Source organism: Ruminococcus sp. FMBCY1, from assembly GCF_023921805.1.
In the GTDB taxonomy this organism is placed as follows: Bacteria; Bacillota; Clostridia; order Oscillospirales; family Acutalibacteraceae; genus Ruminococcoides; species Ruminococcoides intestinale_A.
The window spans coordinates 922,574-1,153,259 of record NZ_CP074197.1; the positions used below are offsets into that span (position 1 = coordinate 922,574).

Sequence of the window (230,686 nt, forward strand, 5' to 3'; positions counted from 1 at the left end):
ATATAACAAGCGACACTATTTTTGCACACTTGGTATCTACTATAACATCATCCACAAAACCTATTCTGCAGCCGTCACACGCACTTATTACTTCCTTATGTCTTATATCTGTAAGTCTGCAATTCATAAAAAAAGCCTCCATTCATTGACTTTTATATATATATTTGATAGAATAAACTTATATGACAAATGTACACTACAAAGGAGATGTTTTTATGGATTATATTTTTATGACCGATTCCTCCTGTGACCTTTCTGCTGAAATTGCCAAGGAGATTAATGTTGAAATTCTGCCAATGGAATTTACTATGGAGGACAAGTCTTACCTCCACTATGCAGATGCAAGAATGATGAGTCTTGATGACTTTTATTCTAAGCTCAAAAGCGGCATTGACTCAAAAACCACCCAAATTAACTACAATAATTTTATAAATTATTTTGAACCGTATTTAAAAGCCGGAAAGGATATACTTTATACAGGTATCTGTACAGGTCTTAGCGGAACTTATAACACTTGTCTTATGGCTGTAAAAGATTTGCAGGAAAAATATTCTGACAGAAAAATTGTTATTATTGATTCTATGTGCGACTCTGTCGGACTTGGCCTGCTTATTTACCTTGCAGGTCAGAAGTACACAGAAGGTGTTTCAATCGAAGAGCTTGAACAGTATATCAATGATATTAAACTCAAGGTTTGTCACTGGTTCATTGTTGAAGACCTCGACCATCTTAAGAGAGGCGGCAGAATTTCCGCCGTTGCGGCTACATTCGGTAAGGCTTTGCAGATTAAACCTCTTATAAGTGTAGATGAAGGAGGGCATCTTATTAATGTAGGTAAAGTAAGAGGCGCAAGCAATGTGTATAATTCTCTTGTTTCGCATTTTGAGCGTGACGCTGAAAGCCCGAAAGAGCAGACTGTATTTATAGGTCATGCAGACAACAAAGAAGGTGCTCTTGAACTTCAAAAAAGAATCAAGGGTATGTGCAAAAAATCAATTATCTGCGATATAGGTCCGGTTATCGGTTCTCATGTAGGTTCAGGCATGCTTGCTATTCTTTTCCTCGGCACAAGAAATTTAAAATCTTAATATTCAGGCAAAATATACGGCTGAGTTTTCAAAGCGAAGACTCAGCCGTTTTTATTTTCTTCAATTATGATAATACAGCAGACACATTACGCTTACTCCGATAATGCCTCCTATAAATACACCTATAATTATACCGACAATCATATTTTACCTCCTATACACAATTTGACATTTATTATTTTGAATGTATGTAATAATAGTAAAGGGGCTTTTTATGAATAATATTTACATTGATGTTCTAATCACGGTAAACATATTTATAGATTATTTTTTACTGATGCTGACAAAGAAAATCATCGGTTCAAATATAAAATATTTCAGAGTAATAATAGGAAGTATTGTCGGCGGACTTTTCAGCCTCACCGCTCTGCTCCCTGTACTGCCGTTCGGATTAAATATTCTCACCGATTTGGCGGTCGCTATGTTAATAATTTTTATTACCTTTGGAAAATGCAAAATTAAAACATACATAAAGCGGGTACTTATTTTCTTTGCACTTTCATTTTCTTTTGGCGGACTTATGATTTTTATATACCTCGCTTTTAAACCAAAAGGTATGGGAATATACAATGATGTAATTTACTTTGACATCTCCCCTGTTTTGCTGATAATTCTTACCCTCGTATGCTATTATATTCTTTTACTTATAAAAAAACTGACGAAAAGCGTTTACAAGTCAGATATTCATAATATAGAAATAAAAATAAATGACAAGTGCTATATATTTAACGCAAAACTTGATACAGGCTGCAATGTAAAAGAGCCGTTTTCGGGCAAGAGCGTGATAGTAGCCGAAAAAGAGGTGTTTAATGATTTTGTCCCCGACAAAACAAAGGTCAGATTAATTCCGTTCACAAGCCTTGGCGGCAGCGGAATACTGCAAGGCTTTTGTGCCGACAACATTATTATTGACGGAAAGGAAGCGGATAATTCGGTTTATATAGGAATTTGCGAAAACATCTTTAAAGATGATATAAAGGCAATAATACCAAGTGAACTTATCAATAACTGACAGGAGAAATTGCAATGAACATTATGCAGATTCTAAGAAAAATAAGATTATTTTTTAATTTTGACGATGAAGTATTTTATATTAACGGAAGTGAAACTCTGCCTCCGCCTCTTACAAAATCAGAAGAAGCCGAAATAATGCAAAGAATAACAGACGGTGACAACAGTGCCAGAGAAGAATTGATTACCCATAACTTAAGACTTGTTGTATATATTGCCAAGAAATACGATTCGCCGAGCGCAAGCGCAGAGGATTTAATTTCAATAGGAACTATAGGGCTTATAAAAGCGGTAAAAACATTTTCACCCGAAAAAAACATAAAACTTGCTACATATGCTTCACGCTGTATTGAAAATGAAATACTGATGTTCCTGCGAAAATCCTCTCAATTGAAAAACGAAGTATCTATTGATGAACCGTTAAATACAGATTGGGACGGCAACGAACTGTTATTATGTGATATTTTAGGAAGTGACCCTGACCTTGTAAATAAAGATATTGAAAATGAACTTGAAAAAAGGCTTGTACTGCAAGCGGTATCAAAACTTAATCAAAGAGAATGTTTGATTATGGAATTGCGATTCGGTCTTAACGGCAGAAAAGAACATACACAAAAACAGGTTGCCGACAAACTCGGTATATCGCAATCCTATATTTCTCGATTAGAAAAAAAGATTATTCGCAGGCTTAAGCATGAACTTGAAAAGGCTGTATAACGACTATATAACTTAACCTAAATTTTTAATTCTTAATTAAAGCTATACACTAAACTATAATTCTTCATTTTTCAATAAATAATCCATAAGATGAAACGGACGCTTAAAAACGCCCGTTTTTCATTAAAAAATCGCATCATCAGCAAGTGTAGAGCCGTTTTCCATTCTGCCCTCTACATAATCTTCAACACCGTCTGTTAAACCGTCGTCACGATTTTCGTATTCTTCATTTCCGATAATTCCGTCACCGTCACGAACTCTGCCGTTACGCTCGGCATCATCTGTCATAGAATCGGCTTTACTCTCGACTTTGTTTTTATCGTCTGATTTAGAGTCTTCGTTTTTGGAATTCTCGGAAGTTGCGGAACTATGTGCAGAAGTTTCGTTTTTAGAATTATTCTTATTACCGCCGCAACCTGTAAGTGCCGTAGCAAATGCAATGGTTGCAAGCAATGCAGCAATTATTTTTTTCATAAAACCATCCTTAATAAACAAAAATAGTGCCCTCAAATGAAGGCACTATTATTTTTAGCAATAGTTTTGCTTTTATGAATTTTTATTCTTTAACAAGCTGAATATGCGGATACGGAATTGTTACTCCGTTCTTTTTAAATTCTTTTAGTACATTTTCCTGCATCATATAATAAACACCGTAATAATCATCGGGTTCTACCCACACCCAAGCAACAATTTGAATACCGCTGTCAAGATATTTATCAACATATACCTTTGGTTCGGGATCTTTTAAAACCCTTTCATCTGACTTTGCAAGGTCAAGAATTATCTTACGAACAAGGTCAATGTCATCATCATAGCCTACAGTATATGACAAATTAATTCTGCGGTTTGTCTGACCTGTACAGTTTGTTACATTGTTTGCGGTAAGTCTTGAATTTGGAATATTTACAATTTTATTGTCAAAAGTATGAATTTGAGTTGAAAAAACACGAATACTTCTAACATATCCTTTTATGCCCTCAAATTCAAGAATATCTCCTGCAACAAAAGGTTTACTTATAAGAATTACCACGCCACTCGCCACATTTCCCAGTGATTCCTGCAATGCAAGACCGGCAGTAATTGCCGCAGCGGCAAATGTAGTTATGATTGAAGAAACATTAACTCCGATTGTAGAGAGCGCTGTCATAACAACAATCAAATATAAAACTATTTTTAATATAGAAAAGAAAAATGTAATAACAGTACGCTCAATCTTACTTTTATTAATAATTTTTCTGATTAGCTTTAACAGTAATTTTACAATTAAACTGCCTACAACAAATACAAGCAGAAAAATAAGAATTTTCGGCAAATATTTTTCATTAAAAGAATTTAGTGCAGAAATAAAATCAAAATCATCCATTTTATCACCATTCAATAATATGTTCTGAAATTTTCTTTCCGTTTTCCCATATTGAAATATAGAAATTGCCGTTCTCGTCTAAAGAAATGCATTTTCCGTTTTTAACTCCGTTTGCATAATCGGCAACATCAATAAATGTACCGTCTTTATTAAACCTTGCGCCGTAGTTTGTCGGAGAATTATTCTCCCATTTACCTATATGCATTGTTCCGTCAGAAGTTCTGTATCCTACACCTGCGCCGCTGCGTTGATTCTCTTTCCAATCGCCGACATAGTTAATATCGCCGTTTTTATAGTAAAATACACCAAAGCCGTCACGCTTGCCTTGTGCATATTCACCGTCATACGCTGTAATTCCACTTGGAGATACGGTTCTTCCTCTGCCTGTACGCAAACCGTTTTCATCTACCGCACCAAAATACTCATAATTGCCCGAAGTAGTGCTTACCACTGCGTCAGATTTTCTTTCTTCTTCTGCAGTTATAACATCACCTTCCTCGACAACGGTATTTTGTAAATTATTATCGTCTTTACTTTCCGTTTCGTCGGATTTTTCAAACTTTTCAGCCTGTTCGATAACTTCATCATCGTGATTTTCGGTAACTTTTTCTTCAACGCTTTCATCGGTTTGTGCGAGAACATCGGTTTCTTCATCTGCTACTTCGACACCCGAATGTTCAATAACCTGACCGAACAGATTTTTATTTGTCTTATGTGCCTCCTCAAGGATTTTCTCTATCCTGTCATAAGCGGTTATCTGTGGCTGCGGCTCTTTAAATGTATCTTGAAGATACTCAAGTGATGACAAATCTATCGGATTTTCAGGAGAATAATCCGGTAAAAATTTATCCGTCTCAAGCTTAAACCTGCTCGGTTTCGGCTCGTTTACTGTATTTTCTTTACTTTCTTCTTTTACAGAATATTTCGGCACAAAACTGCTGTCATACCATATCATTCCGTTGTTAGAGTAAACAAGTGCGGCACTGTTTCCGTCTGAATTTTTATCTGACGGAAATAAGGTTTCACTGCCAACCTTGCGGTTATTGCTGAAAGTAATTTTTTCAATAACAATTACATCATCAATCTTTTTTGGTGATACGGTGCAAAGTCTTTCGCCCTCAATGCTTTTGTCAAAGTACTCGGTTCTTATCCACAAATGTAAGCTGTCAAAAAATTGCTTTTTATAAACAGTGGCATTTTCGGTATAATACCTCACGCAGTAAATTCCGCCTGTTTCTCGCTTTACAGACTGATACGGACGAAGATTTTTTGTCACTTTCCACGATAAAGGCTGATTTTTACTCATTTTGTAAGAGAGCTTGTACGATACATCATCTAAAAGAATATCGGTATCATCAGCCTGTGGGCGGTGATTTGAATTAAAATAATTTGCACGCACGCCTGCAAGCGCATCGTTTTTAAAATCGAGCTTTTCAAAATCCGACACGCAAACAGAATAAAAAATCATATCCCTTGTCAATTCCTGCCGAGAGGTTATCATAAGGCGAAAATCCTTTCAATATAAGAATACAAAATCAGGGCGAACATAGTCCGCCCCGACACTTTAAAAACTGATTAAATTATCTGATTATCAGATAGAAATTGTCATAGCAATCTTGTAAAGATCCTCGTCAAATACACGCTGCATATCAAGAGCCTCATTGATATCGAGGTCAATAATTTTGCCGTCTTTCATTGCTACAACACGGTTACCGAGATTTCTCTCAAGCAACTCTACTGCTCTGAATCCCATCTCACTTGCAACAACTCTGTCACGAAGTGTAGGTGAACCGCCACGCTGAACATGACCGAGAATTGTAGCACGGGTTTCAATGCCAAGTCTGTTTTCTACATAATTAGCAAGCTCTGCAACCTTGCCTACACCCTCAGCAACAACAACGATAAAGTGCTTTTTGCCTGTTTTCTGAGTATTTACAATTCTCTGAATAACATCTCTTTCAATGTTATATGGAATTTCAGGAACAAGGATAGCTGTTGCGCCTGTTGCAATACCTGTCTGCAAAGCAATGTCGCCGCAGCGTCTGCCCATTACCTCAACGATTGAGCAACGGTCGTGTGACTGAGCTGTATCACGAATACGGTCAACCATCTGAAGTGCTGTATTCATAGCTGTATCAAAGCCTACTGTATATTCTGAACAAGCAATATCATTATCAATTGTACCCGGAATACCGATACAGTTAATACCTGCGTTTGTAAGAGCACGAGCGCCCTTAAAAGAACCGTCGCCGCCGATTACAACAACGCCTGAAACATCAATACTTCTGCAAAAATCAGCCGCTCTCTTAATACCTGCGGGAGTAGCAAACTCTTCACTTCTTGCTGTGTAAAGCATTGTACCGCCAAAGCCGATAATATCCGAAACACTGCGAAGATTCATTTCCTGAACATCGCCGTTAAGCAAACCATTGTATCCACGGTAAACACCGTAAACTCTCATACCTTTATTTATACCTGCACGAACTACTGCTCTTACAGCGGCATTCATACCAGGAGCGTCACCGCCACTTGTTAATACTGCTATTGATTTCTGAGCCATTTGATTATACCTCCATAAGGTTTTTTACTTCTTAATTATAATACAATCTTTCACCCTTTACAAGACTAAATTTACTATTTTATTAAAATTTTCTTTTCTTTTGCTTCCTTTAATATACATTTATATGATTTTATATGATTTTGTCCGTTTTCTGTGTGTTATTGACTTTAAAATATTAACGATATATAATAGTATGTAATAAATGGATAATTCTGCGTTAATATATTCGGAGGCAATTATGACTAAACTTTACCTTGCCATTCCCTGCTACAATGAAGAAGAGGTACTAAGGGATTCGGCGCAAAAGCTCTCTGACAAATTCAGCAAAATGATGCTTGAGGGCAAAATTACAGATGACAGCAAAATTGTTTTCATTGATGACGGTTCTAAGGATAAAACATGGAGCATTATCAGTGAATTGCATAGCAAAAATCCTGTGTTTCAGGGAATAAAACTTTCTCGCAACAGAGGACATCAGAACGCTCTGCTCTGCGGCCTTATCACTTTAAAGGACAAGGCAGACGCTGTTATTTCTATTGATGCCGATTTGCAGGACGACATCAACACCTTTGACGAAATGGTTGAAAAATACGAAAACGGCTGTGATGTTGTGTATGGTGTGCGTTCAAAGAGAGAAACCGACACATTCTTTAAAAGATTTACAGCCGAGGCATTCTATAAAATTCTCAACAAAATGGGTGCAAAGGTTATTTTTAACCACGCCGATTTCAGACTTATGAGCAAACGAGCTTTAAATGCCTTTGCCGAGTATAAGGAAACAAATATTTTCCTTAGAGGTATGGTACCTCTTATCGGCTATAAATCGGATATAGTTACATATGAGCGTTTTGAAAGACTTGCCGGTGAAAGCAAATATCCGCTCAAAAAAATGCTCGCTCTTGCTTGGGAGGGCATTACATCTCTGAGTATTCAGCCAATCAGAATGATTACAGGTCTTGGCGCAGTGGTGTTTGCGGCAAGCATAATTATGATTATTTACAGCCTTGTCAGCTACTTTATGGGATTTGCGGTAAGCGGCTGGGCAAGCCTGCTCTGCTCTATCTGGGCAATCGGCGGACTTCAGATTCTTGCAATAGGCGTTATAGGTGAATACATTGGAAAAATTTATTTAGAAGTCAAAAGGCGTCCGAGATTTATCGTTGAGGAATTTCTTGAGGACTAAACTAAAACTTATAATAAATTTACAGTCAATGCCTTTCGTAATTTGCGAAAGGCATTTAATGAGAGGGTAGCAATGAATCTTGAAAAATTAAAAGTAAGAAATCCTAATATGGATATTCTTAGAATTATAGCAGTGCTTTGTGTAATCGGTATTCATTTCTTTTACCATTCGGGCTACTATTACACAACAAACGATAATGCGGTAATGTATTTTGCAACTGTTCTGCGCACATTGTGTTCTGTATGCGTACCGCTGTTTATGATTTTGTCGGGTTTCCTTTTGTGCAACAAAACGCTGAAAAAGGGTTACTATTCGGGCATAAGAAAAACCATAATAGTCTACATTCTTGTGGCGATTGCCTGTATGATTTATAAATCAATTGTCGGAAGTTACACACTTACTCCGCTTACCTTTTTTACAGGTATTTTAGATTTTACAGGCGCTAACTACTCGTGGTACATAGAAATGTATATAGGCTTGTTTTTGCTTGTTCCGTTTCTTAATATTATTTACAAAAATCTTGACAGCCGCAAGCAAAAGAATATTTTGCTTATCACATTAATTGCTATTACCATTTTGCCGTCACTTTTCAATGCGTTTAGATTTGACTCCTTGGAGTGGTGGGCAAATCCTGCATCAAATACAGAAACACAAAAGCTGATACCGAGCTGGTGGGTTGGCATTTATCCTATCACCTACTATTTTACAGGATGCTACATTCGTGAGTACGGCACAAAAATTAAAAACATTTACCTTATAATTGCTCTTGTGGTTGCCGTTTTCGGATTTGGCACTTTCAATTTTTACAGATGCTACGGCATGCCGTTTTCAACTTCAAACTATGTGTATTGGTACGGTATTGAACCGTATGTAATGTCTGTTCTGATTTTCTTGATAATAAGCAAGCTCAAACTCGAAAATATTAATGTAAAAACAAAATTTGTACTTTGGAAAATTTCGGATTTGGTGCTCGGCACTTACCTGCTGTCGTTTATTTTCGATGCAATTTACTACTATGAATTTTTAAATAAAAACACAACCGATTTTTATGCGAGATTTCCGTTTATGCCGCTTATGATTTTATGCGTGTTTGTCAGCGCTTTGATAAGCTCAGGCATAATAAATCTGATAGCCGCAGGCATAGAATTCTGTTACAAAAAAATATGCAATTTATGCAAGGAAAAATTTAGCAAAAAGCATATTGACGAGCCAAAGCAGTTTAAACATTAATCGACAAATTTTTGCAGATTTTCTCAATTAATTTTTATCAGCAAATAAATTTTTAACAATTAATGCCCGACTTTTCAAAAAATAGTCGGGCATTAATAATATACTTGAATTTCCATTGCAATTATGCTATACTAATTAGTGAAATTTTTTTAAATAAATAAATTAATACCATTTTCACACGCATTTTTTTGCGGTGAAAGTATATCTCGGGGGTTATTTATGGATTTTATGAAACTTTACAATGAATGGTTAGAAAACGCTACCGAAGACGCTGACCTTATTGCTGAGCTTGAAAGCATAAAGGGCAACGAGGACGAGATTTATGATCGCTTTTACAAGGCTCTCACCTTTGGTACAGCAGGTCTTAGAGGCGTAATCGGAGCAGGTACTAACAGAATGAACATTTATGTAGTTCGTCAGGCTACTCAGGGACTTGCAAACTACATTATTCAGAAGTACGGTAAGGGTTCTGTTGCAATTTCTCATGACAGCAGAATCAAGGCTGACCTCTTTATGATTGAGGCTGCAAGAGTTCTTGCAGGCAACGGAATCAAGGTTTATATCACTTCAGAATTACAGCCTACACCAGTACTTTCTTACCTTGTTCGTTACTTCAAGTGTCAGGCAGGTATTATGGTAACAGCAAGCCACAACCCTGCAAAGTACAACGGCTATAAGGCATACGGTGAGGACGGCTGTCAGATGACAGATGTTGCCGCTGGCATTGTATATGACGAAATCTGCAAACTTGATATGTTTAAAGATGTAAAGATTGCTGACCTTGACGAGGCTGTTAAGAGCGGTCTTATTGAATATGTTTCCGAAGATGTATATGACAGCTACCTTGAAAAAGTTATGGAACAGCAGGTAAACCCGGGCGTTTGCGAGGGTGCAGGCTTAAAGGTAGTTTATACCCCACTCAACGGTACAGGCAACAAACTTGTAAGAAAAGTTCTTAAGAAAATCGGTGTTGAAGAAATTACAGTTGTACCTGAGCAGGAGCTTCCTGACGGCAACTTTACCACTTGCCCGTACCCGAACCCTGAAATTAAAGAGGCTCTCCAAAAAGGTATTGAACTTTGCGAAAAAGTACAGCCTGACCTTCTTCTTGCAACAGACCCTGACGCAGACCGTGTAGGTATTGCGGTTAAAGATTACGACGGCAGCTACCGCCTTATTTCAGGTAATGAAGACGGCATTATGCTTACAGACTATATTCTTTCTTCACGCAAGGCAAACGGCACACTTCCCGAAAAGCCTGTTTTGGTTAAGACAATTGTTACAACAAAGCTTATCAACAAGCTTTGTGAAAAGTACGGCTGTGAACTTAAAAATGTTCTTACAGGTTTTAAGTACATCGGTGAAGTTATCCTCAACCTTGAAAAGAAAGGCGAAGAGGACAGATATGTATTCGGCTTTGAAGAGAGCTACGGCTACCTTGCAGGTACTTATGTTCGTGATAAGGACGCAGTAGTTGCATCAATGCTTGTTTGCGAAATGGCTGCTTTCTATAAGAAACATGGCAAGTCACTTGCACAGGTTATTGACTCACTTTATGAGGAGTACGGCTACTACCTCAACCATACATCTGCATTTGAATTTGACGGTGCGGCAGGTATGGAAAAAATGAACAACATTATGGCTGAAATCAGAGAGAATATTCCTACTGAAATTGACGGCAAAAAGGTTGTTAAGGTTTCCGACTATCTCCTTAAGTATGAGCTTGACACAGTAACAGGCGAAAAGACTGCTATTGATCTCCCGACTTCAAATGTAATTTCATTTGGTCTTGAGGGTGACAACGGCGTAATTATTCGTCCGAGCGGTACAGAGCCAAAGATTAAGGCTTACATCACAGCAGTCGGAAAAGACTTCAACGATGCAGAAAGCATTAAAGACAGTCTTGTAGACGCATCTAAAAAACTACTTGGTATTGAGTAATTTAATATAGCATAAAATTCAGCGGTATCGTTTTTCGATACCGCTTTTGCTGTTCATTTTAAAAAACTTTTTGTTAATAGGTGAGCATTAATTTATGGTTTAACACTCTCTCGGTCAGGTAACAAAGTAAAGTAAAAGCCAAATTTTCCGTCCCGAAGTTAAAAGTTTGGTTAACCTTTTCAAAGGTTGTGGGTGTGGGCAACGCCCACAAAACTTTATGCTATCGCAAATTTTTGATAGCCAAACGGCAAGCCGTTTGGCGACTTGAACACAACGGCGCAAGCCTTTTAATTGCGACAGCAATAAAGAGGAAAGCCACGCTACTCAAGCTACTAATTTGCCACTTTTCAAGGGTAAATTAGTCACACAAAAAAACTTTTCTGTACTTTAGAATATTTTTTCTCTACTGATACTCAAGCGTAACTTACTTACTCTCTGCCACTCATTGGTCTTAACTTTTGTTTTCTACTAAAGTCTTGAGCAGTCTAAAGTTCAGCCATTCTACGATATAATTACAACTGTTTATTTATTCTTAAAACCAGTGCGATTTTTGCTGTTTTATGGGCTCTGCCCAAACCCGCAACCCTTTAAAAAGGGTTGACCTAAATTTTAAGTTTATAAAACTAAACTTTGCGTGCAAACCATGCCTTTATTAACAAAGCCGCTTTATCACACGATAGAGCGGCTTTATCTTATGTTCTGTTTTAAAATCTCATTGTAAGGCTGATTCTGTTCTTTTCGGGGTCAACGCTTATGATTTTTACATCTACCACATCGCCAACCTTGAGAACCTCCGACGGGTGCTTAATGTACTTATCGCAAATCTGCGAGATATGAACAAGTCCGTCCTGATGAACACCGATGTCGATAAATGCACCGAAGTCAATTACATTTCTGACAGTTCCCTTGAGTACCATATCAGGCTTTAAGTCTTTGATGTCGAGAATGTCGGAACGGAGCATTGGTGCAGGCAGTTCGTCACGGGGATCTCTGCCTGGCTTTGAAAGCTCCTTTACAATATCGTCAAGAGTAGGCAAACCGATTTTAAGTGTATCGGCAAGGCTTTTAGTTCCCTTTGCCGCAACTCTGTTTGCCAAATCGGTAAATTTACCCTCTTTAATTTCTTTATCCGAATAATCAAGAAGTGCAAGCAACTCTTTCGCACTCTTATAACTTTCAGGGTGAACACCTGTGTTGTCGAGTGGATTTTTGCTTTCAGGTACTCTTAAAAAGCCTGCGCACTGCTCAAAAGCCTTTGGTCCGAGCTTTGGAACTTTCTTTAATTCGGCACGAGAAGTAAATGCACCGTTTTCCTCACGATAAGCAACAATATTATTGCAAACCGTACTGTTAAGACCTGAAATTCTTGAAAGCAATGCAGGAGATGCTGTGTTAAGGTCGGCGCCTACAGAGTTTACGCAACCCTCAACCACACCGTCAAGTGTTTCGCCAAGTCTTTTCTGCGGCATATCGTGCTGATACTGTCCGACTCCGATTGCCTTTGGTTCAATTTTTACAAGCTCTGCAAGCGGGTCTTGTAATCTTCTTGCAATGGAAACCGCACTTCTGAGTGTAAGGTCAAGCTGCGGTAATTCCTTTGCCGCAAGTTTTGATGCCGAATAAACCGAAGCGCCTGCCTCGCTGACTACCATATAATAAACGGGGTGGTCAGCCTCTTTGATTGCATCTGCCGCAAACATTTCGGTTTCCTTACTTGCTGTGCCGTTGCCGATTGAAATAATATCTACATTGTGCTTTTTAATAAGCTGCAAAAGTTTTTGCTTTGACTCTCTGACCTTTACCTCTGAATGTGTAGGATAAATTACCGCTGTGTCGAGTACCTTTCCCGTGCCGTCAACAACCGCTACTTTACAGCCTGTACGGTAGCCCGGGTCAAGTCCGAGTACAGTTTTGCCCTTAACAGGCGGCTGCATAAGCAGTTGACGAAGATTTACACCAAAAACTTTCATTGAATTTTCGCAGGCATTTTCCGTTAAATCATTTCTGATTTCTCGCTCAATAGACGGGAAAATAAGTCTTGTGTATGCATCCTCGCAAGCGGTTTTTACAATGTCTGCACACGCACAGGCAGGATTGGTAATCATAACCTTTGCAATGGAATTAAGCGGTCTTTCGGTATCCATTTCAACGCTGACTTTTAAAAAGCCCTCTTTCTCGCCCCTGTTTACAGCAAGCAAACGGTGGTCGGCAATCTTTTTAACAGGCTCTTTGTAGTCGTAATACTGTCTGTAAACGCTGTCCTTTTCTGCATCTACGGCAACGGAAGAAATTACACCGTTCACATTCGCAAGGTTTCTTATGCGCTTTCTGATTTCCGCATTATCCGAAACCGTTTCCGCAATAATATCCATTGCGCCTTGCAATGCATCTTCAACATTTGCTACGCCTTTTTCCTCATCAACATACTCCTCTGCCACAGCAACAGGGTCACATTTGCTCTCCTGCTTAAGGATAATTTCGGCAAGCGGCTCAAGTCCTTTTTCCTTAGCCACAGAGGCTCTTGTCTTTCTCTTTGGTCGATAAGGTCTGTAAATATCTTCAAGCTCGCTTAGAGTTTCCGCCTTGTCAAGCGCAAGACTTATTTCATCGGTAAGTTTTTCCTGACCGTCAATAAGGGTGCGAATTTCCTCTCTCCTTTTATCAAGAGAACGCAGATACTCAAGTTTTTCGCTGAATTCACGAATAAGCTGGTCGTCCATTGAGCCGTGCATTTCTTTACGATAGCGGGCAATAAACGGAATTGTATTGCCGTCATCAAGCAAAGAAATTATGTTATTTGCATACTCTTCTTTAATTTGAAACTGTTGTGATAATACTTTTGAATAGTCCATATTTTCTCCATTATACTTTTGATTTCATTTGTTTATTGCTCTTAATTAGTAATATAAAACTTATAACCGCAACAACTGCCTCGGTAATCGGAATTGCAAACCATATTGCAAAACCGTCGAAAAGCATAGGCAATGTAATAAGCAAAACCGAACTTATAATAATATTTCTAAGCATTGACACCGCAAGCGAATAACCGCCTTTCATCAATGACTGGAAATAGTAGGTTGAAAGCACATTCACACCCATTGCAAAGAACGCAATAAAGTAAATCGGCATAGCGGTTTTAGTTACCTCTCGTGTTGCATCTGTAAGGTCGATAAAGCACGATGCAACTAATTCAGGGAAAAGTATTCCCGATAATGCAAAAACAACGCCCATTATAAGCACTGTTGAGTAGGCATATTTACGCAATTTTGCTATTCTGCCGTTCTGCCCTGCACCAAAGTTGAATGCCGAAACAGGTTGTACAGCCTGACCTACACCCACAAACAAAGCATTGAAAAGTATTGCACAGTTTGCAAGAACACCATACACGGCAAGCTCCGCATTTGAGCAATAATTTAACAATTGTAAATTAAATACAAATATAATAATCGCATTTGAAAGTTCGGTAATAAATCCTGACAAACCGCCTTTTAGAATTTGAAAAGTATTTTTTAATACCTTAATCGGTTTAGATATTCTGATTGTATTTTTCTTTGAAAGAAAATGAGTAAGACAAACCAACAACTGCACCGTAATACCCGATACCGACGCAATAGCCGCACCTGCCATTCCCATCTGCGCAGGATAAACAAGAACAATGTCGAACACTACATTGACAATTCCGCCGGCTGTAACAGCAATCATGGCACGGTTAGGGTCTTTATCACTTCGTACAAAAGCGGAACAAAAATTAACCAACACACTCGGAATTGCAAAATAGTAATAAAACCGTACATAATCAAAAGCCAAATCAAAAAGTTCGTCTTTTGCACCCATAAGCGAAAGTATTTGCTTGTCAAAAATATTAAATAACACGCAAATAATTATCGCAGCCGTCAAAACACCGAGCAAAGCTGTGGTAAAGCATTTATTTGCTTTTTCGTCATCACCCGTACCCTTATGTACACTGAATAACACCGAGCCGCCAATGCCAAACAATATACCGATTGACAGCATAAAGCTGATTATCGGGGTTGTCATATTGAGCGCCGCAAGTGCGTTATCGCCAATTCCTTTGCCTATTACAACAGCGTCAGTCATCAAATATACAGACGCTACTACAGCACTGCCCATTGACGGAAAAAGATACCTGAAATATAAATTTTTTACACTGTCCTTTAATAAATCCACAATGACCTCCATACAAAAAACTTGCCAACAGTCAGATAAAAATCGACTTTTGGCAAGTCAGAATCAATACATTTTCAATTATTAAAAATCTGTTTAATAATTGGCATTATTCAAATTTCATATAGCCGTCATACTGAGCTTTAAAAAGCTCAAAAACCTTATTCAAAAGCTCTTCGTCCTCAATGCTGACAAATTCTTCGTTTTCATCATCAAGAGATTGAATCTTGAAAATAACGACCTCATCAGCATTTGCACTGTTCTCAATCAAAACAGCAAATTCATCATTGTCATAATCAACAACACCGAGAATTTCAAAAACAACTTCTTTGCCGTTTTCGTCCGTCAAAGCAATCAAAGCGCCGTCTTCGTTAAATTCGTTCTGAACAGATTTATTCTTATCAGCCAAAAATATCACCCTGTCTTTTTTTCATTTAATAAAAGTATAGCCTAAAATACCGATAAAATCAAGTAAAATATAAAAATCGCAGCTATGTTTTTAACAGTTATGTTTTTATCAATTATTCGGTTTTAAAGGGCCGTAGTAATAACTTGCGGTTGCTCCGCCGTCACACATAAAATCCGTTCCTGTATACAAATACTCGTTCCACACTGTACCTCTTGTTTGATTGTATTGTATGGACGATGAAGTTCTTTTGCTATTTTGTAAACCGACCGGTGGTCTATATTAAGCCTGATTGATATATAGTATCGTTCTTCTCTTATTAAATGGTGACCTTTCTTGTGATGGTGTAAAATTAAGTGTATCCATAGTGACGATTCCTTTCGAATTTGGGTGTGGTAAGTTAATTCTACTACGAAATCGTTTCTATGGATATTCTTTTTTATTCTTTCATCTTCATTTTACAATTTGCGAATAATATACAGTTAAAAGCTTTGACATAAGTACCACCAATATGATAGATATAATATACTTTATTTTTACAATATTATATTACAACTTAAAGTCAACTTTAAATCAAGAGATTATTTTAAATGTATTATTTTTTTATAAAAAACAGGCGACAGCCTGAGCCATCGCCTGAAATTTAATAAATTATTTTGGCTCTATAATAAATGTTGGGGTAACAAATAGATCCTACAAAAATAATTTTAAAAAAAGTAGAGCATATTTGTCTAAAATCCGTTAAAATGGAATTGACTAGAAACCAGAAACGGAGGAACAAATATGCTCTACAAATATTTTACCGAAAAACTCTTAGGATTGCAAGATGTTGATATAGAAAAAATTGAAGAAATTGATAATTCAATCCATATTAACTGCCGGTTAAAACGAAAACCTCACAAATGTCCTTGCTGTGGCAATTTAACTGATAAGGTTCACGATTATCGTGAACAGCCTATAAAGGATATTCCTGCCTTTGGCAAGCACATCTTTATTCATCTTTATAAGCGTCGATATCGTTGCTCCTGTGGCAAGCGTTTCCCTGAAAATGTCGATTTCCTCCCTCGTTATCATCGTATGACTAACAGATTGTCTTTGTATATCATTGACAAATTGAGAAATGAAGTTTCTTTTTCAAGCGTTGCAAGAGAGGTTAACCTCTCTGTAAGCTCCGTAATCAGGGTTTTTGATTTAGTTTCCTACGCTCCTAAAAAGCTCCCATCTGCTATTTCTATTGATGAATTTAAAGGCAATACGAACAGTGAAAAGTATCAATGTATTCTCACCGATCCTGTCAACAAGGTTGTTTTGGACATTCTTCCAAAAAGATATGCGCATTTCCTAACTGAGTATTTTAACCATTTTGATAAGTCACAGCGTGACAAGGTTCAGTTTTTTGTCAGTGATATGTGGAAACCCTACTCTAATATTTCTTCTGTGTGGTTTAAAAATGCCTCACAGATTGTTGATAAATACCATTGGATACGGCAAGTTATCTGGGCTTTTGAGGCTGTTCGTAAGCAGGAACAAAAGAAATTCAGCAAATCTCATCGCAGATACTTCAAGCAATCAAGACAGCTTTTACTAAAAAGATTTGACCTCCTTTCTGACGAACAAAAACAACAGGTAAATGTTATGCTTTTTACTTCTCCAACTCTTTCTACTGCTCATTTTTACAAAGAGGATTTCCTTAAAATCCTTGATTGCAAAGACCGACAGTCTGCAAAAACAGCTTTTTCTGATTGGATAAATTCTGCTTTAGACTGTGGTATTGCACAATTTGTAAAATGTGCTAACTCTATGCTCAATTGGCTTCCAGGTATTCTGAATTCTTTTTCTTCTGCTATCACCAACGGTTTTACCGAAGGCTGCAACAACAAGATTAAGGTACTTAAGCGTAATGCTTATGGTTACAGAAATTTTAAGCGTTTCCGTAACCGTATTTTACATATGTTTTCTCACCAAATGCAAAAACAAGCGATAGCTTGATTTACTATCGCTTGTTCGTTTCAATTCTTCTTTTTCGGGTTTACCCCAACTATTGACATAGAGCCATTATTTTATTTAATCAGCAGATTAAGCAATATTCTCAAGAACCTTGCCTGCATTGCCTGTTCCGTCAAAACCGCCTGCAACATACTTCTGGATAGCAGTTACATCAAGAACATTGATTTTGCCATTGCCGTCAACATCAGCAACTGCCTCATTAACAGTTACATCAGCATATTTAGCAATAAACATCTGGAGAGTTGTGACGTCGTTAGCATCAATCTTGCCGTCGCCGGTTACATCGCCAATATATGTCTTAGGTACAGTATCTGTAACAGTAACAGTTACAACTGCACCTGTCTTTGTAGCATAGCTGAAGTTTGAAAGGTCAATTCTGAGTGTTACATCAGCAAGCTCATATGGTACATTTACAGTGATGTTCTGACCGTTGTATACAGCGTCAAATGCAACGCCGGATTCAGGTGTGAAGCCCTCTTCTGCACTGCCCCAGCTGTCAGCCCATGTGCCGTTAGCTGCGAACTTAACCTGGTAGTTGTCAAACTCAGGTACATTGTGATATGTAATCTCATAAACCTTGTCTGCAACCTGCTCCATCGCATTAGCTGTTGGATCCCAAGCTACGCCGTTTAACCATGATTCATCATCAGGATCACCGTTACCAACAGCATTCATGCTTGTGATTTCAATATCTGTAACAAGCTTTACTGCATCGCCTGTTACTGTAATTTCGCTTGTTGATGGGTTGTATGTAACAGTAACATCACATGTATCTGTTACATCAAATGTTATATTATTGCCTGTAGCATCGCCAATCCAGTTCTGCTCGCCGTTAGCTGTATTCTCAGCAACTTTAACCTGGAGCTTTTCAGCAGGAGCAACTCCGCTAAATACCTTTGTATATGTACCGTCAGCATTCTTTGTCATTACATTTTCAGGAGCTTCTTCCGGGCTACCCTTCCATAAAACACCGCAAAGCTCTTCTGAACCTGCTACTACATATGTAGATTCAGCTTCAGGTGTAACGCCGAGGTATTCAGCAATTTTTTCAGCAGATGCTGTGTTAGGATATGTTTCAGGATCAGCAAGCTCATCGGCATACTTAGATACATATAAATCGTAAACATCCTTAGGAGCTGCATTGATGAACTCGTTTGCACAAGTTTCCTGTACCTTTTCAGGAGTAAGGATAGAAGCATTCTTTACACCATAGTCATGGAGGAACTGAGCTACCATTTCTTCAGCTGTGATACTTGTAGGAATGCTCTCGCCTACTACACGACCTGTTGATGTGATTTCGAGCTTAGGACCGTAAACAGCGGCATTAGCTTCGCTCTTCCAAACTGATCTATAGTCCTTTTTCTGTGAGTCTTGAGAGTTTTCGTATGTTTCGCCTGTAACAACAATTGTATCGCCGTAGCATGACTTGCCCATGGTTACATTACATGTCTGATAGCCCTTGTCGCCTACAATTGAGAAAATAGCTACATAATCCGCACCATCTTTAAGCGTTCTTTTATATTTTGCATCAATATCGTACGAATAGATGTTGCCACTGACATATTTACAAACCTCACCCTTTGTCTGCCATGACGTTTCCTTATAATCAGGATCCCCGGCAATTGCATATGTATGAGCGTAAACCTTAAGTGCACTTACATCTGTTTTTACTAAAGCGTCTGCCCAAATCTCGGTCGGAACTTCAAAATAAATTTTTGTGTCGGTTACATCTTCAGCTGCTGATACTGAAAAAGCGGTTACGGCAGATGTAGAAAATGCCATAAGTCCTGCAACTGTAAGACTGAGAACCTTATTTGTTTTTCTCATTGGAAAATCCTCCTTTTATTTACTCAAATTTGTGAGTATAATTATTATACACTATTTTTTAAAGAAATGCAAGGTATTTTATATAAATTAATAAATTTTTTATCAAAATTTTAACAACTATTTTAACAACTAAATAAAAGTATATTACCACATTTTAATTGACATAAGCGGCAGTTTGTAGTATTATTTAATAGTATAATTTTATGTATATGATTTTGTAAATATTTGAAATGAGGTTACAGATATGGACAATTCAAAAAAGACTATGGACAAAATTGTTGCTCTTTGTAAAGGCAGAGGCTTTGTATATCCGGGTTCGGAAATATACGGCGGACTTGCAAACACATGGGACTACGGCCCACTCGGTATGGCTCTCAAGAATAATATCAAGCAGGCTTGGCTTAAAAAGTTTGTTCAGGAAAACAAGTATAATGTAGGGCTTGACTCTGCAATTCTTATGAATCCGCAGACATGGGTAGCTTCGGGTCACCTCGGCGGTTTCTCTGACCCGCTTATGGATTGTAAGGAATGTAAAACCCGTCACCGTGCAGACAACCTTATCGAAGATTTTGACGGTACAAATGTAAGCGGCTGGTCAAACGAGAAAATGACTGAATATATTAAAGAAAAGCAAATTCCTTGCCCACAGTGCGGTAAGCACAACTTTACAGACATCCGTCAGTTCAACCTTATGTTTAAAACATTCCAGGGTGTTACAGAGGACAGCAAAAACGAAATTTATCTTCGTCCGGAAACTGCACAGGGTATTTTCGTAAACTTTGCAAACATTCAGAGAACAAGCCGTAAGAAAGTACCTTTCGGCGTTGCGCAGATCGGTAAGTCTTTCAGAAACGAGATTACACCGGGCAACTTTATTTTCCGTGTTCGTGAATTTGAGCAGATGGAACTTGAGTTCTTCTGCAAGCCGGGTACAGACCTTGAGTGGTTTGAATACTGGAGAGGTTTCTGCCGTGACTGGCTCTACTCACTTGGTATGAAAGCCGAAAACTTAAGACTTCGTGACCATGCAAAAGAAGAGCTTTGCTTCTATTCAAAAGCTACTACAGACTTTGAATACCTCTTCCCATTCGGTTGGGGCGAACTTTGGGGCGTTGCTGACAGAACCGACTATGACCTTACACAGCATATGAAGACAAGCGGCAAGTCACTTGAATACTTTGACCCACAGACAAATGAAAAGTACATTCCATATGTAATTGAACCGTCACTCGGTGTTGAGCGTCTGTTCCTTGCAATTGTGGTTGAGGCTTACGATGAAGAAGTTATCGACGAGAAAGACACAAGAGTTGTTCTCCACCTCCACCCTGCACTTGCACCGTTCAAGGCAACTGTTCTTCCTCTTTCTAAAAAGCTCAACGATAAAGCACAGGAAGTTTATGATATGCTTGCCAAAGACTTTATGGTTGATTACGATGATGCAGGTTCAATCGGTAAGCGTTACAGAAGACAGGACGAAATCGGTACACCGTTCTGCATCACATATGACTTTGAATCAGTTGATGACGGCTGCGTGACAGTCCGTGATCGTGACACAATGGCTCAAGAAAGAGTTGCTATCGACAAACTTAACGAGTACATTTCAGAAAAAATTAAATTCTGATTTTCTTAGCAAACAAGATCAAATAAAAAAACGACTGCATTATAACCGAAAGGTAGAAATGCAGTCGTTTTTTTATTTAGGCTGTTTTTTACAGCTCCTTTAATTATTAACTATAAATAAATTTATTAAACCGACTCAAGTTTAATGCTTTCGCCGTCAGATGTAATATTAATTGCTGAAAGCGATGCCGAGCCTGCCTCTATCATTGCGTTGGCAATCTTTTCTTCTACTTCTCTTCTGATAGTATTTCTAAGATCTCTTGCACCACTGCTGCCGTTGCAAGATTTTTTTGCAAGGTACTCGCAAGCCTTTTCATCAAAGCTAAACTTGATGTGCTTTTCTTCCATTGTAGGAACATACTCTGAAAGCATAAGGTTGGCTATCTTTACAAAATCATCTTCCTTAAGGCTGTTAAATACAATGATTTCATCAACACGGGCAATAAACTCTGGGCGAAGAAACTCTGAAAGAGCCTTCATTACCTTTTCTTTAGACGCCTCTTCCGATGACTTACCGAAGCCGAGAGCATTCTCTTTATTTGCCGAACCTGCATTAGAAGTCATTACAATTACAGTATTCTCAAAGTTTACTGCTCTGCCGTGCGCGTCTGTAACTTTACCTTCATCGAGAATCTGAAGAAGAATGTTGAGTACATCAGGATGTGCTTTTTCGATTTCATCGAAAAGAAGTACGGAGTACGGTCTGCGTCTTACTTTTTCCGTAACCTGTCCTGCCTCATCATAACCTACATATCCCGGAGGTGAACCGATAATCTTAGACACGGAGTGTTTCTCCATAAATTCCGACATATCAAGTCGTATGAGAGTTTCGGGAGTATCGAAAAGTTCCTGACTGAGTACCTTTACAAGTTCGGTTTTACCGACGCCTGTAGGACCTACGAAAATAAACGATGCAGGTCTGCGTCTTGGAGAAATCTGCACTCTGCTGCGTTTAATTGCAGATGCGAGAACTTCCACCGCCTCGTCCTGACCGATAATTTTCTTTTTAAGAGCATCTTCAATACCTGCAAGTTTAGCAAGTTCGTTTTCTCTGATTCTTGATGCAGGGATACCTGTCCACAATTCGATTACTGTAGCAATATCTTCTTCTGTAACCTTAGAAACAAGGGTTTCAGGGTCAATTTTTGAAAGTTCAGAATCAACTCTTGCAAGAGCGGTATTTACATTTGCAAGTTTTTCGTAGTCGATTTCATCAGCAGTGGAGATTGCCTCTTTCTGCAAATTAAGTTTTTGCTGTTCGTCAATAAGTTTGTCGTGTTTTTCCATATTTTTATTACGGAGAGCGGCACACGCACAGCTTTCGTCAAGAAGGTCGATTGCTTTATCAGGTAGAAATCTGTCTGTAATGTATCTCTCTGAAAGCACAACAGTCTTGCGTACAATTTCATTATCAACAGTAACGTGGTGATGCTGTTCATAATATCCTTTTACGCCTGCAATAATGTCAACAGTCTGCGCAATAGTAGGCTCGCCTACCTTTACAGGCTGGAAACGCCTCTCAAGCGCAGAGTCTTTTTCAATATATTTTCTGTATTCGTTAAATGTGGTTGCACCGATAACCTGAACCTCGCCTCTTGAAAGTGCGGGTTTAAGAATATTGGCAGCATTCATTGTTCCCTCATTATCACCTGTACCGACAAGTGTATGTACTTCATCAATGAAAAGAATAATATTTCCGTTTTCCTTAACCTCGGCAACAAGTCCTTTAATACGGCTTTCAAACTGTCCTCTGAACTGTGTTCCCGCAACAAGTGAAGCAAGGTCAAGAAGATGAATTTCTTTATTCTTAAGGCGCTGCGGAACATTGCCGTCTGCAATTCTTAAAGCAAGCCCCTCTGCAATCGCTGTTTTACCTACACCCGGCTCACCGATGAGACAAGGGTTATTCTTTGTACGGCGTGAAAGAATCTGAATAACACGCTCAATTTCTTTATCTCTGCCGACAATATTGTCAATTTTGCCCTCTCTTGCCTTTCTGGTAAGATCCTCACAATAAAGGTTGAGGTGTTTTCTGTTTTTATCTTTTTTCTCTTTCTTTTTGCCACCGCTCTTAGCGGAACCGTCGGTATTGTTTTCACCGTTTTTAGCACCGAAAATATTATTGAAGAAAGCCGGGAATGTCGGTGCGCCGTGTGAGAAATCATCGTCCTCACTGCCTCCGTCTTCGCCTAACTCGCCCATACTTTCAGCAAGGTTGTCTGCACCAAGCTGCTGCATAAGTTGAGAAAGGTCGCCGTTTTCACCCATATTCTCCATAAGGGAATCCATCTGATCCTGCACATTTTCAAGATCATCATCTGAAATTCCCATCTTATTTATTAAGTCCTCAACAGGCTTTATGCCAAGCTCTTTTGCACAAGTAAGGCAATAACCCTTTGTGGCTTCATCCTGTGGATTGTTTGTTGAAACAAAAACGACAGCAGGTCGTTTTCCGCATCTGCTACAAAGCATAGTCTGCTCCTTTATACATAAATTATTTAAGCGATAAACAATACCGCAAGTTTAAACATCGTTAAAATTAAACACTATTTAAATCTGTTACCATATATAATATATCATAACAGAAAATTTTGCAATTCTTTTTTGTCGTTTTTTCTAAATTTTTTAGTAAAATGAGATTATTGTTTGCTTTTTTCTTTCTTTTTTGCCTTGTCCTCTTTTATAAGTGCCATATAAATCTTAGCATATCTGTAAAGAGCGTAAAGCATAACAACAGCTGTAATCGAAAGTAAAATATCGTCTATTAACAAATTTTCGTAATTTATAACCGCCTTTAAAAAGACTATTATACATACAGCAAAATAAAAAACTATTGTTGCAAGTTTACCAAACCATTCGGCGGCAGGAGGAGTTATTTTCCTTTTTAAAAGAGAAACACCGCCAATCAGCATTGCCACATCTTTTGCTATTAAGACTACAAGAATCGGTATTACATTAGGCGCATAAAAAGCCATACAAAACATAACCGAAATTAAAGTAATTTTATCCGCAATAGGATCAAGCAGCTTTCCGAGTTGAGTTACCTGATTTAATTTTCTTGCAAAAAATCCGTCAAGACAATCCGAAATACCCGACAAACCAATACATATTGCTGACTCCAAATATTTTTCATTTAAAAACAAAATAACAAACGGTACGACAAGTGCAAATCTCAAATATGTAAGTATGTTCGGTACTGTCCATAAATCTGATTTTTGCTTAATTATCTTTTTATTTTCGTTGTCCATTTTCATTCCCCTTTATTATATTCAGCGTTTGAAAATTGAAAAAGCAACTCCGCTTATTCCCTCATTGAGCACAGCGGTTGAATTTGTAAAGTCCATTATTACCGCAAGCACTGCAAGGCATATTAAAGCAACAACTATACCCTCGGCAGCACCGAAAACACCGCCGAGCACTCTGTTAATCGGACTTATTACAGGTAATTCAAATAATTTATTTACAAGTTTAATAATCAATTTAAAAATAATTATCAAAAGTATAAATAATATTATTGCAATAAAAAATGAGAATATACCCGTTACAATAGGTTTTACAAAATTATCGGTAACCTGAACGGCTGTAAGTTTAGCTGTTGATGCCGTTCCCACAAAGCAATCTACAAGTCTTTGTTCATCAAAATTAAACAGGTTGCAGAAAAAAGAAACTACAGAAGACACCCATCCCGGCAAATCGCCGAGTGCACTGTTTACGGAAATTTCTGTATTTGTTACCGCATTGTTGAGGTTTGCTATTAAATCATTTCTGACGAAAGAATTAAAAATCCAGTCCGATATTACACCCGAAAGCAAATTTGAGAGTATAGCCGAAGCTACAACCGCAGCTATATTCATAATTGCTCTTGCAAAACCTCTGATTGCTCCGCTGATAATAAAGATAATTATAACAGCAAGAAAAATTATGTCAAGTATCATAAATTCCCCTCTTTAGGCTTTATCATCAGTCGCAACTTTCTCGGTTGCTTTCTGATTATTGTTAAGTTCAATAAATCTTATCTGATTTACACTCAGCACATAAGCTGTAGTATCGGAAGAAAGAATTATATTTTTAGAACCTGCGCCCGTTTCGGTTGCGAATACTTTATCGCCCTTTGTATTGTAAACATTTGCGGTATTTCCGTCAAGCAAAGCGATTTTGTCCTTGTAAACCGAAATGGCGTCAGCTTTGCTGTCTGTATCGATTTTAGATTTTTGAGAGCCGTTTGAATCATATGTATAAACCGAGCAACTTCTGCCGTCGCCGCTTCTTGAGAGTGCAACCGCATATGTCAATGTATCCATATTAAAATAATAATTTGAAAGTGTCATTGACTCATAAGAATTTGTTACAAAATTCTCATCGCCTTTTTTTACAACATAAGACGCTGTATTGCCCACAAGTGCAACTCTGTTGTCGGTCAAATATTTTGATGCGATAATTACATCGCCGTCAATTTTTATAACCTGTTCAGGCTCTTGCTTTGAAAAATCGAGCATATATACTGCGGAAATGACTTTACCGTTTTCAGTAGTTATACCCGTTGCGGCACAGCCTGTACCGTTACTGTTTAATGTAACCGAAGTAATATAATATTCCGAAAAAGAATATTTGAAAATTCTGTTATTATCTTTATTAAAAGCCAAAAGTGTAGAAAGATAACCGTTGCCCTCGGTAACAATTGCATATACACCGTTAGATGCAATATCGGCAGTGTAAATATCATCATCCGTATTTGATGCAAAAAGCTGCTTATCAAGCGAGTTTACTTCGTATCCTTTGCCGCCGAGGTCATATGTAAGGAACATATTTTTGTTGCTTACGAGAATCGGCTTTGAATACTTAAGCTGTGTACTGAATATATCACTTCCCGATGAATTTAAAGTGACAAAGGAAGTATCAGATGCATAAGCTATGTGTCCGTCAGAAAGCACAAAGTTATTTGTATTAACCTCTGTTCCCGTAATAGATACGGGATATCCGTTACCCGCATTGCCGAGTACATCGTATGTCCACCAGTTTGCAATACTTTCGGGCGAAAGTCTGTCTCTGTTGGCAAAAGCAAATACTACAAGTCCTGCCGCAAGTACCACACATACGGAAATAATTATTTTCTTGACTGCCGCAGGCGACATTTCTGTTTTTTCAAGTTCATAGTCCTCAAGCGGTACATCTTCGTAACTTATAACATCACGGTCAGTCTTTTTTGCTTTTGTTTCGGCAAAGCGATGGCCTTTTGACTTTGGTTTTGATTTTGTTTTTGAATTATCTTTAGATTTCTCAAATTTACCGGAAAACATTTCTGTTCACTCCTTCAGGTAAATAACCCCTTAATCGTAATTAACCCTGTTAAGATACAGACCACAGGGCTGTGCTGTAGGGCCTGCAAATTTTCTGTCTTTTTTTTCGATTATACCCGCAATTCCGTCAACAGGTATCTTTCCCTGCTGAATCCTTAAAAGAGTACCGACCATAATTCTTACCATATTATAAAGGAATCCGTCAGCCTCTACTTTAATAGTTACAAGATTACCCTCTCTTGTAACCGAAAAAGCTTTTACTGTTCGTGTCATATCTCCTTTTTCTCTGCTGTCGAGAGTGCAAAAAGAAGTAAAATCGTGAGTACCCACATAAGCCTGAGCCGCACTGTTAAGCATATCTTCGTCAAGCTTATATCTGTAATGAAGAGCATAACCGTCAAGAAACGGATTTCGCACTTCGGTGTTCCATATTTTATAAATATATTCCTTGCTTGTGCAACTGTATCTTGCGTGAAAATCAATGTCTGCCTCTTCACAGTCAAGCACCGCAATACTAAGCGGCAACCATCGGTTTAATGCCGCTTTTAACCTTACATCGGCAATCGGATGTGAAGTTTTGAGGCTTATACAGTACATATTTGCGTGAACTCCGCTGTCCGTACGGCTGCACCCTTTTAAATCAAAATCATCACCGATAATTTTAGACAATGCAGTCTGAAAAGCCTCCTGCACAGTCATTGCGTTGTTCTGAATCTGCCAACCGTGGAACTGCCTGCCGTCATATGAAATTGTAAGTTTAAAATTTCTTAAAGTGCTGCCGGAATCAATATGTTGCATAAAACCACTCCGCAAATTACAAGTCCAACTGTTATCAAACCGATAACATCTCGTTTTGCCATATGAATACTCTTCATTCTTGTTCTGCCCTCGCCGCCGTGATAGCAACGACATTCCATAGCTGTTGCAAGGTCATACGCTCTTCTGAACGATGAAACAAACAACGGAACAAGAATAGGAATCAATGCTTTTATTCGTGCAATGACATTACCGCCCTCAAGGTCTGCTCCTCTTGCTTTCTGCGCCTGCATAATTTTATCGGTTTCTTCAAGCAAAGTAGGCACAAATCGCAGTGCAAGCGACATCATCATAGCAATTTCGTGTACAGGAAAATGTACTTTATTTAAAGGCTTCATCAATCTTTCGATTGCGTCCGTAAGCTCTGTCGGAGATGTTGTAAAAGTAAGAGCAGAGCTTGCGAGAATAAGACAAATAATTCTAACCGTTACAAACACGGAACGGTTAATTCCGTTGACCGTAATTTTAATTATTCCCCACTGCCATATCGGATCTCCCGTACCGTAAAACAGATTTAATATTGAAGTTACTATTACTATGAAAATAATAATTTTTAAACTTTTAAAATAAAACTTTACAGGCACTCCGCTCATAAGAACTATAGCGGCTGTGCATACTGCCACAACGGCAAGAGCGGCATAGTTAAATGTGCAGAACACAAGCACCAGAAAAGCAATAAGCATAATAATTTTTGCTCGTGGGTCAAGTTTGTGTATAAGGCTCTTTGCGGGGAAATACTGACCGAAAGCTACATCTCTTACCATTACCTTGCCTCCTTTTTTATAAAAGGAAGAAGGTAATCAACCGCTGAATCAACAGTCAGTATGCCCTCAGGCACATCTACTCCCCTTTTTCTGAGCTGTGACATTATTTTTGTTATCTGCGGAATACGCAGACCTATTTTTTCAAGCTCGTCACCTCTCGCAAAAACCTTTTGAGTTTCGTCAAACATAACGAGCTTTGATTTATTCATAACCACAATTCTGTCTGCCACACGGGCAATGTCCTCCATACTGTGAGAAACAAGCAGAACCGTGTTCTGTCTTTCTTTGTGATAGCGTACTATCTGACTTAAAAGTACATCTCTGCCCATCGGGTCAAGTCCTGCCGTCGGTTCGTCAAGCACGAGAACATCAGGGTCCATTGCTATTACACCGGCAATAGCCGCTCTGCGCTTTTCTCCGCCCGACAAGTCAAAAGGTGATTTATACAAAAGTTCGTCCTTTATGCCCGTAAATTTTGCGGCTCTGCGAACCTCTTTGTCAATTTCTTCTTGTGAAAGTCCTTTGTTGAAAGGGCCGAAAGAAATATCTTTGTATACGGTTTCTTCAAAAAGCTGATATTCGGGATACTGAAAAACCATACCCACTTTAAAGCGTATTTTACGAATTTCCTTTGGCTTGTCCCATATATCAACTCCGTCAAGCAAAACCTGACCGCTTGTCGGTTTCATAAGTCCGTTAAGCATTTGCACAAGCGTTGACTTACCCGAACCGGTATGACCGATAATTCCGATAAGTTCTCCCTTGTTTACGGAAAAACTGACATCATTAACCGCCTTTTTTTCAAAAGGTGTTCCTACTCCGTAGGTGTAGCAAATATTCTTTAGTTCAAGGATACTCATTTCAACACCTCCATAAGCAAATCAACACATTCGTCACTGTCAAGCGGCATTTTGTCAATTTTCGCACCGCAGCCGATAAGTCGGTAGACAAGCTCTGTTGCCTGCGGAACATCAAGTCTGTGCTTTTTCAAAAGTTCAACCTGTGAAAAAACATTGTCGGGTGTTCCCTCTGTGAGCACCTTACCGCTGTCCATTACAATTACTCTGTCGGCAAGTACCGCCTCATCCATATAATGTGTAATAAGCACAACGGTAATACCTTTTTCTTTATTCAATTTTAAAAGGGTTGACATAACCTCTTCTCTGCCGTTCGGGTCAAGCATTGCGGTAGGTTCGTCAAGTACGATGCAGTCAGGCTGCATTGCAAGTATGCCCGCAATAGCAACTCTTTGTTTCTGACCGCCCGAAAGTTTGTAAGGTGCGTCTTTTCTGAAATCGTACATATCAACGGCTTTCAGTGCGTCATCAACCCTACGCCTTATTTCAGACGGTTCAACTCCGAGGTTTTCCGGACCAAACGCAACATCTTCTTCAACAACGCTTGCTACAAGCTGATTGTCGGGATTTTGCAGTACAAGACCTACCTTTTTGCGAATATCAAGAGTTTTTTCTTCATCTGCCGTATCGTCGCCGTCAACAAATACTTTTCCTTTGTCGGGAACAAGCATTGCATTCAGATGTTTGGCGACAGTTGATTTTCCGCATCCGTTATGACCAAGCAAGGCTACAAACTCGCCCTTTTCTATTTCCAAAGACACGCCGTCAACTGCATTTACTATAGGCTGACCCTCGTCTTCGGACATATAAGAAAAAAATATATTTTGAATAGAGATAAACTTCATTAATTACTTCTCCCAGATAGCTGTTGAGCCGCACGGCAGAACAAGTCCTGTGTCAGTTACAGGCAATCCGATTTCACTGCTTGAAACCTTACCGCCGAATTTTGTTTTCAGCAAAACGCCGAGCAAATATTCCATAACCGCAGGCGAAAGACCTGTTGTGTAGGAATTAAGAATAAAGAAAGCAGGGTCATCTGACATAACCTGTCTGCAAAGTTCAACCAACGGATAGAGCTGTTCCTCAAGTTTCCAAACTTCACCGCCCGGACCTCTTCCGTATGACGGCGGATCCATAATGATACCGTCATATCGGTTGCCTCTTCTGATTTCACGCTGAACGAATTTTGCACAATCGTCAACAAGCCATCTTACGGGTTTGTCGGCAATATTACTTGATACAGCGTTTTCCTTTGCCCACTGTACCATACCTTTTGAAGCGTCTACATGACACACGCTTGCACCTGCTTTCATACACGCAAGCGTTGCACAGCCGGTGTAGCCGAAAAGGTTTAATATTTTAAGAGGTCTGCCCTCTTTTTTTATTTTTTCTGCGGCAAAGTCCCAATTCACAGCCTGCTCGGGAAAAACACCCGTGTGTTTAAATCCCATAGGCTTTATGTTAAATGTAAGACTGCCGTAATTTATACTCCATTGTGCGGGGATTTTTTTGTATTGCTCCCAGCTGCCTCCGCCTTTGTTGCTGCGGTGATAGCGTGCGTGAGCCGAATACCAAAGCGGATTTTCCTTTTCTGTTGACCAGATAATCTGCGGATCGGGACGAATTAAAATAATATTGCCCCAACGCTCAAGTCGCTCTCCGTCAGAAGCGTCAATAAGCTCATAATCCTTCCAATTTTCAGATAAACGCATTATGCCAATCTTTCCCTTACTACCTGTGCTGCCTCTTCTGCAAGAGCCTGAATCTGCTCAAGATTTTCGCCCTCAAGCATAACTCTTACGAGTGGTTCCGTACCTGATACACGAACTAAAATTCTGCCTGTGTCGCCAAGAATTTCCGTTACACGATTAATTTCCGCTTTAACTTCCTTATCCGTATAGAAAGAAAGTTTGCCCTCGTTGCTTACCTTAACATTGATAAGTACCTGCGGATAACGCTCCATAATCTTTGCAAGGTCGCTTAGTTTTTCGCCTGTGCGTTTCATAATTGAAAGCAGCATAGCACCCGAAAGTTCACCGTCACCTGTTGTTGAGTGGTCGAGGAAAATAATATGTCCGCTCTGCTCGCCGCCGATATTATAGCCGTTCTGGAGCATTGACTCAAGTACATAACGGTCGCCGACCTTTGTGGAAACAAAATCAATGCCGTTAGCCTCGCAGAATTTTGAAAAGCCCATATTGGTCATAACAGTGCCTACGGCTGTATTCTTTTTAAGTTTGCCGTTCTTCATCATATCGTTTGCACAAATAGCAATGAGAAAGTCACCGTCAACAAGATTACCGTTTTCGTCAACCGCAAGACATCTGTCTGCATCACCGTCAAAAGCAAGACCTGCACTAAGCTTATTTTTGCTTACATATTCCTGTAATTTCTTTGTATGGGTTGAACCGCAGTCTTTGTTGATATTAATACCGTCAGGCTCATCAAAAAGCATATGAACCTTAACACCGAGTTTTGTAAAAAGCTTTTCGGCGGTTCTTGAAGATGAACCGTTTGAGCAGTCAAGAGCAACTTCCATACCGCTTAAATCTTCGCCGACAGCCTCTGCAACATGATTAATATAATCATCAACTGCAGACTCAAGAGTATCTACTCTGCCGATTTCGCCGTCATTTGCTGTCGCATAAGGAACTGCGTGGTCAAGTACGATTTCTTCGATTCTGTTTTCGAGGTCATCTGGGAGTTTGTATCCCTCTGAACTGAAAATTTTGATTCCGTTAAATTCAAACGGGTTGTGAGATGCAGAAATCATTACACCTGCATCTGCATTGTATTTCTTTACAAGATAAGCAACTGCCGGAGTAGGAACTACACCTAAAAGTTTAACATTTGCACCTACCGAGCAAAGACCTGCAATAAGCGCACCCTCAAGCATATCGCCCGAAAGTCTTGTGTCTTTACCGATAAGAATTGTCGGATGCTTAACTTCATCGTTTACAAGCACCATTGCGGCTGCTCTGCCTATATTCATTGCAAGCTCGGCTGTAAGCTCTGTATTAGCCACGCCTCTTGCGCCGTCTGTACCAAAAAGTCTGCCCATAATTGTTTTTCCTCCAAGTTTTGTATTTAAAGTTGTATTTATTAATTTTGTGAGTTTTTATCAAAAAGATTAGGTTGTGTCGGCATTGCATTTACAGCACCTTTCGGAAAATCGTATCCGAGGTGACGGCAAGCCGCCGCCGTAATACATCTGCCTCTCGGTGTTCTGCTTAAAAAACCAATTTGCAGCAGGTACGGCTCATAAACATCTTCAATGGTTACTGCTTCCTCACCGATAGCCGCTGCAAGAGTTTCAACACCGACAGGGCCGCCGTTGTAGAAATTGAGTATAGCCTCAAGCAGGCGTCTGTCGTTTCTGTCAAGACCAAGTTCGTCAATTTCAAGTCTGTCAAGCGCAAGGCGAGCGGTGTCGCAGGTGATGATTCCGTCAGACATAACCTGAGCAAAATCACGCACACGCTTTAAAAGCCTGTTTGCAATTCGTGGCGTACCTCTTGAGCGAGATGCAATTTCAAGTGCGCCGTCAGGCTCGATTTGAATGTCAAGAATACCTGCGCTTCGTGTAACTATTTGCGCAAGCTCCTGCGGAGTGTATAACTCAAGTCTTAAAATAACACCGAATCTGTCACGCAAGGGCGCTGTAAGCTGTCCTGCCCTTGTTGTAGCGCCCACAAGAGTGAATTTTGGCAATGGCAAATGATAAGACGCTGCCATCTGACCCTTGCCTGTAATAATATCTATTGAAAAGTCTTCCATTGACGGATAGAGGATTTCCTCTACCGAACGGCTCAAACGATGAATTTCATCTATAAAAAGCACATCACCCTGATTGAGGTTTGTAAGTAAAGCGGCAAGGTCACCCGGTTTTTCTATTGCAGGACCGGAGGTGATTCTTAAAGAAACTCCGAGTTCGTTTGCAATAATTCCCGCAAGTGTTGTTTTACCGAGTCCGGGAGGGCCGTATAAAAGTACATGGTCAAGCGACTCTCCTCTGATTTTTGCAGCCTCAATAAAAACCTTAAGATTTTCCTTTGCGGTTTCCTGTCCGATATACTCCGAAAGGGTTTTCGGGCGCAAAGGATTATCTCCCTCTATATTGTCTTCAGGGATTTCTGATGTATCAAGTATTCTGTTTTCAAAGTCAAATTCATCCGAAAACTCCGGTTTACTCATTTATCAATTTCTTCCCATCTGTTTTAATGTCATTGCTATAAGCTGTTCAACAGGCAAACCTGCGTCAAAATTTGCAAGAACAGGCGAAACATCGGCAGGTGTATAGCCAAGCACACCGAGTGCCTCTATTGCCTTCGCAACATTTCCGCCGGCAGTCTGCGGCATTTGTACATTGCCCGATTGAGTCTGTTCTGATTTTGCAAGCTTGTCCTTAAGTTCAAGTATAATGCGCTGGGCAATTTTTTTGCCGATGCCTTGCGCTCTTGTAATTGTTTTTATATCATCGGTCGCTATAGCCATAGCTACCTGTTCTGCGGTAAGTTCGGACAAAACAGAAAGTCCCGCTTTAGGACCGACTCCGCTTACGCTTATAAGTGTTTTAAAGGTTGCAAGTTCGTTTTGAGTTGCAAATCCGAACAAATCGACTGCATCTTCACGCACATTAAGGTAGGTATAAAGAGTTACCTCGGAATTAAGTTTGAGCGTTTTTAGGGTATTCATTGTAGTCTGACAAAGGTAACCTACTCCGCCGCACTCAACTACTGCCGCAGAATTTTCCGTATGTATAAGTTTTCCTCTTACCGAATAAATCATTCCCCTATTCTCCTTTCAAACATCGTTCTTCTAAGTGCCGAACCTGCCGCCTGAGCGTGGCAAATAGCTATCGCAAGTGCATCCGCCGTATCATCGGGTTTCGGTACTTCCGACAAATGCAAAAGTTTGCGTGTCATTTCCATAACCTGCGGCTTTTTTGCCTTGCCGTAACCTGTAACGGCAGTTTTTACCTGCAACGGCGTGTATTCGTAAATCGGTATTTTCAGCTTTTGTGCGGCAAGCAGAATAACTCCTCTTGCCTCCGCAACCATAATTGCCGTTTTCTGATTGTTTTGAAAATACAGTTTTTCTATTGCAAGCGCATCGGGGCGGCAACGATTAAGCACATTAAAGATTTCATCATAAATATACTCAAGTCTGTAATTAAAATCCATACCTGCCTGCGTTTCAACCGCACCAAAGCCGAGTGCCTTATAGGTATTTGATTTAAAACCGATTGCACCCCAACCGACTATTGCATAGCCGGGGTCAATCCCGAAAATTACCAAGGCACTACCTCCCAAAATCGCAGTATCGTCATTTTAGCCTATACTACCGCATAATAATTAGCATTATATCACAAAACAATCTAATTATCAATAAAAATGCTCTTTAATTTGAAAAATATAAATTAATTTTCGACCTGTTTTTCAATTTCAATTTGATTTCCGCAATAACCGAGAGTAAGTTTATCTCCGCTTACCGTATAATCAAAATTGTAGCTCTGCTTAAACTCCTTATTAAATATAATAAAACTGTTTTCATCAATTACATATAAACCGTCAATTGTGATTTCGTCCTCACCCGATTTCAGAGTAAGTTTGGCGTTATTATCAGAAAAGCTCAAACTCACCTCCGCACCGCCTTTAAGCACGCCGTGCCAATTTTCACTTGTAAGCTCGTAGCTTTCTCCGGAGGTATCGGCAGTACACGAGCAAAAAATAAAACAAATTATACAGACAAAAACAGCAAAAAACTTTTTCACAAACATCTCTCCCTTCTCTTACAAAATATATTACAAAAAATATTTTATATAACCGTCTTACAAATTTGTTATTTTTCTTGAAAAGCATTATCTGTTTATGATATAGTATATTTGTATGCACATAAAAACTTGGAGGGATAATTTTGCAGTATGAATATACCATGCCACAAAATATTTTTGAAGAAAACGGAGAGGTAATGTGTGCCGGTTGGGCCAAAAAACCTTATTTTAATTTTAACAAAGAACTAAGTAAACAGAATAAACACATAAAAGAGAGCGTAAGTTATTTTTTAAGTACGGGAGAAGTTTCGCTTTATATTTCCACAGAAAACTCAGGTCTTGATTTTTACATAAAAATAGCGCTTGCAAATTTAAAAAACGGCAATGTAATTTCCGATTTTGCCTACAAAAAACAACTTCTCGGCAGAACAGAACTTCCCGAAAGCAAAGAGAGCGGACAGCTTGTTTTTTCAGACAAGCGCATTGAATTTGCCGTAGTAAAGGTTAAAAACGAACGCACCGTAAAATGTAACTTCTATGACTTCGGCGGAAAGGCAGATTTAAGTTTTGAATTTAATATAGATGACAAAAGCGGTGATATTTTAGACCAGGTTGCACCGTTTGAGCGTGACAGAAAGTACTTTTATTTCAAACGCTTTATGCCTGTATTCAGCGCAAGCGGCACAATAAAAGTCGGCAAATCACAATATACGCTAAAAGAAGAAAACACCTCTGTTTATATTGACAGCACATATTATTCAAAGCCAAGACTTCACAGCTACCAGCGACTTACAGCAGATTATATGAGAGGCGAAAACCGTTTTTCGCTTAATCTTGCAAGCAGAGTCGGCGACAACCGCAACGGCAGTGAGAACAGCTTTTTCCTTAACGGAGAATTGCACAAGTTATATAAAATCGAAGTAAAAAATAATGACGGCAGAATTGACCGTCCGTGGTACTTTAAAGGCGGAATTGAAGCAGTCGACATAACATTTAAACCTAACAAAATCGGCGATAAAGCTATGGTTGCGCAGATGGACAACACTTCCGTCACATTCGGCGTATTGTTCGGCAAACTTAAGCGTTACGATTATGACGCACCGCTTGTACTTGACAATATTCCCGCACATATGGTATTTAATGAATTTTAATAACAAAAACAGCCTTGACCGTATTTTCACATACAATCAAGGCTGTAATTTTTTTAAATTATTTTCTTATGTTCTGCTTTTTGTTGTCGTCAGAAGAATCTTTTGTAAATCGTGCAAATATAGCAATGGTTGTCAAAAATGAGATAAGAAGATAAATGAGAATTGAAAGTATGGCACCAAGGCTCATTGCAACGCCTGCAATAGCAAGTATGGCCACAATGCCTGCCGCACAACAAAGTAAAGATACTATATTTTTTATGTTTCTCTCTCTGTCAAAAAGGCAAAAGAAAAATCCGATTACCGGTATAATAATTAAAATAGGAGTGTACATTACATAATTTAAAAATGCATCTCCGAGAGTACCGTCTGCAGTACCGCCGATAAATGACATAAGGTCAAGCACCGAGTAAGAGAAAAATTTGCCGTCTGTAGTTGCACCCTGAATATACGGCATAGAACATAACATAACTAATAATGCATAAAAAATACATTGTGCAATTCTAAATCTTTTTCTTGTTTTATTTTCAGGAATTTTAAGCATTTATATCCTCCGAAATACGAGTATTCAAACACACAGTGCCGAACACCTCAATTTATTGTTGTAAAATTAATTATAACACATAATTTTCAGTTGCACAATAGACAATTTTGTGATATACTTAATACAGTTTTGTACAAAGTCCTGCAAAACAGAACTGAAAGGAGCCTATTTATGAGCTATATTAACGAATCAGTAATTTACAATATATATCCACTCGGCTGGTGCGGAGCGCCAAAACAAAATGACGGTCAGCTTGTTTACCGACTCGACAAGATTTATGATTGGATTCCTCATTTTAAAAAAATGAGCATTAACTGCATTGTTTTTAATCCGCTTTTTGAAAGCAGTTTTCACGGATACGATACAATCGACTACAAAAAGGTTGACTGTCGTTTGGGTGATAATGAATCCTTTAAAAAGATTTGTAAAACATTGCACGAAAACGGCATCAAAATCATTCTTGACGGTGTATTTAACCATGTTGGCAGAGATTTCTTTGCTTTTAAAGATGTACAGCAGAATTTACAAAATTCACAGTATTGCGGCTGGTTCCAAAATCTCGGATTTTGGGGTTCAAGTCCAAAAGGAGATCCGTTCACATATGAGGGTTGGGCAGGTCACTACGACCTTGTTAAACTCAATTTACAGAATCAGGATGTAGTAAACTACCTTCTCGGTGCAGCTGAATTTTGGATTGACGAATTTGACATTGACGGACTTCGTCTTGACGCTGCCGATGTAATTGACATAGAATTTTTCAAAAAATTAAGAAATACCTGCAAATCTAAAAAGCCTGATTTTTGGCTTTACGGCGAACTTACACACGGCGACTACAATCATTGGGCAAACAGCGAAACTCTTGATTCCGCAACAAACTACGAATGTTACAAGGGTATTTACTCAAGCCACAACGACCATAATTATTTTGAAATTGCACATTCGCTTAACCGTCAGTTTGCAAACGGCGGTATTTACAGAAACATTTACACCTACAACTTTGTAGATAACCACGATGTAAACAGAATTGCAAGCTCATTAAAGGACAAAAATCACCTTAATAATGTTTATACCCTTATGTACACAATGCCTGGTGTACCGTCAATTTACTATGGCAGTGAATACGGCATTGAGGGTATGAGAACAAACCACAGCGATTACGAACTTCGTCCTTGTCTTGACCTTGACAGTATTCCGAATCCAAACTATCAGCTGTTTGACCATATTGTAAAACTCGGCAAAATCAGACTTGCACTTGAGGCTTTGAAGTACGGCGACTTTGCAAATGTAAAAATTATGAACGAAAAGCTCGTTTATAAAAGATGGACAAATAATCAGACTGTATTTGTTGCATTCAACCTTACAGACCATGATGAATGGATAGATTTTGACACAGGCTGCAACGCAAAACTTACAGATGTTTTAAACGATAACGAGGTTATTGATGTAAACGGTTACTACAATCTTTATATGAAACCGTATTCTGCAAGAATTTTGGTTGTAAACGACGGCAGCTTTAAAGTTGATTTTTCTGATAATTCTACAGAAGAAATTACAAAACCTTTCGAAAATACAGAATCAACAGATGCACAGGTTGAGAAACAGCATTTTTACACAGAAGTAAAGCCGGGTAAATACAGACATTTCAAGGGAAACGAATATGAAGTTATCGGTACTGCTCTGCACAGCGAAACAGGAGAAAAACTCGTAGTTTACAAAGCGCTTTACAATGACGGCGGACTTTGGGTAAGACCTTACGATATGTTCAAAGAAATCATTGAAAAAGACGGCAAAAAAATTCAGAGATTCACTCCGATTGATTAATACTTTATAAAAACTAAGCCGACCAACAAGCTTATAATTGCTTATTGGTCGGCTTTAAAATTGACTTTTTTGCATATTATAGAATTATTTTTCCTGTAAATACTTTTCTATCAATTTCGGTTGTATCAACGGATATGTCCAGTTCTCAGGCAATTCATCCATAAGAACCACTTTCTCCATTTCACTATGTAATTCTTTCGCAAACTCTGTTATCTCTGCAAAACAAAGCAGTCCAAACGTTTCTTCACCTGTATCATTTACTCTGGTTTTACCTGTTACTGAATAAACACAGATTGGCTTTATCTCAAATCTGACTGCACCTGTTTCTTCCTGCAATTCTCTTTTAGCAGTTTCAAGAATATTCTCACCGGCTTCTCTATGTCCTCCCGGTACTTCATATGTATCTCTTTCTTTATGCTTGCAAAATACCCACTTGCCGTTACTCTGTGAGATTACTACTGCAAATCTCAATAGTTCATCATTAACTGTATCATAAAATTTTACTTTCAACATATTTTCTCTCCATTTACATATCTATAATATTTCATTCTCAATAAAATCCGCAATACCATCTTCATCATTTGAACCAATTACAATATCAGCTCTCTCTTTCACTTCATCAATTGCATTCCCCATTGCAACACCTATTCCACATAATTCCAGCATCCCAATATCCGCATAGTCATCTCCAAAAACAATAATTGAATCTATACTAAATCCACATACTTCCGTAATCTTTATAATTGCGTTTTCTTTCGTCACATTCTTTTTTGTGAACTTGTACCAAAATCCATCAGAGAAACGAATACAATCACAATCAGAGAGTCTATGAGCTAATTCATCTGCTTTATCTTGATTAAATATTTCAACACACATTTTCAATGAACATTCGTTAAAATCTGAAAAATCTGTATAAATACTATCTCCCCAGCTCTTATCCAACTTCTTAGGATCTATTTTATAATTCCAATAATGTGCATCTATTGTGTCTATCGTAATTTCGCAATCATTTCCACAAATATTTCTTGCCATGTCAATCATCACATTCGTTTCTTCTTTGGAAAATTCTGCCCTATAAATATATTCTGTTTTGTATTTTACCAATGCCCCTCCACTCGATATTAAAATATCGGGCATTAATTCATTTAAATACACTAAAGAATTCTGTTCACTTCTAGAGGTAGAGACACCTATCAATATATCATTTTCCTTGCATTTTTTTAGAGCTAATAATGTTTTACTTGACATTGTTTTGTCACTCTGTAATAAAGTTCCGTCTAAATCAAATAATAGAAGTTTGCATTTCTTCATATCATTTTTCCTTTCCGTTCTTCTCAATAATTACATTTGCATTAATTACTCTCCCCCACAAACAGAGTCATTTGATAAAGCAAATGCCGGAAACTCGCATAAATTTAGGTTTTCGGCATTTTAATCCATTATTTCAACTCAACAATAGTTACGCCGCTTTCGCCCTCGCCGAAAACGCCGAGTCTAAAACTTTTGACGGCTTTATGAGTTCTAAGGAATGATTGAATTTCTCTTCTTAATACGCCTGTACCCTTGCCGTGAATAATAGTAAGTTGGTTAATATTCATAAGTACGGCATTGTCGATTGCCTTGTCAACAATCATAATTGCGTCAAAGGCGGTTTCGCCACGAACATCCACTTCCGTAGTCGGGCGAACATCAAGAGTACTGTGTACATTTCTTTTTGCGGAATACTGCGGTGGCTGTTGCTTTTTCTCTTTAATAAGTCGGAGATTATCAATTTTCACTCTTGTTTTTATAATGCCTGCCTGCACAAGAACCATTCCGTCTTTTGTCGGCGGCGCAAGTACGGTTGCGTTTTTGTCAATGTCAAAAATAAGCACACTGTCGCCTACCTTAAGCGGCCTTGGCAATTTGTACTTTTCGCCGTCCGACTGTTTTTTCATAACAGGGTCAGCATTATTTTCCATTGTATTGAGATTCTTTTTGAGCTTTGCACGAGCCTCGGCAGACATCTCTTTTGCCTTTCGTGCCTTATCAAGTTCTTCCACCAAAGCGTCAGCCTGCGCTCTTGTCCTCGAAATAATGCGCTGTGCCTCTTGTTTTGCTCTCTCAATTTCACGCTCGGCATTCTCTTTTGCTCTGCGAATTTCATTTTCCGCCTTTTGCTTTTCTGTGTTTGCTTTTGCGGTGAGGCGGTTTGCGTTTTCAATCTGCTTTTCAAGGCTTTGTCTGCGTTTTTCAAGAGTACCGACAACATCTTCAAACTGTCGGCTTTCGCTTGAAACAAGCTCTTTTGCTCTCTCAACAATTTCATCATCCATACCGAGCCTTTTGGTGATTGCAAAAGCGTTACTCTTACCGGGCACGCCAATCAAAAGTCTGTATGTTGGTCTTAAAGTTGTAACATCAAATTCACAGCAAGCATTTTCTACGCCCTCGGTACGCAAAGCAAATTCCTTTAATTCCGCATAATGGGTTGTACTTGCAATTTTTGCATGCTTATCCCTTAATTTTTCAAGAATTGAAATTGCAAGCGCCGCACCCTCGACAGGGTCGGTACCTGCACCGAGTTCATCTATCAGCACAAGCGAGCCTGAATTTGCAAGTTTGATAATCTGAATAATATTAGTCATATGTGCCGAGAATGTAGACAGCGACTGCTCAATACTCTGCTCGTCGCCAATATCGACAAGCACTCTGCGGAATACCGAAAGCTCGCTGTTGTCTGCGCACGGCACAAGAAGTCCGCACATAGCCATAAGTGTGAGCAAACCGAGAGTTTTTAATGTAACGGTCTTACCGCCTGTATTAGGGCCTGTGATTACAAGTGTATCAAAATTCTTTCCGAGAACAATATCAACAGGTACAACCTTGTCTTTGTCTATAATCGGGTGTCTTGCCTGTTTTAAATCCACAATGCCCCTGTCATTCATAATCGGCATTGAAGCTCTCATATTATATGCGAGGTTTGCCTTTGCAAATACAAAATTAAGTATAGCAAGGTTTTTGTAGCTTGCTATGATTGCGTCTGCGAAATCACCTGCATTTGCGGAAAGCTCAAACAAAATTCTCTCGATTTCGTCCTCTTCTTTTGAACGCAAAAGTTTTATATCATTATTTGCCTGCACAACGCCCATCGGCTCAATAAATACGGTCGCACCGCTTGCCGAGGTATCATGCACAAGTCCAGGAACATTGCCCCTGCATTCACTTCTTACAGGCACAACATATCTGCCGTCACGCTGAGTTACGATAGCGTCCTGCAAATACTTAAGATATTGTGTGCTGTGAATAATTTTATCAAGCACTTCTCTTGCCTTTGAGGATGCTGTACGAATTTTTCTGCGTATATCCGCAAGCGTTGAACTTGCTTTATCTGAAATTTCGTCCTCGCTTATAATAGCGTTTGTAATTTTCTCTTCAAGAAATTTATTCGACACAAGACCGCTGAAATATCCGTCCAGTGTAGTTTCCGTAGATGCAAATTTTGAATGCCATTCCTTTACGGAACGGATAATTCTAAGCGTTTCGGCAATCTGTAAAAGTTCACCTGTAGAAAGACAGCCGCCCGCCTCTGCTCTGCGTAATGCATTTGCACAATTTTTTGCACCGCCGAATGACGGTGTTCCGTATTTTCCGCTTAAAACAACCGCATCATCGGTTTGTTTTAACAATTTTTTAACTTTTTCAAGTTCAAACTGCGGTTCAAGCGACAACGCCATTTCTTTAGCGTCATCAATACTTGTCTGATCCGCAAGTAATTTTAAAATCTTGTCAAGTTCAAGAGTTTTATAATGTCTGTTCATATAATCATACCTAAATTAACTTATAGTTTTATAAAAATTAAGCGTTGAAAAATCCTTTTCAAACATATATTTTAAATAATTTTCGCTCGCCTCGTTAAGTACATCAAGGTCGCTTTCAGGTAATGCAAAAGAAAAAAGTTTATTGTCATCGGCATAAACAGTATGCCTTAAAGCCGTAAGAGATGAACGGTTGAGCAAAATCTTCATATCTCCGTTTTCACGGTGACAATCCGCACATTCAATAGTGCCGCTTTTGGGAATAAAAAACATATTGTCACACAAATATTCACCGCAAATTCTGCACATTCTAAGGTCAGGCATATATCCCGCAAGACTTGCAAGGCGCATTTCAAGGCACGGTTTAATAAGCTGTGGCGAACGCTTATTTTCCGACAAAAGATATAAGGAATTTAAAATTAATTTCAAAAATTCCTCCGAATTTTGCTCACGGGGACAAATTGTAATTGCAAGCTCGCAAAAATACTGCGCAAGGCAGGTTTTTACAACATCTCCCCTAAGTTTTGAAAAAATCCTTTCGGGAATCGCATCACCGATTATGTAGCTCTCCCGACCTTTATACACGGTAAGTCGGGAGTATGTGAGTAAGGAGGTAGCCGCACACTTTTGATTTTTAATATTTTTAGCGCCACGGACAAAAGCCTTGATAATGCCGTTAGTTGCGGTCAGAGCGTGAACGAGTTTATCCTGTTCACCTATATTTTGCTCTTTCACTATCAGCCCCATCGTCTGGAATTTCATCGGTTTCCTCCCTGAGAATTGTATCTGCGCCCAAATCTTTGGTATCCTGAATACTTTTATACCTTAAATAATCGAGCACATTGCCTGTTGTAAAAAATGCATTCCACATATACCATTCATCCATAAAAAACACCTCCGATTGTAGTGTTTCACAAATGAACGAATTTATATTATGAAAATTATTACAACTGTGTTTTTTGGAATTTTTTCTCTTGCTTTATGGTATCAAGTGTAAAGCAACTGATATTTTTATAAGCTTCCTCAATGCACTTCATAGCAAGCTGTGCATAACCGTAATTTTGAAATTGCGGAAGTATAAACAAAGGTGAAATTCGTCTTGTGCTTTTATCAATTTCAACAATCCTTACAGCACCTATTATTTCTTCATCTTTCATAATAAAATAATATTTTGTAAAAGATTGCCGAAATTTGTTCTGTATTACTTCTACCGTTTCACAAGCAGGGTTTGTATCATAATCACGATACCTTGTTAAAATATCATAAAAAGCTATTCTTTGCATATCACAAATTTTTTGGCAATCTGCAAAATCCGCTAATTTTATATATATGCTCATCATTCAAAATTACTTTCGTCAAAGCCAAAGTTCTGCAAAAGCTGGGCACGGTTACGCCAATCTTCTTTTACTTTTATCCACACCTGCAAAAATACTTTGCAATCAAAAAATCTTTCCATATCCTGTCTTGCAAATGTGCTGATTTTCTTTAGCATTGCACCGTTTTTGCCGATAAGAATACGCTTATGCGACTCTTTTTCGCAGAAAATTGTTGCGTCAATGTCGAGTATGCCGTTCTCCCTTGTTTTCATCTTTTCAATAACAACGGCTGTACCGTGCGGAATTTCGGCATTGCAAAGTCTTAAGATTTTCTCTCTGATAATTTCAGAGGCAATAACTCTTTCAGGTTGGTCTGTAAGAGTATCGTCTTCAAAGAAATGACCACCCTCGCTCGCCTGATTCTTGAGTTCCTCAAGCAATTCGTTCATACCGTTGCCGTCACTTGCGCTGACAGGTACAATAGCCTCAAAATCATAGAGTTTGCTGTACTCAAGAATTTGTTTCATCAATATTTCTTTATCCTTAATCATATCAATTTTATTGATAACAAGGATTGCGGGCATACCGAGAGCCTTAAATTTATCAATAAAGTCAAGTTCGGTCTGTACGGGGCTTTTATCCGCCTCAACAACGAGCATACAGCAGTCAACGCCTCCGACAGACTCGTTTACGGAACGAACCATATACTTGCCAAGTGAGTTTTTCGGCTTGTGCATACCCGGAGTATCAAAGAAAACAAGCTGATACTCGCCCTCTGTAAGAACACCTGTAATTCTGTTTCTTGTAGTCTGGGGTTTGCTTGACACAATTGCAATTTTCGTGCCGAGAAGTCTGTTTAATATTGAACTTTTACCGACATTCGGTCTGCCGACTATGGCAATAAAAGCTGATTTATCATTTGTATTCATAAATTTCTCCGTTTTAAAAAATTAGGGGCAAGCAAAATGCATTACCCCTTTGTTAAATGTCTGTTTTTTAATTTTATAAATTTTTCTTTAATTCCCACAGGACCAAGCACAACAAAAAATGCTGAAATCACCGCTGAAATCAAAAGAAATATAAGGTAAAGCAAATTTTCGGCAAAAAAGGTAAATATAGTGTTAATTACATTAAAATCAAGAAAAAATATACACGCAATCACTGCCGCACCCAACGCAACTGTAAGCACTGCTCCGGCAGCCGCATCCTTGGCAAACTTAACAAGAGGTTCGTATCTGTCGGCAACAAGACCGCACAAATCCTCTACGCAGGTATTGACCGTTTCAAGCGCCATAACCGAAGTTATCAGCAAAACAAGTACAGCGTATTGCGTAGGCGAAAAGGAATAAAACATTGAAAACAGCATAACATAAATTCCTGCCACAATATGAAATCTCATATGCGACTCGCTGTTTATTGTTCTTATAATTCCTTTAAACGCACATTTAAAACCGAAAATCTGTTTCTTCATAGTTTAATCAAGCCATATCGTCATCAACTATGTAGCTTGAAGATGCTGGAAGTCCGAGCTGTTCCATAATAAGCTCCTCTTTCTCACGCATACGAACTCTCTCCATATTATCAATATGGTCATAACCGAGAAGATGAAGTACGCTGTGTGCTGTAAGATAACCTACCTCACGCTGGAAACTATGGCCGTAAAGCTCTGCCTGATCTCTTGCTTTTTCCATAGAAATTACAACATCGCCGAGAATCTGTGCGCCTGTTTCAATATCTTTGTCATACACACCGTTTTCACCCATTGGGAAAGAAAGTACATCAGTTTCAATGTCTTTATCTCTGTACTGCTTGTTAAGCTCCTTAATCTGTGCATTATCAACAAATGTTACGCTGATCTCAGCCGGTCCTTCAAATTTTTCAAGTTTTAATACGGCGTTACAGCAGCGTCTTACAAGCATTCGGATACCTGTTGGAATTTTAACAGCTTTTTGTTTGTTTGTGATTACTACTCTGATTTTGTTATCTGGCATTTTGCTCAAATCCTTCCGTATTATTTTTCAATTTATTAAAATAAATTAAATTTGTTTATCAGTCACGATCTCTCGTGTTCTCATACTTTGCATAGGCTTTAATAATATCCTGAACAAGTTTATGACGCACAACATCTTTTTCGTCAAAGCGGCAGCAACCTATGCCGTCAATATTTTTAAGGATTTTTATACAATCCTTAAGACCGCTTTTAGCACCCCTCGGTAAGTCGATCTGGGTAATATCGCCTGTGATTACCATTTTTGAGTTAAAGCCGAGTCTTGTTAAAAACATCTTCATCTGCTCGCAAGTGGTGTTCTGCGCCTCATCAAGAATTATAAAGCTGTCATCAAGAGTTCTGCCTCGCATATAAGCAAGAGGCGCAACCTCAATATTGCCACGCTCGACATACTTTTGATAGGTTTCGGCACCGAGCATATCAAACAAAGCGTCATATAAAGGTCTTAAGTACGGGTCAACTTTGCTTTGCAAATCGCCGGGCAAAAATCCCAACTTCTCACCTGCCTCAACCGCAGGTCTTGTAAGAATAATTCTGTTTACAATCTTACTGCGAAAAGCCGTTACTGCCATAGCAACCGCAAGGTAAGTCTTACCTGTACCGGCAGGTCCTACACCTATAGTTATTGTGTTATTCGCAATAGTTGTACAATATTTTTTCTGACCTATGGTTTTAGGTTTAATCGGTTTACCTTTTGAAGTAATACAAATACAGTCGCCCGCAAGCTGTTCAATCTTATCTTCGCTGCCTTCGTTGACGAGCGAAATACAATAGCGTACATTCTGCTCGGAAAGCGCTTCTCCTCTGTTGATAAGCTGTAAAAGGCTGTCTATTACCTTACCGGCTTTAGATACATTTTCAGCTTCTCCGTCTATTTTAAGCTCGCTGTCACGACTGACAACCTTTACCGTAAATTCTTTTTCAATCAGTTTAATATTTTCGTCAAAACTGCCAAAAAGTGCAACGGCATTTTCCATTCTGTCAATGCTTATTATTTGTTCCGTAAAATCAAACCCTCGATAAACAAAATTTATATTTAAATTATAACACAATATTTATAAAAAAACTTATTAAATATAGCTTTTTTTACTAAAAAATTAAATTTTGTTAGATTTGACGAATATGCAAGTCGGTATTTATGCATTATTTGTATTTTTTCACTTTTTACAATTAGTTATATTTGATAATTACTTGACAAAAAGTATTTTATAGTATATAATAGCACAAGTGTAAAGAAAACAGCTTTACACCTAAACACAGTTTGAAGCGGCGGGAGCATTTATTATGGAAAAAAATGTAGAAGTATCCTTACTTTTTGATTTCTACGGTGAATTGCTTAAACCGTCATGCAGACAGGCAATTGACCTGTATTACAACGAAGATTTGTCGCTTGCAGAGATTGCTGCGCAGACAGGCATTACCCGTCAGGGTGTGCGTGACAGTATAAAACGCAGTGAAGAAAAGCTTTTTGAACTCGAAAAAAAGCTCGGACTTTTTAAAAGATTTGTTCAGCTTGAGAACGGACTTGACAAAATCGCATCTCTTTCGGAACAGATTTATAAAAGCTCTGCTGATGACATAACAAAAAAGCTTGCACTCGAAATCAATCGAACGGCAGGCACACTCAAAGAATAAAGGAGTGTATTTATGGCTTTTGAAGGACTTTCAGAAAAGCTAAGTAATGCTTTTAAAAAATTAAAGAATAAAGGTAAGCTTTCAGAGAACGATGTTAAGGAAGCTATGCGAGAAGTCAGACTTGCTTTGCTCGAGGCTGATGTAAACTACAAAGTAGCTAAAGAACTTACCGCAAAAATCACAGAAAGAGCCGTTGGTCAGGATGTAATGGAAAGCCTTACTCCGGGACAGATGGTTGTAAAAATCGTAAATGAAGAACTTACCGAACTTATGGGCGGCGACAATGCAAGAATTGAATTTGCGTCAAAACCGCCTACAGTTATTATGCTCTGCGGTTTGCAGGGTTCAGGTAAAACTACCCACGCAGCCAAACTTGCTCTTATGCTTAAAAATCAAAATCACAGACCTTTGCTCGTTGCCTGCGATATATACAGACCTGCAGCTATTGACCAGTTAAAGGTAGTAGGTGCAAAAGCAGGTGTGCCTGTATTTGAAAAAGGTACTCAAAATCCTGTAAAGACAGCCAAAGAGGCAATCAGAAACGCCAAAGACTACGGCAATGATGTTGTTATTCTTGATACCGCAGGTCGTTTGCACATTGACGAAGAGCTTATGGATGAGCTTAAAAATGTAAAGGCTGAAGTTGAGCCTAACGAGATTTTACTCGTTATCGACTCAATGACAGGTCAGGATGCGGTTAATGTTGCAAAATCATTTAACGAAAAGCTTGAGATTTCAGGTGTAATTCTTACAAAACTCGACGGTGATACCCGTGGCGGTGCAGCACTTTCGGTAAAGGCCGTAACAGGCAAGCCTATTAAATTTGCAGGTACGGGCGAAAAACTTGAAGATATTGAAGTATTCCATCCTGATCGTATGGCAAGCCGTATTCTCGGTATGGGTGATGTTCTTACCCTTATTGAAGACGCTCAAAACAAGATTGATCAGGACAAAGCCGAAGAAATGGCTAAAAAGATGATGAGCAATAAGTTTGATTTCAATGATCTTAACGATCAGTTTGCTCAAATCAAAAAGATGGGTCCTTTAAAAGGTATTTTGGCAAAAATCCCCGGCATTGCAAATCAGCTTGACAACATAAATATTGATGACAGACAGATTGACTGGACACAGGCTATCATACTTTCGATGACACCTGAAGAAAGATCAAATCCTTCCCTGCTCAATCCTTCAAGAAAAAGAAGAATTGCAGCCGGTTCAGGCAGAAGTGTTGAAGAAGTCAACAGACTTATCAAACAGCTTGAGCAAATGCAAAAGATGATGAAACAACTTAAAAACAAAACAAAAGGCACTAAGGGCGGTAAAAAAAGAAAAATGAAAAAGCTCCCGGGTCTTGGCGGAATGCCTATGAGCAATCTTCCAAAAAACTAACACACATTCAACCAAATAAAATTTGGTGAATATAGATTTATAACATTTACGGAGGTAAAGAAAATGGCAGTTAAAATCAGACTTAGAAGAATGGGTTCAAAGAAAGCACCTTTTTACAGAGTAGTAGTAGCAGATTCAAGATATCCAAGAAACGGTCGTTTCATTGAAGAAATCGGCACATACGATATTCTTAAGAAGCCATCAGAGTTCAACGTTGACGCAGAAGCTGTTAAGAAGTGGATTGCTAACGGTGCTCAGCCAACTGATACAGTTAAGGCTCTTCTTAAGAAGAACGGCATTATTGAATAATCAGTCACGAAAGGGAAACCAAAATGCAGGAATTACTTACTGTAATAGCACAGGGTCTTGTTGATGATCCGACTGCTGTAAAGGTTACTGCCGATGAACCAAATGAGGACGGCACAATCGTATATCACATCTCTGTAGCAGAGGCTGATATGGGCAGAATTATCGGTAAGCAGGGCAGAATTGCCAAAGCTATCCGCACAATTGCTCGCAGCGCAGCTATCCGTTACGAAGAAAAGATTATGGTTGAAATCGACTGATAACTAAAACTTTAAAACCTTCGGCTTTTGTCGGAGGTTTTATTTTTTGTCGTTTATTAAAAGTCGTAGTAAATTATGGTTTAGCGGAGTGTCGGTCGGGGATTGAAATTTAGCTAACGCTAAATTATCCTCCCAAAAACAAAAAAGTTTACTCAATTTTTTCAAAAATTGCGGGTATGGGCAGCGCCCATAAAAATCTTCCGATATAACAATTTATCAAGCGCAAACAGCCACGCTGTTTGCGTGCTAAAACTAAGTTTGTTAAAACAGGCGACAGCCTGTTAGAAAAGAAATCATTAACTTTTCATTATATATCGAATAGCTTTCTTGTTGCTATCGCATTTTTAAAGGCTAACGCCGTTGTGTTCAAGCCGCCAAACAGCAAGCTGTTTGGCTATCGTTAGATTGCGTAAATTGAAAGTATTTGCGGGCTTTGCCCACACCCACGACCTTTGAAAAGGTCGACCAAACCTTTATAATTGTTGGTAAATCATTTTGCTAAACCATATTTACCCCAACCTTTGACAAGAAGCAAAAATAAACCCGTGGCAACAGCCACGGGTATTTTTATGATTCTGAAATTGTAAGATTTGCTTTATAAGAACCAGAAACCCAACACGAAGAACCGTTCTCAATGTTAAATGTTACAGGCATTGAAACCGAGCCTTTCATACCGTCGGAAGACGATACATCAATAACAGCGGTTATATCCGAAGCACTAAGGGAGTCAATCTGACTGCTTGTGCCATAAACTGTAACCTCAAGATTCTTTTGCGTTACCTCCGCAGAATATCCCGATGCAAGACCCTGTACCATAAATTTTTCAACTGTCAGCTTTTTGCTTGACAATGACGACAAATCAAGAGTTACCTTAGCAGTTGAAGTATTACTGATATTCTTGCAATCGGTTGGAATTTCAACAGCAAGGTCAAATATTGATTTTGAATTTGTAAGTGATGTAAAATCAATCGGTGCAAGATTTACCGAATCGGTCTTATTCAATACATCGTCTGTACCTGCAAGCAGTATTGACGAAGGCTCAACAGAAATCATATCGTCGGTAATTTGTAAACCTGACGGTAAGTTTGTAAATGTCGGCTTTAAAGAAACTTCTTTTTCGGGAAGTACAGAAATTGCAGCCTCCACAGTTTTAAAATCAAGAGAAAGTAAATCCGTATTAATTTCTTTACCGTCAGCATCGTACAAAATAATATCTGCATTAACTTTGCGTGACGAATTAAGCGTACCGTCTATATTCGCAGCAGCCACAACCTTAGAAATCTTAGATACTTCAGACTGCGGACCTGTAATATATATGGTTTTTGACGACAGTGTGGTTGACGCATAATAACCGTCGTCAACTTTATAAACAACATTTTCTTGAATATCAAATGTAGCTTCTCGCAGATAATCAATAAAAACATCAATCGTAGACGGTTTTATCGCAGATGAAATCTGAAAATCGCTGTAAGGGTCATTCTTTGAGGCATTAAGATACAATGTATAATTGCCCGCAGAATCAACATAGTTGGCAGCTGCTTTGACGGTAATATCAGACGCCTGTAACGAACCCACAACAGCTCTGTTACCTGTAACCGTAAGTGAGGCTTTATAATCACTGCCCGAAAAAACTTGCAGACCGTTATTAACAGCGTCTTCGGACAATTCAACCTGAACAGGTATATCCGAAATAGTCAAACTTGTATCGTTTCCTGTACTTATACTCATATAAATCCAAATCACAAGCGAAATTACAATTGATACGATAAATAAAAAGTTTGTACTCTGTACAAAAGCCCTTAATCTTGATCTTTTGCTTTTATTTTCCTTCATCCGACTTCCTCCTTATCTTTTGGAGTAAACCGGCAGCTGCCGAATCATCGTCAGTATTTTCAAGTAACAATGCCTCAAGCTTATCGATAAGTCTGTCGCGTGTAAAATTGCGGTAAAGTACGCCGTTAATCGCAAGCGAAATAACACCTGTTTCTTCACTGACAATCAAAACCACAGCATCGCTTTGCTCACTGATGCCAAGTCCTGCTCTGTGTCTTGTTCCAAGATTTATATCAACATTTTTGTTATCTGTAAGCGGTAATATACATCCTGCCGCAAAAAGTTTTCCGTCACGCACAATACTTGCGCCGTCGTGTAGCGGAGCTTTGTTAAAAAATATGTTTCCGAAAAGTGCAACCGAAGTATCTGCATTAACTATTGTGCCTGTTGCGGCTATATCGGAAAGTTTTGTTTCTCTTTCAAAAACAAGCAATGCACCAGTTTTTGAATGTGAAAACAGCAAAGCTGTATCTGCGGCATCTATTATTGATTTTTTAACAGCCATTTTCCACTCATCACTTTTTTCTCGATGAGTAATAAGTTTTATATACTTTTTATAAGTATTATTTCTACCCATTTGTTCCAAATATTTTCGGATTTCAGGCTGAAAAATAATAGCAACAAGTATAACTGATGCCTCGAAAAATGTTCTGAGAAGTGTCGTAAGCATCATCAATCCGCAAAGTGATGATATTAAATATATAATAAGAAGTGCAACAACACCTTTTAAAAGCTGAGCCGCACGGGTTTCTTTTACAAGCTTGAAAAGGCTGAAAATAATGAATGCAATAGCAAGAATATCAATAATATCTCGAATTTCAATGGTTTTTAATACAGCAAATACGCTTTGTATCCATTCCATCATTTTAACCTCCTCTGTTTTTCATTACTTTATTTTAACACACAACAGCATTGAATTGCAACCTTTTTTACATTCTTTTGTAATAATTAATTTGACTGACTGATTTAATAAGATAGTTAACTTCAAACTGTGTCGAAAACGAGGAAATAACTGCACGAACAGTACCTTTTTCAAGCGTGCCAAAGCATTTATGAGCGAGCGGTGCGCAATGAAGTCCGGCACGCACTGCAATATTAAATTTATCATTAAGAATTTGCGCCGTTTTTTCGCTGTCCGTATTTTTTATATTAAACGAAACTACCGGTACAAATCCGTCATCATCGGGTTTTGGTGTATATAATTCAATATCTTTAATTTTAGACAAACCGTCATAAAGATTTTTTGCAAGACTAATTTCATAGTCAAATATTTTTTGCGGTGATTTATTCATAACATATTTTATGCCTTCGTTAAGTCCAGCTATTCCAAGTAAATTATGAGTTCCGCTTTCAAATTTGTCAGGCAAAATTTCGGGTTGATTTACTTGTGCAGAAAGGCTGCCTGTTCCGCCTTGAATAAGACTTTCGGGAATAGTATCGCTGTTAATAACAAGCAAACCTGTACCCATAGGGCCGTACAAACCTTTGTGCCCTGCCGTACATAAATAATCTATATCGGAATTTTTTAGCGAAATCGGAATTATACCTGCAGTTTGAGCTGCGTCTGTGCAAAAAAGTATTCCGTTTAATTTGCATAGTGCCGCTATTCGTTGAATAGGTAATTTTATACCAAATACATTTGATGCATGGGTGCACACTACAAGTTTAGTGTTCTCTTTAAAAGCTTTTCTGAAATTACCAATTGTCTTTTCTGTGTCATTATAATCAACATCGGCAACAGAGTATTCTACTCCGTTACTTTTTAAATACTCTAAAGGCCGCACAACAGCATTATGCTCGTATGATGATATTACCGCATGATCGCCGGGTTTTAAAATTCCTTTTATAACAGTATTAAGTGCTGTTGTGCAATTGTTTGTGATAATAACATTTTCTGGATTTTCAATATCAAAGAGTTTTGCCGCATTGTTTCTGCATTCAAAAAGCACATCAGAGGCTTTTATAGCCATATTATGGCCGCCTCGTCCCGGGTTAGCTCCGATTTTTGTAATCGCATAATTAACAGCATTTACCACGGATTTTGGTTTTGGAAAAGTTGTTGCACCGTTATCGAAATAAATCATTCTAAATCAGCAGGATAAACTCCCTGCACAGGTATATTCATTGCCCTTAGTATTTCTACGCTTTCATCGACTCTGTTTATAACCAACAAACTGTAACCGCATGAACCATTACGATATTGCACGGGAGTACGAATAATTTTTGTAAGAATTCCACGCCGTCGCAATGCCTCTCTTCCCCTTTGAGTATAAGTTAAAGTACCAAAAACAAATACTGCTTTTTTCATATTATTCACCACTTTATAAATCTTATTTTTTAATATCTCCCTGCTATATAATATGAATTTCTTGTTATATGGTTATCTTATAATGTTTCAAACATTTTGAATCTTAGCTGTTCAAAATGTTTTGATAAACAGATAATTTCAGTTAAATTATGGTTTAGCGGAGTGTCGGTCGGGGATTGAAATTTAGCTAACGCTAAATTATCCTCCCAAAAACAAAAAAAGTTTACTCAATTTTTTCAAAAATTGCGGGTTTGGGCAGCGCACATAAAAATCTTCCGATACAACAATTTATCAGGTGCAAACAGCGTGGCTGTTTGCATGCTTGCACATAGTTTGAAAAACAGGCGACAGCCTTTTATAAAAGAAATAATTAATTTTTCATTATATATCGAATGTCTTTCTTGTTGCTATCGCATTTAATGGCATTCGCCGTTGTGTTCAAGCCGCCAAACAGCGAGCTGTTTGGCTATCATTAGATTGTGTAAATGGAAAGTATTTGTGGGCTTTGCCCACACCCACGACCTTTGAAAAGGTCGACCAAACTTTTATAATTGCTTGGCAAATCAATTTGCTAAACCATAATTTACCCAAACTTTAATAAATAACCACGAATTACAACGCAAAAGCGGCACTCAAACGAGTGCCGCAATGCAATAAAAATTATTTATTATTTAAGGAAAGATGATGTGCCACCGATCTGACCGTCAATGCCTGTAAAGCCGTTTGCACAACATACATAAACTCTCATATTTGCCTTACCGATATCTGAAACAGTAAGTGTTCCGTTTGTTACATTCTGAACATCACCTGTAACAGCGTCAACATATCTGCCGTTAGGAATATTCTTAAATGTAGCACCACTTGAAACTGTTACAAGTGCAAGGCTGTCAATACCGTCTTCTGCACTTGTATAACGGCGGATATAAGACATATCGCCACCTGTTACATAAGATTCAGAAGCTGTGTACTGACCTTTCTGAAGAGCAGGAATAGCTCTTCTGATAGCATTAAGCTTTGAAAGATGAACGCTAAGCGGGCTTGCAAGTGTTTCAGCAACTGTACCAGAAGCTGTGTACTCGCTAAAGTCTGTAGCTGTTACATTACCCTCAAGATAATCGCCGTAGTAAGCACGACCTGTTGTTGAAAGAGGAGCGTTAGGACCAACATCAATAACTGCGCCCTTCTGGAACTCAACCTCTGAACCATAGTAAACGCATGGAATACCACGGAATGTAAACATAAGGTCAAGGTTCTCAGCCCAAGTCTGTGTACCGCCAGCAAAACGGCTCTTTTCATCAGGCTGTTCAGGAGCATAGTCATGAGAATCAACATACATTACATTGTATGTTGCATCATTATAATACTGGTCTGTGCTCTTAGCAAAGTTATAAGCACTGCTTGCGTTACCAAACATTCTGTGCATCTGGAAGTCAATACCCTCCATACCCGATGCCATAGATCTGTCAGGTGTGTGGTATGTAATACCGTTTAAGAAAGCATTGTCTGAAGTAGGTTGATCTGTAGGATCATCTTCTGCGAGATAATGATCAAATACAACATTCATATTGTTGTTGATATCTTCAGCAGAAGTGCCGTAACTCCATAAATCAGCCCACTTATTGTTTGACTCTTTCCAAGTGTAGTAAGGTGTAGATTCCTCTGCGTGGCCACGATACCAAATCTGTGTGTAACGAGTACAGATTTCGCCAAACATAAGGAAGTTGTTGTTACCCGATGCCTTTGCAGCAGCATAAAGCTGGTCATTGTACATAAGGTTAAGTGCAAGTCTTGGAATATGTCTTACTGTATCAACACGGAAACCGTCAACGCCCATATTGATATAGTCTGAGTATACATCTACGATGTGTTCTGCTACTGCCGGATTTTCTGTGTTGAGGTCAACACAGTCACCTGCGATTTGAGCAAATTTACAGGTCCAGTCGTCCCAGTTAAGGCTCTGGAAATAACCTGTATGATAATAGTTGTTTGCATTAAATGTGTCAGAATTTGAAATCTTTGCAGAATCATAATCTTTTGCATCCGGCATGCTGCCTGTTGAGTTACCTACATCCGAAGAGTATGTTGTATTCTTCATAAGGTTAAGTCTTTGAGAATACTGAATTCCAGGCTTCTGTGCCCAGTATTCCTCTGCTGAATTAAGTCCGTATGTGTCAAGAAGTAAGTCTGTAGGAATCATTGACTCTTCAAGATTTGAAAGGTCTTTTGTTGTATCTTTTTCAAAAAGATTGCAGAAATAAGCCTCACCGAAGTTACCGGTATGCTGGAAAACTACATCCTGAACAATCTTCATACCTTTTGCGTGAACCTCATCAATAAGATCCTGGTATGTAAAATCATCACTCTCATAACGTACATCAACGGTTGAGAAGTCCATAGCATGATAACCGTGATAATCATAGCCCGAACCGTTTGTAACTACAGGAGTAATCCAGATAGCTGTAAAGCCAAGTGCCTTTATATAGTCAAGCTTGTCTGCAAGACCTCTGAAGTCACCACGCCATGCAGGGTCTGAATCAGGGTTATTTGCCTGTGTGTCATCCCAGCAATGAACATTATTGCCTGTATCTCCGTCATAGAAACGGGTTGTCATAACAAAGTAGATAGACTCTTCACGCATATCCACTGAATCAACAGGGTCAATTTCATCAGGATTGTACTTTGTCCATCTCTTGTTTTTGTACCACCACTCACCGGTAGTTCTTCTTAATTCAGGTGAATACTGTTTGCCGTCTTTATCTGTAAAAATCATATTTACAGCTGTAACATCGTTGATTACATAAGTAAACCAACCGTTTGAAGAGGCAGTCATTTTTTCACCCGGATATGAATCTGACATTGCGCTGTTTGTTGGAAGTGAATTCCAAAGGTAAACATATGGCTGTGCAAGTTCACTGTTCTGATAATGTATAGTAATGCCTGTTTCAGCTGACGCAGCACCAACCTCTTCAGTTGTAGCGTCAGCGTCAGCAGCGTTTACAGATACTATGCCTGCTGTAATAACAAGCATTACAGAAAGTACTAATGCACACCATTTTTTAATCTTTGTCATAATAGTACCTCAATTTATTTTAGTTAATCGTCGTATGTTTTAAAAATTACTTTTCTGCAACCATCTTCTGAAGCATTGTTGCGTCTATAACATCAAGAACACCGTTACCGTCAACATCACATGTCTTGAAATCATATTTCATACCGCTGTATTCAGCAATGATCATCTGGAGATATGTAGCATCGTTTACATCAACTTTGCCGTCACCGTCGCAGTCGCCAAGCATAAACGGAGTTGTTGTAGGCTGTACTGAAGTTGTAGGCTGTGTAGTTGGTTTTGGTGTAGTTGGTTTTGGTGATGTTGTAGGAATAACAGATGTAGTCGGCTGTGTTGTAGTCGGTACATTCGAATCAGCTGTATAAGTATAAGTCTTTGAAACCTTTGAGTTGTCAGAACCTTCAACATATACTTCAACTGTGTATGTTCCCTTTACTGTTGGTACAAATGAGTATGAATCGTTAAGTGTGTAATAAGGAATATTCTTATTACCGTTTGGATCTGTAACTACATACTTATAGAAAAGAAGGTTTGTACCTGTATTACCGCCGCCTGCAAGAACTTTAACTGTAGCTTTTGTGTTGAGCTTGATAAAGTTAAGATTAAGTGGTGTTACATTTTTAATAACAGGCTTAACGAGTGTTGAGTCATCTGCAACAGTAAGTGTGAGTGAACGCTCGTTTGTGTTGCCCTTTGTATCAGAATACTCAAACTTGATTGTATATTCACCAACTGCTGATGGTGTCCATACATACGAGTTTGTCGAGCTCATAGGAGATACTACCTTGCCGTTTACAGAAATCTGATAGCTGATAGTAGCATTTACAAGGCTATTTGCTGTTGTTGAAAGTGTAACAGCTGTACCTGTATAAATTGTTTTCGATGGGTCTGCTTTATAAGAAGTTACCTGAATATCACTTGTATCATATACAGACCAAGTATTTGTCTTGTTGTTGTAAAGGTCGCCTGAACCTACTGTAAGGTCATTTGACTTATTGCTGCCTGAACTGAAGATAACATTCTTATAAGCCTTATTAGGAGTATAAGACCATACATTATCGCCGATTTCAGTCATTGGTTTGCCCGGCCATGCAGCGTTGTTCTCTGTGCTGCTGTTCCACATATAGCAATATACATTTGACCAACCTGCATCATTCTGGCAGTAAATTGGTTTTGCATTGCCCGAAGAAGTTGCCGGCTGTGTAGCCTGTGTCGGCTTAGTTGATGATGTTGCCTGTGTTGGGTTAGTTACATCAGAGTAAGCTGACCACTTGCGTGTGCTGAGGTCATAAATCTGACCGTTGCCTGCATAAGTAAGGTCTGTTGTCTGATTGCCGCTGCCGTTGTTGAAAATAACATTCTTAAAATCACCCGAAAGTGTGTAAGCATAAACGTCATCTTCAACCTTTGTCATAGCCTCACCAGGCCATGCTGCGTTGTTGCCTGCACCATCTGTCCACATATAGCAGTACAGATTGGCCCAGCCGTTGTTTGCACGAACGTATACAGTATCGCCTGTTGCTGCTGATACTGCCATACTGCCTGCACAAACTGCAGATACTGCAAGCATAATACAAAGTATTAAGCTGAGTACCCTGTGCTTTGTTGTTACCATAAGAATTTCCTCCAAATTTTTTTTTATGGTTTTTGTGGATAATATAATCCCACGTTCTGACAATTATATTATACAACAATGTTTGCTAATATTTTTTTCTCTTTGAGAATTATTTTGATTTTCTTACAGCCAAATTTATTAGTCTATATTTGTATATATTCAACAAAAAGGCGAGAAAAAGCATTTATTAATATCAATATGCACAAATACAAGATGTTGTTTTTGTGACTATCTATAATACTATCTGTTCTTAATTTTATCCCAATAGTTCTTATATGCCTGTTCGTTTTTGTTGTCACCGTATTCGTAATAAACTCTGTCACGGATAATGTCCGGCAAATATTGCTGATTTACATAATGGTTCGGATAATCGTGCGGATAGTTATAAAACTGTCCTTTGTTATTATTATCTTCCCCATCATAGTGCATATTTTGAAGCTGTCTTGGTACAGGACCGTAATTGCCTGCTTTTAAATCCTGTGTTGCACGATTAATCCCCATATATGCGGAATTGGATTTCGGCGCATTGCATACCATTATAACTGCGTCTGCAAGCGGTATTCTCGCCTCCGGCAAGCCGACAGCCTGTGCAATATCCACACATGATTTTACAATAGGAATAAGCTGTGGATACGCAAGTCCTACATCTTCGCAGGCACACACCATAAGTCTTCTGCACGCACTCGGCAAATCCCCTGCCTCAAGCAGCCTTGCAAGATAATGCAAAGCCGCATTACTGTCACTGCCACGCATACTTTTTTGATATGCGGAAATTATATCGTAATGCTCGTCACCATCCTTGTCATATCGCACGGCGCTTTTTTGTACAAGTTCCGCAACACTTTCTTCGCTGACTTTTTTTACTCCGTCAACTTCGTCAGCCACAAGAATAGCAAGTTCAACCGCATTCATAGCTTTTCTTACATCACCTCCGCAGCCATGAGCGATTTTTTTACGACAACTTTCGGGAAAATCCACCTCTACCTCCTGTTCCTCGGAAATAATTTCCGCCGCTCTCTGCACAGCTCTTTCTATTTCTTCGGGCGGTACCGGTTTAAATTCAAAAACAGTCGAACGGCTTAAAATAGCATTATATACATAAAAATACGGATTTTCGGTAGTCGATGCAATAAGCGTAATCGAACCGTTTTCTATATATTCAAGCAAAACCTGTTGCTGCTTTTTATTAAAATACTGAATTTCGTCAAGATACAGTAAAATGCCGTTCATTCCCGAAAAAGTGTTCAACTCCGAAACTACCTCTTTTATGTCGGATGTTGATGCGGTCGTGCCGTTGAGTTTTTTCAGAGTTCTGTTCGTTCTTTTAGCTATATATGTAGCAAGAGTTGTTTTTCCCACTCCTGACGGACCGTAAAAAATCAGATTCGGAATTTCTCCGCTTTCAATTATTTTTCGCAGTGGCTTATTCGCTCCGAGCAAATGCTTTTGCCCCACAATATCATCAAGAGATTGCGGTCTTATTCTGTCTGCAAGAGGAGTATTCATATAATCAGCCTCATTTCAAATTTAGTATATATTTCATAGTACATTTGTTCGTAGAATTTGTCAAGATTTTTAGCAAAAAAATCCGTTCCGCCTTAAATTTGACGGAACGGAAAATAAACCGAATTTTATTATTCGTAAAGCGGATACTTTTTGCAGATTTCTTCAACGCCTGCTCTTACCTTGTCGGCACTGTTTTCAAAATCATTGAGAACAAGTGTAATATACTCGGCAATCTTGTCCATATCCTCTTCGTTAAGACCTCTTGTTGTAACAGCGGCAGTACCTATACGAACACCGCTTGTTACGAACGGAGAAAGCGGTTCACCCGGAATAGTGTTTTTATTTACTGTAATATAGCACTCATCAAGGCGAGCCTCAAGCTCTTTACCTGTAACACCTGTATCACGAAGATCCATAAGAAGCACATGGTTGTCTGTACCGCCCGAAACAAGCTTATTGCCTCTCTTAAGAAGTCCCTCCGCAAGAGCCTTACAGTTAGAAACAATCTTTGCACCGTACTCTTTAAATTCAGGCTTTAATGCCTCACCAAAGCAAACTGCCTTAGCCGCAATTGTGTGCATAAGAGGACCGCCCTGTGTACCGGGGAAAATTGCCTTGTCAATCTGCTTAGCAAATTCTTCACGGCAAAGGATAAGACCGCCTCTCGGACCACGGAGTGTTTTATGAGTTGTGGATGTAACAAATTCACAGTACGGAACAGGGTTTGGATGAACGCCTGCCGCAACAAGGCCTGCGATGTGAGCCATATCTACCATAAGATATGCGCCTACTTCATCGGCGATTTCACGGAGTTTTGCAAAATCAATAATTCTTGGATATGCAGACGCACCGGCTACAATAAGTTTTGGCTTACATTCCTTGGCAATCTCAAGAACCTTATCATAGTCAATTCTGTGTGTTACGCTGTCAACACCGTAAGGAACAAAGTTAAAATACTTACCTGAAATGTTTACAGGTGAACCGTGTGTAAGATGACCGCCCTCATTAAGGTTCATACCCATAACTGTATCGCCCGGGTTGAGCATAGCAAAGTAAACTGCTGTGTTAGCCTGTGCACCCGAATGTGGCTGAACATTTGCGTGTTCTGCGCCGAAAAGTTCGCAAGCTCTCTTGCGTGCAATTTCCTCAACAACATCAACGCACTGGCAACCGCCGTAGTAACGCTTTCCCGGATAACCTTCTGCATACTTGTTTGTAAGTAAGCTGCCCATTGCTGCCATTACAGCAGGAGAAACGATATTTTCGCTTGCAATAAGCTCAAGATTTCTTCTCTGTCTTTTAAGTTCCGCAGTCATTGCCTCGCCAACAGCAGGATCATAGCTGTTGAGATAATCAAGAGCTGCAATATTTGTTTTTTCACTCATAATTATTCTCCTTAATCTAAAAATATATAAGTTTAAGCATCATAAACAGATGATAAAGCCTTATTTTTCAGTGCGTACAAATCATTAAGAGTACACACTTTTCCTGATTGATTTCTGAGTTCTGCCGCACCGCGCATTCCCTTAAAATAACCTGCTATAAGTTTTCTTGCCTGCAGCATAGCCATATGCTCGCCTTTGTATTCAACCATTTTTTCAATATGTCGGCACATTACATTGAGTTTTTCTTCAAGAGTAGGTGCTTTTATAATACAGTCGGGATTCTCAAGATAAGTATTTATTTCCGAAAAAATCCACGGATTTCCCAAAGAGGCCCGTCCAACCATAACAAGCTGACAGCCTGTGTAATCCATAACTTCCTTTGCTATTTTTGCAGAGGTTATGTCGCCGTTTGCAATTACGGGGATTGACACCGCATTATTAACCTCTTTTATAATATCATAATCGACAGGAGGTTTATAATACTGTTCTCTTGTTCTTCCGTGAATTGTAATTGCCGCTGCGCCTGCCTGTTCACAGATTTTTGCAACTTCAACCGCATTTACGGCAGAATTGTTCCAGCCTTTACGAATTTTGACCGTAACAGGTACATCAACGGCATTTGTAACTGCCTTTACAATTTCACCGCAAAGCAGTGGATTTTTCATCAAAGCACTGCCGCTGCCGTTTGAACTGATTTTAGGTGCGGGACAACCCATATTTATATCAATAATATCGGGCTTGTTTTCCATAGAATGAACAGCCGCATCAGCCATACATTTAGGATCATCTCCGAAAATCTGAATACCGCAGGGGCGTTCATAGTCGGAAATTTCCATAAGCTCCTCACTTTTCTTACTGTTGAAAGAAAGCGCCTTTGAACTGACCATTTCACTTACGCAATAGGCGGCGCCAAATTCCACGCAAAGCTCACGGTACGCCCTGTCTGTAATGCCTGCCATAGGAGCAAGTACGGCACGGGACTTAAATTCTACATTTCCAATTTTAATTTTTTCCATACTGCTCTCCTTATGAAGAATAAATATCTCTCTGCTCTCTTCTGCGTTCAAGCGCATAAGATATTTTTGTACTGAGCAATACGAAAATCAAAACAATTATACCTACAATTACGCAAACCCAATATACAACACCTGCGGCATCATTGGTTTCGTAACGCTTTGTACTTACTTTTGAAGTCGAAAGCTGTGTAGGCGACACCGTTTCATTGACTACATTATTATTAAAATCATATTCTGTTGTTTCTTCGTAATACGGCTCTGTAGGTTCTTCTGTATATACAGGTTCCGTATATTCTTCTGTAACTTCTTCGGTATAATATTCAGTCGGTTGCTCTGTATATTCAGGTTCGGTTTCTGGATAAGTTTCGGGTTCGGTATACGGCTCTGTATATTCAGGGTCTGTATATACCTCTGTTTCAACTATATCTCCGTCATCAATTCCGTCACCGTCAATGTCTACAGCATAGGCACTGATTGCAACAACAAACATAAATAATACCGCAAACAGCACACAGACAGCAGATTTTGAAATTCTGTATTTTTTCATTACATTACTCCTTGCGGATACATATATTAAAATTATACCAAAAGTCGCAATATATTGCAAGCTATTTTTACATTTAATTATAACCCGTGTTTAAGCACCTCATAAAGCACATTTCCGAGCAATTCTCCGCTGTATTCCGCCTCTTCTATTGTATTTGCGTCTGTTCCTATTTCTATAAGCAAAGAGCCGTCGCAAATATACTCGTTGTACGCAAAATATCCGAAATTCAGCGGTCTTGTCATACCCGGATACATTTCTTCCGCTTTATTTTGAATTTTAAGCGCAAAATTAAGATTATTCTCCCAGCTTAAAAAATTCATCTCGCCGTCGGTATCGCAACCCGAAAGAATCATTATCTGTGCTCCCTGCTTACCGTCATATGTAAAAACAGGTTTTACCTTTTGAGTTTCAGTACCGATTGCGTCACGGTGAATATCAATTATTACCTTAATATCCGTGTTGGTTTCCATAATACTTTCAACGGTCTGCGCACTTCTGTCATAAGAACCGCTGTATGTTGAGTCGTGCACCGTGGTATCGTGCATAGTTTTTATTCCTCGCTTATTAAGCACATCGGTAATAGCATCTCCCACAGCCGTTACATTATAATCATTATTCTGCGTGCGTGAATAATAGCTTTCGTAAAAATAATCAACATCTTCGTCCATATAGCTTTCACTTGTGTGCGTATGATAAATAAGCACCTGCGCCGTTCCGTTTGAATCGACATCAAAAGGCAGTTCACTGTTTAAAGCGGAATCAAAATCGTAATCAAGTCCCGTATTGTTTTTCACATAAGCCGTACCGCATTTTACACCATTCGCACCAATCTGTTCGGCAAGAATATCGTAAACCGCCTCTCCGTCATGGTTTCCGAAAGAATCATAATATCCGCTTTTGTCTTTTTCTCCGTTTAGATTTCTTGTAATCGTAACAGGTTTCGTAATCGGCTGTGTTTCCTCCTGTTTCTTTTGTGTGGTATCGGTATTGGCAAGGGTTGTAGTTTCAGCATCGGCTAATTTATATGTACCGTCGGACAGAGTAAGCGCCGCAACCGCAAGCGCCGCAGGTTTATCGCTTGCAAAGCACTCCGGCATTCTCCGACAAACGCAGAAAACGGCAGTCGATACAAGGATAATCGACGCCGTTATTTTTAATGCTCCTAACTTTTTCACAAAATCACCGCCTCATAAAAATATATGCCGATGATTTTAATGTATGACCGAATTCCTACATAAGCGAAACAAGCTCGGAAATATTAAATTCATTTTGAAGTGCGCCGTTAAGCGCAAATGAAATCAGTCTTGAGGCTCTCTCGGTAAGCAAATCTATTTCCCTCGGTATTACTACCATCTGCCTGCCCTGCGGTGTGATTTTCTGCCTTGCCCTGTGCGGGTCATTGACGCTTAAAAGGTCAGATGCAAATGTGGCTGCATCTACAACCGTGGGCACTCCTATTGCTATTACGGGTACTCCTATAGTTTCTTTGTTAATCTTTGTACGGTGATTTCCAACGCCCGCCCCGGGTGAAATTCCTGTATCGCTTATTTGCAAAGTACAGCCGAGTCTTTCAAGTCTGCGTGATGCAAGTGCGTCTATTACAACAACTGTATTCGGTTTTATTCTTTTTACAATACTCAATATATATTCGCCTGTTTCAATGCCCGTCTGCCCTGTTACTCCCGTTGCCATAACCGCAACCGGTCTTAAGCGGTCAAGACCGGTACTTCTTGCAATCTCACCCGAAATATGCCTTGTCGCAAGCACTCTGGAGCTTGTTTTCGGGCCGAGAGAATCGGGAGTGATTTCAGGATTTCCGAGTCCTACTACAAGTACAAGGCCGTTTACCGGCAAAAGCCTGCGAATTTCCTTTCCTATAGTAATAAGTCTTTCGTCGGTTTCGGTAAAATTATCGGTAAGTGACGGAAGTTCTACTGTTATATAAGTACCCTCTTCTTTTCCGAGCTGCTGCCTGGCTTTTCTTGTTTTTACTTCAAGTCTTGAAATATCAAGTCCGTTTTCACTGTACTGAACAAAATCCACACCTCCGACATCTTCTCCCGCTATTTCACGAGCTTCTACCGCAAGGTCAGTTCTAAGTTCCATAAAGTCGCCCCTTTTATCTGTAAATATTGCTATTATCTTGTGTATAAACAGCGTTTATATTCTTTACAAGAAAGAAAATTTTTGATATAATAAAATTTGATATATATAAACAAAAAGGTGTGAATGTAAAATGATAAAATCACCTGTTATTAAGGCGATAACGGCAACAGTATCTGCACTTATGATATTTTCTGCTGTAAGCGTATCGGCTAATGCCGCAAGCATTGATAACAATTCAAAAACATTAAGTAAATTTCAAATTAAAACTTCAGACAATACAAAAAATGATATTCCGTATGCATACAGTTCAGTGGAGCTTGGCATTGTAAATTCTCCGAAAAGCCAAAAATACAACGATTGCTGGATATATTCCTCGCTCTCGGTGCTTGAAACAAAACTTTTAAAAAAAGATTTTACGGCTAATAATTTTTCTGCCGAGCATATGAACCTTTGGGCAACAACAAAAAGCAACGGTAAAGGCTGGCAGCGCAATGTCACTTCCGACGGCTATGCATTTACCGCACTCGGATATTTAAGTTCCTGGCAAGGCGGAATCGAACAAAGCGACTACGACACTCTTGCAGAAAAATATACTCCCGACAAAGACCTTTCCGCTTTTGTTAATTACGGGGCGACCGCTATAAAATACCTCGACAATTGTACACAAGAAGAAATTAAGCAAGAGATTATGGATAACGGTTCAATCTATGCGGCATATTCTCACAGTCCTTATTACGAAAATAATGACAGAACAGCGTATTTCTGTCCGCAAGGTTCTCCAAAATCCACAGGTCATGCAATAGCTATTGTCGGATGGGATGATAATTATTCAAAAGAAAATTTCAAAGCAATAAACGGTGTTTTACCCGAAAATGACGGAGCATGGCTTGTAAAAAACAGTTGGGGCGATTACAACACTTTAAACGGTTACTTTTGGCTTTCATACGAAGATTCTTATTTGTTTAGCAGTACCTTTAAATACAATTTTGCTGTTGAAGATGTCACGGAAATCACCGATGATGTTAAACTTATGCAAAATGAAATTTACGGTGCAACATATGAATTTAACTACATAAATGATGACAGCGTCACATATCTTAATCTTTTTAATTTTTCCGAGGGTTACAACAAACTTGATTCGGTAATGTTTGAAACCACCGCAAAAAATTCCGACTATGAAATCTACTATGTACCTGCCGAAAATAAAATTCCTGTGTCAGATGAAACCAAATGGACTAAATTAAACAGCGGAAAAGTTCCGTACAGCGGATATTTAAATATTGATACAAACGATTTTGACTTACCTGTAACTTACGGTGCAATCGCCGTTAAAATTAAAAAAAACAATGAAAGCGAAAAAAATACTATAGGCGTCGGTGAATGGCTTAACAAATCAAACGGCCAGTTTGCATTTATAAACGAAAGCCAAAAAGGCGAAAGTTTTATTTATCAAAACGGAACTATGACAGACCTTCTCGATTGGTACAAAACGGAGCGTGACGATAATCTTGGCGGCACATTCGTTATAAAAGCTGTTACAAATAAAACCGAACTTGCAGTCACACTGCTCGGCGACATTGACTTAAACAACAAAATTGACATTAAAGATGCAACCGATTTGCAGATAGCTATTTCAGGCGGTTCAAAACTTTCGGCTGTTCAAAATTTAAATGCCGATACTGACGAAAACGGCGAAATTAATGTAAACGATGTTACACAGTTACAATTTATGATTGCAAATAATAACTGAATACAGATGCAAACAGAATTTTTGGACAACTGCCTCTTTACCTGCAAATCGACAAATCACAAACATTCAACTTTAGACTAAAAGGAAAACACAACTGCTCATCGGAACAGTTGTGTTTTTCATTTTATCTCATTTGAGGACCGCCCCGCATATCTCCGCCCGGGTCACCCATTTCGTTTCCGTTCATATCGCCGTTGCCCATATTTCTGCCGCCCATACTTCCGGGACCACCCATACCGCCTGAACCGTATATGATAGAAGTCATTTCAACTTCTGTTGTACTGTCGCCTGTCGTTACAGTATATGTCTGACCTGTTGTAATACCCGGGCAACTGATAACCACACAAGCGTATGTCTTGGTAGGTGTGAACGATACAAGAACATCGCCGTCACTGTTTTTGACTGTGATTTCACCGCTCGAATTTGTATTTACAAGCATTGAACCTTGAGTTGAATTTTCTCCAAAGTTCTGTGCCATTTGAGATGAACCTGTGGCAATGAATATGCCACCTGTTATGGTAGCTTCTCCGTCATAATCAACCGCTCCGTTATCTCCGCTTGTCGAGCCAAAAACATAGGTTTCCCCGCCTGTAACGGTAAGCGAACCGTTTGAATCAACTCCGTCACCGTCAGCGTCAATTGTTATTTTGCCACCCGATATTGTAATGGAAGCATCTGATGAACCAAAATTGTCACGGTCAAATCCGCCACCGAATCCGCTTTCGTCTTTTCCGCCCGCGGCATTAAATCCGTCATTGCTCGATTTCAGATTAATTGTACCGCCTGAAATTTCAACTTCCGTTCCCTCTATTCCCTCATAGCTTTCGGTAATATTAATTGTTCCTCCGCTGATGCTTGTTTTGCTGTCGGCGTGGATACCGTCATCTCCTGTTGAAATTGTAAAAGTACCTCCTGATACGGTTACATTTGAATTTGAATGTAAACCGTCATCTTCGCAAGTAAGAATAAAAGTACCTCCGCTGATTGTAATATCTCCTCCTGCTTTTATTCCTTTTACACTTGCAGAATCTGTTGAACTTGAAGATGATGAATCTCTGTTTGAAGTAATATTAAATGTGCCGTTTTCAATTTGGACCGTCGTACCGGCATCAATGCCGTCACCTTTGCAATTAACGGTAAATTTACCGTCTGCTATATACACAAAGCCTTTTGAAGTATCGTCTGTATTTTCTGCGTGCAAACCGTCTTTACCCGAAGTTAAAGTATAAGTACCGCTTGCAATTCTGATACTGTTTTTACCGCTTAATGCATGGCTTGCGGCTGTAATATTGTATTCTCCGCTTGTAAGTTTTAAATCATCTTTAGAAACAATGCCGTGACCTTTTTCGGAAGTTACAGTCAATTTTCCCTCTCCGTTAAAGGTAATATCATCTTTTGCAAATACCGCCGCATCTACATTGTTGTCATCTGTCTGAACATAGTCACCTGTTGACGCAAGTGTATTTTCTGTGTCTTTTGCAGTTGTTACAAATACCTTATCTGCCTGTTTTACATATAAAGCGGCACTTGATTTACAGGTTACAGAGGCGTTTTTAAGTACAATCTGCACTTTTGTTTTATTGTCGGCATCTACAATAATCTGACCGTCGGATGTTGTACCCGTAACTATATATGTGCCCTCACTTTTAATAGTAACCTTACTTCCGCTGACAGAAACGCTGTCAGAGCTTGCGGTTGCACCTGATGATGAAAAAGCAATCATTACCGCCGAACTTTCATCATACCCTACCTCTTTGTCACGGTCGGTGAACATATCGCTGTCAAGAGATTCATCCGAAGCGATTGAAGCAGTAGAAACACTGTCTTTTGTAACAGTTGAAGAATTTGTCGAGGATGTTTTTTCATCTGTATTTGCGCAGCCTGTTACACTTACGGATATAATAAGTGCCACAAGCAATGCTGCAAATTTCCCTTTTCTTTTTAAATTAAAGCTCATTATTAGTTATCTCCTGTCTTGCCATACTTATTTCAAGATTGCCGTTTCTGCATCTCAAATCATCAATAAAATCTTTTTCATCGTTCGGGTTTTTGAGAGTTACATTATATGTAAGTTTGAACAAACTGCCCATATTAGCGGTTCTTACCGATACCGTTTCATATTTTACGGTATATTTTTCAAAAAGGTCGTCAAAAGCACCTGTATAATTTAAATCCTCGGGAATTGTGATTTTTAATATTCTGTCCTGCTCAAGTCTTTTGTCTGCACCGATATTTACTTTATTGAGGATAAACATTGCAATTCCTAAAATTAATGAGAACAGCACTGCGTATCCGAGATAACCCATTCCGCAAATCAAACCTGCACCCATTGCAAGGAAGATTGTGCCGATTTCTTTAGCGGTGCCGGGCACGGAACGAAATCTTACAAGGCTGAAAGCACCTGCCACAGCAACGCCTGCACCGACATTACCGTTTACCATCATAATTACCACACAAACTACGGCAGGTAAAAGTGCAAGAGTAACAACAAAGCTCTTTGTGTATTTGGTTTTGTATGAATAGACCGCCGCAAGAAAAATGCCGATTACAAGAGCAACTGCTATGCCAAGCAGAAATTGCGGCACTGCGATTGTTTCGGTTGTTGAACTGAAAATTCCTGAAAATAATGTATTAAGCATATTTTTTACCTCCGTTTGCTCTTTCGCTCATAATTGCAACATAAGCATTGCCGTATTTTGAAAAAGATGTTTTATAAATTTTGTTTTCGCTTAAAATGTTTGTCATCCACAGCGGAATTGCCGTGCCTGTCTTTATTTCCATAAGAGAATAATCATTTCTTAATATCGGTGTTCCGTAAATACCTTTACAAAGTGATAAATCATAGTTACGCCAAAGAATATTATCATCAAAGGTTACTCTGAAATCATAATCATTTTTTGAATAAAAGGCCTCTCGGTTGTATGAAATTACAACCTGCGGTGCAATGCCTTTGTAATGCTCAAGAAAATAATTGACTTCTCTTAAAATCTGACTGTCGGCAATATGTTCACCGTTGCAAAGATAACGCATACTCTCGTTCTCGCTCATTTCGGTTCTGCGTTTATAGACAACACGCTTATATTTCTTTTTGATTTCTATAAAAGTTGTGCTGTCGTATTTTGCAACTCCGTAACTTCTCAATCTTAACTTTTCCTTATAAACGGGATGTTCAAGCGAGCGTCTTATCAGTAAAAAATCAGGTGTGTCAAAATATATGTTGCAAATTGTGCTTTTGCCGTATTTGTCGGCATACATATATTTTTGCATTTCCCGCATAATCATTTTCTTTTGTTCATCAGTCACAAGGTACTTTATTTCATAGCGTTTAAATACGCTTTGGTAACTCATATTTAACTCCCCTTTTGTTTTGATGAGTATATTGTACCGTTGTAACTTTAAATGAAATTTAAATTTTACTTAAAATTTACCTAAAATTTAAAAAATAAATAAAAAAGAGAGGAATAGTTAGGACGGACTAACTATTCCTCTTTAAATCAGCGAACACCAAGTGCCGTTAGTGTTCGCTAACTTGTTTAATATTATATCAATAAATACATTATTTGTCAATTAAAACATAAATAAAATTTTATTTAACATCAAAACCCACTTCTGTTTGAATATAATTAAAATAACTTACATCATCATCGGTATAAGAAGTTCTGTTGTTAAAACCTTTTTTTATATTAATATTTCTGTCAATAAAAATTCTTCTGCACCACATACATGTCCATGAATACGGCAATAAAATCGGCATTTTCTCAACAAACGGATATTTATTTGCCATATATGTTTTATTCGGAAAAAGCGATGAAATAAAATTAGCAAATCTTGATTTTTTTCTGCCTGTTTTAGTATTAACTCTTTGTCTTTCCATTTCGGACATAACCGCAACATCTACTCTGCCGAGAGCCATACTTAATAAAATATATTCTTCAACATCGTCAAAATCTTTAACTTCACTGCCTTTTGAAAACCATTTCAGTGAAATATCACGCAGTTTTTTCTCAAACAAGGTTATTCCTAATTTTTCAAACTGTTCACTCAAATATTTTTGATTAAGTTGATCAGAATATTTTTTATAAAATACATATTCGTCGGCAATCATTCTTATGCCGATTCCGCCTTGGGAAAAATGTTTTGCACTGTGAAGCAACATATAAATATAATAATCCTCAAGCGTCATTTCTTTTGAATAAGAATACCCGTCACGCACCTTAGCTTTTTCAAGTTGATTTTCCAATAAAGAATAATTTATATTATCCTTTTTTAAAAGTGAACGGTGCATTTCAATATACATAAACGGTGCTTTTACAAAATGATATTGTTGATCGTCATTTTTTTTAAATTTGTACCCGTTTTGTTTAAATATATTTTTTATTCTGTCAATATCGTTTATATCAAACAAAATATCATAATCTGAAATTGAGCGTTCAAATGAGTTGGGATAGTCTTCCTTAAGAAAATAGCCTTTCATAGGGAGATTATATATTTTCCCTTCATCAAAACATTTAAGCAGACTTTCAATTTCATATTTCATCATCGTATCAATATAAATCCAATGATTAAGATTATTTTTTACATAAGATAACAATTCATCTGAAACCGAATATTTTTTTGACAGCATTAAGACAGCCTCATCAAAAATTGCGTCCATTCTGGTATCATTAGAAATCTGCCTTATGTGGTCAAGATTACAATTTTCATACGGCAACTGCGGTTCTGTTCCGTTTAAAACACTTGATACAAGCGTCAAATAATATGCATATTCTTTTTTTTGAGCGTCATTAAGATGTTTTTTCATTATACAAAAACTACCTTTTCTTTTTTATATTTATCGACTTATTCATTCTGTGCGCTGAATAAAGCATACGCATTGGCGCTTTGATATACTCCCACGCTGACTTATAAAATCTGTATGAAAGCGAATTATCGGTATAGTGTTTTCCTTTTCGATAAAATGCGGTAACCACACCTATAATATTTTCGTCAGTAATTCCCCGTTCTTTATGAAACTGATTATCACCGCAAAAAATATATTTGCCGTCCTTATCAAAACCGACAACTCTGTGCAAAACAAAATCGCCGTTACTTCTTCGGTATAAAGCAACATCAAGATATTTTAGCCTGCCCTCCGGCTTTTTCAGGACAACCACATCTTCGCCGTTTCTTAGCATAGGATACATACTTGTTCCGTGCGGAGTAAATGTAACCGTGCCTCCGCTGTTAAGTTTTTCTTTAATAATTTGTATTACATCTTCAAGCTGAATTTCTTTATTATTCAAAGACATTTGCATCCTTTAACTTATTAATAAATATATCTATATCCGCACTTGCTTTTTCTTTTGTTACATCGTACTCACTAATCATTTTAGCAATAAGTTCGTCTTTCTCAATTCCTTTTTGCAACTGTTCAAATAAGAAAGCACCCGTTTCATTGAGATTTATAACACCGTTAAAATCAAGTGTAAGACTGTTTACCGGTACCACTACATATGAATCGGCTACTTTTCTTAAAACAAAATCATCTTTAATTTTCATACTCATTTCTCCTCATATATGTCATATATGAATATAATATTTTTTTAATTGTTTTGATAATAATATTGTAATACATAAAGCATAAAAAAGCAAGTAATGAGAGAGTTTTGAGCATACAAAAAGCTCCGCAGAAAACTCTGCGGAGCTAAGTGATTAAGTATTAATTATCTGTTAAGATAAATTAGTTCTCTCTTCTTCTAACGAGGAAGAATACACCTGCAGCTGCAACCATTACGCCGGCAAATACGAAGAAGATTGTTGTCTCCTGACCTGACTGTACTGAGTTAGAGCCTGATGATGAACCATTTGATGAAGAGCCGTTTGATGATGAACCGCCGTTTGAAGAACCACCGTTTGATGAACCGCTTGTATCAGCAGCATCGTTCTTAGCCTCTGCATTCTTAATCTCATCTTTGTTAACTTTTTCGCCACCCTTTGTTGGGTCTGTGCAGTTACCAAGGATACCCTCAATTGTTGCCTTCTTCTTGTTAGCAACATCCTGAGTCATTGTTTCTTCCTTAACAAAACCCTCAAGTTTGAAATTTACATTAGACATTACAGCGAGTGGGCTGACCTTGAGTTGGTTGATAAGATCCTGTGTCTTATCTGTCTTACTTGTATCAGCAGTACCGTCGTCAGAAACATAATCGAGAAGGTAGTCAGCTAAAAGTGTTACATCTGTTGTACCGTCTGCAAGAGCTGTACCGACTACTTTTGATGTTGAAGTAATAACCTTCTGCGGACCACATTCCGGATGGTTCTTCCATGCAGCCTCAGTATCAGTCTTTTGGCTGTCCTTAGGGTTCTCGATCTTGTTACCTGTTACATACACAGTATCGCCAATGCAGTTACCGTTCATGATTGTGTTGTAAATCTGAGCACCTGTATCAGCACTGAAGATTACGCAATATAAGTTCTTGCTGCCGGCATTCTGAATTTCTTCAGCGTTGCCTGTCTTTGTTATATCATAAGAATAAAGATCGTCGCTTTCCTTTTTGCACACTTCTTTCTTTGTCTGCCAGCTTGGCCATTTACCTGTACCGTCAGCTCTCCAGACGTGGCAATAGATCTTGCTAAAGTTTTTCCAACCTGCACTCTTTACATCAAAGTAAATCTTTGTGCCGGCACCTACCTGTGACTCGTCACCTGCTGCTACTGCTGAAGAATCGTCAGCTGCTACTGCAGACTCGTCATTTGCTGCTACTGCGTCCTCTGCTTCAGCTGCACTTGCTGCAAATGCGCCTGCTGAAAGTACTAATGTTGAAGCAAGAGCAAGACTCATTACTTTTTTGAACATTTTAAATCTCCTCCATTGTTCATTAACTTTTAGGAATACACTATTCCATTGGAATTATTATACATCAAACATTACAAAACTTCAATACTTTAATTTCTTTTTATCGTTGTTTTAATATACAATCTTGCCAGACTGTTTTTAGTAGTTCTAAACAATAATAGCAATAAATTGCAATCTTTCAGACAACAAAAATCAAATTATGTGGATTTCGCAACATTTATGCCTTAATCATACCATATACAGTTTCTTTAACGATAGCAAGTGCTTCATCAATCTTTTCAGGATTTTTTGCACCTGCCATAGCCATATCCGGCTTACCGCCGCCGTTGCCGCCCGCTGCCTGTGCAACAGCCTTAACGAGTTTGCCTGCATTTACGCCGAGTGCCTTAGCATCTTTACCGCAAGATGCGGCAAATGTAACCTTGCCGTCATTTTCACAAGCAAGTACAACTACAGAAAGCGGAGCAACATCTTTTGTTCTCTCGCACATTGCACGAAGTGCGTCAGCGTTTGCATTGTCAATTTTTTTAGCAATAATTCTTACGCCGTTTTCAATTTCAGAATTAATAAAGAGGTTGTCAACCTGCATAGCAGCAAGCTTTGTGTTAAGCTCTGCAATTTCTTTCTGCTGATCATGAAGTAAGGTTGCAATCTTCTGTGCGCCCTCTGTGAGTGCTTTCGTATTTGAAATCTTAAGTGTTTCGCAAACGTTGAGTACAGTTTCACGGACATCGTTCATATACTTAAGAACTCCGATACCTGTAATAGCCTCAATTCTTCTTACACCTGATGCAACAGAACCCTCCTGACGGATTCTGAACAAGCCGAGGCTTGATGTATTTGTAGCATGTGTACCGCCGCAGAACTCAACTGAGAACTTACCGATGCTTACAACTCGTACAACATCGCCGTACTTCTCGCCAAACAATGCCATAGCGCCGAGTTTCTTTGCCTCTTCGATTGGCATTTCCTTTGTAACAACAGGGATAGATGCAAGAATCTTCTTGTTTACAAGGTCTTCGACTTTCTTAAGCTCTTCATCTGTGAGAGCCTCAAAGTGAGTAAAGTCAAAACGAACCGAATGGTCTGTTACAAGCTGACCTGCCTGATGAACATGATTGCCGAGAACTTCACGAAGTGCGGCCTGTAAAAGGTGAGCCGCTGTGTGGTTACGCATAATATTTGCTCTTCTGTCAAAGTCAACGATTGCACGAAGTTCTGTGCCGACCTCAAGTGTACCGCTCTTAATTGTACAAGAATGGAGATAAACACCCGAAGCATCCTTAGTTGTATCGTCAACATCAACCTCAAGAGTACCCGATTCCATTACACCTGTGTCGCCTACCTGTCCGCCACTCTCTGCATAGAACGGAGTTTTGTCGAGAACAACAAGAGCTGTTTCGTTTTCGCCGACGCTGTCAACTCTGATACCGTCTTTAATGATGGCAAGAACCTTGCTGCCTGTATTAAGGTCAGTATAACCGCAAAATTCTGTTTTAGCAATATCAGAAAGGTCTGTTGAATCCGAAATCCAAGCGTCTGTGTCTTCTTTCTTTCTTGCATCTCTTGAACGCTGTTTCTGCTCTTTCAAAAGCTCGTGGAAACGGTCAACATCAACATCAATACCCTGCTCGGATAGAATTTCTCTTGTAAGGTCGATTGGGAAACCGTAAGTATCGTTGAGCTTAAATGCGTCCTCACCGCTGAGAACCTTAATATCCTGGTCGTCAACAATGCCCTGCAAGAGCTTAAAGCCCTGGTCGATTGTCTTTTGGAAGCTTTCTTCCTCGACTCTGATAATCTTTGTAATAAAGTCCTGCTTTTCTCTTAATTCAGGATATGCCGATTCATTTTCTTTTATTACAGTTTCGCATACCTTATACAAGAATGCGTCTTTGTATCCTAAGAGTCTGCCATGACGAGCAGCTCTTCTAAGCAAACGACGGAGAACATAACCCTTACCCTCATTTGACGGGAGAACACCGTCACCAATCATAAAGGTTGTGCTGCGGATATGGTCGGTGATAACTCGGAGTGAAATATCCTTTTTATCGTCTTCACCGTAGTTTACACCTGTAATTTCAGAAATCTTCTTCATAATATTCTGAACAGTATCAACCAAGAAAAGGTTATCAACACCCTGCATTACGCAAGCAAGTCTTTCAAGGCCCATACCTGTATCAATGTTAGGATGAGCAAGCGGAGTGTAGTTGCCGTTGCCGTCGTTTTCGAACTGTGAGAATACAATGTTCCATACCTCAACGAAACGGTCACACTCGCAGCCGACATGACAGTCAGGCTTGCCGCAGCCCTTTTCGTCACCACGATCAAAGTAAATTTCAGAACATGGGCCGCAAGGACCTGAACCGTGCTCCCAGAAGTTGTCTTCTTTGCCGAGTCTTACCATATGAGATGGCTCAACACCGATTTCTTCGGTCCAAATCTTGTAAGCCTCGTCATCGTTTTCATAAATAGATACATAGAGCTTATCAACAGGCATTTCGAGAACTTTTGTAAAGAACTCCCATGCCCAAGCTGTAGCCTCGTGCTTGAAATAGTCACCGAAAGAGAAGTTACCGAGCATTTCAAAGTATGTGCCGTGACGGGCAGTAATGCCTACCCTCTCAATATCGGGAGTACGGATACACTTCTGACAGGTTGTTACACGCTTTCTCGGCGGTGTAACCTCACCTGTAAAATACTTTTTCATAGGAGCCATACCGCTGTTAATAAGCAGAAGGCTGTTGTCGTCCTTCGGAACAAGCGAAAAGCTCGGAAGTCTTAAATGACCCTTACTCTCAAAAAATGAAAGAAACTTTTCACGAAGTTCGTTAAGTCCTGTCCATTCCATCAAAAATCTCTCCTTAAAAAATTTGCAAAATAAAATCCTGCCCCATAAAAATGGGACAGGAGAATAATTCCTGCGGTACCACCCAAATTGGTGCTTAAACACCCTCTTTGAGTAATCTTACGATTACAATCCTTAACGCAGATATACGCTGTGCTTAGTCACACAGAGCTCAGGGGCAGCGTGCTGTAAACATTCATAAAGTCTTGCACCGACCGACTTCTCTCTGAAAGAACGAGATACAGCTAATCCCGTCAACGCCAATTACATATACTTTTTATTCAGTAGCATTATAAAACTAATTATTCACAATGTCAAGTGAATATCGGAAATTTTCTGATATTTTTCTTTTTTCGTACCGCAACAATCGCATTAATTTTGTTGCATATTGCGACACAAAATGATATAATACATTTATATATGTTTTTATATCGCTTTGGAGGAGATTATTTTGAGTGCAAAAGTCACTTTACTTACTTATACGCCAAATCCCGAAATGACGGTTGCAATGGCAGCAAAACTCTGCTACTCACCGTCCGAAATATCAAATATAAGAGATGGTCTTACTGAGGAAAAGACCGCTGATTTTATAGATATGCTTTCAAACATCGGGCACGGCAGTCCGTTTGAACACGCTTCTTTTACCTTTGGCATTGAGGGCATTTCAAGAGCCTGCTCACATCAGCTTGTAAGACACAGAATCGCATCTTACAGTCAGCAGTCGCAGCGTTATGTTGACGGCACAAAGTTTGATTTTGTAACACCGCCTGAAATTGCAAAAAACGAAAAGGCGCTTGCCGCTTATAACAAAGTAATAGAAATGCAGTCAAAGGCTTACAGCGAAGTTCGTGACGCACTTGTTGCAGGATATATCAGAGAGGCAACAGGAAACTGTGACGATAACGATGAAGAAGTCATAGAAAACTACAGAAACGAAAACAAAGCAAAATTCAATGCTTTTGTAAAAAAAGCAAATGAAGACGCAAGATTTATTCTTCCTAACGCATCAACCACAAAAATTGTATGCACCTTTAATGCAAGAAGTCTTGAGAATTTCTTTGCACACCGCTGCTGTAACCGTGCACAGTGGGAAATCAGAGATGTTGCCGAGCAAATGCTTAAACAATGTCTTGAAGTTGCTCCGCATTTATTCAAAAACTGCGGTCCTGCGTGTTTGTTCGGTGCTTGTCCCGAGGGCAAAATGAGTTGCGGCAAAATGAAAGAAGTACGCAAAAAATACGGCAGAGAGTAATATTTTAATTATATTTTAGAATAATAGAAATGGATAGGAACAAAAATGAGTGCAAAATTCATTGTAATAGAGGGTCTTGACGGAAGCGGAAAGGCTACCCAAACAAAAATCCTCTTTGATAAAATTTCAGCAATGGGAAAAAGCATTAAAAAACTTGAATTTCCCGATTACGCAAACGAAAGCTCGGCACTTGTAAAAATGTATCTCGGCGGAGAATTCGGCAGTAATCCGAATGATGTAAACGCTTATGCTGCTTCGTCCTTTTATGCGGTAGACAGAGTGGCAAGTTTTCTTAAATTTTGGAAAAAAGATTACGAAAACAGTGATGTGATTTTAAGCGACAGATACGCTACATCCAATATAATTTATCAGATGTCTAAACTTGACAAATCGGAGTGGGACAACTTTATTGAATGGCAGGAGGATTTTGAATACAAAAAGCTTGCCGTACCTAAGCCGGACAAGGTTATTTATCTTGATGTTAAACCCGAAGTATCGCAAAAACTTATGAGCAAAAGATACGAGGGTGACGAAAGCAAAAAGGACTTGCACGAAAAAAACTTTGCATTTTTACTCGAATGTAGAAAATCGGCACTTTATGCCGCAAAAAAATGCGGCTGGACAGTAATTAACTGCTGTGAAAACGGAGAAATAAAGTCTATAGAATCAATAGCAGAGGAAATAGAAAAGGCGGCTGAAATTAATACTTTATGCTAAACTTTAAGCTGATAGAAAAATCCGATATAAATAAATTTCAGAAATACTACGACAATCCGGAGGGAATTTCACTTACTACCAATATTTTGAGCGCATACCTCTGGAGAAATGAATATAATATAAAATTTGCTTTGTACAACAACTGTTTAATAAAAGCATATTTTAATGACGATGACAGCGTGTGGGGATATTGCCTGCCGCACGGCGAAGATATAAAACCCGCTGTCGAAGAAATCATAAAGGACGCTCACGAGCGTGGGCAAAAACCTTTTATCGTAATGCTGACAGACGCACAGAGAGTTAAACTCGAAACCCTCTTCCCGTCAGAATTTAACTATGAATTTTCACCCGAAAATCAGGAATATGTCTATTTGTCAGAAGATTTAATAAATCTTTCGGGCAGAAAATTCCACGCAAAGCGCAACCATATTTCAAAGTTTAAGAACGGTTATCCCGATTACAGATTTGAAGAAATAACAAATTCAAATAAAGAGGACGCTTATAAAGTAATGCTTGATTGGTGTGCCGAAAATGAAATTGATATTGAGCACTACGAAGAAAAAAATGCAATCAGAGAGGCTCTTGACAATATGGAAGAATTTAAAATGCACGGCGGAATTGTTTATGTAAAAGACAAAGCTGTTGCCATGACTCTCGGATGCGAAATCTCCCCCATTGCATTTGATATATGTTTTGAAAAAGCTTTGCGTGAATACGACGGCATTTATGCAGTAATTAACAATGAATTTGCCAAAACGCTGTCTTCTTATAAATATATAAACCGTGAAGAAGATATGGGTATAGAGGGACTTAAAAAGTCCAAACTCTCATATAATCCCATAATTCTGATTGCGAGGTATAACGCAACATTAAAAAATGATGGAAATTAATTTTTGTAAACCCGACAGTTCCGATATTAAATCACTTAAAAAGCTTTGGCTTTCATCTTTTGATGAAGAACCGAAAGCTGTTGATTTATTTTTTGACAAATGTTTTAATGCAAAACAAACTTATATTGCAAAGTACGGCGAAAAAATCATCTCCGCACTTTATCTTATAAGTGCAAGTTTTAACGGTCAAAAAGCTCATTATCTTTGCGGTGCGTCAACCCATAAAGATTTTCGCAAGCAAGGCATTATGAGCAAATTAATTAAATACGCTCTTGAAGATTCGGCAAAAAGCGGAGATAAGTATTCCTTTCTTTTCCCTGCAAACGATAATCTTTATAACTATTATCAAAATTTCGGTTATCGTGAAAACTGCATTGCTTATATTTCCGATTTTTCAAGAAATGATTTACTTTCTTTGCAGGAATTAAATTCCAGCGAAAATAATATTCTCAAGCAGGGTAATGACTTTAAGAATTTTGCTGTCGAATATTATTCAACATATAATATAAAAAATGTTAAAAGCAAAAATTATTTTGCATTGTTTGAAGAAAATGAAAATACGGCAGAAGTATTTTACTTTGAATTTGAAAAAAACAATTTAAAAAATTTGATAAATGATATTCTGCAAAATACCGATGCCGAATATTTCAGATTTACACATAACAAAATATTTGAAAACGCACAAAAAATCCGATATGGAATGGTAAAATCGCTTGACAGCAAAATCACCGTGCCAAAGGATATTTATATAGGAATAACATTAAATTAAGTATAGAAAGGGTATTGCTATGTTTTATTTATTTTTAGCAGACGGATTTGAAGAAACCGAGGCTCTTGCACCGCTTGATATGATGCGCAGAGCAAAAATTGAAGTTAAAACAGTAGGAGTTACAGGCGAATTTGTAACAGGCTCACACGGTGTTACCGTTAAAGCCGATTTAAAACCCGAAGAAATATCATTTAATAACATTGACGGAGTGGTTCTTCCTGGCGGTATGCCGGGAACCGTTAATCTCGGTAAATCGGAAACTGTGACTAAAGCGGCTGTTTACTGTGCAGAAAACGGCAAAATTACCGCTGCCATCTGCGCCGCTCCGTCTGTTTTGGGTAACCTCGGAATACTTAAAGGTAAAAAAGCAACCTGTTTCCCCGGATTTGAAAAAGAACTTGAGGGAGCAACATACACCGCTGCTCCTGTTGATATTGACGGCAATGTAATTACAGGCAAAGGCGCAGGCTGTGCAATTCTCTTCGGCAAAGCTATTGTAGAAAAAGCAGTGTCTGCCGAAGCTGCAAACAAAGTCTGCGGTGATATGCAATGCCCATAATAAATATAAAAGAGCAAAAAAATTCACTAAGAGCAAAGCATAAGAAAATCAGAACAGCCTGTCCAAAAGAAATCAGAGCCGCTCTTGACAAAACATTGTTTGAAAAATTTGTTGATTTGAAAGAATATAAAGAGTGCAGTATTCTGTTTGCGTTTGTATCTATGCCGATAGAAATTAACACCTACCCTATTCTCGAAAAAGCTATTGCAGACGGAAAAATTCTTGCTCTGCCAAAGTGCAGGCAAAGCGAGCCTGTTATGGATTTTTATAAAGTAACATCACTAAGTCAGCTTATAGAGGGCAAATATTCCATTATGGAGCCTGATACAGAAGTCTGCGGCAAAATTACCGATTATTCAAACGGTCTTTGTCTTGTACCCGGATTAAGTTTTGACTTATACGGCTATCGGATCGGTTTCGGAAAAGGCTATTATGACAGATTTTTAGAACAGTTTGGCGGTACAACGGCAGGTCTTTGCTACTCAAGATGCATTGAGCAAAAACTACCGCACGGAATATATGACAAGGCTGTTGACATAATAATAACTGAAAAATTCACAAACGATACACGAAATGTGTTTGAAAAAGGAATGGTGTAAGTGAACGAAGAAAATAATATTCAGAACCTTGAAGAAAAGCGTCGCCAAAAAGCAAAAAGCTTTACTTTAAATATTCAGGACGATATCTATGACGAATCCGCAAAAGCAGAAAACAACGAACCCGAAGAACTTAACTCTTACAGCGGCGAAGATGTTAAGGAACAGATGGCAAAAAATTCTAAGCAGGCTTTAAAAAAGAAAAAGAAAATAGACAAAAAACTTTCAAAAGCCAAAAATAAGCGTAACCGCAGAGTTTTCAGAGTTATCTGGTTGGTTTCCGTTATAATTGTCGGTGCTATGGCAGGTATGTTCTTTGTGGCAGGCATTGACGATATGCTCGCTATCAACCGTACCGAAGAAAAAAATGTAAGAATAGAAATCCCTGCAAATCCGAATCTTGACACAGTTGCAACCGTTCTTGAAAAGAATAATATCATTGATGATAAAAACTATTTCAAACTGTTTGCAAAATTTACAAAAGCGGATGACGATTTTACACAGGGTACATATGACATCAAAACAAATTTGGACTACGAGGCAATTATCAACTTCTTGCTTAGCAGTGTGAACCGTACAGATACAGTTGAAGTAACAATTCCGGAAGGCAGAAATGTCCTTGAGATTGCTAAGTTACTTAAAGAAAAAGGTGCTCTCGCCGATGAAGACAAGTTCCTTGAGCTTTGTAATTCAAACCATTTTGACGAAGAATATTCATTCTTAAAGGATATTACAAATGCAGATGACCGTTACTACAAACTTGAGGGTTACCTGTATCCTGATACTTATACATTCTACGAAAACGAAGATGCAGAGAATGTTATTTATCGTTTCCTTAATAACTACGAATCAAAACTTACCGAAAAACAGGATGTTCCGGGTTATGATAAGGTAACAACCATTGAAAATATGCTTAAGAAGAACAGAAGCGACTATACTCTTGACCAGGTTATGATAGTTGCGTCAATCATTCAGTCAGAGGCTGCCGATACAGACGATATGTATTACATTTCTTCTATTATCTACAACCGTCTTAATGCCGATGAAGATATGGGTGTTAAGTATCTCGGTCTTGACTCTACTAAATTCTACCCGTACAGAACACAAGCTGATATTCCTGAAGACGCAAGAGATACTTTTGAAAGTTCATATGACACATATTCTAAAGAAGGCTTACCGGCAGGTGAAATCTGTAATCCGGGTATGAATGCAATTATCGCTGCGCTCAATCCTAAGGATACAAATTACTACTTCTTCTGTCACGATAAAGACGGTAACGCTTATTATGCTTCAACAATTTATGAGCATAACGAAAATCTTGCAAATATTGAATAATTAGGAGATTATAATATGATTACAAGACCGGAAGTGCTTGCACCTGCAGGCGATATGGAATGTCTTAACTCTGCGCTTTCATTTGGCGCAGACGCAGTATTCCTCGCAGGCAAAATGTTTGGTATGCGCTCTGCATCAAAGAATTTTGACAATACACAATTAAAACAGGCTTGCGAACTTGCCCACGCAAAGGGTGCAAAATTATATGTAACCTGCAACACTTTACCACGAAATAATGAACTTGACTTTTTACCCGACTATTTAAGCTATGCTCAAGAATGTGGTGTTGACGCATTTATTATTGCGGATTTAGGTGTTTTTGAAGCCGCTAAAAAATACGCTCCAAAGGTTGCAAGACATATTTCAACACAGGCAGGCGTAACAAACTATGCAACCGCAAATGCACTTTATAATATGGGTGCATCAAGAGTTGTGCTTGCAAGAGAGATTCCGCTTGATGAAATCGCACAGATGCGAGCAAAAATTCCGAAAGACCTTGAAATCGAGTGCTTTGTACACGGCGCAATGTGTGTGTCGTTCTCAGGCAGATGTCTTATTTCAAGTTATATGACAGGCAGAGATGCAAACCACGGCGACTGCGCACAGCCTTGCCGTTGGAAATATCACCTTTTTGAAGAAAACAGAGAGGGTCAGTACTTCCCTGTCGAGGAACATTCGGACGGCACATACCTTTACAATTCCAGAGATCTTTGTATGATTGAGCATATTCCCGAGCTTGTAAAAGCAGGAGTTTCCAGTCTTAAAATTGAGGGCAGAGCAAAATCAGCTTATTACACCGCTGTTACAACAAATGCCTATCGCCATGCTGTTGACGGATTTATGACTAACGGTGAAAATTATGTGCTTGAACCTTGGATTAAAGAGGAACTTGACAAGATAAGCCATCGTGAATACAATACAGGCTTTTACTTTGGCAAAGAACCGGGACAGGTTACGGGAAACGGCGGTTACATCAGACATTATGATGTGGTTGCTGTTTGCGAAAAGTCGATTGACGACACCACAACAGAAATTACACAGAGAAACAAATTTCTTGTGGGTGATACACTCGATGTACTGCCGCCAAGCGGTATTCCGTTCAATGTAAAGTGTGTTTCACTTACTGACGAATACGGAAATTCCGTTGATGCCGCACCGCATCCAATGCAAAGACTTACAATGAAGAGTGATGTAAAAATTCCTGATGGTTCAGTTATAAGAAAAAAGAAAATTTGATATAAAAACTCCCCTGTTTTGCGGCAGGGGAGTTTTTGTTGGCTTTGCTAAGTTATTTGTTAAGAATTGTGATAAATTATGGTTTAGCGTAGTGTCAGTCGGGGATTGAAATTTAGCTAACGCTAAATTATCCTCCCAAAAGCAAAAAAGTTTACTCAATTTTTTCAAAAATTGCGGGTTTGGGCAGCGCCCATAAAAATCTTCCGATACAACAATTTATCAGGCGCAAACAGCCACGCTGTTTGCGTGCTAAAACTAAGTTTGTTAAAACAGGCGACAGACATTAAAAAACCTATATTTTATTATGAAATAACGAATTTCTTTTCTTATATTGCTATCGCTTTTAAAGGCTAACGCCGTTGTGTTCAAGCCGCCGAACAGCGAGCTGTTTGGCTATCATTAGATTGCATAAACGGAAAGTATTTGTGGGCTTTGCCCACACCCACGACCTTTGAAAAGGTCGACCAAACTTTTATAATTGATTGGCAAATCAATTTGCTAAACCAAATTTACCCCAACTATTTAAAAAGAACCGAAAAAACACCTTTCACAATTAAATTGAAAGGTGTAATATTTATGCACAATTTACTATTCTGTTAAGTATATCATCGGTAGACTCGTTAAGCACATAAGCAAACTCGCCGAGTACCATTTTCTCTGCTTCTTTCAAAAAGCGTTCATCAGCCATATGTAATCTTTTGCCTCTTTTTAACTGCTGCTTTTCGTGAAGTTTTAAAGTTCTGATTAATCTAAGCAATTCAGATGACTTGCCCTCTGAAATGATGTTTTTAAATGTTTCAAATCTTATATTCTTATTGGAAATCCACTCTTCTTCTTTCGGCATATTATCCAAAAGGTCGATAATCTCATCTTTAGTAAGTACGGCTCTCATTTTTCCGACAAGTTTTTCATTTTGCACGGGAACGAAAACCTTTGCGGTTTTTGTCGCATTAGGACTAAGAACATAATACTCTACATTTACCTTGTCTATTCTTTTTGTTGTAATCTCGGTAACAGTGCAAACACCGTTAACACCATATGCGACTATATCAGATACCTCAAACATTTTCGGCACCTCCATGCGCAGATTTGTAAGCGTTATTTCGATAAAACATACTTCTCTCCTATTCTTAATTCTCATTCGTTAGTAATTGTTTAAAACAATGTCTGACAAAGCGGAAAACAGTTTATGCTTATTATATTTCTTATATCTAATATTATACCATATTTTGATAAATTATGACATAGGCAATATAGCTAACAATGTTATAAAATATGTTGTAAAAAATGCTAATTATTTCTGTTTTTAAAAGAATAAAGCTCCCGAGTTTATCGGAAGCTTTATTTAAAATAAAAATTATTATTGTTCTTTTCTGTAGAATGGTTCTACACCGTTTATTGCATTTCTTGCAAGGTCCATAGTAACAGGCATTACAACAATGTCTACATCTTCAGTAAGGTATGGCTGTGCGGTTTCTTTTATAGCGTCAAAAATCTTTTTCATATCGCCAATAAAGTCAACTACAACCAGGAAGCTCTTTTTGTCGCTGTGCTCCATCATTCTTAAGAAAGCAACGTTTACATTTGGCTCTGCGCTGAAATGATTTATAAGTGTAGCCATAAGGTCAATAGGATAATCCTTTGGTTCGCCGATTTTAATCTGCTCACCCGGCTTGAACAAATCTTTATTAAGTGTGTTAAAGTCTTTCTGCTGCTTGATTGAAATAATCATTGGCTTAGGGAAAGTAACGCTCTTGCCAAACGGATTGATAACAAAACCGACAACACCCGAATGTGGATCCATAACCATTTGTGAAATGCTGTCAAAATCAGTAACTACTTTTTGAGCATTCTGGGTATCCTGCCACTTAAATAATTCTTCTGTATCTGTAAAAAGTCCAAAGAATTTTTCTTTTTTCTGATTTTCAAGAAGTCTGAACTGAACCTGTGTTGCCTGCTTCATAACAGTCTGACCGTTTTCTGTAACAGCCTGTGTTGTAGGAACAACCTTTGCAGGTAAAATAAACTTAGCCTTTACAACTTCTGTAATCATCTTGTCAACGTTCTCTTTTGAGTTGTCTTCCTGCATATTTACAATTGCTTCTTTTAAATCAGGGTTAAAAATCTTTTCAGCAGGTACTCTGCTGTTTTCCATTTTCATTTCGCTCATAATATTTATCCTCCAATAGTCAGTTTATAGTATAAGTTTTTCCGTCCTCAACAATAAGTCCCTTATCTGCCGGATATTGCTGAGAACCGTCTTCGTCACCGTCATTAAAAATAATATACGGTGTTTCCCAATCTTCTGTAAAGGTATAGCTGTACTTTCCGTCGCTTTCCTTTGTCATTTCAATTCCCGGCCAGGTTTCGTTTTCATACAGTTCATCGTTGTAAACATATGCAAAAATCTGATCGCCCCAGCTGTCGGGCTTTTCAAAATATACCTTTGTGCCGCTTGAAATTGAATATTTTACTTCTGTAGCAAATACAACTCTTTCGTAGGTTTTTACACCCTTGGAATTTTTAGCTGTAAGTTCAAGTGTTGCTATATCACTTCCGCTCGGTACAGAAACGGTTACGGTTTCTCCGTTCTTATATGAAACAGCCGCTGCTCCGTTAAGAGCATATTCCGCATTATCCGTATTTGCACAAGTAAGTGTGACTGTTGCGGTTTTACCGCTTTGAATATTAAATACGGTGTCCTCGGCAACGCCTACTTCGGCGGCAGCTTCATATTTCTTATAACCGTCGTTATAAAGAACTACCACACTGTTTGCCGGAATATCGGCATCAGAAGTAAGTTTACCGTTTTTAACGGTGTATTCTGTCTTGCCGTCAACTCTGTTTACATATGTACCGTCGGCAAGATTTGTTTCAAATCCTGTCTTAAGAGCGTCTTTTGTATTTACAATTACCGCTCCTTTTGTGCCTCTTTCAATCATAACAGCGGTTGAATCGGAGTTCGGATTTACAATATTTTCGTCTTCGCCAATCATAGCTGTACGGAAGAAATTTACGGCTTTTACACTCTTATCCTTGTACATATCGTCACCCTCTGTGCCGATACGGTTCATTCCCCATTCGTTATCAACGCTTGAGTTATAAGGACGGTCAAAGAACAGCGGTGTGCCGTCTTTTCTTGCAGTAATTACTGCCCAACCGAGGATAACCTGTTCCTTAGTCATATTGTACCAGTTGCCGTCATTAATATAGTTATCGTGAGATTCAACCCATGTAACCATATTAAGCGGTGCGTCACCGAGCCAATAATCACTTACAGTACCTTTTGACAAAGTATTGTTTGTAATTGCGCCTCTGATTTTACTGCCGTATGTACTTGCTGTAGTATGACCTATTGCCTCAATATAGTCGGCAATTCTTTCATTGTTGCCCTGAAGCACCTCTCCGTATATAAACAGATTGTCAGCATTGTTTACTTCGGTGATTACTCTCTGCCAGAAGTTATTTGTAAAGCCGTCATCTTCCTTAGGATCGTCAGGTAAGCCGATGTGCTTTGCAGTATCATAACGGAAACCGTCAGCACCGCAAGCGACACAGTCATTGAGATACTCAATAAAATAATCCTGAAAAGATGTGCGCTCTGTATTAATATCAGGCAAACCACCCATTTTGTAAGTAGTGCAAGCAAGTCTGTTTGAAAAGTCATTGAGGTCATACGCATTGTTTTTATGATAAAGCGTGTCCAAACTTCCGCCGCCTGCATCAATAAGATCCTGACTTACTGCGCTTGTGGTCGGTGTTGTGTGGTTAGCAATAACATCAACAATAACCTTAATACCGTACTTTTCCGCCTCGTCACACATAGCTTTAAACTCGTCACGAGTTCCGAGCTGATAGTTACCGATTTTAAAATCGGTGGGCTGATAATGATAGTACCATTTGCCATCACCGTAAAGCTGCATTCCGCCGTTCTCGCCCTCAAGGCAAGCATTAATAGGCGAAGTCTGCAGCGCCGTATATCCTGAAGCCGCAATGTCAGCCATAGATTCCTTTATAGTATTGAAATCCCACGAAAAACACTGCAAAATTGTACCGTTATCAATCTTATCTGCGTGAGCATACTCGGTAGAAGTATTGGTAGAAGTATTATCATCTGAACCGTTCTGCGAATTTGAACAGCCTGTCAAATAAACGACAGAACCTGTGAGCATAGCAGAAACCAACAGACCTGATAATATTCTTTTAAACAAATAATCACCATCTTTCATTTCACAATTAATCCGAGTGCGATAAGCCACAAGGATAAAATTATTATAACATTATTTCTTAGCAAAATAAATAGTATTTTGAGAATTTTTACAATTATTTTAAAAATTCCTACCTAATAAACAAAAAGAGCCTGATTTTTTTGGATAATCAGACTCTTAAAATATTACTTTTTTTCGGTAAGGAGTTTGTTTAACTCCTCCATAAATGTATTAATATCCTTGAATTGGCGATAAACCGAGGCAAAACGAACATATGAAACTTCATCAACCTTTTTAAGGCGCTCCATTACAAGTTCACCGATCTGCTCGGCAGTAATTTCTCGTTCAAAGCCGTTCTGTGCAGTAAGCTCAATGTCAGTGACCATTTCTTCTACCTGTTCAACAGAAACAGGGCGCTTTTCGCAAGCACGAAGAATACCTGCAGTCAGCTTATTGCGGTCAAAAACTTCTCTTGATTTGTCACGCTTGACAACATAGAGAGGAATGTTCTCAATAATTTCATAAGTTGTAAAACGCTTTCCGCACTTAAGACATTCTCTTCTTCTGCGTATTCTTTCCCCGTCATCTGCCGAACGGGAATCCACAACCTTACTTTCTTCAAATGAACAATATGGGCATTTCATAAAAAGCTCCCCTAAATCACAAATATTCTAAAAATATTATAACATACCGAAAAATTCAAGGCAATAAATATTTATTTACAAATTTATTACATTTTTGCTCTATGCTGATTTTTACAAATGAAAAAAGCAACAGTTGAGAATAAACTCGTCTGTTGCTTTTTTAGGGGTAATAGGGTTATAGAAGAAATTTATGTTATGTAGTTGATAGCATATTTTTAACAGCTCATTCGCTGTTTCTTTTAAAATTATAGCAGAATAATACTATTTTGGAAATTGCATTTGCAACGATTTTCAAGAAACTGTATAAAAATACAGTAATAAATTTTATTGAATACTCACTAATATGCCAAGATTTAATTAATATCAAGACTAACACAAGCAATATTCATTACTGTATTAAATATCCCTACAATTCATAATTTTTGCAATATGGTGAAATTATCACCGTTAAAATCTATTAATCCGTCTTTTTTCATTTTATTAAGCTCACGGGAAAGCGCCGATTTATCAACGCTTAGATAATCCGCAAAATCCTGTCTTGAGCCTTCAATGCAAAAAGAAGAACTTCCGTCACGCTTTTCTCTGAATTCAAAATAACGCATTATTTTTTTGCGTATGGAACGCTCTGAAAGCACAATTTTATATTCGAGAGAGCGCAAATCCATCTCCTCAAACAATACAAAAAGATTTTTAAGTAATTTTTGCTGAATAATAATCTTTTTATAATCATTTTCTTTAATTTTCGCAAAATCAAGAAAAAGAATTGTCGACTCCCCATGCGACACTATTTCAATATCGCAATGTGTGGTTCGTGGTGCGGCGGTGATAAGCCAACCTATGCTGTCACTGTAAACTCTTCCCAAAATTTCACGAACTCCGTCTGAATTATATTTTTGTATTTGAGCCGCACCCTCAAGCACAAAAGCGGAATATTTATGAATTTTGCCTGAACTTACAATAATATCATCATTTTTATAGCTCTGAATTTTATAATCAAATTCCACAAGCGCCTGTTCTATTTCTTCATCTGTAAAACTTTCAAAAATCGGGTGCTTCCTTAGGAATTCAAAATGTTGTTCCATATTTCCTCCGACAAATTAAATATGCAATACTAAAAATATCCGTAAATTCAAAACAGTTTGCGTACTTTTACAAAAACTATTTTATTAAATTATTGAATCTGCAAGAGCGGCAAGCTGAACTTCATTTTCAGCTGTCATAGTTGAACGGATTGTAACCTTGGCATCTGAAATCTCAATACCCTTCATTTCGTCAAAATAAGGCTGCATAGACTTGATTGCACAAGGTGCCCATGAACCGTTTTCAATCATAGCGACTTTACGGTTTTTGTATCCTTTAATTTTCAAATGATGTAAAAAGTCATTCATAACAGGGAAAACTCCGCCGTCATATGAAGGAGCGGCCACAACAAGTGTAGAATACTTAAATGCGTCCTCAACATTTTCTGCCATATCACTTCTTGAAAGGTCAGAAATAGCAATCTTTTTATCTGTTTTCTCTTTCAAAATATCATAAAGTTTTAAAGCGGCTTTTTCGGTATTGCCATGAATTGAACAATAAGCGATAAATATACCGTCAACCTCCGGCTCATACTTGCTCCAGATGTCATAAAGGTTAATATAATAACCGAGATTTTCAGTAAGAACAGGACCGTGTAACGGACAGATTTTCTCAATGTCAAGCTTAGCTGCTTTTTTAAGCAAAGCCTGAACCTGCACACCGTATTTTCCGCAAATATTAAAGTAATATCTTCTTGCCTCGCAAGCCCAATCTTCGTCTGTATCAAGTGCACCGAATTTACCGAATCCATCGGCAGAAAAAAGCACTTTTTCCTTGCTTTCATATGTAACCATAACTTCGGGCCAATGTACCATAGGCGCCATATAGAAAGAAAGTGTATGTTCGCCGAGGTTTAATGAGTCGCCCTCTTTTACAGTAACCGTTCTGTCAGTAAGGTCAATGTCAAAAAATTGAGGCAGCATATTAAATGTCTTTGCATTTCCGACAAGCTTCATATCTGGATATTTATCTGCAAGCAACTGTATGTTTGACGCATGGTCAGGCTCAAGATGATTAATAATAAGATAATCGGGAGTTTTTCCGTCAAGTACATTTTCAAGATTTGCAACCCATTCATCGGTTTTTCTCTTATCCACCGTGTCAAGTACGCAGATTTTTTCATCAAGAATTACATATGAGTTATAAGAAATGCCGTTTGGCACAATGTACTGACTTTCAAAAAGGTCAATATCTTTATCATCAACGCCGATATATTTAATAGCGTCAGAAATATTTATATTCATTTTTATTCTCCCCTTAATTAAAATAATAATTCGTATATGATTATACCATAATTAGACATATATTTCAATAGAGTCAGGCAGCAAATTAGCTACTTTTACAAAAAGCAAAAATATATAAACAAATACAAATAAATACTCCTAAGCAGTAAATATCAAAAAAAAATACTTAAAACAGACAAAATTGTTGCCAATGCAGGAGCAAAGCTCAGTTCTATATTATGAATATATTTTATTTTGTCGAGCAATGGCGGAAATTCACCATAAACAGCGTAATAACAGACTATGGATTTTAAATATCGGGCAACTTGAAATCCGAACATTCCAAAAGCCGTCATGGTATTTACAGCATTATTTCCGATATAACTGATATTTGTATTTATAACAGCAAGAAATATTAAACAACACATTACTAAAGAAATTGCTATATTTGTACGGGAAACATTTTTACATTCTGCATTATAAGAAAAAATCCAGAATCCTACCGCACCGCAAATCAAAAGTACGGCAAAGAGTATATGTAACGGATAATTATACGGATATAAAATTTTATTATCGTATAAAATCCTTGAAATAAAGAGCAAAACAGCATTATACAAAAGCAGTCCCATATCTCCTATCAATATTTTTTTACTCATTCAATAATCTCCTTAAAATAAATCAGTCTTTGCAGTACAACTTACTTATAATTTATGGTTACCGAAAAAAGTGTGAAGCGATAAGATAAAAATAAATTTTAACTGCCGATAAATGCTTTATTAAAGTTCTATAACAGTATTATCAATCATTAATGAATAGCTGTTTTCATAATTATTTAAGTATCCGAAAATTGAGCTGTCCCCAAAAAGTTAGACTAAGAATCTAACTTTTTGGGGACACATCAAACTTGACTGCTTTTTTATATCAAAAAAATCTGAAAGGAGCACCAATGTGAGCAGAAGTCCACCAAACCACCAATATATACTATCTCATTCTCATTGAAAGGAGAGTTTTATGAACAAATTTAAAAAGCTAAAGTCGGCAATTATTTCCTTTTGCAAGCCTAAAAAGCTGACATCATTGGCAGTTGCATTAACAACAATCTTTGCTATACTACCTGTCGCTAATATTTCGGCAAGTGCTTATTCATATACGGGGCTTAGTGAAATCGGCGGCAAGGTATTGATTCAATCTTCGAAAAATCCGTTAGTCCTTATTGACAACGGAAGTGCAGGCAAACTTGACGCATATAAATTCCTTATCAACGGTGAGGTCGGTTATTGTATTGACCCACAGCTGCCGGCACAAAAGACAGGCGGCAAGACTATGGAGTTTACACAGTTTTCGGGTGAAACAGGCAAGGAAGTAATAAAACTTGACCCTAATTCGACTGACGAAAAAGAAAAGGCTCTTATAGTAGGTCTGAGTGTTCTTTACGGCGGTTACGGAGATTATTTCTCAACATTCGAGAACGGCGGTAAATCCGCTAAGTCCATAATGGACGGATTTATTGACGGTGTGTATTCATCTTTATTTAGTAAGATGAATACACGAGAAGATAAGTATTATTTCTTATCGCATTATACGCTCTCACAGCTTTATCACGAGCTTGTAAATGACGGTACATCTTGGAAAACTTGGAGCAACTACAAAGATGTTAACACAATGATTAATCGCTTAGTAGATTACACAAAGAATATAGTAAAATCCACAGGTGATTATTCAGCTATTAAGCGTAGTTGTGCAACCAACAATTACTACATTACACAGCCAAAAGGCAAAGACGGCACTTTCTGCCCCCACTCAGGAAATATTGCTAAAATACAGTTTAGATTTACCATACATACAAATCTGGAAGTTATCATACCGCCTTTATTATTTTCTCTACATCTTTTTTTCTTGATAGCCATATAACTTTATCATCATATCTATCTAAAATACTTCTTATTTCTTTCAGATTTTTATTCTGAAAAGTTTCAGTCCATTTCAAAAGGTTATAGACCGATTTTAAAGTTTCTCTTTTTCCTTTTTGTATTCCCAATTTTCTTTTTATAGAGCGCATAATAATTCTACTTTTATATAAATAACCAGGCATATCTAAAACATATATTTTATCAGCTTCATCAAAACTTTGCTGTACCCAGGCATAATATACCCCCTCAATTATCCACTCATCATTATTATATAATATTTCTTGTAATAACGCTTTTCGTTCATCAAGCGTTCTCTTTTTGCCATATTCTTTGGCGTTATTATCCCATTGAATATCATCTAAGTCGAAATGGGAAATATTATACTTTTTTGAAAGTGCATTTGCTAAATAGGTTTTTCCAGAACCACTGCAACCAATAATATGTATTTTCATAAGTCAGTATTCTCCACAAATTCAAGTTTGCCGAAATATCTTTCTAACTTTCCCTATTTTACAGGATTTTCAGCCCATTCATTAGTGAAATGATATGTATTTTCCCTTATTTTTGCCCTTATGAGATAATCGTAAGGGAAATAAGGGAAAGTTTTATTTAGTCGTTGCCTGCCACTTTATCAAGTAACTTTGCGGATTCCCGCTTGGCTTTTCTTGTGGAATGGGCGTAGACATTCATTGTGGTACTGACATCTGAGTGTCCTAACAGTTCCTGTACATCTTTCGGAGCTGCTCCATTTGCCAGAAGGTTGCTTGTGTAGGTGTGTCGCAACTGGTGAAAATGAAATCCTTCAAATCCATCCAGTTTCTGAGCAATCTTCCTGCAAACAATTCCTAACGTGCTTGGCAGTTCCAAACTTCCATCCGGTCTTAAGCAGACAAAGGATATTTCCTTATAATCTTCTGGAACATTCTCTGTTCCGTCCAGATGATAGAACTCATAGTAAACTCTGTTTTTGTCTTTTACTTCTCTGTAGTAGTTTTTGTGGTAAAGTTCTCCGTACTGCATTCGGTTTTTAAGTTGTTCCTTTCGGGCATTGCGAAGAATCTCTGCCAGTGTATCTCCAAAATCAACAATCCTTACCTTTTTTCGTTTGGTTGGTCCGATGATATTCTTGTGCCTTGAACCATCATATCGGATACTTCGTCTGATCGTAAGGCACTGTTCTTCAAGATTTACATCCTGCCATGCCAGACCACAGGCTTCACCGATACGAAGTCCTGCATAATAAGCTATCTGGATTGGAAGTATTGCCGGTGGATTGTAATCCTGTAGAAATTCAATCAGTCTTTCATAATCCTCTCGTGGAATTGGCTGTATATCGCCATCCATGTCATCATCAGAAAACAGGTCAACCTCATCCGTCTGGTATTTCAGCTTAATATACTGCATCGGATTGAAAGTGATATATTGCTTTGGGGATACTGCAAACCGGAATGACTGCTGTAATACTGCCGAGAAAGAACGAATGTAATCTTTGCTGTAACCTTTTCTTTCTGAACCATCTGGATAAGTGCCACCAAAGGAAAGCAGATCGAAGAAGGCTTGTAAATGCTCAGATGTTACATTTTTCAACTTTCTCTCTGAAATTGGATGCTTCTTGATGTTGGTAATAGCACCGAGGTAATTCTGGACTGTTCCATTACTGAGAGTACCGGTCTTTAATTCTTCCTCTGCCCATATATCAAGTAATTCTCCAACTGTAATATTTTCCGACTTTGCAATGAATTTCTTGCTTTCGTAATCGTCCATTGCCTGACGGAGCAGTTTTTCCGTTTCACTTTTGCTTTCTGTTCCAGCGTATTCTTTCTGAACCAGATTGCCGCTTGCATCTTCTACATAGAAGCGGTAGTACCATTTCTTTCCTTTTTTTCTTACAGATCCTTTTGCCATAATCGTGTGTCTCCTTTCGATATCAGACAATCGGAACTGATGAAATGCTTCTTGCGTGTAGGCATCTTATGGACAAGTCCATAAGCCAATTCGCCGCTCGTCAAATCTGTAAACAGCCTGACTCGCTCGTGCTCATTGTATCATAACTCCGGTTGTCGTTCTATACCGAATCGGAATCCTCATACAAAACTTCTGATAAAAGATTTTCAAGCCTTTGTTCTGCCATTTCCGGTTTCTTGGAATAGAGCCTTACAATATCTGCCATGTCATTAAAAGCATTAACAGTATGGGTGATCTCCCGGAGAAACATAATCTCGTTATATTCATCATTCGATTCAAACCCCATTACTTTTGCAATATCAGCTTCATTTGTGCTGCCCTTGTAATTCTTGCAGGCAAACTGGAATGATTCCAGAAACAGGTTATATTGCTTTAACATCAACAGCAGTAAATCTTTGGAAAAAGCATCTTCCTTTTTACTAAGGTCGAGAGGTAACTGTTTGAGAATATCGCCCATTGCATCACGAATCTGTAATTCTTTCTTATCCGTAATATCGGTTTCGTATTCATCGGTTTCCCCCTTGAGCCATTCAATAGATACATGAAGTGCTTCCGAAAGACCTTCCAGCACCATCTTTTTGGTATTGTCAATCGAACCATTCTCATAACGAAGGATTGTGGAAGCGGTAACTCCCATCTTCTCTGCAACATAAGGCTGTGTCAGATTTAATTCCAGACGACGCTGTTTTGCCCTGTTACCTATCAGCTTGCGTAGTTCTTTATCTTTCATGCTGATTGCCTCCTTTTTCGGTATGTATGAATTATAGCATGTACCTCACATAATTGCAATATGCAATTTAATGATTATTTTTAAAATTTCATAACGCTTGACAACGCAATATAAAACCGCTATACTAACAGCACAACAAAAATTGCATAATGCAATTTAACAGGAGGTGACAAGATGACGGAAAGAAAGATTGCATTATCCATCGAGGAAGCAGCCGACTATACAGGAATTGGCAGAAACACTTTGAGAAAGCTGGTTGAATGGAAGAAGCTTCCGGTATTAAAAGTCGGAAGAAAAGTCCTTATTAAAACTGACATTCTGGAAAAGTTCATGGAAGCCAACGAGGGGCGTGATCTGAGGGATAAAGGAAATGTAAAAGCTGTCACAAGAAATGTGACAACTTAAAAAGGCGGCTTCCTAAGAAACCGCCAAAGGTTCTATCAGACCGAAGCCATGATATACCTACACGCAAGAGGATTATACCATGTGCTTCTCCTGATATGCAACCGGGAACTGTTGTTTATCGGAAAAAGAAAGGATGAAGACGATATGGCGAAATCAACAAAGACTTATGAAGAAAGAATACGTGCATTAGAGAAAAAGGAACAGGAAAGCATTGAAGCTACAAAAAAGCTCATTGCACAGCGGAAGGAACTGGAAAAGCGAAAGAAAGCAGAGGAAAGTAAAAAACGAACCCACAGGCTCTGTCAGATTGGTGGCGCAGTGGAATCGGTTCTTGGCTGTCCGATTGAGGAGGAAGATTTACCAAAGTTGATAGGCTTCTTAAAAAGGCAGGAAACAAACGGAAAGTTTTTCTCAAAGGCGATGCAGAAAGAGCCACTTACAGATATGGAGGAAGTGTAATGGCGGAGGGAGTGGTTTTTCCATTCCCTTCATTGCCTTTGAATGAAGGGCGCACTTATGGACAACCAGAGGTCGTCCTTATAAGTTTGCCACAAGTGGCAACCGGTCTGCGCTTACGCTTGCCGGGCTCGTTCCGTCGGCGGGGCTTTCAGCCAGACCTGCTCATGCCGCAGGGGGCACTCTTGCGCAGAGGGCGTTCCGACAGCTTCACTTCTGCCAAACCAGAAGAAGATGCTGTCGGAAATCAATGCCGGATACGGCAGAAAGGGGGAATCGTATCATGGCGATATTTCACTTTACAGTAAAGATTGTCGGGCGCAGTAAAGGAAAATCTGTCATATCCGCATCGGCATATCTTAATGGAGATGTGATGAAGAATGAGGAAACAGGCAGAATCAGTTACTATACTTCCAAAAAGGAAGTCGTCTACACCAGTCTGATGATGTGCGAAAATGCACCTCCTGAATGGCTGCATGTACCGGAAGAAAATATAAAAAGGTTTCAACAGTCTATCCGTTATAAAAGAGCGGATGATAAAGATGCCGCACTGGAAAAGTTTAAAATCACATTTCAGAAACAGCGTCTATGGAATGAGGTATTGAAGATAGAAAAAAATGCAGATGCACAGCTTGGACGCTCATTTGAATTTTCCCTGCCGAAAGAATGGAGCAGACAGGAACAGATTGATTATACAACCGAATATATTCAAAAGACTTTCGTGGATAAGGGAATGTGTGTCGACTGGAGCATACACGATAAGGGCGATGGAAACCCACATGTGCATTTACTTGTAACCATGCGACCATTCAATCTGGATCATTCATGGGGCAGCAAAGAAGTCAAGGACTGGGATTTTGCCAGAGATACTGACGGAAATATCGTGGTTGATGAATCCCACCCGGACTGGTGGCAGGATAAGAAAAATCCTGACCGGCATGGAATCCGCATTCCGGTACTTGATGAAAACGGAGTACAGAAAGTCGGGGCAAGAAACCGAAAACAATGGAAACGGGTTCTGACCGATGCTACCGGCTGGAATAATCCAAAGAATTGTGAGTTATGGCGAAGCGAATGGGCTGGGATGTGTAACCGGCATTTATCCATAGACAATCAGATTGACCACCGCTCTTATGAAAGACAGGGCAAATTAAAAATCCCTACGATTCATGAGGGTGCGGATGCAAGAAAGATTGAGGAAAAATATCTCACCGGACAGATATGGAATGGTTCATGGAAGGTAGAGGAAAACCAGATGATTAAAAAACAAAATGCACTACTGCAAAAGGTAATCACAACCTTTGGTAAGGTATCCGGTGCATTGTCAATATGGAAGGAGTGGTTGAATGACATTAGAAGAAAGCAAAGAAGTAATTCCCATGATGGAAGCAATGATTACACAGATAGAGGAACAGCAGAATATTATGGCAGAGATGCTTCAGGAAATACAGGAAAAGGACGAGAAGCTGATGTGCTTTCAGGAGCAGGAAGAACGATTGCAGCAATTAGAGAGCGAATTATCAGAACTGCTTCAAATCTTGCCGGATACAGAAGAACTGTTGATACTTCTGGAAGAAAAGACAGACCAGATACAGAAGCTTACAGACGAAAATCAGCAATGGCAGGAATTGGCACAGAAATTAAACAGCGAGAACCGGCTATTGCAGAAACAGAACAGCGAATTACTGAACTTGAACAGCAATTAGAGAAAGGAAGGTCGATTGATGAACGAATTAAGAAACTCAAAGAGCGACGATCAACTGGAAGAGTTGCTTCTGCTGACAGAGCAGATGCAGGAAGAACTCGACCAGAAAGACAGGACTATCCGGGAACTGAAAATGCAGCTCGACGAATCGCTGACCTTGAACGAGAGGTTAAACAGCGAGAACAGAGCAGGGAACATTCAAGCCTTAAAGAACGACTTGAGGAAAACAAAAGAATTGTTGCAGAGAGAGAAAGAGAAAACGCACGCTGCCGAAATCATGACAGAGGAATGTCAAGATAAGCTAAGGCAGGCAGAACAGGAACGGGACTATGCACTCTCTCATCAGAAAAAAGTAGAGATACCGGTTGAAAAGCCAGTACTCTATCAAAAGTGTGGGAACTGTAACCTGACAGCTTATCTGAAAGCCAAGGAAAAGTATGATACGCAGAGAGAAAAACTGGCAGGCAGATATAAAACAAAAACAGCCATGTATGAAGCATTGATGTTTCTGCTGATATGGTATTCCGTATCAACTACTCTTTTTCAGATGATACGGTCAAAAATATTTATTTCTGATTGCGTGGTATTCTTTGATACAATCGCCACTTTTATACAGACCATTGCAGGGTGGATTATACTGACAGGAAAGAACATGGCACAGATTAGTAATGGAATATCCAATCCTGTCGTTGCCGGAATTGTATATTGGCTGATAAGAATACTGATCTGCGGTGGATGTTTGGTGGGTGCTGGAATACTTGTAGCATTTATAGAGATAAAGATTGCAGAGTTATATAAGAAGTGCTGTTGGGATATGATTACCATAATGGTAATACTTATAAGCATGGCAACAGCTATCTACTTTGGGAAGTGGATAAAGACAACATTGCCAATCAATCTGCTATTTCTCTTATTATTCGTGCAACTGGTATATGTTGGAATCAGGTGGTATGTAAAGGGATGGCGAGAAACAAGGGGATATCATTAAAACAAAAATACCGATATTTTATTGGTACTATATGTCTTTACTTTCGTGCTAATATATATTATCATATTAGCACGAAAGGAGAAAGCATATGACTCAGTTTGAAAAATTAGATTTGTTGTTGCGTGAATGTGGAGGGACAATTCAGACATTTCAAGTTCTAAATAATGGAATTAGTAAGTCTGTGTTTTATGCATATGTGAAGGAACGAGGATTAGAACAAGCTGCTCATGGTGTGTATGTATCGCCGGATACGTGGACAGATGCAATGTACCTTTTGCATTTACGTTGTGGTCAAGCTGTATTTTCTCATGAAACTGCATTGTTTTTTCATGATTTAACGGACAGAGAGCCTTTGAAATACACCATAACAGTAAGAACTGGATATAATCCAAGTCGTTTGCAGGAAGACGGTTTTCAAGTGTACACAGTAAAAAAGGATTTACATGAAATAGGAATCATAGCTATGCAGACATCATTCGGACATTCCGTTCCCGTTTATGACATGGAGAGAACAATTTGTGATCTGCTTCGTAGCAGAAAAAATGTTGAAATGCAGGTCTTTCAAGACGCATTGAAACAATATGCAAAACGTAAGGATAAAAACTTACGGATGCTTATGAAATACGCAGCTATGTTTCATGTTGAAAACATACTTAGACCATATTTGGAGGTGTTACTTTAGATGATAACAACGGCAAGACAATTAAAGGATTTAATTCGTAATATGTCAAAGAAAAAATCCGCAGATGCACAGATTTTGATGCGGAATTATATGATGGAACGTTTTTTAGAACGAATTTCTTTATCAGAGTATAAAAACCAGTTTATATTAAAAGGTGGAATGCTTGTGGCGGCAATGGTTGGTCTGGATGCCAGAGCTACTATGGATCTGGATGCTACCATAAAAGGCACTAATGTTAGTGTGGAGGATGTAGAAATGATTATATCCCAAATTATATCAATTCCACTGGACGATGGTGTTTCATTTCGGGTCAAACGGATATCGGAAATCATGGAAGAAGCAGATTATCCTGGTGTTCGTGTAAGCATGGAAACGAAATTTGATGGTGTAATCACACCATTAAAGATTGATATTTCTACAGGGGATGTAATTACACCAAGAGAAATCAAGTACAAATTTAATCTTATGCTTGAAGACCGCACTATTGAGGTATGGGCATATAATCTGGAAACGGTATTGGCTGAAAAATTGGAAACTGTTGTTAGTCGAAACGTTACAAATACACGAATGAGAGATTTTTATGATATTTATATTTTACAAAAGTTGTATGGAGAACAACTCCAAAAACAAGTTTTATGGACTGCACTTGTGGCTACAGCCAAAAAAAGGGGAACATTAGACCTGATAGAAGCTGAGGATATAAGAGAAATATTTGATGAAATTGAATCAAGTCCGGTTATGGAGACCTTATGGAAAACATATCAAAAAAATTATTCTTATGCTGCTGATATTTCATGGCATGCAATTGTGAAGTCAATCTGTGCATTATATGGAAGTATATTGGAGAATATGTATGACACATAAAAAACTGATATGTAAATTACGTTAGCATTTTGAGTTGCCTAAATTCGAAAGTTAGGAAAATCTTAATAATTTCTCAGGCAATCCATTGTGAATTTAGATGTTGTATTTGCTATACTTAATTGGAAATATGAGCAAAGGAGTTGAAAATATGTCTGAAAAGATATTGATTATAGATGACGAGCAAGATATAGCGGATCTGTTGGAGGTCTACTTGAAAAACGAAAATTACGTCGTTTATAAATTTTACTGCGCAACGGATGCCATGTCGTGTATTGAAAGCGGCGACATTGATCTTGCCATTCTGGATATTATGCTCCCGGATATGAACGGCTTTTCACTTTGCCAGCTTATCCGAAAGAAATACACTTATCCAATCATAATGCTAACGGCTAAAATTGAGGAAACGGATAAAATAACGGGGCTGACATTTGCTGGGGTTAGATAGCGATACTTTTTACATCTACCATGTTGCGGCGGTCATGGTTGACAACTTGCGTCGGCTCCTGCTCGGTATCAACCTGTCCGACAAAGCTATAATGGATTTCGATTTTCCGGGTGTTGGTTTCCCGGTCTAATTCATGTATCAAAATACGGTCGATAAACTCATGGACGTTTTCATAGGTCAATTCCTGTATGTCGCTGTATTTCCCGACAATCTGAATAAACCTTGATATATCCCTTTTTCGCTCGGTAACGGTTGCGATCTGCTGTTGTAACTCGTCTATCCTTGCGGCAAGGGATTTCTTTTCGTCCTCATAGCCGGAAGTTAGAAACACAAACCGTTCATCTGTCAGTCTGCCTAATGCGTTGTCCTCATACAGCTTGCGGAAAAGCGTGTCAAGTTCGGTCATACGCGCCTGTGCTTTGAAAAGTTCCTTTTGCTGCTGCGCTAATGCCTTTCTCGCTTCCATGTCGCCGTACTCGGTAGCTTTACAGATAAAGTCCTGTTCGTGTTCCTTAACATACCGCAAAACCCGCCGCATATCTTCCAGCACTAAATCAAGAAGTACGTTTTTGCGGATATAATGAGAGGTACACTCGCTGCCTGTCCTTGCCCTGTTGCGCCATGCGCCGCAAGAATAGGAAAACTTGCGCGGCTCGATATTTACGCCCTGTTGGTAATACATCTTATGTCTGCAACCAGCGCAAAACAGCAAGCCGGAAAAAATATCAATCTCCGCTGCTTTTGTCGGGCGGTGGCGGGTAGCAATCCGCTTTTGCGCAAGTTCAAAGGTTTCCTCGTCAACAAGCGGCTCATGGGTGTTTGGGAAGAAATAGCGTTGTTCTTCTTCGTTCTTCCGGGTCTTTTTCGACTTGTAGGATACCTTGTGAGTTTTCGCGGTTATGGTATGCCCTAAATATTCCTGCCTTGCTAATATGTCATAGAGCGTTTTGTCCGGCCAAGTATAGGGGGCGATCATTGCCCGCTGATACCGCGCCTGTCCTGTACGCTGATAGCGCAACGCTCCAATCGTCAAGACTTTGTTTTCCGCAAGCCATTTTTGGATTTCGCACATACGCACGCCGCTAACAAACATAGCGAAAACCTGTTTGACAATCGGCGCGGTTTCCGGGTCGGGTATAAGGTGGTGGCGGTTGTTCGGGTCTGGGATATAGCCGTATGGATATTCCCCGTTGACGCGCTCGCCTTTTTGCGCCTGTGCCTGTTTAACTGCGCGGATTTTCTTGCTTGTGTCGCGGGCGTAAAACTCGTTAAACCAGTTCCGCAAGGGGGTAAACTCGTTATCCTCCCGCGCTGTGTCAACTCCGTCGTTGATCGCGATATAGCGTACTCCGTTTTCGGGAAATACAATCTCTATGAGTTCGCCCGTTTTCAGATAGTTTCTGCCAAGACGGGAAAGGTCTTTGGTAATGACCGTCGCCACTCGTCCGGCTTCCACTTCCTGCAACATCGCTTGCAGCCCCTCGCGCTCAAAACTCACGCCGGAAAATCCGTCGTCCACAAAAAACTTTGTGTTCAAAAAATGGTGTTCGTCCGCATAGCGTTGAAGTATCATTTTTTGGTGCTGTATGCTTCCGCTTTCTCCGGCTTGCATATCCTCTTGACTTAAACGGCAGTAAAGGGCGGTGATTTTATTCGACTGTAACATTAGTCCTCCTTTCCGACAGCCGAATAAACAGGTATAATGTGTTGCTATCATTATACCATATCCCGCCGCCTAATGCACTACTCGGACGCTAAAAATCCCGGATTTCCGGGCTTTTTCTGCAAATCCTTTACAATGAGTTTCTCAATCTTTTTATGGATTGTATCGGTTGCCTTTTCACTCGGCAACGCTTGAACAAGATAGGTGATTTTCCCTATTTTGCGTTCGGTTGTAATTGTCTGTTTTTTATCCATTAGAAAAACCTCCTTTTCCTGTATGGATAAACTATATTCGTCAAAAGGCAAAAACGGGCGGTTATTAGCTGCAACCTCACGGGAGTTTCACCCCGGCCCATGCTTATGGGTGCGCCGCGCAATACTTTGAGGGTGTTCAACGCGGGAGTATCATTGTGCCGCCTTGTATGTCGTCGCCCACAAGCTGCTAAACCTGTTTTACGGCGCGGTAGTTCTCGCTCGGCTTTTCCCCTATGGGGAAAAGCTGTCATGGCGTACCCGCCGACTGGCTCGGTACAGACGGAATGTACCCGTTTGCCTGTTATGCTGCGCACCAAAGGCCGCTTTCTTTGTCAAAGAACAATAGGCTTTGTCGGCCTGCAAAAGCACATCAACAGCGGATATGCTTTTGCGGAACGACAAATAGCCCATAACGGGAAGCGTGGAAAGGGGACACGCTCCCCGCATGGGCTAAAAGATTATCCTACATGAAAAGCAAGGGTGCGGGTAATAAGGCGCACTTGCAGCCTGTTACGCATTTCCTCGTCCACATAGGAATAGGTATTGCCCGCGTCGTCTTTCAGCGTGCGGGTACAAAGTTTCGCTATGTAACCCTCGTAGTGCTTCAAGATCGCGCACATGGCGGTTGTGTCGCCGTTTGCCGCTGCGGAAATGACAGGGAACGGCAACAGATTTTCAGACTTCCTAACGGTATTCATCATCTGCTTTTCCCTCCAAATACTGTTTGATTTTCGCAAGCGCGGATTTCCTGTGCCGGAAAACCGTCGTGCGTACAACATTCAGCAGTTCGCCAATTTCCGCGTCGCTCATATCCAAGAAGTAGGACAAAAGGATAATGTCGCGTTTCCTTTCGGGCAAAGCGTTAAGGGCTTCGGCAAGCAGTTCATTTTTGACGAGTACATCAAAGCCGGACACTTGAAAACGGAAATAATCGCTTTCGTATTCGTCCGTTGTGAAAAGCTGCGCGAGTTCGCTTTCGCTCAAATCCGAAAAAGTAACTTCGCGTGCTGCGCGTTTCGCAAGAGTGCGGCGGTGGCTTTTCGCTTCGCCGACCAAAGTTTTCTTTGCTAATGCGTCGTACTGATGTTGTATTCTTTCCTTGTCGGAAGAAGATAGCTCCATAGAGTTCACCTCCTTCCCGCGTGGAGTAGAGGACGGGAGTTAAGGGCTTGTCCTCTCTGCCCCTTTCGCTCCGTACCCGTTCGGGAGATGGCTCTTGAGTGCGCTTTTCAGAAAAAAGTTGAAAAAAGCAAAATGCGCCCGTCCGCAAGACGCGGACGGGCGCAAAGGAAATGTAAGCAGTAGCTAAATGTATTGACAGTTCACATTCATAGCCGGAATATCCCGCTTGCGGAGCATAGCTTTTTTTGACCGCAAAGCATTAGGCGGGTTACAGTAAATAAAAATGGACACGGCGATACCTCCCCGATACCGCCGTATCCTTAAAAAAGGGCGACTTTAATACACTACCCGCAATCCATTCTATAATAGGGAACAGCGGCTTTTGCGCAATATTAAATAAAAAAGCCGATAACACATAGGTTTTTTGACCTAATGCGTTATCGGCTCTGCGTCTATGCGTCTGGCACTTTTAATCATTTTTTTTTGAATTTATTATATGTGTTAGCTAACTGTCCACAAGCCGCGTTAATCTCTCTGCCATGAGAAACTCTCATAGTAACTTCAAGTCCTGCTTGCTCTAATTGATGTTTGAATGCAACTATTTCCCGTTTCTGTGGTGCTTTAATTCTTGAATTGCTTGTTGGGTTGTATTGTAACACGTTAATCATAACTTTTTTGCCCCGAAACCATTTTGCAAGTTGTCTTACATCTGAGGGCCGGTCATTTATACCCGGTAAAAGCAAATACGCAAAGACAATTTTGCGATTATGCCTTTCAGAATAGGATAAGGCTTGCTTAACAACATCTTCAATAGCATATATGCGCATGTGAGGAATAATACGATTTCTTGCAGATTGTGTTGCTGCGTGTAAAGATATTGTCAACTGAATTTTAAGATGTTCCTCGCGCAATTTTTTTAATTGATCGACCGGACCAACTGTTGATATGGTAATGCCGTCGGTTGGAAAGTTGAGCCCATATCTATCTCGGAGAATATGGATTGCTTTTATCAAGTTGTCATAATTGAATAAAGGCTCTCCCATACCCATAAAAACGATACGGTTTACTTTTCGACGCAACAATATAATCTGTTGTACGATTTCTGACGATGTTAGATTACGAACAAAGCCATTTCGCCCGGACTCACAAAAAATACAACCAACAGGACAACCGACTTGTGTGCTCACGCAAACAGTTCCACCATCTCGCCGCTTGATAAAAACCGTTTCAATGTATTTGTTGTCTTTCAGTTCGTAAACATACTTTTCAGTATCACTGCTTTTGCAAATATTTTTTACCAACATTGATAGATTTTTTTTGCGTGGTAATTGCTTATATAATTCTTCATATAAGGCTTTTGCTTCATTCTCGCCAATAACTTCCGACATTTCTTTGTAAGTAAATCCGTATGGATCATTCCGTACTTCCGCAGGCGTATATTTAGGTAAACGTTTCATTTTTATATCCTTTCTTCTAAATAATAAAAGTTTGTTTTTCTGTATTTTTGATTACAATCTCTAATTTTTCTACATCAATGATATGCGTCAATTTGCATTTAGGGCAGAAAAGAGGAAAATCTTTTAATACAGTATTATGAAATACTTGAACTCTCGTCTTTCCGTTACAAATCGGACATTTTATCCAATATTTTTTAAGCATTATATTTCACTCGTCCTTTTTACACAAAAAAATGCAGGTCAATCCTCAACATGAGCATTGACCTGCATTTATAATGCACAGAGCAGTACAACAAAACTAAGGCATAGCTTGCACTATGTCTATACTATATCTATACGTCGTTAGTTTTTTGTATAGCATCCGCAAAATAAGCATGACAAAAAAGCCCATGTTGAAAATGGGAAAATCCTTTTTTTCAATGCTTATCTAATACGCATGCTATGCAACATAAACGCCGCCTCCTTTTACATAAATTTTATTTTATCAGAAAATCAGTCTACTGTCAATACACAACAGGAAGTATTTAACCTAATGATATGAATTGTGTGGACATATCCAAAAAGAAAGGTGAACTGTAAAATGTAACAGGGTGAATGAAAATGGCAAAAAGACCCGTACCATTGTACGACTTTAAGGCTTTCGGGGCAGCTATAAAAGCCGCGAGAAATGAATACGGCGAGAGCCGCAAAAAGGTAAGCGACGAGTTATATATTTCCCCGCGCTACCTTGCGAATATCGAGAACAAGGGACAACAGCCGAGTTTACAGGTATTCTATGACCTTGTAACCCGGTATCATATTTCGGTAGATCAATTTTTCTTCCCGAACAGCAATGCGGAGAAATCCACCGGGCGGCGGCAGCTTGACGCGCTGCTGGACGGTATGAGCGATAAAGGCATACGGATTGTAACCGCAACAGCAAGGGAGATAACGGAAGTCGAAAAAGCAGAGGATTAACCTCACAATATGAGAAATCGGGAGATTGCAGCGCATGGCGGCTGCAATCTTTTTTTGCGTCCAAAATCAAAGGAACGCGCAACAAATACCGCCTTTCGGTGGGGGTATGGAGTAGATAGCAAGCACAGCAAACGAGTACCCGTTTGCGGAAAATGCTTGTTGGGATAATCCCAAACCCTTATACCGAAAGGCGGTGCGGAAATGGAAAACCGAAAGAGAAATATACAGATGAAGTTTTACGTTACGGAAGAAGAAAAGCGGCTGATCGACGAGAAGATGAAGCAGCTTCCCATAAAGCAGTATGGGGCATACTTCCGTAAAATGGCGATAGACGGGTATATTCTTGTCGTTGACCGAAGCGACACAAAAGCATATATCCGGGAACTGCAAGCGGTGAGCCGGAACATCAACCAAATTGCAAAACGCGCCAATGCGACGGGGACGGTTTACAGGCAGGATATAGAGGACATTAAAAAGGCGGTGGACGAGATATGGCGGTTACAAAGACGCACCCTATTAAATCAACCTTAAAGGCTGCGATAGACTATATCTTAAATCCCGAAAAGACAGACGGGAAGCTGCTTGCGTCCTCTTTCGGCTGCGGGCTGGAAACCGCCGATATTGAGTTTGCATGGACGCGGGAAGCTGCCGGAGATCGCGGCACACATTTAGGGCGGCACTTGATACAATCCTTTGCGGTGGGAGAACAGTCAATGCGGAGCATATAGCCAACAGAGGTGTAAACATCAATACTGTTGCGCTTGGGATTGTATTCTGCAAATATTGTTCTCATCGTATTAAATCTCCTTATCGTTAAATCAATCATTTGTTGCAAAAATCAGAAGCATTTCAATCAGTTCACAATGTCACTTTTATTTTGTGTTATACTGTTTTATATAATTTTCTTGCCCTTGTTTTTGCCCTTATCAGAGTTCGTAAACACTGGTGGGACGATATAACGCAAGGGAAACAATAAGGGAAAGCTCACCTGCGATAAACTTTGTGTTTTCAAGGGATTGAGAGATATTTGATAATAAAATATAACAGTTATTAAATCCCTTGGAATATATGAAATCTCAATTCAAGTTTATCAAACTCCTTTTATTCCTGCTGAATCATCTTAAAATGCTCCAATGCCTCCACAATTGCTCTCTCTTTATCCTCCGGGCACTGTGGTTGCCTACTATCTTCATTTTTAGGTAAATTATAATTCTTTCCAACCTCAATTCCACATTTTCTCTTTACCTGTGAAATATACAGATTGGAAACCTTCATGCCGGCATTATGTTCAGCCACATACTTCTTTATCTCATCATATGTTGCCTTAGTATCTGCAGATGTTATATCCACATCATCAAGTTCAATCGTGACATTAATGTAATCATCCGGCTTTTGTTTCATTTGGGACAAAAGAACAACCGTCTCCACATGCGCTGTTCTTGGGAACATATCGCAAGGTGTTACTTCTTTGGTTTTATAGCCGTTTGACTCGAAAATTTCTAAATCTCTTGCAAGGGTTGCGGGATCACAAGACACATACACAACTCGTTTCGGTGACATTTGTGCTACGGTCAAAATTACATCTTCGCCGCAGCCTTTTCTTGGCGGGTCAAGCACTACAACATCAGGTTGAAGTCCCTCTGCTTTAAGTTGAGCCGCTGCCTTTGATGCGTCGGCACAAATAAATCTTGCGTTCTCTATGCCGTTTGCTTTTGCGTTTTCGTTTGCATTCTTTATAGCATCCTCGACAATTTCCGCACCGACAAGTGTTTTGCAGTTTTCTGCCATTGTAAGTCCTATTGTACCTGTTCCGCAGTATAAATCAAGCAGAATTTCGTCGTTTTGCAGGTTTGCGTATTCTTTTGCTTTACCGTACAGTTTCTCTGCTTGGGCACGGTTTACCTGCCAAAATGAAAACGGTGATATTTTAAATTTAAGTCCGCATAAAACATCGGTAATGTGGTCACTGCCGTATGCAACACGATTTTTCTTGCCTAAAACCACATTTGTTTTTTCTCTGTTAGAATTAATAATTACGCTTTTTAGGTTAGGCAAGCCGTCTTTTAACATTCTGACAAGTTCGTCTTCCTGTTTTAAGCCGTTGCCGTTGACAACATAACAAACCATAAGTTCGTCAGTAATCTCACCAAGACGCATATATAAATGTCTTAATCTGCCTTTGCCTGTTGTTTCGTCATAAATATCAGCATTTGTTTTATCTATAAATCTTTTCGTAATTTCTATTACAAAATTAAAAACCTCAGGCTGCAATAAACAGTCATCACACGGAATAATTCTGTGCGTATGAAATGAATAAAATCCGAACACCGCACTTCCGTCTTTTGCCCTACCTATAGGAAATTGCGCCTTATTTCTGTATCTGTCAGGTCTTTCGCAGCTGATAATATCTTTAAATTCAAAGTCTTTAATTCCGCCTATTCGTGTTACCGCATCGTAAACACGCATTGATTTTATTTTTAATTCTTCTTCATAAGAAATATGCCGCCAAGTACAGCCACCGCATTTTGAGAACTGCGGGCAGTCCGCCTCGATTCTTGCGGAAGACGGAGTAATTATATTTTCAATTTTACCGAAAGCATAAGTTTTCTTTGTTTTTAATATTCTTACTTCAAGTTCATCGCCTACTGCGGAAAGCGGAACAAATACGGCGATACCGTCCTCTGTTTTTCCTACGCCGCTGCCCTCTGCGGTAGCCGAAGTTATGTTTAATTTTATAATATCATTCTTAACTAAATTCACTGATTATCACCGATTATATTGTAACATTTTTAATATAAATTGGCAATATAAAAACTAAAATACGAAAAAATATATTACAAATTGAAAAAAGGTATTTATTTTTTTTGACTATAGCTTTATAATATAAGATAGAATTTTTGTGAATGGAGAATGAGTGTTTTGAATTACGACATTTTACTTGATAATATAAAAAGGATACATTTTATCGGCATCGGCGGCAGCGGTATGTGTCCGCTTGCAGAGATTTTAAACAGCGAGGGCTATCAGCTTTCGGGCTCGGATATGAATGAGGGCGAGACACTCGACAGAATCAAAGGCTACGGCATTCCCGTATATATGGGACATCGTGCAGAAAATATTGACGGTGCAGAGCTTGTGGTATATTCTGCCGCTATCAAAGAAGATAACCCGGAAAGAAAAGCAGCTGTTGAACAGGGTATTCCTTGCATTGAAAGAAGCGTTATGCTCGGCGTCGTAACAAGAAGATACAAGAGAAGTATTGCGGTTTCCGGTACTCACGGCAAGACCACAACCACAGCCATGCTTTCACAGGTACTTATCGGCAGCGGTTTTGACCCATCGGCAATTATCGGCGGCAAACTTCCGTTTATCGGCGGCAACAGTTATGTAGGTCAGAGCGACATTATCGTTTGCGAGGCTTGCGAGTATGTTGATACATTCTTACAGCTTAATCCGTTTATTTCTATTATACTTAACATTGATGCCGACCACCTCGACTACTTTAAAAATCTTGACAACATTAAAAAGTCATTTAATAAATTTGCAAAACAGACTACAGGTTTGCTTGTAATCAACGGTGACGACCAAAACACACTTGATGCAGTAAACGATGTTGACATTGAAAAAATCACCTACGGCTTTGGCGAAAACTGCGACTACAGAGCAGAAAATATTTCTGCAGACAAGGGTGTTCACGAGCAATTTGACATCTATTACAAGGGCGAACTCCTTACAAATATTAAGTTGATTGTTCCGGGCAAGCATAACATTTATAATGCACTTGCCGCAGCGGCTACCGCACATTACCTTGGTGCAACACCTAAGGAAATCGCCGAAAATCTCCATAAATTCGGAGGTGTTCACCGCCGTTTTGAAATTCTCGGTACACCCGAGGGAATTACAGTGGCAGACGATTTTGCTCACCACCCGACAGAGCTTACCGCAACACTCAATGCCGCAATGAATATGGGCTTTAAAAAAGTATGGGCGATTTTCCAGCCGCATACTTTCTCAAGAACAGCACTTCTTCTTGATGATTTTGCAGAGGCTCTTAAGATTCCGGATGTTGCGATTATTTCTGAAATTCTCCCTGTAAGAGAAACAAACACATATAATATTTACTCAACCGACCTCGGCGCAAAAGTACCGAACTCGGTTTGCCTTGACACTTTTGAAGAAATTACAGACTATGTATGCAAAAACGCAAAAGAGGGCGACCTCATTCTCACAATGGGCGGCGGCAATGTTTATATGTGTGCCAATATGATTTACAATCAGCTTAAGTATAATGAGGAGAATAAGTAATTTCATATTTCAATTCAAGGAATTAAAATTTAACAGATATACAATCAGCCTGACTTCATACGAAATCAGGCTGATTTTTTGCTTGAATAATTATTTATTTCTAATATCGTCAATTATCATTTGTATATGAGCAATCTGCTCTTGAGATAACCCCGAAACATCAACGGTTTCCCTATCGTTAATACCAAGCAAATAATCGGCACTTACTGAATAGGTATTTACTATTTTAATAAGCATTTCCACAGACGGCTGAATATTGTCGTTTTCCCAATTACTGATAGTCTGCTTTGTTACATTAAGAGCCTGTCCGAATTGCACCTGATTCAGTCTGAGCGAAAACCTTAATTCACGAATTCTTTTGCTTAACATATCAACACTCCAATACAAGTATCATATTTATATCAGGCTTTTAATTTTATACCATAGCAAAAATATCATTAGGCTGAATTTCAAATACCTTGCAAAAAGCCACTATTTCTATATCTGTTATAAATCTTTTTCCGCATTCTATTCTTTGAATTGCATTTTTGTCTAAATCCAATCCAAAAAGCTGCAATTTTTCAGCAAGCTGTCTTTGACTGCATTTAGGATTTAATGCAAGTCTTAATTCCGCAATCCTCTTTCCGCATACATTATTCATATTTTCATTTTTATTTTTAAACATTTTTTATACTCCTTTGACATTTAGTGCTTGTCAATAAGAATATTTTATGCTATAATACACCTGTAATTGACATTTAGTGAGTGTCAATTGTGAATAATAAATTAAATAACGCAAGGAGCGATAAAAAATGAAAAAAGTTAAAAGATTAACAGCCGTAATACTGTCTGCACTTATGGCAGTAAGTGCATTTTCCGTACTGCCTGTAAGTGCGGCTGAGGTTGAAAGTAATACTTCGGTTGTGTCTTCAGATGAAAATTTTATAAGCGGTGACTATGAGTATACATTTCTTGATGACGGTACAGTTGAAATATCCAAGTATGTGGGAAATGATAGTGATGTAACTATTCCTGATGAAATTGACGGAAAAAAGGTTACGAGTATAGGCAAAGGTGCATTTGAAAACAATATAAGTATTAAAAATATTGAAATGTCAAACAATATATTATCAATATATGACGGTGCATATTATAATTGTCAATCATTAGAAACCATTAAACTATCTAACTCATTGACAAGAATTTGGGTAGGAGCATTTGGAAATTGTTTATCATTAAAAAGAATAGATCTTCCGGATAGTTTATCATATGTTGATGATTTCGCCTTTGGTAATTGTGAGAGTTTAGAAACAGTAAATTTTCCGGATAAACTTTCAGATAATGGCTTTTCAAAAGGTTTAGCAAAGTCTGTATTTGAAAATTGTATTAATTTAACATATGTTAAACTACCTGATAACTTACAATATATTAGTTATGGAGTTTTTTCAGGCTGTAATAAATTACAAAAAATCACTATACCGCAAGATGTAACTTCTATAGGTAATAAAGTTTTTTATAATTGCACTAATTTAAAAAGCATTATTATTCCTAAAGATGTTAGTTTTATAGCCCGTGATTCATTTGAAAATTGTAATATACTAACTATAAACGGCTACATTGGAACATATGCAGAAACTTATGCAAAAGAAAATGATTTTGAATTTATTTCAATAGATGAAAAAATTCTCACAGGCGACGCTAACCAAGACGGTATTATAGATGTAAATGATGTTACATACTTGCAAATGCACATTGCAGGCAACAAAAACACCGACGGTTCTGCGCTTATTGACGAAACTAACAAGCAACTGTTTGACTGCGTTGATATGAACAAAGACGGTAAACTTTCTGTTTCCGATGTAACCGAATTGCAGATTTATATTTCAAACAACAACTAAAAATCAAATGATACAAGAAAGGCTATCGCAAGGTTAAAATGCGATAGCCTTGTTTTATTTATAAGGAGTTATCCAAATATTTGTTGTAATATTTAATTATGATTCAGCAAATTGCTTGATAATGCAATTTGCTAAACCATAATTTTCCCCCAACTATTGAAAAATAATCAAAAAACAAAACAAGCGACCGAACACTTAAAATGCTCGGTCGCTTTTGTCAGCAATAATTATTTATGGTTGTTAGAGTGGCATTTACCTGCCATTGCACAGGATGCACATCCGCAGCCACAGCTGCCACAAGAAGATTTGCCCTTTTTCTTTGCTCTGAAATGGCTGATAATAATTGCAGCAACTACAGCAACAACTATAAGCAAAACAACTATTGTACCAATATTATCAAGTAAAAAAGTAAGCATATACATCCTCCTCTATCAAAATCTAAATTATTTTACCTTTACAGAAGTTTTTAATGTATTAGCCTCTTTGTATGGTCTTACGAGCATATAAATCATAAATGCAAGTACCAATACAGCGAAAATAAGACCGATAACATTTACATTACCTGTAAAGAGTCCGCCAAACTGATTAATCATAAGAGCGATTGCATAAGCAAATACACACTGGTAAGCTACTGCAAAACAGGTCCACTTAGCATTATTCATTTCTCTCTTCATAGCACCGATAGCTGCGAAGCAAGGAGCACAAAGGAGGTTGAATACGAGGAATGAGAAACCGCTGATTGCTGTGAAAGCACCGCCGATTTCTGACCATCCGCCCGGATAAAGAATACCCATTGTACCAACGATATTCTCTTTAGCAACAAGGCCTGTAACCGATGCAACTGCTGCCTGCCAATTGCCCCAACCAAGCGGAGTAAAGATCCAAGCAATGCAGTTACCGATAGCGGCAAGAATTGAATTGCTGATCTGATCCTCTGAAAGCATCTGGAACTGACCGTCAACAAATCCGAAGTATGTTGTAAACCAAACAATGATTGTTGAAAGAAGAATGATTGTACCGGCCTTTTTGATAAATGACCAGCCACGCTCCCACATTGAACGGAGAAGGTTGCTTACTGTCGGGAGATGGTAAGCGGGAAGTTCCATAACGAACGGAGCAGGATCGCCTGAGAAGATCTTTGTCTTCTTAAGCATAATACCCGAAACTACGATTGCAGCCATACCGATGAAGTAAGCTGATGTAGCAATCCACGGTGAACCACCGAAAATAGCACCTGCGATCATAGCAATAAATGGCATCTTAGCACCGCAAGGAATAAATGTTGTTGTCATAATTGTCATACGACGGTCACGCTCGTTTTCAATTGTACGAGAAGCCATGATACCCGGAACGCCGCAGCCTGTACCGACAAGCATTGGAATAAATGATTTACCTGAAAGGCCGAACTTACGGAATACACGGTCAAGTACGAATGCGATACGAGCCATATAACCGCAGCTTTCAAGGAAAGCAAGGAGTAAGAAAAGTACAAGCATCTGCGGAACGAAGCCAAGAACCGCACCAACACCGGCTACGATACCGTCAAGAATAAGTCCGTTAAGCCAATCGGCACAGTTGATAGCGTCAAGGCCGTCACCGATAAGAACAGGAATACCCGGAACCCATACACCGTATGTGCTTGCATCAGGAGCGCCATAGCCTTCCTTATAATTTGTATCAAGATAATTATCAACAGCTTCCTGTAACTGAGCCTTAGTTGTATCAGGAGTTTCAGTTACCTCAAGTGTTTCTTCGTCTTCTACAGAATAAGTAACGCTTGCGTCTGCAGGAGTTAAAGTAACGAGCTGTGAAAGAGCAGCTTTAGCAGCATCTTCAGAATAATTTTCATTTTCAAGATCAATTGCAGCTGCAATATCGTCATTACCGTATTCTTCATTGAAAGCTTCAATGATTGCATCTGAATCGCCGTAATTTTCTTCTGCCTCTTCTGCCTGTGAAGTACCTATACCGAACAAATGCCAACCGTCACCGAACAATCCGTCATTTGCCCAGTCTGTTGCCATTGAACCTACAGTCTGCATTGAAATGAAGTAAACAAGGAACATAATTACGGCAAAAATCGGAAGACCAAGCCAACGGTTTGTAACAACCTTATCAATCTTATCTGATGTTGAAAGGCTACCTTTGCTCTTCTTTTTATAGCAAGTCTTAATAATAGTAGCTATGTAAATATATCTTTCGTTTGTAATAATGCTTTCGCTGTCATCGTCAAGCTCTTTTTCGGCATTTTCAATGTCAGTTTCAACATGCTTTTTAATTTCGTCGCTAAGGTTAAGCTTTTCCATAACCTTATCATCACGCTCAAATACCTTGATAGCGTACCATCTCTGCTGTTCTTCGGGCATTTCGTGAACTACTGCCTCTTCAATATGAGCAATAGCGTGCTCAACAACACCGTTGAATGTGTGCATTGGAACAGTTTTTGTGTTCTCGGCAGCATCAATTGCAGCCTCTGCCGCTTCCATAATACCTGTGCCCTTCAAAGCAGAAATTTCAACGACCTTACAGCCAAGCTCTTTAGCAAGTGCCGAAGTGTCAATCTTATCTCCGCTCTTCTTTACAACATCCATCATATTAATGGCAACAACAACCGGGATACCGAGCTCTGTAAGCTGTGTTGTAAGGTAAAGGTTACGCTCAAGGTTAGTACCGTCAACAATGTTAAGGATTGCGTCAGGTCTTTGCTCGATAAGGTAGTTACGAGCAACTACTTCTTCAAGTGTGTAAGGAGAAAGTGAGTAAATACCCGGCAAGTCCATAATTACAACATCGTTGTGCTTTTTGAGCTTACCCTCTTTCTTCTCAACGGTAACGCCCGGCCAGTTACCAACAAACTGGTTTGAACCTGTAAGAGCGTTAAAAAGGGTTGTTTTACCGCAGTTAGGATTACCTGCAAGTGCAATTTTAATACCCATTAGTGTCTTCCTCTCATAGATTTAGTTATTTTAGACTAACTTAAAATTTAAAAATATCGGGGATAAACCCCGTATTTAACTTAAACAAGTTCAATCATTTCAGCATCGGCTTTACGCAAAGAAAGTTCATAACCTCTTACTGTAACTTCAATAGGATCACCGAGCGGCGCAACTTTACGGATATAAATTTCAACGCCCTTTGTAATACCCATATCCATAATTCTGCGCTTAATAGCGCCCGCACCGTTAAGTTTTGCAACTTTTACGGTTTCTCCGATTTTTGCTTCTCTCAGAGTTCTCATATTGTACCTCCATTAAATCATAATTTTGCTTGCCATTTCACGGCTGATTGCAACTCGTGCTCCTTTTACATTAACAATAAGGTTACCCGCCATTGAAGAAACAACTGTAACTGTGCCGCCAACAACAAAACCCAAGTTTTCAAGATGTGCACGAACCTCAGAGTTACCTCCGATTTTTTTAATAATGTTTTCAACGCCCGGATCGGCAAATGTTAAAGGCATAAGCTCACCATCCTCGCTATACAGCATTAGTGCTAACTAACTTTGACAGTACAAAAAAGTTAGCACTCGCTAACTGATTATTAGTTTACTACTTTTATATTAAAAAGTCAATAAGTTTAATAAATTTAAAATAATTCAACACTAATTTCGTTAAATTGACAAATTTTATATTACTTAATTCGGTAAATTGATATATTCTTTTTAATACTTTTTCGCATCTGTTTACCGCAAATCTTTTACTTATCAATATTATGCAATTGCAAAGCAAAATATGAATTATTTTTATATAAACAATAAACAAGCGGTGGTTTTTTGCCACCGCTTGCTAAGGTTTTTATTTTTTAAAATTTGTCTTATGCGAAATTTTATGTTACAATTCTAGAATATTCATAATAATGTAACTTTCAAATTTTGCATACAATAAAATTAATTTAAAGCTAAAAGGCGGTGAAGTAATGCACAAAAAGATTAAAATTTCAATTTTGGTTATGCTCTTAATTTTGCTTTGTACTCTTTTTAACGGTTGTATGAACCATATAAAGACCATTTCAGTCAATAACGAGGATTACTTTAATGCATTAAAATGCGATAATGATGAATATAATTTAGTTATATCCGAAAGTTCGGTAGTAGATAATCTCAATAACGGTTATGCTGCTCAAGCTGATGAACTGCTTGCAAAAAGCCTTATGGATAGTGGCGGGCATTATTATTGGTATCCACATTATATCACAACGATAGTAATAGCAGTTGACACAGGCAAAGTAAAAGAAAACATAAACAGCTTTAATTCTCTTGCAGGTGTTGAAGAAAAAATCTATATAGATTCAGATTATTATAATTACATTACCGCATCAATCGGCTATTCGCTTAAAAAAGAAAATTACCGTATTGACGATGCCATTAATTACCTGAAAGAAATGGAAAGAAATGGCAGACTCAGCAACAGCAATACTGAACTTCCAATATGGATCTGCACCGATACACAGGCTGTTAAACTAAAACGAGGTAACAAAAATATAGACATTATTATTCCAAATGATGGTACTCTTTCTTTTGTGCAAGGAATAATTTCACCATACCCACTATGTTTTGAAAACAATCTCTGCAATAATATAAATCAAAATGACTTGCGAACATATAACAACGTATCTCCCCTGTATCCTACCCAAGAAAAATATTCTAACGCTGTTATTTATACCGATTACCGGCACTTTAACGAGCAATCAACAAATGTTATTAAAAAGATGAGGAGAACAGTTTTTGAGCAACGCAGATATTCAACAGCAGACGGACAAGAGCATATTTTGTCAGCAGTATTTTTCATTACATTAACAGTGCTGTGGATAGCTGTGCTTGGCTTGAGAGTAATTAACAAAAGGGTTAAATTATCTTTTATTATTATCGGTTCAATGCTTATTCTATGGCTTACAGCGAGGTGCATTAAGTGGCAAATTAATTCTCCGATGATTGAAAGACAGCTTTGGTACAGCTACTATCTTTTTCAATTCGGTATAGCAACAGGTCTGTTATATTTAACAAGCGTAACAGACAAACCAAGCAGCAACAAAATCATACCGCTGCGGATTCTGCCTTTTATAGTGGTTGAGCTATTTCTGCTATGTCTGATATTCACAAATGACTACCATCAGCTTGCTTTTTCGTTTTATAACGGAATTGAAAACGGTTCCTCTGAATACACCTACGGCATTGTATATTATTTATCTATGCTGTGCATTGGATTACAAACTTTCATTGTATTGTTGTGGCTTATAGTACGCAGTATAAAAAGTCCGAATAAGCTAAATATTTTTTACCCTGTTACTTTTTTCCTTTTGATTTTTTTATATACTGTTGCCTATGTAATGCGTCTGCCGTTTGCCTTTGAGAGTGATATGACGGTAGTTATCACATTTATTATCCTCGCATTTATGGAAGTATGCTTGCGCAGCAGTCTTATTCCCACCAACACAAAATACAAAAATCTTTTTAAAAATTCACCGCTTAAAATGGAAATTCTCAACAATTATTTTGAAAAAGAAATTACTGCAAATTTCGACTACTGCCTTACCGATAAACAAAAAGACAGCATTATTAACGGTAAAAATCCAATAAAACTTGATGAGAACACACTGCTTTTCAGCAAGAAAATTTCCGGCGGATATGTTGTTTGGCAGGACGATATTTCTCAGCTGAACAAAATGTATTCAAATACTAAAACTACTGTAGAAAAGCTAAGGGCAACCAATGCCTTAATCAGAAAAGAAGAAAAAGCAAGGCGAAAATACTTACAAAACGAGGAAAAAATAGACATTTGCAACAGTCTTGAGAGTGAAATTTCCGATAAACTCAAGTTGCTTTCCCGTTTACCTGAAAAGATGAAAAATCAAAGCAATAATTCCCTGCTTACTGTCAAAGCCGCATTACTTTTGTGCTACATAAAACGCAGGTGTAATATGTTTTTTATTGCTCTTGAGGAAAAATATTTTTCCTCTGATGAACTAAGTATGTATATAGACGAACTCGGAAGCTTTGCAGAATATTCCAAAGTAAAGCTGCTCTGCACCAATAACGGCAATAAAAAGCTTGACATTGAACACGCAAATCTTATGTATGAGTTTATGTACAACATTCTTGACGAAGCAACACAAACAAAATGCGAATACATATTTGCTCGCACAGAAATATCCGATAAGGAAATTTCTATAAAGGTGATTAGCTCAACGAAAATCAACAGTAATATTTTTGACAAAAAATTTATGATTTCACTTGAAAAATCGGGTGGTAAAATCATCGAGCAAAATGATGACGATAACCTTGGCATTTGGCTTTTGCTTAAGGGTGGTGAAAAGCAATGAATTACATTTATTTTTATCCTGAATTTGTGCGAATTTTAGTTTGTATCTTGATAATTGCAGGCATTTGTATGCAATGCTTTGCATTTATATACAAATTTAACAGTGGAGCAAAAGGTTTTAAATATGTTTGCGAACTATCATTTGAATTTTCCGTAATACTGCTGCAATTTATTTATGGTTATATATATTCCTGCATTTATTACCAAACTAATATATCAATTTATTATCCCGAACAATATTTAGCTGTTGGGTACATAGCATCCATTTTGTTTTTAATTATGCTTATTGCAACTGCTGTTTATTTAAAGCAAGCACACATAACATTATCAATATGCTTTGCTCTGCCATTGCTGCCATTTGCAAATCATCTTGCAAACGGTACATTTACAGTTGTTCTTTTTACTGCACTGATAATGTTTATTATAAGAAGTGTACATTTAATATTAAAAGTAAGTAAATTAAAACGAAACACTATAACTCCGCTTTCTGTAAAGGAATCAATAGACGCACTCAATACAGGAATTTTATTTTGCAGAAATGACGGGCAGATTCTGCTTGCAAATCATTGCATAAGTAATTTGATGACGGAGATTTTTAATAAAGAATTTACAAGCGGACTAAAGTTTATAAACGAAATCCGTAATATTTCCAACACACAAAATCAGCAAACAGTTTGCAAAGTTAAAAATTCTTATTATATGATTAAACAAACCGAAATGTATATAAAGAAAAATCCATACTTTCTGATTACCTCCACAAATGTTACAGAACAGATGAATGCAATGCAGGAGCTATTGAGCTTGAAAGCAAGACTTGTTCAAAAAGGTAATGAACTGAATTTTCAGCTAAATAATCTTGAAACCTCATGCAAAGAGGGTGCTCTGTTACAGATACGCACAAGAGTACACGATTTACTGGGACAAAAGCTTTCTGTACTTTTGCGAAAATTACAGAATAAAGATGATAATATAGACGCTGATGCTATTGAAAAATTCTGTAACAGTATAATGAAAGATATATTATCGGATGAAAAAAATGCATCTGATAAAAGTCTGATTCTCCTGCAAGAAGTAATGTCATCAATAGGTGTTGAGCTTGCAATAATCGGAGAAATGCCGTATGATAATGATATAGCCGCACTTTTTGTAGAAACAATACGAGAATGCAGTACAAATGCGGTCAGACATTCACTTGCCACAAAAGTGCGTGCAGAAATCAAGAGCAAGGATGGCATTAATTCTCTTAAAATCACAGATAACGGAACAAATACCTGTACTACAATCCAACTTGGCACAGGACTTTCCGGACTTAAAAATAAAGCAGAAATGCTCGGTGGAACCCTCAGTGTTACACCATATCCGCATTTCGCAGTTGAGTTAACCGTAAAGGAGGGTGAAAACTATGATTAAAGTATTGATTGTTGACGACCACACTTCTGTCAGAGAAGCTTTTAAAGAAATGTTTGAGAAAAAAGATGATTTTTGCGTTGTTGGCGAAAGTGCAAATGCGAACGATTGTGTGCTTTTATGTGAAAGGCTAAGTCCCGATATTGTACTGTTAGATGTATGCACAGAGGGATACTCCTCCGGACTTGTTGCTACAGAAAATATCAAACAGAATTTTAAAGATATTAAGGTAGTGGTTATGAGCGGCTTTGATGAAATATCTTATTCTCCTCGTGCTAAAGAGGCAGGTGCAGACGCATTTGTATATAAAAGCAAAAGTATGACATTTTTTATTGATACAATACGAAAAGTGCTGAATGGAGAAAAATATTTTCCTGAACCCAAAACAATTCCTTTGCCAAAGGGTGAAACTCCTTTTACTGAAAGAGAAATGCAAATTCTCAGATTAATTTGCAAGCATAAATCAAGAGGAGAGATTGCCTCGGAGCTTTATATCTCGGAAAACACAGTAAAATATCACATTGGTAATCTGCTTTCAAAAACCGGATGCTCAAGTGTTGCTCAGCTTGCAATTATTATGATTTCAAGCGGTTACATCAACCCTCTATATTAAAATATAACAAAATATAACTTTGCCACCTTTTATTTACAGTAATTTTGCCAAAACTACCCAAATGGGTAGGGCAAAATATTATAAGTTACTGTACAATATAATTGTATCAAGGATATATCTCCTGTACAAATATATTGAAAAGGTGGTTTTTTTAATGAAAGGAAAAGGATTACTTAAAGTCGTTGGTATTTTAATGATTATCGGCGGTGCAATTTCTATTATCATGAGCATTATTGCCATTGCAAGTGTAGGCACTTTAACTTACTTCACAGACGGCGACCTTTCCTCTGTTCAACTTAATCCGACAATAATTTATACTTCATGTGTTGTTATGATTCTGGGTTCGGTTGCTGAGCTTATTGCAGGTATCATTGGTGTAAAAAATTGTGCAAAGCCCGAAAAAGCAACCTCGTGCTTAGTGTTCGGTATTATTGTTGCAATATTTAATTTACTCGGCATTATTATTGGTGCGGTTGGCGGTAGTGGCTTTAATTTCGTGTCACTCATAATAGGCCTTGTATTACCTGTACTCTTTATTGTTGGTGCGGTAATGAATAAGAAGTCTAACTGATAGTAAATTACAAGGCAGATGTGTTTTTACTCATCTGCCTTTATTTGTTTTATAGAATATTATTATTTTGAAAATGAAAAAATCGGTTGTGATTTTATTGTGTATACTCAATATATTTTTATTTAACAGTTGCAAAGATAAAAACAAATCAACTTTTTCACCTCAGCTTGAATATATAAGCATAAGTTGTAACCATTCAAACTATAATTATTGTTATAGCTTTACAGCATACACAAAAGACAGTAAGGCTTACTTTTCAGCAGATTGTACCATTGAGAATTTTGAATTAAGCGGTAAGCATATAGAATTTGAAAATAAAAAAATAGCTTATAATGAGTTTTTAAAAATTCAAAATTTCGCAAAAAAAAATAATCTTTATAATTTATATAGCAATCATAAAAATATACCATACGATGCTTGCGACATAACTACATACTCAATCACGACAAAGTGGGAAAATCAGCAAGAACTTACAGTATCGGATTATAGCTTTGATACTGATATTCAAAACTATTTATATTTATTAGCAAAAAAATATTGCAATTCAAAATAAAGGAGGAAAAAACATGAAAGCAAAACTCTCAAAAAAACTGCTCAGCATTGGGCTTTCGGTACTTATGGCTGTTTCTGTATTGCCGTTGTCGCTTATATCAACAAATGCAGTAACCTGTAACATAAAAATCAGCAATATTACCTACCCACGACCTGACGCAAAACCTGATCATAATATTAAATACAGCGGTAATTTAAAGTATGAATTACTTGGTACAGTTTGGAGTTCAGACAACGACAGTATTAGTGCTTCAATTGAACCAAAAGAATTTGAAAATTTCTATAATAGTCTTCTCGGTTCAATAAGTGAAGAAACGAATGACCTTCCAAAGTTTGTTGATACAGAAAGTTATTATTTTTATTCTATGTTTGTTGTAAGAAATCAAACAATACCATATGGAATGCAAGCAGATGTTGAATTTTATGATACAGATAACAATTTGCTTGAAGCATCGGAAGAAAGAATGTTTATGCCTGTATCCACATTGAAAAGTCAGCTTCCGGATGATACTTATATTGATCCCAATTATCTTTCCGATAACGATACTGTTTTATTATGTGCGACAAAAAGAATTATTTGTTCTCCTAAAGACCATATCCACACAAGCGGAGCAAAGGCATATGACATTTTTGAGCATTATGAGTTATGCAAAACCTGCGGTAAAAAAATGCTTGATACAGTTTATACTCATAGCGAATCATCTTATAAAGGAAGAGAGCATTGGTATGTTGACAAGCAGCCTACCAATACAACAGATGGCAGATGGTATAAAAAATGCGGCGGCTGCAATTATGAATTTGATTCACTTACAATTCCAAAAAGAAGCAATCAGATTATTGTTAAAAGCTATGACGAGCTTAAAGCCGCACTTGCAAAAGGCGGAAAGCAATGGATTACTATAAATTTTACCAATAGTTACAATGGCTATGAAGTTATAGAAGACTCAAAACAAAATAATGAGTTATGCTTAGATGATCCAAAAGCTGAAATTACTATTAATATGAATAAATTTAAAATTTCAAGGGAAACCCTTTATGATGATTGTCTTTTTAACATTAAACGTGGTAGTCTTAGAATACTTCAGTTTGATACTTCAAGTTTAAACGATAACAACACTACATTCAGTTTTTTCTCAGGAAACAATAACAGATGTATATTTAATGTTGCAAAGGGTGCAAGCCTAAGATTGAGCAATATAAAGGGTGTAGCAAGAAGCACAGAGTTTTACTATGATTTTCCTTGCGTTATTTCAAAAGGAAATCTGCAAATAGACGGTGGCATATATACAACATATACCGAAAAGCCGGCTATAAACATTACGGGAGGCAATGTCACCATTAACGGCGGTAAATTTGAAGCAACATCAAAAGGCCCTGTAATCGGTACTTTAGTTAAAAACGCTTACGAGAATGACTATAAAAATATAACTATTAATAACGGTCATTTTGGCGGACTGTATAATGCGATTGTATTTGATGAATATACAACCGCTACAATTAACCAAGGTAACTTTGAATATGATGACTATTATGAACGTAAACAGGCATTTGGCGTTGTAGCAAACGGCGGTAAACTCACAATCAACGGCGGAAACTACTATGCCAAAAAAGCTGCTGTTGAAGCAACAAATATGCAATCATTTAACATTAACGGCGGGTATTTCAAACTATTTGATGAAAATAATTATAATTTTGAAGGTGCTGTGTGCATAAAAACAACATTAGATTCTGATTATCTCCCCGTTATCTCAGGTGGCACATATGTAGGCTCTTACGGAATTACTTTCTTGACAAAGCCCAAAATAACTGACCAATGGTTAGCAAGAAGGGTTGATTTTTCAAATGTAATATCTTCAAAGTGCAAAGTATATGATGACGAAAAAAAAGTTGACATAAATATTGTATCAAACTCATTAGGTAAAAAACATCTTCAAATAATAGCTCCAAATCCGGTTATTACAACTCAGCCCACAGACGGGTATTCTCCAAACCTTGGTGACGCTGTTACCTTTGATATTAATGCAACAAATGCAGACACATATAAATGGCATATTATTGATGAAAATGGCAAAGAAATTGACTGGCTCTATATATTAACCAACGGATACGGTGAGCTTTCCACATCATCCGGAGGCAAAAAATTATTTATTACCAATGTCAGCGACTGGCTTAACGGCAAACAGATATACTGCGATGCTATAAGTGGCAATAATACCGTACATTCAAATATAGTAAATATCAAAATCGACAAAAAGCTCAAATATATGAACGATATTTACTTTGACAATTTTGATGAGATGTGTAATAACAAAACAATCGGTGATTACAAAAAGCCTAAAACCTCCGAAAATGCACTATACACGATTGGCGAAGTAGAGTGGGCAAAGTACGGAAAGCGTCTTGATGACAGCTACAAAATTTCTATAGGCGAAAAACTGAGTCTTGCACTTGAGATTATTCCAAAAAGCGGTTATGAACTGAACAACAACATTTACGGAAGAGTAAATGGCATAGACAGCGTAGGCACATTAAAAAGAGCAAACGGAAAAAGGTATATGATATTTGACATCAATGTTAGCGTGCCGGACAAATACAAAACCCAGAACATTGAGGTTAATATCAAAGCTCCAACAGTTGGTGCTGCACCTGCCAAAACGGCAAGTTGCGTTGCCGGCAATGTAAATATCAACAAAATTGAATGGTCACCGACTGACAGTAAATTTATAAGTAATAAATCCTATACAGTAAAAATTGAGGTTACTCCTATTTATGGGTGGGGCGATATTGAAACAGTTACGGCAAAGGTAAACGGCAATAATGCTAAATTCATAAAAGAAGGCGGCGGAAAAAATAAGAAATATTATATTAGCTATACATTTGATAAAGCAAGCGATGTTCTCCTTGGTGACATTGACGGTAACGGAACGCTTTCTATTCTCGATGTTACATTAGGTCAAAGACACCTCGCTGGTAATGTGGTACTTTCAGAAACTCAGAAACAAGCGGCGGATATAAATTGCGACGGTCAGATTAATGTAAACGATATGACTCAAATTCAGATTGTAATTTCAAGTGGTGTTGGATTATAAATACAAGAAAGCAAATCGAAATCTATCACAATAATGATTACGAATATGAACAGATTTCAAATCTCACCAGCCTATAGCAAATACAAAGAAAAAATATTAATTCGAGTAGCTAGTTGAAAGCAGTCGCAAAATCGGTGAATTCAAAACTTCCAATGCAAAGCTGTTTCTCATCAAATTACAGGAAGAAGCTCGAGTACAATAAAAACAGCACTCACATCATTACGGTGTGAGTGCTGTTTCTGTCTGATGTATTTTATGTGATAAAGGTTTTGCTTAGGAAAAATATGTAAGAAAAAATACACTTTCTAAATTTGTATGGACAGTACAAAAAAAGACTACCTAAAGTAGATAATTGAATTTTAAGCGGAGTCAGTTTTGTCTTTAATTGAATACAATATCTGTCTCTATTCTTCTGATGAAATGGTATGTACCAAAACACTTTACAACTATGCGGATTTAGGATTACTGCCAATCGAAAACATAGATTTACCGGAAAAGCTGAAAAGAAATATCAAATCCTCAAGCACTCGAAAAAGCAGAAAAAAACTTGGCAAAATCATTGAAGAACGCCCTGAAACAGTAAATTTAGGGGAAAAATTCGGTCATTTGGAAATAGACAGTGTGCTTTGCAAAAAGAAAGATACAAAGCCGGCCATAATGACAATAGTCAAAAGAAAAACACGAATGTCTTTGTGGGCAAAAATAAAAGATCATTCATCAATGGCTATAGATGAAGCCCTACAAAGTCTGGTTAATCGCTTTGGAACTAAGAAATCCGAAGTGTTTAAAAGTATCACAGGCGACAACGGTTCTGAGTTTGCCAATCTATCGAACATAGAAAATAACGGAATATCCGTGTATTTTACTCATCCATACACATCTTGTGAAAAAGGAACTAATGAATGTCACAACAAAATGTTAAGACGGTTCATTCCTAAAGGGAAAAGCATAGATGACTATAGTGCAGAAGATATACTCTTCTTTTCTGATGTAATCAATGAACTGCCAAGAAAAATTCTTAACTATCACACACCAAGGAACTGTTTGATAATCGATTGGACAGAATATATGCTACTTAAATGTTTGTGATAACATTTCTTATTGCGATAACTCCAAAATTTCTGCTTCAGTGGATAGGATATTTTTATTGTTTCAACTTGCTATTGCAATTTGCGATTTTATTTATTATAAAAATAATTTCAAAATAGCTAAAAGCAATTGACAAATAATGTAGAAATAATTAAAATATAATAAAAGCAAAACGAAAAGGAGAAAAATATGACTGAATCAAAACATGATAAATTTATAAGAGTTGCTGAGGCTAGAACAAATAAAATCATTGACATGGTCAGGCTATTGAGTAATTGCTCAAATACTGCAACTTATGAATATACAGATGAAGACGTGAAAAAAATTTTCTCTGCACTAGAATCAGAATTAAAAGCTTGCAAAAACAAGTATCAAGATAACAGTAATAAAGACAGTAAATTTTCATTGAGGTGATGCAAATGACTAATGAGTGGAATTTTCCGCACAATGGATTTGGACAAGTACGTGGTGTATCGGATGCGGGGATTGAGACTTTTACTGGAACAGAAATACAATCGTTAGCACGAGAGATTTGTCAAAATTCATTGGATGCAGCAGTTGAAGGTAAAAATGCGACTGTAAGAGTTGAATTTGAACAGTACAGAATATCTTCATCAGACATACCTGGTTATGAGCAATATGCATCTAAAATAAAAAAAGCATACGATTACTGGTCAAAAAAGAATAGTGAGAAGACAATCAAGGTATTAGCTAAGGCACTGAACTCAATCAAACAACAAACTACAATTGTACTGCGTGTCAGTGACTTTAATACAACCGGACTGAGTCATCCGTATGAAGATAGTGACGAGGGTTGGAATGCATTAACTAAACTTGATGGTGGCGCAACTAAAACAGGGGATAAAGCCGGAGCATTTGGAATAGGTAAGAATGCCCCTTTTACTAATTCAAACTATAGATTGGTTTTTTATAGAACTTTGAATGAAGCACAAGAAACTGCTGCACAGGGAATGTCTCGTTTTATATCTTTTCCGGAAGATTTAAATGATAGTATGAACACAATGACCACCGGAATAGGCTATTATGGAAACCCACAAGGAAATTTGCCAGTTAATTCTATCAACGAATTGGAACAGCTTTGCAAAAGAACTGAAATTGGAACGGATGTTTTTGTGTATGGATTTAATGCCGGTACAGACTGGGATCGGAACGTTATTAATGAAGTGCTTGAAAATTTTTTAATGGCGATTCATAAAAATTTGTTGAGCGTAACAGTTGCTAATAGAAAAATTGATAGTTCAACATTGTCAAGATATCTTAATTCATATAATGCAAAGATTAAAAATGCATATTGGTACTATCAGGTACTGACTCGTCCAGAAACAAAAGTGTTTACAAGAGATTTCCATGGATTAGGGACATTAAAACTTAGTATATTAGTTGATTCATCAGAAAAATTAAATAAAAAAATTTTGATTACTAGATCTTCAGGGATGAAGCTGTTTGCACTTGGAAATATGTCAAGAATTATTTCGTTTTCTGGCATACTTGAGATGGAAGGAAAAGAGCTCAATGAGTTTTTTAGAGAAATGGAAACCCCGGCTCACGACAAGTGGTTACCAAGTAGACACTCAACGAATGTATCATTGGCTAAAGAATATAATAATGAATTAAGAAATTGGATAAGAGATTGTATTCAGACTTTAGGCGAGCATTCTAGTGATGATGAAATTGAGGTTGAAGGATTGGCAGGAGTTCTTCAAAGAGAATCAGATAAGGCTACTCAAAGTGGAGATGATGATAAGGAAAGTCTTCAAGATACAATTGGGTCTATTACAATTCAACCCAGAGCGTCCAAAAACAAACCAAAGGGATTGTTTTATGGGAGTGAAGGAAATGGCAAATCGAAAAACACTGATACAGAAGGTATCGTGGGTACTGATGGTAACGATCCAACAACACGTAATTTGGGCGGTACAAGACATAGAAGTAAAAAAGATACACATAAGGGTAAAGCGACAACAGGTGGACATGACACTGTGCATAAAAGATATGGCGGAGATATAAACCAAGAACTTAAGAATGTTAGGGTAATAAAAACATCAAGAAACACATACAGAGTTTCCTTTATCTTGCCACGAGATATTTGTGCAGGACACGTTGAGATTGTTACGGTTGGAGAGAATGGGAAATCAAATAGGCTTGCAATCTATTCCGCATCAGGATTGATGGGGTGTATAGGTGTAAAGAAGAGTTCTGAAGGTGTTAGCTTTTCTAGTATGAAAGGGAATGAAAAAGTCCAGTTTGAAATTGCTCTGCTAGATAACCGAGATTATGCAATGGAGGTAAATGTATATGAACATAACTAAAAGATTATATACATATCCAGTTTTAAGTGAAGAAAGAGATGATTATGTTGATTCCATTTTCGATGCTGAAGTGCAGTATAAGATGAATGGTGTGAATAATCTCCAGTTTGATTTCGATATTGAGATGGATAACAAGGATCTCCAAAGAATGATTTTGGCAGGTGATGCTGAATATGTGATTCATATTGAGTGTGCTAACACATCTTTCAGAACTGCAATTCATGATATTTCAAACCATGTCAGTAAGGAAATCCCTATTGGAAGAATCAACGGAAGAATTGAAATTATCGTTTTAATAGCGACAAAAAAAGATGTTTCTCACTTTGTAAATTCTAAATGGGACGATGATTACCAAGGATTGTCATTTGAATTGTCGAAAGGAAGTATTCTTGCGTACAAAAATATACCCGTAATTGATATTGTAAAAAATTATGAGGAATTTAACAGTGCAAGTTCCATTTTTAAGGTGTATAAGCGATTAACATCTGAGCCAAAACCGATGGAGATAGATCTTTCAACAGCACAAATCGGTATCGGGGTAGGGTTACAGGAATATGAGATTTATTCTCGCTTCTGCGATAAAGAAGAACTTCAGCCGATATTGAATTCTATGATGATTTTCCCAGCACTGGTATATGTTTTCGAAGAATTAAAACAAGAGAATGGCATTGATAATTACTCGGGAAGAAATTGGTATGTTTCTTTGTCCAAAGCTTATGAGAAGCGTGGAATCGACTTGGCAGATGAACTGTTGAATTCGGATAAGACATCTGTTCAGCTAGCTCAAGAAGCAATGGAGCTACCGTTAAATGCTGCATTAAGAAAATTTGCAGATTTGTTTGAAAATGTTGAGGAAGAGGATGATATCTAAATGAAATTATATTTTATGAAAAAAGAAGCATTGGACATCCTCAAATCAAATCTTGATACGGTTTATAATATGTACTTCACAGAAAAAGATAATAAATGGCTATGGAAAGTCTGCGGAGGAGATCCATTTGTTGAGTTCAAAGAGATACAGGATTTCCAATTAGCACCTATAGATTCTGATATGTCCAAAGGTGAAGTTGAGTTTGCTAACTGTAAAATTATTTATAAGCATTTGTCATTTTTAACAGAGTCACAGGCTTGTGATGAAAGGTTATGGGCAGGAATGTGTCACTCTGTATATTATAGTTATCTGAGAAAAAGATGGGACTATGATACAAAATCTCCGAAAAATCAGAAGGAGGCTGTATCAAATGTCAAATCGAGATTTTTCTTTTCTGGTGGTACAAGAGCAGGACTATTTAGAAATTCTATAGCGAAGTGTTGGTGGGTTGGTAGAAATACGTACGATCCAAGTAATGTAAATCCATTTGAAAAGCTTGATATTATAGGAAGCAACGATATTAGTAGTAAAATCTCGGACATTTTTTATAGTAATAATTTCTCAGCAAATCCGATTATTTTGAACGGTATCGTTAAGGCATTCAAGAACTTCAAAGATGAAAACATACAACTATCACTCAAGGAACATATAAGACCATCATTGCAGTTTTTAAATGCAGTGGGTGGTGGAGTTGTTTTGGACTGTCTCGATGAAGATGAAATTGCAGACATGCTCATTGATAATATTTATGGTATTATACAAGGTGATCAGCAAAGTGTGGAAATTGAGGCTGAATCCGAAGAATACGAAGATATGGATATTGATGGTAATGAAATACCAGAAGAGAACATTGAAAAAAGTACTCAAAATGAATATGTAGTTGTTGGTCAAATAGTGAATGTGTATGTGAAAGAAACTGATGAAATAAAATCAATACTCGTAAACTATCTCCCAAACTCTACAAAAATTCCACCATTGGCAAAAAGTCTTATAGGATGTTATATTGGTGATGAAGTATTATTTCAAGGAAAAACATATTTGATTAAGGAAATTCAAAAGTAAATAATATGTTTTAGGTGTTGCACAAGTCCATCAAAGCTGAATTCGTTCAGTTGTGACTAAATGGATTTTATGCTATAATAAAATCATCTTTCAACCCCATTAACGATAGCTTGAATTTGCAATAATAGTTCTTGCAAAGAATTATAACAAGTAAAAATTGCTTTTGCACCCCCCTAACTGACTACTATTTGACTACTTTTGGAAAATTTAATATGCCACATTTTGCCTTGATTTGCGTGTTTTGAGGTAATTTTAAAAGTGATACTCATTCCTGTTATACTCATTTTGCCCTTGCAAATCTCGGCATATTACGGCAAATCGGGAGGAATTGTACTTTGATTAAAATAATGTTTGTGTGCCATGGGAATATTTGCCGATCACCTATGGCGGAATTTGTAATGAAAAAAATTGTTGCGGATAACAAGCTTGCCGATAAATTTTTAATTAATTCATCTGCGACAAGTACGGAGGAAATCGGCAACGGTATTCATCGTGGAACAAAGGCAAAATTAACAGAAATGAACATTCCGTTCACCTCACACCATGCTGTGCAGATTACCAAAGACGATTACAAAAATTATGATTACATAATTGCTATGGATTCTATGAATTTGCGCAATTTACAGCGGATAGTCGGTTTTGACAATGAAAAGAAAATTCACCGCCTGCTTGAGTTTACCAATTATTCACGAGATGTGGCAGATCCATGGTACACAGGCAATTTTGATGTTACTTACACCGACATTGACAATGGTTGCAGAGCACTTTTGGAGTACATAAAAGAGCATAATTTGAAAATCAACTGATATTTTAAGAATAATATTGCATAATAAACATCGGAGCATACAGCTGTTGCCATATGCCCCGATATATTTTTATGATTTATTTATTAAATCAAATTATTTCATACTGTTTTCGTATGATTCAATCATCTTTTTAACCATCTGTCCGCCTACCGAACCGGCTTCTCTTGATGTTAAGTCGCCGTTATAACCCTGTTTAAGGTTTACGCCCACTTCGTTTGCACATTCCATCTTAAAGCGTTCCATTGCTTCCTTTGCCTGTGGTACATTAAGCTGATTGTTATTGCTTGACATATTGGTTTTCTCCTTTGTTAATTATTTTTTAGTTAATTTTATATTTTAAGCGTCAGGTTCAACCTCTTGATTTCCTTCCGCAATAGTATTGTTTGCGGTAGTTTTCTTTTTATAATATGTAAATTTTTCATATATTTTATTTTAAAATCATTTCTTTTACTGTCAATATAACAATACAGCAAAACCGACCGTAAAATTTAATTACGGTCGGTTGTTTTAATTTATTATCTTAAATTTGCACCGATTTTTGCAAGTTCTGCAATGATTTCGTCCATTACAGTCTGAACCTCTGCTGATGAGAGAGTTCTCTCGGCTGATGAAAATTCAAATCTGATTGTGATACTATGTACTGTGTCTGTATCGTAGGTATCAACAATTTTTGTACCCTTTAAGATACCCTCGCCCTTTCCGATCCAGCACTTGCTTAGATCCTCAAAGAAAAGTTTTTCAGGAACAACTACACTGATATCATAATCAATCGGCGGGAATTTTGACGGCTCATCGTAAACGATCGGAGCGGTCTGCGCATCGGTAAATGCATTCATATCAACCTCAGCAAATACCACGCTTGCTTTCTTGTCAAGCTTTTTGCCCACAGTCGGGTGAACAATACCGATTGTACCGATTTCCTCATTGTCAATCATAATTGTGTAGAGGTTCACAGGGTGTTCATAGCTGTGTGTCGGCTCTGCTTTCTTAAAGCCAAGCGATTTGTGCTTAATGTCCTCTGAAAGTACAACAAGCATATCTCTAAGCTCAAAGTAAAGTGTTTTAATATCCTTAACTTTGCTGAAAAGTGTGATTGCAAGTTTTTTCTGCTCAATGCAAAGGTTGTTTTCGTCAAGGCCTTTTACAACTCTGCCAATTTCAAAAATACCGAAATCATTTGAATATGAAGTATTCGACTTAACCTGACAAAGCTGGGTAGGAATGATTGAATTTCTGATTGTTTCAATGTTAGGGTTAGTAGCGTTTGCAAGCTTAACATTGTTTTCAACTTCAATGCCAAGTGCTTTAAGCTCGTCATTATATGCCCATACATATGAATGGACTTCATGAAGATTATATCTCTGAACAAGAATATCCTTTATTTTATCTTCATTACTCTTTAACTCGCCTGTTCTTACAGGATAAAGAGGTGAACGGGTTGTATGGACGGCAAAGTTATCATAACCGTAAATTCTTGTGATTTCCTCAATGATGTCAGCCTTGATTGTAACATCCTTTGTAGCTCTCCATGACGGAACGGTTACTGTGAAATCATCACCTGCAAGCTGCACACCGAATCCGAGGCTTTCAAGAGTTTTTACGATTCTTTCTTTGCTGATTTCAATACCTGTATAGCGGTCAACAAATGCCTTGTCAAATTCAAGAGTAATCTTTTCATAGTGGAAAGCATACTCGTCTGTAAGGCTTGAAACCACCTTAATATCGCTGTCATATGTCTTTAAAAGTTTAACAAATCTTGCGATTGCAACAGTTGTCATTTCAGGGTCAAGACACTTTTCGTAGCGAATAGATGCGTCTGTTCTGTGAGCAAGTCTTACTGTTGACTTACGAACCGATACTGCATTGAATGTAGCAGACTCAAGTGTAAGAGTTGTTGTATCGTCAACAATTTCCGAATCAAGACCTCCCATAATACCTGCGATTGCAACAGGAGTATTATCGTTACAAATCATAAGTGTATTTTCGTCAATGTTTCTGTCCACACCGTCAAGTGTACGGAATACAAAAGGCTTGTCAAAACGCTTAATACGAATTTTCTCTACTTTTCTTGAGTCAAAAGCGTGCATTGGCTGACCCATTTCGAGCATAAGATAGTTTGTAAGGTCAGCAAGGAAATTAATACCGCGAAGACCGCAGTAATAAAGTCTGATTCTCATATTTACGGGGCTTACATTTCTCTTGATGTTCTCAACCTGCAAACAGCTGTAACGCTGACAGAGCGGATCTTCAATCTTCATATCAACCTTTGCAAGCTCATTGTACTGAGTAAGATCTTCAACCTCAAGCGGCTTTAATGCTCTGCCCGAAAGTGCGGCAAACTCTCTTGCAATACCGTAATGTCCCCAAAGGTCAGGACGGTTTGTAAGTGACTTATTGTCAACTTCAAAAACTATATCGTCAATTTGGTAAACTTCTTTAATATCTGTACCGTTTGCAACATCATCTGTGATGTCCATAATACCCGAATTATCGTCACTGATTCCGATTTCCGCTTCACTGCAGCACATACCATATGAAGTATGACCTGCGAGCGGACGAGGTGCAATGGTAATTTCACCGAGTTTAGCGCCAACCTTTGCGAAAGCGGTTTTCATACCTACTCTTACATTTGGTGCACCGCAAACTACATCAACAAGTTCGCTTTCACCTGCGTCAACCTTGAGTAAGTGCAGTTTCTTAGAATCAGGGTGATTTTCAATTGATTTAATTTCAGCTACAACAACACCGCTTAATTCTGAACCCTTGAAGAAAATTTCGTTTTCCACCTCGGCTGTAGAGAGAGAAAACTGATGTATAAGCTCAACCTTGTCAAGTCCCGATAAATCAACAAAGTCTGAAATCCAGTTCATTGATAAAAACATTACTATTCTCCCCCTTACTTATCGTCTGTAAACTGTGACAATGCCTTTAAGCTGCCACTGTTCAAATCTCTGATGTCTTTAATGCCGTACTTCATCATTGCAAGTCTTGTAAGACCAAGACCAAATGCAAAGCCTGTGTATTCGTCCGGGTCAATACCGCCCTCACGAAGTACATTCGGATGAATCATACCGCATGGGCAAAGCTCAAGCCAACCGCTGTGCTTACATGAAGGACAACCCTCGCCACCGCAGATAAGACAACTGATATCAAGCTCAAATCCCGGTTCAACGAATGGGAAAAATCCGGGTCTTAATCGTACATTAATATCTTTTTGGAAAACTTCCGAAAGCATAGTTTTCATAAAGAAGATAAGGTTTGAAATTGAAATATTTTTGTCAACCATTACACCCTCCATCTGGAAGAATGTGTTTTCGTGACAAGCGTCGGTTGCCTCATTTCTGAAACATCTGCCCGGGAAAATTGCCTTAATCGGCACACCGTTTTCAATAAGGTTTTTACCGTATTTTTTAAGAATGGCGTTCTGTGCGGCAGAAGTCTGTGACTTCAAAAGCTGACCGTTATCAAGATAATAAGTATCCTGCATATCTCTTGCAGGGTGATGCTTAGGAATGTTAAGTGACTCAAAACATTCGTAATCGGTTACAATTTCAGAATAATCTTCTACAGTAAAGCCCATTGATTTAAAAATAGCCTCACACTGTCTTTGTACAAGTGTGATTGGATGATATGAGCCTTTTACAATATTTGACGGAGCAGTAATATCAAAAGGACGCATAGAGGCGATTTCTCTTTCTACCTCTTTCTTCTTAAGTTCTTCGATTTTCTGCTCAATTTTTTCGCTCGCCATAGCCTTAAGCTGGTTTACTTCAGAGCCAAAAGCCTTTTTCTCATCCGGAGAAAGATCTTTCATACCCTTTAAAAGTGCAGTAATACTGCCCTTTTTACCAAGATAAGCAACTCTGATCTTGTCAAGCTCGACAAGATCGGAAATTTCTGAAACCTTGGCGTTGATTTCGCCCATAAGGCTTATGATTTTCTCGTTCATACATACCTCCGTAAAAATAAAAATCCCTGCGTAATCACTTACGCAGGGACGAATAATATCCGTGGTACCACCCTGATTTTTGCTTAAAGAAGCAAACACTTCCCGACCTGTAACGGAGTCAGCCGTTGAAACCTACTGTTATTTCAGTCTCACCACTCGGAAGTGAACTTCACGCAATTTCCGCCGCACAATGCTTTCAGCCTTGACATCGCTCTCTTTTCGGCATAAAAAACGCTACTCTCTTCGTCAGCGTGTTATCATTAGTATAATATCATTTTCTTTTTGATTTTGCAATAGTTTTATTGAAAAAAAACGCTTATTATGTTATTATACTATTAATCTACTTAAAAAAGGAGTAAAAAAATTGGAAATATTTAACGAACAGCTTGTAAAAAGAGTTAAAAAGCCAAAACAGCTTATCATTAAAATTTTATCGGTAGCATTGCTTATAACAATTCCCGCCCTTTGCATTGCGCTTGCATATCCGCTCCACCTTGCTTACCTTATCTATGTGGCGTTTTTTATTTTCCTTATAGGAATATACATAGTTTGGTATGTTTTCAGTATTCAGCGTGTAGAATATGAATATTCGGTTTCAGGCGGAATTATTGAGGTTTCAAAGATTATTGCTCTAAGAAAAAGAAAAACAATGTGCAAACTGCAGATAAGCGACATTGAAATTCTTGACAAAGATGAAAAAGTAATTGATACAATGCGATTTGCTAAGCGCATTGAGGCTTGTGCCGATATTAATGACGAAAACAACTATTATGCTGTTTTTAATTCTGCGGCATACGGCAAAACTTTGCTTGTATTTGCGCCTAACGAGAAAATTCTCAATGCAATGAAAGGTCATCTTAAGAAAGACATTGTACTCAAGATTTTTTACAAAAGAGGCTAAATTATGAAAGAAACAGATAGATTGCTTTTTAACAAGGCTGTTTTTAACCGTCCCGATGACTCCAATAAAGGTACTCTCGGCAGTTTACTGTGCATTTGCGGCAGTTACGGAATGGCAGGCGCTGCAATTATGGCAGGTAAGGCAGCCTTAAGATGCGGAATCGGTTTATTAAAAATTGCCGTACCGAAAAGCATTTATCCTGTCTGTGCAACAAATATTCTTGAAAGCGTATATTATCCGCTTGAAGAAACTTCAAACGGTGTAATTTCAAGTAAAAACACCGATTTTTTGCTTGAAATGTGCGAAAAATCTTCTGCCGTAGTAATAGGCTGCGGACTTTCGGTTTGTGATGACACAAAAAATTTAGTACAATCTGTAATTACAAATTGCGAAAAGCCGCTTGTGATTGATGCCGACGCATTGAACTGCATTTGCAATAAACCGGAAATTCTTAAAAATTTAAAAGCGCCTGCCATTATTACACCTCATCCCGGCGAAATGGCAAGACTTTTACATTCAACTCCAAAGACGGTTAATTCAAACAGAGAAAATACTGCGATTGATTTTGCAAAAAAATTCGGTGTAGTAACTGTTTTAAAAGGTGCGGGAACAATAATAGCATCACCTGACGGTGAAGTTTATATTAATCACACAGGCAATTCGGGAATGGCAACCGGAGGCAGCGGTGATGTCTTGTCAGGAATAATCGGCTCACTGCTTGCTCAAGGTGCATCCCCTATCAATGCAGCAGCGGCAGGAGTATTTCTTCACGGCACAATCGGCGACCTTGCCGCAGAAAAACTCGGTAAAATATCAATGCTGCCAACCGATATGATAGATATGATTCCAACAGCTTATTTGAAACTAATGTAAATTCAAAGTGCCACATATGAAATTTCAAAGTGCCAAAATGACACTTTTGGAAAAGAAAATGGCACTTTGGAATTATCTCTTGAAGATTTATCAATCATAAAAGCGTTAAAAGAAAATCCGCAAATCACTCAAAAGGATTTAGCAGTTAAGGTAGGAAAATCAGAACGCTCTATAAAAAGGAAAACCGTACTTTTACAGGAAAAAGGCTTTATAAAGCGTGAAAGCGGAAAAAGAAACGGTAAATGGATTGTTTTAATTGACAATTCAAAAGCAAATTAAATATTGGCAACATAGATAATTAAAGTTATTTATGTTGCCATTTATTTTTTGTATAAATAATTTTTGCCTTGCTTTTTACATATAATTAAGCAAAGACAGGAGAGTGGCGTAATATGAAAAAACTAAGGCTTTTTGTATTATTCTTCTTAATGGCAATAATTTTTTCTGCTTGCCAAAGTAATGAAGTTAAAAAAAGTATAATTACAAATTTTAATGCCGATTTTACGGCAAGCAAAGGAGATTTTTCGGCAGGAGGAAGTATAACGGCAAATGACGGTCAAACCGAACTTGTTTTTAACAAACCGCAAACTGTTGACGGGTTAAAAATCGGCAATGACGGAGGTGAAATATCCATTGAAATAGATGACTTAACAAGTACTGCAGACGAGGCATATTTGCCAAATGACAATCTGTTGCAACTTATACATTGTGTTGCAACAGAGATTTGTGACGGGAGAGAAATTCTTTATCAAAAAAATAATGAATACGATACATATATACTGGAAACTTCAAAGGGCAAATGCACATATTCCGTAGATAAAAACGGATATATATTATCTGCGCAAATAAATTCTAAAAATTTTCGTATTGATTTCAGCAATCAATACGAGCTTGGTTAATAAAATGAAAACTAAAAGCCTTCACAATTTTTACGCCCAAAAATATTATATAGTAGCTGTATAAAAACTTTTGGAAAGGGAAAAATATCAGTAATCTAATTATTTGGAGCGTGAAAGTCTTGAATATCAAACGAGGGGATATTTTTTATGCAGATTTAAGTCCGGTGATAGGCTCTGAACAAGGCGGAATAAGACCCGTACTTATAGTTCAGAACGATGTGGGAAACCGATTCAGTCCTACCGTTATAGCTGCGGCAATCACAAGTCAGCAGTCAAAGGCAAATCTGCCCACACACATTCCGCTCAATGCAGATTCTTCGGGACTTGCCAAAGACAGCGTTGTTTTGCTTGAACAAGTCCGCACCATAGATAAAAAACGACTCAAAGAAAAAATGGGCTCGGTTGACCAAAACTATATGAGCGAAATAAATGACGCAATTTCTATTTCTTTCGGACTTAATGTCTGATTATGTGCTACATATTTGTGGCACAATCTACAGCCTTCCTGAATTGGGAGGCTTTTTGATTTATAAAAACCAATAAAATAGCAAATTTAAACAATTCACATAAAATTCACGAAAACGGGCTTGAAAAATTAACTGATTTAGTATATAATATAAAAAGAATAATTTACAGGAGGTGTTTCGGTATGTTGGATAAGACTATGATTTTCTCACTTGGTGAGGAACGGGACGATGCTATTAAAAGAAGTCTTACCATCGTTTATGATGCTCTCAGACAAAAGGGCTATAACCCAATAAACCAAATAGTAGGCTATATTCTTAGTGAGGATCCCACATATATAACAACTTACAACAACGCACGCAACATTATCAGTAAAATTGACCGTGACGACTTACTTGAAGCACTCGTAAAATCTTACCTTAATGTTTAGAAAGGACTGATGCTTCGTGGCAGAAGCTAAAAAAACAGCTCAGGAATTTTCCACCTATAAAGGCAGACCGCTCGTAAGGTGTGGCGATGAGATTTATTACGGCAATATGTCTGAACCATATGTTATCAGACTTCAGGTAAAAAGCAAAAACGAGGTAAACGGACTTCAGGTTGCGGATAAAGTTACTGTTCAGTTACTTGCCACTGACCCTGACCTTTCACCAAGAAAGCAGCTTGTAAAATCAAGCGAAAAGCACGGACTTTTTGTTGCAATGGATATTGCTGACATCTGGCTCGAAAGAGCACTTGCCAACAACTGAATATTAATGCTGAAAAAGCTATCACATTGATTTGTGATAGCTTTTTTGCTTTTTGTAAGAAATCTTTATCAAAAGTTGAAGTAATTTATGGTTTAGCTGATTGCTTTATCAAGCAATTATAAAAGTTTGGTCGACCTTTTCAAAGGTCGTGGGTGTGGGCAAAGCCCACAAATATTTTCCGTTTATGCAAACTAACGATAGCCAAACAGCTTGCTGTTTGGCGGCTTAAGTTCAACGGCTTAACCTATAAATGCGACAGCAACAAGAAAAGCCATTCGATATATAATGAAAAGTTAATTATTTCTTTTATAAAAGGCTACCGCCTGTTTTAGCAAACTTAGTTTTAGCACGCAAGCAGCATAGCTGTTTGCGCCTGATAAATTGTTATATCGGAAGATTTTTATGGATGCTGCCCAAACCCGCAATTTTTGAAAAAATTGAGTAAACTTTTTTGTTTTTGGGAGGATAATTTAGCGTTAGCTAAATTTCAATCCCCGACCGACACTCCGCTAAACCGTAATTTATATCAGTTTTCATACATTTCTGTCTTATACAGCTTTGAGAAGAAAAAGCCTGTATAATTTTTCATCATTTCTCTGTATTCTTCAGGCTTTACTTCTCCGCCAAAGCCCATAGCGTCATACATAACATTGCCCTCTTTAATAGAAATACAGAGTTTTTGGAGTCCGTTTTTCTGATAAAATTTACTCCTGCTTACACGCTGAGCGTAATTATCCGCATTTTTGTCAAGCTGTTCAAGTGCAAGAAAAAATCTTCTGCCACTGTAAAGTTTATGAATCTCTCGGAGCACGGCAGAGCCTATTCCTTGCCCTCTTTGACTGTCATCAAGAGCAAAGTAGAAAACATACGAAAGGTCAAGATAATTAATTATATAAATCATTCCGACCCATTTTTTCTCACAATAAATTGCGAGAAAATCGACATCTTCTCTTTTGGTTCGTTTTATCATCAAATAAAACGGTGCTCTTTCTTCAGACGGAAAAGCCGAAAAATACAACTGTTTGATTTGCTTATATTCGGGAAGTTTTTTTGTTACTCTTTTAAATTCAATATTCATTTTATCCTATCCCTTTAATTCTTTATTGAGCCTTGCAACAGGCAAACCTACCACATTAAAATAATCGCCGACAATGCCTTTCACAAGCAATGAGCCTTTGCCCTGTATTCCGTATGAGCCTGCCTTGTCCATCGGCTCTCCTGTGGCAATATAGCTTTCGATTTCTTCTTCGGTAAGTTCGTAAAACTCAACCTCTGTAACTTGTGAAAAGCTGTTTACTTTACTGTTGCCGCAAATACAACAGCCTGTAATTACCTTGTGCTTTCTGCCCGAAAGTTCAGTCAGCATTTGCTTTGCATCCTCTTTGTTTTTAGGCTTGCCAAGCATTTTACCGTCAATAAAAACTCCTGTATCACAACCGATTACAACATCATTTTTATGTCCGTTTTCATATATATGCTTTGCCTTTTTCACAGCAAGGTATTCGGGACTTTTTTCGGTTTCAATATTATTTGGCACACCTTCGTCTATATCGGACGGTATCACAATAAAATTTTCGGTAATCAGCTTTAAAAGCTCATGTCTGCGGGGAGATGCCGATGCAAGAATAATCATAGAACTTACCTCTTAATCTACATAAAAAACTCTGTTTTCTTTGCGTGGAAGCTCTGTGGGATAATTACCGTCAACATAACCGAGCGCACAGTTGCCGATACCCTCATAATCGCCCTCTATGCCAAGCGATTTGAGCAAATCTTTTCCCTCTTCCCTTTCAAAAAATTCTTTGGCACGGTGAATCCAACAACTGCCTATACCGAGTCCGTGTGCGGCAAGCATAAGATTGCCCATTACAAGCGAACCGTCATAAAGATAAGTAGGTACACTTTTATCCGCAAGAACTATGAGCATTACGGGCGCATTGTAGAACGGGTCAAAACCGTCGGGTTTACCCATAATCTCCGCATTAATTTTTGAAATTTTATCTCTTAATTCTTTATTAGTAACGGCAATAATGATAGGTGACTGACTGTTTCTGCCTGATGCCGCATATGTACCGGCTGTAATGATTTCATCTATAATTTCTTTTGGAATCATATCAGATTTAAATTTTCTTACGCTTCTTCTTGTAATCATCAGGTTTACTGTTTCATTCATTTTAAACGTCTCCTTTATTTAATTCTTCAAGTCTGTCACGCAATTTTAAAAAATCGTCAAAAGCCTCGGGCTTTTTGCGTGGATCTCTTAAAACAGCGGCAGGATGCAGCATAGCCATCATTTCAAAATTACCTTTTTTAAACCACATTCCGTGTTCTTTGGTAATCTTTATGTCAGGCTTAATAAGTTTTGCCGCTGCAATTCTTCCAAGACAAACTATTATTTTAGGGTTAATCAGTTTTACCTGTGAGCGCAGCCAACCAATGCACATTTCCTGTTCCTCGGGTTTAGGATCACGATTTTGCGGCGGTCTGCATTTTACAATATTTGCAATGTAAATATTCTCGTTTCTGTCGAGGTCAACCGCAGCAAGCATCTTGTCAAGCAGTTTGCCTGCTCTGCCCACAAAAGGTTCACCTTGTAAGTCCTCGTTCTCTCCCGGGCCCTCGCCTATAAACATAATATCGGCATTCGGATTTCCCACGCCCACAACTACATTTGTGCGTGTTTTGCAAAGTTCACACTTTTGGCACGCTTTGCACTCGCTGTATAATTCTTCCCATGTTCTATACATTTTCTTATCATTCCTTATTTTTAAAAATTAAAATCTCCAAACTAAAAATTCACCGCTAAATATGTCCGAAAATTAAATACATTAGCGTAAATGTGTTGAAATTTAAATAATTTAGTAGTAAAATATATTCAAAGCCATTGGCTGTATTTATTTATGATTGGTGGTAAAAAATATGAAAATTATGGTAGAAACCTCTGCTCGTCACATCCATGTGACAAAGGAAGTTTTCGCAACACTTTTCGGTGCAGACGCAACTCTCACTAAAAAGAAAGATCTTTCTCAGCCCGGTCAGTTTGCCTGTGCGGAAAAGGTTAAGGTTGTTGGCCCTAAGGGTGAAATGATGATGTCAATTCTTGGCCCTGAAAGAAGCGCTACACAGGTTGAGGTTGCTCTTACAGATGCAAGAAAACTCGGAATTGCCGCTCCTGTTCGTGAATCAGGTGATATTGCAGGTACACCGGGCTGCAAACTTGTAGGTCCTGTCGGTGAGTGTGAAATTGAGTGCGGTGTAATCGCTGCTAAAAGACATATTCACCTTACTCCGGAAGCTGCCGCTGAATTTGGCGTAACCGATAAGCAGATTGTTTCTGTTAAGGTTGGCGAAAACACAGGCAGAGCAACAACATTCGGTGATGTTGTTGTAAGAGTAAGCCCAAGCTATGCTCCTGCAATGCACATTGATACCGATGAATCAAACGCAGCAGGTCTTAGCGGTACTGTTGACGGCGAGGTTATTCTTTAATAGTTACATATCGGCATTTACGCTCTGTCTTAAAGGCAGAGCGTTTTTTGTTGCTTTTATCGCTTATTTAAACTTACCGATATAAATTTTCAAGATTTCCACAGCTTTTTTACCTTGCTTGATCAAGAAATGTGTGCAGAAAATCAGGGAAAATTTCTCTCCATGCTTTTTCATTATGTGCATTTTCAAAAAGCAAAACTTCGTTGAACATATCGTACGGATAACCGACCTCCGGTAAAAGGTCGTACATCATTTCCGTGCTCTGCATCAAGATTTCTTCAAGTGGATCTGCATTTCCGCAATACATATAAATATACGGCATATTACCGTTCACTTTTGAAAGCAAATATGCTCTCCAATCGTCTTCCGTATAAACTGCAAATGCAGGCGACAATGCTCCTACAAATCCAAACTTGTCGCTGTGCTCCATTCCCTCAAAGAAAGCCTGCAAACCGCCCGATGAACTTCCGCATACCGAAACGCTTTCTTTATTTTTCTTTACAGGAAAATTATTTTCAACATACGGAATAACCGTATCCATAAGAAAGCTGTCGAACACCTCTCCCTCGGGAGTGAAAATATCGTTGAAATATTCTCTGTGCTGAATTTCTCCGATACACTTCGGGGTAAGCTCGCTGTCACGATAAACATTGCCGTTGTCAATGCCGACAATAACGGCAGAAAATCCTGTATCTTTCTGCTCTTTTTCTACGGCAGGAATAACATTCCAACAGCCGTACGGCGTGCTTTCCTCATCAAATAAATTTTGTCCGTCAGTCATATAAATTACAGGTAATTTTTCATCTTCGCTATGACTTGGAATATATACCCAAATTTTACGCTCTCCTCTTTCGTTTGGAAATGGAAGTGTAAAAGTTTTTAATTCTGAATTAACCATTAATATCACCATTTATATTAAACCACAAATCAAAGCCTCTTGCAAGATGTATATTTTCCAAATGTTGAATAATAATATTTTCAGAGGTGATTTTTGTGATTAACGATAGTGAAATGCTTAATTATGTTCTGCAAAATGCCGAGATGGGCTGCAACGGTATTTCTGCTGTTCGCAAGCAATTAAAGGACAACAAAGTTGACGGTGTACTTTGCGAACAGCTTATAAAATACAGCAAGTTATACCATTGCGCAAATACAATGCTTAAAAGGCGAGGTGCGGATGTACACCATGTCAGTCCGATGACAAAGGCAATGACAAGCTATGCCGCAAACCGTGATTTAAAGCGTGATTCATCAGTCTCGCACATTGCGGAAATGATGATTAAAGGCAACACAATGGGCGTAAACAAAATGGCAAGACATATGCGTGAATACGACGGCAGTGACCCGCATATAACGATGCTCGCCAAAAAGATGCTGGATACCGAAGAAGAAAACATAGGAGAGCTTAAATCTTATTTATAGGCATTACAAAAGCCACCGCTTAGCTTTGCGGTGGCTTAGTTTAAAAATTAAAGATTGCGGTAATGCTTTACCTTTTTGGCTGCTTTGGCTTTTTTGCGGTTGATTTTAGAGGTAATATAGTAAATTACAAGAATTATTACAATAACTCCGACTGCTACCAAGAACCAATAAGATTTCATAATTGTGCCGATTACATTCATTACATAAAGGAATCCGCTGAGTTCTACCTTTTCACTCGGCACAAGATTAACTGTAGCAAGTTCCTGTTTTTCAGTCATTTTATCGTCCTGGTAATAAATAGTAGCTGTGCCTACAACCGTATTTGTATCAAGCGGTGCGTCAACTTCGTCCGGAACATTGGTTTCTATGGTAATCCATTTTTCCTCATAGTCCGATGGAACAATAGCACTGAAGTTCTTTTCGGGAACGAGGAGAACAGAATCTTTACCCCACGAAAGTTTAACTTTTTGCTCACAAATAGGAGTTTTTGTTGATGCTACGGTATTAAGTTCAAGACTTGTAAGCGCCCAGCGAAAAAGGTCGGCGGCATCTGTAAAGGTATAATACTCTTCCTCAACACCCTCTTTATAAGGAGCTTTTAAAAGTACAAGCAAGTACGAATATCCGTCTGCCGATGCGGATGTAACAAGACATCTGCCCGCCTGGTCTGTAGTACCTGTCTTTATACCCTTTGCGTACATATAGTAATAATCTCCGCCACGCCACTGGTCGATAAGGTAGTTTGTTGTGGTAAGCGGTTCGTCATCGCCCTCACAATAATACTCGGTTGTATTTGTAATTTCTTCAAAATAAGGGAGTTTTAATGCATATGAAGCCATAGTATACATATCTCTTGCTGTTGTGTAGTGGTCTTCATCGTGCAAGCCGTCGGGGTTTTTAAAGTGTGTATTCTTTAAGCCAAGCTCTTTTGCCTTATCGTTCATCATATCAACAAATTTGTCAATACTTCCGCCGCCTACATAATCAGCAAGAGTCATTGCGGCGTCGTTGCCGGACGGAACCATCATACTGTAAAGTAAATCTTTAACAGACATTGTTTTTCCGATATGAGCCTCAAGGTTGGCAACAGAACTTCCCGTACCATTTAGCTTGTCAAGAACATCTTTTTTGATAGTTACCCTTGTATTTTCAATATCGTCCACATTTTCAATAACAACTATGTAAGTCATAATCTTTGTGGTAGATGCCGGATAGCGCTTGGTATCAGCCTCTTTTTCATAAACAGTCTGACCTGTATCCGTATTTACAAGTAAGATTGACTCCGATTTTGTTGCAACGCTGTTTGTAAACGAAGCAGCTCCTGCTGTTGGTGCAAATACACAGGCAAGCACAACAAGCGTGCAAAGCACCGACAATACCCTGATAAATTTCCTTTTCATAAACTCGATTACTCCTAATAATATATTAATTCAGACAATTATGACCGTTTGAAGAGAAAAGTCGGTCAACCTCTGCCCTCAACAATCTTAAATCATCATGATAAAGATTTTTATAATTAAATATAATAAAATCAGCCATTTTTTGCGAAAGCTCCAAACTTTTGGTATCTGCAAAATCGGCAATCGCCATTTGCGGCAGACCGTGCTGTCGCTCTCCGAAAAAGTCGCCGGGACCTCTCAATTTTAAATCTTCGTCGGCAATTTTAAAGCCGTCATTCGTACTGCACATAACCTTCAGTCTTTGCATAGTTTCGGGATTTCTGTTATTGCTTATTAAAAAGCAATAAGAATCATACTTACCTCGACCTACTCTTCCCCTTAGCTGGTGAAGTTGAGAAAGGCCGAATCTCTCCGCATTTTCTATTGTCATAACGGTAGCGTTCGGAACATCTACGCCTACCTCAATTACAGTCGTTGCAACAAGCAAAGAAATTTCGTTATCCGCAAATTTTTTCATAACCTCGTCCTTTTCGGCAGGTTTCATATGTCCGTGAACAATACCGACTGAAATATTGGAAAAATCATTCAGCATAAGCTCCGCCGCATATTCCTCCGCCGAGGCTACATTTTCAAGTTCACCCTCTTCGACAAGCGGGCAAACTATGTACGCCTGCCTGCCCTGTGCTATTTCATTTTTTATAAATCCATAGCAGTTTTTACGCTTAAGCGTGCTTATTGCATAGGTTTTAACAGGTTTTCTTGACGGCGGAAGTTCGTCGATTATCGAAATGTCAAGATCGCCGAAAATAACAAGTCCGAGAGTTCTCGGAATAGGGGTTGCGCTCATAACAAGCAAATGCGGATTACTGCCTTTTGATAAAAGCTTTGCCCTCTGCGATACTCCGAAACGGTGCTGTTCATCCGTTACAGCTATTCCGAGATTGTAAAAATTGGTTTTTTCGGTTATCAGTGCATGAGTGCCGACTACAAAAGAGATGTCGCCGTTTTCAAGCTCCGCTCTTACAGCTTTTTTCTCGGACTCTTTCATTGAACCCGTAAGCAAAGCTGTTTTTATATCGGTACCTTTAAAAAGTTCGGTAAAGGTTTTATAATGCTGTCTTGCAAGAATATCGGTGGGAGCCATAAAAGCCGCCTGAAATCCGTTGCGTATTACAGTATGACAAACGGCGGCTGCAACAGCCGTTTTTCCGGAACCTACATCACCCTGAACAAGTCTGTTCATCGGTTTTGTACCTTTTGTCAGGTCAGATATACATTCGCCTACAACCCGACTTTGTGCATTCGTCATTGTAAAAGGTAAAAGTTCTTTAAATTCATCAAAATAACTTTTAGTAATATCAACTCCGCTTTCACCTCGACTGTGTTCTTTGAGTGAACGCATACCGAGATTAAGCACAAGGAGTTCCTCTGTGACAAGCCTTTTTCTTGCCGACGCAAGCGACTCTGAATTATTGGGGAAATGTATATTCTGTATTGCATATTTCAAATCACACAGAGCAAATGTGCTTCGTACGCTTTCGGGCAACGGGTCGTTTACCTTTTCAGGCAAATACGACAGAGCCTGCTTTACCGCATTTGCAATTATCTTTGAATTAAGACCTGCTGTCTGCTTATATATCGGGTGAATTTTTGAGCCCTCGCCGACAGGTGAAAAAGTCGGAGAAATCATTTGCCAACCGCCTATTCCGCCTGTAACTCTGCCGTAAAAATAATATTCTTCACCTGCGTGAATCATAGCGCTTATGTATCGGTTATTAAAAAAGACAAGTTGCAGTGTACCCGTGTCATCATACACCATACCTTTGGATATAATTCGTCCTCCGGGCAAAACTCCGTCTTTTATCTGTGCTCCGAGCACCGCTTTGATACATACATTCATACCGTCTTGCAGGCTTTCGATTTTAACGGTTGAACTCCAATCCTCGTATCCTTTCGGATAAAAACTAAGCAAATCTCCTATGCTGTAAATGCCCAGCTTATTAAAAAGCTCGGCTCTTTTTTTGCCTATTCCGTTTAATTTATCAATTGAAATTTTATACAGAGAAGCCATAATTCCACCGAAAAACAAAAGGGCGTGAATGCACGCCCCTTTTAATCAAATAACTTTCTACTTTTATACTCAGCCACAGGGCAAGCAAGACAATGCTTACAAAATTATTCTACACTGAGGATAAAGTAATAAACCGGCTGATCACCCTTTACGAGAGTAACATCTGTGCGTGAACCGAACTTATCCGAAAGCTCGTTGAATGCTGTCTTTGCATCTTCTTCGCTGATGTCATTACCGTAAATAAGTGTGATAAACGAAGTATCACGGGTTACCATATTCTTGGCAAGCTTTACAACTGCCTTTACAGGATTTTTCTCTGTAATGGTAAGCTTACCGTTTTCAAGAGCAATTATGTCGCCCTCTTTAATCTTCTTACCGCCAAACTCACTGTTTCTTGCTGCAAATGTAACAAGACCTGTGCCTACACCTGTTGCGGCATCCATCATAAGCTGAGCGTTGCTTTCGGGGGAAATCTCCGAATCAAAGTTAAGAAGTGCTGTCATACCCTGCGGAATTGTTCTTGTAGGAACAATAACAACATTTCTGTCCTTAACCATAGGTATAGTCTGCTCGGCAGCAAGAATGATATTTTTATTATTCGGGAACACCAATACATTTTTAGCCGGTGTAGCCATTACCGCTGCGTAAATATCGTCTGTGCTCGGGTTCATACTCTGACCGCCGGAAACAACATTGGCACAACCTAAATCCTTGAAGAGGTTTTTAAGTCCCTCGCCTGCCGCAACCGCAACAAAGCCAAAGTCTTCAACAGGTTCTGCCGGCTCAAAAGTTTCTTTCTTAGGTTTAGCGGCAGCCTTGGCATTTTTGTGCTGTTCTTTCATATTTTCAACTTTTACTGTCAAAAGCTGACCGAACAAAAGAGCTTTTGTAAGAGCCTTACCCGGCTGTTCGGTATGAACATGAACTTTAATAATCTCTTCGTCATTAACTACTACAACGCAGTCGCCGATAGTCTGAAGATAAGATCTAAGCTCGTCCGGGTCGGGAGCGTCCTCTATATTTCTGCCTATAATAAATTCTGTGCAGTAAGTAAACTGAATATCATCGTCAAATTCAGCAGCCGCACTTTCAAAATTATCAACAGTAGCCTCTTTTTTTGCCTCGGTGTACTCAATCATTACACCGTCCTTAAGGTAGGAAAGCATACCCTCAAAGATTACACAAAGACCCTTACCGCCTGCGTCAACAACTCCTGCCTTTTTAAGAACAGGTAAGAGTTCCGGAGTAATTGCAAGTGCCTCGTTTGCCTTATTGCAAATGCACTGCCATACATAAAGGCTGTCGGAGTTTATTCTTGAAGCCTCAACACCCTCTTCATAAGCCATACGGGCTACTGTAAGGATTGTGCCCTCTGTAGGTTTCATTACAGCCTTATACGCTGCGTCAACACCGATACCGAGAGCTGCGGCAAGGCTTTTGCCGTTTACTTCTTTCATACCCTTAAGTCCCTGTGCAAAGCCACGGAAAATAAGAGATGTAATAACACCCGAGTTACCTCTTGCTCCTCTTAACATTGCGGAAGCTGTAATCTGTGCTACCTCGCCCGCATCGTCACCGTCATAATCGGCAAGAGCTTTTGCGGCAGCCATTATAGTCATAGACATATTTGTACCTGTATCACCGTCGGGAACAGGAAAAATATTAAGATCATTAATCTGATTTTTCTGTGAGCTTATATTGTTTGCACCAGAAATTATCGCATTCTTTAAGATTTCGCCGTTAAACATTGCGAACACATCCTTTATCATACAATTAAATTCATAGACATAGTTATTATATATTTTAGAACGGAATTTTGCAAGTAAAATTCGCAAAAATATATCAAATTTAAAATTTTGGTTACCTTATTCAATTCTGAATGACTCTGCGGTCAATGTTTTGCCTGTTTTGTCATCAATATCGAAAAGCACACATTCCATTTTACATTCACCGTCCGCAAGGTCAAATCTTGCAGGCAGCTTGGTTTTGAATTTATTGATAATTATTTCGCTTTTTACACCCAAAACCGAATGAATTGTTCCTGTCATACCTACATCGGTTATATATCCGCTACCGTTAGGCAAAACCTGTGCGTCAGAAGTCTGCACATGAGTATGTGTACCAAACATTGCAGATACCTTACCGTCAAGGAAATATCCCATAGCTCTTTTTTCGCCCGTAGCCTCAGCATGAAAGTCAACTATAATAATATTGCTCTCCGCTTTCTTAAGCATATTTTCGGCACAATCAAACGCACAATCAAGGTTGTTGTCCATAAAGGTATTGCCCATAATATTGATTACGGTAATTATCTTTCTGCCTGTATCAACATTTACAATTCCCATACCCGGAGTAGTTCCGTCAGGAAAATTTGCGGGACGAACTATAAACGGATTTTCGTCAATAAAGTCATAAGCCTCTTTACGCCTGAAAGAATGGTTGCCGAGAGTAATAACATTTACACCGCTGTCGAGAAGATAATTTGCAGATGACGGTGTAATTCCGTTGCCGTCTGCCGAGTTTTCTCCGTTGCAAAGCACAAAGTCTATTCCTTTTACTTTCTTCAAAGTCGGCAACTTATCACGCAAAAAGCGACAGCCTATACTGCCTACGACATCACCTATACATAAAATCCGCATAATATCACCCTATAATAATCTAATAAGTTTAATTATACCACATATATTTTAATCTGTCACACTTAATTCTGATGTTTGTGCTATATTTTCATTAAAAATATAGCTGATTTCAGCATTAAAATTATTATTGCTCTTTTTTATATTGATTTTCCTGCTTACAAGCGTACTATCTTGCTTTTCAAACACTTCATAAAGCATTGACTGTGCAAGTAATTTTTTATCAAGAACGGCTTTATCCATATTTACACTGCTTTTACTAACTTCAATTTCACTCTGCGTCGTAAACTCTATCGGTATATTTGTATTGTTAAAACACAATTTCTCTTTATTTTTTACGAACACACTGTCATCATAAGACAAAAAACTTATTGAACAGGGAAATTTAAAATTTAAAAAGCCGCACATATATCTGTCGGTTCTGTTATCGGTTATCGAATAATAATCATAGCTTTTGGGCAATGTATATTCTTTTTTATATATTACATCTGCCATTATCTCGGCACTTGCGTGCACATATTCTATTGTTTCCTGCTTTGTTTCCACTATACCGCTTACAAGCAGATCTCCTTTTACAACTCCGCTGCCTTTCATTACCTTTGTTTCCCCTCTTGATGTCTTTATACTTGTTATTACTCCGTCATTATTTGCTTTTATGTTACAAGGAGTTTTAAAGTCCGGAGTATCGGGTTTCGGAGCTTTTTCTTCAATATTAACACTCATCGTACTGCCCGTAATATTAAGACTTATCCAGCCAATCTGCTCGTTTTTCAAAATCAGTCTGCGCTCGGTATTTTCGGTATCTATAGAATTTATATACGAACCTACTTTTACATTATCCTCCTCAAGAGCGGAAAGAATTTGTGAGGTACTCAAACTCTTTGTAGGAGGTGCATCAATATACCATATAAATTTTGACAAGACCGAAATCAAAACAATTCCGATTATTGCTCCAATCAAAAGTCCCACTCTCTGCCTATAGCGTTGTACATAAAAAGGAAGTCCGTGTCTGCCTGTAACACGCATTTTCAGTTTTGATTTATAAGCTATACTGCGTATATTTTTGTAATCATACACCTGCATTGTAGCAGTCAAGCCTTTTTCTGTGGGCTTTAAATTCCATACATTAATTCCGTTACGGGTGGTAAGATTAATAAATCGTTCGGGAAATTTTCCGCTTGCAGAAAAATCGACATAGCCCTTGCTCCATCTTATAAGCTTTAACAGCATATTAACGCCCCGCTTTATGTAATAAAATCAATTCCCGTTATAAATCCCTCAATTACAACATCAACTGCAGAAATGCACTTTACCGTAAGTCCTCTGCCGCATACGGAAACAACCATTTTGTTTGTGTTAATCTTTATATTTTCGCTTTCATACCTCAACACGCCTGTCGAACCCTCGATTGTTATTCGCCTGTTGCCAAGCATATCAAGTGTCGGCAAACCTGAATTTAAATCAAGCGTAAGCGAACTTGCCGATTCGTTTTTCGGCTTATCGTTTTTTCTCTGCAAAATATATCTCTCCCGTTTCATAGCTTTATTATTATTTTTATGCAGAGTGTTACATATATATTAATGGTGATTGCTATGTTTATTAAGGCAAATTTTCACAAATTTACAGTCGCACTGCTTTCGCTTGCAATAGTTATTGTATGCATAATGCTTTTAATTTTTTCAAAAGAATGTGCAGACGGAGTGTTTTCGGGAATTGAAATGTGCATAAATGTACTTATTCCCTCTCTGTTTCCGTTTATGGCAGTGTCATCGTTTACGGTAAAAAGCGGTATTTCCGATTTTTTAGGCAAACCTTTCGGCAAAATTATGAAATCGGTATTCGGACTAAGTCCATGCTTTGCACCCATATTACTGCTTTCGGTTACGGGAGGTTATCCTATCGGTGCAAAAAGCTGTAACGAACTTTACAAAAACGGAAATGCGGGAACAGAAGAATGTAAAAGAGCAAGTATGTTTATGGTGTGTGCGGGTCCGGGTTTTTTAGTAAGTTTTATAGGAATGTCAATTTACAACGATAAAAAAATCGGCATAATAATGCTCTGCTCACAAATTTTGTCGGTACTCATTACAGGCATTGCGAATAGAATAATAAACAGAGGGAAAATTTTTGTAACTGCCAAAGGAAGCAATAAAATCAGGCTAAGCCTTACAAAATCTCTTGTGGAAGCGGTGTACGATGCATCAAAAGGTATGTTTTCAATATGCTCGTTTGTTATAGCTTTTTCCGCCGTCGCAGGTATTATTTCGACAGTGCTTGATGACGGATTTGTAAAAATCGCCGTGCTGTCAATATTTGAAGTGTGCACGGGTGTAAAAACGGCTTCTTCCGAATTACCTGTATGGGCAGTTGCGTTTGTGGCGGGATTTGGCGGAATATGCGTACACTTTCAAATTTTTTCAGTGCTTGGCAATCTTAAGATTAATAAATTGATATTTTTCTGTTACAGAATTATTCAAGGAATATTAACCGCACTTTTCACCTATATCGGTATGCTGATATTTTACGATACCAAAAGCGTATTTTCCGTAGGTACGGTTTCAGGCAGTTCCGTTTACGGAGGCACGGCATTTTCGGGAATTGCACTTACGGCGCTGATGATTTGCTTTTTATTTTTACTTAAAAATTACAGAAACAATTAACGGAGGTTACTTATGTGTGGTATTGCAGGTTGGTTTGACAACGAAATTGATATGAGTAAACAGATTCCTGTTCTATATAAAATGTCACAAACCCTTAGCAAGAGAGGTCCTGACGAAAACGGGCTTTACATTAATAAAGGTTGTGCTCTGCTGCACAGACGGCTTATTGTTATTGACAAAGAAAACGGCAAACAGCCTATGGCGGCACGACACAGAGGAAAAACATATATAATCGTCTATAACGGAGAGCTTTACAACACCGATGAATTAAGAGAAGATTTAAAAGCAAGCGGCTATCATTTCAGAGGGCACAGCGATACCGAAGTTGTGCTTAAATCATATATGAAATACAAAGAGAAATGCGCCGATATGCTCAACGGCATTTTTGCTTTTGCGATATATGATGTAAGCGAAAACAGTATTTTCCTTTGCCGAGATAAAATCGGAGTAAAACCGTTGTTTTATTATGAATACGACGGAGGAATTTTGTTTGCGTCAGAAATAAAGGCTCTGCTTGCAAGTAAGATTGTAAAACCGCAGATTGACGAAACAGGTCTATATGAAATTTTCTTCTTAGGTCCTGCCCGTACTCCGTCATGCGGCGTTTTTAAGGGAATTAAAGAATTAAAACCGGGTGAATCGGCACTTTATAAAAATCAAAAACTGACTAAAAAAAGTTACTTTACAATTCAAGCGAAAGAACACACGGACAGCGTTGAAGAAACTGTTGAAAAAACACGCTTTTTGCTTACCGACGCTATAAACCGTCAGCTTGTCAGCGATATGCCGCTCTGCTTTTTCCTGTCGGGCGGACTTGACAGCAGTATAATTGTAAAAACCGCCTCGCAATATTATAAGGAAAATAAGCTCGGCAAAATCAACACTTATTCGGTTGAATATCGTGACAATGAAAAATATTTTAAGAAAAGTCTGTTTCAGCCAAATGCCGATTTTGAATATATTTCACTTATGTCACGCAATGCTGACAGTCGGCACAGGGAAATTATACTTGATAACAAGGCGGTTGCCGACGCACTTTATGACAGTGTAATAGCAAGAGATTTGCCCGGTTATGTAGATGTTGACTCCTCGTTACTTTTGTTCTGCGGCGAAATCAAAAAAGATTATACCGTTGCGTTGTCGGGTGAATGTGCTGATGAACTTTTCGGCGGTTATCCGTGGTACCACAACAAAGAAATTTTATTTGAAGATAATTTTCCATGGTCAAAAAGTCAGGATGTCCGCTCCTCAATATTAAAAGACGGAGTTTTGCCAAAGGGTTCAGAATATGTGCGGCAAAAATATCTTGATACAATTAACCTTGCCCCAAAACTGAAAACAGATTCAAAAACAGACGCACGAATGAGAGAGATGTTTTATCTTAATTTTTACTGGTTTATGCAATGTTTGCTTGAACGAAAAGACCGCTGTTCAATGTATAACGGACTTGAGGTGCGTGTACCGTTCTGCGACTACAGACTTGCGGAATATGCATACAATATGCCTTGGAAAATCAAAGCATATAATAACCGTGAAAAAGGAATTGTGCGAAAAGCCTTTGAGGATATTTTGCCCGAAGAAATTTGTTGGCGAAAGAAAAGTCCTTACCCTAAAACCCACAACCCGATATATTTTGACATCTGTAAAGAGCGAGTTATAAATATTCTGAAAAAGAAAAATCCACTTACCGAAATGCTAAGCAAAGAAGGTATAATGAATATAATCGAAAATCCCGACAGTATAACAACACCTTGGTACGGTCAGCTTATGCAAGCACCGCAAATACTTGCGTATATTATTGAACTTGATTATTGGTTTGAAAAATATAATGTTGAAATAGTTTAAATCTTGTGTTAAAATAGCGTAAGAATGTTCAAACGGGGTGATTGTTATAAGTACGGAAACATATAAAAGCATTGTCGGTTTCTTTAAAAGAAATAAGCCTTGCAACACCGTATTAAAATTATGCTATAACTTTCTCCCTCTTATAATGTTTGTATCGTATGGCATTCTTATTATTTTTATGTTTTTTTCCGATATTAAAATTTTTGCAAGAATTACGCTGTCACCGCTTACAGTATTTGCAATAGTTACTTTTTTCAGAAAAATATTTAACAGACCTCGACCGTACGAAAAATTTGCTACTACATCTGTATTCGGTAAAAACAAGAAAGGCGAAAGTATGCCGAGCCGTCACACCGCCTGTGCCTTTATAATTGCAATGGCATTTATGTATGTAAGTATTCCGCTCGGAATTGCTTATCTTATAATCAGCGCTTTGATTATGATTTCAAGAGTCCTTGCCGGGGTGCATTTTATAAGCGATGTCATAGCAGGTATGGCAATCTCACTTCTTTACGGCTATTTTTCATTTTTTATAATTTAAATAACAGAAAAGCAGTTGCAATCCAAATAAGATTACAACTGCTTTTATTATAAGTCTATTATTTTAAATTATGGTTTAGCGGAGTGTCGGTCGGGCATTGAAAATTAGCTAACGCTAAATTATCCTCCCAAAAAGCAAAAAGTTTACTCAATTTTTTCAAAAATTGCGGGTATGGGCAGCGCCCATAAAAATCTTCCGATACAACAATTTATCAGGCGCAAACAGCCACGCTGTTTGCGTGCTAAAACCAAGTTTGTTAAAACAGGCGACAGCCTTTTATAAAAGAAATAATTAACTTTTTTCATTATATAGTGAATGTATTTTCTTTTTGCTTTCGCATTTTAAGGCATTCACCGTTGTGTTCAAGCCGCCAAACAGCGAACTGTTCGGCTATCGTCAGATTGCGTAAACGGAAAGTATTTGTGGGCTTTGCCCACACCCACGACCTTTGAAAAGGTCGACCAAACTTTTATAATTGCTTGATAAAGCAATCAGCTAAACCATAATTATCTCAACCTTTGATAAAACCTCACATATGCAAAAAGTGCCCAAGCAGAATGCTCGGGCACAAATTTTTATAATTATATTTTCGATAATATGTAATTATTCGATTACCTTTATCCAACCCTTAGGAGCTTCAATTCTGCCCATCTGAATACCTGTGAGTGTTTCATAGAGCTTCTTTGTAACAGGGCCCATTTCTTCCATACCGCTTGGAAAACAAATTTCTTTGCCGTGGTCGTTGATTTTGCCAACAGGTGAGATAACAGCCGCTGTACCGCAAAGACCACACTCTGCAAAATCTTTAACCTCGTCAAAGTAAACTTCTCTCTCCTCTACCTCAAGACCGAGATACTCTTTTGCAACATACATAAGAGAACGACGGGTAATAGAAGGAAGAATACTGTTTGACTTAGGAGTAACAACTTTGCCGTCCTTTGTAACGAAGATAAAGTTTGCACCGCCTGTTTCCTCTACCTTTGTACGGGTAGCAGCATCAAGATACATATTCTCGGCAAAACCTTCTTCATGAGCTGTAACAATTGCATGCAAGCTCATTGCATAGTTAAGACCTGCTTTGATGTGACCTGTACCGTGCGGTGCGGCTCTGTCAAAGTCAGAAACCTTAATTGTGATAGGCTTTGCACCACCCTTAAAGTATGGACCTACAGGGGTTGCGAAAAGTCTGAACTGATATTCTGTTGAAGGCTTAACACCGATAACAGGTCCGATACCGAACATATACGGACGGAGATAAAGTGTTGCACCCGAACCGTAAGGAGGTACATAGTCTGCATTAGCCTTTACTACCTTGCAAACTGCGTCTACAAACATATTCTCCGGAAGAACAGGCATTTCAAGTCTTTTGCATGAATCCTGCATTCTTGCTGCATTAAGGTCAGGTCTGAAAACTACGATTTTTCCGTCCTGTGTTGTATAGGCTTTTAAGCCTTCAAAGCAAGTTTGAGCATACTGCAAAACACCGGCACATTCACTCATTGTGACTGTTGCATCGGTTGTCATTGCACCTTCGTCCCACTTGCCGTCTTTATAATTAGCTACAAATCTTTCACCGGTAGGCATATAACCAAAACCGATATTCGCCCAATCAATATTCTGCTTTTCCATGATATATTACTTCCTTTCATAGTAGGCAAATTGTGTTATAAGTATATATTATACTTATTATCGTAATTTGTCAACAATTAAAGTCGGATTATTAGCGTATAAAAGTATATTTTGTACCAATTTTTTAAAATCATAAAATTACAATTCCTTTATCGAATTAAAGCAGTAAAATTTTATAAAACAACTTCCGTTTTCATTAATTTATGCAAAACGAAAAGGTTTGAAATCTATTTACATTTTTTACCAAAATGCAATTTACGAACTTCAAACCTTCATTTTAAATTCAGCAAATTATAAATTCACAAACAAATACAAGTAAGCAACAGATTACCGATACCTTAAACAGTCCTGCATCAAACCAAGCTGCCACAAGACCTGCCGCAAAGGCTATTGCTCCCGCTATCGGACTTTGCGTAGCATTGATAATTGCGGGAAAAGTCATAACCGAAAGCGTTACATACGGCACATAGTAGAGAAATGATTTTACAAATTTATTTGTGAATTGTTTTTTTACAACGGTCAGAGGCAACACTCTGATTAAAAATGTAACACCTGCCATTATAAATATGTAAATATAAGGATTATGCGACATTTTCACTGCCCTCCTCATCTTTTACAGGGAACAGCAAAGCTGCTGCTGCGGATATAATAACAGTTAAAATTATTGTTCTTGTACCCTCTGAAATCTCGCTTATCACAGGCAGATAAGCAAATGCAAGGCTTGCAATAAAGCTGAAAATAACTATTCCCATAAGAGGTTTATTGCTCTTTGTCGGCGGCACGATAATCGCAAGAAACATTCCGAACAGCGCTACGCTTAACGCACTTACAACTCTAAGCGGCAAAACATTACCCGCTATTGTACCGAGCGCCGTACCTACCGCCCAACAAGGTCCTGCAAAGATTATTGCTCCGTATGTATAATACGGATTTACACTGCCTTTTCTTGATATTGTAATTCCGAAAAATTCATCGGTTATAAAAAAGCCGAGCAATAATCTGTGAATCAGTGAAGTGCCGCTTTTTATTCTCTGACTTAGCGCACAACTCATCAGCAAATATCTTGCATTTGCAATAAGCGTTACTACCGCCATTTCAAAATATGTTGCATCCGCAGCAATAACCGTAAAACCCGAATATTCACCCGCAGACGCATTACATAACAAACTTGCAAGAAAACTTTGAAAAAAGTTAAGTCCTGCATTTTTTGCCGCAATACCTAACGAAAACGACACCGCAAGATAACCAAGTCCAATAGGAACACCGTCACGCAATCCCTCAGCTATAACCTTTCGGTTAGATTTTATTATATTTTTCCTACCCATTTTTTTACTCCGTAACTTTTAATACAAAAACAATCTGTCACATAAAAGACTGTTTTTACTTTTGTTATAATAAACAGCACTGATTATTATAACATATACAAGAATTAAATTAAACTGTCATTTTTATTAAAATTTATAAAATTGTAAAAAAATACTTGATTTTATTTTGAGTGTAGTATATAATGTATCCAGTTAGTTAAAACTAACCGATTGAATAAATCATGTGGACTTCCTATGAATCCTCTACTTCTATTCGCCGGAGGGCACTGCTGACCTTCCGGAAGGAAGTCTGCGAATAAGATGATAAGGAGATTGTAAAAATGGCTTATTTAGAAATTGAAAAAGTTGTTGGCAGAGAAATTCTTGATTCTCGCGGAAACCCTACTGTAGAAGCAGAGGTTACTCTTATTGACGGTACTGTTTCAAGAGGTACTGCTCCAAGCGGTGCGTCAACAGGTGAGTTCGAGGCTCTTGAGCTTCGTGACGGTGACAAGAACAGATATCTCGGTAAGGGTGTTTCTAAGGCAGTTGAAAATATTAATACAGTAATTAACGATACTATTACAGGTATGGACGCTTCTGACATTTATGCTGTTGACAAAGCGATGATTGAGGCTGACGGTACAAAAGACAAGTCAAATCTTGGCGCAAATGCTATTCTTGCCGTTTCTATTGCAACTGCAAGAGCAGCAGCTACTGCTCTTGACATTCCGCTTTACAGATTCCTCGGCGGTATTTCAGGCAACAGACTTCCTGTTCCTATGATGAATATTCTTAACGGTGGCGCACACGCTGCAAACACTGTAGATGTTCAGGAGTTTATGATTATGCCTGTAGGCGCTCCAAGCTTTAAGGAATGTTTGCGTTGGTGTGCGGAAGTATTCCATGCACTTGCAGCTTTACTTAAGTCTAAGGGTCTTGCTACTTCTGTAGGTGACGAGGGCGGTTTTGCACCTGACCTTGCAAGCGACGAAGAGGCAATTCAGTATATTCTTGAGGCTGTTAAGAATGCAGGCTATGAGCCGGGTAAGGACTTTATGATTGCTATGGACGCAGCATCTTCCGAGTGGAAGGGCAGCAAGAAGGGCGAGTATGTTCTTCCAAAGGCAGGCACAAAGTTTACTTCTGCAGAGCTTATTGAGCATTGGAAAAAGCTTGTTGAAAAGTATCCGATTATCTCTATTGAAGATGCTCTTGACGAAGAGGACTGGGAAGGCTGGCAACAGCTTACTAAGGAGCTCGGCGACAAAGTTCAGCTCGTTGGTGACGACCTCTTTGTTACAAATACAGAAAGACTTGCAAAGGGCATTGAGCTTGGTTGCGGTAACTCAATTCTTATTAAACTTAACCAGATCGGTTCGGTTTCAGAAACACTTGAGGCAATCAAGATGGCTCACAAGGCAGGCTATACTGCAATTTCTTCACACCGCAGCGGTGAAACAGCAGATACAACAATCGCTGACCTTGCGGTAGCACTTAACACTTGCCAGATTAAAACAGGTGCTCCAAGCCGTTCAGAGCGTGTTGCAAAGTACAATCAGCTTTTAAGAATCGAGGAAGAGCTTGGCGACAGCGCAGTTTATCCACAGATGAAAGCTTTTAATGTTAAAAAGTAAAATTTTTATCTTGCATTAATGTAATTAAGAGAGAGCAGGTAGCATGCAGCTGTCTGCTCTCTCTGTTTGTGAGGATTATATGGCAAGAATGTTTTGTTATGTTTAATGCCGAAGAAGTATTTTAAATTATAGTTTAGCGGAGTGTCGGTCGGGGATTGAAATTTAGCTAACGCTAAATTATCCTCCCAAAAGCAAAAAAGTTTACTCAATTTTTTCAAAAATTGCGGGTTTGGGCAGCGCCCATAAAAATCTTCCGATACAACAATTTATCAGGCGCAAACAGCCACGCTGTTTGCGTGCTAAAACTAAGTTTGTTAAAACAGGCGACAGCCATTAAAAAACCTATATTTTATTAATGAAATAACGAATTTTTTTCTTATTGCTATCGCTTTTTAAGGCTAACGCCGTTGTGTTCAAGCCGCCAAACAGCGAGCTGTTTGGCTATCGTCAGATTGCATAAACGGAAAGTATTTGTGGGCTTTGCCCACACCCACGACCTTTGAAAAGGTCGACCAAACTTTTATAATTGCTTGATAAAGCAATCAGCTAAACCATAATTTATCCCAACTTTTGATAAAGAATTTACTTCCAAACTTCTTCTGCAATTTCCTTTACAAGTGCGAGTTTAGCCCACTGCTGTTCTTCGGTGAGTTTGTTGCCGATTTCACAAGACGCAAAGCCGCACTGCGGACTAAGGTAAAGTCTGTCAAGCGGAATGTACTTGCTTGCTTCTTTAATTCTTTCGATTACTGTCTGCTTGTCCTCAAGTTTCGGTGATTTTGTAGTGATAAGACCGAGAACAACTTTTTTGTTGCCGCTTACATATTTTAAAGGCTCAAAGCCGCCTGAACGCTCATCGTCAAATTCAAGGTAATAAGCGTCAACATTTTCTCTGCCGAACAGTGGCTCTGCAACTGAGTCATATGCACCGCTTGAGAAATATGCGGAATGATAGTTACCTCTGCAAATGTGTGTTGTAATAACCAAATCTTCAGGCTTGCCCTCAATTGCAAGATTATTTACTTTTAAGAGCTTTTCTTTAATATCTTCAAGGTTGTTTTCTTTGCCGTAACGAATTACACTGCCTTCGGCAACGAGTACACCCCAGGTGCAATCGTCAAACTGAATGTTTCTGCAACCTGCGTTATATAAATCGTTAATAACCTTTTTATAACCGTTTGCAATGTCAGTAATAAGCTCGTCATCGGTTGCATAGAATTTTCTTGTTGTTTCAATATTTGCAGGAATAATCATCTGCTGGAAAAACTGAGCAGGTGCAGGAATTGTCTGCTTGGCAACAGTGTTTTCGTCTTCAAAAGTTTTTATAAATTTGTAGTGCTCAACAAACGGGTGGTTGTCAACCGAGATTTTACCTGTAAGCCATGTATCGTCAATCAACGCAGGTTCGCCGTGGAATGCTACGCCCTTTTCTGTCTTTTTGTGTGCAACACCGTTAAATCCCCACATAAAGTCGAGATGCCATGTTGCTCTGCGAAATTCACCGTCTGTTATAACCTTGTATCCTAATTCTTTCTGCTTTTTTACAAGGTCTGTAATGGCTTTGTTTTCAATTTCTGTAAGTTCTTCTTTTGTTATATTTCTTTTTTCAAAATCTGCTCTGGCTTTTTTTAGATAGTCCGGTCTTAAAAAACTTCCTACATAGTCAAATCTGAATGGTACATTATTTTTACTCATAAATATTACCTCCTTGTTCATTTGTTAAAAGTATAAGGCGAAAATCAATATTTGTAAAATACATAAAAAGTGCAGTTGGCTATAGCTTTTAACTATAACCGACTGCACCTGTCGTTAATAAAAATATTAGTTTTTATCGTCGGAATTTGCCGAATAAACATCGGCTATTTCATTTATGGAGATATAGGCTTTCGGGTCAATATCGTGTACAAGTCTTTTCATTTTATCAACTTGAAAACGGTTTATTACAAAGTAAATCATTGTCTTTTTTGAACCTGAATAGTAACCCTTGGCGTCTATCATAGTAATACCGTTTTCAAATGTTTGCGAAAGTTTCTCACAAACAGCATCTGACTTGGTTGTAATAATAAAAGCGCCTTTTGCACGGTCAAAACCCTCTACAAAGAAATCTATCATTTTAACAGCCACAGCATAAGTTACTATGGAATAGAGCGGCAATATCCAACTGCCTATTACTATGCCGCAAATGATATAGAGAATTACATTGTAAATCATAATGAATGTGCCTATGCTTAAGTGAAGTTTTTTTGCAAACATTACGGCGAGAATATCTATTCCGTCCATAGCGCCGCCAAAGCGCATTGCAAGACCGCTGCCGCAGCCTGAAATTACACCGCCGAATATTGCGCATAAGAACAGGTCATTGCCCGCAAGGGGAGATATAAAGCTGACATCTATCGGTAAAATATCAGTTATTATCCATGCAACCAAAGAGTAAATGAATACCGTGTAAATTGCATATACGGTAAACTTTAGCCCCTCTCGTTTAAGACCGAGCAGAAACAGAGGAATGTTAAGTAAAATAAGTATAAGTGATAAACTGCACCATGCAGGAGTTTCTTGCGAAATAAGCATTGATGTACCTGAAATTCCGCTGTCGTAAAGTTTTACCGGAGCAAGAAACACAACTACGCCAAAAGCATTTATAATGCCTGCAAGCGTTAAGAACAGGAAATTTACTATTTTTAATTCTTTAAATGTACTGATAAAATTTTTCATTTATGCCTCCTTGTATTAAATATCACTTAATGTATTTGTTCAAGTGATTTAAGAATTTTTTGCAAAGCGGGCTTAAAACTAATTTTTTATGACTGATATATCCTATACGCATATCTCCTTCCTTGATTAATGGGATTGAAATAATATTCGAACCGTTAAGACCGCTGTCAATTACTCCGCTGCAAACCGTATAACCGTTAAGACCTATCAATAAATTGAAAAGTGTGGCTCGGTCTGTTACACGAATATTTTTTTTGCGTTCTACAGTGCTGAAAATTTCTTCCGAATAATAAAAAGAGTTATGATTGCCCTGTTCAAAAGAAAGATAAGGGTAGTCTGCAAGCTCTTCCATAGTAACGGATTCTTTATTTGCAAGCGGATGTTCCGCCGTTACAAAAATATGAGGCTTTGCTATAAAAAGCTCATTAAAGCACAAACCTTTTGATTTAATGATTTTCGTAAGAGCCGCTTCGTTAAAAGCGTTTAAATAAATAATTCCGATTTCGCTTTTCATTGTAGCTACATCGTCAATTATCTCGTAAGTTTGAGTTTCTCTGATTGAGAAGTCATACTCGTTTTGAGGCAACTCTTTAATTAAATCTACAAACGCATTTACAACGAATGCATAATGTTGAGTGGAAACAGAAAAGCGCTGCTTATCCCTTACCGAGGTTTTATATGCACTTTCAAGCAGGTTAGCCTGTTCAAGCACCTGTCTTGCATAGCCCAAAAATTGTTCACCCTCGGTAGAAACAGCAACGCCTTTGTTGGTTCTGTTAAATATTGTAATGTTCATTTCTTTTTCAAGTTCACGGATTGCATTGGTCAGGCTCGGCTGTGAAATAAAAAGTTCCTTTGCCGCCTCGCTTATTGTACCTTTTTGAGCAACCGTGATAACATATCTCAGTTGTTGCAGAGTCATATTAATATTCCTTTATTTAAAATTAATGTTTACTGTTTTGATAAGAATTTACTATATTATAACATAAAATATAAATTGTGTAAATCTCTTATTTAAAAATAATTGTGATTCTTTGCGTGAAATATTATATATAATAAACAAATAAGCAAAAAAGTATATATGTTAAAAATCAGTTATGATAATATTACCTTAATTATGACATTTTATTTTATTTTTGTATAGACAACAGCAAGAAATAATAATATAATTAATATTACTATTATATTAGTTTGCATATGGCAGACAGAATTAAAAAGGAGAAAAGATATGGGCGGATATATGGGAGTAGCAGCCAAAGAGGACTGCGTTTTTGATTTGTATTTTGGTATTGACTATCACTCACACCTCGGCACAAGAAGAGGCGGTATGGTAGTTTACGATGACGAAAAGGGTTTTGACAGATCTATTCATAATATTGAAAATGCACCTTTCAGAACTAAGTTTGATAAAGATATGCAGAGTATGAAAGGCAGACTTGGCATCGGTTGTATTTCCGATTATGAGCCGCAGCCGCTTATGGTGCGTTCACATCACGGTACATACGCTATCACAACCGTAAGTAAAATTAACAATACAGACGAGCTCGTTCAGGAGATTTTCTCAAACGGCAATTCTCATTTTCTTGAAATGAGCGGCGGTGAAATCAACCCTACAGAACTTGTTGCAACACTTATAAATCAGAAAGAAAATCTTATTGACGGTATTAATTACGCACTCGAAAAGGTAGACGGTTCACTTTCACTTTTACTTATGAATCCAAACGGAATTTATTGTGCAAGAGATAAGTACGGCAGAACTCCTATTGCTATCGGCAAGAAAGAGGACGCTTTCTGTGCCGCTTTTGAGAGCTTTTCATATAAAAACCTCGGTTACAGCAATTACAAAGAGCTTGGCCCTGGTGAGATTGTTGTTATTACAGATAAAAACTGCGTTACCTTAAAACAGCCCGGAAATGATATGAAAATATGCACATTCCTTTGGGTTTACTACGGCTACCCTGCAAGCTCATACGAGGGAATGAGCGTTGAGCAGATGCGTTACCTCTGCGGTGCAAAAATGGCAAAGAGAGATAATGTAAAGCCTGATGTTGTTGCAGGTGTTCCTGATTCGGGTATTGCACACGCAGTCGGATATGCTAATGAGTCGGGTATTCCCTTCTCAAGACCGTTTATTAAATACACACCAACATGGCCGAGATCCTTTATGCCTACAATTCAGAGCCAGCGTAATCTTATTGCCAAGATGAAGTTGCTTGCAGTTGAAGATTTAATCAGAGATAAGAGCCTGCTTTTAATTGACGATTCAATCGTGCGTGGTACTCAGCTTAGAGAAACCACAGAGTATCTCTTTGAAAGCGGTGCAAAGGAAGTTCATATCAGACCTGCTTGTCCTCCTCTTGTTTACGGATGTAAGTATCTCAATTTCTCACGCTCATCTTCTGAAATGGATCTGATTACAAGACGAGTTATTGAAAGACTTGAAAACGGCAATGTTACCGATGAAGTTTTAAAGGAATACACAAATCCCGATTCTGAGAAGTACGAAAAAATGGTTGACGAAATCTGCAAGGAGCTCAAGTTTACTTCACTTCGATTTAACCGCCTTGACGATATGCTTGATTCCTGCGGTATAGATAAATGTAAACTCTGTACTTATTGCTGGAACGGTGAAGAATAAAAATAATCAAAAGTGAGCTGTAAAAAACAGCCCAAATAAAAAACGACTGCATTCTAACCTAAAGGTAGGAATGCAGTTCAGCCTGTAGAAAAACTCGAAATTCAGATTAACCGGATTTCGAGTTTTTGAAATTTTAGAATAAATTTTAAATAATTTCCTCATCACGGAAAAATGTTAAGAGAGGAAGGCTACAAGCCGAGGATACTTGCTGTTGATGAATTTGCAATCCATCAAGGACATAGTTACGCAACCTGCGTGATGAATCTGGAGCATGGAGATATCTTATGGTTCGGAAATGGCAGAGCGATGAAGGATTTTGAAAAATTCTTTAAAGATGTGCCTTCCGACTCCTTGTCAGCAGTCATTGCGGTAGCGATGGACATGAACGCATCTTACAACAAGCTTGTAACAAAGCACGGATTGAATATGATCGGTTTCATATGCAGTCGCAATTTGGCAGATATGTTCTCGGCGTTGTTCGTCTGGATGAAGCTCGCAGGCTTCAACAACAAGATCAAGGTCGCTAAACGAATCGGCTACGGTTACCGTGACGACGACTTCTTCTTTACCCTGATTTGCTATCTTTCTATTCCGTCTGTCCGTTACCATCCCGCAAAAAATCGTGATGAACCTAATATTTACTAAAAACGCCGACCGATACAGTCTTTATGTATAGGTCGGCGCTATATTATAAAGTGTTTAACTATCCTTAAGCGGTTTTACCTGTATAGAGCTGATAATACTTACCCTTCTGCTCTATAAGCTGTTCGTGTGTGCCCTTTTCTATAATTCTGCCGTGCTCAAGAACAATAATACAATCTGAATTTCTTACGGTTGAAAGTCTGTGAGCAATTACAAATGTTGTTCTGCCCTTCATCAGCTTATCCATACCGTCCTGTACAATCTTTTCTGTACGGGTATCAATTGAACTTGTTGCCTCGTCAAGAATAAGTGCAGGCGGATTGGCAACTGCGGCTCTTGCGATTGCAAGCATTTGGCGTTGTCCCTGGCTAAGGTTTCCGCCGTCACCTGTAAGAACCGTATCGTATCCGTGCGGAAGTTTACGGATAAAGCTGTCTGCGTTGGCAAGTTTAGCCGCCGCAATAACTTCTTCATCGGTAGCGTCAAGTCTGCCGTAACGGATATTTTCCATTACTGTATCTGTGAAAAGATGCGTTTCCTGCAATACAATACCGAGAGAGCGTCTTAAGTCAGCTTTCTTAATCTTATTGATATTTATGCCGTCATAGCGGATTTTACCGTCCTGAATGTCATAAAATCTGTTGATAAGGTTTGTAATTGTAGTTTTGCCTGCACCTGTAGAACCTACAAATGCAATCTTCTGACCCGGCTTTGCATAAAGGTCAATATTATGGAGAACCATTTTATCATCTGTATAACCAAAGTCAACATCGTCCATTACAAGGTCGCCCTTGAGCTGACGGTACTCTGTTGTACCGTCCTCGCTGTGAGTATGTTTCCAAGCCCACACACCTGTTCTCTCTTCAGACGGTTCGATTTTGCCGTCAACAATTTTAGCATTGACAAGATTTACATATCCGTCGTCCTCTTCAGGTTTTTCGTCAAGAAGTTTGAAAATTCTGTCTGCACCTGCAAGAGCCATAATAATGCTGTTGAGCTGCATACTGATCTGATTAATTGGCTGACTGAAATTTTTGTTAAATGTCATAAATGCCACAAGTCCGCCAAGTGTAAGTCCTGCAAAGTGATTAAACGCAAGCACACCGCCGACTATTGCGCAAAGCACATAGCTGATATTACCGAGCTGTGCATTGATAGGCATAAGAATATTTGCAAATTTATTTGCATTATATGCGCTGTCAAAAAGTTTGTCGTTGAGTTCGTTAAATTCTTCAACAGCCTTACCCTCGTGATTAAATACCTTTACAACTTTCTGACCGTTCATCATTTCTTCAATGTAGCCGTTCACCTTGCCGAGGTCATCCTGTTGAGCCGTAAAATATTTACTGCTCTTGCCGCCGATTTTGCCCGATACAATAAACATTACGGCAACCATAACAAGTGTAAGAAGTGTAAGCGGAATACTGATTGAAATCATACTTACAATTACAGATACAATTGTAATTGTACTTGAGAAAAGCTGAACCATACTCTGGCTAATCATCTGACGGAGAGTATCAATATCATTTGTATAAACCGACATAATATCGCCGTGAGAATGAGTATCGAAGAATTTAATCGGTAAACTCTCCATATGTGAGAAAATATCAATTCTCAAATTACGCATTGTACCCTGTGTTACATAAACCATAAGTTTTGAATACGCAAAAGTTGAAGCAGCACCGAGCAAGTAAAAACCTGCTACTCTTGCTATTGCGAAAAGCAAGGGAGTAAAATCAGGCGAACTTGTATTCATAAGCGGAGTGATGTAATCATCAATAAGCGACTGAATAAATAATGTACCCTGTACATTTGCAAGTACACTGACGATAATACATATAAATACGATTATCATATGGATTTTATAATTTTTAAATGTATATCTTAAAATTCTTCCGAGGATTTTTCCCGGATTTTTAACCTTAGGTTTTGCACCCATCTGGCGTCTTCTGCCGCCACCCATAGGACCCGGCATTACATCTCCCCCTTTGCATCAAAATCACCGCTGCCCTTAGTCTGGGCCTCATAAATTTCGGTGTAAATATCATTTTTATTCAAGAGTTCATCGTGTGAGCCTACGCCGCTGATTTTACCGTTATCAAGAACTATAATCTTATCGGCATTCTGAACACTTGAAATTCTCTGTGAAATAATAAGCTTTGTTGTATTAGGAATTTCCTCTGCAAAAGCCTTTCTTATCTTTGCATCCGTTGCTGTATCGACCGCACTTGTAGAGTCGTCAAGAATAAGAATTTTAGGCTTTTTAAGTAATGCTCTTGCAATACAGATACGCTGTTTCTGACCGCCCGATACATTAGTACCGCCACGCTCAATAAATGTATTATACTTTTCGGGGAATGTCTGAATAAAATCATCAGCGCACGCAAGTTTGCAGGCATTTACACATTCCTCTTCCGTTGCGTTTTCGTTACCCCAACGGAGGTTATCTAAAATTGTACCGCTGAAAAGTACATTTGACTGAAGAACTACAGATACCTCGTCACGGAGCTTTTCAAGGTCATACTCTTTAACATTTCTGCCGCCGACAAGAACTTCACCGCTTGTTACATCGTAAAGTCTGCCGATAAGGTTTACAAGACTTGTTTTAGAGCTGCCCGTACCGCCAATGATACCGACTGTTTCGCCTGACTTGATCTTTAAGTTAATATCGTCAAGTACAGGTTCTGCGCCTGTTTTGTTATAACTGAAATATACATCTTTAAATTCAATACTGCCGTCAGGCACATTTTTAACAGGATTTTCGCCGTTTGTAAGGTTACTCTTCTCGTTGAGAACACCTGCTACACGCTTTGCACTTGCGGCACTCATAGTAATCATTACAAATACCATACCGAGCATCATAAGTGACATAAGAATGTTCATACAATATGTAAGCATACTTGTAAGCTCACCTGTTGTAAGTGTTGAACCGACAATCATATTTGCGCCAAACCAGCTTATTGCAATGATACAAGCATAAACGGTAAGCTGCATTATAGGCGTTACAGATACCATACAGTTTTCAGCCTTAACAAAAAGTTTGTAAAGGTTGTTTGCGGCTTTTGAGAATTTTTTGGTTTCGTGATCCTCACGAACGAAAGCCTTTACTACTCTGATACCGGATACATTCTCCTGAACGCTTGCGTTCAAATCATCGTACTTTTTAAATACCTGATTAAAGTATTTCATAGTAAATTTCATAAGGGAAGCAAGAACAATCGCAAGAAAAATAATTGCAACGAGGTACACACTTGCAAGTTTTGCGTTGATTATAAATGCCATAACCATTGCACAAATAAGGCTTGTCGGTGCACGCATACACATTCTGAGTATCATCTGATACGCATTTTGTAAGTTGGTTACATCGGTAGTAAGTCTTGTAACAAGACCTGCGGTTGAGTATTTATCAATGTTTGAAAACGAAAATGTCTGAATATTCGCAAACATTGAGCGGCGAAGATTTCGTGCAAAACCGGCTGATGCCTTTGCACCGAAGCTGCCGCCGAGAATACCGCAGATAAGTCCGCCGATAGCACAAAGAACCATTCCTCCTCCGACAAAGAGAATATGATTCATATCGCCTTTGTTGATACCGTCATCAATAATTGAGGCCATAAGAAGCGGGATAAGCGTTTCAAAAACAACCTCAAGTATCATAAAAACAGGCGTCAGTACAGATTCTTTTACAAATCCCTTAATCTGTTTTGATAAAGTTTTTATCATACTTTTTCTCCTTTACCATATTATTGTCCCGAAATGCCTGCCTTAAGTTTTCGTATTAAAAACAAAAAGGTTTGCTTTTCTTCGGGTGTAAAAATACTGTCAAATTCCTGCTCGTTAGATATAATTGCTTTATCTATCGAGCTTTTTATGCTCATTCCCTTTTCGGTAAGCACAATTTTTTTAAGTCGTGCGTCATTTTCAACAGACTCTCTCTTTATGTACCCCTTTTTTTCCATAAGCTGTAAAATATTAGTTACGGATGAGCGTGAAATTGAAAACTCGCTTTCAAGATTTTTCTGGAAAATATCGTTGTCCTGATTATTGTAAAGATACGCTATTATCCAGCCGTGCATAATCGTTACCTTATCCACACCGTTTTTTGCCGCACTTTCAAGCATTTTCCTGTGCATAAGGTGGTTTACCGCCTTAATTTCGTGACCTATTGCGTCACATATATGGCAATCCTTTTCAAAATTTTTCTCTGTATCCGCATTTAATTTTTCGTCCTCCCCAAACATATCACACACTAAAAAACACCTCCGAATCGCAATTCAATATAAGTTCGGTATAAAACTGTTATATATTAAATTGTTTGATACCGAACTTTTATAACATTATAGTCTTTTTGTTTTTATTTGTCAAGAACTAATTTTAATTTTATGTAAGACAGCTTTACGCTGTCATTTTTTGTTGTAGCGATGTAGTGTCATTTATATTAATTTTTCCGTTATCGTCTAAATCTGCCGAATATAATACAAATTTTTCTTCATCAGAACATTCTGTTTTAATAATATCCGCACTCAAATTCTGCACTGTTTTAACATCGTTATCGTTAATTTTACCGTCGGCATTTACATCGCACTCTTTCAGCATAAATCCTGTTCCCACAATTACAAAATCCGTATTGCCGTCATCAAGCATTTTTTGCACTACGGTCTTTTTAGCCTTAAAAGTGTATGTGCCTACCGTTGAAAACTTGAGTTTATTCTGTGAAATTTCTTTTTTATAATTACTGAAAAACTCGTCCGACTTGCCGTTTACAATACCTTTTTTCTCAAGATATGCGTTAAGATTACCGATTATCTGTGTACAATATGCAGGGTCTGCGGTTATTTTTTCCGTATCAATATCATTTGCAATATAAAACATTGATAAATAAAACATTATTTTCGGACTGCTTAAATCAAGACCGCAATATACAATTGCATCTACAGTATCTTCGTCATTATAATTTTTCAGAGCAGTCCTTGAACATCCGTTCATAAGTGTAAAGTATTCTTTGGCATTTTCAAGTGAAAAATCTGCCTTTGAAGTTGCAGATACGCATATCATACCGGAAATCATTATTGAAACAGCAAGTGCCGTACAGGTAAATTTTTTTAACATAAAAAGCACCTCCTGAGTTAGTATAACTCAAAAAGGCGCTTTAACACACTTATTATTTACTTTTCCTTTTAACTTTCCGTTTTATCAGTGAAACTAACTTTTTAAATGAAAATTTCTTTATAGTGTCGTGATAAACATAATTTATTTCAGCACATATCATTAATAGCAGCATTAAAAAATACAGCAAAACCATTATGATAGCAAGACCTGTAATTACGCCGTAAACAGAAAAACCGTTAAAACTTTTTACATATATTGAGATTCCGAGAGCCAATACAAACCACGAAATTGTACACAAAACCGCACCCGGGAGTTGAGATTTAAAATTATATTCCTTTTTCTGCTCTTTGGAAATACACGGGAAATTCCTGTATATAGACGCAAAAGTAAAAGTCAGAATTAAAAATACAAGTAAATATCTTGATCTGAAAATTGCTGTAATTATGTTTGGCAAACTGCTTATAAACGGTTGGATCCAATCGTCAAGATATGAACCGAGAGCAATTATTACCAACGACGCAGACATTAATATAAAGAAAATAACAGTATAAAACATTGCACGAAAGCGCAAAACTATCCACATACGGTTTTCATATGCATCATAAACTCTGTTAAGTCCGTTAGTGATTGCATGTATTCCCTGCGATGCAGACCACAATGTAACCACAATTGAAACAAAAGAAATTCCTATAGTATTCTGATATGTTTCGGTTAAAAAATACTTTATCTGTGTAAGAAATACATCTGTAAATACACTTTGCAGCGCCTGTTCAATAAACGAAGTCGATATATGCAAGCCTTGCAGAATCGACAAACAAAACGCTAACAAAGGAACAGATGAAAGCACAATAAAAAAAGCAGACTGTCCGGCTATGGCAAAAATATTATCGTGAATACATTTGCTTATTATAGGATCATATTTTTTCATTATTTTATCATAAAAAGCAAAAGCTTTTTTTACTGCTTTCATAGCAAATCTCCTGTTTTATGAGTAGATATAATGTAATGTATTTATATGACACTTAGGACTGATTTAATCTGATTTAAAAAAATTATCGAGCCATAATCACGCTATCGGTTTTAAGTTCTACTATGTTATTGATTTTTTCGTCATCTTTTAGAGGTACTTCAATAAGCATAAGACAAACGCCCTTTGATTGATTGCTGTCCTTTGATTTCTGATATTGAACACACGGAACCTGCGAACTGATTGCATAGCTAAGTCCCCTAAAGCTGACTCTGTCTGCCGACGATTCAAGCTCAACAGGAGCAACATAAAGGCAATTGCTGTTAAAAAATCCGTCACTGTAGTTGCGGCTGAAATTAAGCAATTCACTCATATTTACCGAACCTTTGTAAGAGCTGCAAAAATTTTCATACTCGCTCATACTGTATATTCCTTTTGTGCCGTATGACGGGAGCTTTGAAAAGTTTGTTACATTAACAGACTCTGTGTAGTAAAAATGAGCCATATCATTATTGCTCACATCATTATAATAACCATCGGAAGAAAGATAGACATATCTTACCGTAAATATTGATGTATTTATACTCAAAAAACCTGCCGCAACAAGCATTACAAGCGGCAGAGCGGCAAAAGTAACTCTTTCTTTTATTTTTGCCTTAACAAAAAGCAGAATATACAAAATCAGTACAAATGATATGCCTGCAATGACATACATATAAAACGGCTGTTTGTATACATACATCATAAATTCGGAAAAACCAAACAGCAATTCCGCTATTATCAGAACCGCTAAATCAACCGAACGCAAGTCAATTGACATTTTTCTGTATCCATGTACTGTGGCGGCAACAATTATTAATGTAAGAGCCTCAAGAATTACGCTGAGCAAACCGACATACTCCGAACTTTTAAGCATTAACTGAACCGTAACAAAAAACATAGTTTCGACTATTGCAAGTACCAACAGTACAAAAGAAAGCACCGTAAGTCTGTGATTACTGCGAATACGCTTTACACGCTCCTGATACTGCTGCATTTCTTTTCCACTAAACGGAAATCTGTCAGTAGTATCTCCATAAAAACTAAATTCTCTCATTTTTTCCGCCTTTCAAAACTTCATAAAATATTTATCAACAAACGACAATTTCATATTATCATTTGCCATATCATATTATCATTTGCCATATAAATTATATACAATTTTGCTTATAAATTCAAGTAGAATTGCTATTAAATATATTTTTCCTGATAATTTGACAAAAAGCCTCTATTGTGATAACATATTAGTCAAGCAGTTCGTAACCATCCTGCTCGAGCAATTAACCAAAAGGGGCTTGCTCAATCAAAACTAAGGAGGAAAGGCATAGGACTTACTGTGTCCGTACACCCCCTGTGGGTGTTTTTTTATGCCAAATTTATGGAAAGGTACAGTATAATTCACGAAAAAAACAGTCGTGAAATTGTCCTTCTGCGTGGCAGTGGGTGTGTTTATACCAAATGCACATTCTGCGACTATTACAGTGACAGCTGTAAAAATGAAGAAGAAAATTTCAGGCTGAACAGCAAGGTGCTTGAAAATGTAACAGGCATCTTTCAAAACCTTGAAGTAATAAACTCGGGGTCGGTGTTTGAACTTGACAAAAATACCGTCGAGCTTATAAAAAAGGTTTGCAAACAAAAGAATATCCACACAATTCATTTTGAGTCGCACTATCTTTACAACAACAGAATTGCTGATTTGAGAAAAGAGTTTTCCGACTTTACGCTTAAAATGAAACTCGGTCTTGAAACCTTTGATTATGATTTCAGAGAGAATGTGCTTAAAAAGGGAATCAAAGAAAAAAATCCCGAAAAAATCTCTGAAAATTTCGATGAAGCTAATTTCCTTTTCGGAATTAAAGGTCAGACCGTTGAGTCTATAAGAAACGATATTGAACTTGGACTCAAATATTTTGAACGAATTTGCATTAATATAATGTGCGAAAATTCCACAAGCGTAAAACCCGATAAAGAACTTATAAAGGCTTTTATAAAAGAAATTTATCCTATATATAAGGATAACGACAGAGCCGATATTTTAATTAACAATACTGATTTTGGAGTGGGTGACTGATATGCCAAACGAACTTATACTTATATGTTCCGTAGTATTTATTTACGGTGCAGCACTTTTAGGATACAATTTTTTTGGAAAAATAGGACTTTATTGTATATCTGTAATTGCAACTATTCTTGCAAATATTGAAGTTACAATAATGATAAACGCATTCGGAATGGAACAAACACTCGGTAATGTTCTTTTTGCCGTAACATTTTTGATAACCGATATTTTGTCGGAATGTGAAGGCAAAAAAGCCGCACAAACCGCCGTATATGCCGGTATATTCTGTTCAATATTCTTCCTTGTGCTTTCGCAAAGCTGGATGCTTTATACGCCAAGCGCAACAGATACAATTATGCCGTCAATAAAAGCAGTGTTCTCAAACACACCACGAATGATTCTTGCATCTCTTGTTGTATATGCCGTAAGCCAGATGTTTGATGTTTGGCTTTACCATAAATGGTGGAATTTTACAGAAAAGAAGTTTGGCAGCAAACGCAGATTTTTGTGGCTTAGAAATAACGGTTCAACACTTATCAGTCAGATTCTTAACACTGCTCTTTTCACAGCATTCGCTTTCTGGGGCACATATGATATTCCGACACTTATTTCAATTTTCATTTCAAGCTATGTTATCTATATTTTCACAAGTTTGCTCGATACCCCGTTTGTTTATATTGCAAGAAAAATTCATGATAAAAAGCTTAATGCAAAAGCCGAAAAAGCATAAAACTTTCCTGACAGTTCTTTTGAATTGTCAGGATTTTTATTGCAAAAAACTATGCGAATATGCTATAATTTTACAGGTGATTTTATGTACTACACATACATACTGCGGTGTTGCGACAATACCCTTTATACAGGTATTGCCTTGGATATAGAAAAAAGAATGAACGAGCATTTTTTGCAAAATGAAAAATGTGCAAAATACACCCGCACTCATAAAGCTAAAAAGCTCGAATCGCTGTGGATAAGCGAAAACCGAGCCACAGCCTCTAAACTTGAATACCATATTAAACATCTTACCAAAAAGCAAAAAGAAGAAATCATATCATTAAAAAGCCTTGATGTATTAAAAGATAAACTTCCGATTGAAAATTATAATTATTCAGATATGAAATTAAATTCCGTAAACTAAGCAAAAAGTCCGACCGTCGAAGTCGGGCTTTTATTTTTTATCATCTATCCATTTTGATTTTGAAATTACCATTCTTTCAATTTCATTGTCGCTGACATACAGAGGTACAAATACAACAATTTGCATATCCGCAGTTATTTTTATTGCTGCGCTTTTTCTTTTGCTTCGTCTTACCTCAACATTATATTCGCCTATCTTCATTTTAATCATTCCTTTATAGACAAATTTTAGCATAACCGTACCTGCTTAGCAAGCTGTTGCAAATAAAATTTTTTTGGTATAAAATTATTAATAAATATTATTCTTCACACAAAACACAAATAAAAAAGTTACTTTATATATGGTGATTACAATGTACAAAATACTTCTTGTAGAAGATGACAAAAACATAAGAGAAATGGTTGTTGAATATTTTTCTAACAAAGGCAAAGGAAACTTTCCTGTTGCCGTTGCGCCAAACGGAGAAACCGGACTGCAAATGGCATATGAAAATCCATATGATTTACTTCTGCTCGATGTAAACCTGCCCAAAATGGACGGATTTTCTATCTGTAAAGAGGTCAGACGATACAGCGATGTGCCTATTATGTTCATTACCGCACGGGTAAACGAAGAAGATGTGCTTAACGGCTATGCCCTCGGATGTGACGATTACATAATAAAACCTTTTGCCCTGCCTGTTCTTTTTGAAAAGGTAAAGGCTCTTATCAAGCGGTCAAAGGGACTTGTGCGTTCCTCTGTACTTACGGCAGGAACTCTTACACTGAATCCAAACAACGGAATCGTAATTTCCGACGGTGACGAAGTTGATTTGACAGCTAAAGAATACAAAATACTTAAATTTCTTTTAGAGAACAAAAATATTGTAATCTCCAGAACAAAACTGATAGACAAGCTTTGGGGCTATGACTCTAATGTTGACATTCGTGTACTTGACACGCATATAAAAAATCTCCGAAAAGCATTAAAAGATAACTCAAAGCTGATTAAGACGGTAATCGGCAGAGGTTACAAAATTGAGGAATAATTATGAATAAAAAGCTGAAAAAAGAAAATAGAAAAATTCTCATAAATATAATTTCAATAGTTCTGCTTATTTGCCTGCTGACAATCGGTACTTTTTCTTACCTGACATACAATTTCACAAAACAAATCGATCAATATCAGGCTGAACTGCAATCTAAATATATTTATGACAATACAAAATATATTGATATAACCGAAAGCGGTCAAATAAATACATTTATTGTGACAAATCTCAACAATTACTATTACGGTAATTCCTCATACAATGACATATATGTATCATTGGAAAATGATTACTATAATATTTCGGTTGACAGCGCAAATAAAATGGCAATTGAACTTGACGATTATTATTCAAGTTTTGATACTTTTTCCGATACCGATAACATGGTAAATAATTACAGCCTGGGGGGTTATCTTGATTATTTTACTCTCCGAAACAGTATGACCGATGAGCAGTATAATAAAATTGCCGATTATCTTAATTCCGAACCGGACGAAAACGGTAATTATTATATTTTGTCCGTCAATCAATATGCAATGGATAATTACAACGGCGTCGGTACAGACGAGATGATACCAATACGATTAGAAATTCTGCGTACAAACGAAAACCATGTTTGGTATGCCGAAGATGAACATATTGAGTATTTTGACTTATCATCAGACAAAATAAGCGAGATAAAAGAATTACAAAAACAAGTGGAAGAAAATTACAAAAAAATTATTGATAGCGCTTCCAATACCGTATTAATCGGACCTATTCACTCAATAGGCGATATGAAGAAAAATGAAATTACAAAGGATTTTTTCTTTAACGGAGGCAAGGAAAACGAATTAAAAGAATACAACAAAAATAATCCCGAAGATTCTGATATTTTCACCGCATATATACCTCTTGATGATTTTTCATTTATATACAGACAAATCTACGAAGCAAACCCAAATTATACAGACGGATTTTCATCTGTTGATGAGATGAACTCATATAATCAAAAAACATGCAAGATTTGTATATATCAAAAGCTTGAACCTCTGAAAGCCTGTATGCCTACTCTTATAATCGGCAACAGCATTATTCTTGCTTTCTTTATTTTAATCGGCATTTTGCTTTCTCTGATTATTTGGAGAAACTTTAAAAACAGGGCAATCCGAGAACAACACAGAATAGAAATGACAAACGCAGTTGCCCACAATCTTAAAACACCGCTATGCATAATAAACGGTTTTTCTGAAAATCTGCGTGAGGAAGACGGTTACCTTACAAAACAGCATTACATAGATGTCATTCAACAGCAGGCAGGCGATATGGACGCCCTTGTGCATAAAATGCTGAATTTTTCAAAACTCGAATCCGACTCTGCAAAACTTAATATAAAATCGTTCAATATTAAAACAGAACTTGAAAATATTGCGAAGAAATACAATGATATTTCAAGTAAAAATATTATCGTAACTGCAGATGACAAGGAAATTTTTGCAGACAAAGAACTTATGGAGCTTGTGTTTGAAAATCTGATTGAGAATGCTGTTAAATACTCAAAAGATAATTCCGATATTAAAATATCCTTTGCAAATAATAATTTCAATATTTCAAACGAATGTGATGAAATTTCTAAAAAAGATTTAAAAAAGATATGGAAACCGTATAACCGTTTGGAAAAAGACGAAGAGGTGCGTGGCACAGGTATAGGACTTTCCATAGTAAAGCATATTCTTAAACTGCATAGAATAAAGCCGTATACCGAATATTCGGGCGGCAGATTGATTATCGGATTTTATATTTAAGGTTATGTCTTGAATTTGCCGATAATCTTAATAAATTATGGTTTAACGCACAAGTTAAGCGGAATAATTAAAAAATTCAGTTTTAAAGGTTGACCAAACTTTTATAATTGATTGGCAAATCAATTTGCTAAACCATAATTACTCAACTTTCATATAAAAACCGCTCTGCACATAAAATACAGAGCGGTTAATTTTATAAGTTAATTATTCTCTTTTAGTTTTCTTCTTTTATGCTTTTTCTCTGTGAGCGGAGTCATACTCTTGGCACAAATAAGCATAGTGGAAGAATTATGCAATAATGCAGACATAGACGGAGAAATAAGACCTAAAAATCCCGAAGCCATCAGTGCTGAATTAAAACCTACAATAAATCTGTAATTGCGGTTAATTCTATCCATTAATGTCTGACTTATTGTTCTTATTCTCGCAAGTTCGGTAAGGTCGGAGCTTTTGATTGTAATATCTGCGGTTTCTCTTGCAATATCAGACGCATCTCGCATAGCAACAGATACATTTGCAGCCGCAAGCGCCGGTGTATCGTTAATACCGTCACCAACCATAATTACGCCCTTGCTGCTCTTCTTGAGTTCTTCAACATATTTATGTTTATCCTCGGGAAGTACCTGACATTTATATTCGGTAATGCCAAGCATTTCTGCGGTCATTTGAGCCGCTTTCTGACTGTCGCCGGTAAGCATTACAACTCTTTCAATACCCTGATTTCTAAGCATTCGAATAGCTCTCGCAGCCTCTTCTCGTGGTGGGTCACTTATACATAACGCACCGACAAGCACACCGCCGATAGCAAGATAAAGCACAGAGCAAGCTCCTGATTTTTCATCAATAGTTTTCTGCTGTTCTTCGGTTACAGAAATCTGCTCGTCCTCCACTACAAAATGCTTACTGCCTATTACAGCCTTTTTGCCGTGCAGTGTGGTTGCAATTCCGTGTGCAACAATATACTGAACATCAGAGTGCTCCTCTATGTGAGATAATCCTCTTTCATTCGCTGCATTTACAACGGCATTCGCAACGCTGTGAGGGAAATGCTCCTCAAGACAAGCTGCAATTTTGAGTATTTCTTCCTCTGAATAATCACTGAAAGAAATTACTTTTTCAAGCTTCGGCTCGGCATTTGTCAGTGTACCTGTTTTATCAAATACAATGGTATCTGCGTGAGCATATGCCTCAAGATACTTACCGCCTTTAACGGTAATATCGTGGTCGGCCGCCTCCTTGATTGCGGAAATAACCGCAATCGGAGTAGAAAGTTTGATAGCACAGGAATAGTCAACCATAAGCAAAGAAACAGCTTTGGTAATATTCCTTGTAAGAACCAAAGTAGCCAAAAAACCTAAAAAGCTGAACGGTACAATTCTGTCTGCCAAAGTTTCGGCACGGCTTTGTACTCCTGCCTTAAGATTTTCCGAATTATCAATAAGGTCAATAATTTTACTTATTTTTGTGTTTGAAGAAAGAGCCTTTACATTAACTACAATGTTTCCCTCTTCCACAACAGTACCGGCAAATACGGTTATGCCCTCACGCTTTGCAACAGGGAGCGGCTCACCTGTCATAGACGACTCGTTTACTGTTGCCTCACCCGATACAACAACACCGTCAACAGGAATAACATTGCCTGTCTGTACTCTGATGTTATCACCCTCTGTCAAATCAGACATAGGAATAAGTACTTCTGAATTATCATCGGTTACAAGCCATACCTTGTCCGCCTTAACAGCAAGGCTGTCCGTAAGCACAGCTTTTGTACGGGCATGAGTATAATCCTCGAGCATACCGGATACGGTAAGCAAGAACATTATCGTTCCTGCGGTTTTAAAGTTTCTCTGTAACAAGCAGGTTGCAATTGACGCACCGTCAAGCACATCAACATTAAGTTTGCAGTCCCAAAGTGCCTTTAAAGCCTTTTTTATGTATTTTATACTTGTGTAAATTGTGACTATCATTCTGATAGGTGCGGGCAAAAGCCATTTTTGCAAAAGTCTTTTTGCGACGCAAGAAATCAGATTATGTTTAAAATTATTGTCAATATCTTGAACGCTGACAGTTTTCTTTGCCTCAACTTTTACAAGAGAACTGCGCTCTATTGACGCTATAACATCAATTACATTCTGACGATAACCTTTGTCATACATAACAAGGATACCGCCGTTTTCAGAATTTACTTCAACCTTTTTTACATAATTTTTCTCTATAAGAAAATTATAAATACAACCCTCATACGCCTTATCAAAAGCATATGCGCCGCAGCGGAATCTGATTCGCTGCGGCTTATCATATACAATAGAATATTTCATTATTCTTCAACTTCTGTTTCAGTTTCTGCTTCAATGCCGGCTTCTGCCTTTGCATCGTAGCAAAGATCTGCCGCATCGTCTTTCATGCTCTGGAATTTAGCCTTAGCATCTTTCTGAAGCTTCATACCTTTTGCAAGACCGGTTACTGCAACGCTGCGAGTCTTTGGTGAAGTAAATACTTTTTTACCTACAATAACTGCTGCTGCACCTGCAACAACGCACCATAATTTTTCATTTTTTAAAAAATTCTTCATAACTGTTCCTCCTAAGATTTATGATAATTATATTATACTCATTTGTCACAATTTGTCAATACTGTAAGAAAAGCCTAACCGAAATTTGTAGGTTATCCCAAACCAACATCTAAAATCATCATAATTACGAACCCAATTGCAACTCCGATTGTACCGATATTTGAGTGTTTTCCGCTCTGCGATTCGGGTATTAATTCTTCCGTTACAACATAAATCATAGCACCTGCCGCAAAAGACAACAGATACGGCAGAATTTGTGTCACTATTCCCGCAAAAATCAAAGTAATCATTGCACCTATCGGTTCAACCACACCCGAAATCACGCCGTAATAAAATGATTTTAACTTTGAACAGCCGCCGTCTTTGAGCGGCAGAGATATTATTGCTCCCTCCGGGAAATTCTGAATTGCAATTCCGACTGCAAGTGAAATCGCACCTGCCACGGTTATACCCGTATTTTCTGTAATTGCACCTGCCAAAGTTACGCCTACAGCCATACCTTCCGGAATATTATGCAATGTAACCGCAAGCACAAGCATAGTATTTTTTGAAAGTCTTGACTTTACACCCTCAGGTTTGTCACTGTTAAGATGCAAATGAGGGATTACACTGTCAAGCAAGAGCAAAAATCCTATTCCGAGCAAAAATCCCACCGCAGCAGGCAGCCATTCGATTACATTTTGTTTAGCGGACATTTCAACAGACGGAATAATCAGCGACCACACTGATGCGGCTATCATTACTCCCGAGGCAAAACCGAGTAAAAATTTCTGGAATTTTTCGTTAATTTTATTTTTTGTAAAGAAAACCATTGCAGAACCCAAAGAAGTTCCTAAAAACGGTATTAAAAGTATTGCTGTTTGTTGATAAAGCATCTTCCACCACCTTATATTACTGTTTTATAATATGCAAAGAAAGTCTGTAAAAAGCAGTCTTTCTTTACAAGTTTATGCATTAATTTTCCAACCTGCCGCTTGCTGTCGGGCATTAACAAAGTTCTTGTAAATTCCGCCCTCCTGCATAAGCTGCGTATGTGTTCCGAGCTGTGCTATTTTTCCGCTGTCAACAACAACAATCTGATCTGCATTGCGCACCGTCTTTAATCTGTGCGCAATCATAATTATTGTTTTTTCCTTTGTAAGAGCGTCAATCGCTTCAACAAGCTCTTTTTCGTTTTCGGGGTCAACATTTGCGGTTGCTTCGTCCAAAATAATTATAGGTGCATTTTTCATAATTGCTCTTGCTATTGAAATTCTCTGTTTTTCACCGCCTGAAATACTTGCACCACCCTCACCTATCACTGTATCGTAACCATCGGGCAAACTCATAATAAAATCGTGGCAGCAAGCCTTTTTTGCGGCAGTTACAATTTCTTCTCTTGTAGCGTTTTCTCTGCCAAAAGCAATGTTATTTGCTATGGTATCCGCAAAAAGATAAACATTCTGGAACACAAAGCTAAAGTTTTTCATAAGGCTGTCCATACTGTATTCCCGTACATCAATACCGCCCAGTCGGATATTACCTCCGTCAACATCCCAAAACCTTGAAATAAGATTGCAAAGGGTTGATTTGCCTCCGCCTGACGGACCGACAACTGCGGTTGTGGTCTTTTGCGGGATATGCAATGAAATGCCGTCAATAATTTTTCGTTTGTCATATGAAAATTCAATATTATTAACATCTATATCGTAGTTTTGCGGAATAATATCTTTTCCGTCAATATCCATTGTATCAAGGTCAAGAATTTTCTGCGCTTTGTCAATACAAATATCAATCGTACGCAAAAGTGCCGAGTAACTTCCTGCCTGTTCAAGACTTGAGTAAAGCATAAATGCGCAAATTGTCATACCAATGCAAATCATAAGGCTCATAGAACCGTTAAGATAAAGCAAAACAGAAACAAACATCATAACCGCACCCGTAAGTTTTGTTATAATATTCTGAATTGTCATATACGGAATAAATGCAAATTCCATTTCGGTGTTTACTTTTACATTGTTATCAATAGCTTTATTCAGTTTTTTAGTTTGCTTGCCGAAAAGGTTGTATGATTTAACTTCCGCTATGCCTTGCACATACTCCATTATTTCACTTACAAGTTTTTGGTCCGATTCAACTTTTTCGGCAGAAAGTTTATCGCCTGCTTTTTGTAGAAGAGAATTAACAACAAAAAATAAAATTACACCTGCGGTGGCAATAAGACCTATTCTGAAATCAAAACATAACAGCATTACAATTATAAGCGCTGTATTTAAAATCCCCTGTGTGCTCATCATTACAACTCGGGTTGCAACATCTCCGAGATTTTCCATTGTATTGGTTGCTACGGAGGTAATTGAACCAAGGCTGTTCTTATTAAAATAGCCCATTGGGAGATAACGCAAATGCTGTGCAATTTCAATTCTCTTGTTTGCCGCCGCATTATAACCTGCTTCTGTCTGCAGCATAGCTGATTTTTTCCTTACAAAGAAATCAACCGTAATTGAAACAAACATTATAGCAAGCGACAAAAATACAGTTTTTGAACTAAGCGTATTATCGGTTATATCCATAAGAACAATCATAATCGCAGGGATTTTCATAGCCTCGCAAACAGCCTGAATAACTCCGAGCACGATTGAAATTTGAAACTTCTTTTTATTTACACTTCCGCAAAAATCAAAAAACTTATTTAAAATTTTAAGCATTAATATCACCTCCGTTATCTTTAACAGAAATATGAGCCTGCCACATTTGCTTGTATAATCCGTTATCCTCAAGCAATTCCTTGTGAGTTCCCTGTTCGCAAACTCTGCCGTCGTCAATAACAAAAATTTTGTCTGCGTCTGTAATTGTAGAAAGTCTGTGTGCAATTACAATTAAAGTTTTGCCTGCCACAAGTTTTGCAACAGACGACTGTATTACCGCTTCATTTTCAGGGTCGGTATATGCAGTAGCCTCGTCAAGAATTACAATCGGCGCATTTTTAAGCATTGCCCTCGCAATGGAAATTCGCTGTCTTTCGCCGCCCGAAAGGTGTCCGCCCGCACCGCCTGCTACGGTGTCAAAGCCGTTTTCAAGCGACATTATAAAGTCATAACAGCCGCTGAGCCTTGCCGCCTGCTCAACCTCTTTGTCAGTCGCATTCAGATTGCCCTGTCTGATGTTTTCCCTTACTGTTTCGTTAAAAAGGTAATTGTCTTGTGCAACATAAGCTACGCTCTTATTGTATTCTTCAAGCGACAAATCTCTGATATTTACACCGCCGATTTCAATACTTCCGCTGTCTGTATCCCACAGAGAAGCTATGAGTTTTGCAATTGTTGATTTACCGCTGCCCGAAGGACCTACAATAGCGTTTACACTGCCCGAATCCATACACATATTTATGTTGTGCAGGACTTCTTCATCGTGATAACCAAAGCATATATCTTTAAGTCTTATAGAATAATCATAAGGCTTTTTCTTTGATTTTTCGGGTCTGTCAAGTTCCTTTTGGGTGAGAATACCTGCCACTTCGCCCACAACAGTGCCTATTTTGCCGAGGTCATCGGTGTAGCTCATAACGGCAATGAGCGGTCCTACAATGCTCAGTGCAAGAATAATGCACATTACAAAATTTGCAACAGAAAGACTGCCGTTTAAAATAAACATTGCGCCAAACGGCAAAACGGTGAGAAGTGTGTACGGGGTAAGAACAAGCGAAATGCTATGATAAATACAGCATTTGCGCATCCAGCCGATATACGCCTCTGCTCCCTCTTTAGCGGCTTTTGTGAATTTTTCGTAAGAGGAGTCCGCCTTGCCGAATACCTTTATAACCTCAATGCCGTTTATGTATTCCACTGCCGCATTGTTAAGCGCCTTGGTTTTTTCGACCGCATTTTTAAAGTTTTCTTCATAGCCGATAAACATTCCAAAGGTTGAGCAAAAGCCGAGCACAACGGTTACAAGCGAAAGCAGTGCCATTCGCCAGTCAATTATGAATAAATACACAAGAACAACAATCGGAGGAATTATGTTTGAAGTAAATTCCGGCAAAATATGCGCAAGCGTTGTTTCTATGCTGTCTATTCGCTCGACCATTATGTTCTTAAGCGTACCCGATGATGTATCTTTAACATATCCGAGCGGCACTCTTGAAAGTTTGTCGCAGGTTTCTTTACGAATCTGACCGAGTACGCTGAAAGTAGCTTTGTGTGAAAAAGCAGTTGAAATCGAATGGAATATTTCGGCTATAACAAAAGAAGCCGCTATCATTGCAATTTCAATCAGATACACCGAAAAGTTTTTCTCACCGTTTAACAGTTTGTTTATAACATCACCTATAATGAAAAACGGTATCAGCTTGAACAATACATTCAAAATCGCAAGCACTACGCTTACTGCGTAAAGAGATTTGTGCCTGCCTGCCCACTGCATAATCCATGCCGCAGAGGATTTTTCTTTTTTCATTATTCCACACTCCTTTGATAAAATAGTTAGTTTAAGCTAACTTTTATTTAAAAATTTTCGTATCTGCCTATACAGATACGAAAAAATTATACTGATTTTAAAATGATATACCGAAAAGTTTTTCCCAGCCTCCGGTATAAAACATTTTCAGCTTTTTGACACGCTCAATCGCAACGCTCTTTTTCATATCGTGAACCACAATTTCAAACATTGCCGAAAACATACCGCTCGACACCATATGAATAAAGTCCTTGTCAAGCTGCGGAATTTCCGTTCCGCTTTTTCGCATATCTTCAATAAATTTAAGGGTTGACTGCGTTTCTCTTTCAACAAGATTATGTATAAAAGAAGTAAACTCCGTGCCGTCAGCCTTACAAAGCAGCAATTTAAAATTATCGTAATGTTCGTAAATATAGTTGAGCATTTGCGTGATGGAATCCGTTGAAACTCTGGTCATAGCATTTTGCTGTTCACTGCTCGACAAAGTCTGAAAATTTTGCAAAGTAACATCATAAATAGAATATATTTTATTTGCATACGGTTCAACCAGCGAAGCAAATAAATCTTCTTTAGTAGAAAAATATTTGTAAAACGCACCTGTGGTAAGTCCTGCATTTTTTACTATTTGTCTTAATGAGGCATTGGCAAAACCTTTTTCCATAAATTCATCAAGAGCCGCTTTTTCGATTTTTGCCTTTGTTTCTTCATTACCTGTCATTTAAATTACCTCGCAAAAGATAACAGCGTTATATAACACTGTTATCTTATCATTAATTTATCTCTTTGTCAAGAGAGTTTTTAATTGTATAACATATTAAATAAACCTGCATTATAAAAATCCCTCAACAGCAAATTATGAAATTTACCGTTGAGGGATTGTTCTTATCTTTCTCTAAGTAAGACGGTTAAGTCTGTTTTTTCAGACCGTTTTACCGCTGTTTTACAAACTATAAAGAGGAGCAATATAATCATCAGTATTACCGTTGAAATTTCACCAATCGTTATTTTTACGGTCATTTCCATAATTGTATTGCCAAGCAATGAATATATATAAGGATTTATAAGCAGATTTCCTAACAAGAAAGCGAAAATTATACCTATAAATATCGAAATCAAAGCGAGTATTATATGCTCTGTAAAAATTATATAAAATATATGCTTTGTTTTGTAGCCGAGAGCACGGTATAAAGCAAGCTCGTTTGTACGATTGCTTATATTGTTTTTCAAAAAAATAAAAAATCCGACTATAATAAAAGCAATAAATAAAACCGCCGTCGCAAGAGAAATATACATTGCTGTATTATAAGTCTGTACATTTATAACATCCGTTCTTTTATAAACATTACATATATCAGACAACTCCTGCAGCGCCGTTTCGGTATTTTCGGGTTTATCTACAACAATCATATAACTTTTATCGCCCGAATATTCACCCGATACTGCCGCATCGTATTTAAACAAATCATTCTTCGGCACAAGTATTTCTTTATTTTCAAATATAGGATCCGATGTACTGTAAGCGCCGATTATTTTTATTTTAAATACCGTATCCTCTCCTACATTTAATTCAAGAGTTTTTCCGATTAAATCTTCACCGTTTATCTCACTGAATTTGCGTTCGTTTTCATTGTAATCTTTTATTTTTTCGGGAACAAGCGCTACTCCGGTTTCGCTTTCGTCAAAAGTTCTGCCCGAAGTAATTAAAGGAGAGCTTTCGTTATGAACAAACGCCAATGTGTATTGTGACGACAAAGTTTTAGAACTATCGGAAAAAGTCAGTTTTGACGGAATTTTATAAACATCGGTTACATATTGATTTTCTTTCAGCTTTGTGATTTTACTTTCTATATAGTCGTCCGGTATATTATCCGTAAAATCAGTTTCAAGTTCTCGTCTTGAAATATGATTATTAATTTTATTTACCACATTGTCAGTCATAGGTAAAATCAAACCAATCGACAAAAGCATAAGAACTGTTGATAATATCACAAATATACAGAAAAATGCGGAAGACAGCTTTCTGGTTTTTACCGATGATTTTATCAGAATATTTAGTTTTGCAAGTTTCATTTTACTTTTCTCCCAATACTCCGTCTTTCATAGTATATATTTTATCCGCAAAATCAATAACGGCGTCATTATGACTTACAACAAGCACACCTTTGCCAAGATAACACAACTTTTTTAATTCTTCAAAAACCATAAGTTCGTTTTTACTGTCAAGATTTCCTGTCGGTTCGTCGGCGAGAATAAAATCGGGGTCATTGGCAAGCGCTCTTGCAATGGCAACTCTCTGCTGTTCACCGCCAGAAAGTTCGAAAGGATAATGTTCTTTGCGGTTAGTAAGACCTACCGAATCTATCAGCTGCATTGCCTGTTCTTTCATATCATTCATTGAGGTGAATTTATCGTTTATCAGCATAGGTACCATAACATTTTCGTAGAGTTTTAAATGTGCATTAAGATGAAAGGCTTGAAACACAAAGCCTAAATTTTCCATACGAACATCTGCAAGCGCATTTTTGTCAAGGGTAGATACATCATTGCCGTTAATAATTACCTGCCCCGATGTGCAAGTATCAAGTAAACCCGCAATTTGAAGCAAAGTGCTTTTTCCGCTGCCCGACTGTCCCATAACGGCAATAAATTCACCTTGATTTACCGTAAGCGAAACATTGTCCACGGCAACTACACTGTTGTTATATATTTTTGAAATTTCTTTTAATTCTATTGCGTTCATAACAGTACCTCGTTTAATTTAATTCATAGCGTCCTTTGGCTGTATTTTATTAATTTTGCAGAGTGAAATAAGCTGACATATAAGCGGAACAACAACTGCCAAAGCCAATGAAACGGCAAGGAAAATCAGGTAATCAGTCCAATTTACAACATACAAACGATTTATATATGTATCATGATTAAACATAAAATTCATAACCGCAATTACCAATGCTGAAATAACCGCACCTATAGCACAGCCCCTTATTGTAAGAATCAACTGTTCAAAATACATACATTTAAATATCTGACTGTTTTTATAACCTATAGCTTTCAGCAAACCGATTTCACCCTTTCTGTTAAGCAGAGAAAGCACCGTCGATTGTATAAGAATAACAACACACAGTATAAGCGATGCCGAAATCATAAAAACACTTAATATTTTGAAAACTTTTGATAATTTAACCGTTTCCTCCTGTATTCCGAGTTCGGGGTCGGAAAATACAAAATACCCTGCCTCATTAAGTTCATTACACAACGGTACTATGTTATCGTAATCATCAACGACTATAAAGTGATCGTGCAAAGACGGGGTCTTGTACCAATGCACGGCATTTGACCTTTCATCATTCAAATCTATTATTGAAGCGTCAAAAGCGTCTTGAATTATCTGCACCCCCGTATCCTCCGAAACAAATATATGGTTATAATAGCCCTTAGTTGTAGGCTCTGAATAATACACACCCACAACTTTCAACTTATATTCAATTGCAGGCAAATACATAGTTTTATTTTCATACATTGCCAATTCAGGGTCGATATTATAAAAAACTTCAAGTCCGTCACCATTCGAAGGCGTTACTGTAATTGTTTTTCCGATAAGACTTTCGCCGTCTATATAATTAAGGTCAGAATCAGTGTTTTCATATTCAAAAGGATAAAAAAGACTTGGTATTATACAACTGTACACGGGACTTTCATCAAGACTTTTTCCTGCCATTACATCCATTTTTTCATCGCCTATCAACGGATATAAATTTAAACTGCCTTTTAAATCTTCGTTGCCTTTATAAAAATCTTTATATTCGCCGTTTTCGTCACTTACATCAACTACATCCATATACTGATTTATTATTCCCTTAAGTTCGTATATATCTTCCACATGGTCAAAAGACATTAACTTGCTCTTTAATTCGTCGGTAACGGCACCATTGTCTATCGGACTGAAAGTAATCATTCTCGCACGAATATCATTTTTATAATCAGTTACGGCTCTGTTAATTGTTACGGCATAACTTGAAATCAATGTAAGGGAAATAACAAGTATAACCATAAAAGCTGTAATAAATATACTCTTTCGATTACCTTTGATATTTGCTTTTGCCAAGAAATTAATATTTTTTATCTTCATTACTTTTCACCCATAAATAAATCTGTGTAATATTTGCATATAAAATATAAAGTTAATACAATTTTATAATATCATTAACGATTATTTTTGTCAATTAAATTTCGACATATACATCAATTTTACAAAAAACGACAGTGTATGAAATAAAAATCACACACTGTCGTATATTTGTCTTTTTAATTTATTCTGCAATTGTTTTCACAAAGAATATAAAATAAATCAGGTGACAAAGCCATACTATCGCTAAAATTATGCACGGTACGATTATACCTTTTATCATAATTATTACAAAGCCGAATGTCATCAGCACAGTAACAGACGCAAAACTCAAATTCGTTTTACATCTGTTTTTATGTATTGTGGTTATTATAGCTTTTGAATTACAATTTTTCTGTATGTATTAAACTTTACCCATTTTGCAAAGAATTTTGAATCGTTAATATCTTCAAGATTTTTGTATTCGTCAAGCATTGTTTTGATTTTTTCATCGCTGTCTGCAAGAATCTCAAAACCCCTGCCGTTGATAACAGGCACAGCGCTGTATTTGTAATCATCTGCATGAGTAATTGCAGTAACCACCTTATTGCGAACGCTTACCGCAACAAGATCACGAAGTACAATAATATCAAAGCTGTCAGGATATGAGTAGCTGTCGCCGCTTGTCGGAATTTCGTCACCGACAGTGTAAGTTTCTCTTACAGGCTGATATTTAAGTACATTAAGGCTTGTGGTATCATAGTAGAATTCTTCAAAAATATCTCCTCTTGCCTCAAGCTCGCCGTTTTTGAACGAAGCTTTTTCAGAACCCGATACGCCTTTCTGACTTACCTTTTCAACCACACCGCATGCCGAAGTCATATTCGTTACACGATTTATAAGTATAAGTTCACCCAAAGTTTTGTGAGCAGAGAACAAGTCGGCAACAATCGGCTCGGTAAGTAAAAGATTACATACCGCAATACCGTTTTTATTTAAAGCATCTGCCTTGATATGCTCGCCTGTATTTACATCAACAGCATATTCAATACCTGTAATAATACCGCTGATTGTCTTTGTACCGAGTTTTACAAGATAATCTGTACCGACCGCAAGAGGTTCGTCGTCCATCCAGAGAATTGATACATTAAGTTTCTGATAAGACGCAAGTTTTGTGTCCTTTGCAATTACACAGCCTCTTGACACATCAACTTCTTTATCAAGTGTAATTGTAACAGGCTGACCCTTAAATGCGGTTTTTACATCTTTGCCTGCCGCAAGCAACTGCTTAACCTTAGCTTTTTCGTTGCTTGGCAATGCAATGATTTCATCGCCTACATTTATACTGCCCGACTCAATCTGTCCCTGAAAACCTCTGAATGTGTGATCGGGACGGCAAACTCTTTGAACAGGCATATAAAAGCCCTCTTCCTCCTCTGATGCTGATACATCAACCTTTTCGAGGTATTCAAGGAGCGGCACTCCGTTATACCAGGGAATATTCTTTGACTTTACAGTTACATTGTCGCCCTCTGTGGCAGAAAGCGGAATAATGTAGATATTTTCAAGAGAAAGCTCTTTTTTAAGCTCGTCAATCTGTGCTACGATTTCATTAAAACGCTGTTCACTGTAATTTACAAGGTCCATTTTATTTACCGCAAAAACAAAATGTCTTATACCCATAAGTTTGCAGATTCTTGCGTGTCTTCTTGTCTGCACAAGTACACCCTGAGATGCGTCTATAAGAATTACGGCGAGGTCTGCAAAAGACGCACCTACCGCCATATTTCTTGTATATTCCTCATGGCCGGGGGTATCGGCTACAATAAAACTTCTGTTATCGGTTGTAAAATAACGGTAAGCAACATCTATTGTGATGCCCTGTTCACGCTCTGCCATAAGACCGTCAAGCAAAAGCGAATAGTCAATGTCACCGTTACGGCTGCCTAACTTACTGTCAAGCTCAAGAGCTTTTTCCTGGTCGGCGTAAATTAACTTTGCATCATACAGAATATGACCTATAAGTGTAGATTTACCGTCATCCACACTTCCGCAGGTAATAAACTTCAATAAACCTTTCATTAGAAATAGCCCTCCCTTTTTCTGCGTTCCATACTTCCTGCCGCCTCGTTGTCAATAACTCTTGAGGTACGCTCGGAAGACACAGAGCTTAAAGTTTCGTCAATGATTTCGTCAAGGGTAGTTGCGGTTGATTCAATACCGCCTGTAAGAGGATAACAGCCAAGGGTTCTGAAACGAACCGACTTGTACTCCGGTACTTCACCCTCTTTGAGCGGGAATCTGTCATCGTCAACCATTATAATATTGCCGTCACGATATACAACAGGTCTTTTCGCCGCAAAATAAAGCGGAACAATATCTATATTTTCTCTCTTTATGTACTGCCAGATGTCTTTTTCTGTCCAGTTTGAAATTGGGAAAACTCTTATGCTTTCGCCCTTGTTGATTTTAGTGTTGTAAAGTTTCCACATCTCGGGACGCTGATTTTTAGGGTCCCAAGCCTGCGCCTGATTTCTGAAAGAGAAAATTCTCTCTTTTGCTCTTGACTTTTCTTCATCTCGTCTGCCGCCGCCGAATGCCGCTGTAAAGCCGTACTTTGTAAGTGCCTGCTTTAAAGCCTGTGTTTTCATAATATCCGTATAAGCAGCGCCGTGGTCAAACGGATTGATACCCTGCTTTATTCCCTCTTCGTTGGAATAAACAATCATCTCAATGCCAAGTTTTTTTGCTGTATCGTCACGGAATTTAATCATATCTTTAAACTTCCATGTAGTGTCTATGTGCATAAACGGGAACGGCGGCTTTTCAGGGTAAAAAGCCTTCATTGCGAGGTGGAGCATAACAGAGCTGTCCTTGCCTATTGAATAGAGCATAACAGGCTTTTCGCACTCTGCGGCTACCTCTCTGATTATATATATAGCCTCTGCTTCAAGCTCATCTAAATGTGAAAGCTGACTCATTCTTATTCCTCCTCAGTACTTATTCGATTCCTTTTGGTTAATATCTATCTTAATGGTTTCACCCTCGGGCTTGTCAATCATCCAACTAAGTATATCGCCCTTTTTCTCGGTATGAACAAGACTGCCCATACCGCCGATATCTGCACCAAGATAAAAGCTGATTGCATATGCAGGACATTCCTTAATACATGAAGTACAGCCCCAGCAATCTTTCGGATACTTTATGTAAGCACGGTTGTCACTGTCAAGCTTTATAAGACTGCCGGGACATACATTTCGGCATCTTCCGCAGCCTATGCACTTCTGCTTGTCAATCGCAATGCTCATAGCTTTTACCTCCCTCTACCAAATCTCGGATAATTATTTTAATTTCGCCGTTTTCGAGGCGTGAATTTACATATTTATTAAAGTTTTTGTCATCCTTATTCGGATAATCAAGGTTTTCCGCAAAGCTGTGCCAACGGGTTTCCTTTCTTGCCTTTAAGTGAGCAATTACACTTCTGCAAACCGTAAGTCTTTCCCTAAGCTCGTAAATATACATAAGCTCCTGAAAATCTTCCGCATATAAACTGCCTGAAAGTTTAATAAGCTGTTTGATTTTGTAGTCTGCAATATCAAGCTGTTTTTCGTTAAAACGGTAGTTTGTTTTTATACCGCCTGCATAGCTGTCCATTACAGTCTGCATTGCCTCTTCAAGCTGTTCCGTTGTATAACGGGTATCTTTTTTTGTTAAAAATTCTCCAACTTCGGCAATGTGCTTATCGGTTATTTCATCTTCAAGCTGCGGTGCTTGTGTATGATTGTTCACATACTCAATAGCCGACATACCTGCGATTTCACCCTCTGCAAGTGCACCTGTTACATACTTCTGCGGGCAACCGCCTGCAACATCACCGCCTGCAAACAATCCGTCAATTGTTGTGGCTCTTTTGGTATCAACCCAATAGCCGCTCGCTGTGTGACCGCCGACAATATACGGTTCCGTTCCCTCAATCTCAACATTTTGCTGTGACGGGTTCTTGCCGCTTTCTATCCACTTAATTGTCTGTGACGGCGCCATATTAAGATAAGCCTTTAACAGCGATTCGTCCTGCTCGGTCGTTATACCCTCTGTACGAAGATAGCACGGACCTCTGCCCTCTTGGTTTTCGTTTACTGTGCCGTAAACTCGCTGTGAAGTTGTAAGTCCGTAGTTGGTTTCATATACCTCGCCGAGCGAATTTACCTGTTTTGCGCCGACGCCCTGTGCAAGTGTACCTGTCGGAGCGATGGTGTCTTTACAGCGAAGTGCGATAAAGCGCATTTCAAATGTTGTCATCTCCGCACCCGCATTAATGCCCATTGCATAGCCTGCGCCAGTATTAAACGGAGGATACCACATTTTGTGTCTTGAAAAGCCCGGATTATTCGGCTTGTAAAGACCTGCCGCACCGCCTGTGGCAACGATTACGGCTTTTGCTTCTATTATGTAAAATGTATCGTTTTCAATGCCTATACCGTAAGCACCGTTGATTTTATTGTTTTTTACGGCAAAATCTGTAATGTTTACTCTGTTGAGGATTTCAACATTCTTTGTTTTTTCAACAGCCGAGGCAAGAATAGGTTTAATGTTTTCACCGTTTATTTTAAGGTTTCTATTACCCCTTGTAACATACTTACCGTTTTCATCCTTTAAAATAACAAGACCTAACTTTTCAAGCCTATCCGTTACCTCATTCAGCTTTTCGGACATTGTAAGGAGTAAATCTTCTCTTACAATTCCGTCGGCATCTTTTTTTGCGTAATCAACATAATCCTGCGGCTTTCTTCCCTCAACGATGTATGCGTTAAGAGCGTTTACTCCTGCCGCAAGACATCCGCTGCGCTTGATGTGTGCCTTTTCGCAAATTAAAACTTTTTTATCTGAATTTTCTGAAATAGTGAGTGCGGCATAACAGCCTGCTGTACCTCCGCCTATTATCAGAATATCTGTACTTAATTTTTCAATTTTCATAGGCTGCCTCTCCCTTTTACACTCACCTTATTTTCATATCATTTTATTTTTTCAAGATAATCTTCCGCAGATAATACGCAATTAGCACCGTCCGATACAGCTGTTACAACCTGTCTTAACTTTTTGGTACGAACATCACCTGCAACAAATATTCCGTTTGCCGAAGTTACTCCGTCCTCATTTGCAACAATATAGCCGTTATTGTCAACTTCAACCAAATCCCTAAGAATTGCCGAATTAGGCACACTGCCGACTGCAACAAAAACGCCGTCAACTTTGATTTCGGCTTCTGCGCCGTTTTTATCAACTGTAATCGACTCAACCTTATTACTGCCGTTAATCTTTTTTATCTGCGAATTAAGCAATATTTCTACATTAGAAATATTTTCAACTTTTTGCTGTAAGGTTTTATTGGCTCTGAATTTATCTCTGCGATGAATAAGATAAACTTTTTTCGCAAACTTTGAAAGCAAAGCCGCATCGCCAAGTGCGGTATCTCCGCCGCCTGCAACAGCTGTGATTTTATCTTTATAAAATGCAGCGTCACAAACTGCGCAATACGATACTCCTCTGCCCGAAAACTCTTTTTCACCCTCAACCTGAAGTTTTCTGCGTTCCGTACCGACCGCATAAATTACAGTGTGAGTTTCTAATGAATTTCCGTTGTCAAGTTCAATGCTGTAATCAGTTGTGTTTTTGCTGATTTTAACAGCCTCTCCCTCTATAAATTCAGTACCGAGGCTTTCTGCGTGTGATCTGAACTTTTCGCCCAAATCAAAGCCGTTTTCGCCGTATAATCCCGGGTAATTATCTACACGCTCGCTTTCTGAAATCTGACCTGTGCCAAGGTAGTTTTTCTCAACCACAACTGCCTTAAGTCCTGCTCGTTGAGCATAAATTGCCGAAGAAAGTCCTGCCGGACCGCTTCCGATAATAACTATGTCGTACATAATTTCCCTCCTTGTTTAGTAAATAACCAATTCTTCCTTTTCTGAAGCTGTGCCGTTGATTTTAAATGAATTTAGCACGGGATTTTCTCTGTCCATAAGTGACAAAATCATATAGCTTGCCTTGCTGTCATATGCAAGTCGCTTGTCCTCATCCGACGGTCTTGACGGAGATTCGGGATGTGAATGCCAGTTACCGAGCGGTACAAAACCGTTCTGTCGCATATCCTTTACCGCCGCAAGCTGTTCCTTTGGGTCAAGCGAAAAATGCTCGTTTGAATGGTCGATGTTTGAAAGAAGATAAACTTTTTTAATCTCCTTGTTTTCGCCGTCAACCGTACCCGCAATCAATCCGCAAGCCTCGTTAGGCAGCTCACTTTCTGCGTGAGCCACAATTTTATTATAATCAGCTTTTGATAATTTAATCATAAATGAACACCGTCACATTCTGCCTGTTCGTAATCTATAAGCTCGGTAATTGTAGGATGATCACCGCAAACCGCACAATTATGTGTATTTGACGGAAGTTTTATCTTACGAAATTCCATTTTGAGTGCATCGTATGTAAGTAAATATCCTGTGAGTAAATCACCCTTGCCGAGAATATACTTAATAGCCTCCATTGCCTGCAAACTGCCGATAACACCGCCCATTGCTCCGATTACACCCGCTTGCTTACAAGTAGGAACTGCGTCCTTTGGCGGTGGGTTTTTAAATACACAACGGTAGCAAGGACCTTCACCGGGCACATATGTCATAAGCTGTCCCTGAAATCTGATAATACCTGCGTGTGAAAAAGGTTTTTTAGCCATTACGCAAGCGTCATTTATAAGAAACTTTGCCGGGAAATTATCGGTACCGTCAATGATGAAATCGTAATCTTTGATAAGGTCCATAATATTTTCACTTGTAACAAAGGTATGGTAAGTTTTTACCGTAACATCGGGATTCATAGCCTCCATAGTTTCCTTTGCCGATTCTACCTTTGGCTTGCCTACATCTTTTGTAGCGTGAATAATCTGGCGCTGAAGATTTGAAAGGTCAACCTCGTCAGCATCGGCAATACCGATTGTACCGATACCGGCAGCGGCAAGATACATTGCTACTGGTGCACCGAGTCCGCCTGCACCGATTATAAGCACTTTTGCGTTAAGCAACTTTTTCTGTCCCTTTGCACCAACCTCTTTGAGAATGATGTGACGGGAATAACGCTCAAGCTGTTCGTTAGTAAATGCCATTACTGACCGCCTCCCATGAAATAAAGAAATTCAACTACATCGCCGTCCTTGAGTACGGTTTCTTCAAAAGTACCGCTTGCAAGAAATTCGTCGTTTACACTTACTGTTACATACTCCGGTGTTTCTACATCTTCGTCAATAATAAGCTGTGCTACTGTAAGTCCTTCTGCTACTTCTTTTTTATTACCTGCAACTGTGATTGTCATAATAATAACCCCTTTAAACTGATTTTTCAATAACTTCTTTAATTTCTGCTTGTTTTACTGCGCCTCGCAGTCTTGAAACCTCTTCGCCGTTTTTAAAAAATACCAAAGTCGGCGCTGCCTGTACCTCGTATTTTTCGGCAAGCTCTGAATCAAAATTTATATTGATTTTAACAATTTTGAGCTTTTCGGCATATTCTTCTTCAAGTGCGAAAAGTACCGGTGAAAGTCTTTTACAAGGCACACAGCTGTCTGAATAAAAATCAGCGAGTACAGTTTTATCTGCCTGTAAAACTTCTTTTTCAAAATTGTCTTTACTGATTCTTGTCGGCATTTAATCACCAACCTTTTTAACTATAAGATTATAAGTACCGTCCTCGTTATCAATGAGTTTTAAAATTTTGTGACCCTCTTCCTTGATACTTCTCGGAACATTCTGTACAGGTTCACCGTCATTCATTTTAACACTTAAAATCTGACCGTCGTCAAGCTCCTCAAGAGCAACCTTTGCCTTAACAAATGTTGTCGGGCAGACAACATCGGTAATATCTACTGTATCGTCAATAATAAAATCAGCCATTGTATGCCTCCAATATCTTCTCTTCAAATTTTTCTCTGCCTACTCTGTCGATTGTGAACTTAAAGCGTTCGCTCGGCTTTGCATTTTCTTCAAAGAAATTAACAGCCGCATCACAGATTTTCAAAAGTTTTTCTTTATCTTCAACAAAAGGAATGATTGTTTCACCTTTGTTAATTGAGTTGCCGAAAAGTCCGCCGAATGAAACTATGTAACCGTGAACGGTATCCCAAGCGTCGGTCGGGCAAGCCTTATAGCATCTTCCGCAGAAATTACATTTTGACTTGTCAACGGAAATTTTTCCGTCCTCAAGAGTGATAGCACCCTGTCGGCAAGCCTTTACGCAAACGCCGCAACCTATACAGTCACTTTCTCTCCAGTCAACCTTTATTCCGCCCTTAATTCCCAGGTCGTTTTCCTCTGACTTAAGGCAGTTGTTCTGACATCCTGTAATACCGAATTTAAATTTATGCGGAAGTTCTTTTGCAAAATATCTGTCGTCAAGTTCTTTTGCAAGTGAATATGTATCAATACAACCGCTCGGGCAAATTGCCTGTCCCTGACAAGCTGTAATTGTTCTTACTCTCGGACCGCATACACCGGGTTCAACATCGCCCTCGGCAAGTGCCGCCTTTACATTTTCAACATCGTCAAGTTTAATAAACGGAATTTCAACACTTTGTCTTGAGGTAAGATGCACATAGCCGTCACCGAAATTTTCTGCTACTTCTGCAATCTTGGCAAGTTGTTTTGCCGTAAGATTTCCGCCTACCACTCTTAAACGAAGGGAAAAATTATCTTTTTGTTTTTGGCGCATAAATCCGCCTTTTTTAAATGTTGAATAATCAACTGCCATTGTGAATCCCCCAAAACTAATTGTTTATTTTACTTATTGCATTTCCGAAGTCCTCAATCAGATCTGCAATGTCCTCTATACCGACGCTGATTCGGATTGTATCGTCAAACACACCTGCGTTCTCTTTCTGCTGTTCTGTACTGTGTGCGTAAATTGTGCTTGACGGATGAATTACCAATGTTCGTGTGTCACCGATATTTGTAGCGTTGGTTGCAAACTTCAAATTATTTATAAGTTCAAAGGCTTTTTCTTTACTGCCGGCTCTTATTGTAAGAATCGCACCGCCTTTGCCTTTTAAAAGTTTTTGTGTAAGTGCGTAATACTCTGAACTTTCAAGTGCCGGGTAATTAACCTCAATATCTTTACAGGTTTCAAAAAATTGTGCAAGTTTCAATGCGTTGCTGCAAAGACACTCCATTCTCAGTCCCAATGTTTCAAGACCGACAGAATTTAAAAATGCATTAAACGGAGCAAGACAACAACCGAAGTTTCGCCATATACCGTTTCGCAGTTTTGCAAGATACGAAAGTTTACCGTATTTTTTGTATTCTTTCATACCTTTGAATTTCTCTGTATCCCATTCAAATTTACCGCTGTCAATTATTATACCGCTGATTGCGTTTCCGCCGCCGTTAATATACTTTGAAGTTGAATGAACAACAATGTCAGCACCGAAATCAATCGGGTGAACAAGATACGGTGTTGCCGTGATGCTGTCTATAATAAGAGGTATATTGTATCTGTGTGCAAGATTTGATACTGCCTCAATATCCACAATATCGAGTTTCGGATTGCCGATAAGTTCCGCAAACACTGCTCTTGTGCGCTCGTTGATAAGCGGTTCAACATTCTGCGGTGTAACCTCGTCTGCAAAGTGAGCGGTTATGCCGAATGCCTCCAAATCCTTTAACAAATCAATAGTTCCGCCAAAAAGACCTGCGCCTACTATTATTTCGTCACCGGACTCCAATATATTAAGAAGTGCCATTGTAACTGCTGCCATACCTGACGAACACGCAACAGCACCTGAACCGTTTTCAAGGGCGGCAATTCTTGCCTCAAAAGAAGCCACCGTAGGATTGCCTATTCTTGAATAAGCATATCCGGGCGCTTTGTTGTTGAACACTTTTTCAAGCTGTTCGGCAGAGCTGTGCGAAAAAGCACTTACCTGATAAATAGGAGTCATAGTAGAGCCCGACGCCTTATCACCGCTAAAATTTTTGTGCAATAACGCTGTATTAAACTCCATAAGCTTCCCATCCCTTTTAAATCATATTTGCTTAGTCAATGCTTATCCTGCAAAAGCTTATCTGCAAGATGATACTGTAGATTATAACGCATTTAACTTAGTATTTCAATAGGTTTTGTAGGATTTTCCCTGTTTTACAAATTTTATTCCATATTATTCTAAAATCTGTCATTATATACAATACATATTTATTTGGTAAGTATTGATTTTTTCCTTAAAAAATGTTAATCTATATTTAATACGCTTAGTCAGGCATATTCTGCTCCAAAACAGGCTTTTCTTCTGTATAAGGGGCTGATTATTAATTGAAAATATCAACAAAAGTTGAATTTGGCATTATGGCGATAATCGACATAGCGGTTTATTCTCAAAACGGCTGTTCGGTCACCGCTCCCGATATTGCCAAAAGGCACAATATATCTAAAAAATATCTTGAACAAATACTGCCGTCCCTCACCTCTGCAAACCTTATTCGTGGACAAAAGGGACTTAACGGCGGTTATGTAGTTGCAAGAGATTTGAGTAAAATTACTTTTAAAGACATATTAAACGCTCTTGACACAAGGGTGCTTAATGATGTTTATTTTGACAGCAGAGATAAAAACGATATGATGACGGAACTTATAAACGACAGATTGTGGAGCGCAATGTCATCATACCTGCAAAACTATGCCGAAAGTATAACTCTGGCAGAAATTACGGAACATTACAAACAAAACGAAATTATTGCACAGGCTAAGGCTGTGTAATAAAGAAAAAAAGTGCAGCAAGATTATAGAATTGCTGCACTTTTTCTTTTCGTTATTATTCTAAACTTTTGATTGCATTGATTGTTTTATCTATATCCTCATCGGTATGTGCAAACGAAACAAACATTGCCTCAAACTGTGACGGAGCTGTATATATTCCGTTGTCCTGCATATGTCTGAAATATTCGGCAAATCGGGCAGTATCGGCAGTTTTGGCTGTATCATAATCTTTTACCTTTTCATTGGTAAAGAAAACCGTCATAATTGAACCTACACGATTCACATTCATTCCCGATTCTTGCATGGCATTTTCAAGCTGCAATGAAATTTTCTCAAGCCTTGTATAAATTTCAGCTTCGTTTTCCTCAAGGATTTTTAAGGTTTCAATTCCCGCACTTACGGCAACGGGATTACCTGAAAGTGTGCCTGCCTGATACACCGAACCGAGCGGAGCAACGCACTGCATAACTTCTTTTTTACCGCCGTACACAGCCAAAGGCATACCTCCGCCTACAATTTTGCCAAGTGTGGTAAGGTCTGGTTTAACATTGTAATATTTTTGAGCACCGCCAATGCTAAGTCGAAAACCCGTAATAACTTCGTCAAAAATAAGCAGAGAATTATATTTTAGCGTAATATCTCTCAAAAACCGTAAAAAGCCCTCCTGCGGCGGTACAACACCCATATTGGCGGCACAAGGCTCTACAATAACGCAGGCAATATCATCACCGTGCTCCTCAAAAAGTTTTTCTACCGACTCTTTATTATTGTATTTTGCAAGCAGGGTATTATCCGTATATCCTTTAGGAACACCTGCACTGTCGGGGATAGAATTGGTAAGAAGTCCTGAACCCGATTTTACAAGCAGACCGTCCGAATGACCGTGATAGCAACCCTCAAACTTAACTATTTTATCTCTCTTTGTATAACCCCTTGCGGCACGGATTGCACTCATAACCGCCTCTGTACCCGAATTTACAAGTCTTAACATTTCCATTGACGGAAAATGCTTTTTTATAAGTTTTGCAAGTTCGATTTCTCCGCTGTGACAAGCGCCGAATGTAAGTCCTCTTTGACAGGTTTCGGTTACTGCATTTATAACTCTTTCGTTAGCGTGTCCGAGAATATTCGGACCCCATGAGCAAATATAATCGATGTATTCGTTGCCGTCGACATCATAGATTTTTGAACCCTTTGCGTGGTCGATGAACAACGGCGCTCTGCCAACCGCACGGCACGCACGAACAGGGCTGTTTACTCCTCCGGGCATAAAATTTTGAGCTTGGGCATAAAACTTTTCCGAATTTTGAATATTCATTTTTGCCACCTCTTACTTGTAAAATTCGTCAATCCACTTTGCGGCGTCAAGTGCGTGATATGTAATTATAATATCCGCACCCGCCCTTTTCATAGCGATTAGATTTTCGGAAACGACTTTCTTTTCGTCTATCCAACCTTTTTCTGCCGCTGCCTTTACCATCGCATATTCGCCGCTGACATTGTACACTACAAGCGGTAAATCAAAACGCTCTCTTGCGGCTTTTACAACATCAAGATACGCAAGCGCAGGCTTTACCATAACCATATCTGTGCCCTCTTCTATATCGTCTTCAATCTCTCGCAATGCCTCTTTGCCGTTTGCATAGTCCATCTGATAGCTTTTTCTATCGCCGAATTCAGGTGCGGACTCGGCGGCATCTCTGAACGGTGAATAATATGCAGACGCAAACTTTGCACTGTAAGAAAGTATAGGAGTATCTGCAAAGCCGTTTTCATCAAGAGCATTTCTGATTGCAGACACTCTGCCGTCCATCATATCTGACGGAGCAATAATGTCCGCACCTGCCTTTGCAAGGCTTACCGCCATTCTTGAAAGCAGCGGCAGGGTTTCGTCGTTCAATATTTTATGACCGCATACAACACCGCAATGTCCGTGACTTGTATATTCGCAAAGACACACATCGGCAATTATAAGCATTGACGGATATTTAACTTTTATATATCGGATAGCCTGCTGGGTAATTCCGTTTTCGTCATAAGCGCCGCTTGCAAGCTCGTCCTTGTGTTTCGGAATACCGAAAATTAATATTCCCGCAATCGAACTCTCACTTATTTCCGCTAAAATTTCATCTAATCTGTCAAGTGAATACTGATAAACATTTGGCATAGATTCCACGGGCTTTTTTATATTTTCGCCCTCGGCAACAAAAATCGGGTAAATAAGGTCTTTCTTATCTACTCTTGTTTCACGCACAAGACTGCGTATACTTTCATTTGATCTCAGTCGTCTGAATCTTCTCATTAAAAATCACTCTCTTTTTTAACATCTGAAATAATTGTATTGATAATTCCGACTACATCTTTTGTTTTTGCAATTTTGTAATCGGCTATATTGTACTTATGCAAAGCCTTTGCGGTTATCTCGCCAATACAAACAATTTTTGTGTTTTCGCTAACAGCATATCCGCTTTCAAAAAAAGCGTTTACGCCCGAAGAACTTGCAAAGGTTATGTAATCGGAGGTAATAATTCCGCCCTCCGGCTTACTTTCCGACTGAATGTCATAGGTCTTTACATCGTCATAAATTATATTATTGCGACTTAAAATTTCAGTAAGTTCTTTTGAGCCGTTTTCCGCACGCAAAATCAACACACGCTCATTTTTGTTTACCGTATCTGCCAAAAGATTTCCCAAATCCGCAGAAGTATAAACCTTTGGAATAATATCGGCAAAAATGCCGTATTTTTCAAGAATACCCGCTGTTCCGCTGCCGATAACGGCAAATTTTATATTACACAGTTTGCGAACATCAACCTTTAACGCTCTCAATTTTTTAATAAAAATTTCAGCGCCGTTCATACTTGTAAGCACTATGTAATTATAATTATTAACGTTTGAAAGTGCTTTGTCAAGCTGCTCGTTTTGTCGGTATTCCTTTACACTAAGATAATCAATACGGTTGATTCTCGCACCGAGCGACATAAGTTCTCTGCCAAGTTTCGCAGACAATTTATGCGTACCTGTAACCGCAACGGTTTTATTTTTGAGCGGCTTTTCTATTGTAGCGGAAAAGTCAAGCCCCACTGCTTCTCCCACTACGATTATTGCAGGCGGTTCAACTTTGCTTTGCTCTGCAAGACTGCAAATATTTTTTAAAGTACCTCTTACCGTACTTTCCTTTGCATATGCGCCGTTTGACACAATTGCGACAGGCGTATTTTCGCTTTTGCCGTTTTCTGTAAGACCTTTTACAATTTCGGGTAATTTTCTAAGTCCCATTAAAAATACAAGTGTACCGTCAAGTTTTGCGTATTCCCGTATATTTTTCGGTAAGGTATCCTGCGCCGTATGACCTGTGATTATGTGTACACTGCGGCTTAAATTTCTGTGAGTAACAGGAATACCCGCAATTTCGGGAACTGCTATTGCCGAGGAAATACCGGGGATAACTTCATAAGGAATATTGTGACTTTGAAGTGCCTGTACTTCCTCTCCTCCCCTGCCGAAAACGAACGGATCTCCGCCTTTTAGGCGCACAACAGTCTTGCCTTCGTTTGCTTTTGCAATGAGAATTTCGTTTATATTCTCCTGCTTTTCACTATGCTTTCCTGCTCGTTTTCCGACACAAATTTTTTCTGCATTATCCGCATACTCAAGCAACAGCTTGTCGGTAAGGCTGTCATATACAACGACATCGCATTTTTTCAGACAATTCTGTCCACGCAGAGTTATTAAGTCATAATCGCCGCACCCTGCTCCCACAAGATAAACTTTTCCGTTGTTCACAACTCGCTCACCAACCTTTTTGCAAGATTAAACCTGTCTTTAATATCGGCACTGCCCGATATTGTTTTTTTACAATCTGTAGAAATTATAAGCTCTATTTTGCCGTTTGTTACCTTTGAAAAAGCGCCGACAGGCATACCGCAATCTGCGTTTAGCAACTTTGGAATCTGTCTTTCTGTTTCAAATTCAAGCATAGTTTCTGTATGACTAATTTCTTTTAACCTTTCTGAAATCGCACTGCCTGTTTTACTCTCCGCAACTACGATTGCCTGACAAGGCGCAGGGAGAAAATCAGAATATTCAAAAGGTGTTACATCGTATTTTTCACTGTTATAAAGCGACAATCTTTCAAGTCCTGCCGCCGCAAGAATAATTGCGTCATATTCTTTATTAATAAGTTTATTAATTCTTGTGTCAACATTTCCTCTTATATCTTTAATCTGTACAAGCGGATACTGTTTTTTTATAAAGCCACGGCGTCTAAGACTGCCTGTGCCGACAATAAATTTTTCTTCGTTTTTTATCGGCTCATTTTTTCTTGTAACAAGCACATCACGATAATTGCCACGATTTAAAGCAGAGGATATTTCAAGTCCGTCTGCAAGTTCAAGAGGCAGATCTTTTGCGCTGTGCACTGCCATATCTGCCGCTCCGCTTAATAAAGCATTCTCAAGTTCAGAGATAAAAACTCCCTTTCCGCCTATCATTGCAAGCGGTTTATCAAGAATTTTATCTCCTTTTGTTGAAATGCAAACTATTTCTGTATCTATATCGTCAAATCTCTTTTTCAAAGCATTTGCAAACATCTCTGTCTGTGCAAGGGCAAGTTTGCTTTTTCTTGTACCTATTCTTACTTTCATATCAGCTGTTTTCCTTTATAATTTTATTAACAACATCGGTATCAATACTTTCTCCGCAAAGGCACATACCCATAAGTGCCGAAAAAACTTTCTTTCTTAACTCTTCGTCCGCTGTGTTTTCCTTTATGTATTCTCTGTACTGCCACAATGTTTCTGCGGTATCGGAATTTGTATTTTCAAGCATATTTAAAAACTGCTCTTTTAAATACTTTGCATATATCGGACTTTTGCCCGATGTGGTAATACCGACAGTAACGGAATTTTTTTGTACAAGCGCAGGAAAAATAAATCCGCATTTTTCTTTGTCATCAACAGTATTTACAAGAATATTTTTCTCCTTGCATAATTCAAATATATGCGAGTTCACCTGTTCGTTATCGGTAGCACTGATAACACAAAAAGCACCGTTTAAATCGTTGTCATCAAACTCACGCTCAACGGCTTTCACATTAAACTTTAAAATCTCCTCGCAGATTTTCGGGGATACCACGGTAATACTCGGCTTAAAAGGCGACAGCTTTTCTATCTTTCTTAAAGCTACCGTTCCGCCGCCCACTACAAGAATATTTTTATTTTCTATATCAATATAAAAAGGAAAATATGCCATTATATCTTTTCTCCACAACTTTTAAATGCATCAAGTACCTTTATAAATTCTTCTGACGGTAACTCGGCTTTGAATTTATATAATATTTCTTCTAACGAATTTTCACTGAGTTTATTTTTTACACTCTCCATATGCGGTAAAAAAAAGTGAAAAGCTATGTCTTTTTTAAGTACATCGCTTTCTTCTTTTATAATCTCTTTTGCGCTTTCCACACTGTCAAGTTTAAGCTCATTGTTGTTCTTTGCAAGCTTTTCAAAATAATCTATTCCGATCAGCTTTAAACCTTTTATCTCTGCAACCGAGCCGTCAATGTCAGGAGGTACGGCAAGATCTATAAAAAGTCTTGGCTTATCGGTTTTTATATTCTTCTTTAAATCATAATATGTAACAGTGTAATGCGGACTTGCGGTAGCGCTGACTACGCAGTCGGCATCATCAATATACTTGTACCTGTCGGCATAGTCGGCAACAGTAATGCTCGCCCTGCTCTGCACCGATTCGGCGCTGCGCTTTCGTGAGGTTGCAATAATATTCACATTTTTGTGCGACAAAAGATTTTTTACAAGCGTTGTGCCTATCTTGCCCGTTGCGCCTATTACAAGAACATTCACCCTGTCTTTAAAATGCGCAATTTCATTTCCTGCAAGCGTTGCCGTTGACACCGAGGTTTTGGAAAGCGCCGTCTGAGTTTTTATCTTTTTGGCGCAGGCCATGGCGGACTGAAAAATCATATTGAGCTCGCAGCCTGTCATACCCAAATCCTTTGCCTTGGTGTATGCGAGTTTGATTTGCCCCAATATTTCGTCCTCGCCTATTACCATAGATTCAATTCCGCTTACCACTCTGAAAAGATGCATTACCGCTTTATCGGAATAGAACAAATACAAATGCTTTTTAAGCAAATCACATTCTATTCCCGAATAGTTTGAAAGCAGATTTTGCACTGTATTTAGGCTGTCTTCATTTCCGCAAAAATAAAGTTCTGTTCTGTTACAGGTGCAAAGAATAACGCACTCGCTTACGGTTTTTCCGTTTATAAGTTCAGTTAGAAATTCTTTTTGTACATTTTCGGAAAAAGCAAGTTTTTTTCTGATATTCACATCTGAATTTTTATAATTTACACTTATGCAATACATCTTTATCCACCCAATTTAATTCTACCCTGTTATTTTAATACTAAGGTATAGCGTTGTCAATTTTATGCATTATTTTTAAGTTAAGATTTATAATAAAAATAAACAAACGGGCTATATCATATTAAACCTACTGAATTAATATGTTTTATTATACTATTACCGATAAGTAAAGTCAATAATTTTTTAATTTTGCTATTGACAAAACAAATGATTGAAATATAATACTTATTGTATAGATAGGAATGATAAATTAAGGAGCAGCTATGACAGTTAAATTTGATACGGTAAAAATCTTGAAAGCCGAACTTATGGATAACTTTAATACTTATCTGCATTTTCACGATGCCTGCGGCGGACAATATTTTTCATTTGACGAAGTACCGAGTGATGAAGTATTAAAACACGCAGAAAACTTTTTTCGTAATATGAATTACAAGATACAAATTTCGGACGATAAACTAAGTTTTTATATTAAGGAGAAAATCAATGCTTAATCAATTTTCAAGAACACAGCTTTTGCTCGGAGCAGAGGCAATGGAAAAACTTGCAAATGCAAAGGTTGCAATATTCGGAATAGGCGGTGTAGGCGGATACACTGCCGAAGCGCTCGCACGCACAGGAATAGGCCAACTTGACCTTATAGACGATGACAAAGTATGCCTTACAAATATTAATCGTCAGATATTTGCCACAAGAAAAACAGTAGGCAAATACAAAGTAGATGTTGCCGAAGAAAGGCTGAAAGAAATCAATCCGAATATAATCATAAACAAGCATCAGAAATTCTACACTCCTGAAACCTCCGCCGAATTTGATTTTACACAGTATGATTACATAGTAGACGCTATTGACACGGTAACAGGCAAAATAGAACTTGTTATGCAGGCAAAAAAAGCGAACACCCCTATAATCTGTTCAATGGGTGCGGGAAATAAACTTGATGCAAGTGCTTTTGAAGTTGCCGATCTTTACAAAACTTCCGTATGCCCTCTTGCAAGAGTAATGCGTAATGAACTTAAAAAGCGTGGCATTAAAAAACTTAAGGTTGTATATTCAAAGGAAAAGCCTATCACCCCTATTGAAGATATGGCAATAAGCTGCGAAACAAACTGCATCTGCCCTCCCGGAACTGCAAGAAAATGCACACAAAGGCGACAAGTGCCCGGCAGTATAGCATTTGTACCGTCAGTAGTCGGTCTTATAATTGCAGGCGAAGTGGTTAAAGATTTAATAAAATAATCTATAGAGCAACACACCGATTGAAAAGCCAATCGGTGTGTTTTAGTTTGTCTGTAAATTAAATTACTACGGATTCCTCTGTGAGAGATTTGTTTTCAAGAATAAATGCGTTATCTCCCTTTGTAACAAACAGTCTGTATAAGAATACATTTACCTTTTCGCCGTGATAAACTGCAGGTTCTTCAAGTCCTCGTACTCCGTTAATTACGCCGCCGTCACATTTTACCGTAACTTCAATGTTGTTGCCTCTGAAAGCTGTTTTCACTACCTCGCCGACCGATACGGACGCTTTTTGTCTGAACGGTTCGTTCAACTTGGTAATCTTTATAAATTCAGGTCTTACAATAGCTTTGTCCGCACCCTCCACAACATCAAAGGTTTTAAATTTTGTATAATCGTCAAGCACGGTTGTCTGACCGAAGAAAGATGCGGAAAAGGCTGTCTGCGGTTTCTGATATATTTCCATCGGTGTGCCTATCTGCTCGATTCTGCCTTTGTTTGTAATAATGATTTCATCGGCAACCTCAATAGCCTCATCTTGGTCGTGAGTTACAAATATACTTGTAACTCCGAGCTTTTCAATCATTTCTTTAAGCCACGAGCGAAGCTCCTGTCTTACCTTTGCGTCAATAGCCGCAAACGGCTCGTCAAGCAGTAAAAGCGTCGGGTTAGGTGCAAGTGCTCTTGCAAACGCTACTCTCTGTTTCTGACCGCCCGAAAGCTGACTCGGATAACGCTTTTCAAGTCCCTTTAATCCGATAAGTTCAACAAGTTCGCTTACTCTTTCTTTTATATATTTTTTGTCCTTTTTCTGAATTTTAAGACCAAACGCAATGTTGTCGAAAACAGTCATATATCTGAAAAGTGCGTAATTCTGAAATACAAAACCTATTCCTCGTTTGCTTGCCGGAATATCATTTACGACCTTGCCGTCAATAATAATTTCGCCGCTGTCGGGAGTTTCAAGTCCGGCAATCATTCTTAGAATTGTGGTTTTTCCGCTGCCCGACGGACCTAAAAGTCCTATAAGTTTTCCCTGCTCAATTGTGAAATTCACATTATCAGACGCCTTGTAATTGCCAAAGGTTTTATTTATATTTTTAAGTTCTACATACATTACGATTCCTTCTTTCCTTTGTATTCAATTACACTTCTGATAATCAGAATTATTACCGCCATAATTACAAGAATTGCCGATACCGCAAAAGCAGGTACGGTTTTAAATTCGTTAAATAAAATTTCTATATGGAGTGGCAATGTATTGGTTTTTCCACGCAGATGTCCCGAAAGTACAGACACTGCGCCGAACTCGCCCATTGCTCTTGCCGCACATAAAACTATGCCGTACAGAAACGCCCATTTAATATGCGGAAATGTTATCTTTCTGAAAATTGTAAGTCCCTTTGCTCCCATTAATGCGGCAGCCTCTTCCTCATCTGTTCCCTGTGATTCAAGAACGGGAATAAGCTCTCGTGAGATAAACGGAAATGTAACAAATATTGTTGCAAGAATAATACCCGGAACCGCAAAAATTACTTTTATATCAAGTTCCTGTAAAAGAGGATACAAAACACTTTGTCTACCAAAGGTAAGTACAAATATCAGACCTGCAATTACAGGCGATACGGTAACGGGTAAGTCGATGAGTGTGGTAAGAATTTTTTTACCTTTAAAGTAAAACTTTGTTACAGACCACGCAGCGAACAATCCGAATATTGTATTGAAAACAACTGCGCACGCTGTTGCCTCAAGTGTAAGCAAAACAGCTTTTAAAGTATATTCGTCGCTTACTGCGTCCCAAAACACCTGCCAGCCGCTCTTTAACGCCTCTGTCAGCACAGTTGCAAGAGGAAGTACAAGCATAATGAATAAAAACAAAACGCTGATACCTATTAATATCCACTTTACAGCCTTTGAACCTTTTGTTTCTTCGTGCATATTATCTTCCTCCCTTTAATATTTTTGAATTTCTTGCCTGAATAAGATTTACAACAAACAAGATTAAGAATGATGCCGCAAGCATTACAAGTGCAATTGCTGTAGCGCTCTTATAATCAAACTCCTGCAGCTTTGACATAATAATGAGCGGTGTAATTTCAGTTTCAAAAGGCTTGTTGCCTGCTATAAAAATTACCGAGCCGTACTCGCCGAGACATCTGCCGAACGCAAGTCCGAAACCTGTAAGAATTGACGGGAGAATTTCAGGAAAAATAATCTTCCAAAAAATCTTTATTCTGCTTGCGCCCATTACACCTGCAGCCTCTTCGTAAACAGGGTCAAGTTTTTCGAGTACAGGCTGAACCGCTCTTACAACAAACGGAATACCTATAAATACAAGCGCAAAAGTAATACCTACCCTTGTGTACGCAATGCTTATGCCAAACTGTGCGAAAAAACTGCCTATGTAACCTGTATCGGCTGTTAAAGAAGTAAGCGCAATACCCGCAACCGCTGTCGGCAGTGCAAAAGGGAGTTCAATCATTCCGTCAAGTATTCTTTTACCCGGAAATTTATAACGAACCAGCACCCATGCAAGTATAACACCCATAACCGCATTTATTGCAGAGGCTATGAATGCGGTAATAAGGCTTACCTGATAACTTGCCATTACTCTTTCGCTTGTAACCGTATCTATAAAATCCGACCAGCTCATCTGTGCTGTGTAAATCACAAGAGAAGCAAGCGGAATCAATACGATTATGCTAAGTATTGATACAGTAACTCCCATAGATAAGCCAAAGCCGGGGATAACTCGTTTTGCTTTTTTAGTTTTATTCATTCTTACACCCGCTTTTCTTGTAAATACAAAGCATAGTGTTCAGCCGCAAAACAGCCGAACACATACGCATAGTTAATTATTTTTCGTAAATTTTATCAAATATTCCGCCGTCTGCGAAATGTGTTTTTTGTGCCTCGTCCCAACCGCCGAAGTCACTAATTGTAACAAGGTTAATATTTAAATCGAATACATCTGAATACTCTTTCAAAATATCCTGATTGTATGGACGGTAATAATTATCGCCTGCAATCCTCTGTGCCTCGTCGCTGTATAAGTAGCTAAGATATTCGGTAGCAACCTCTCTTGTTCCTCTGCTGTCAACTACTTCATCAACAACGGCAACCGACGGTTGTGCAAGAATACTTACGCTCGGAGTTATAATTTCATATTCGTCCGGATGGTCCTTAATAGAAAGATAAGCCTCGTTTTCCCAAGCTAAAAGCACGTCGCCCTGTCCGTTTTCCACAAAAGTGGTTGTTGCTCCTCTTGCACCCGAATCAAGTACAAGTACATTTTGATAAAGCTTTTTTACAAAGTCTTCAATTTTGCTTTCATCACCGTTATAAAGCTTATCGGCATATGCCCATGCGGCAAGGTAGTTCCATCTTGCGCCGCCCGATGTCTTAGGGTTTGGAGTAATAACGCCGACGCCTTCCTTTATAAGATCGTTCCAATCCTTAATATTTTTCGGATTGCCTTTTCTTACAAGGAATACAATTGTAGATGTATACGGTGAAGAATCGTTTTCAAAATTATTTATCCAACCGTCATTTATAAGACCTGCATCTCTTACGGCATTAACATCGTACTCAAGCGCAAGTGTGACTACATCTGCCTCAAGTCCGTTTGCAACCTCAAGAGCCTGCTTGCCCGAACCGCCGTGCGATTGAGTAACCTCTACTTCCTGACCTGTTTTTGCTTTCCAATGGTCGGCAAAAATTTTATTATAGCTTTCGTAAAGTTCTCGTGTAGGGTCATACGAAACATTGGTTATATGTACCTTAGCATCATTAGAAGTATCTTTAGAAGCTTTTCCGCAGCCGAAAAGAGCAAAGGCAGAAGTACCGATAAGGGCTGTTGTAAGAATTGCGGATATAAGTCTTTTAGTAAACACTTTTTTCATTTTAATCAAACCTTTCTTTTAGCTTTATCATAAATTAATAAGTAAATCGATAAAATGTTTTAACACATCGACTTACCGCCAAAAGAACCGCACATTCGTTTATTTATTCGGTTAAAATGATTTTTCATACAAACCACCCTTGCCTTTCATAATGCCAAACATACTTATTTTTGAATAACCTATAATACCTATCATTTTAGTATGTTTGCTTGATAGAGATATTTTATATCCATATCGCCAAAAAGTCAAGTGTTTTTTCAAACTTGTACATTATTTGGCAGATAAATACAATTACTCGGTTAACAATTGCATAAAAATAGTGATAAAATTATGATTTGGCAATTTTTAAGACAAGCAGCCGCTTTTTATAAACTCCGATTATTAAAAATTCAAAGAAAAAACTCAGCCACAAAATGACTGAGTTTCATTAAAAATTATTTATCGTAATCATCAAGAAAACTGTGCTGATAATCATCTTTCTTATACGAGATAATCGTGTTAAGATTTACATTTTCAACACTGCGGAAAATGTTGCTCTCTATCTGAGGATTTATTTTTTTTAGCTGCGCAATAAGCTGTTTTATTTCCTGTCTTTTTGAGCCTGTATTGCCCGGGTTGCACGATGTGCAGGTATCCGTAAATCTGCACGCACACTGTATAAAATTAAGTTTATTGTAATCTCTCCAATGCTTTATTTCCGCCTCTCTTATAAGGTAAAGCGGTCTTATAAGCTCCATTCCCTCATAATTTGTACTATGCAGTTTCGGCATCATAGTCTGCACCTGTCCGCCGTAAAGCATACCCATTAATATGGTTTCTATAACATCGTCATAATGATGTCCGAGTGCAATTTTATTACAGCCAAGTTCCTTAGCCTTTTTGTAGAGGTATCCTCTTCTCATTCTTGCACAGAGATAACACGGATACTTTTCCACATTATATACCGACTCAAAAATCTGTGTTTCAAAAACCGTAATCGGAATATTCAGCTTTCTTGCGTTGTTCTCAATAACATCTCTGTTTTCAACGCTGTATCCCGGGTCCATTACAAGATATACAAGCTCAAACGGAAATTTATTATGCCTTTTAAGTTCCTGAAAAAGCTTTGCCATAAGCATAGAATCTTTGCCGCCCGAAATACATACGGCTATTTTATCATTCGGCTTTACAAGTTCATACTCAATTACAGCTTTTGTAAATCTGCCCCATATGGTCTTGCTGAATTTTTTTCTTATACTTTTTTCAACATCTGCCGCATAATCGTCATCGGTAAATTTATCCTTTAGCCAGCCGTAATATCCGTTCACAAGATTTACCGCATCGTAGCCGTCTTCTCGCAACTCTTCTGCAAGAGTATCGCTTATTTGACCGCTTTTGCAGCAAATAATCAATCTCTTATCTTTCGGCAAAATGCTTTTATCATTTTTAATTTTCTCAAGCGGAATATTTACCGAGTTTGGAATATTTCCGTAGTTATAAGAAATCTCATCTCTTATATCAATCACCGTACAAGTGTTTTTATCAAGTCTCTTTAATTCTTCAATAGAAATTTCATATTCTTCTCTGTTCATACTTACCTCTGCTGTTCGTAATATGCTACTATTATACTCCCAAATCCGTCTGCCAGCAATACAATTAACGCAAATAATAAAAAGCTGCACCGATTTTCTGTAAAAACAGGAAACGGTACAGCTTAAATAGTGAATAAAAGGAGAATTTTTAATCACTAATAGCGGCATAAATATCTACCGATAACATTATACAGCTATAAATGACAAAAGTCAGCTATAACAGTTTTACATAACGAAATATTATTGATATTTTTCATTCATTGCATTAAAAAATCTGATCCACTCCGATTCGGGAATTTTATTTTTCAATGAAAATCGCAGTGTTTTATGTATAAAATCATTTTGGTTTATGTAATCAGCAAGATCATAAGCAACCGCTCTTGAATTTTTGCTTTCGGCTGCAAGGTCAAGCATTTCACCGAATTCATCATCATTAAGTTTTAGCGCATCTCTCAATTTCATTAAAACATCATATGACGGCGCAGGTCTTTTGCCTGCTTCAATACTTGACTGATACACATTAGAAATACCGATTATTTCTGCCACATATTTAAGAGAATAGTTACATCTTGCCCTTTTTTCCTTAATGAAATCGCCAAAATTATCGCTCATAACCCTCACCTTTAATACTACAAATTATTCATTGATTTCATAATATAATCTTAGTATAATTATAAAACTCAAACATAATAAATAATATTACTTTTTATTACACAAAATATTATAAAATGTTGGTTTTCGTTAGTTTTTGTAGTATAATATAATAATGGGGTGATATTGTGAACAAAGTTAACTTACTTATTGTAGAAGATGATAATAATACTGTAGAAGAGTATAAATCTGAAATTAAAGGTTTTGAAAATTTTTATATTGTCGGCACTACAAACAACTCCTCAAAAGCCGTAGAAATGGTAAAAGAATACTGTCCTCATGCTGTTATTCTCGACTTGGAACTACATCAGGGCAGTGGCAACGGTCTTTTATTTTTAAAAGGGTTGTCTGAACTTGCATTGCCAAACAAGCCTTTTATACTGGTAGTTACCAATAATATCAGTAATGTTACTCATTCCATAGCAAGAAATTTAGGTGCAGACTTTGTAATAACTAAAAATCAAAATGATTTCAGCTGTAAAATGGTACTTGAGTTTCTCAGTTCAATTGTACAAACAACGCTGACCTCAAATTTCAGTTCACCGAGCGCCGCAAAAGCCGCTGAACGCATAAGCAACAGCGAAATTATAAGAAATAAAATCTCTGTTGAGCTTGATTTAATAGGAATCAGCCCAAAACTTAAGGGCAGAAATTACCTTGCAGACGCTATTGAAATCACTTGCAATCAGCGAGTAACCAATCTTTGCAGTATTGTGGCGAAAAAATATAAAAAAACCGATGCAAGTGTTGAGCGTGCAATGCAAACTGCCATAAACCACGCTTGGCGAAACACCGATATTGAAAGTCTTGAACGCTACTATACCACATACATAAATCCGCAGAAAGGCGTTCCCACAGTTATGGAATTTATCTATTATTATTCTTCCAAAATCAAAAAAAGCCTGTAAATTTATCCCGATGTTTATTAGCATCGGGATTTTTTTTGCAATAAAAATTTATAAATTCATCATAAAATAACAATTTCTAATTATTATTTTTACATTATGTGATATTTACTCACTATATTAAAAATAAAGCAATTACAGCAACAAATCAGAATTTCCCCGCAAAAAAGGTACACTTTACTTGTAAAACAAAAGTAAAGGAGGTACTGAAGTATGTGGGATGATATTTATGAATTTTTAAAACAACTTTTAGGAAAATAATATAGTGACATTATTTAGCTTGTATGATATAATATTATCATTATAGTAATACGGAGTTAAATATTATGTCGACAAACATTACAGAGCTTTTATATAATTTTGCTATGAATTTTTTTATTAAAGCTCCGACTTTATTTTCATCAGCCTATATTTTTATTAAAACAACAAACATTAAATGCAGCAAATCAAAGTTAGCTTTGCTTTTGACTGCATTTTTTGTCGTCAATATAATTTCGTCTGTTGTACTTTTATTTGACAACAGTTTGGGATTCTTGGCAAGTTGTATATTGTTTATTGTAACTATCACACTGTTTACTAAAAACAATATAAAAAATACCATTTCCATCTCCATTGTTTCAATGGGACTTTCCTATTGCGTACGATTTATCATTGCCTTGATTTTTGCAATTGCATCACACTATATATCGTTAGTTACATACGATTTCTTGAATCCGAAAAGTATTTTTACGGTAATTTTTATAGGCATAATACATTTATTATCAACATTCTATATAATGAAAATTAAGAGATTAAAAAACGGTCTTGCCTTTTTCAATAATTCCGATAACTTTGGCATAGGTCTGTTAATATCAGGTTTTATTTTCTTAATCATAGCTCTGCTTGCACAAGACGGCGATGACTACAAATCTATATTTGTATATATGTTTATAGGATTAATAATTTGTTGTATAGGTGCTGTAATTTGGATAAGAACAAACATAACACGGTACTATAAAAGTCGGCTGCAGCAAAAAGCAGACGAACATTTCAATTCGGTTATTGAGGAAAAAGACAGTAATATTGAGGAACTTACAAAATCCAATGCCTTTCTTTCAAAAATAGTGCACCGTGACAACCACCTTATGAGTTCTTTGCAATATTCTTTAGAAGAACTTTGCAATTGTAACGATAAACAAAAGGAAAGCAAAATAATCACTGAACTTCTTGCTCTTGCAAAAGAAAGAAACGAACTCGTGCAAAAAGAACAGGCAGAAAATAAAGTGCTTGCATCTACGGGAAATTCTGTTATTGACGGCGCTCTGCTTAATATGTATATAAAAGCCTCTGCTCACGAAATTAATTTTGATTTGATAGCAAATACAGATATTAACTACCTTATCAATCATTTTCTTTCGCAAACCGAACTTGAAACCCTGCTTTGCGACCATATAAAAGACGCTGTCATAGCCGTTGAAAGCACAGGCAAAAGGAACGGAAATATTCTGACATCTGTTTCTTCGGTTGACGGAATATATGAAATTTCCGTAAGCGACAACGGAATTGAATTTGAAACCGATACTTTACAAAAACTCGGTACCGAAAGAGTTACCACTCACAAAGAAAGCGGCGGCAACGGCATAGGTTTTATGACAACTTTTGATACTCTGAAAAATTCAAAGGCAAGTCTTATTATTACCGAATACGAACCCGATAAGCCGTTTACCAAAACCGTTACTTTCAGGTTTGACGGTCAAGGAAACTTTATTATAAGATCTTACAGATGCAAAATTCTCAAAGAAAAAATCATCCGTGAAGATATTTTAATTACTTATAATTAATATTTCGTTTATATGAAGTAATTAAGGCACAGCATTTTCGCTGTGCCTTTTGCATAAAAATCGGCTCACCTAAAGCAAGCAGATTAAAATTATTCTATTGTTCCGCCGCCTACTACTACATCTTCGTCATACAGAACCACTGCCTGACCTTTTGAAATTGCTCTTTGCGGCTTATCAAATACAATGTGCAGTTTGTTATCTGAAAGCTGTTCTACCGTTGCATCCTGTTCAGGCTGATTGTATCTTACCCTTGCTTTTATATGCAAAGGTTTGTCAAGCTTTTCGTAAGCAATAAGATTAATATCTTTTGCGTAAAGCTCTTTTGAAAACAGTCTGTCATTATCGCAAAGTATAACCTTGTTGTTTGCAATATCCTTTTCCTTGACATACATCGGGTGAGGCAAAGCAAGACCAAGTCCCTTTCTCTGCCCTATCGTATACCTTATAATGCCCTTATGTGTACCGAGAACATTGCCGTTTTCATCAACAAAGTCACCAAAATCATACTTTCTGCCCGTGTACTGCTCAATGAACTTTGCGTAATCTCCGTCAGGTACAAAACAAATATCCTGACTGTCGTGTTTTTGAGCATTAATAAGGTTATATTTTTCCGCTATTTTTCTTACTTCGTGCTTTGTAAGTTTTCCAAGCGGAAGCAAGGTTCTTGAAAGCTGTCTTTGAGTAAGCGAGTAAAGTACATAACTTTGGTCTTTTGTTACATCGGGGGACTTTCTCAATAAATATCTTTGCAATCCCTCATCATACTCAATGACAGAGTAATGACCTGTAACTACATAATCAAAGTCAAGCTCATCGGCTCTCTGCATAAGCTTTTCAAATTTAATATATCTGTTGCAGTCAATGCAAGGATTAGGCGTACAGCCGTTTTCGTATGCAGAAATAAAACGGTCAATTACATTTTCTTTAAAGCTGTCTTTAAAATTGTAAACATAATAAGGTATTCCGATTTTTCTGCAAACATTTCTCGCATCGTCAATATCATCAAGCGAACAGCAGGTTTTCTCCTTCTTTTCGCCAATATCCTCGTTATCAAAAAGCTTAAGAGTAATGCCCGTAGCGTCATAGCCCTGCTCCTTTATCAAGCAAGCCGCTACCGAACTGTCAACTCCTCCGCTCATTGCTATTAATGCCCTTTCGGTCATATTATTCTCCTTAACCGCCAAGTCTTATCATCTCGTCAATACATTTCTTTGCGTCTGTAATAGTCTGCTCATCAAGGATAATTTCCTCGCCGCCCTCGCCTTTAAGGCAATTGAACACATCCATAAGAGTGGTAGCTTTCATATTAGGACAAATGAGCTTTTGTGTAAGAATATGGAATTTTTTATCGGGACAATCATACTGCAAATGTTCTGCAATACTGATTTCGGTACCGATGATAAATTCCTTTTTATCACTGTTCTTTGCGTAGTTCATAATGCCCGATGTCGAGCCTACATAATCCGCAAGATCAACAACAGCAGGCTGGCACTCCGGATGAACAAGAAGTTCGGCATTCGGGAACTGTGCCTTTGCCTTTTTAACATCTTCCGCTGTAACGCAAGCGTGAATCGGGCAACCGCCGTGCAAAAGTTTAAAATTCTTATCCGGAAGCTGACGGCTTACATAATCGCCAAGGTTGCAGTCAGGGATAAAAAGAATATTCTTTTCAGGCATATTGCTTACAATCTTAACGGCAGATGAACTTGTTACACAAACATCACAAATAGTTTTTAAATCTGCTGTAGTATTTATGTATGCAACTACCGCATAATCGGGATACATTTCTTTTACGGAAGAAATCATTTCTTTATCCATCTGGTCAGCCATCTGACAGCCGGCACTCGGCTGAGCAAGATAAACCGTTTTATCGGGTGAAAGAATTTTGCAGGTTTCTGCCATAAAACGAACACCGCACATAAGAATGTTTTTATTTGTAACTTTGCTTGCATCTACACTCAATTTATAGCTGTCGCCTGTAAAATCGGCAATTTCGCAAATCTCTCTTGCCTGATAGCTGTGGGCAAGAATACAAACATCTTTTTCTTTTTTTAACTCAAGAATTTTATTTTGAATTTCAGAAATATTCATACATACATTTCCCTTCATTTTTCCTTTTAAATTTATTATACATTTTTTTGCCTACTATTGCAATAGGTCTTTTTATTTTAAAAATATTGTTTATGTTTAATGGTTAAAAGAATTATAAATTATCACAATTGCCGAAAATTATTTGAATTTTTGTCTTTACTTTATACTTTAATTGTGATATAATACTTAATATATACAAGTAGAGGTTATTCTGCTTAATATTTTAATTAGATAATATAAATAGGAGGTTAGTACAATGAAAAAAGTTGTTTCCCTCGCATTGGCTCTTGTGCTGATGCTTGCAGTGTCTATTCCGGTATTTGCCGCACCAAGTCCTACAGGTACATACACTTATGTAGTAGTTGTTATTCCTACCACAGGCGGCAGCGGTGACTATGAGTTCACTACAGGCATTGATGAGGACGGTAACCAGAATGTTCACCTTACTCCAAAGCCAAAGTCCGGTTATTCTTTTGACCATTGGGTAATTGACGGTCCTTACAGAACCGATCAGCCGCTTACAGATGGAAATCTTGATATTATAATCACAGGTGATATTACGGTAACTCCTTATTACACAATCAACGGTGAGTCACCTACACAGGCTGTAACAACAGATACTTCTGATAAATCGCCGCAGACCGGTCCTTCAAGCGCAATGCCGTATATAATAATCGGCTTATCACTTATAGCTGTTGCTGTCAGCGTAACTATTGTTAAGTCAAAGAAATCAAACTAATTTTGCTAATAAAAACAGCTTTCGGTTTTCGAAAGCTGTTTTTTAATGCTTATTATAGTTAAAATTTACAGAAATATTGACACGGTTGTCAATATTTGTTATAATTATTTGATGTGATTTATTATGAAAAAAAATCGAAATAAAATTCTTATCACAATTCTTGTTATTACAATTATTCTGTTAATTCTGTGCGTAATTTATGTTATGTATCAAATGAATACTCAACACAAAGAGCAGGACGATTACAGCAAACTTGCAAGTTCTGTGGCTCCGAGCATAGCCGAAGAAGTTACTTCCCCGTCAATTGACGAAACTCTTGCCGACAATCCTATTATAGATAACCCTATAGATTTTGAGTCGCTACAATCTCAAAATGACGAAATCTATTCTTGGATATATATTCCCGATACCAACATAAATTACCCTGTTTGCAGGAGTAACACAAACGATAATTTTTACCTGGATCATGATATTTACGGAAATTACAGCTTTTCAGGCTCTATTTATTCACAGTATTGTAATTCTATATATATGCATGACAGGGTAACCGTACTCTACGGTCACAATATGGCAGACGGAAGTATGTTTGCCGATTTATATAAATTTACAAATACGGATTTTTTCAATGACCATGAGTATTTTTACATCTACAGACCTCAGCACAAACTTACCTACCGTATAGTGTCGGTTTATTCATATGATGACCGACATATAATGAATTCGTTTGATTTTGATGACGACAAGGTTTTTCAGGAATACCTTGATTATATTCAAAATCCCAGATCATTCACAAAAGTTGTAAGAGATAATTCGGAGCTGACAATCAATGACAAAATTGTCACGCTAAGCACCTGCCTTAATTCAGGTGACGGACGACTTCTTTTACAGGGGGTGTTAATAAAAGATGAACTCACAAAATAATAACGAAAACAGCAATAATACGGATACTGCCGATAAAGAAACCAAACATTACGATAATATTTACAGCAATTCAAATAAGCAGCCTTCTCAAACAGGCGAAAGCGCGGCAAGTGATGATGAAAAAGGGAATGTGCAATACGCCGACCGTAGTATAAGAGATGATATTAACGACTATAAGTTTGTTAAATCGTATAAAAGCCACGGTCATCATAAACACCATCACCATCATCATTCAAGCAAAGAAAATGCCGATGATGTATTATTGGTACAAAGCTCACGCCCTGCAAAAGGCAGTTCAAATAAAATAAAGAAAAAAAGTTTGAGTACAGGCAACGAAAAATATTTGCTGGAATACGACGAACTTGTAAAAAGCAATCACCCTGCGATGGGTTCTAAGGAACAGAAAAAAGCAATTAGAGAAAAGCAAAAAATCAAGAAAAGGCGTTTTAAAAGATGGCAGAGAGTAATACTCACAATTATCAGTACAATTCTTGCGCTTGTTCTTGTTGTAAGCGGGCTTTTGGTATGTTTTATTTACAACGGCTCTAAAGAATTGCTTGACAATACAAATATAATTTCGGCTCCGTCAAATGTAGTTGTTCAAAACGGCGGTCAATATGTTGTGTATAACGGACAAACATATGAATTTAACAAGAATATGACAAGTATTCTTTGTATGGGCATCGATAAAAGTTCTTTTGACGGTGCAAGCGATATAAAAGGCGAAAACGGTCAAGCCGATGTTCTTATACTTGTTGCTATGGACACCTCGACAGGCGAAACTAAGCTTATTAATATATCAAGAGATACAATGACCGATGTTGCGGTATATTCTGCAAGCGGTTATTATGTGGAAACTGTAAAAGAACAGATTTGTCTTTCATACGCTTACGGCGACGGCAAGGAGTCAAGTTGCGCAAATACGGTTACCGCCGTTGAAAGACTTTTCTACAACATTCCGATTAATTCATACTTTGCGCTTGACCTTGACGGTATATCAGCTCTTAATGATGCCGTAGGCGGAGTTGATGTTGTTTCTCCTGAAACCATAGGCGATTTTAAAGAGGGCGAAAGCTACCATCTTGAAGGTCAGAATGCAGAAGCTTTTGTTCGTTCAAGAGATATGGAAAGCATAGACGCAAACAGCAAGCGTATGCAACGACAGCAGGTATATCTTGATTCATTTATGAATACGGTTCTTGCACAGACTAAAAATGACATTACAACACCTGTAAGCCTGTTTAATGCCTCTGCCCCATACTCATGCACAAACCTGAACCCGTCGAAAATTTGCTATTTATCACAAAATATGCTTAGCCACAACGGTATGAATATGACAATGATTTCCGTACCGGGTGAGCTGAAAAAAGGTGAAGTTTATACCGAGTTTTATGTAAACGAAGACGAGCTTTATAAACTGATTCTTGATACTTATTACAAACCGTATAACAGATAAAGCGAAAGCTGAAGTCGATATAAAAACGACTTCAGCTTTTTATTTTTATTTTGAATTGCGTTCTATCATTCCGACAAAACCCGTAAAACAAATCCCTCATCACGGAAAAATGTGGAAAAATAGTTGTGGACTTTGCCCACACCCACGACCTTTTCAAAGGTAGACCAAACTTTTATAATTGCTTTTCAAATTTATTCCGCTAAACAAAAATTATAAATCAACACAAAAGCTCCCGATTTTTGTATCGGGAGCTTTTAGTTACAGTTATGTATTAAAGTTATTCCTTAGTTTCTGTTTCTGTAGGAATATCGCTTGTACAGTGTGGGCATTTTGTAGCCTTGATTGAAATTTCGCTCTGACAGAACGGGCAAATCTTTGTTGTGGGTTCTGCCGGTTCTTCAGGCTTTTTGCCGATTGCCATAATCTTATTTACTAATTTAACAATAAGGAAAATGACAAATGCCATTATAATAAAGTTAATAACCGCAGTTAAGAACTTACCATATCCAATCGAAACATCGCCTATTGTAAGCGCATACTGGTCAAAATTCATTCCGCCGAACAAACCGAGAATCGGTGAAATGATATCCGAAGTAAGTGAAGTTACAATTGCCTGAAAAGCAGCACCGATAATAACACCGACTGCAAGGTCAAGCACATTGCCTCTCATAATAAAGGTTTTAAACTCGCCAAAAAACTTTTTCATTTCCTAAACTCCTCTGTTAAGATATTTTTAGCAGTTGCCATAACCGCAAAAATACAGAATAATGCAGGACAAACACTTTCCCACTAATAATAGTGGGAAAATTTTTTTGATTGAGTTAATAAACTGAATTATAAAACAGCCTTATGGAATTTCTTTTTGCCTTTTTTAATTACAACATAGCCTTTTTCAAAAGCAGACTTAGGAACATTTGCATATACATCTGTTACCTTTTCATCATCAACGGCAACACCGCCCTGCTGAATAAGGCGTCTGCCCTCACCCTTTGACGGAATAAGCGCACACTTTGTAAGAAGATCAAGAATTGCGATACCGTCATCTGTAAAGTCAGCGTCCGTAAGCTCTGTAGAAGGCATATTGTCTGTATTTGCACCGCTGCCAAACAATGCTCTTGCAGCCTCCTGTGCCTTGTCTGCCTCTTCCTTGCCGTGAATAAGATTTGTTACCTCATATGCAAGAATCTCCTTAGCCTTGTTAAGATTACTGCCCTCAAGTTTAGCAAGCTCATCAATCTGCTCAAGCGGTAAAAATGTAAGCATCTTTAAGCACTTGATTACATCTTCGTCGGCTACATTTCTCCAATACTGGTAAAAATCGTAAGGACTTGTCTTTTCGGCTGAAAGCCATACAGCGCCGGACTGGGTTTTGCCCATCTTCTTACCCTCGGAATTAAGGAGAAGATTAATAGTCATAGCGTATGCGTCCTTACCGAGTTTTCTTCTGATAAGCTCTGTACCGCCGAGCATATTGCTCCACTGGTCGTCACCGCCGAACTGCATATTACAACCGTACTTCTTATAGAGAGCATAGAAATCGTAGCTCTGCATAATCATATAGTTAAACTCAAGGAAACTTAGTCCCTTTTCCATTCTCTGCTTGTAGCACTCTGCTCTTAACATATTATTTACAGAGAAACAAGCACCGACTTCACGCAAAACATCAACATAGTTGAGGTCGAGCAACCAATCGGCATTGTTTACCATAAGTGCCTTACCGTCTGAAAAGTCGATAAAACGCTCCATTTGCTTTTTAAAGCAATCAACATTGTGCTGTATAGTTTCTGTAGTCATCATCTGACGCATATCTGTTCTGCCTGACGGGTCACCGATCATAGCTGTACCACCGCCGATAAGAGCAATCGGCTTGTTGCCTGCCATCTGTAAGCGTTTCATAAGACAAAGTGCCATAAAGTGACCTACATGTAAGCTGTCGGCTGTAGGGTCAAAACCGATATAAAATACAGCTTTACCATTGTTGACAAGCTCTTTGATTTCTTCTTCATCTGTAACCTGAGCGATAAGACCTCTGGCTACTAATTCCTCATAAACTCCCATTTTATTATAAAATCCTTTCTGATTTTGTTTTCATTTGTTAATTATAAATCAAAATTTACAATAGGTCAATACCTAAACTTACATATAAGAACAGGGCTTTGACGGTTTGCATTTACAGTTAATTTATTTCTTTTTTCTTCTGTATTTTGCAAACTTATCTTTTGTCTGTTTTCCGTTTCTGTTACGGGAATTGTTTTTATTTGAATTGTAAGAAGATTTCTGACCTTTATTATTTCCCTTATAATTATTTTGATTACTCATTGGCTGAACAAGACATTTTGAATCATAACCTATCAAATCTTTTCTGCCTGCTTTTATAAGTGCTTTAATTACTTTCTGTTTGTTTTCGGGAATAAAGTATTGCAAAAGCGCTCTTTGCATTGACTTTTCTTCCTCGGTTTTCGGTACATAAACCTCTTTCATTGTATAAGGGTCTATGCCTGTATAAAACATACAGGTTGAAATTGTACCCGGAGTCGGATAAAAGTCCTGCACCTGCTTTGGATGTATATTCTCCCTCTTACAGAACAACGCAAGTTCCACCGCATCTTTCAAAGTAGAACCCGGATGCGAACTCATAAGGTATGGCACTATGTATTGGTCTTTACTCATACGACCTGTCAGTTTATAGAATTTATCGCAAAACTTTTTATAAGTTTCTATGTGCGGTTTACCCATTCTGTCAAGAACTGCAGCCGAGCAATGCTCCGGCGCAACTCTTAACTGACCGCTTATATGATACTTTACAAGCTCTTCAAAAAATTCGTCACTCTGATCTTCCATAAGATAATCAAAACGAATACCGCTGCGAATAAATACTTTTTTAATGCCGTCAAGTTTTCTCAATTCTCGCAAAATATCAAGATACTCCGTATGCGACACCTGCATATTAGGGCAAGGAGTCGGGGCAAGACACTTTCTGCTTTTACAAAGTCCCGCCTTTTTCTGTTTTTCGCAGGACGGCAGACGGAAGTTGGCTGTAGGGCCGCCCACATCACTTATATATCCTTTAAATCTCTTATCGTTAAGAAAAGACTTTGCCTCGTCAATAACGCTCTGTTTACTTCTTACCGTTACCGCTCTTCCCTGATGAAACGCAAGCGAACAGAAATTACAAGCGCCAAAGCAACCACGGTTATGCGTAATTGAGAAAAGTACCTCCTGAATACCCGGTACACCGCCGAGTTTTTCGTAACACTGCGGATACCATCTTTCATACGGTAACGAATACACATAATCAAGCTGTTTTGTGTCAAGCGGCTGCATAGGCGGATTCTGAATTAAAATAAAGTTGCCGTGGCGCTGAATAAGAGTTTTGCCTCTTACTGCATCTGCCTCTTCGAGCTCTTTTCTGGCAGCAATTGCATAGTCCTTTTTGCTCTCACAAACTCTTTCGTAACTCGGCAGTTCCACAACGGTTTTCGGAACATAATCGCTTGTCTTTACAGCGTAGCAAATACCACGAATGTCATATAATGCCTCAACAGGGTAACCCTCGGAAAGGCGCTTTGCCATTTCAATAGTTTGCAGCTCGCCCATTCCGTAAGAAATAATATCTGCTTTACTGTCAAAAAGTACAGACGGCATTACGGTGTTTTTCCAATAATCATAATGAGCAAATCTTCTTAGCGAGGCTTCAAGTCCGCCGATAATTATTACCGAATCGGGATAAAGTCTGCGGATTATATTTGAATAAACAGTTACAGCTCTGTCAGGACGCTTGCCGTTTTTACCGCCTGCCGTATAAGCGTCATCACTTCGCTTACGCTTTGCAACGGTATAATGTGCAACCATACTGTCTATATTGCCTGCCGTAACGAAAAATCCGAGCCTCGGTTTACCAAACTGTAAAAAGTCGGCGTCATTTTTCCAATCAGGCTGAGAAAGGACTGCAACCTTATAGCCACAGTCCTCAAGCACTCTTGTAATTATGGCAGCACCAAAAGACGGGTGGTCAACATAACTGTCGCCCATTACATATACAAAGTCAACTTCGTCCCATCCACGGGCTTTAACCTCTTTTATATTCATCGGTAAAAATGCCATAATATCACCTATATAATTTATTCATCGTCACTGCCCATAATATTACGGTGTTCAAGCCATTCATTATAGGTCATAAGTACATCTCTCGGTTTTGAACCCTGATGAGGGCCTACAACACCCATCTGCTCCATATCGTCTATCATTCTGCCGGCTCTTGCATAACCTACCTTGAGTCTGCGCTGAAGAAGTGAAGTAGATGCCTGTCCTGCTTCAATTACGCATTTAATTGCGTCTTCCATTTTTGAGTCAATTTCAATATCATCGCCGCCTCTATCATCGCCTTTTTTACCCTGAGTAATTTCTTCTGCGGCAATTCTCTTGATTTTTTCTTCAATCTCCGCATTATATTGAGCGGAAGAAGATTTTTTAATATAATTTGTTACACCCTCAATTTCCTCATCGGAAGCATAGCAACCCTGCACACGCATAGGCTTTGGTGCACCAACAGGCAGGAACAGCATATCGCCTCTGCCTATGAGTTTTTCCGCACCGCTGAAATCAAGGATAGTTCTTGAATCAATATTTGAACTTACTTTAAGCGCAATACGGCTTGGAATATTTGCCTTGATAAGACCTGTAATTACATTTACCGTAGGTCGTTGCGTTGCAACAAGCAAATGCATACCTGCGGCTCTTGCTTTTTGAGCAAGTCGGGCAATGTACTCTTCCACCTCACTCGGAGCTGCCATCATAAGGTCGGCAAGCTCATCAATTGCAATTACAATTCTCGGCATTTTTTCCTTTGGTACGGGTAAACCGTTTCTCTCAAGTACAGGCTGAACAAGCTCGCCGTCTTCATTTTCTACAGGCGGATTTTCTGCCATATACTTAAGATTTTCTTCTATAAGCTCATTGTATGCGTCAATATTTTTACAGTAGTATTCCGAAAGAATCTTATATCTCTGCTCCATTTCGGAAACCGCCCATCCAAGCGCACCCGCCGCTTTCTTAGCGTCGGTTACTACAGGAATAAGCAAATGCGGAATACTTCTGTACTTTGTAAATTCAACCATTTTGGGGTCAACAAGCAAAAGTTTTACTTCGTCGGGTGTAGCTTTGTAAAGGATACTCATAAGAATTGAGTTTACACAAACAGATTTACCCGAACCCGTTGTACCTGCAATAAGCAAGTGAGTAAGTTTTGACAGGTCGGTAACCACAATTTCACCCGAAATATCTTTACCGAGTACGCAGGTAAGTTTACTCTTTCCTCTTCTGAATTCATCGGAGTCAATCAACTCACGCATAGTAACCATACTTACAACCTTGTTCGGTACTTCAATACCGACTGCGGCTTTGCCCGGAATAGGAGCTTCGATTCTTACTCCGTTTGCGGCAAGGTTAAGTGCAATATCGTCTGAAAGGTTTGTAATCTTGCTTATCTTTACACCCGGAGCAGGTGAAAGTTCATATCTTGTAACAGACGGACCACGGCAAATATTTACTATAGATGCTTTTACATTAAAACTGTCAAGCGTATCAATGAGTTTTTTCGCATTGTTATGCATTTCTTCCGCAGCATTTTTATCGTTATTGTTTTCTGAAAGACTTAACAGCTGAATAGGTGGAAAATGATACTCGGGCTTTTCTTCTTTTTCTCTGATTTCAACAGGAGAATAGCTTGCATTTTCAAGTTCTTCTTCAAAGCTGTTTTCTTCGTTATGTCTGTTCTCTTCGTATGACGGAACCGGCTCGGGTTCTGTTTCTGCTTTATGATTCTTTTCATCAAAGTTTTTGCTTGCTCTGTTGATTATGTCCATCAAATCGTCAGAAACATTTTCATTTTCGTTATGTTCATTCTGTATTATTTCTTCTTCGTATTCTTCACCGTACACTTCCTTTTCGGGACTTTCATAAAACTGCGGCTCTTCAACTTCATCTGCAACTTTTGACGCATCTTTAACATCTGCTTTGTAGTCGCAGTCAACCTCAAGTTTTCTGTTAAGCTTTGTTTTATTATCATCGTGAGTGCTTTCATCAAGAGGAATATCAATGCCGCTCCTCTTGCCTCTGCGTTTTTTCTTTTGAGGAGAAACTATGGTTTTGTCATTCTCTCCGCCTGCAATAAACATCTCACGCTGTGCCTCTTCCGCCTCACGCTCGGCAATGTACTCACGCCTTACCCTTGCTTTTTCTTCGCTCTTGTGCTTTACATATGTAACACCTTGCTCAACCTTTGATGCGGCAGCTTCTGCAATATCATTGATTGAAAGATTTGTAATGCCGAAAATAACGGCAAGCAATACAAGAATACAAATCAATACCGTCGGAACATTTCCGATTAACGATGCCATAGGATAACCAAGCAATCCTCCGATAAAACCGGCGCCGAATGTAAAGTAAGATTCACTTTCGAAAATATCGAGATAAAGTTCGCCTGCACAGGCAAGATAACCTCTTTCCGAATGAGGAGTGCCTGTTGCAACATAAATCAATGCTCCTATCAGCAAAACAATAAGTACGCAGAGTGCTACCTTACTTTTAAAATGCTGTATTTGCTTTTCCTTGTCCGTAATGATTGCCATATACATAAGAAAGACGGGAACAAGAAATGTTGCAAAGCCAAATACTCCAAAAAGTGCGGAACGAACCGTACTCCATAAATTTACGCTCTGAACAAATATTAAAATTACAAAAAACAGTGATAAGGCACCAAGGATAATTGCTCTTATCCTTGGTGTCAGCAAAGGTTGTGATTCAGGTATCGGTTGACTTTTTTTAGTGCTTTTTGCTTTTGAGGAGGTTGATTTACCTGAAGCTTTCTTTTTGGTTGTCTTTTTCTGGGTTGCCAATTTATACTACCTCCGCTAAAAGCATTATTGAATCATTGCACCGGTAAAGACATTTGCTCCTGTGTTCATTTCAATGCAGGAAATAACAAGGAATACTATACCTACAAGTGCAGTATATACTACGAAAATTATCATTTTGTCGGTCTTTAAGAACCATTTGAAAATAAGAATTGCAAAGTAGCCTACAATTGCAGAAACTACCATACCAACTATAATTACCACAGGGTCAATTGATATGCCCTCCGGACTTTTTATTGCGTCAACACCCTCAAGAAGAGCTGCCGCAAGTATTGACGGAACACCGAGAACAAATGTGTAGTCAAGCGCTTTCTGCTTGTTTATGCCTCTCATCTCACCGACTGCAAGAGTTGAACCCGAACGGGAAATACCGGGGAAAATTGCAGCAACAAACTGCATAAGACCTACGCATACAGCGTCAAGAACATTAAAGCTCTCTTTGCCTGCCGAATTTTCGCTGTGCTTTACATTTTTTAAATGCTTAAAACCTGCGTTTGAACCGATAGTTCTTTTGTTGCAGATAATACCGACAGTAAGCAAAATACTTGTAATCATCAAAGAAATCGAAACCACAATCAAGTATCTTTCGCCTGTAAGAACATCGGCAAGATCTTTAATTTTCATATCCGTGCCCGGAATAGGCAGGAATAACAGGAAAAGCGGAAGAAGTCCTATAATGAGCATCATAATAAGATTTCTTTCGTAATTCATCTCTTTCCATTTAAATTTACCTGTAAATACATCTTTAACAAGTGAGAAAAATTCCTTGATAAGACTCCATATAAGCTTATGGTAAAAAGCAACTACCGCTACAAGTGTTCCCACATGGAGCATAACATTAAAGAAAAGGTTATTTTCCGTTGCGCCCAAAATATGCTGTGTAATAGAAAGATGTCCGCTGCTCGATACAGGCAAAAACTCTGTTAAGCCCTGCACGATGCCCTGAATGATTGCATCAATAATTGACATAATATGTACTCCTTTAACCATAAAATATGTAAGGGCGACTTTTGACCGCCCATATAACCGCATTTATTTATATGCGGTTACTGTAAAAAATAAAATTATCTGCCTCGTTTTTTACGGGTCTTATTGCGTTTTATCATTGTGTACAGGCAGTCAATTGCATCCGAAACCGTGCCGACCTCGTCAATAAGGCCTTCACTGACAGCCTCTTCCCCCTCAAGAATCGTTCCGATGTCCATTACAAGTTCGCCCGTGTTGAGAACAAGCTCATTGTACCGTTCTTTTGAAATATCGGAATTTTCCGCAACAAAGGTTGTAATTCTGTCCTGCATACGCTGAAAATACTCAAAAGTCTGCGGAACGCCGAGCGTCAGTCCCGTAGTTCGCACAGGATGCACCGTCATAGACGCACTCGGTGCAATAAAACTCTTGTCTGCCGCAACGGCAAGCGGTATGCCTATGGAATGTCCTCCGCCGAGCACAATTGAAACCGTGGGCTTTTTCATTCCCGAAATAACCTCGGCAATGGCAAGACCTGCCTCTACATCTCCGCCGACCGTATTTATTAAAATAAGCAGTCCGTCTATTCTTTCGTCCTCTTCAATAGATACAAGCAACGGAATAACATGCTCATACTTGGTCGTTTTATTCTGTTGCGGAAGAATGTAATGTCCCTCAATCTGTCCTATAATTGTCAGGCAATGAATTACGCTGTCTTTATGCGTAGTTAGCACCGAACCTGTTTCTTCTACCTGATCCGTATGCTGTTCGTCAATGGGACTGTCTTTTTCAAGCGACTTTTTTTCGGGCTGTTCGTTCGGATTTTTTACTGTATTATCAACCCTTGACTTACCCGATTTTTTTGCTGTGGTATTCTTTTCTTTTGCTTTTTGTGCCATATTAATGCACCTCCGAAAAATATTTTTTCCAAAAATGCGTTAATAATGTATTTGGCAATTAAATATTATAGCATTTATAGCAATATATTTCAATCTTTTTGCTCTTTTTTCTTAAAAACAATAATGATATAAAAGAATTATAGTAGTATAAAAGTAATAATGTTTTTTGGAGTGAATTTAATTGGCATCAAACATAGTAATGGCGATAGTAATTTTCGTACTTATTGCATTGTCATCGTTCTTTTCCGCAACGGAAACGGCATTTTCTTTTGTAAACAAAATCCGTATTCAAAAGAAGTCCGAAGACGGCGACAAAAAAGCAACAACCGCTCTTTTTGTTATTGAAAATTTTGACAAAGCACTTACCACCATTCTTATCTGCAACAATGTAGTAAACCTTAGCTGTTCATCACTTGCAACGGTATTGTGTATGGCACTTTTCGGCGACTACGGTTCAGCTATTGCAACGGGTGCAACTACTTTGCTTGTACTCACATTCGGTGAGGTGCTTCCTAAATGTTTGGCTAAAGAAAATTGCGACAGCTTTTCTCTTAAAACAGCAGGCATAATAAAGTTCTTGATGTTCATTTTAACCCCACTTGTGTTTATCCTTGTACAATTCAAAAGCCTTGCCCTTAAGATTGCAGGCGGAACAGAGGATGCACCGAGCGTTACCGAAAATGAGCTTAAATATATAGTAGAAAGCATTGAAGAAGAAGGCGTGCTTGAAGAAAGCGAAAGCGAGATGGTTCGCCTTGCACTTGACTTTGACGAAAAAACCGCCGAAGAAGTCATCACACCTCGAGTTGATGTTACATTCATAAGCGTGGACGATTCGCCGGAGAAAATTAAGAATTTAATTATTGAAAACAGATACTCAAGAATTCCTGTATATAAAGATACCGTTGACAACATTGTCGGCGTACTTCACACAAGAGATTATCTCGAAAAACTTGCGGACGGCATCGCACCGGATGTGCGTGACATAATGCAGCCGCCGTACTTTGTATTCAGAACTCAACCTCTCTCAAAAATTCTC

Annotated in this window: 224 protein-coding genes, 3 pseudogenes and 2 other annotated features (2 of these 229 cut by a window edge); of the genes and pseudogenes, 79 read left to right on the plus strand and 148 right to left on the minus strand. The window is 38.2% G+C overall.

Translation table 11 applies throughout. The annotated features are described in order from the left end of the window. Positions 1-127, minus strand: partial view of a YlmC/YmxH family sporulation protein gene (locus KGF34_RS04445; RefSeq protein ID WP_022235391.1) — the beginning only. It extends 161 nt beyond the left edge of the window; only the first 127 of its 288 coding nucleotides appear in the window; the start codon lies at positions 125-127; its stop codon lies beyond the left edge, outside the window. An 88-nt stretch (positions 128-215) separates the two neighbouring features. On the opposite strand from KGF34_RS04445, the gene KGF34_RS04450 reads away from it, so the two are divergent. Continuing rightward, entirely contained in the window at positions 216-1,088 is an 873-nt protein-coding gene (locus tag KGF34_RS04450) for a DegV family protein (RefSeq protein ID WP_252559959.1), read from the plus strand. Positions 1,089-1,148: 60 nt separating this feature from the next. On the opposite strand, the gene KGF34_RS11815 is transcribed toward KGF34_RS04450, so the two are convergent. Continuing rightward, positions 1,149-1,232 (minus strand): DUF3789 domain-containing protein, encoded by an 84-nt coding sequence (locus tag KGF34_RS11815; RefSeq protein ID WP_354667456.1) that lies wholly within the window; start codon positions 1,230-1,232, stop codon positions 1,149-1,151. 70 nt (positions 1,233-1,302) lie between these two features. Between KGF34_RS11815 and KGF34_RS04455 the strand changes: the two genes are divergently transcribed. Next, on the plus strand, positions 1,303-2,100 hold the full coding sequence (locus tag KGF34_RS04455; RefSeq protein ID WP_022235389.1) for a sigma-E processing peptidase SpoIIGA: 798 nt from the start codon (positions 1,303-1,305) through the stop codon (positions 2,098-2,100). Between the two features lie 14 nt (positions 2,101-2,114). Beyond that, positions 2,115-2,816, plus strand: coding sequence for an RNA polymerase sporulation sigma factor SigE (gene sigE, locus KGF34_RS04460; RefSeq protein WP_022235388.1), 702 nt, complete (start codon positions 2,115-2,117; stop codon positions 2,814-2,816). A 123-nt stretch (positions 2,817-2,939) separates the two neighbouring features. On the opposite strand, the gene KGF34_RS04465 is transcribed toward sigE, so the two are convergent. The 4 genes from KGF34_RS04465 to pfkA form a co-directional block, all read right to left on the minus strand. Then, entirely contained in the window at positions 2,940-3,290 is a 351-nt protein-coding gene (locus KGF34_RS04465) for a hypothetical protein (protein ID WP_252559960.1), read from the minus strand. A gap of 82 nt (positions 3,291-3,372) precedes the next feature. Further along, positions 3,373-4,179 carry a mechanosensitive ion channel family protein gene (locus KGF34_RS04470; protein ID WP_252559962.1) on the minus strand — a complete coding sequence of 269 codons (807 nt, stop codon included), beginning with the start codon at positions 4,177-4,179 and terminating at the stop codon, positions 3,373-3,375. A 4-nt stretch (positions 4,180-4,183) separates the two neighbouring features. Then, entirely contained in the window at positions 4,184-5,647 is a 1,464-nt protein-coding gene (locus tag KGF34_RS04475; RefSeq protein ID WP_252559964.1) for a hypothetical protein, read from the minus strand. A 123-nt stretch (positions 5,648-5,770) separates the two neighbouring features. After that, a complete protein-coding gene (gene pfkA / locus KGF34_RS04480; RefSeq protein ID WP_176782005.1) occupies positions 5,771-6,739 on the minus strand; it encodes a 6-phosphofructokinase in 969 nt (322 codons plus the stop codon). A gap of 235 nt (positions 6,740-6,974) precedes the next feature. On the opposite strand from pfkA, the gene KGF34_RS04485 reads away from it, so the two are divergent. The 3 genes from KGF34_RS04485 to KGF34_RS04495 all read left to right on the plus strand — a co-directional run bounded on the left by KGF34_RS04485 (position 6,975) and on the right by KGF34_RS04495 (position 11,093). Beyond that, positions 6,975-7,922: a glycosyltransferase family 2 protein gene (locus KGF34_RS04485; RefSeq protein ID WP_333780952.1), complete on the plus strand. Its 948-nt coding sequence runs from the start codon at positions 6,975-6,977 to the stop codon at positions 7,920-7,922. 72 nt (positions 7,923-7,994) lie between these two features. Beyond that, entirely contained in the window at positions 7,995-9,152 is a 1,158-nt protein-coding gene (locus tag KGF34_RS04490; RefSeq protein ID WP_252559965.1) for an acyltransferase family protein, read from the plus strand. Between the two features lie 219 nt (positions 9,153-9,371). After that, a complete protein-coding gene (locus KGF34_RS04495; RefSeq protein ID WP_252559967.1) occupies positions 9,372-11,093 on the plus strand; it encodes a phospho-sugar mutase in 1,722 nt (573 codons plus the stop codon). A gap of 704 nt (positions 11,094-11,797) precedes the next feature. On the opposite strand, the gene KGF34_RS04500 is transcribed toward KGF34_RS04495, so the two are convergent. The 4 genes from KGF34_RS04500 to KGF34_RS11820 form a co-directional block, all read right to left on the minus strand. Beyond that, positions 11,798-13,945, minus strand: a complete 2,148-nt coding sequence (locus KGF34_RS04500; protein WP_252559969.1) for a Tex family protein — start codon at positions 13,943-13,945, stop codon at positions 11,798-11,800. A gap of 10 nt (positions 13,946-13,955) precedes the next feature. Then, on the minus strand, positions 13,956-15,281 hold the full coding sequence (locus KGF34_RS04505; RefSeq protein WP_252559971.1) for an MATE family efflux transporter: 1,326 nt from the start codon (positions 15,279-15,281) through the stop codon (positions 13,956-13,958). Between the two features lie 106 nt (positions 15,282-15,387). Further along, the gene (locus KGF34_RS04510) at positions 15,388-15,687 is read right to left on the minus strand and encodes a DUF1292 domain-containing protein (protein ID WP_022235377.1); all 300 of its coding nucleotides are present in this window, start codon (positions 15,685-15,687) and stop codon (positions 15,388-15,390) included. Between the two features lie 122 nt (positions 15,688-15,809). Further along, positions 15,810-16,127, minus strand: coding sequence for a helix-turn-helix domain-containing protein (locus tag KGF34_RS11820; RefSeq protein WP_354667457.1), 318 nt, complete (start codon positions 16,125-16,127; stop codon positions 15,810-15,812). Positions 16,128-16,467: 340 nt separating this feature from the next. Between KGF34_RS11820 and KGF34_RS04515 the strand changes: the two genes are divergently transcribed. Beyond that, entirely contained in the window at positions 16,468-17,673 is a 1,206-nt protein-coding gene (locus tag KGF34_RS04515) for an ISL3 family transposase (protein WP_252558941.1), read from the plus strand. Positions 17,674-17,760: 87 nt separating this feature from the next. Here KGF34_RS04515 and KGF34_RS04520 read toward each other — a convergent pair whose 3' ends face one another. Next, positions 17,761-19,518, minus strand: a complete 1,758-nt coding sequence (locus KGF34_RS04520) for a dockerin type I domain-containing protein (RefSeq protein WP_252559972.1) — start codon at positions 19,516-19,518, stop codon at positions 17,761-17,763. Between the two features lie 244 nt (positions 19,519-19,762). Here KGF34_RS04520 and KGF34_RS04525 point away from each other — a divergent pair, with 244 nt between their 5' ends. Next, positions 19,763-21,139 carry a glycine--tRNA ligase gene (locus KGF34_RS04525; protein WP_252559973.1) on the plus strand — a complete coding sequence of 459 codons (1,377 nt, stop codon included), beginning with the start codon at positions 19,763-19,765 and terminating at the stop codon, positions 21,137-21,139. Between the two features lie 125 nt (positions 21,140-21,264). Here KGF34_RS04525 and KGF34_RS04530 read toward each other — a convergent pair whose 3' ends face one another. The 14 genes from KGF34_RS04530 to KGF34_RS04595 all read right to left on the minus strand — a co-directional run bounded on the left by KGF34_RS04530 (position 21,265) and on the right by KGF34_RS04595 (position 34,645). Further along, the gene (locus KGF34_RS04530) at positions 21,265-23,610 is read right to left on the minus strand and encodes an ATP-dependent Clp protease ATP-binding subunit (RefSeq protein ID WP_186934568.1); all 2,346 of its coding nucleotides are present in this window, start codon (positions 23,608-23,610) and stop codon (positions 21,265-21,267) included. 167 nt (positions 23,611-23,777) lie between these two features. Next, positions 23,778-24,386 (minus strand): CDP-alcohol phosphatidyltransferase family protein, encoded by a 609-nt coding sequence (locus KGF34_RS04535; protein WP_186934567.1) that lies wholly within the window; start codon positions 24,384-24,386, stop codon positions 23,778-23,780. 21 nt (positions 24,387-24,407) lie between these two features. Beyond that, positions 24,408-25,073 (minus strand): CvpA family protein, encoded by a 666-nt coding sequence (locus KGF34_RS04540; protein WP_195410109.1) that lies wholly within the window; start codon positions 25,071-25,073, stop codon positions 24,408-24,410. 12 nt (positions 25,074-25,085) lie between these two features. Then, positions 25,086-26,435, minus strand: coding sequence for a DUF5711 family protein (locus KGF34_RS04545; RefSeq protein ID WP_249376952.1), 1,350 nt, complete (start codon positions 26,433-26,435; stop codon positions 25,086-25,088). A gap of 30 nt (positions 26,436-26,465) precedes the next feature. Then, positions 26,466-27,233 carry a tRNA pseudouridine(38-40) synthase TruA gene (gene truA / locus KGF34_RS04550; protein WP_252559974.1) on the minus strand — a complete coding sequence of 256 codons (768 nt, stop codon included), beginning with the start codon at positions 27,231-27,233 and terminating at the stop codon, positions 26,466-26,468. Further along, entirely contained in the window at positions 27,203-28,015 is an 813-nt protein-coding gene (locus tag KGF34_RS04555; protein WP_252559975.1) for an energy-coupling factor transporter transmembrane component T, read from the minus strand. Before KGF34_RS04555 ends, truA begins: the two co-directional genes overlap by 31 nt. Further along, on the minus strand, positions 28,015-28,875 hold the full coding sequence (locus KGF34_RS04560) for an energy-coupling factor transporter ATPase (protein ID WP_022235368.1): 861 nt from the start codon (positions 28,873-28,875) through the stop codon (positions 28,015-28,017). Before KGF34_RS04560 ends, KGF34_RS04555 begins: the two co-directional genes overlap by 1 nt. Beyond that, complete coding sequence (locus KGF34_RS04565) at positions 28,872-29,717, minus strand: energy-coupling factor transporter ATPase (RefSeq protein ID WP_022235367.1); 846 nt, start codon at positions 29,715-29,717, stop codon at positions 28,872-28,874. Before KGF34_RS04565 ends, KGF34_RS04560 begins: the two co-directional genes overlap by 4 nt. A gap of 3 nt (positions 29,718-29,720) precedes the next feature. Next, a complete protein-coding gene (locus KGF34_RS04570) occupies positions 29,721-30,584 on the minus strand; it encodes a class I SAM-dependent methyltransferase (protein WP_178586389.1) in 864 nt (287 codons plus the stop codon). After that, entirely contained in the window at positions 30,584-31,933 is a 1,350-nt protein-coding gene (gene glmM / locus KGF34_RS04575) for a phosphoglucosamine mutase (RefSeq protein ID WP_252559976.1), read from the minus strand. Before glmM ends, KGF34_RS04570 begins: the two co-directional genes overlap by 1 nt. Before the next feature lie 41 nt (positions 31,934-31,974). Then, a complete protein-coding gene (ruvB, locus tag KGF34_RS04580) occupies positions 31,975-33,066 on the minus strand; it encodes a Holliday junction branch migration DNA helicase RuvB (protein ID WP_252559977.1) in 1,092 nt (363 codons plus the stop codon). Between the two features lie 3 nt (positions 33,067-33,069). Then, positions 33,070-33,660: a Holliday junction branch migration protein RuvA gene (gene ruvA / locus KGF34_RS04585; RefSeq protein ID WP_195410116.1), complete on the minus strand. Its 591-nt coding sequence runs from the start codon at positions 33,658-33,660 to the stop codon at positions 33,070-33,072. Continuing rightward, positions 33,657-34,169 carry a crossover junction endodeoxyribonuclease RuvC gene (gene ruvC / locus KGF34_RS04590; protein ID WP_022235363.1) on the minus strand — a complete coding sequence of 171 codons (513 nt, stop codon included), beginning with the start codon at positions 34,167-34,169 and terminating at the stop codon, positions 33,657-33,659. The genes ruvA and ruvC overlap by 4 nt, the downstream gene beginning before the upstream one ends. 122 nt (positions 34,170-34,291) lie before the next feature. Continuing rightward, positions 34,292-34,645, minus strand: coding sequence for a hypothetical protein (locus KGF34_RS04595; protein WP_252559979.1), 354 nt, complete (start codon positions 34,643-34,645; stop codon positions 34,292-34,294). Between the two features lie 143 nt (positions 34,646-34,788). Here KGF34_RS04595 and KGF34_RS04600 point away from each other — a divergent pair, with 143 nt between their 5' ends. Next, positions 34,789-35,796, plus strand: coding sequence for a DUF2804 family protein (locus KGF34_RS04600; RefSeq protein ID WP_022235361.1), 1,008 nt, complete (start codon positions 34,789-34,791; stop codon positions 35,794-35,796). A 58-nt stretch (positions 35,797-35,854) separates the two neighbouring features. Here the strand turns inward: KGF34_RS04600 and KGF34_RS04605 are convergent, their stop codons facing one another. Beyond that, positions 35,855-36,337 (minus strand): hypothetical protein, encoded by a 483-nt coding sequence (locus tag KGF34_RS04605; protein ID WP_022235360.1) that lies wholly within the window; start codon positions 36,335-36,337, stop codon positions 35,855-35,857. A gap of 171 nt (positions 36,338-36,508) precedes the next feature. On the opposite strand from KGF34_RS04605, the gene KGF34_RS04610 reads away from it, so the two are divergent. After that, on the plus strand, positions 36,509-38,158 hold the full coding sequence (locus tag KGF34_RS04610; protein WP_252559981.1) for a DUF1653 domain-containing protein: 1,650 nt from the start codon (positions 36,509-36,511) through the stop codon (positions 38,156-38,158). A gap of 84 nt (positions 38,159-38,242) precedes the next feature. On the opposite strand, the gene KGF34_RS04615 is transcribed toward KGF34_RS04610, so the two are convergent. The 10 genes from KGF34_RS04615 to KGF34_RS04660 form a co-directional block, all read right to left on the minus strand. Then, positions 38,243-38,671, minus strand: a complete 429-nt coding sequence (locus KGF34_RS04615) for an NUDIX domain-containing protein (protein ID WP_022235358.1) — start codon at positions 38,669-38,671, stop codon at positions 38,243-38,245. Positions 38,672-38,692: 21 nt separating this feature from the next. Further along, on the minus strand, positions 38,693-39,469 hold the full coding sequence (locus tag KGF34_RS04620) for a Cof-type HAD-IIB family hydrolase (RefSeq protein ID WP_022235357.1): 777 nt from the start codon (positions 39,467-39,469) through the stop codon (positions 38,693-38,695). 128 nt (positions 39,470-39,597) lie between these two features. Further along, positions 39,598-41,958, minus strand: a complete 2,361-nt coding sequence (locus KGF34_RS04625; protein WP_252559983.1) for an endonuclease MutS2 — start codon at positions 41,956-41,958, stop codon at positions 39,598-39,600. Between the two features lie 15 nt (positions 41,959-41,973). Beyond that, positions 41,974-42,717, minus strand: coding sequence for a DNA repair protein RecO (gene recO / locus KGF34_RS04630; protein WP_252559985.1), 744 nt, complete (start codon positions 42,715-42,717; stop codon positions 41,974-41,976). Next, positions 42,668-42,841: a hypothetical protein gene (locus tag KGF34_RS04635; protein ID WP_022235354.1), complete on the minus strand. Its 174-nt coding sequence runs from the start codon at positions 42,839-42,841 to the stop codon at positions 42,668-42,670. Before KGF34_RS04635 ends, recO begins: the two co-directional genes overlap by 50 nt. Before the next feature lie 58 nt (positions 42,842-42,899). Further along, positions 42,900-43,295 (minus strand): GNAT family N-acetyltransferase, encoded by a 396-nt coding sequence (locus KGF34_RS04640; RefSeq protein WP_337565846.1) that lies wholly within the window; start codon positions 43,293-43,295, stop codon positions 42,900-42,902. Then, positions 43,292-44,200 (minus strand): GTPase Era, encoded by a 909-nt coding sequence (era, locus tag KGF34_RS04645; protein WP_252559989.1) that lies wholly within the window; start codon positions 44,198-44,200, stop codon positions 43,292-43,294. Before era ends, KGF34_RS04640 begins: the two co-directional genes overlap by 4 nt. 41 nt (positions 44,201-44,241) lie before the next feature. Continuing rightward, a complete protein-coding gene (locus KGF34_RS04650; protein ID WP_022235352.1) occupies positions 44,242-44,742 on the minus strand; it encodes a diacylglycerol kinase family protein in 501 nt (166 codons plus the stop codon). A gap of 7 nt (positions 44,743-44,749) precedes the next feature. Next, positions 44,750-45,262 (minus strand): rRNA maturation RNase YbeY, encoded by a 513-nt coding sequence (gene ybeY / locus KGF34_RS04655; RefSeq protein ID WP_022235351.1) that lies wholly within the window; start codon positions 45,260-45,262, stop codon positions 44,750-44,752. 58 nt (positions 45,263-45,320) lie between these two features. Next, a complete protein-coding gene (locus KGF34_RS04660; RefSeq protein ID WP_022235350.1) occupies positions 45,321-46,256 on the minus strand; it encodes a PhoH family protein in 936 nt (311 codons plus the stop codon). 307 nt (positions 46,257-46,563) lie between these two features. Here KGF34_RS04660 and ylxM point away from each other — a divergent pair, with 307 nt between their 5' ends. The 5 genes from ylxM to KGF34_RS04685 all read left to right on the plus strand — a co-directional run bounded on the left by ylxM (position 46,564) and on the right by KGF34_RS04685 (position 49,273). Then, positions 46,564-46,914: a YlxM family DNA-binding protein gene (gene ylxM / locus KGF34_RS04665; RefSeq protein WP_022235349.1), complete on the plus strand. Its 351-nt coding sequence runs from the start codon at positions 46,564-46,566 to the stop codon at positions 46,912-46,914. Between the two features lie 12 nt (positions 46,915-46,926). Continuing rightward, a complete protein-coding gene (gene ffh, locus KGF34_RS04670) occupies positions 46,927-48,303 on the plus strand; it encodes a signal recognition particle protein (protein WP_186934551.1) in 1,377 nt (458 codons plus the stop codon). 63 nt (positions 48,304-48,366) lie between these two features. Continuing rightward, the gene (rpsP, locus tag KGF34_RS04675) at positions 48,367-48,612 is read left to right on the plus strand and encodes a 30S ribosomal protein S16 (protein ID WP_022235347.1); all 246 of its coding nucleotides are present in this window, start codon (positions 48,367-48,369) and stop codon (positions 48,610-48,612) included. A gap of 23 nt (positions 48,613-48,635) precedes the next feature. Then, the gene (locus tag KGF34_RS04680; protein WP_249376940.1) at positions 48,636-48,869 is read left to right on the plus strand and encodes a KH domain-containing protein; all 234 of its coding nucleotides are present in this window, start codon (positions 48,636-48,638) and stop codon (positions 48,867-48,869) included. A 239-nt stretch (positions 48,870-49,108) separates the two neighbouring features. Further along, positions 49,109-49,273 (plus strand): hypothetical protein, encoded by a 165-nt coding sequence (locus KGF34_RS04685; RefSeq protein WP_252559991.1) that lies wholly within the window; start codon positions 49,109-49,111, stop codon positions 49,271-49,273. A 163-nt stretch (positions 49,274-49,436) separates the two neighbouring features. Here the strand turns inward: KGF34_RS04685 and KGF34_RS04690 are convergent, their stop codons facing one another. From KGF34_RS04690 to gpr, 12 genes are all read right to left on the minus strand, one after another. Beyond that, the gene (locus KGF34_RS04690; RefSeq protein WP_252559993.1) at positions 49,437-50,702 is read right to left on the minus strand and encodes a CdaR family protein; all 1,266 of its coding nucleotides are present in this window, start codon (positions 50,700-50,702) and stop codon (positions 49,437-49,439) included. Continuing rightward, complete coding sequence (gene cdaA, locus KGF34_RS04695; RefSeq protein WP_195410128.1) at positions 50,689-51,567, minus strand: diadenylate cyclase CdaA; 879 nt, start codon at positions 51,565-51,567, stop codon at positions 50,689-50,691. The genes KGF34_RS04690 and cdaA overlap by 14 nt, the downstream gene beginning before the upstream one ends. A gap of 64 nt (positions 51,568-51,631) precedes the next feature. After that, on the minus strand, positions 51,632-52,786 hold the full coding sequence (locus tag KGF34_RS04700) for an aminotransferase class V-fold PLP-dependent enzyme (RefSeq protein ID WP_252559995.1): 1,155 nt from the start codon (positions 52,784-52,786) through the stop codon (positions 51,632-51,634). Then, the gene (locus KGF34_RS04705; protein WP_186934548.1) at positions 52,783-53,010 is read right to left on the minus strand and encodes a DUF3343 domain-containing protein; all 228 of its coding nucleotides are present in this window, start codon (positions 53,008-53,010) and stop codon (positions 52,783-52,785) included. The genes KGF34_RS04700 and KGF34_RS04705 overlap by 4 nt, the downstream gene beginning before the upstream one ends. Positions 53,011-53,677: 667 nt before the next feature. Further along, positions 53,678-56,080: an alpha-amylase family glycosyl hydrolase gene (locus tag KGF34_RS04710; protein ID WP_195410134.1), complete on the minus strand. Its 2,403-nt coding sequence runs from the start codon at positions 56,078-56,080 to the stop codon at positions 53,678-53,680. A gap of 46 nt (positions 56,081-56,126) precedes the next feature. Next, positions 56,127-57,692: a starch-binding protein gene (locus KGF34_RS04715; RefSeq protein ID WP_195410135.1), complete on the minus strand. Its 1,566-nt coding sequence runs from the start codon at positions 57,690-57,692 to the stop codon at positions 56,127-56,129. A gap of 240 nt (positions 57,693-57,932) precedes the next feature. Then, positions 57,933-59,198, minus strand: coding sequence for a replication-associated recombination protein A (locus KGF34_RS04720; RefSeq protein ID WP_195410136.1), 1,266 nt, complete (start codon positions 59,196-59,198; stop codon positions 57,933-57,935). A gap of 128 nt (positions 59,199-59,326) precedes the next feature. Then, positions 59,327-60,583, minus strand: a complete 1,257-nt coding sequence (gene glyA, locus KGF34_RS04725; RefSeq protein WP_022234527.1) for a serine hydroxymethyltransferase — start codon at positions 60,581-60,583, stop codon at positions 59,327-59,329. Positions 60,584-60,615: 32 nt separating this feature from the next. After that, positions 60,616-61,599, minus strand: a complete 984-nt coding sequence (gene dusB, locus KGF34_RS04730) for a tRNA dihydrouridine synthase DusB (RefSeq protein WP_252559997.1) — start codon at positions 61,597-61,599, stop codon at positions 60,616-60,618. 10 nt (positions 61,600-61,609) lie between these two features. Next, positions 61,610-62,146 (minus strand): hypothetical protein, encoded by a 537-nt coding sequence (locus tag KGF34_RS04735; RefSeq protein ID WP_186934542.1) that lies wholly within the window; start codon positions 62,144-62,146, stop codon positions 61,610-61,612. Positions 62,147-62,223: 77 nt separating this feature from the next. Beyond that, complete coding sequence (spoIIP, locus tag KGF34_RS04740; protein WP_252559999.1) at positions 62,224-63,321, minus strand: stage II sporulation protein P; 1,098 nt, start codon at positions 63,319-63,321, stop codon at positions 62,224-62,226. Positions 63,322-63,376: 55 nt separating this feature from the next. Next, a complete protein-coding gene (gpr, locus tag KGF34_RS04745; RefSeq protein WP_252560001.1) occupies positions 63,377-64,252 on the minus strand; it encodes a GPR endopeptidase in 876 nt (291 codons plus the stop codon). A gap of 130 nt (positions 64,253-64,382) precedes the next feature. Between gpr and KGF34_RS04750 the strand changes: the two genes are divergently transcribed. After that, positions 64,383-66,002: a lectin like domain-containing protein gene (locus tag KGF34_RS04750; protein WP_252560003.1), complete on the plus strand. Its 1,620-nt coding sequence runs from the start codon at positions 64,383-64,385 to the stop codon at positions 66,000-66,002. Between the two features lie 124 nt (positions 66,003-66,126). Here KGF34_RS04750 and KGF34_RS04755 read toward each other — a convergent pair whose 3' ends face one another. The 8 genes from KGF34_RS04755 to alaS form a co-directional block, all read right to left on the minus strand. Continuing rightward, positions 66,127-67,959 (minus strand): carbohydrate-binding domain-containing protein, encoded by a 1,833-nt coding sequence (locus KGF34_RS04755; protein WP_252560005.1) that lies wholly within the window; start codon positions 67,957-67,959, stop codon positions 66,127-66,129. Continuing rightward, positions 67,949-68,641, minus strand: coding sequence for a DUF4956 domain-containing protein (locus KGF34_RS04760; RefSeq protein WP_195410143.1), 693 nt, complete (start codon positions 68,639-68,641; stop codon positions 67,949-67,951). Before KGF34_RS04760 ends, KGF34_RS04755 begins: the two co-directional genes overlap by 11 nt. Then, a complete protein-coding gene (locus KGF34_RS04765; RefSeq protein ID WP_252560007.1) occupies positions 68,634-69,350 on the minus strand; it encodes a polyphosphate polymerase domain-containing protein in 717 nt (238 codons plus the stop codon). The genes KGF34_RS04760 and KGF34_RS04765 overlap by 8 nt, the downstream gene beginning before the upstream one ends. Before the next feature lie 238 nt (positions 69,351-69,588). Further along, a complete protein-coding gene (locus tag KGF34_RS04770) occupies positions 69,589-70,803 on the minus strand; it encodes a nucleotidyltransferase family protein (protein WP_252560010.1) in 1,215 nt (404 codons plus the stop codon). Between the two features lie 10 nt (positions 70,804-70,813). Continuing rightward, the gene (locus KGF34_RS04775; protein WP_249376926.1) at positions 70,814-71,284 is read right to left on the minus strand and encodes a S24/S26 family peptidase; all 471 of its coding nucleotides are present in this window, start codon (positions 71,282-71,284) and stop codon (positions 70,814-70,816) included. Beyond that, positions 71,277-71,540, minus strand: coding sequence for a PqqD family protein (locus tag KGF34_RS04780; RefSeq protein WP_022234538.1), 264 nt, complete (start codon positions 71,538-71,540; stop codon positions 71,277-71,279). The genes KGF34_RS04775 and KGF34_RS04780 overlap by 8 nt, the downstream gene beginning before the upstream one ends. A gap of 181 nt (positions 71,541-71,721) precedes the next feature. Further along, positions 71,722-72,837 (minus strand): LPXTG cell wall anchor domain-containing protein, encoded by a 1,116-nt coding sequence (locus tag KGF34_RS04785; protein WP_252560012.1) that lies wholly within the window; start codon positions 72,835-72,837, stop codon positions 71,722-71,724. A gap of 217 nt (positions 72,838-73,054) precedes the next feature. Beyond that, on the minus strand, positions 73,055-75,688 hold the full coding sequence (alaS, locus tag KGF34_RS04790) for an alanine--tRNA ligase (protein WP_252560014.1): 2,634 nt from the start codon (positions 75,686-75,688) through the stop codon (positions 73,055-73,057). Between the two features lie 48 nt (positions 75,689-75,736). Then, positions 75,737-75,952: a binding site (T-box leader), on the minus strand. Positions 75,953-76,136: 184 nt separating this feature from the next. On the opposite strand from alaS, the gene thyX reads away from it, so the two are divergent. From thyX to KGF34_RS04830, 8 genes are read left to right on the plus strand one after another with little or no spacing between them, the layout of a single operon-like run. Further along, positions 76,137-76,937 (plus strand): FAD-dependent thymidylate synthase, encoded by an 801-nt coding sequence (gene thyX, locus KGF34_RS04795; protein ID WP_289780774.1) that lies wholly within the window; start codon positions 76,137-76,139, stop codon positions 76,935-76,937. 45 nt (positions 76,938-76,982) lie between these two features. Then, on the plus strand, positions 76,983-77,654 hold the full coding sequence (locus KGF34_RS04800; protein ID WP_252560016.1) for a deoxynucleoside kinase: 672 nt from the start codon (positions 76,983-76,985) through the stop codon (positions 77,652-77,654). Continuing rightward, complete coding sequence (locus tag KGF34_RS04805; protein ID WP_252560018.1) at positions 77,648-78,544, plus strand: phosphatidylglycerol lysyltransferase domain-containing protein; 897 nt, start codon at positions 77,648-77,650, stop codon at positions 78,542-78,544. The genes KGF34_RS04800 and KGF34_RS04805 overlap by 7 nt, the downstream gene beginning before the upstream one ends. Next, a complete protein-coding gene (locus KGF34_RS04810; RefSeq protein WP_252560020.1) occupies positions 78,531-79,313 on the plus strand; it encodes a GNAT family N-acetyltransferase in 783 nt (260 codons plus the stop codon). The genes KGF34_RS04805 and KGF34_RS04810 overlap by 14 nt, the downstream gene beginning before the upstream one ends. Positions 79,314-79,332: 19 nt before the next feature. Beyond that, positions 79,333-79,872, plus strand: coding sequence for a DJ-1 family glyoxalase III (locus KGF34_RS04815; RefSeq protein WP_252560022.1), 540 nt, complete (start codon positions 79,333-79,335; stop codon positions 79,870-79,872). Continuing rightward, a complete protein-coding gene (locus KGF34_RS04820) occupies positions 79,863-80,471 on the plus strand; it encodes a 5-formyltetrahydrofolate cyclo-ligase (protein ID WP_252560024.1) in 609 nt (202 codons plus the stop codon). The genes KGF34_RS04815 and KGF34_RS04820 overlap by 10 nt, the downstream gene beginning before the upstream one ends. Further along, a complete protein-coding gene (gene mltG, locus KGF34_RS04825; RefSeq protein WP_252560025.1) occupies positions 80,472-81,803 on the plus strand; it encodes an endolytic transglycosylase MltG in 1,332 nt (443 codons plus the stop codon). Between the two features lie 15 nt (positions 81,804-81,818). Then, positions 81,819-83,039 carry a U32 family peptidase gene (locus KGF34_RS04830; protein ID WP_252560026.1) on the plus strand — a complete coding sequence of 407 codons (1,221 nt, stop codon included), beginning with the start codon at positions 81,819-81,821 and terminating at the stop codon, positions 83,037-83,039. A gap of 574 nt (positions 83,040-83,613) precedes the next feature. Here the strand turns inward: KGF34_RS04830 and KGF34_RS04835 are convergent. From KGF34_RS04835 to KGF34_RS04865, 7 genes are all read right to left on the minus strand, one after another. Beyond that, on the minus strand, positions 83,614-84,105 hold the full coding sequence (locus tag KGF34_RS04835) for a CarD family transcriptional regulator (protein ID WP_022235247.1): 492 nt from the start codon (positions 84,103-84,105) through the stop codon (positions 83,614-83,616). A 294-nt stretch (positions 84,106-84,399) separates the two neighbouring features. Beyond that, positions 84,400-85,209 (minus strand): enhanced serine sensitivity protein SseB, encoded by an 810-nt coding sequence (locus KGF34_RS04840; protein ID WP_252560028.1) that lies wholly within the window; start codon positions 85,207-85,209, stop codon positions 84,400-84,402. Positions 85,210-85,228: 19 nt separating this feature from the next. After that, positions 85,229-87,268 (minus strand): alpha-amylase family glycosyl hydrolase, encoded by a 2,040-nt coding sequence (locus KGF34_RS04845; protein WP_252560030.1) that lies wholly within the window; start codon positions 87,266-87,268, stop codon positions 85,229-85,231. Between the two features lie 164 nt (positions 87,269-87,432). Continuing rightward, positions 87,433-87,891: a transcriptional regulator NrdR gene (nrdR, locus tag KGF34_RS04850; RefSeq protein WP_022235244.1), complete on the minus strand. Its 459-nt coding sequence runs from the start codon at positions 87,889-87,891 to the stop codon at positions 87,433-87,435. A gap of 413 nt (positions 87,892-88,304) precedes the next feature. Beyond that, a complete protein-coding gene (locus tag KGF34_RS04855) occupies positions 88,305-88,973 on the minus strand; it encodes a Crp/Fnr family transcriptional regulator (protein ID WP_022235243.1) in 669 nt (222 codons plus the stop codon). Between the two features lie 84 nt (positions 88,974-89,057). Further along, a complete protein-coding gene (locus KGF34_RS04860; RefSeq protein WP_022235242.1) occupies positions 89,058-90,215 on the minus strand; it encodes an FprA family A-type flavoprotein in 1,158 nt (385 codons plus the stop codon). A 152-nt stretch (positions 90,216-90,367) separates the two neighbouring features. Beyond that, a complete protein-coding gene (locus KGF34_RS04865; RefSeq protein WP_252560032.1) occupies positions 90,368-90,850 on the minus strand; it encodes a hypothetical protein in 483 nt (160 codons plus the stop codon). 355 nt (positions 90,851-91,205) lie between these two features. Between KGF34_RS04865 and KGF34_RS04870 the strand changes: the two genes are divergently transcribed. Beyond that, on the plus strand, positions 91,206-92,105 hold the full coding sequence (locus KGF34_RS04870; RefSeq protein ID WP_252560034.1) for a hypothetical protein: 900 nt from the start codon (positions 91,206-91,208) through the stop codon (positions 92,103-92,105). On the opposite strand, the gene KGF34_RS04875 is transcribed toward KGF34_RS04870, so the two are convergent. The 3 genes from KGF34_RS04875 to KGF34_RS04885 form a co-directional block, all read right to left on the minus strand. Further along, the gene (locus KGF34_RS04875) at positions 92,053-92,556 is read right to left on the minus strand and encodes an AAA family ATPase (protein ID WP_015512901.1); all 504 of its coding nucleotides are present in this window, start codon (positions 92,554-92,556) and stop codon (positions 92,053-92,055) included. The genes KGF34_RS04870 and KGF34_RS04875 overlap by 53 nt on opposite strands. 157 nt (positions 92,557-92,713) lie before the next feature. Continuing rightward, positions 92,714-94,009: a tyrosine-type recombinase/integrase gene (locus KGF34_RS04880; RefSeq protein ID WP_015530038.1), complete on the minus strand. Its 1,296-nt coding sequence runs from the start codon at positions 94,007-94,009 to the stop codon at positions 92,714-92,716. 160 nt (positions 94,010-94,169) lie between these two features. Next, on the minus strand, positions 94,170-94,799 hold the full coding sequence (locus tag KGF34_RS04885) for a helix-turn-helix transcriptional regulator (RefSeq protein ID WP_118563748.1): 630 nt from the start codon (positions 94,797-94,799) through the stop codon (positions 94,170-94,172). 174 nt (positions 94,800-94,973) lie between these two features. On the opposite strand from KGF34_RS04885, the gene KGF34_RS04890 reads away from it, so the two are divergent. From KGF34_RS04890 to KGF34_RS04925, 8 genes and pseudogenes are all read left to right on the plus strand, one after another. Further along, positions 94,974-95,204 (plus strand): helix-turn-helix domain-containing protein, encoded by a 231-nt coding sequence (locus KGF34_RS04890; protein ID WP_252560036.1) that lies wholly within the window; start codon positions 94,974-94,976, stop codon positions 95,202-95,204. Positions 95,205-95,348: 144 nt separating this feature from the next. Continuing rightward, positions 95,349-95,663, plus strand: a complete 315-nt coding sequence (locus KGF34_RS04895) for a hypothetical protein (RefSeq protein WP_014080633.1) — start codon at positions 95,349-95,351, stop codon at positions 95,661-95,663. Then, positions 95,663-95,968 carry a hypothetical protein gene (locus KGF34_RS04900; RefSeq protein ID WP_005345966.1) on the plus strand — a complete coding sequence of 102 codons (306 nt, stop codon included), beginning with the start codon at positions 95,663-95,665 and terminating at the stop codon, positions 95,966-95,968. Before KGF34_RS04895 ends, KGF34_RS04900 begins: the two co-directional genes overlap by 1 nt. Beyond that, positions 95,944-97,665 carry a MobA/MobL family protein gene (locus tag KGF34_RS04905; RefSeq protein ID WP_212385406.1) on the plus strand — a complete coding sequence of 574 codons (1,722 nt, stop codon included), beginning with the start codon at positions 95,944-95,946 and terminating at the stop codon, positions 97,663-97,665. Before KGF34_RS04900 ends, KGF34_RS04905 begins: the two co-directional genes overlap by 25 nt. After that, a complete protein-coding gene (locus KGF34_RS04910) occupies positions 97,643-98,353 on the plus strand; it encodes a DUF6040 family protein (RefSeq protein WP_003505369.1) in 711 nt (236 codons plus the stop codon). The genes KGF34_RS04905 and KGF34_RS04910 overlap by 23 nt, the downstream gene beginning before the upstream one ends. An 88-nt stretch (positions 98,354-98,441) precedes the next feature. Continuing rightward, complete coding sequence (locus tag KGF34_RS04915) at positions 98,442-99,035, plus strand: abortive infection protein (RefSeq protein WP_003505367.1); 594 nt, start codon at positions 98,442-98,444, stop codon at positions 99,033-99,035. Then, entirely contained in the window at positions 99,036-99,899 is an 864-nt protein-coding gene (locus KGF34_RS04920; RefSeq protein WP_003505363.1) for a nucleotidyl transferase AbiEii/AbiGii toxin family protein, read from the plus strand. Positions 99,900-100,047: 148 nt separating this feature from the next. Beyond that, positions 100,048-100,342: pseudogene (locus tag KGF34_RS04925) on the plus strand (response regulator); the annotation flags it as partial. On the opposite strand, the gene KGF34_RS04930 reads toward KGF34_RS04925, so the two are convergent. From KGF34_RS04930 to KGF34_RS04955, 6 genes are all read right to left on the minus strand, one after another. After that, the gene (locus tag KGF34_RS04930; protein WP_002604471.1) at positions 100,337-102,010 is read right to left on the minus strand and encodes a recombinase family protein; all 1,674 of its coding nucleotides are present in this window, start codon (positions 102,008-102,010) and stop codon (positions 100,337-100,339) included. The pseudogene KGF34_RS04925 and the gene KGF34_RS04930 overlap by 6 nt on opposite strands. A gap of 77 nt (positions 102,011-102,087) precedes the next feature. Beyond that, positions 102,088-102,261 carry a transposon-encoded TnpW family protein gene (locus tag KGF34_RS04935; RefSeq protein WP_002604472.1) on the minus strand — a complete coding sequence of 58 codons (174 nt, stop codon included), beginning with the start codon at positions 102,259-102,261 and terminating at the stop codon, positions 102,088-102,090. A gap of 458 nt (positions 102,262-102,719) precedes the next feature. Next, positions 102,720-102,962: a helix-turn-helix domain-containing protein gene (locus KGF34_RS04940; protein ID WP_002604473.1), complete on the minus strand. Its 243-nt coding sequence runs from the start codon at positions 102,960-102,962 to the stop codon at positions 102,720-102,722. After that, entirely contained in the window at positions 102,946-103,383 is a 438-nt protein-coding gene (locus KGF34_RS04945; protein WP_002604474.1) for a sigma-70 family RNA polymerase sigma factor, read from the minus strand. Before KGF34_RS04945 ends, KGF34_RS04940 begins: the two co-directional genes overlap by 17 nt. A 473-nt stretch (positions 103,384-103,856) precedes the next feature. Continuing rightward, positions 103,857-104,840 carry a 23S rRNA (adenine(2503)-C(2))-methyltransferase RlmN gene (gene rlmN, locus KGF34_RS04950; protein WP_002584956.1) on the minus strand — a complete coding sequence of 328 codons (984 nt, stop codon included), beginning with the start codon at positions 104,838-104,840 and terminating at the stop codon, positions 103,857-103,859. Between the two features lie 16 nt (positions 104,841-104,856). Continuing rightward, complete coding sequence (locus tag KGF34_RS04955; RefSeq protein WP_003431289.1) at positions 104,857-105,042, minus strand: cysteine-rich KTR domain-containing protein; 186 nt, start codon at positions 105,040-105,042, stop codon at positions 104,857-104,859. Positions 105,043-105,440: 398 nt separating this feature from the next. Between KGF34_RS04955 and KGF34_RS04960 the strand changes: the two genes are divergently transcribed. From KGF34_RS04960 to KGF34_RS04970, 3 genes and pseudogenes are all read left to right on the plus strand, one after another. Continuing rightward, positions 105,441-105,797 carry a helix-turn-helix transcriptional regulator gene (locus KGF34_RS04960; RefSeq protein WP_002584957.1) on the plus strand — a complete coding sequence of 119 codons (357 nt, stop codon included), beginning with the start codon at positions 105,441-105,443 and terminating at the stop codon, positions 105,795-105,797. A 201-nt stretch (positions 105,798-105,998) separates the two neighbouring features. Continuing rightward, a complete protein-coding gene (mobC, locus tag KGF34_RS04965) occupies positions 105,999-106,328 on the plus strand; it encodes a plasmid mobilization relaxosome protein MobC (RefSeq protein ID WP_002584958.1) in 330 nt (109 codons plus the stop codon). Then, positions 106,289-106,504 (plus strand): annotated as a pseudogene (locus KGF34_RS04970) (endonuclease); the annotation flags it as partial. The gene mobC and the pseudogene KGF34_RS04970, both read left to right, overlap by 40 nt. On the opposite strand, the pseudogene KGF34_RS04975 reads toward KGF34_RS04970, so the two are convergent. Both KGF34_RS04975 and rlmD read right to left on the minus strand, forming a co-directional pair. Further along, positions 106,504-106,590 (minus strand): annotated as a pseudogene (locus KGF34_RS04975) (toxin-antitoxin system protein); the annotation flags it as partial. The pseudogenes KGF34_RS04970 and KGF34_RS04975 sit on opposite strands and share 1 nt — an antisense overlap. Positions 106,591-106,898: 308 nt before the next feature. Continuing rightward, the gene (gene rlmD, locus KGF34_RS04980; RefSeq protein ID WP_252560044.1) at positions 106,899-108,557 is read right to left on the minus strand and encodes a 23S rRNA (uracil(1939)-C(5))-methyltransferase RlmD; all 1,659 of its coding nucleotides are present in this window, start codon (positions 108,555-108,557) and stop codon (positions 106,899-106,901) included. Positions 108,558-108,716: 159 nt separating this feature from the next. Between rlmD and murC the strand changes: the two genes are divergently transcribed. Further along, positions 108,717-110,102, plus strand: a complete 1,386-nt coding sequence (murC, locus tag KGF34_RS04985; protein WP_186934517.1) for a UDP-N-acetylmuramate--L-alanine ligase — start codon at positions 108,717-108,719, stop codon at positions 110,100-110,102. A 90-nt stretch (positions 110,103-110,192) separates the two neighbouring features. On the opposite strand, the gene KGF34_RS04990 is transcribed toward murC, so the two are convergent. Then, positions 110,193-110,471: a helix-turn-helix transcriptional regulator gene (locus KGF34_RS04990; protein ID WP_252560050.1), complete on the minus strand. Its 279-nt coding sequence runs from the start codon at positions 110,469-110,471 to the stop codon at positions 110,193-110,195. Positions 110,472-110,517: 46 nt separating this feature from the next. Continuing rightward, positions 110,518-110,766 carry a helix-turn-helix transcriptional regulator gene (locus tag KGF34_RS04995; RefSeq protein ID WP_022234254.1) on the minus strand — a complete coding sequence of 83 codons (249 nt, stop codon included), beginning with the start codon at positions 110,764-110,766 and terminating at the stop codon, positions 110,518-110,520. Between the two features lie 127 nt (positions 110,767-110,893). Here KGF34_RS04995 and KGF34_RS05000 point away from each other — a divergent pair, with 127 nt between their 5' ends. Next, on the plus strand, positions 110,894-111,979 hold the full coding sequence (locus KGF34_RS05000; RefSeq protein ID WP_252560053.1) for a leucine-rich repeat protein: 1,086 nt from the start codon (positions 110,894-110,896) through the stop codon (positions 111,977-111,979). A gap of 227 nt (positions 111,980-112,206) precedes the next feature. Here KGF34_RS05000 and KGF34_RS05005 read toward each other — a convergent pair whose 3' ends face one another. The 4 genes from KGF34_RS05005 to KGF34_RS05020 all read right to left on the minus strand — a co-directional run bounded on the left by KGF34_RS05005 (position 112,207) and on the right by KGF34_RS05020 (position 115,439). After that, positions 112,207-112,395 (minus strand): FeoB-associated Cys-rich membrane protein, encoded by a 189-nt coding sequence (locus KGF34_RS05005; protein WP_022234511.1) that lies wholly within the window; start codon positions 112,393-112,395, stop codon positions 112,207-112,209. Between the two features lie 27 nt (positions 112,396-112,422). After that, the gene (locus KGF34_RS05010) at positions 112,423-114,915 is read right to left on the minus strand and encodes a ferrous iron transporter B (RefSeq protein ID WP_252560055.1); all 2,493 of its coding nucleotides are present in this window, start codon (positions 114,913-114,915) and stop codon (positions 112,423-112,425) included. An 80-nt stretch (positions 114,916-114,995) separates the two neighbouring features. Then, positions 114,996-115,217, minus strand: coding sequence for a ferrous iron transport protein A (locus KGF34_RS05015; protein WP_022234513.1), 222 nt, complete (start codon positions 115,215-115,217; stop codon positions 114,996-114,998). Between the two features lie 12 nt (positions 115,218-115,229). Next, positions 115,230-115,439 carry a FeoA family protein gene (locus tag KGF34_RS05020; RefSeq protein ID WP_022234514.1) on the minus strand — a complete coding sequence of 70 codons (210 nt, stop codon included), beginning with the start codon at positions 115,437-115,439 and terminating at the stop codon, positions 115,230-115,232. A gap of 455 nt (positions 115,440-115,894) precedes the next feature. On the opposite strand from KGF34_RS05020, the gene KGF34_RS05025 reads away from it, so the two are divergent. The 12 genes from KGF34_RS05025 (at position 115,895) to KGF34_RS05080 (ending at position 130,686) form a co-directional block, all read left to right on the plus strand. Further along, on the plus strand, positions 115,895-118,297 hold the full coding sequence (locus KGF34_RS05025; RefSeq protein ID WP_252560056.1) for a hypothetical protein: 2,403 nt from the start codon (positions 115,895-115,897) through the stop codon (positions 118,295-118,297). 347 nt (positions 118,298-118,644) lie between these two features. Further along, a complete protein-coding gene (locus KGF34_RS05030; RefSeq protein ID WP_252560057.1) occupies positions 118,645-119,706 on the plus strand; it encodes a hypothetical protein in 1,062 nt (353 codons plus the stop codon). Beyond that, complete coding sequence (locus KGF34_RS05035; protein WP_252560059.1) at positions 119,699-120,316, plus strand: response regulator transcription factor; 618 nt, start codon at positions 119,699-119,701, stop codon at positions 120,314-120,316. The genes KGF34_RS05030 and KGF34_RS05035 overlap by 8 nt, the downstream gene beginning before the upstream one ends. Before the next feature lie 154 nt (positions 120,317-120,470). Next, complete coding sequence (locus KGF34_RS05040) at positions 120,471-120,887, plus strand: hypothetical protein (RefSeq protein ID WP_252560061.1); 417 nt, start codon at positions 120,471-120,473, stop codon at positions 120,885-120,887. Between the two features lie 73 nt (positions 120,888-120,960). Next, on the plus strand, positions 120,961-121,440 hold the full coding sequence (locus tag KGF34_RS05045) for a hypothetical protein (RefSeq protein ID WP_252560063.1): 480 nt from the start codon (positions 120,961-120,963) through the stop codon (positions 121,438-121,440). Between the two features lie 13 nt (positions 121,441-121,453). Then, complete coding sequence (locus tag KGF34_RS05050; RefSeq protein ID WP_252560065.1) at positions 121,454-124,528, plus strand: dockerin type I domain-containing protein; 3,075 nt, start codon at positions 121,454-121,456, stop codon at positions 124,526-124,528. 375 nt (positions 124,529-124,903) lie between these two features. Further along, positions 124,904-125,617: an IS30 family transposase gene (locus KGF34_RS05055; RefSeq protein WP_252560067.1), complete on the plus strand. Its 714-nt coding sequence runs from the start codon at positions 124,904-124,906 to the stop codon at positions 125,615-125,617. 189 nt (positions 125,618-125,806) lie between these two features. Continuing rightward, positions 125,807-126,031: a hypothetical protein gene (locus KGF34_RS05060; RefSeq protein ID WP_252560069.1), complete on the plus strand. Its 225-nt coding sequence runs from the start codon at positions 125,807-125,809 to the stop codon at positions 126,029-126,031. 5 nt (positions 126,032-126,036) lie between these two features. Beyond that, on the plus strand, positions 126,037-127,947 hold the full coding sequence (locus tag KGF34_RS05065; RefSeq protein ID WP_252560072.1) for a hypothetical protein: 1,911 nt from the start codon (positions 126,037-126,039) through the stop codon (positions 127,945-127,947). Then, positions 127,934-128,818 carry a hypothetical protein gene (locus tag KGF34_RS05070; RefSeq protein WP_252560074.1) on the plus strand — a complete coding sequence of 295 codons (885 nt, stop codon included), beginning with the start codon at positions 127,934-127,936 and terminating at the stop codon, positions 128,816-128,818. The genes KGF34_RS05065 and KGF34_RS05070 overlap by 14 nt, the downstream gene beginning before the upstream one ends. Then, positions 128,819-129,880: a DUF6339 family protein gene (locus KGF34_RS05075; RefSeq protein WP_252560083.1), complete on the plus strand. Its 1,062-nt coding sequence runs from the start codon at positions 128,819-128,821 to the stop codon at positions 129,878-129,880. 335 nt (positions 129,881-130,215) lie between these two features. After that, the gene (locus KGF34_RS05080) at positions 130,216-130,686 is read left to right on the plus strand and encodes a low molecular weight protein-tyrosine-phosphatase (protein ID WP_252560085.1); all 471 of its coding nucleotides are present in this window, start codon (positions 130,216-130,218) and stop codon (positions 130,684-130,686) included. Positions 130,687-130,779: 93 nt separating this feature from the next. On the opposite strand, the gene KGF34_RS05085 is transcribed toward KGF34_RS05080, so the two are convergent. The 3 genes from KGF34_RS05085 to pheS all read right to left on the minus strand — a co-directional run bounded on the left by KGF34_RS05085 (position 130,780) and on the right by pheS (position 134,635). Then, positions 130,780-130,977: an alpha/beta-type small acid-soluble spore protein gene (locus KGF34_RS05085; protein WP_022233969.1), complete on the minus strand. Its 198-nt coding sequence runs from the start codon at positions 130,975-130,977 to the stop codon at positions 130,780-130,782. A 224-nt stretch (positions 130,978-131,201) separates the two neighbouring features. Then, on the minus strand, positions 131,202-133,568 hold the full coding sequence (gene pheT / locus KGF34_RS05090) for a phenylalanine--tRNA ligase subunit beta (protein WP_252560087.1): 2,367 nt from the start codon (positions 133,566-133,568) through the stop codon (positions 131,202-131,204). 14 nt (positions 133,569-133,582) lie between these two features. Continuing rightward, positions 133,583-134,635 (minus strand): phenylalanine--tRNA ligase subunit alpha, encoded by a 1,053-nt coding sequence (gene pheS / locus KGF34_RS05095; protein ID WP_022233971.1) that lies wholly within the window; start codon positions 134,633-134,635, stop codon positions 133,583-133,585. A 41-nt stretch (positions 134,636-134,676) separates the two neighbouring features. Next, positions 134,677-134,894 (minus strand) — a binding site (T-box leader). Between the two features lie 105 nt (positions 134,895-134,999). Between pheS and KGF34_RS05100 the strand changes: the two genes are divergently transcribed. The 7 genes from KGF34_RS05100 to KGF34_RS05130 all read left to right on the plus strand — a co-directional run bounded on the left by KGF34_RS05100 (position 135,000) and on the right by KGF34_RS05130 (position 138,522). Then, positions 135,000-135,536: a hypothetical protein gene (locus KGF34_RS05100; RefSeq protein ID WP_252560089.1), complete on the plus strand. Its 537-nt coding sequence runs from the start codon at positions 135,000-135,002 to the stop codon at positions 135,534-135,536. 3 nt (positions 135,537-135,539) lie between these two features. Further along, complete coding sequence (locus KGF34_RS05105; protein WP_252560095.1) at positions 135,540-136,409, plus strand: NAD(P)H-hydrate dehydratase; 870 nt, start codon at positions 135,540-135,542, stop codon at positions 136,407-136,409. 66 nt (positions 136,410-136,475) lie between these two features. Continuing rightward, the gene (locus tag KGF34_RS05110; RefSeq protein WP_252560096.1) at positions 136,476-136,688 is read left to right on the plus strand and encodes an Lrp/AsnC family transcriptional regulator; all 213 of its coding nucleotides are present in this window, start codon (positions 136,476-136,478) and stop codon (positions 136,686-136,688) included. A gap of 113 nt (positions 136,689-136,801) precedes the next feature. Next, entirely contained in the window at positions 136,802-137,308 is a 507-nt protein-coding gene (locus KGF34_RS05115; protein ID WP_252560097.1) for a hypothetical protein, read from the plus strand. 119 nt (positions 137,309-137,427) lie between these two features. Next, positions 137,428-137,775: a type II toxin-antitoxin system PemK/MazF family toxin gene (locus KGF34_RS05120; RefSeq protein ID WP_022233975.1), complete on the plus strand. Its 348-nt coding sequence runs from the start codon at positions 137,428-137,430 to the stop codon at positions 137,773-137,775. Positions 137,776-137,957: 182 nt separating this feature from the next. Then, positions 137,958-138,203 (plus strand): IreB family regulatory phosphoprotein, encoded by a 246-nt coding sequence (locus KGF34_RS05125; protein ID WP_022233976.1) that lies wholly within the window; start codon positions 137,958-137,960, stop codon positions 138,201-138,203. A 16-nt stretch (positions 138,204-138,219) separates the two neighbouring features. Then, positions 138,220-138,522 carry a hypothetical protein gene (locus KGF34_RS05130; protein WP_252560098.1) on the plus strand — a complete coding sequence of 101 codons (303 nt, stop codon included), beginning with the start codon at positions 138,220-138,222 and terminating at the stop codon, positions 138,520-138,522. Between the two features lie 526 nt (positions 138,523-139,048). On the opposite strand, the gene KGF34_RS05135 is transcribed toward KGF34_RS05130, so the two are convergent. Genes KGF34_RS05135 through KGF34_RS05150 form a run of 4 tightly spaced genes read right to left on the minus strand, consistent with a single transcriptional unit; the run spans position 139,049 to position 141,269 of the window. After that, positions 139,049-139,600, minus strand: a complete 552-nt coding sequence (locus tag KGF34_RS05135) for a GNAT family N-acetyltransferase (protein WP_252560099.1) — start codon at positions 139,598-139,600, stop codon at positions 139,049-139,051. A gap of 6 nt (positions 139,601-139,606) precedes the next feature. Continuing rightward, entirely contained in the window at positions 139,607-140,155 is a 549-nt protein-coding gene (locus tag KGF34_RS05140) for a Maf family protein (protein WP_252560100.1), read from the minus strand. 12 nt (positions 140,156-140,167) lie between these two features. Then, entirely contained in the window at positions 140,168-140,695 is a 528-nt protein-coding gene (locus tag KGF34_RS05145; RefSeq protein WP_195411173.1) for a nitroreductase, read from the minus strand. Position 140,696: 1 nt separating this feature from the next. Then, positions 140,697-141,269, minus strand: coding sequence for a uracil-DNA glycosylase (locus tag KGF34_RS05150; protein ID WP_022233982.1), 573 nt, complete (start codon positions 141,267-141,269; stop codon positions 140,697-140,699). A 172-nt stretch (positions 141,270-141,441) separates the two neighbouring features. On the opposite strand from KGF34_RS05150, the gene KGF34_RS05155 reads away from it, so the two are divergent. Next, on the plus strand, positions 141,442-142,011 hold the full coding sequence (locus KGF34_RS05155) for a phosphate propanoyltransferase (protein ID WP_022233983.1): 570 nt from the start codon (positions 141,442-141,444) through the stop codon (positions 142,009-142,011). Between the two features lie 109 nt (positions 142,012-142,120). On the opposite strand, the gene KGF34_RS05160 is transcribed toward KGF34_RS05155, so the two are convergent. Then, complete coding sequence (locus KGF34_RS05160) at positions 142,121-142,909, minus strand: alpha/beta hydrolase-fold protein (RefSeq protein WP_252560106.1); 789 nt, start codon at positions 142,907-142,909, stop codon at positions 142,121-142,123. Between the two features lie 95 nt (positions 142,910-143,004). Here KGF34_RS05160 and KGF34_RS05165 point away from each other — a divergent pair, with 95 nt between their 5' ends. After that, positions 143,005-143,433, plus strand: a complete 429-nt coding sequence (locus tag KGF34_RS05165; protein ID WP_252560113.1) for a hypothetical protein — start codon at positions 143,005-143,007, stop codon at positions 143,431-143,433. A 47-nt stretch (positions 143,434-143,480) separates the two neighbouring features. Here KGF34_RS05165 and KGF34_RS05170 read toward each other — a convergent pair whose 3' ends face one another. The 6 genes from KGF34_RS05170 to KGF34_RS05195 all read right to left on the minus strand — a co-directional run bounded on the left by KGF34_RS05170 (position 143,481) and on the right by KGF34_RS05195 (position 151,057). Then, positions 143,481-144,833: a D-alanyl-D-alanine carboxypeptidase family protein gene (locus tag KGF34_RS05170; RefSeq protein ID WP_252560114.1), complete on the minus strand. Its 1,353-nt coding sequence runs from the start codon at positions 144,831-144,833 to the stop codon at positions 143,481-143,483. Between the two features lie 25 nt (positions 144,834-144,858). Beyond that, a complete protein-coding gene (gene recG, locus KGF34_RS05175) occupies positions 144,859-146,904 on the minus strand; it encodes an ATP-dependent DNA helicase RecG (protein ID WP_252560116.1) in 2,046 nt (681 codons plus the stop codon). 104 nt (positions 146,905-147,008) lie between these two features. After that, on the minus strand, positions 147,009-148,652 hold the full coding sequence (locus KGF34_RS05180; RefSeq protein WP_022233988.1) for a DAK2 domain-containing protein: 1,644 nt from the start codon (positions 148,650-148,652) through the stop codon (positions 147,009-147,011). Between the two features lie 117 nt (positions 148,653-148,769). Next, positions 148,770-149,543, minus strand: a complete 774-nt coding sequence (locus KGF34_RS05185) for a TIGR00282 family metallophosphoesterase (RefSeq protein ID WP_022233989.1) — start codon at positions 149,541-149,543, stop codon at positions 148,770-148,772. A gap of 48 nt (positions 149,544-149,591) precedes the next feature. Further along, the gene (locus KGF34_RS05190; protein WP_252560118.1) at positions 149,592-150,770 is read right to left on the minus strand and encodes a sporulation protein YqfD; all 1,179 of its coding nucleotides are present in this window, start codon (positions 150,768-150,770) and stop codon (positions 149,592-149,594) included. A 14-nt stretch (positions 150,771-150,784) separates the two neighbouring features. Then, entirely contained in the window at positions 150,785-151,057 is a 273-nt protein-coding gene (locus KGF34_RS05195) for a YabP/YqfC family sporulation protein (RefSeq protein WP_022233991.1), read from the minus strand. 75 nt (positions 151,058-151,132) lie between these two features. Between KGF34_RS05195 and KGF34_RS05200 the strand changes: the two genes are divergently transcribed. The 3 genes from KGF34_RS05200 to KGF34_RS05210 are packed head-to-tail and all read left to right on the plus strand — an operon-like array spanning position 151,133 to position 154,586. Further along, positions 151,133-152,200: a hypothetical protein gene (locus KGF34_RS05200; RefSeq protein ID WP_252560120.1), complete on the plus strand. Its 1,068-nt coding sequence runs from the start codon at positions 151,133-151,135 to the stop codon at positions 152,198-152,200. Between the two features lie 12 nt (positions 152,201-152,212). Continuing rightward, entirely contained in the window at positions 152,213-154,045 is a 1,833-nt protein-coding gene (gene asnB / locus KGF34_RS05205) for an asparagine synthase (glutamine-hydrolyzing) (RefSeq protein ID WP_022233993.1), read from the plus strand. Positions 154,046-154,082: 37 nt separating this feature from the next. Then, positions 154,083-154,586, plus strand: coding sequence for a phosphatase PAP2 family protein (locus KGF34_RS05210; protein WP_252560121.1), 504 nt, complete (start codon positions 154,083-154,085; stop codon positions 154,584-154,586). A 603-nt stretch (positions 154,587-155,189) separates the two neighbouring features. Here KGF34_RS05210 and KGF34_RS05215 read toward each other — a convergent pair. The 3 genes from KGF34_RS05215 to KGF34_RS05225 form a co-directional block, all read right to left on the minus strand. After that, complete coding sequence (locus KGF34_RS05215; protein ID WP_022235201.1) at positions 155,190-156,215, minus strand: branched-chain amino acid aminotransferase; 1,026 nt, start codon at positions 156,213-156,215, stop codon at positions 155,190-155,192. A 283-nt stretch (positions 156,216-156,498) separates the two neighbouring features. Beyond that, a complete protein-coding gene (locus tag KGF34_RS05220; RefSeq protein ID WP_022235200.1) occupies positions 156,499-156,807 on the minus strand; it encodes an AzlD domain-containing protein in 309 nt (102 codons plus the stop codon). Further along, positions 156,797-157,540 carry an AzlC family ABC transporter permease gene (locus KGF34_RS05225; protein ID WP_022235199.1) on the minus strand — a complete coding sequence of 248 codons (744 nt, stop codon included), beginning with the start codon at positions 157,538-157,540 and terminating at the stop codon, positions 156,797-156,799. Before KGF34_RS05225 ends, KGF34_RS05220 begins: the two co-directional genes overlap by 11 nt. Positions 157,541-157,860: 320 nt before the next feature. Here KGF34_RS05225 and eno point away from each other — a divergent pair, with 320 nt between their 5' ends. Continuing rightward, positions 157,861-159,156: a phosphopyruvate hydratase gene (gene eno, locus KGF34_RS05230; protein WP_252560123.1), complete on the plus strand. Its 1,296-nt coding sequence runs from the start codon at positions 157,861-157,863 to the stop codon at positions 159,154-159,156. Positions 159,157-159,738: 582 nt separating this feature from the next. On the opposite strand, the gene KGF34_RS05235 is transcribed toward eno, so the two are convergent. The 3 genes from KGF34_RS05235 to KGF34_RS05245 form a co-directional block, all read right to left on the minus strand. Beyond that, positions 159,739-160,851 carry a 5-methyltetrahydropteroyltriglutamate--homocysteine S-methyltransferase gene (locus tag KGF34_RS05235; RefSeq protein WP_252560124.1) on the minus strand — a complete coding sequence of 371 codons (1,113 nt, stop codon included), beginning with the start codon at positions 160,849-160,851 and terminating at the stop codon, positions 159,739-159,741. Positions 160,852-160,977: 126 nt separating this feature from the next. Continuing rightward, entirely contained in the window at positions 160,978-161,871 is an 894-nt protein-coding gene (locus KGF34_RS05240; RefSeq protein WP_252560125.1) for a YitT family protein, read from the minus strand. Between the two features lie 22 nt (positions 161,872-161,893). Continuing rightward, positions 161,894-162,793, minus strand: coding sequence for a LysR family transcriptional regulator (locus tag KGF34_RS05245; protein ID WP_022235291.1), 900 nt, complete (start codon positions 162,791-162,793; stop codon positions 161,894-161,896). 306 nt (positions 162,794-163,099) lie between these two features. On the opposite strand from KGF34_RS05245, the gene KGF34_RS05250 reads away from it, so the two are divergent. Continuing rightward, positions 163,100-164,509, plus strand: coding sequence for an amidophosphoribosyltransferase (locus KGF34_RS05250; protein ID WP_252560126.1), 1,410 nt, complete (start codon positions 163,100-163,102; stop codon positions 164,507-164,509). Positions 164,510-164,680: 171 nt separating this feature from the next. Beyond that, positions 164,681-165,154 (plus strand): transposase, encoded by a 474-nt coding sequence (locus tag KGF34_RS05255; RefSeq protein WP_289780775.1) that lies wholly within the window; start codon positions 164,681-164,683, stop codon positions 165,152-165,154. 64 nt (positions 165,155-165,218) lie between these two features. On the opposite strand, the gene KGF34_RS05260 is transcribed toward KGF34_RS05255, so the two are convergent. The 6 genes from KGF34_RS05260 to KGF34_RS05285 all read right to left on the minus strand — a co-directional run bounded on the left by KGF34_RS05260 (position 165,219) and on the right by KGF34_RS05285 (position 172,323). Continuing rightward, complete coding sequence (locus KGF34_RS05260; protein WP_252560128.1) at positions 165,219-167,126, minus strand: ABC transporter ATP-binding protein; 1,908 nt, start codon at positions 167,124-167,126, stop codon at positions 165,219-165,221. Then, on the minus strand, positions 167,126-168,874 hold the full coding sequence (locus tag KGF34_RS05265; protein ID WP_195411187.1) for an ABC transporter ATP-binding protein: 1,749 nt from the start codon (positions 168,872-168,874) through the stop codon (positions 167,126-167,128). The genes KGF34_RS05260 and KGF34_RS05265 overlap by 1 nt, the downstream gene beginning before the upstream one ends. A gap of 20 nt (positions 168,875-168,894) precedes the next feature. After that, positions 168,895-169,392 carry a MarR family transcriptional regulator gene (locus KGF34_RS05270; protein ID WP_252560206.1) on the minus strand — a complete coding sequence of 166 codons (498 nt, stop codon included), beginning with the start codon at positions 169,390-169,392 and terminating at the stop codon, positions 168,895-168,897. Between the two features lie 154 nt (positions 169,393-169,546). Further along, positions 169,547-170,260: a hypothetical protein gene (locus KGF34_RS05275; protein ID WP_252560129.1), complete on the minus strand. Its 714-nt coding sequence runs from the start codon at positions 170,258-170,260 to the stop codon at positions 169,547-169,549. Between the two features lie 52 nt (positions 170,261-170,312). Further along, the gene (locus KGF34_RS05280) at positions 170,313-171,230 is read right to left on the minus strand and encodes a YihY/virulence factor BrkB family protein (RefSeq protein WP_022235285.1); all 918 of its coding nucleotides are present in this window, start codon (positions 171,228-171,230) and stop codon (positions 170,313-170,315) included. Positions 171,231-171,312: 82 nt separating this feature from the next. Continuing rightward, entirely contained in the window at positions 171,313-172,323 is a 1,011-nt protein-coding gene (locus KGF34_RS05285; RefSeq protein ID WP_252560130.1) for a hypothetical protein, read from the minus strand. Between the two features lie 321 nt (positions 172,324-172,644). Here KGF34_RS05285 and KGF34_RS05290 point away from each other — a divergent pair, with 321 nt between their 5' ends. The 3 genes from KGF34_RS05290 to KGF34_RS05300 are packed head-to-tail and all read left to right on the plus strand — an operon-like array spanning position 172,645 to position 174,466. Continuing rightward, positions 172,645-173,340, plus strand: a complete 696-nt coding sequence (locus KGF34_RS05290; RefSeq protein ID WP_252560131.1) for a radical SAM protein — start codon at positions 172,645-172,647, stop codon at positions 173,338-173,340. Position 173,341: 1 nt separating this feature from the next. After that, positions 173,342-174,058, plus strand: coding sequence for a queuosine precursor transporter (locus KGF34_RS05295; protein WP_252560132.1), 717 nt, complete (start codon positions 173,342-173,344; stop codon positions 174,056-174,058). Between the two features lie 51 nt (positions 174,059-174,109). Then, positions 174,110-174,466 (plus strand): GIY-YIG nuclease family protein, encoded by a 357-nt coding sequence (locus KGF34_RS05300; protein ID WP_252560133.1) that lies wholly within the window; start codon positions 174,110-174,112, stop codon positions 174,464-174,466. Positions 174,467-174,496: 30 nt separating this feature from the next. Here KGF34_RS05300 and KGF34_RS05305 read toward each other — a convergent pair whose 3' ends face one another. After that, positions 174,497-174,700: a hypothetical protein gene (locus KGF34_RS05305; RefSeq protein WP_252560134.1), complete on the minus strand. Its 204-nt coding sequence runs from the start codon at positions 174,698-174,700 to the stop codon at positions 174,497-174,499. Between the two features lie 118 nt (positions 174,701-174,818). Here KGF34_RS05305 and KGF34_RS05310 point away from each other — a divergent pair, with 118 nt between their 5' ends. Beyond that, positions 174,819-175,493, plus strand: coding sequence for a response regulator transcription factor (locus KGF34_RS05310; protein ID WP_252560135.1), 675 nt, complete (start codon positions 174,819-174,821; stop codon positions 175,491-175,493). A gap of 2 nt (positions 175,494-175,495) precedes the next feature. Continuing rightward, positions 175,496-177,280: a HAMP domain-containing sensor histidine kinase gene (locus tag KGF34_RS05315; RefSeq protein WP_252560136.1), complete on the plus strand. Its 1,785-nt coding sequence runs from the start codon at positions 175,496-175,498 to the stop codon at positions 177,278-177,280. A gap of 200 nt (positions 177,281-177,480) precedes the next feature. Here KGF34_RS05315 and KGF34_RS05320 read toward each other — a convergent pair whose 3' ends face one another. The 21 genes from KGF34_RS05320 to KGF34_RS05420 form a co-directional block, all read right to left on the minus strand. Beyond that, positions 177,481-179,598 carry a heavy metal translocating P-type ATPase gene (locus KGF34_RS05320; RefSeq protein WP_252560137.1) on the minus strand — a complete coding sequence of 706 codons (2,118 nt, stop codon included), beginning with the start codon at positions 179,596-179,598 and terminating at the stop codon, positions 177,481-177,483. After that, a complete protein-coding gene (locus tag KGF34_RS05325) occupies positions 179,598-179,852 on the minus strand; it encodes a DUF1490 domain-containing protein (protein ID WP_252560138.1) in 255 nt (84 codons plus the stop codon). The genes KGF34_RS05320 and KGF34_RS05325 overlap by 1 nt, the downstream gene beginning before the upstream one ends. A 92-nt stretch (positions 179,853-179,944) precedes the next feature. After that, positions 179,945-180,727 carry a ZIP family metal transporter gene (locus KGF34_RS05330; protein ID WP_252560139.1) on the minus strand — a complete coding sequence of 261 codons (783 nt, stop codon included), beginning with the start codon at positions 180,725-180,727 and terminating at the stop codon, positions 179,945-179,947. A 72-nt stretch (positions 180,728-180,799) separates the two neighbouring features. After that, positions 180,800-182,539, minus strand: a complete 1,740-nt coding sequence (locus KGF34_RS05335; protein ID WP_252560140.1) for an ABC transporter ATP-binding protein — start codon at positions 182,537-182,539, stop codon at positions 180,800-180,802. After that, entirely contained in the window at positions 182,532-184,286 is a 1,755-nt protein-coding gene (locus KGF34_RS05340; RefSeq protein ID WP_252560141.1) for an ABC transporter ATP-binding protein, read from the minus strand. Before KGF34_RS05340 ends, KGF34_RS05335 begins: the two co-directional genes overlap by 8 nt. Positions 184,287-184,383: 97 nt before the next feature. Next, on the minus strand, positions 184,384-185,004 hold the full coding sequence (locus KGF34_RS05345) for a TetR/AcrR family transcriptional regulator (protein WP_186935147.1): 621 nt from the start codon (positions 185,002-185,004) through the stop codon (positions 184,384-184,386). A gap of 164 nt (positions 185,005-185,168) precedes the next feature. After that, positions 185,169-186,356, minus strand: a complete 1,188-nt coding sequence (locus tag KGF34_RS05350) for an FtsX-like permease family protein (RefSeq protein ID WP_252560142.1) — start codon at positions 186,354-186,356, stop codon at positions 185,169-185,171. Between the two features lies 1 nt (position 186,357). After that, positions 186,358-187,026 (minus strand): ABC transporter ATP-binding protein, encoded by a 669-nt coding sequence (locus tag KGF34_RS05355; protein WP_252560143.1) that lies wholly within the window; start codon positions 187,024-187,026, stop codon positions 186,358-186,360. 18 nt (positions 187,027-187,044) lie between these two features. Further along, entirely contained in the window at positions 187,045-188,415 is a 1,371-nt protein-coding gene (locus KGF34_RS05360; protein WP_252560144.1) for an ABC transporter permease, read from the minus strand. A gap of 366 nt (positions 188,416-188,781) precedes the next feature. Then, on the minus strand, positions 188,782-190,473 hold the full coding sequence (locus KGF34_RS05365) for a GTP-binding protein (protein ID WP_252560145.1): 1,692 nt from the start codon (positions 190,471-190,473) through the stop codon (positions 188,782-188,784). Further along, complete coding sequence (gene cysD, locus KGF34_RS05370; protein ID WP_252560146.1) at positions 190,473-191,372, minus strand: sulfate adenylyltransferase subunit CysD; 900 nt, start codon at positions 191,370-191,372, stop codon at positions 190,473-190,475. Before cysD ends, KGF34_RS05365 begins: the two co-directional genes overlap by 1 nt. Before the next feature lie 12 nt (positions 191,373-191,384). Continuing rightward, positions 191,385-191,699, minus strand: a complete 315-nt coding sequence (locus KGF34_RS05375) for a ferredoxin family protein (protein ID WP_252560147.1) — start codon at positions 191,697-191,699, stop codon at positions 191,385-191,387. After that, on the minus strand, positions 191,683-193,365 hold the full coding sequence (locus KGF34_RS05380) for an adenylyl-sulfate reductase subunit alpha (protein ID WP_252560148.1): 1,683 nt from the start codon (positions 193,363-193,365) through the stop codon (positions 191,683-191,685). Before KGF34_RS05380 ends, KGF34_RS05375 begins: the two co-directional genes overlap by 17 nt. A 38-nt stretch (positions 193,366-193,403) precedes the next feature. Continuing rightward, positions 193,404-194,315, minus strand: a complete 912-nt coding sequence (locus KGF34_RS05385) for an FAD-dependent oxidoreductase (protein WP_252560149.1) — start codon at positions 194,313-194,315, stop codon at positions 193,404-193,406. Between the two features lie 15 nt (positions 194,316-194,330). Continuing rightward, complete coding sequence (locus tag KGF34_RS05390) at positions 194,331-194,741, minus strand: M67 family metallopeptidase (RefSeq protein WP_178586222.1); 411 nt, start codon at positions 194,739-194,741, stop codon at positions 194,331-194,333. Further along, entirely contained in the window at positions 194,738-195,550 is an 813-nt protein-coding gene (gene thiF / locus KGF34_RS05395) for a thiazole biosynthesis adenylyltransferase ThiF (RefSeq protein WP_022235257.1), read from the minus strand. Before thiF ends, KGF34_RS05390 begins: the two co-directional genes overlap by 4 nt. Further along, entirely contained in the window at positions 195,550-195,756 is a 207-nt protein-coding gene (gene thiS, locus KGF34_RS05400; protein WP_022235256.1) for a sulfur carrier protein ThiS, read from the minus strand. Before thiS ends, thiF begins: the two co-directional genes overlap by 1 nt. 13 nt (positions 195,757-195,769) lie before the next feature. Next, entirely contained in the window at positions 195,770-196,087 is a 318-nt protein-coding gene (gene trxA, locus KGF34_RS05405) for a thioredoxin (RefSeq protein ID WP_117704918.1), read from the minus strand. Beyond that, positions 196,088-196,333, minus strand: coding sequence for a sulfurtransferase TusA family protein (locus KGF34_RS05410; protein WP_249376662.1), 246 nt, complete (start codon positions 196,331-196,333; stop codon positions 196,088-196,090). Next, complete coding sequence (locus KGF34_RS05415) at positions 196,326-197,186, minus strand: 4Fe-4S binding protein (RefSeq protein ID WP_252560150.1); 861 nt, start codon at positions 197,184-197,186, stop codon at positions 196,326-196,328. Before KGF34_RS05415 ends, KGF34_RS05410 begins: the two co-directional genes overlap by 8 nt. 16 nt (positions 197,187-197,202) lie before the next feature. Then, entirely contained in the window at positions 197,203-198,435 is a 1,233-nt protein-coding gene (locus tag KGF34_RS05420; protein ID WP_252560151.1) for an aminotransferase class I/II-fold pyridoxal phosphate-dependent enzyme, read from the minus strand. A gap of 305 nt (positions 198,436-198,740) precedes the next feature. On the opposite strand from KGF34_RS05420, the gene KGF34_RS05425 reads away from it, so the two are divergent. Further along, entirely contained in the window at positions 198,741-199,184 is a 444-nt protein-coding gene (locus tag KGF34_RS05425; RefSeq protein ID WP_252560152.1) for an Rrf2 family transcriptional regulator, read from the plus strand. 55 nt (positions 199,185-199,239) lie between these two features. On the opposite strand, the gene hemL is transcribed toward KGF34_RS05425, so the two are convergent. Genes hemL through hemA form a run of 6 tightly spaced genes read right to left on the minus strand, consistent with a single transcriptional unit; the run spans position 199,240 to position 205,573 of the window. Continuing rightward, positions 199,240-200,502 (minus strand): glutamate-1-semialdehyde 2,1-aminomutase, encoded by a 1,263-nt coding sequence (gene hemL, locus KGF34_RS05430; RefSeq protein WP_186935155.1) that lies wholly within the window; start codon positions 200,500-200,502, stop codon positions 199,240-199,242. Positions 200,503-200,514: 12 nt separating this feature from the next. Next, positions 200,515-201,486: a porphobilinogen synthase gene (hemB, locus tag KGF34_RS05435; protein WP_252560153.1), complete on the minus strand. Its 972-nt coding sequence runs from the start codon at positions 201,484-201,486 to the stop codon at positions 200,515-200,517. Next, positions 201,486-202,970, minus strand: coding sequence for a uroporphyrinogen-III C-methyltransferase (gene cobA, locus KGF34_RS05440; RefSeq protein WP_252560154.1), 1,485 nt, complete (start codon positions 202,968-202,970; stop codon positions 201,486-201,488). The genes hemB and cobA overlap by 1 nt, the downstream gene beginning before the upstream one ends. Then, on the minus strand, positions 202,967-203,830 hold the full coding sequence (hemC, locus tag KGF34_RS05445) for a hydroxymethylbilane synthase (RefSeq protein WP_252560155.1): 864 nt from the start codon (positions 203,828-203,830) through the stop codon (positions 202,967-202,969). The genes cobA and hemC overlap by 4 nt, the downstream gene beginning before the upstream one ends. 1 nt (position 203,831) lies before the next feature. Further along, the gene (locus KGF34_RS05450) at positions 203,832-204,437 is read right to left on the minus strand and encodes a bifunctional precorrin-2 dehydrogenase/sirohydrochlorin ferrochelatase (protein ID WP_249376655.1); all 606 of its coding nucleotides are present in this window, start codon (positions 204,435-204,437) and stop codon (positions 203,832-203,834) included. Beyond that, a complete protein-coding gene (gene hemA / locus KGF34_RS05455) occupies positions 204,437-205,573 on the minus strand; it encodes a glutamyl-tRNA reductase (protein ID WP_252560156.1) in 1,137 nt (378 codons plus the stop codon). The genes KGF34_RS05450 and hemA overlap by 1 nt, the downstream gene beginning before the upstream one ends. A gap of 263 nt (positions 205,574-205,836) precedes the next feature. Here hemA and KGF34_RS05460 point away from each other — a divergent pair, with 263 nt between their 5' ends. Both KGF34_RS05460 and KGF34_RS05465 read left to right on the plus strand, forming a co-directional pair. After that, positions 205,837-206,067 (plus strand): hypothetical protein, encoded by a 231-nt coding sequence (locus tag KGF34_RS05460; protein ID WP_022233929.1) that lies wholly within the window; start codon positions 205,837-205,839, stop codon positions 206,065-206,067. Next, complete coding sequence (locus tag KGF34_RS05465; RefSeq protein ID WP_252560157.1) at positions 206,060-206,812, plus strand: tRNA threonylcarbamoyladenosine dehydratase; 753 nt, start codon at positions 206,060-206,062, stop codon at positions 206,810-206,812. The genes KGF34_RS05460 and KGF34_RS05465 overlap by 8 nt, the downstream gene beginning before the upstream one ends. Before the next feature lie 58 nt (positions 206,813-206,870). Here KGF34_RS05465 and KGF34_RS05470 read toward each other — a convergent pair whose 3' ends face one another. From KGF34_RS05470 to KGF34_RS05495, 6 genes are all read right to left on the minus strand, one after another. Continuing rightward, on the minus strand, positions 206,871-207,929 hold the full coding sequence (locus KGF34_RS05470) for an ABC transporter ATP-binding protein (RefSeq protein ID WP_249376652.1): 1,059 nt from the start codon (positions 207,927-207,929) through the stop codon (positions 206,871-206,873). Continuing rightward, positions 207,929-208,750, minus strand: a complete 822-nt coding sequence (gene cysW / locus KGF34_RS05475) for a sulfate ABC transporter permease subunit CysW (RefSeq protein WP_252560158.1) — start codon at positions 208,748-208,750, stop codon at positions 207,929-207,931. Before cysW ends, KGF34_RS05470 begins: the two co-directional genes overlap by 1 nt. A gap of 1 nt (position 208,751) precedes the next feature. Then, positions 208,752-209,591, minus strand: a complete 840-nt coding sequence (cysT, locus tag KGF34_RS05480) for a sulfate ABC transporter permease subunit CysT (RefSeq protein WP_252560159.1) — start codon at positions 209,589-209,591, stop codon at positions 208,752-208,754. Positions 209,592-209,667: 76 nt separating this feature from the next. After that, positions 209,668-210,714, minus strand: coding sequence for a sulfate ABC transporter substrate-binding protein (locus KGF34_RS05485; protein ID WP_252560160.1), 1,047 nt, complete (start codon positions 210,712-210,714; stop codon positions 209,668-209,670). A gap of 434 nt (positions 210,715-211,148) precedes the next feature. Then, positions 211,149-212,285, minus strand: a complete 1,137-nt coding sequence (locus KGF34_RS05490; protein WP_252560161.1) for an ATP-binding protein — start codon at positions 212,283-212,285, stop codon at positions 211,149-211,151. A gap of 240 nt (positions 212,286-212,525) precedes the next feature. Beyond that, the gene (locus tag KGF34_RS05495) at positions 212,526-212,897 is read right to left on the minus strand and encodes a helix-turn-helix transcriptional regulator (protein WP_022233922.1); all 372 of its coding nucleotides are present in this window, start codon (positions 212,895-212,897) and stop codon (positions 212,526-212,528) included. A gap of 167 nt (positions 212,898-213,064) precedes the next feature. Between KGF34_RS05495 and KGF34_RS05500 the strand changes: the two genes are divergently transcribed. Further along, positions 213,065-213,844, plus strand: a complete 780-nt coding sequence (locus KGF34_RS05500) for a sporulation initiation factor Spo0A C-terminal domain-containing protein (protein ID WP_252560162.1) — start codon at positions 213,065-213,067, stop codon at positions 213,842-213,844. 773 nt (positions 213,845-214,617) lie between these two features. After that, on the plus strand, positions 214,618-215,661 hold the full coding sequence (locus KGF34_RS05505) for a hypothetical protein (protein WP_252560163.1): 1,044 nt from the start codon (positions 214,618-214,620) through the stop codon (positions 215,659-215,661). An 89-nt stretch (positions 215,662-215,750) separates the two neighbouring features. Here the strand turns inward: KGF34_RS05505 and mnmA are convergent, their stop codons facing one another. Next, positions 215,751-216,824 carry a tRNA 2-thiouridine(34) synthase MnmA gene (gene mnmA / locus KGF34_RS05510; RefSeq protein WP_022233919.1) on the minus strand — a complete coding sequence of 358 codons (1,074 nt, stop codon included), beginning with the start codon at positions 216,822-216,824 and terminating at the stop codon, positions 215,751-215,753. Positions 216,825-216,834: 10 nt separating this feature from the next. Continuing rightward, positions 216,835-217,752, minus strand: coding sequence for a quinolinate synthase NadA (nadA, locus tag KGF34_RS05515; RefSeq protein ID WP_022233918.1), 918 nt, complete (start codon positions 217,750-217,752; stop codon positions 216,835-216,837). A gap of 256 nt (positions 217,753-218,008) precedes the next feature. Between nadA and KGF34_RS05520 the strand changes: the two genes are divergently transcribed. The 3 genes from KGF34_RS05520 to KGF34_RS05530 all read left to right on the plus strand — a co-directional run bounded on the left by KGF34_RS05520 (position 218,009) and on the right by KGF34_RS05530 (position 220,868). Beyond that, positions 218,009-218,491 (plus strand): LPXTG cell wall anchor domain-containing protein, encoded by a 483-nt coding sequence (locus KGF34_RS05520; protein WP_252560164.1) that lies wholly within the window; start codon positions 218,009-218,011, stop codon positions 218,489-218,491. A gap of 123 nt (positions 218,492-218,614) precedes the next feature. Then, entirely contained in the window at positions 218,615-219,412 is a 798-nt protein-coding gene (gene srtB, locus KGF34_RS05525) for a class B sortase (RefSeq protein WP_195410857.1), read from the plus strand. Then, positions 219,396-220,868 carry an LCP family protein gene (locus tag KGF34_RS05530; RefSeq protein WP_252560165.1) on the plus strand — a complete coding sequence of 491 codons (1,473 nt, stop codon included), beginning with the start codon at positions 219,396-219,398 and terminating at the stop codon, positions 220,866-220,868. Before srtB ends, KGF34_RS05530 begins: the two co-directional genes overlap by 17 nt. 277 nt (positions 220,869-221,145) lie before the next feature. Here KGF34_RS05530 and mscL read toward each other — a convergent pair whose 3' ends face one another. The 6 genes from mscL to KGF34_RS05560 all read right to left on the minus strand — a co-directional run bounded on the left by mscL (position 221,146) and on the right by KGF34_RS05560 (position 229,647). Beyond that, positions 221,146-221,574 carry a large conductance mechanosensitive channel protein MscL gene (mscL, locus tag KGF34_RS05535; RefSeq protein ID WP_252560166.1) on the minus strand — a complete coding sequence of 143 codons (429 nt, stop codon included), beginning with the start codon at positions 221,572-221,574 and terminating at the stop codon, positions 221,146-221,148. Between the two features lie 128 nt (positions 221,575-221,702). After that, positions 221,703-222,926 carry a tyrosine--tRNA ligase gene (gene tyrS, locus KGF34_RS05540; protein WP_022233913.1) on the minus strand — a complete coding sequence of 408 codons (1,224 nt, stop codon included), beginning with the start codon at positions 222,924-222,926 and terminating at the stop codon, positions 221,703-221,705. Positions 222,927-223,049: 123 nt separating this feature from the next. After that, positions 223,050-224,972, minus strand: coding sequence for a YgiQ family radical SAM protein (locus KGF34_RS05545; RefSeq protein WP_195410859.1), 1,923 nt, complete (start codon positions 224,970-224,972; stop codon positions 223,050-223,052). Between the two features lie 17 nt (positions 224,973-224,989). After that, positions 224,990-227,764: a DNA translocase FtsK gene (locus tag KGF34_RS05550; RefSeq protein ID WP_252560167.1), complete on the minus strand. Its 2,775-nt coding sequence runs from the start codon at positions 227,762-227,764 to the stop codon at positions 224,990-224,992. Positions 227,765-227,788: 24 nt separating this feature from the next. Beyond that, positions 227,789-228,751, minus strand: coding sequence for an undecaprenyl-diphosphate phosphatase (locus KGF34_RS05555; RefSeq protein WP_195410860.1), 963 nt, complete (start codon positions 228,749-228,751; stop codon positions 227,789-227,791). A gap of 95 nt (positions 228,752-228,846) precedes the next feature. Continuing rightward, positions 228,847-229,647, minus strand: coding sequence for an ATP-dependent Clp protease proteolytic subunit (locus tag KGF34_RS05560; RefSeq protein ID WP_022233909.1), 801 nt, complete (start codon positions 229,645-229,647; stop codon positions 228,847-228,849). Positions 229,648-229,828: 181 nt separating this feature from the next. Here KGF34_RS05560 and KGF34_RS05565 point away from each other — a divergent pair, with 181 nt between their 5' ends. After that, a protein-coding gene (locus KGF34_RS05565; protein WP_195410861.1) for a hemolysin family protein crosses the window boundary here: on the plus strand, positions 229,829-230,686 show its 5' portion. 441 nt of this gene lie beyond the right edge of the window; 858 of the gene's 1,299 nt are visible here — the first part of the coding sequence; the start codon lies at positions 229,829-229,831; its stop codon lies off the right edge, out of view.

What these genes read in the sequence shown, in the direction of transcription:
- KGF34_RS05310 (WP_252560135.1), top strand. Translation starts at nt 174,819, where the DNA reads ATGTACAAAATACTTCTTGTAGAAGATGACAAAAACATAAGAGAAATG.
- KGF34_RS05085 (WP_022233969.1), bottom strand. Translation starts at nt 130,977, where the DNA reads ATGTCAAGCAATAACAATCAGCTTAATGTACCACAGGCAAAGGAAGCA.
- KGF34_RS05260 (WP_252560128.1), bottom strand. Translation starts at nt 167,126, where the DNA reads ATGCCGGGTCCTATGGGTGGCGGCAGAAGACGCCAGATGGGTGCAAAA.
- KGF34_RS04515 (WP_252558941.1), top strand. Translation starts at nt 16,468, where the DNA reads ATGCTCTACAAATATTTTACCGAAAAACTCTTAGGATTGCAAGATGTT.
- KGF34_RS05250 (WP_252560126.1), top strand. Translation starts at nt 163,100, where the DNA reads ATGGGCGGATATATGGGAGTAGCAGCCAAAGAGGACTGCGTTTTTGAT.
- KGF34_RS05485 (WP_252560160.1), bottom strand. Translation starts at nt 210,714, where the DNA reads ATGAAAAAAGTGTTTACTAAAAGACTTATATCCGCAATTCTTACAACA.
- KGF34_RS05560 (WP_022233909.1), bottom strand. Translation starts at nt 229,647, where the DNA reads ATGGCACAAAAAGCAAAAGAAAAGAATACCACAGCAAAAAAATCGGGT.
- KGF34_RS04820 (WP_252560024.1), top strand. Translation starts at nt 79,863, where the DNA reads ATGCCCATAATAAATATAAAAGAGCAAAAAAATTCACTAAGAGCAAAG.
- gpr (WP_252560001.1), bottom strand. Translation starts at nt 64,252, where the DNA reads ATGGAACTTAGAACTGACCTTGCGGTAGAAGCTCGTGAAATAGCGGGA.
- KGF34_RS05125 (WP_022233976.1), top strand. Translation starts at nt 137,958, where the DNA reads ATGTTGGATAAGACTATGATTTTCTCACTTGGTGAGGAACGGGACGAT.
- KGF34_RS05280 (WP_022235285.1), bottom strand. Translation starts at nt 171,230, where the DNA reads ATGAAAGCAGTAAAAAAAGCTTTTGCTTTTTATGATAAAATAATGAAA.
- KGF34_RS04800 (WP_252560016.1), top strand. Translation starts at nt 76,983, where the DNA reads ATGAGTGCAAAATTCATTGTAATAGAGGGTCTTGACGGAAGCGGAAAG.
- KGF34_RS05275 (WP_252560129.1), bottom strand. Translation starts at nt 170,260, where the DNA reads ATGTTAAAAAAATTTACCTGTACGGCACTTGCTGTTTCAATAATGATT.
- mscL (WP_252560166.1), bottom strand. Translation starts at nt 221,574, where the DNA reads ATGAAAAAGTTTTTTGGCGAGTTTAAAACCTTTATTATGAGAGGCAAT.
- KGF34_RS04650 (WP_022235352.1), bottom strand. Translation starts at nt 44,742, where the DNA reads ATGAAGAAACAGATTTTCGGTTTTAAATGTGCGTTTAAAGGAATTATA.
- KGF34_RS04815 (WP_252560022.1), top strand. Translation starts at nt 79,333, where the DNA reads ATGTTTTATTTATTTTTAGCAGACGGATTTGAAGAAACCGAGGCTCTT.
- KGF34_RS05360 (WP_252560144.1), bottom strand. Translation starts at nt 188,415, where the DNA reads ATGAAGATAAAAAATATTAATTTCTTGGCAAAAGCAAATATCAAAGGT.
- KGF34_RS04495 (WP_252559967.1), top strand. Translation starts at nt 9,372, where the DNA reads ATGGATTTTATGAAACTTTACAATGAATGGTTAGAAAACGCTACCGAA.
- KGF34_RS05190 (WP_252560118.1), bottom strand. Translation starts at nt 150,770, where the DNA reads ATGCTGTTAAAGCTTATAAGATGGAGCAAGGGCTATGTCGATTTTTCT.
- KGF34_RS05460 (WP_022233929.1), top strand. Translation starts at nt 205,837, where the DNA reads ATGACAGTTAAATTTGATACGGTAAAAATCTTGAAAGCCGAACTTATG.
- KGF34_RS05235 (WP_252560124.1), bottom strand. Translation starts at nt 160,851, where the DNA reads ATGAGTAAAAATAATGTACCATTCAGATTTGACTATGTAGGAAGTTTT.
- hemC (WP_252560155.1), bottom strand. Translation starts at nt 203,830, where the DNA reads ATGAAAGTAAGAATAGGTACAAGAAAAAGCAAACTTGCCCTTGCACAG.
- KGF34_RS05215 (WP_022235201.1), bottom strand. Translation starts at nt 156,215, where the DNA reads ATGGAAAAGCAGAATATTGATTGGGCGAATATCGGTTTTGGTTATATG.
- KGF34_RS04615 (WP_022235358.1), bottom strand. Translation starts at nt 38,671, where the DNA reads ATGTTGAAAGTAAAATTTTATGATACAGTTAATGATGAACTATTGAGA.
- KGF34_RS05350 (WP_252560142.1), bottom strand. Translation starts at nt 186,356, where the DNA reads ATGAAACTTGCAAAACTAAATATTCTGATAAAATCATCGGTAAAAACC.
- KGF34_RS05065 (WP_252560072.1), top strand. Translation starts at nt 126,037, where the DNA reads ATGACTAATGAGTGGAATTTTCCGCACAATGGATTTGGACAAGTACGT.
- KGF34_RS04940 (WP_002604473.1), bottom strand. Translation starts at nt 102,962, where the DNA reads ATGATGAATACCGTTAGGAAGTCTGAAAATCTGTTGCCGTTCCCTGTC.
- KGF34_RS05490 (WP_252560161.1), bottom strand. Translation starts at nt 212,285, where the DNA reads ATGAACAGAGAAGAATATGAAATTTCTATTGAAGAATTAAAGAGACTT.
- KGF34_RS05410 (WP_249376662.1), bottom strand. Translation starts at nt 196,333, where the DNA reads ATGGCTGATTTTATTATTGACGATACAGTAGATATTACCGATGTTGTC.
- KGF34_RS04945 (WP_002604474.1), bottom strand. Translation starts at nt 103,383, where the DNA reads ATGGAGCTATCTTCTTCCGACAAGGAAAGAATACAACATCAGTACGAC.
- KGF34_RS05420 (WP_252560151.1), bottom strand. Translation starts at nt 198,435, where the DNA reads ATGGAGTTTAATACAGCGTTATTGCACAAAAATTTTAGCGGTGATAAG.
- KGF34_RS05285 (WP_252560130.1), bottom strand. Translation starts at nt 172,323, where the DNA reads ATGAGAGAATTTAGTTTTTATGGAGATACTACTGACAGATTTCCGTTT.
- KGF34_RS05020 (WP_022234514.1), bottom strand. Translation starts at nt 115,439, where the DNA reads ATGCCTTTAACATTTGCCGATCCGGGCGTTGAAAACATTATTAAAAAA.
- cdaA (WP_195410128.1), bottom strand. Translation starts at nt 51,567, where the DNA reads ATGATGGAATGGATACAAAGCGTATTTGCTGTATTAAAAACCATTGAA.
- KGF34_RS04540 (WP_195410109.1), bottom strand. Translation starts at nt 25,073, where the DNA reads ATGATACTTGACATAATTTTTCTTGCTGTTATAATTATCTTTATTATC.
- KGF34_RS04690 (WP_252559993.1), bottom strand. Translation starts at nt 50,702, where the DNA reads ATGAAGGAAAATAAAAGCAAAAGATCAAGATTAAGGGCTTTTGTACAG.
- KGF34_RS05240 (WP_252560125.1), bottom strand. Translation starts at nt 161,871, where the DNA reads ATGAAAAATTTTATCAGTACATTTAAAGAATTAAAAATAGTAAATTTC.
- KGF34_RS05305 (WP_252560134.1), bottom strand. Translation starts at nt 174,700, where the DNA reads ATGCTAAAATTTGTCTATAAAGGAATGATTAAAATGAAGATAGGCGAA.
- KGF34_RS04680 (WP_249376940.1), top strand. Translation starts at nt 48,636, where the DNA reads ATGCAGGAATTACTTACTGTAATAGCACAGGGTCTTGTTGATGATCCG.
- dusB (WP_252559997.1), bottom strand. Translation starts at nt 61,599, where the DNA reads ATGGAAAAAATTAAAATTGGAAATGTAGAATTTAAGTCCCGTGCCGTA.
- KGF34_RS04450 (WP_252559959.1), top strand. Translation starts at nt 216, where the DNA reads ATGGATTATATTTTTATGACCGATTCCTCCTGTGACCTTTCTGCTGAA.
- KGF34_RS04560 (WP_022235368.1), bottom strand. Translation starts at nt 28,875, where the DNA reads ATGAGTATCCTTGAACTAAAGAATATTTGCTACACCTACGGAGTAGGA.
- KGF34_RS04785 (WP_252560012.1), bottom strand. Translation starts at nt 72,837, where the DNA reads ATGTTCAAAAAAGTAATGAGTCTTGCTCTTGCTTCAACATTAGTACTT.
- KGF34_RS04660 (WP_022235350.1), bottom strand. Translation starts at nt 46,256, where the DNA reads ATGGAAAATGCCGTTGCACTTTTTGGCAGTTTTGACGAAAATATTAAA.
- sigE (WP_022235388.1), top strand. Translation starts at nt 2,115, where the DNA reads ATGAACATTATGCAGATTCTAAGAAAAATAAGATTATTTTTTAATTTT.
- KGF34_RS05040 (WP_252560061.1), top strand. Translation starts at nt 120,471, where the DNA reads ATGAAAGGAAAAGGATTACTTAAAGTCGTTGGTATTTTAATGATTATC.
- alaS (WP_252560014.1), bottom strand. Translation starts at nt 75,688, where the DNA reads ATGGAATGGACAGGACTTAACGAACTTCGTGAAAAGTTTCTTTCATTT.
- KGF34_RS04545 (WP_249376952.1), bottom strand. Translation starts at nt 26,435, where the DNA reads ATGTTTTCCGGTAAATTTGAGAAATCTAAAGATAATTCAAAAACAAAA.
- KGF34_RS04475 (WP_252559964.1), bottom strand. Translation starts at nt 5,647, where the DNA reads ATGATTTTTTATTCTGTTTGCGTGTCGGATTTTGAAAAGCTCGATTTT.
- KGF34_RS04935 (WP_002604472.1), bottom strand. Translation starts at nt 102,261, where the DNA reads ATGGATAAAAAACAGACAATTACAACCGAACGCAAAATAGGGAAAATC.
- KGF34_RS04555 (WP_252559975.1), bottom strand. Translation starts at nt 28,015, where the DNA reads ATGGTAAGAGATGTAGCTTTCGGTCAGTATTTCCCCGCAAAGAGCCTT.
- KGF34_RS04605 (WP_022235360.1), bottom strand. Translation starts at nt 36,337, where the DNA reads ATGCTTAAAATTCCTGAAAATAAAACAAGAAAAAGATTTAGAATTGCA.
- KGF34_RS04890 (WP_252560036.1), top strand. Translation starts at nt 94,974, where the DNA reads ATGACGGAAAGAAAGATTGCATTATCCATCGAGGAAGCAGCCGACTAT.
- KGF34_RS04750 (WP_252560003.1), top strand. Translation starts at nt 64,383, where the DNA reads ATGATAAAATCACCTGTTATTAAGGCGATAACGGCAACAGTATCTGCA.
- KGF34_RS05015 (WP_022234513.1), bottom strand. Translation starts at nt 115,217, where the DNA reads ATGAGAACTCTGAGAGAAGCAAAAATCGGAGAAACCGTAAAAGTTGCA.
- trxA (WP_117704918.1), bottom strand. Translation starts at nt 196,087, where the DNA reads ATGCCGACAAGAATCAGTAAAGACAATTTTGAAAAAGAAGTTTTACAG.
- KGF34_RS04770 (WP_252560010.1), bottom strand. Translation starts at nt 70,803, where the DNA reads ATGAAAAAACATCTTAATGACGCTCAAAAAAAAGAATATGCATATTAT.
- cysT (WP_252560159.1), bottom strand. Translation starts at nt 209,591, where the DNA reads ATGAATAAAACTAAAAAAGCAAAACGAGTTATCCCCGGCTTTGGCTTA.
- thiS (WP_022235256.1), bottom strand. Translation starts at nt 195,756, where the DNA reads ATGACAATCACAGTTGCAGGTAATAAAAAAGAAGTAGCAGAAGGACTT.
- hemL (WP_186935155.1), bottom strand. Translation starts at nt 200,502, where the DNA reads ATGAATATTCAAAATTCGGAAAAGTTTTATGCCCAAGCTCAAAATTTT.
- KGF34_RS04710 (WP_195410134.1), bottom strand. Translation starts at nt 56,080, where the DNA reads ATGACAAAGATTAAAAAATGGTGTGCATTAGTACTTTCTGTAATGCTT.
- KGF34_RS04830 (WP_252560026.1), top strand. Translation starts at nt 81,819, where the DNA reads ATGATTACAAGACCGGAAGTGCTTGCACCTGCAGGCGATATGGAATGT.
- KGF34_RS04895 (WP_014080633.1), top strand. Translation starts at nt 95,349, where the DNA reads ATGGCGAAATCAACAAAGACTTATGAAGAAAGAATACGTGCATTAGAG.
- KGF34_RS04840 (WP_252560028.1), bottom strand. Translation starts at nt 85,209, where the DNA reads ATGAGCGAAATGAAAATGGAAAACAGCAGAGTACCTGCTGAAAAGATT.
- KGF34_RS04810 (WP_252560020.1), top strand. Translation starts at nt 78,531, where the DNA reads ATGATGGAAATTAATTTTTGTAAACCCGACAGTTCCGATATTAAATCA.
- KGF34_RS05185 (WP_022233989.1), bottom strand. Translation starts at nt 149,543, where the DNA reads ATGCGGATTTTATGTATAGGTGATGTCGTAGGCAGTATAGGCTGTCGC.
- KGF34_RS05355 (WP_252560143.1), bottom strand. Translation starts at nt 187,026, where the DNA reads ATGAACGCAATAGAATTAAAAGAAATTTCAAAAATATATAACAACAGT.
- KGF34_RS05320 (WP_252560137.1), bottom strand. Translation starts at nt 179,598, where the DNA reads ATGAAATATTCTATTGTATATGATAAGCCGCAGCGAATCAGATTCCGC.
- KGF34_RS04930 (WP_002604471.1), bottom strand. Translation starts at nt 102,010, where the DNA reads ATGTTACAGTCGAATAAAATCACCGCCCTTTACTGCCGTTTAAGTCAA.
- KGF34_RS04465 (WP_252559960.1), bottom strand. Translation starts at nt 3,290, where the DNA reads ATGAAAAAAATAATTGCTGCATTGCTTGCAACCATTGCATTTGCTACG.
- KGF34_RS05465 (WP_252560157.1), top strand. Translation starts at nt 206,060, where the DNA reads ATGCTTAATCAATTTTCAAGAACACAGCTTTTGCTCGGAGCAGAGGCA.
- KGF34_RS05340 (WP_252560141.1), bottom strand. Translation starts at nt 184,286, where the DNA reads ATGAAAAAAGAAAAATCCTCTGCGGCATGGATTATGCAGTGGGCAGGC.
- KGF34_RS04990 (WP_252560050.1), bottom strand. Translation starts at nt 110,471, where the DNA reads ATGTTAAGCAAAAGAATTCGTGAATTAAGGTTTTCGCTCAGACTGAAT.
- KGF34_RS05470 (WP_249376652.1), bottom strand. Translation starts at nt 207,929, where the DNA reads ATGTATGTAGAACTTAAAAATATAAATAAAACCTTTGGCAATTACAAG.
- KGF34_RS04760 (WP_195410143.1), bottom strand. Translation starts at nt 68,641, where the DNA reads ATGCTTAATACATTATTTTCAGGAATTTTCAGTTCAACAACCGAAACA.
- KGF34_RS04920 (WP_003505363.1), top strand. Translation starts at nt 99,036, where the DNA reads ATGATAACAACGGCAAGACAATTAAAGGATTTAATTCGTAATATGTCA.
- KGF34_RS05160 (WP_252560106.1), bottom strand. Translation starts at nt 142,909, where the DNA reads ATGGTTAATTCAGAATTAAAAACTTTTACACTTCCATTTCCAAACGAA.
- KGF34_RS05200 (WP_252560120.1), top strand. Translation starts at nt 151,133, where the DNA reads ATGTTTATTAAGGCAAATTTTCACAAATTTACAGTCGCACTGCTTTCG.
- KGF34_RS05050 (WP_252560065.1), top strand. Translation starts at nt 121,454, where the DNA reads ATGAAAGCAAAACTCTCAAAAAAACTGCTCAGCATTGGGCTTTCGGTA.
- srtB (WP_195410857.1), top strand. Translation starts at nt 218,615, where the DNA reads ATGAAAAAAAATCGAAATAAAATTCTTATCACAATTCTTGTTATTACA.
- KGF34_RS04875 (WP_015512901.1), bottom strand. Translation starts at nt 92,556, where the DNA reads ATGAAAATACATATTATTGGTTGCAGTGGTTCTGGAAAAACCTATTTA.
- KGF34_RS05060 (WP_252560069.1), top strand. Translation starts at nt 125,807, where the DNA reads ATGACTGAATCAAAACATGATAAATTTATAAGAGTTGCTGAGGCTAGA.
- KGF34_RS04490 (WP_252559965.1), top strand. Translation starts at nt 7,995, where the DNA reads ATGAATCTTGAAAAATTAAAAGTAAGAAATCCTAATATGGATATTCTT.
- recG (WP_252560116.1), bottom strand. Translation starts at nt 146,904, where the DNA reads ATGGCTTCTCTGTATAAAATTTCAATTGATAAATTAAACGGAATAGGC.
- KGF34_RS04900 (WP_005345966.1), top strand. Translation starts at nt 95,663, where the DNA reads ATGGCGGAGGGAGTGGTTTTTCCATTCCCTTCATTGCCTTTGAATGAA.
- tyrS (WP_022233913.1), bottom strand. Translation starts at nt 222,926, where the DNA reads ATGGGAGTTTATGAGGAATTAGTAGCCAGAGGTCTTATCGCTCAGGTT.
- KGF34_RS04870 (WP_252560034.1), top strand. Translation starts at nt 91,206, where the DNA reads ATGAACAAATTTAAAAAGCTAAAGTCGGCAATTATTTCCTTTTGCAAG.
- KGF34_RS04805 (WP_252560018.1), top strand. Translation starts at nt 77,648, where the DNA reads ATGCTAAACTTTAAGCTGATAGAAAAATCCGATATAAATAAATTTCAG.
- hemB (WP_252560153.1), bottom strand. Translation starts at nt 201,486, where the DNA reads ATGAGAAGATTCAGACGACTGAGATCAAATGAAAGTATACGCAGTCTT.
- KGF34_RS05450 (WP_249376655.1), bottom strand. Translation starts at nt 204,437, where the DNA reads ATGGCATATTTTCCTTTTTATATTGATATAGAAAATAAAAATATTCTT.
- hemA (WP_252560156.1), bottom strand. Translation starts at nt 205,573, where the DNA reads ATGTATTGCATAAGTGTAAATTATAAAAATTCAGATGTGAATATCAGA.
- recO (WP_252559985.1), bottom strand. Translation starts at nt 42,717, where the DNA reads ATGAAATTCCAGACGATGGGGCTGATAGTGAAAGAGCAAAATATAGGT.
- KGF34_RS05380 (WP_252560148.1), bottom strand. Translation starts at nt 193,365, where the DNA reads ATGAAAATTGAAAAATTAAGTACAGATATTCTGATAATAGGCGGAGGT.
- KGF34_RS04880 (WP_015530038.1), bottom strand. Translation starts at nt 94,009, where the DNA reads ATGGCAAAAGGATCTGTAAGAAAAAAAGGAAAGAAATGGTACTACCGC.
- KGF34_RS05520 (WP_252560164.1), top strand. Translation starts at nt 218,009, where the DNA reads ATGAAAAAAGTTGTTTCCCTCGCATTGGCTCTTGTGCTGATGCTTGCA.
- KGF34_RS04735 (WP_186934542.1), bottom strand. Translation starts at nt 62,146, where the DNA reads ATGAAAAAATACAGAATTTCAAAATCTGCTGTCTGTGTGCTGTTTGCG.
- KGF34_RS04565 (WP_022235367.1), bottom strand. Translation starts at nt 29,717, where the DNA reads ATGAAGTTTATCTCTATTCAAAATATATTTTTTTCTTATATGTCCGAA.
- pheS (WP_022233971.1), bottom strand. Translation starts at nt 134,635, where the DNA reads ATGAACGAGAAAATCATAAGCCTTATGGGCGAAATCAACGCCAAGGTT.
- KGF34_RS05530 (WP_252560165.1), top strand. Translation starts at nt 219,396, where the DNA reads ATGAACTCACAAAATAATAACGAAAACAGCAATAATACGGATACTGCC.
- rlmN (WP_002584956.1), bottom strand. Translation starts at nt 104,840, where the DNA reads ATGAAACGTTTACCTAAATATACGCCTGCGGAAGTACGGAATGATCCA.
- KGF34_RS04530 (WP_186934568.1), bottom strand. Translation starts at nt 23,610, where the DNA reads ATGCTTTGTAGCAGATGCGGAAAACGACCTGCTGTCGTTTTTGTTTCA.
- KGF34_RS04860 (WP_022235242.1), bottom strand. Translation starts at nt 90,215, where the DNA reads ATGAATATAAATATTTCTGACGCTATTAAATATATCGGCGTTGATGAT.
- KGF34_RS05135 (WP_252560099.1), bottom strand. Translation starts at nt 139,600, where the DNA reads ATGAATATTGAATTTAAAAGAGTAACAAAAAAACTTCCCGAATATAAG.
- KGF34_RS04570 (WP_178586389.1), bottom strand. Translation starts at nt 30,584, where the DNA reads ATGCGTTTATCTGAAAATTGGAAGGATTATGAGCTTATTGACGCTTCT.
- KGF34_RS05270 (WP_252560206.1), bottom strand. Translation starts at nt 169,392, where the DNA reads ATGTTTGGGGAGGACGAAAAATTAAATGCGGATACAGAGAAAAATTTT.
- KGF34_RS04915 (WP_003505367.1), top strand. Translation starts at nt 98,442, where the DNA reads ATGACTCAGTTTGAAAAATTAGATTTGTTGTTGCGTGAATGTGGAGGG.
- KGF34_RS05070 (WP_252560074.1), top strand. Translation starts at nt 127,934, where the DNA reads ATGAACATAACTAAAAGATTATATACATATCCAGTTTTAAGTGAAGAA.
- glmM (WP_252559976.1), bottom strand. Translation starts at nt 31,933, where the DNA reads ATGGGCAGACTTTTTGGTACAGACGGCGCAAGAGGCGTGGCTAATACA.
- KGF34_RS05325 (WP_252560138.1), bottom strand. Translation starts at nt 179,852, where the DNA reads ATGAAGAATTTTTTAAAAAATGAAAAATTATGGTGCGTTGTTGCAGGT.
- KGF34_RS05140 (WP_252560100.1), bottom strand. Translation starts at nt 140,155, where the DNA reads ATGATTATTCTTGCATCGGCATCTCCCCGCAGACATGAGCTTTTAAAG.
- KGF34_RS05290 (WP_252560131.1), top strand. Translation starts at nt 172,645, where the DNA reads ATGGAAAGGTACAGTATAATTCACGAAAAAAACAGTCGTGAAATTGTC.
- KGF34_RS05335 (WP_252560140.1), bottom strand. Translation starts at nt 182,539, where the DNA reads ATGCTTAAAATTTTAAATAAGTTTTTTGATTTTTGCGGAAGTGTAAAT.
- KGF34_RS05300 (WP_252560133.1), top strand. Translation starts at nt 174,110, where the DNA reads ATGCGAATATGCTATAATTTTACAGGTGATTTTATGTACTACACATAC.
- eno (WP_252560123.1), top strand. Translation starts at nt 157,861, where the DNA reads ATGGCTTATTTAGAAATTGAAAAAGTTGTTGGCAGAGAAATTCTTGAT.
- ruvB (WP_252559977.1), bottom strand. Translation starts at nt 33,066, where the DNA reads ATGAGTAAACCGGAGTTTTCGGATGAATTTGACTTTGAAAACAGAATA.
- KGF34_RS05145 (WP_195411173.1), bottom strand. Translation starts at nt 140,695, where the DNA reads ATGAATGAAACAGTAAACCTGATGATTACAAGAAGAAGCGTAAGAAAA.
- KGF34_RS04955 (WP_003431289.1), bottom strand. Translation starts at nt 105,042, where the DNA reads ATGCTTAAAAAATATTGGATAAAATGTCCGATTTGTAACGGAAAGACG.
- KGF34_RS05170 (WP_252560114.1), bottom strand. Translation starts at nt 144,833, where the DNA reads ATGAAAAGGAAATTTATCAGGGTATTGTCGGTGCTTTGCACGCTTGTT.
- nrdR (WP_022235244.1), bottom strand. Translation starts at nt 87,891, where the DNA reads ATGAAATGCCCATATTGTTCATTTGAAGAAAGTAAGGTTGTGGATTCC.
- KGF34_RS05075 (WP_252560083.1), top strand. Translation starts at nt 128,819, where the DNA reads ATGAAATTATATTTTATGAAAAAAGAAGCATTGGACATCCTCAAATCA.
- KGF34_RS05390 (WP_178586222.1), bottom strand. Translation starts at nt 194,741, where the DNA reads ATGATTAAATTATCAAAAGCTGATTATAATAAAATTGTGGCTCACGCA.
- KGF34_RS05025 (WP_252560056.1), top strand. Translation starts at nt 115,895, where the DNA reads ATGCACAAAAAGATTAAAATTTCAATTTTGGTTATGCTCTTAATTTTG.
- KGF34_RS04905 (WP_212385406.1), top strand. Translation starts at nt 95,944, where the DNA reads ATGGCGATATTTCACTTTACAGTAAAGATTGTCGGGCGCAGTAAAGGA.
- KGF34_RS04620 (WP_022235357.1), bottom strand. Translation starts at nt 39,469, where the DNA reads ATGAAGAAATGCAAACTTCTATTATTTGATTTAGACGGAACTTTATTA.
- KGF34_RS04625 (WP_252559983.1), bottom strand. Translation starts at nt 41,958, where the DNA reads ATGAACAGACATTATAAAACTCTTGAACTTGACAAGATTTTAAAATTA.
- KGF34_RS04715 (WP_195410135.1), bottom strand. Translation starts at nt 57,692, where the DNA reads ATGGTAACAACAAAGCACAGGGTACTCAGCTTAATACTTTGTATTATG.
- KGF34_RS05155 (WP_022233983.1), top strand. Translation starts at nt 141,442, where the DNA reads ATGAAAATTATGGTAGAAACCTCTGCTCGTCACATCCATGTGACAAAG.
- thiF (WP_022235257.1), bottom strand. Translation starts at nt 195,550, where the DNA reads ATGGCATTTACTAACGAACAGCTTGAGCGTTATTCCCGTCACATCATT.
- mnmA (WP_022233919.1), bottom strand. Translation starts at nt 216,824, where the DNA reads ATGACCGAAAGGGCATTAATAGCAATGAGCGGAGGAGTTGACAGTTCG.
- ffh (WP_186934551.1), top strand. Translation starts at nt 46,927, where the DNA reads ATGGCTTTTGAAGGACTTTCAGAAAAGCTAAGTAATGCTTTTAAAAAA.
- KGF34_RS04845 (WP_252560030.1), bottom strand. Translation starts at nt 87,268, where the DNA reads ATGAAAGATGGTGATTATTTGTTTAAAAGAATATTATCAGGTCTGTTG.
- pheT (WP_252560087.1), bottom strand. Translation starts at nt 133,568, where the DNA reads ATGTTTTTATCAATGAACTGGATTTCAGACTTTGTTGATTTATCGGGA.
- KGF34_RS05495 (WP_022233922.1), bottom strand. Translation starts at nt 212,897, where the DNA reads ATGAGCGATAATTTTGGCGATTTCATTAAGGAAAAAAGGGCAAGATGT.
- KGF34_RS04995 (WP_022234254.1), bottom strand. Translation starts at nt 110,766, where the DNA reads ATGTTTAAAAATAAAAATGAAAATATGAATAATGTATGCGGAAAGAGG.
- KGF34_RS05115 (WP_252560097.1), top strand. Translation starts at nt 136,802, where the DNA reads ATGAAAAAACTAAGGCTTTTTGTATTATTCTTCTTAATGGCAATAATT.
- ybeY (WP_022235351.1), bottom strand. Translation starts at nt 45,262, where the DNA reads ATGCCAGATAACAAAATCAGAGTAGTAATCACAAACAAACAAAAAGCT.
- ylxM (WP_022235349.1), top strand. Translation starts at nt 46,564, where the DNA reads ATGGAAAAAAATGTAGAAGTATCCTTACTTTTTGATTTCTACGGTGAA.
- KGF34_RS04610 (WP_252559981.1), top strand. Translation starts at nt 36,509, where the DNA reads ATGAGCTATATTAACGAATCAGTAATTTACAATATATATCCACTCGGC.
- truA (WP_252559974.1), bottom strand. Translation starts at nt 27,233, where the DNA reads ATGCAACATATTGATTCCGGCAGCACTTTAAGAAATTTTAAACTTACA.
- era (WP_252559989.1), bottom strand. Translation starts at nt 44,200, where the DNA reads ATGAATACAAATGATAAATCAGCTTTTATTGCCATAGTCGGCAGACCG.
- mobC (WP_002584958.1), top strand. Translation starts at nt 105,999, where the DNA reads ATGGAAAACCGAAAGAGAAATATACAGATGAAGTTTTACGTTACGGAA.
- KGF34_RS05245 (WP_022235291.1), bottom strand. Translation starts at nt 162,793, where the DNA reads ATGACTCTGCAACAACTGAGATATGTTATCACGGTTGCTCAAAAAGGT.
- KGF34_RS05315 (WP_252560136.1), top strand. Translation starts at nt 175,496, where the DNA reads ATGAATAAAAAGCTGAAAAAAGAAAATAGAAAAATTCTCATAAATATA.
- KGF34_RS05365 (WP_252560145.1), bottom strand. Translation starts at nt 190,473, where the DNA reads ATGAAAGGTTTATTGAAGTTTATTACCTGCGGAAGTGTGGATGACGGT.
- KGF34_RS04500 (WP_252559969.1), bottom strand. Translation starts at nt 13,945, where the DNA reads ATGGACTATTCAAAAGTATTATCACAACAGTTTCAAATTAAAGAAGAG.
- KGF34_RS04705 (WP_186934548.1), bottom strand. Translation starts at nt 53,010, where the DNA reads ATGAAAAAAGCAGTATTTGTTTTTGGTACTTTAACTTATACTCAAAGG.
- KGF34_RS04520 (WP_252559972.1), bottom strand. Translation starts at nt 19,518, where the DNA reads ATGAGAAAAACAAATAAGGTTCTCAGTCTTACAGTTGCAGGACTTATG.
- KGF34_RS04535 (WP_186934567.1), bottom strand. Translation starts at nt 24,386, where the DNA reads ATGGACAACGAAAATAAAAAGATAATTAAGCAAAAATCAGATTTATGG.
- KGF34_RS04855 (WP_022235243.1), bottom strand. Translation starts at nt 88,973, where the DNA reads ATGGAACAACATTTTGAATTCCTAAGGAAGCACCCGATTTTTGAAAGT.
- rpsP (WP_022235347.1), top strand. Translation starts at nt 48,367, where the DNA reads ATGGCAGTTAAAATCAGACTTAGAAGAATGGGTTCAAAGAAAGCACCT.
- KGF34_RS04700 (WP_252559995.1), bottom strand. Translation starts at nt 52,786, where the DNA reads ATGATTTATTTCGATAACGGTGCAACAACTTTTCCAAAACCAAAATCC.
- KGF34_RS05385 (WP_252560149.1), bottom strand. Translation starts at nt 194,315, where the DNA reads ATGTACGACATAGTTATTATCGGAAGCGGTCCGGCAGGACTTTCTTCG.
- KGF34_RS05010 (WP_252560055.1), bottom strand. Translation starts at nt 114,915, where the DNA reads ATGGGTATTAAAATTGCACTTGCAGGTAATCCTAACTGCGGTAAAACA.
- KGF34_RS04960 (WP_002584957.1), top strand. Translation starts at nt 105,441, where the DNA reads ATGGCAAAAAGACCCGTACCATTGTACGACTTTAAGGCTTTCGGGGCA.
- cysW (WP_252560158.1), bottom strand. Translation starts at nt 208,750, where the DNA reads ATGCACGAAGAAACAAAAGGTTCAAAGGCTGTAAAGTGGATATTAATA.
- KGF34_RS05180 (WP_022233988.1), bottom strand. Translation starts at nt 148,652, where the DNA reads ATGTTTAACGGCGAAATCTTAAAGAATGCGATAATTTCTGGTGCAAAC.
- KGF34_RS05000 (WP_252560053.1), top strand. Translation starts at nt 110,894, where the DNA reads ATGAAAAAAGTTAAAAGATTAACAGCCGTAATACTGTCTGCACTTATG.
- KGF34_RS04780 (WP_022234538.1), bottom strand. Translation starts at nt 71,540, where the DNA reads ATGAAAATTAAAGATGATTTTGTTTTAAGAAAAGTAGCCGATTCATAT.
- KGF34_RS05150 (WP_022233982.1), bottom strand. Translation starts at nt 141,269, where the DNA reads ATGTATAGAACATGGGAAGAATTATACAGCGAGTGCAAAGCGTGCCAA.
- KGF34_RS05545 (WP_195410859.1), bottom strand. Translation starts at nt 224,972, where the DNA reads ATGGCATTTTTACCGATGAATATAAAAGAGGTTAAAGCCCGTGGATGG.
- ruvA (WP_195410116.1), bottom strand. Translation starts at nt 33,660, where the DNA reads ATGATTTATTCGGTAAGAGGAAAACTTATACATACGGAAAATTCTGCG.
- KGF34_RS04640 (WP_337565846.1), bottom strand. Translation starts at nt 43,295, where the DNA reads ATGATGAGCATATATATAAAATTAGCGGATTTTGCAGATTGCCAAAAA.
- KGF34_RS04885 (WP_118563748.1), bottom strand. Translation starts at nt 94,799, where the DNA reads ATGAAAGATAAAGAACTACGCAAGCTGATAGGTAACAGGGCAAAACAG.
- KGF34_RS04455 (WP_022235389.1), top strand. Translation starts at nt 1,303, where the DNA reads ATGAATAATATTTACATTGATGTTCTAATCACGGTAAACATATTTATA.
- glyA (WP_022234527.1), bottom strand. Translation starts at nt 60,583, where the DNA reads ATGAGTGAAAAAACAAATATTGCAGCTCTTGATTATCTCAACAGCTAT.
- KGF34_RS05375 (WP_252560147.1), bottom strand. Translation starts at nt 191,699, where the DNA reads ATGAGCATTGCGATTGACAAGCAGAAGTGCATAGGCTGCGGAAGATGC.
- KGF34_RS04720 (WP_195410136.1), bottom strand. Translation starts at nt 59,198, where the DNA reads ATGAATACTCCTCTTGCAGACAGAATAAGACCGCAATCTCTTGATGAT.
- KGF34_RS05255 (WP_289780775.1), top strand. Translation starts at nt 164,681, where the DNA reads ATGTTAAGAGAGGAAGGCTACAAGCCGAGGATACTTGCTGTTGATGAA.
- KGF34_RS04755 (WP_252560005.1), bottom strand. Translation starts at nt 67,959, where the DNA reads ATGAGCTTTAATTTAAAAAGAAAAGGGAAATTTGCAGCATTGCTTGTG.
- KGF34_RS04525 (WP_252559973.1), top strand. Translation starts at nt 19,763, where the DNA reads ATGGACAATTCAAAAAAGACTATGGACAAAATTGTTGCTCTTTGTAAA.
- KGF34_RS04635 (WP_022235354.1), bottom strand. Translation starts at nt 42,841, where the DNA reads ATGGATGAATGGTATATGTGGAATGCATTTTTTACAACAGGCAATGTG.
- KGF34_RS05035 (WP_252560059.1), top strand. Translation starts at nt 119,699, where the DNA reads ATGATTAAAGTATTGATTGTTGACGACCACACTTCTGTCAGAGAAGCT.
- KGF34_RS05295 (WP_252560132.1), top strand. Translation starts at nt 173,342, where the DNA reads ATGCCAAACGAACTTATACTTATATGTTCCGTAGTATTTATTTACGGT.
- pfkA (WP_176782005.1), bottom strand. Translation starts at nt 6,739, where the DNA reads ATGGCTCAGAAATCAATAGCAGTATTAACAAGTGGCGGTGACGCTCCT.
- KGF34_RS04835 (WP_022235247.1), bottom strand. Translation starts at nt 84,105, where the DNA reads ATGTTTGAGGTATCTGATATAGTCGCATATGGTGTTAACGGTGTTTGC.
- KGF34_RS05505 (WP_252560163.1), top strand. Translation starts at nt 214,618, where the DNA reads ATGAAAATTAAGAGATTAAAAAACGGTCTTGCCTTTTTCAATAATTCC.
- KGF34_RS05105 (WP_252560095.1), top strand. Translation starts at nt 135,540, where the DNA reads ATGAAAGAAACAGATAGATTGCTTTTTAACAAGGCTGTTTTTAACCGT.
- KGF34_RS05555 (WP_195410860.1), bottom strand. Translation starts at nt 228,751, where the DNA reads ATGTCAATTATTGATGCAATCATTCAGGGCATCGTGCAGGGCTTAACA.
- KGF34_RS05330 (WP_252560139.1), bottom strand. Translation starts at nt 180,727, where the DNA reads ATGCTTTATCAACAAACAGCAATACTTTTAATACCGTTTTTAGGAACT.
- asnB (WP_022233993.1), top strand. Translation starts at nt 152,213, where the DNA reads ATGTGTGGTATTGCAGGTTGGTTTGACAACGAAATTGATATGAGTAAA.
- KGF34_RS05045 (WP_252560063.1), top strand. Translation starts at nt 120,961, where the DNA reads ATGAAAAAATCGGTTGTGATTTTATTGTGTATACTCAATATATTTTTA.
- KGF34_RS05345 (WP_186935147.1), bottom strand. Translation starts at nt 185,004, where the DNA reads ATGACAGGTAATGAAGAAACAAAGGCAAAAATCGAAAAAGCGGCTCTT.
- KGF34_RS05415 (WP_252560150.1), bottom strand. Translation starts at nt 197,186, where the DNA reads ATGGCAGTTGATTATTCAACATTTAAAAAAGGCGGATTTATGCGCCAA.
- KGF34_RS05005 (WP_022234511.1), bottom strand. Translation starts at nt 112,395, where the DNA reads ATGCTTACTTTTTTACTTGATAATATTGGTACAATAGTTGTTTTGCTT.
- nadA (WP_022233918.1), bottom strand. Translation starts at nt 217,752, where the DNA reads ATGAATATTTCTGAAATTCAAAATAAAATTCTTGAGTTAAAAAAAGAA.
- KGF34_RS04865 (WP_252560032.1), bottom strand. Translation starts at nt 90,850, where the DNA reads ATGAGTAAAAAAATATTGATAGGAGATATGGGACTGCTTTTGTATAAT.
- KGF34_RS04765 (WP_252560007.1), bottom strand. Translation starts at nt 69,350, where the DNA reads ATGAGTTACCAAAGCGTATTTAAACGCTATGAAATAAAGTACCTTGTG.
- KGF34_RS04910 (WP_003505369.1), top strand. Translation starts at nt 97,643, where the DNA reads ATGACAGAGGAATGTCAAGATAAGCTAAGGCAGGCAGAACAGGAACGG.
- KGF34_RS04470 (WP_252559962.1), bottom strand. Translation starts at nt 4,179, where the DNA reads ATGGATGATTTTGATTTTATTTCTGCACTAAATTCTTTTAATGAAAAA.
- KGF34_RS11815 (WP_354667456.1), bottom strand. Translation starts at nt 1,232, where the DNA reads ATGATTGTCGGTATAATTATAGGTGTATTTATAGGAGGCATTATCGGA.
- KGF34_RS05220 (WP_022235200.1), bottom strand. Translation starts at nt 156,807, where the DNA reads ATGTCGCATAATCCTTATATTTACATATTTATAATGGCAGGTGTTACA.
- cysD (WP_252560146.1), bottom strand. Translation starts at nt 191,372, where the DNA reads ATGAGTCAGCTTTCACATTTAGATGAGCTTGAAGCAGAGGCTATATAT.
- KGF34_RS05225 (WP_022235199.1), bottom strand. Translation starts at nt 157,540, where the DNA reads ATGGGTAGGAAAAATATAATAAAATCTAACCGAAAGGTTATAGCTGAG.
- KGF34_RS05265 (WP_195411187.1), bottom strand. Translation starts at nt 168,874, where the DNA reads ATGATAAAAACTTTATCAAAACAGATTAAGGGATTTGTAAAAGAATCT.